General features: G+C 64.3%; 203 protein-coding genes, 8 tRNA genes, 3 rRNA genes and 4 pseudogenes (2 of these 218 running past the window's edge). 152 read left to right on the top strand and 66 right to left on the bottom strand.

The features are described from left to right. Positions 1 to 424, bottom strand: the start of a protein-coding gene (locus tag D3880_RS01790; RefSeq protein WP_119891825.1) for a multicopper oxidase family protein. The gene continues 1,397 nt to the left of window position 1, outside the view; 424 of the gene's 1,821 nt are visible here — the first part of the coding sequence; the start codon lies at positions 422 to 424; its stop codon lies off the left edge, out of view. A 754-nt stretch (positions 425 to 1,178) separates the two neighbouring features. On the opposite strand from D3880_RS01790, the pseudogene D3880_RS22995 reads away from it, so the two are divergent. Then, positions 1,179 to 1,604 (top strand): annotated as a pseudogene (locus D3880_RS22995) (DUF2780 domain-containing protein); the annotation flags it as partial. 617 nt (positions 1,605 to 2,221) lie between these two features. On the opposite strand, the gene D3880_RS01800 reads toward D3880_RS22995, so the two are convergent. Further along, positions 2,222 to 2,854 (bottom strand): SCO family protein, encoded by a 633-nt coding sequence (locus tag D3880_RS01800; RefSeq protein WP_119891827.1) that lies wholly within the window; start codon positions 2,852 to 2,854, stop codon positions 2,222 to 2,224. 21 nt (positions 2,855 to 2,875) lie between these two features. Next, positions 2,876 to 4,774, bottom strand: a complete 1,899-nt coding sequence (locus D3880_RS01805; protein ID WP_119891828.1) for a multicopper oxidase family protein — start codon at positions 4,772 to 4,774, stop codon at positions 2,876 to 2,878. A gap of 668 nt (positions 4,775 to 5,442) precedes the next feature. Here D3880_RS01805 and rloA2 point away from each other — a divergent pair. Then, on the top strand, positions 5,443 to 5,946 hold the full coding sequence (rloA2, locus tag D3880_RS01810; protein ID WP_119891829.1) for a retropepsin-like aspartic peptidase RloA2: 504 nt from the start codon (positions 5,443 to 5,445) through the stop codon (positions 5,944 to 5,946). 379 nt (positions 5,947 to 6,325) lie between these two features. Here the strand turns inward: rloA2 and D3880_RS01815 are convergent, their stop codons facing one another. The 6 genes from D3880_RS01815 to D3880_RS01840 form a co-directional block, all read right to left on the bottom strand. Continuing rightward, positions 6,326 to 6,955, bottom strand: coding sequence for a glutathione S-transferase (locus D3880_RS01815; protein ID WP_119891830.1), 630 nt, complete (start codon positions 6,953 to 6,955; stop codon positions 6,326 to 6,328). Between the two features lie 72 nt (positions 6,956 to 7,027). After that, on the bottom strand, positions 7,028 to 7,735 hold the full coding sequence (locus D3880_RS01820; protein ID WP_119891831.1) for a 3'-5' exonuclease: 708 nt from the start codon (positions 7,733 to 7,735) through the stop codon (positions 7,028 to 7,030). Next, positions 7,732 to 9,669, bottom strand: a complete 1,938-nt coding sequence (locus tag D3880_RS01825; protein ID WP_119891832.1) for a putative nucleotidyltransferase substrate binding domain-containing protein — start codon at positions 9,667 to 9,669, stop codon at positions 7,732 to 7,734. The genes D3880_RS01820 and D3880_RS01825 overlap by 4 nt, the downstream gene beginning before the upstream one ends. Before the next feature lie 240 nt (positions 9,670 to 9,909). Continuing rightward, a complete protein-coding gene (gene ahpF, locus D3880_RS01830; RefSeq protein ID WP_119891833.1) occupies positions 9,910 to 11,466 on the bottom strand; it encodes an alkyl hydroperoxide reductase subunit F in 1,557 nt (518 codons plus the stop codon). A gap of 128 nt (positions 11,467 to 11,594) precedes the next feature. Then, positions 11,595 to 12,158 (bottom strand): alkyl hydroperoxide reductase subunit C, encoded by a 564-nt coding sequence (ahpC, locus tag D3880_RS01835; protein WP_119891834.1) that lies wholly within the window; start codon positions 12,156 to 12,158, stop codon positions 11,595 to 11,597. Between the two features lie 304 nt (positions 12,159 to 12,462). Further along, positions 12,463 to 14,640, bottom strand: coding sequence for a malate synthase G (locus D3880_RS01840; RefSeq protein ID WP_119891835.1), 2,178 nt, complete (start codon positions 14,638 to 14,640; stop codon positions 12,463 to 12,465). A 317-nt stretch (positions 14,641 to 14,957) separates the two neighbouring features. On the opposite strand from D3880_RS01840, the gene D3880_RS01845 reads away from it, so the two are divergent. Together D3880_RS01845 and D3880_RS01850 are read left to right on the top strand one after the other, a co-directional pair. Further along, positions 14,958 to 15,410: a GNAT family N-acetyltransferase gene (locus tag D3880_RS01845; RefSeq protein WP_119891836.1), complete on the top strand. Its 453-nt coding sequence runs from the start codon at positions 14,958 to 14,960 to the stop codon at positions 15,408 to 15,410. 35 nt (positions 15,411 to 15,445) lie between these two features. Next, the gene (locus D3880_RS01850; protein ID WP_119891837.1) at positions 15,446 to 15,964 is read left to right on the top strand and encodes a glycine cleavage system transcriptional repressor; all 519 of its coding nucleotides are present in this window, start codon (positions 15,446 to 15,448) and stop codon (positions 15,962 to 15,964) included. A 10-nt stretch (positions 15,965 to 15,974) separates the two neighbouring features. On the opposite strand, the gene D3880_RS01855 is transcribed toward D3880_RS01850, so the two are convergent. Then, complete coding sequence (locus D3880_RS01855) at positions 15,975 to 17,501, bottom strand: HDOD domain-containing protein (protein WP_119891838.1); 1,527 nt, start codon at positions 17,499 to 17,501, stop codon at positions 15,975 to 15,977. A 115-nt stretch (positions 17,502 to 17,616) separates the two neighbouring features. Here D3880_RS01855 and motA point away from each other — a divergent pair, with 115 nt between their 5' ends. Both motA and motB read left to right on the top strand, forming a co-directional pair. Continuing rightward, positions 17,617 to 18,468 (top strand): flagellar motor stator protein MotA, encoded by an 852-nt coding sequence (gene motA / locus D3880_RS01860; RefSeq protein ID WP_119891839.1) that lies wholly within the window; start codon positions 17,617 to 17,619, stop codon positions 18,466 to 18,468. A 10-nt stretch (positions 18,469 to 18,478) separates the two neighbouring features. Then, the gene (gene motB, locus D3880_RS01865) at positions 18,479 to 19,492 is read left to right on the top strand and encodes a flagellar motor protein MotB (RefSeq protein WP_119891840.1); all 1,014 of its coding nucleotides are present in this window, start codon (positions 18,479 to 18,481) and stop codon (positions 19,490 to 19,492) included. Positions 19,493 to 19,555: 63 nt separating this feature from the next. Here the strand turns inward: motB and rsgA are convergent, their stop codons facing one another. Continuing rightward, complete coding sequence (gene rsgA, locus D3880_RS01870; protein ID WP_119891841.1) at positions 19,556 to 20,587, bottom strand: small ribosomal subunit biogenesis GTPase RsgA; 1,032 nt, start codon at positions 20,585 to 20,587, stop codon at positions 19,556 to 19,558. Positions 20,588 to 20,708: 121 nt separating this feature from the next. On the opposite strand from rsgA, the gene orn reads away from it, so the two are divergent. Next, entirely contained in the window at positions 20,709 to 21,251 is a 543-nt protein-coding gene (gene orn, locus D3880_RS01875) for an oligoribonuclease (protein WP_119891842.1), read from the top strand. Positions 21,252 to 21,328: 77 nt separating this feature from the next. Here the strand turns inward: orn and queG are convergent, their stop codons facing one another. Next, entirely contained in the window at positions 21,329 to 22,393 is a 1,065-nt protein-coding gene (gene queG, locus D3880_RS01880; protein WP_119891843.1) for a tRNA epoxyqueuosine(34) reductase QueG, read from the bottom strand. A gap of 117 nt (positions 22,394 to 22,510) precedes the next feature. Between queG and D3880_RS01885 the strand changes: the two genes are divergently transcribed. The 12 genes from D3880_RS01885 to D3880_RS01940 all read left to right on the top strand — a co-directional run bounded on the left by D3880_RS01885 (position 22,511) and on the right by D3880_RS01940 (position 35,437). Beyond that, a complete protein-coding gene (locus tag D3880_RS01885; protein ID WP_119891844.1) occupies positions 22,511 to 24,010 on the top strand; it encodes an NAD(P)H-hydrate dehydratase in 1,500 nt (499 codons plus the stop codon). Next, entirely contained in the window at positions 23,998 to 24,483 is a 486-nt protein-coding gene (gene tsaE / locus D3880_RS01890) for a tRNA (adenosine(37)-N6)-threonylcarbamoyltransferase complex ATPase subunit type 1 TsaE (protein ID WP_119891845.1), read from the top strand. Before D3880_RS01885 ends, tsaE begins: the two co-directional genes overlap by 13 nt. Positions 24,484 to 24,499: 16 nt before the next feature. Next, positions 24,500 to 25,915: an N-acetylmuramoyl-L-alanine amidase gene (locus D3880_RS01895; protein WP_119891846.1), complete on the top strand. Its 1,416-nt coding sequence runs from the start codon at positions 24,500 to 24,502 to the stop codon at positions 25,913 to 25,915. After that, positions 25,912 to 27,786, top strand: coding sequence for a DNA mismatch repair endonuclease MutL (gene mutL, locus D3880_RS01900; protein WP_119891847.1), 1,875 nt, complete (start codon positions 25,912 to 25,914; stop codon positions 27,784 to 27,786). The genes D3880_RS01895 and mutL overlap by 4 nt, the downstream gene beginning before the upstream one ends. Before the next feature lie 11 nt (positions 27,787 to 27,797). Beyond that, positions 27,798 to 28,769: a tRNA (adenosine(37)-N6)-dimethylallyltransferase MiaA gene (miaA, locus tag D3880_RS01905; RefSeq protein ID WP_119891848.1), complete on the top strand. Its 972-nt coding sequence runs from the start codon at positions 27,798 to 27,800 to the stop codon at positions 28,767 to 28,769. A 95-nt stretch (positions 28,770 to 28,864) separates the two neighbouring features. Then, the gene (gene hfq, locus D3880_RS01910; RefSeq protein ID WP_119891849.1) at positions 28,865 to 29,125 is read left to right on the top strand and encodes an RNA chaperone Hfq; all 261 of its coding nucleotides are present in this window, start codon (positions 28,865 to 28,867) and stop codon (positions 29,123 to 29,125) included. 12 nt (positions 29,126 to 29,137) lie between these two features. Beyond that, the gene (hflX, locus tag D3880_RS01915; protein WP_119891850.1) at positions 29,138 to 30,439 is read left to right on the top strand and encodes a ribosome rescue GTPase HflX; all 1,302 of its coding nucleotides are present in this window, start codon (positions 29,138 to 29,140) and stop codon (positions 30,437 to 30,439) included. A gap of 97 nt (positions 30,440 to 30,536) precedes the next feature. Next, positions 30,537 to 31,706 (top strand): FtsH protease activity modulator HflK, encoded by a 1,170-nt coding sequence (gene hflK, locus D3880_RS01920; RefSeq protein WP_119891851.1) that lies wholly within the window; start codon positions 30,537 to 30,539, stop codon positions 31,704 to 31,706. After that, positions 31,706 to 32,575, top strand: a complete 870-nt coding sequence (gene hflC / locus D3880_RS01925; protein ID WP_119891852.1) for a protease modulator HflC — start codon at positions 31,706 to 31,708, stop codon at positions 32,573 to 32,575. The genes hflK and hflC overlap by 1 nt, the downstream gene beginning before the upstream one ends. Before the next feature lie 106 nt (positions 32,576 to 32,681). Further along, on the top strand, positions 32,682 to 32,867 hold the full coding sequence (locus D3880_RS01930; RefSeq protein WP_119891853.1) for a DUF2065 domain-containing protein: 186 nt from the start codon (positions 32,682 to 32,684) through the stop codon (positions 32,865 to 32,867). Positions 32,868 to 32,902: 35 nt separating this feature from the next. Further along, positions 32,903 to 34,090 carry an ATP phosphoribosyltransferase regulatory subunit gene (locus tag D3880_RS01935; protein WP_119891854.1) on the top strand — a complete coding sequence of 396 codons (1,188 nt, stop codon included), beginning with the start codon at positions 32,903 to 32,905 and terminating at the stop codon, positions 34,088 to 34,090. Between the two features lie 54 nt (positions 34,091 to 34,144). Next, positions 34,145 to 35,437 carry an adenylosuccinate synthase gene (locus D3880_RS01940; protein WP_119891855.1) on the top strand — a complete coding sequence of 431 codons (1,293 nt, stop codon included), beginning with the start codon at positions 34,145 to 34,147 and terminating at the stop codon, positions 35,435 to 35,437. 151 nt (positions 35,438 to 35,588) lie between these two features. On the opposite strand, the gene D3880_RS01945 is transcribed toward D3880_RS01940, so the two are convergent. Next, a tRNA-Leu gene (locus tag D3880_RS01945) sits at positions 35,589 to 35,675 on the bottom strand. A 207-nt stretch (positions 35,676 to 35,882) separates the two neighbouring features. Between D3880_RS01945 and rnr the strand changes: the two genes are divergently transcribed. The 12 genes from rnr (at position 35,883) to D3880_RS02005 (ending at position 50,278) form a co-directional block, all read left to right on the top strand. After that, on the top strand, positions 35,883 to 38,453 hold the full coding sequence (rnr, locus tag D3880_RS01950) for a ribonuclease R (RefSeq protein WP_119891856.1): 2,571 nt from the start codon (positions 35,883 to 35,885) through the stop codon (positions 38,451 to 38,453). Then, complete coding sequence (gene rlmB / locus D3880_RS01955; RefSeq protein WP_119891857.1) at positions 38,450 to 39,202, top strand: 23S rRNA (guanosine(2251)-2'-O)-methyltransferase RlmB; 753 nt, start codon at positions 38,450 to 38,452, stop codon at positions 39,200 to 39,202. Before rnr ends, rlmB begins: the two co-directional genes overlap by 4 nt. Before the next feature lie 190 nt (positions 39,203 to 39,392). Next, the gene (gene rpsF / locus D3880_RS01960; protein WP_119891858.1) at positions 39,393 to 39,815 is read left to right on the top strand and encodes a 30S ribosomal protein S6; all 423 of its coding nucleotides are present in this window, start codon (positions 39,393 to 39,395) and stop codon (positions 39,813 to 39,815) included. Between the two features lie 28 nt (positions 39,816 to 39,843). Continuing rightward, on the top strand, positions 39,844 to 40,074 hold the full coding sequence (gene rpsR / locus D3880_RS01965; protein ID WP_119891859.1) for a 30S ribosomal protein S18: 231 nt from the start codon (positions 39,844 to 39,846) through the stop codon (positions 40,072 to 40,074). Positions 40,075 to 40,109: 35 nt separating this feature from the next. Continuing rightward, on the top strand, positions 40,110 to 41,003 hold the full coding sequence (locus tag D3880_RS01970) for a hypothetical protein (protein ID WP_119891860.1): 894 nt from the start codon (positions 40,110 to 40,112) through the stop codon (positions 41,001 to 41,003). Positions 41,004 to 41,024: 21 nt separating this feature from the next. Beyond that, positions 41,025 to 41,471, top strand: coding sequence for a 50S ribosomal protein L9 (gene rplI, locus D3880_RS01975; RefSeq protein WP_119891861.1), 447 nt, complete (start codon positions 41,025 to 41,027; stop codon positions 41,469 to 41,471). Positions 41,472 to 41,585: 114 nt separating this feature from the next. Next, a complete protein-coding gene (dnaB, locus tag D3880_RS01980) occupies positions 41,586 to 42,980 on the top strand; it encodes a replicative DNA helicase (RefSeq protein WP_119891862.1) in 1,395 nt (464 codons plus the stop codon). 91 nt (positions 42,981 to 43,071) lie between these two features. Continuing rightward, positions 43,072 to 44,151 (top strand): alanine racemase, encoded by a 1,080-nt coding sequence (alr, locus tag D3880_RS01985; protein WP_119891863.1) that lies wholly within the window; start codon positions 43,072 to 43,074, stop codon positions 44,149 to 44,151. Between the two features lie 112 nt (positions 44,152 to 44,263). After that, the gene (locus D3880_RS01990; RefSeq protein ID WP_119891864.1) at positions 44,264 to 46,558 is read left to right on the top strand and encodes a YgiQ family radical SAM protein; all 2,295 of its coding nucleotides are present in this window, start codon (positions 44,264 to 44,266) and stop codon (positions 46,556 to 46,558) included. Positions 46,559 to 46,829: 271 nt separating this feature from the next. Next, the gene (locus D3880_RS01995; protein ID WP_119891865.1) at positions 46,830 to 48,077 is read left to right on the top strand and encodes a parallel beta-helix domain-containing protein; all 1,248 of its coding nucleotides are present in this window, start codon (positions 46,830 to 46,832) and stop codon (positions 48,075 to 48,077) included. Further along, positions 48,074 to 49,189 (top strand): SO2930 family diheme c-type cytochrome, encoded by a 1,116-nt coding sequence (locus D3880_RS02000; RefSeq protein WP_119891866.1) that lies wholly within the window; start codon positions 48,074 to 48,076, stop codon positions 49,187 to 49,189. Before D3880_RS01995 ends, D3880_RS02000 begins: the two co-directional genes overlap by 4 nt. A gap of 240 nt (positions 49,190 to 49,429) precedes the next feature. Continuing rightward, a complete protein-coding gene (locus D3880_RS02005) occupies positions 49,430 to 50,278 on the top strand; it encodes a mechanosensitive ion channel family protein (protein WP_119891867.1) in 849 nt (282 codons plus the stop codon). Between the two features lie 39 nt (positions 50,279 to 50,317). On the opposite strand, the gene D3880_RS02010 is transcribed toward D3880_RS02005, so the two are convergent. Both D3880_RS02010 and D3880_RS02015 read right to left on the bottom strand, forming a co-directional pair. Continuing rightward, on the bottom strand, positions 50,318 to 50,560 hold the full coding sequence (locus D3880_RS02010) for a DUF6868 family protein (RefSeq protein WP_119891868.1): 243 nt from the start codon (positions 50,558 to 50,560) through the stop codon (positions 50,318 to 50,320). Between the two features lie 74 nt (positions 50,561 to 50,634). Next, positions 50,635 to 51,222, bottom strand: coding sequence for an LOG family protein (locus D3880_RS02015; protein WP_119891869.1), 588 nt, complete (start codon positions 51,220 to 51,222; stop codon positions 50,635 to 50,637). Between the two features lie 362 nt (positions 51,223 to 51,584). Between D3880_RS02015 and azu the strand changes: the two genes are divergently transcribed. From azu to D3880_RS02050, 7 genes are all read left to right on the top strand, one after another. Continuing rightward, the gene (gene azu / locus D3880_RS02020) at positions 51,585 to 52,034 is read left to right on the top strand and encodes an azurin (RefSeq protein ID WP_119891870.1); all 450 of its coding nucleotides are present in this window, start codon (positions 51,585 to 51,587) and stop codon (positions 52,032 to 52,034) included. A 264-nt stretch (positions 52,035 to 52,298) separates the two neighbouring features. Further along, positions 52,299 to 53,048, top strand: coding sequence for a class I SAM-dependent methyltransferase (locus D3880_RS02025; RefSeq protein WP_119891871.1), 750 nt, complete (start codon positions 52,299 to 52,301; stop codon positions 53,046 to 53,048). A 481-nt stretch (positions 53,049 to 53,529) separates the two neighbouring features. Next, entirely contained in the window at positions 53,530 to 54,651 is a 1,122-nt protein-coding gene (locus tag D3880_RS02030; protein ID WP_119891872.1) for a branched-chain amino acid ABC transporter substrate-binding protein, read from the top strand. 136 nt (positions 54,652 to 54,787) lie between these two features. Beyond that, on the top strand, positions 54,788 to 55,702 hold the full coding sequence (locus D3880_RS02035) for an ABC transporter permease subunit (protein WP_119891873.1): 915 nt from the start codon (positions 54,788 to 54,790) through the stop codon (positions 55,700 to 55,702). A gap of 9 nt (positions 55,703 to 55,711) precedes the next feature. Then, positions 55,712 to 56,992, top strand: a complete 1,281-nt coding sequence (gene livM, locus D3880_RS02040) for a high-affinity branched-chain amino acid ABC transporter permease LivM (protein ID WP_119891874.1) — start codon at positions 55,712 to 55,714, stop codon at positions 56,990 to 56,992. Continuing rightward, positions 56,989 to 57,861, top strand: a complete 873-nt coding sequence (locus D3880_RS02045; RefSeq protein WP_119891875.1) for an ABC transporter ATP-binding protein — start codon at positions 56,989 to 56,991, stop codon at positions 57,859 to 57,861. The genes livM and D3880_RS02045 overlap by 4 nt, the downstream gene beginning before the upstream one ends. Beyond that, entirely contained in the window at positions 57,858 to 58,574 is a 717-nt protein-coding gene (locus tag D3880_RS02050; RefSeq protein ID WP_119891876.1) for an ABC transporter ATP-binding protein, read from the top strand. Before D3880_RS02045 ends, D3880_RS02050 begins: the two co-directional genes overlap by 4 nt. Positions 58,575 to 58,655: 81 nt before the next feature. Here the strand turns inward: D3880_RS02050 and D3880_RS02055 are convergent, their stop codons facing one another. Further along, complete coding sequence (locus tag D3880_RS02055; RefSeq protein WP_162934920.1) at positions 58,656 to 59,786, bottom strand: hypothetical protein; 1,131 nt, start codon at positions 59,784 to 59,786, stop codon at positions 58,656 to 58,658. Between the two features lie 246 nt (positions 59,787 to 60,032). On the opposite strand from D3880_RS02055, the pseudogene D3880_RS02060 reads away from it, so the two are divergent. Together D3880_RS02060 and D3880_RS02065 are read left to right on the top strand one after the other, a co-directional pair. Further along, positions 60,033 to 60,403: pseudogene (locus D3880_RS02060) on the top strand (ABC transporter ATP-binding protein); the annotation flags it as partial. Between the two features lie 727 nt (positions 60,404 to 61,130). Then, a complete protein-coding gene (locus tag D3880_RS02065) occupies positions 61,131 to 61,895 on the top strand; it encodes an SDR family oxidoreductase (protein ID WP_119891878.1) in 765 nt (254 codons plus the stop codon). Here D3880_RS02065 and D3880_RS02070 read toward each other — a convergent pair. The 6 genes from D3880_RS02070 to D3880_RS02100 form a co-directional block, all read right to left on the bottom strand. Continuing rightward, on the bottom strand, positions 61,873 to 62,787 hold the full coding sequence (locus D3880_RS02070) for a glycerophosphodiester phosphodiesterase family protein (RefSeq protein ID WP_119891879.1): 915 nt from the start codon (positions 62,785 to 62,787) through the stop codon (positions 61,873 to 61,875). The genes D3880_RS02065 and D3880_RS02070 overlap by 23 nt on opposite strands. A gap of 316 nt (positions 62,788 to 63,103) precedes the next feature. Continuing rightward, positions 63,104 to 63,676 carry a HupE/UreJ family protein gene (locus tag D3880_RS02075; protein WP_119891880.1) on the bottom strand — a complete coding sequence of 191 codons (573 nt, stop codon included), beginning with the start codon at positions 63,674 to 63,676 and terminating at the stop codon, positions 63,104 to 63,106. Positions 63,677 to 63,804: 128 nt separating this feature from the next. Further along, the gene (ureG, locus tag D3880_RS02080; RefSeq protein ID WP_119891881.1) at positions 63,805 to 64,419 is read right to left on the bottom strand and encodes an urease accessory protein UreG; all 615 of its coding nucleotides are present in this window, start codon (positions 64,417 to 64,419) and stop codon (positions 63,805 to 63,807) included. A gap of 16 nt (positions 64,420 to 64,435) precedes the next feature. After that, positions 64,436 to 65,110: an urease accessory protein UreF gene (locus D3880_RS02085; RefSeq protein WP_119891882.1), complete on the bottom strand. Its 675-nt coding sequence runs from the start codon at positions 65,108 to 65,110 to the stop codon at positions 64,436 to 64,438. A gap of 137 nt (positions 65,111 to 65,247) precedes the next feature. Then, positions 65,248 to 65,748 (bottom strand): urease accessory protein UreE, encoded by a 501-nt coding sequence (ureE, locus tag D3880_RS02095; protein ID WP_119891884.1) that lies wholly within the window; start codon positions 65,746 to 65,748, stop codon positions 65,248 to 65,250. Positions 65,749 to 66,343: 595 nt separating this feature from the next. Beyond that, positions 66,344 to 66,853 carry a DUF4148 domain-containing protein gene (locus D3880_RS02100; RefSeq protein ID WP_119891885.1) on the bottom strand — a complete coding sequence of 170 codons (510 nt, stop codon included), beginning with the start codon at positions 66,851 to 66,853 and terminating at the stop codon, positions 66,344 to 66,346. 241 nt (positions 66,854 to 67,094) lie between these two features. On the opposite strand from D3880_RS02100, the gene D3880_RS02105 reads away from it, so the two are divergent. Beyond that, complete coding sequence (locus D3880_RS02105; protein WP_119891886.1) at positions 67,095 to 69,164, top strand: AsmA family protein; 2,070 nt, start codon at positions 67,095 to 67,097, stop codon at positions 69,162 to 69,164. Positions 69,165 to 69,279: 115 nt separating this feature from the next. Here D3880_RS02105 and osmE (D3880_RS02110) read toward each other — a convergent pair whose 3' ends face one another. Then, positions 69,280 to 69,624, bottom strand: a complete 345-nt coding sequence (osmE, locus tag D3880_RS02110; RefSeq protein ID WP_119891887.1) for an osmotically-inducible lipoprotein OsmE — start codon at positions 69,622 to 69,624, stop codon at positions 69,280 to 69,282. Positions 69,625 to 70,051: 427 nt separating this feature from the next. Here osmE (D3880_RS02110) and D3880_RS02115 point away from each other — a divergent pair, with 427 nt between their 5' ends. Both D3880_RS02115 and D3880_RS02120 read left to right on the top strand, forming a co-directional pair. Then, entirely contained in the window at positions 70,052 to 70,942 is an 891-nt protein-coding gene (locus tag D3880_RS02115) for an esterase/lipase family protein (RefSeq protein ID WP_119891888.1), read from the top strand. A gap of 256 nt (positions 70,943 to 71,198) precedes the next feature. Beyond that, positions 71,199 to 72,173 carry a cysteine synthase A gene (locus tag D3880_RS02120; protein WP_119891889.1) on the top strand — a complete coding sequence of 325 codons (975 nt, stop codon included), beginning with the start codon at positions 71,199 to 71,201 and terminating at the stop codon, positions 72,171 to 72,173. On the opposite strand, the gene D3880_RS02125 is transcribed toward D3880_RS02120, so the two are convergent. The 5 genes from D3880_RS02125 to D3880_RS02145 all read right to left on the bottom strand — a co-directional run bounded on the left by D3880_RS02125 (position 72,170) and on the right by D3880_RS02145 (position 76,311). Then, positions 72,170 to 72,913, bottom strand: a complete 744-nt coding sequence (locus D3880_RS02125) for a Mut7-C RNAse domain-containing protein (protein ID WP_119891890.1) — start codon at positions 72,911 to 72,913, stop codon at positions 72,170 to 72,172. The two genes, D3880_RS02120 and D3880_RS02125, sit on opposite strands and share 4 nt — an antisense overlap. A 35-nt stretch (positions 72,914 to 72,948) precedes the next feature. Further along, positions 72,949 to 73,314 carry an osmotically-inducible lipoprotein OsmE gene (osmE, locus tag D3880_RS02130; RefSeq protein ID WP_119891891.1) on the bottom strand — a complete coding sequence of 122 codons (366 nt, stop codon included), beginning with the start codon at positions 73,312 to 73,314 and terminating at the stop codon, positions 72,949 to 72,951. 66 nt (positions 73,315 to 73,380) lie between these two features. After that, positions 73,381 to 74,355 (bottom strand): serine/threonine protein kinase, encoded by a 975-nt coding sequence (locus tag D3880_RS02135; protein ID WP_119891892.1) that lies wholly within the window; start codon positions 74,353 to 74,355, stop codon positions 73,381 to 73,383. Positions 74,356 to 74,739: 384 nt separating this feature from the next. After that, on the bottom strand, positions 74,740 to 75,504 hold the full coding sequence (locus D3880_RS02140) for a TOBE domain-containing protein (protein WP_119891893.1): 765 nt from the start codon (positions 75,502 to 75,504) through the stop codon (positions 74,740 to 74,742). A 72-nt stretch (positions 75,505 to 75,576) separates the two neighbouring features. Next, positions 75,577 to 76,311 (bottom strand): ComF family protein, encoded by a 735-nt coding sequence (locus D3880_RS02145; RefSeq protein WP_119891894.1) that lies wholly within the window; start codon positions 76,309 to 76,311, stop codon positions 75,577 to 75,579. Between the two features lie 86 nt (positions 76,312 to 76,397). Here D3880_RS02145 and bioB point away from each other — a divergent pair, with 86 nt between their 5' ends. The 13 genes and pseudogenes from bioB to D3880_RS23290 form a co-directional block, all read left to right on the top strand. Next, complete coding sequence (gene bioB / locus D3880_RS02150; protein ID WP_119891895.1) at positions 76,398 to 77,456, top strand: biotin synthase BioB; 1,059 nt, start codon at positions 76,398 to 76,400, stop codon at positions 77,454 to 77,456. A 112-nt stretch (positions 77,457 to 77,568) separates the two neighbouring features. After that, a complete protein-coding gene (bioF, locus tag D3880_RS02155) occupies positions 77,569 to 78,741 on the top strand; it encodes an 8-amino-7-oxononanoate synthase (protein ID WP_119891896.1) in 1,173 nt (390 codons plus the stop codon). Then, complete coding sequence (locus D3880_RS02160; protein WP_119891897.1) at positions 78,734 to 79,465, top strand: alpha/beta fold hydrolase; 732 nt, start codon at positions 78,734 to 78,736, stop codon at positions 79,463 to 79,465. The genes bioF and D3880_RS02160 overlap by 8 nt, the downstream gene beginning before the upstream one ends. After that, the gene (gene bioC, locus D3880_RS02165; RefSeq protein ID WP_119891898.1) at positions 79,458 to 80,270 is read left to right on the top strand and encodes a malonyl-ACP O-methyltransferase BioC; all 813 of its coding nucleotides are present in this window, start codon (positions 79,458 to 79,460) and stop codon (positions 80,268 to 80,270) included. The genes D3880_RS02160 and bioC overlap by 8 nt, the downstream gene beginning before the upstream one ends. A gap of 1 nt (position 80,271) precedes the next feature. Further along, positions 80,272 to 80,961, top strand: a complete 690-nt coding sequence (gene bioD, locus D3880_RS02170) for a dethiobiotin synthase (protein ID WP_119891899.1) — start codon at positions 80,272 to 80,274, stop codon at positions 80,959 to 80,961. An 88-nt stretch (positions 80,962 to 81,049) separates the two neighbouring features. Then, positions 81,050 to 81,295: a hypothetical protein gene (locus D3880_RS02175; protein WP_119891900.1), complete on the top strand. Its 246-nt coding sequence runs from the start codon at positions 81,050 to 81,052 to the stop codon at positions 81,293 to 81,295. A 227-nt stretch (positions 81,296 to 81,522) separates the two neighbouring features. Further along, entirely contained in the window at positions 81,523 to 83,328 is a 1,806-nt protein-coding gene (locus D3880_RS02180) for a phenylacyl-CoA dehydrogenase (protein WP_119891901.1), read from the top strand. Positions 83,329 to 83,585: 257 nt separating this feature from the next. Further along, on the top strand, positions 83,586 to 84,890 hold the full coding sequence (locus D3880_RS02185) for a GGDEF domain-containing protein (RefSeq protein WP_119891902.1): 1,305 nt from the start codon (positions 83,586 to 83,588) through the stop codon (positions 84,888 to 84,890). Between the two features lie 105 nt (positions 84,891 to 84,995). Continuing rightward, positions 84,996 to 86,789: an acyl-CoA dehydrogenase C-terminal domain-containing protein gene (locus tag D3880_RS02190; protein ID WP_119891903.1), complete on the top strand. Its 1,794-nt coding sequence runs from the start codon at positions 84,996 to 84,998 to the stop codon at positions 86,787 to 86,789. A gap of 185 nt (positions 86,790 to 86,974) precedes the next feature. Continuing rightward, positions 86,975 to 88,753, top strand: a complete 1,779-nt coding sequence (locus D3880_RS02195) for an acyl-CoA dehydrogenase C-terminal domain-containing protein (protein ID WP_119891904.1) — start codon at positions 86,975 to 86,977, stop codon at positions 88,751 to 88,753. Positions 88,754 to 88,831: 78 nt separating this feature from the next. Beyond that, the gene (locus D3880_RS02200; RefSeq protein WP_119891905.1) at positions 88,832 to 89,956 is read left to right on the top strand and encodes a saccharopine dehydrogenase family protein; all 1,125 of its coding nucleotides are present in this window, start codon (positions 88,832 to 88,834) and stop codon (positions 89,954 to 89,956) included. Beyond that, a complete protein-coding gene (locus tag D3880_RS02205) occupies positions 89,953 to 90,414 on the top strand; it encodes a DUF2269 family protein (protein ID WP_119891906.1) in 462 nt (153 codons plus the stop codon). Before D3880_RS02200 ends, D3880_RS02205 begins: the two co-directional genes overlap by 4 nt. Positions 90,415 to 90,419: 5 nt before the next feature. Continuing rightward, positions 90,420 to 90,695, top strand: a pseudogene (locus D3880_RS23290) (DoxX-like family protein); the annotation flags it as partial. Positions 90,696 to 90,799: 104 nt separating this feature from the next. Here D3880_RS23290 and D3880_RS02215 read toward each other — a convergent pair. Further along, positions 90,800 to 91,459, bottom strand: coding sequence for an endonuclease (locus D3880_RS02215; protein WP_119891908.1), 660 nt, complete (start codon positions 91,457 to 91,459; stop codon positions 90,800 to 90,802). Between the two features lie 327 nt (positions 91,460 to 91,786). After that, complete coding sequence (locus tag D3880_RS02220; protein ID WP_119891909.1) at positions 91,787 to 92,686, bottom strand: LysR family transcriptional regulator; 900 nt, start codon at positions 92,684 to 92,686, stop codon at positions 91,787 to 91,789. Positions 92,687 to 92,929: 243 nt separating this feature from the next. Here D3880_RS02220 and D3880_RS02225 point away from each other — a divergent pair, with 243 nt between their 5' ends. The 3 genes from D3880_RS02225 to D3880_RS02235 are packed head-to-tail and all read left to right on the top strand — an operon-like array spanning position 92,930 to position 96,169. Next, positions 92,930 to 94,219, top strand: a complete 1,290-nt coding sequence (locus D3880_RS02225) for an NAD(P)/FAD-dependent oxidoreductase (protein ID WP_119891910.1) — start codon at positions 92,930 to 92,932, stop codon at positions 94,217 to 94,219. Positions 94,220 to 94,235: 16 nt separating this feature from the next. Beyond that, the gene (locus D3880_RS02230) at positions 94,236 to 94,793 is read left to right on the top strand and encodes a helix-turn-helix domain-containing protein (RefSeq protein ID WP_119891911.1); all 558 of its coding nucleotides are present in this window, start codon (positions 94,236 to 94,238) and stop codon (positions 94,791 to 94,793) included. Between the two features lie 23 nt (positions 94,794 to 94,816). Next, complete coding sequence (locus D3880_RS02235; protein WP_119891912.1) at positions 94,817 to 96,169, top strand: glutamine synthetase family protein; 1,353 nt, start codon at positions 94,817 to 94,819, stop codon at positions 96,167 to 96,169. 103 nt (positions 96,170 to 96,272) lie between these two features. Here D3880_RS02235 and D3880_RS02240 read toward each other — a convergent pair whose 3' ends face one another. Then, entirely contained in the window at positions 96,273 to 97,151 is an 879-nt protein-coding gene (locus D3880_RS02240; protein WP_162934921.1) for a competence protein CoiA family protein, read from the bottom strand. A gap of 142 nt (positions 97,152 to 97,293) precedes the next feature. Here D3880_RS02240 and D3880_RS02245 point away from each other — a divergent pair, with 142 nt between their 5' ends. Next, positions 97,294 to 98,271 (top strand): hypothetical protein, encoded by a 978-nt coding sequence (locus tag D3880_RS02245; protein WP_162934922.1) that lies wholly within the window; start codon positions 97,294 to 97,296, stop codon positions 98,269 to 98,271. Positions 98,272 to 98,295: 24 nt separating this feature from the next. Here the strand turns inward: D3880_RS02245 and D3880_RS22595 are convergent, their stop codons facing one another. Then, a complete protein-coding gene (locus D3880_RS22595; protein WP_162934923.1) occupies positions 98,296 to 98,559 on the bottom strand; it encodes a hypothetical protein in 264 nt (87 codons plus the stop codon). 287 nt (positions 98,560 to 98,846) lie between these two features. Between D3880_RS22595 and D3880_RS02250 the strand changes: the two genes are divergently transcribed. From D3880_RS02250 to D3880_RS02310, 13 genes are all read left to right on the top strand, one after another. Continuing rightward, positions 98,847 to 99,551: a glutathione S-transferase N-terminal domain-containing protein gene (locus D3880_RS02250; protein ID WP_238474394.1), complete on the top strand. Its 705-nt coding sequence runs from the start codon at positions 98,847 to 98,849 to the stop codon at positions 99,549 to 99,551. Positions 99,552 to 99,877: 326 nt separating this feature from the next. Beyond that, positions 99,878 to 100,906: an ornithine cyclodeaminase family protein gene (locus D3880_RS02255; protein ID WP_119891916.1), complete on the top strand. Its 1,029-nt coding sequence runs from the start codon at positions 99,878 to 99,880 to the stop codon at positions 100,904 to 100,906. Between the two features lie 26 nt (positions 100,907 to 100,932). After that, positions 100,933 to 101,952: a dihydrodipicolinate synthase family protein gene (locus D3880_RS02260; RefSeq protein WP_119891917.1), complete on the top strand. Its 1,020-nt coding sequence runs from the start codon at positions 100,933 to 100,935 to the stop codon at positions 101,950 to 101,952. Positions 101,953 to 101,962: 10 nt separating this feature from the next. Next, positions 101,963 to 103,435: an NAD-dependent succinate-semialdehyde dehydrogenase gene (locus tag D3880_RS02265; RefSeq protein WP_119891918.1), complete on the top strand. Its 1,473-nt coding sequence runs from the start codon at positions 101,963 to 101,965 to the stop codon at positions 103,433 to 103,435. Between the two features lie 91 nt (positions 103,436 to 103,526). Then, complete coding sequence (locus tag D3880_RS02270; protein WP_119891919.1) at positions 103,527 to 105,215, top strand: DUF1302 domain-containing protein; 1,689 nt, start codon at positions 103,527 to 103,529, stop codon at positions 105,213 to 105,215. A gap of 35 nt (positions 105,216 to 105,250) precedes the next feature. Further along, the gene (locus tag D3880_RS02275) at positions 105,251 to 106,615 is read left to right on the top strand and encodes a DUF1329 domain-containing protein (RefSeq protein ID WP_119891920.1); all 1,365 of its coding nucleotides are present in this window, start codon (positions 105,251 to 105,253) and stop codon (positions 106,613 to 106,615) included. A gap of 405 nt (positions 106,616 to 107,020) precedes the next feature. Next, complete coding sequence (locus D3880_RS02280) at positions 107,021 to 108,103, top strand: WD40/YVTN/BNR-like repeat-containing protein (RefSeq protein ID WP_119891921.1); 1,083 nt, start codon at positions 107,021 to 107,023, stop codon at positions 108,101 to 108,103. Further along, positions 108,100 to 110,538 (top strand): efflux RND transporter permease subunit, encoded by a 2,439-nt coding sequence (locus tag D3880_RS02285; RefSeq protein WP_119891922.1) that lies wholly within the window; start codon positions 108,100 to 108,102, stop codon positions 110,536 to 110,538. Before D3880_RS02280 ends, D3880_RS02285 begins: the two co-directional genes overlap by 4 nt. Before the next feature lie 57 nt (positions 110,539 to 110,595). Further along, positions 110,596 to 111,996, top strand: a complete 1,401-nt coding sequence (locus D3880_RS02290) for an aromatic ring-hydroxylating oxygenase subunit alpha (RefSeq protein WP_119891923.1) — start codon at positions 110,596 to 110,598, stop codon at positions 111,994 to 111,996. Next, positions 111,996 to 112,499, top strand: coding sequence for an aromatic-ring-hydroxylating dioxygenase subunit beta (locus D3880_RS02295; protein ID WP_119891924.1), 504 nt, complete (start codon positions 111,996 to 111,998; stop codon positions 112,497 to 112,499). Before D3880_RS02290 ends, D3880_RS02295 begins: the two co-directional genes overlap by 1 nt. Before the next feature lie 24 nt (positions 112,500 to 112,523). Continuing rightward, positions 112,524 to 112,739 (top strand): ferredoxin, encoded by a 216-nt coding sequence (locus tag D3880_RS02300; RefSeq protein ID WP_119891925.1) that lies wholly within the window; start codon positions 112,524 to 112,526, stop codon positions 112,737 to 112,739. Positions 112,740 to 112,754: 15 nt separating this feature from the next. Beyond that, positions 112,755 to 113,294 (top strand): VOC family protein, encoded by a 540-nt coding sequence (locus D3880_RS02305; protein WP_119891926.1) that lies wholly within the window; start codon positions 112,755 to 112,757, stop codon positions 113,292 to 113,294. A 66-nt stretch (positions 113,295 to 113,360) separates the two neighbouring features. Then, positions 113,361 to 114,317 carry a VOC family protein gene (locus D3880_RS02310; RefSeq protein WP_119891927.1) on the top strand — a complete coding sequence of 319 codons (957 nt, stop codon included), beginning with the start codon at positions 113,361 to 113,363 and terminating at the stop codon, positions 114,315 to 114,317. Positions 114,318 to 114,665: 348 nt separating this feature from the next. Here the strand turns inward: D3880_RS02310 and D3880_RS02315 are convergent, their stop codons facing one another. Then, positions 114,666 to 115,874, bottom strand: a complete 1,209-nt coding sequence (locus tag D3880_RS02315; protein ID WP_119891928.1) for an MFS transporter — start codon at positions 115,872 to 115,874, stop codon at positions 114,666 to 114,668. A gap of 604 nt (positions 115,875 to 116,478) precedes the next feature. On the opposite strand from D3880_RS02315, the gene D3880_RS02320 reads away from it, so the two are divergent. The 11 genes from D3880_RS02320 to D3880_RS02370 all read left to right on the top strand — a co-directional run bounded on the left by D3880_RS02320 (position 116,479) and on the right by D3880_RS02370 (position 126,611). Further along, positions 116,479 to 117,453, top strand: coding sequence for a VOC family protein (locus tag D3880_RS02320; protein WP_119891929.1), 975 nt, complete (start codon positions 116,479 to 116,481; stop codon positions 117,451 to 117,453). A 113-nt stretch (positions 117,454 to 117,566) separates the two neighbouring features. Next, a complete protein-coding gene (locus tag D3880_RS02325; RefSeq protein ID WP_177412146.1) occupies positions 117,567 to 118,463 on the top strand; it encodes an alpha/beta fold hydrolase in 897 nt (298 codons plus the stop codon). Between the two features lie 14 nt (positions 118,464 to 118,477). After that, positions 118,478 to 118,921, top strand: coding sequence for a lipocalin-like domain-containing protein (locus D3880_RS02330; protein WP_119891931.1), 444 nt, complete (start codon positions 118,478 to 118,480; stop codon positions 118,919 to 118,921). Between the two features lie 15 nt (positions 118,922 to 118,936). Further along, positions 118,937 to 119,770 (top strand): alpha/beta fold hydrolase, encoded by an 834-nt coding sequence (locus D3880_RS02335; RefSeq protein WP_119891932.1) that lies wholly within the window; start codon positions 118,937 to 118,939, stop codon positions 119,768 to 119,770. A 38-nt stretch (positions 119,771 to 119,808) separates the two neighbouring features. Next, positions 119,809 to 120,942, top strand: coding sequence for an FAD-dependent oxidoreductase (locus D3880_RS02340; protein WP_119891933.1), 1,134 nt, complete (start codon positions 119,809 to 119,811; stop codon positions 120,940 to 120,942). Positions 120,943 to 121,017: 75 nt separating this feature from the next. Next, positions 121,018 to 121,806 (top strand): 2-oxopent-4-enoate hydratase, encoded by a 789-nt coding sequence (gene dmpE / locus D3880_RS02345; RefSeq protein ID WP_119891934.1) that lies wholly within the window; start codon positions 121,018 to 121,020, stop codon positions 121,804 to 121,806. Positions 121,807 to 121,910: 104 nt separating this feature from the next. Beyond that, positions 121,911 to 122,645 carry a hypothetical protein gene (locus tag D3880_RS02350; protein WP_119891935.1) on the top strand — a complete coding sequence of 245 codons (735 nt, stop codon included), beginning with the start codon at positions 121,911 to 121,913 and terminating at the stop codon, positions 122,643 to 122,645. A 262-nt stretch (positions 122,646 to 122,907) separates the two neighbouring features. Continuing rightward, on the top strand, positions 122,908 to 123,138 hold the full coding sequence (locus D3880_RS02355) for a hypothetical protein (protein WP_119891936.1): 231 nt from the start codon (positions 122,908 to 122,910) through the stop codon (positions 123,136 to 123,138). Between the two features lie 56 nt (positions 123,139 to 123,194). Continuing rightward, on the top strand, positions 123,195 to 124,136 hold the full coding sequence (locus tag D3880_RS02360) for an acetaldehyde dehydrogenase (acetylating) (RefSeq protein WP_119891937.1): 942 nt from the start codon (positions 123,195 to 123,197) through the stop codon (positions 124,134 to 124,136). An 11-nt stretch (positions 124,137 to 124,147) separates the two neighbouring features. Continuing rightward, the gene (gene dmpG, locus D3880_RS02365) at positions 124,148 to 125,179 is read left to right on the top strand and encodes a 4-hydroxy-2-oxovalerate aldolase (protein ID WP_119891938.1); all 1,032 of its coding nucleotides are present in this window, start codon (positions 124,148 to 124,150) and stop codon (positions 125,177 to 125,179) included. Positions 125,180 to 125,426: 247 nt separating this feature from the next. Continuing rightward, positions 125,427 to 126,611 (top strand): multidrug effflux MFS transporter, encoded by a 1,185-nt coding sequence (locus D3880_RS02370; protein WP_162934924.1) that lies wholly within the window; start codon positions 125,427 to 125,429, stop codon positions 126,609 to 126,611. A gap of 210 nt (positions 126,612 to 126,821) precedes the next feature. Here the strand turns inward: D3880_RS02370 and D3880_RS23295 are convergent, their stop codons facing one another. The 4 genes and pseudogenes from D3880_RS23295 to D3880_RS02390 form a co-directional block, all read right to left on the bottom strand. After that, positions 126,822 to 127,685: a methyl-accepting chemotaxis protein gene (locus D3880_RS23295; RefSeq protein WP_420800857.1), complete on the bottom strand. Its 864-nt coding sequence runs from the start codon at positions 127,683 to 127,685 to the stop codon at positions 126,822 to 126,824. Between the two features lie 42 nt (positions 127,686 to 127,727). Then, positions 127,728 to 128,753: pseudogene (locus D3880_RS23300) on the bottom strand (methyl-accepting chemotaxis protein); the annotation flags it as partial. 324 nt (positions 128,754 to 129,077) lie between these two features. Then, positions 129,078 to 130,304, bottom strand: a complete 1,227-nt coding sequence (locus D3880_RS02385; RefSeq protein ID WP_119891941.1) for an NAD(P)/FAD-dependent oxidoreductase — start codon at positions 130,302 to 130,304, stop codon at positions 129,078 to 129,080. Between the two features lie 101 nt (positions 130,305 to 130,405). After that, the gene (locus D3880_RS02390) at positions 130,406 to 131,185 is read right to left on the bottom strand and encodes an alpha/beta fold hydrolase (RefSeq protein ID WP_119891942.1); all 780 of its coding nucleotides are present in this window, start codon (positions 131,183 to 131,185) and stop codon (positions 130,406 to 130,408) included. A 357-nt stretch (positions 131,186 to 131,542) separates the two neighbouring features. On the opposite strand from D3880_RS02390, the gene D3880_RS02395 reads away from it, so the two are divergent. Together D3880_RS02395 and D3880_RS02400 are read left to right on the top strand one after the other, a co-directional pair. Then, a complete protein-coding gene (locus D3880_RS02395) occupies positions 131,543 to 132,673 on the top strand; it encodes an FAD-dependent oxidoreductase (protein WP_119891943.1) in 1,131 nt (376 codons plus the stop codon). A 27-nt stretch (positions 132,674 to 132,700) separates the two neighbouring features. Beyond that, positions 132,701 to 133,510 carry an SDR family oxidoreductase gene (locus D3880_RS02400; protein WP_119891944.1) on the top strand — a complete coding sequence of 270 codons (810 nt, stop codon included), beginning with the start codon at positions 132,701 to 132,703 and terminating at the stop codon, positions 133,508 to 133,510. A 40-nt stretch (positions 133,511 to 133,550) separates the two neighbouring features. On the opposite strand, the gene D3880_RS02405 is transcribed toward D3880_RS02400, so the two are convergent. From D3880_RS02405 to rpsU, 6 genes are all read right to left on the bottom strand, one after another. Next, the gene (locus D3880_RS02405; protein WP_119891945.1) at positions 133,551 to 134,462 is read right to left on the bottom strand and encodes a LysR family transcriptional regulator; all 912 of its coding nucleotides are present in this window, start codon (positions 134,460 to 134,462) and stop codon (positions 133,551 to 133,553) included. Between the two features lie 436 nt (positions 134,463 to 134,898). After that, positions 134,899 to 134,975: transfer RNA gene (locus D3880_RS02410), tRNA-Ile, on the bottom strand. 16 nt (positions 134,976 to 134,991) lie between these two features. Next, a complete protein-coding gene (locus tag D3880_RS02415) occupies positions 134,992 to 138,726 on the bottom strand; it encodes a bifunctional diguanylate cyclase/phosphodiesterase (RefSeq protein WP_119891946.1) in 3,735 nt (1,244 codons plus the stop codon). 105 nt (positions 138,727 to 138,831) lie between these two features. After that, positions 138,832 to 140,682 (bottom strand): RNA polymerase sigma factor RpoD, encoded by a 1,851-nt coding sequence (gene rpoD / locus D3880_RS02420; RefSeq protein ID WP_119891947.1) that lies wholly within the window; start codon positions 140,680 to 140,682, stop codon positions 138,832 to 138,834. Between the two features lie 67 nt (positions 140,683 to 140,749). Next, positions 140,750 to 142,717, bottom strand: coding sequence for a DNA primase (dnaG, locus tag D3880_RS02425; protein ID WP_119891948.1), 1,968 nt, complete (start codon positions 142,715 to 142,717; stop codon positions 140,750 to 140,752). Between the two features lie 160 nt (positions 142,718 to 142,877). After that, complete coding sequence (gene rpsU, locus D3880_RS02430) at positions 142,878 to 143,093, bottom strand: 30S ribosomal protein S21 (protein ID WP_002551877.1); 216 nt, start codon at positions 143,091 to 143,093, stop codon at positions 142,878 to 142,880. A gap of 202 nt (positions 143,094 to 143,295) precedes the next feature. Here rpsU and tsaD point away from each other — a divergent pair, with 202 nt between their 5' ends. Further along, positions 143,296 to 144,327 carry a tRNA (adenosine(37)-N6)-threonylcarbamoyltransferase complex transferase subunit TsaD gene (gene tsaD / locus D3880_RS02435; protein ID WP_119891949.1) on the top strand — a complete coding sequence of 344 codons (1,032 nt, stop codon included), beginning with the start codon at positions 143,296 to 143,298 and terminating at the stop codon, positions 144,325 to 144,327. A gap of 28 nt (positions 144,328 to 144,355) precedes the next feature. On the opposite strand, the gene plsY is transcribed toward tsaD, so the two are convergent. Continuing rightward, positions 144,356 to 144,925 carry a glycerol-3-phosphate 1-O-acyltransferase PlsY gene (gene plsY / locus D3880_RS02440; protein WP_119891950.1) on the bottom strand — a complete coding sequence of 190 codons (570 nt, stop codon included), beginning with the start codon at positions 144,923 to 144,925 and terminating at the stop codon, positions 144,356 to 144,358. A 69-nt stretch (positions 144,926 to 144,994) separates the two neighbouring features. Between plsY and folB the strand changes: the two genes are divergently transcribed. After that, on the top strand, positions 144,995 to 145,348 hold the full coding sequence (folB, locus tag D3880_RS02445; protein ID WP_119891951.1) for a dihydroneopterin aldolase: 354 nt from the start codon (positions 144,995 to 144,997) through the stop codon (positions 145,346 to 145,348). Next, entirely contained in the window at positions 145,339 to 145,878 is a 540-nt protein-coding gene (gene folK / locus D3880_RS02450; RefSeq protein ID WP_119891952.1) for a 2-amino-4-hydroxy-6-hydroxymethyldihydropteridine diphosphokinase, read from the top strand. The genes folB and folK overlap by 10 nt, the downstream gene beginning before the upstream one ends. 38 nt (positions 145,879 to 145,916) lie before the next feature. On the opposite strand, the gene D3880_RS02455 is transcribed toward folK, so the two are convergent. The 12 genes from D3880_RS02455 to D3880_RS02510 form a co-directional block, all read right to left on the bottom strand. Beyond that, positions 145,917 to 147,149: a multifunctional CCA addition/repair protein gene (locus tag D3880_RS02455; RefSeq protein ID WP_119891953.1), complete on the bottom strand. Its 1,233-nt coding sequence runs from the start codon at positions 147,147 to 147,149 to the stop codon at positions 145,917 to 145,919. A 54-nt stretch (positions 147,150 to 147,203) separates the two neighbouring features. Further along, positions 147,204 to 147,713 carry a DUF4136 domain-containing protein gene (locus D3880_RS02460; RefSeq protein WP_119891954.1) on the bottom strand — a complete coding sequence of 170 codons (510 nt, stop codon included), beginning with the start codon at positions 147,711 to 147,713 and terminating at the stop codon, positions 147,204 to 147,206. Positions 147,714 to 147,982: 269 nt separating this feature from the next. Then, entirely contained in the window at positions 147,983 to 149,536 is a 1,554-nt protein-coding gene (locus D3880_RS02465) for a SpoVR family protein (protein ID WP_177412152.1), read from the bottom strand. Positions 149,537 to 149,543: 7 nt separating this feature from the next. Then, positions 149,544 to 150,815, bottom strand: coding sequence for a YeaH/YhbH family protein (locus D3880_RS02470; RefSeq protein WP_119891956.1), 1,272 nt, complete (start codon positions 150,813 to 150,815; stop codon positions 149,544 to 149,546). 74 nt (positions 150,816 to 150,889) lie between these two features. After that, entirely contained in the window at positions 150,890 to 152,812 is a 1,923-nt protein-coding gene (locus tag D3880_RS02475; protein WP_119891957.1) for a PrkA family serine protein kinase, read from the bottom strand. A gap of 288 nt (positions 152,813 to 153,100) precedes the next feature. Beyond that, complete coding sequence (gene glpE, locus D3880_RS02480) at positions 153,101 to 153,430, bottom strand: thiosulfate sulfurtransferase GlpE (protein ID WP_119891958.1); 330 nt, start codon at positions 153,428 to 153,430, stop codon at positions 153,101 to 153,103. Next, positions 153,427 to 154,251, bottom strand: coding sequence for a symmetrical bis(5'-nucleosyl)-tetraphosphatase (locus D3880_RS02485; RefSeq protein ID WP_119891959.1), 825 nt, complete (start codon positions 154,249 to 154,251; stop codon positions 153,427 to 153,429). The genes glpE and D3880_RS02485 overlap by 4 nt, the downstream gene beginning before the upstream one ends. Before the next feature lies 1 nt (position 154,252). Then, positions 154,253 to 154,633 carry a Co2+/Mg2+ efflux protein ApaG gene (gene apaG / locus D3880_RS02490; RefSeq protein ID WP_119891960.1) on the bottom strand — a complete coding sequence of 127 codons (381 nt, stop codon included), beginning with the start codon at positions 154,631 to 154,633 and terminating at the stop codon, positions 154,253 to 154,255. 38 nt (positions 154,634 to 154,671) lie between these two features. Then, positions 154,672 to 155,478: a 16S rRNA (adenine(1518)-N(6)/adenine(1519)-N(6))-dimethyltransferase RsmA gene (gene rsmA / locus D3880_RS02495; RefSeq protein ID WP_119891961.1), complete on the bottom strand. Its 807-nt coding sequence runs from the start codon at positions 155,476 to 155,478 to the stop codon at positions 154,672 to 154,674. 136 nt (positions 155,479 to 155,614) lie between these two features. After that, positions 155,615 to 156,613, bottom strand: coding sequence for a 4-hydroxythreonine-4-phosphate dehydrogenase PdxA (pdxA, locus tag D3880_RS02500; protein ID WP_119891962.1), 999 nt, complete (start codon positions 156,611 to 156,613; stop codon positions 155,615 to 155,617). Positions 156,614 to 156,733: 120 nt separating this feature from the next. Continuing rightward, a complete protein-coding gene (locus D3880_RS02505) occupies positions 156,734 to 158,017 on the bottom strand; it encodes a peptidylprolyl isomerase (protein ID WP_420800858.1) in 1,284 nt (427 codons plus the stop codon). Between the two features lie 4 nt (positions 158,018 to 158,021). Beyond that, positions 158,022 to 160,766: an LPS-assembly protein LptD gene (locus tag D3880_RS02510; RefSeq protein WP_119891964.1), complete on the bottom strand. Its 2,745-nt coding sequence runs from the start codon at positions 160,764 to 160,766 to the stop codon at positions 158,022 to 158,024. Positions 160,767 to 160,892: 126 nt separating this feature from the next. Here D3880_RS02510 and D3880_RS02515 point away from each other — a divergent pair, with 126 nt between their 5' ends. The 3 genes from D3880_RS02515 to D3880_RS02525 are packed head-to-tail and all read left to right on the top strand — an operon-like array spanning position 160,893 to position 163,367. Next, positions 160,893 to 161,918: an aminoglycoside phosphotransferase family protein gene (locus D3880_RS02515; RefSeq protein ID WP_119891965.1), complete on the top strand. Its 1,026-nt coding sequence runs from the start codon at positions 160,893 to 160,895 to the stop codon at positions 161,916 to 161,918. Continuing rightward, entirely contained in the window at positions 161,915 to 162,586 is a 672-nt protein-coding gene (gene murU / locus D3880_RS02520) for an N-acetylmuramate alpha-1-phosphate uridylyltransferase MurU (RefSeq protein WP_119891966.1), read from the top strand. Before D3880_RS02515 ends, murU begins: the two co-directional genes overlap by 4 nt. 1 nt (position 162,587) lies before the next feature. After that, the gene (locus tag D3880_RS02525) at positions 162,588 to 163,367 is read left to right on the top strand and encodes a TerB family tellurite resistance protein (protein ID WP_119891967.1); all 780 of its coding nucleotides are present in this window, start codon (positions 162,588 to 162,590) and stop codon (positions 163,365 to 163,367) included. Here the strand turns inward: D3880_RS02525 and D3880_RS02530 are convergent. Beyond that, positions 163,364 to 164,338 (bottom strand): alpha/beta hydrolase family protein, encoded by a 975-nt coding sequence (locus D3880_RS02530; protein ID WP_119891968.1) that lies wholly within the window; start codon positions 164,336 to 164,338, stop codon positions 163,364 to 163,366. The genes D3880_RS02525 and D3880_RS02530 overlap by 4 nt on opposite strands. 142 nt (positions 164,339 to 164,480) lie before the next feature. On the opposite strand from D3880_RS02530, the gene D3880_RS02535 reads away from it, so the two are divergent. From D3880_RS02535 to trpC, 12 genes are all read left to right on the top strand, one after another. Further along, positions 164,481 to 166,859 carry a PAS domain-containing sensor histidine kinase gene (locus D3880_RS02535; protein WP_238474432.1) on the top strand — a complete coding sequence of 793 codons (2,379 nt, stop codon included), beginning with the start codon at positions 164,481 to 164,483 and terminating at the stop codon, positions 166,857 to 166,859. A 241-nt stretch (positions 166,860 to 167,100) separates the two neighbouring features. Continuing rightward, on the top strand, positions 167,101 to 167,730 hold the full coding sequence (locus D3880_RS02540) for a response regulator (protein WP_119891970.1): 630 nt from the start codon (positions 167,101 to 167,103) through the stop codon (positions 167,728 to 167,730). 387 nt (positions 167,731 to 168,117) lie between these two features. Continuing rightward, positions 168,118 to 169,230: an ABC transporter ATP-binding protein gene (locus tag D3880_RS02545; RefSeq protein WP_420800859.1), complete on the top strand. Its 1,113-nt coding sequence runs from the start codon at positions 168,118 to 168,120 to the stop codon at positions 169,228 to 169,230. Positions 169,231 to 169,277: 47 nt separating this feature from the next. Next, on the top strand, positions 169,278 to 170,309 hold the full coding sequence (locus D3880_RS02550; protein ID WP_119891972.1) for an ABC transporter substrate-binding protein: 1,032 nt from the start codon (positions 169,278 to 169,280) through the stop codon (positions 170,307 to 170,309). Positions 170,310 to 170,459: 150 nt separating this feature from the next. Beyond that, the gene (locus D3880_RS02555; RefSeq protein ID WP_119891973.1) at positions 170,460 to 171,707 is read left to right on the top strand and encodes an ABC transporter permease; all 1,248 of its coding nucleotides are present in this window, start codon (positions 170,460 to 170,462) and stop codon (positions 171,705 to 171,707) included. Positions 171,708 to 171,720: 13 nt separating this feature from the next. Next, positions 171,721 to 172,548 (top strand): ABC transporter permease, encoded by an 828-nt coding sequence (locus D3880_RS02560; protein WP_119891974.1) that lies wholly within the window; start codon positions 171,721 to 171,723, stop codon positions 172,546 to 172,548. 247 nt (positions 172,549 to 172,795) lie between these two features. Further along, a complete protein-coding gene (rpe, locus tag D3880_RS02565; protein WP_119891975.1) occupies positions 172,796 to 173,470 on the top strand; it encodes a ribulose-phosphate 3-epimerase in 675 nt (224 codons plus the stop codon). Then, positions 173,467 to 174,288, top strand: coding sequence for a phosphoglycolate phosphatase (locus D3880_RS02570; protein WP_119891976.1), 822 nt, complete (start codon positions 173,467 to 173,469; stop codon positions 174,286 to 174,288). The genes rpe and D3880_RS02570 overlap by 4 nt, the downstream gene beginning before the upstream one ends. A 72-nt stretch (positions 174,289 to 174,360) precedes the next feature. After that, positions 174,361 to 175,848, top strand: a complete 1,488-nt coding sequence (gene trpE, locus D3880_RS02575; RefSeq protein ID WP_119891977.1) for an anthranilate synthase component I — start codon at positions 174,361 to 174,363, stop codon at positions 175,846 to 175,848. 10 nt (positions 175,849 to 175,858) lie between these two features. Further along, complete coding sequence (locus D3880_RS02580; RefSeq protein ID WP_119891978.1) at positions 175,859 to 176,452, top strand: aminodeoxychorismate/anthranilate synthase component II; 594 nt, start codon at positions 175,859 to 175,861, stop codon at positions 176,450 to 176,452. Position 176,453: 1 nt separating this feature from the next. After that, positions 176,454 to 177,503, top strand: coding sequence for an anthranilate phosphoribosyltransferase (gene trpD, locus D3880_RS02585; protein ID WP_119891979.1), 1,050 nt, complete (start codon positions 176,454 to 176,456; stop codon positions 177,501 to 177,503). Next, on the top strand, positions 177,500 to 178,333 hold the full coding sequence (trpC, locus tag D3880_RS02590; RefSeq protein WP_119891980.1) for an indole-3-glycerol phosphate synthase TrpC: 834 nt from the start codon (positions 177,500 to 177,502) through the stop codon (positions 178,331 to 178,333). Before trpD ends, trpC begins: the two co-directional genes overlap by 4 nt. A 59-nt stretch (positions 178,334 to 178,392) precedes the next feature. Here trpC and crp read toward each other — a convergent pair whose 3' ends face one another. Continuing rightward, positions 178,393 to 179,037: a cAMP-activated global transcriptional regulator CRP gene (gene crp, locus D3880_RS02595; RefSeq protein ID WP_119891981.1), complete on the bottom strand. Its 645-nt coding sequence runs from the start codon at positions 179,035 to 179,037 to the stop codon at positions 178,393 to 178,395. A 223-nt stretch (positions 179,038 to 179,260) separates the two neighbouring features. On the opposite strand from crp, the gene D3880_RS02600 reads away from it, so the two are divergent. Together D3880_RS02600 and speD are read left to right on the top strand one after the other, a co-directional pair. After that, positions 179,261 to 179,683, top strand: coding sequence for an OsmC family protein (locus D3880_RS02600; RefSeq protein WP_119891982.1), 423 nt, complete (start codon positions 179,261 to 179,263; stop codon positions 179,681 to 179,683). Between the two features lie 248 nt (positions 179,684 to 179,931). Next, on the top strand, positions 179,932 to 180,726 hold the full coding sequence (gene speD, locus D3880_RS02605) for an adenosylmethionine decarboxylase (protein WP_119891983.1): 795 nt from the start codon (positions 179,932 to 179,934) through the stop codon (positions 180,724 to 180,726). A gap of 231 nt (positions 180,727 to 180,957) precedes the next feature. Here speD and coq7 read toward each other — a convergent pair whose 3' ends face one another. Next, a complete protein-coding gene (gene coq7 / locus D3880_RS02610; RefSeq protein WP_119891984.1) occupies positions 180,958 to 181,605 on the bottom strand; it encodes a 2-polyprenyl-3-methyl-6-methoxy-1,4-benzoquinone monooxygenase in 648 nt (215 codons plus the stop codon). Positions 181,606 to 181,696: 91 nt separating this feature from the next. Next, complete coding sequence (locus D3880_RS02615; protein WP_119891985.1) at positions 181,697 to 182,035, bottom strand: histidine triad nucleotide-binding protein; 339 nt, start codon at positions 182,033 to 182,035, stop codon at positions 181,697 to 181,699. A 78-nt stretch (positions 182,036 to 182,113) separates the two neighbouring features. On the opposite strand from D3880_RS02615, the gene D3880_RS02620 reads away from it, so the two are divergent. Beyond that, positions 182,114 to 183,595, top strand: coding sequence for an AAA family ATPase (locus D3880_RS02620; protein WP_119891986.1), 1,482 nt, complete (start codon positions 182,114 to 182,116; stop codon positions 183,593 to 183,595). 261 nt (positions 183,596 to 183,856) lie between these two features. On the opposite strand, the gene D3880_RS02625 is transcribed toward D3880_RS02620, so the two are convergent. The 4 genes from D3880_RS02625 to hemJ all read right to left on the bottom strand — a co-directional run bounded on the left by D3880_RS02625 (position 183,857) and on the right by hemJ (position 187,251). Beyond that, positions 183,857 to 184,645 carry an SDR family NAD(P)-dependent oxidoreductase gene (locus D3880_RS02625; protein ID WP_119891987.1) on the bottom strand — a complete coding sequence of 263 codons (789 nt, stop codon included), beginning with the start codon at positions 184,643 to 184,645 and terminating at the stop codon, positions 183,857 to 183,859. Between the two features lie 65 nt (positions 184,646 to 184,710). Beyond that, on the bottom strand, positions 184,711 to 185,742 hold the full coding sequence (locus D3880_RS02630) for a DUF805 domain-containing protein (protein ID WP_119891988.1): 1,032 nt from the start codon (positions 185,740 to 185,742) through the stop codon (positions 184,711 to 184,713). A 105-nt stretch (positions 185,743 to 185,847) separates the two neighbouring features. Continuing rightward, on the bottom strand, positions 185,848 to 186,810 hold the full coding sequence (locus D3880_RS02635) for an NAD(P)H-dependent flavin oxidoreductase (protein ID WP_119891989.1): 963 nt from the start codon (positions 186,808 to 186,810) through the stop codon (positions 185,848 to 185,850). A gap of 21 nt (positions 186,811 to 186,831) precedes the next feature. Next, positions 186,832 to 187,251 carry a protoporphyrinogen oxidase HemJ gene (gene hemJ, locus D3880_RS02640; protein WP_119891990.1) on the bottom strand — a complete coding sequence of 140 codons (420 nt, stop codon included), beginning with the start codon at positions 187,249 to 187,251 and terminating at the stop codon, positions 186,832 to 186,834. 293 nt (positions 187,252 to 187,544) lie between these two features. On the opposite strand from hemJ, the gene argC reads away from it, so the two are divergent. Then, a complete protein-coding gene (gene argC / locus D3880_RS02645; protein ID WP_119891991.1) occupies positions 187,545 to 188,579 on the top strand; it encodes an N-acetyl-gamma-glutamyl-phosphate reductase in 1,035 nt (344 codons plus the stop codon). Positions 188,580 to 188,683: 104 nt separating this feature from the next. Continuing rightward, positions 188,684 to 189,034, top strand: a complete 351-nt coding sequence (gene erpA, locus D3880_RS02650) for an iron-sulfur cluster insertion protein ErpA (protein ID WP_119891992.1) — start codon at positions 188,684 to 188,686, stop codon at positions 189,032 to 189,034. Between the two features lie 71 nt (positions 189,035 to 189,105). Here erpA and D3880_RS02655 read toward each other — a convergent pair whose 3' ends face one another. Together D3880_RS02655 and D3880_RS02660 are read right to left on the bottom strand one after the other, a co-directional pair. Beyond that, a complete protein-coding gene (locus D3880_RS02655; RefSeq protein ID WP_119891993.1) occupies positions 189,106 to 190,197 on the bottom strand; it encodes an anhydro-N-acetylmuramic acid kinase in 1,092 nt (363 codons plus the stop codon). A 3-nt stretch (positions 190,198 to 190,200) separates the two neighbouring features. Continuing rightward, the gene (locus tag D3880_RS02660) at positions 190,201 to 191,646 is read right to left on the bottom strand and encodes a peptidoglycan DD-metalloendopeptidase family protein (RefSeq protein ID WP_119891994.1); all 1,446 of its coding nucleotides are present in this window, start codon (positions 191,644 to 191,646) and stop codon (positions 190,201 to 190,203) included. A gap of 209 nt (positions 191,647 to 191,855) precedes the next feature. Here D3880_RS02660 and tyrS point away from each other — a divergent pair, with 209 nt between their 5' ends. The 43 genes from tyrS to rplF form a co-directional block, all read left to right on the top strand. Next, positions 191,856 to 193,055 (top strand): tyrosine--tRNA ligase, encoded by a 1,200-nt coding sequence (tyrS, locus tag D3880_RS02665; RefSeq protein WP_119891995.1) that lies wholly within the window; start codon positions 191,856 to 191,858, stop codon positions 193,053 to 193,055. A 490-nt stretch (positions 193,056 to 193,545) separates the two neighbouring features. Next, a 16S ribosomal RNA gene (locus tag D3880_RS02675) occupies positions 193,546 to 195,082 on the top strand. A gap of 93 nt (positions 195,083 to 195,175) precedes the next feature. After that, a tRNA-Ile gene (locus D3880_RS02680) sits at positions 195,176 to 195,252 on the top strand. Between the two features lie 30 nt (positions 195,253 to 195,282). Then, positions 195,283 to 195,358 (top strand) — tRNA-Ala (locus D3880_RS02685). Positions 195,359 to 195,593: 235 nt separating this feature from the next. Further along, positions 195,594 to 198,484 (top strand): 23S ribosomal RNA (locus D3880_RS02690). A gap of 149 nt (positions 198,485 to 198,633) precedes the next feature. Beyond that, positions 198,634 to 198,749 (top strand): 5S ribosomal RNA (rrf, locus tag D3880_RS02695). The 16S, 23S and 5S rRNA genes sit together here with 2 tRNA genes alongside, the layout of an rRNA operon. A gap of 135 nt (positions 198,750 to 198,884) precedes the next feature. After that, on the top strand, positions 198,885 to 199,847 hold the full coding sequence (birA, locus tag D3880_RS02700; RefSeq protein ID WP_119891996.1) for a bifunctional biotin--[acetyl-CoA-carboxylase] ligase/biotin operon repressor BirA: 963 nt from the start codon (positions 198,885 to 198,887) through the stop codon (positions 199,845 to 199,847). After that, on the top strand, positions 199,837 to 200,586 hold the full coding sequence (locus D3880_RS02705; RefSeq protein WP_119891997.1) for a pantothenate kinase: 750 nt from the start codon (positions 199,837 to 199,839) through the stop codon (positions 200,584 to 200,586). The genes birA and D3880_RS02705 overlap by 11 nt, the downstream gene beginning before the upstream one ends. An 8-nt stretch (positions 200,587 to 200,594) precedes the next feature. Further along, entirely contained in the window at positions 200,595 to 201,275 is a 681-nt protein-coding gene (locus tag D3880_RS02710) for an SPOR domain-containing protein (protein ID WP_119891998.1), read from the top strand. A gap of 145 nt (positions 201,276 to 201,420) precedes the next feature. Beyond that, positions 201,421 to 201,505, top strand: a tRNA-Tyr gene (locus D3880_RS02715). A 25-nt stretch (positions 201,506 to 201,530) separates the two neighbouring features. Further along, positions 201,531 to 201,604: transfer RNA gene (locus tag D3880_RS02720), tRNA-Gly, on the top strand. Between the two features lie 26 nt (positions 201,605 to 201,630). After that, a tRNA-Thr gene (locus tag D3880_RS02725) sits at positions 201,631 to 201,706 on the top strand. Between the two features lie 85 nt (positions 201,707 to 201,791). Further along, complete coding sequence (gene tuf, locus D3880_RS02730; RefSeq protein ID WP_119891999.1) at positions 201,792 to 202,985, top strand: elongation factor Tu; 1,194 nt, start codon at positions 201,792 to 201,794, stop codon at positions 202,983 to 202,985. A gap of 53 nt (positions 202,986 to 203,038) precedes the next feature. Beyond that, positions 203,039 to 203,114 (top strand) — tRNA-Trp (locus D3880_RS02735). 47 nt (positions 203,115 to 203,161) lie between these two features. After that, a complete protein-coding gene (secE, locus tag D3880_RS02740) occupies positions 203,162 to 203,530 on the top strand; it encodes a preprotein translocase subunit SecE (protein WP_119892000.1) in 369 nt (122 codons plus the stop codon). A gap of 9 nt (positions 203,531 to 203,539) precedes the next feature. Further along, positions 203,540 to 204,073: a transcription termination/antitermination protein NusG gene (nusG, locus tag D3880_RS02745; protein ID WP_119892001.1), complete on the top strand. Its 534-nt coding sequence runs from the start codon at positions 203,540 to 203,542 to the stop codon at positions 204,071 to 204,073. Positions 204,074 to 204,190: 117 nt separating this feature from the next. Beyond that, positions 204,191 to 204,622: a 50S ribosomal protein L11 gene (gene rplK, locus D3880_RS02750; protein WP_119892002.1), complete on the top strand. Its 432-nt coding sequence runs from the start codon at positions 204,191 to 204,193 to the stop codon at positions 204,620 to 204,622. Then, the gene (rplA, locus tag D3880_RS02755) at positions 204,622 to 205,317 is read left to right on the top strand and encodes a 50S ribosomal protein L1 (RefSeq protein WP_119892003.1); all 696 of its coding nucleotides are present in this window, start codon (positions 204,622 to 204,624) and stop codon (positions 205,315 to 205,317) included. The genes rplK and rplA overlap by 1 nt, the downstream gene beginning before the upstream one ends. Positions 205,318 to 205,517: 200 nt before the next feature. Next, on the top strand, positions 205,518 to 206,018 hold the full coding sequence (rplJ, locus tag D3880_RS02760) for a 50S ribosomal protein L10 (protein WP_119892004.1): 501 nt from the start codon (positions 205,518 to 205,520) through the stop codon (positions 206,016 to 206,018). 78 nt (positions 206,019 to 206,096) lie between these two features. Then, positions 206,097 to 206,465 carry a 50S ribosomal protein L7/L12 gene (gene rplL / locus D3880_RS02765; protein WP_119892005.1) on the top strand — a complete coding sequence of 123 codons (369 nt, stop codon included), beginning with the start codon at positions 206,097 to 206,099 and terminating at the stop codon, positions 206,463 to 206,465. Between the two features lie 211 nt (positions 206,466 to 206,676). Beyond that, positions 206,677 to 210,750, top strand: a complete 4,074-nt coding sequence (gene rpoB / locus D3880_RS02770; RefSeq protein ID WP_119892006.1) for a DNA-directed RNA polymerase subunit beta — start codon at positions 206,677 to 206,679, stop codon at positions 210,748 to 210,750. Between the two features lie 64 nt (positions 210,751 to 210,814). Continuing rightward, entirely contained in the window at positions 210,815 to 215,008 is a 4,194-nt protein-coding gene (gene rpoC, locus D3880_RS02775) for a DNA-directed RNA polymerase subunit beta' (protein WP_119892007.1), read from the top strand. A 143-nt stretch (positions 215,009 to 215,151) separates the two neighbouring features. Further along, positions 215,152 to 215,523 (top strand): 30S ribosomal protein S12, encoded by a 372-nt coding sequence (gene rpsL, locus D3880_RS02780; RefSeq protein ID WP_119892008.1) that lies wholly within the window; start codon positions 215,152 to 215,154, stop codon positions 215,521 to 215,523. 98 nt (positions 215,524 to 215,621) lie between these two features. Then, complete coding sequence (gene rpsG / locus D3880_RS02785) at positions 215,622 to 216,092, top strand: 30S ribosomal protein S7 (RefSeq protein ID WP_003246741.1); 471 nt, start codon at positions 215,622 to 215,624, stop codon at positions 216,090 to 216,092. 30 nt (positions 216,093 to 216,122) lie between these two features. After that, positions 216,123 to 218,225 carry an elongation factor G gene (fusA, locus tag D3880_RS02790; protein ID WP_119892009.1) on the top strand — a complete coding sequence of 701 codons (2,103 nt, stop codon included), beginning with the start codon at positions 216,123 to 216,125 and terminating at the stop codon, positions 218,223 to 218,225. 30 nt (positions 218,226 to 218,255) lie between these two features. Then, positions 218,256 to 219,449, top strand: coding sequence for an elongation factor Tu (tuf, locus tag D3880_RS02795; RefSeq protein ID WP_119892010.1), 1,194 nt, complete (start codon positions 218,256 to 218,258; stop codon positions 219,447 to 219,449). Positions 219,450 to 219,602: 153 nt separating this feature from the next. After that, the gene (gene rpsJ, locus D3880_RS02800) at positions 219,603 to 219,914 is read left to right on the top strand and encodes a 30S ribosomal protein S10 (protein ID WP_003186070.1); all 312 of its coding nucleotides are present in this window, start codon (positions 219,603 to 219,605) and stop codon (positions 219,912 to 219,914) included. Between the two features lie 83 nt (positions 219,915 to 219,997). Then, positions 219,998 to 220,633 carry a 50S ribosomal protein L3 gene (gene rplC, locus D3880_RS02805; protein ID WP_119892011.1) on the top strand — a complete coding sequence of 212 codons (636 nt, stop codon included), beginning with the start codon at positions 219,998 to 220,000 and terminating at the stop codon, positions 220,631 to 220,633. A 14-nt stretch (positions 220,634 to 220,647) separates the two neighbouring features. Next, the gene (gene rplD, locus D3880_RS02810) at positions 220,648 to 221,250 is read left to right on the top strand and encodes a 50S ribosomal protein L4 (protein ID WP_119892012.1); all 603 of its coding nucleotides are present in this window, start codon (positions 220,648 to 220,650) and stop codon (positions 221,248 to 221,250) included. Continuing rightward, positions 221,247 to 221,546, top strand: a complete 300-nt coding sequence (gene rplW, locus D3880_RS02815) for a 50S ribosomal protein L23 (RefSeq protein ID WP_119892013.1) — start codon at positions 221,247 to 221,249, stop codon at positions 221,544 to 221,546. Before rplD ends, rplW begins: the two co-directional genes overlap by 4 nt. A gap of 14 nt (positions 221,547 to 221,560) precedes the next feature. Beyond that, complete coding sequence (gene rplB, locus D3880_RS02820; protein WP_119892014.1) at positions 221,561 to 222,382, top strand: 50S ribosomal protein L2; 822 nt, start codon at positions 221,561 to 221,563, stop codon at positions 222,380 to 222,382. 16 nt (positions 222,383 to 222,398) lie between these two features. Then, positions 222,399 to 222,674 carry a 30S ribosomal protein S19 gene (rpsS, locus tag D3880_RS02825; RefSeq protein WP_119892015.1) on the top strand — a complete coding sequence of 92 codons (276 nt, stop codon included), beginning with the start codon at positions 222,399 to 222,401 and terminating at the stop codon, positions 222,672 to 222,674. 13 nt (positions 222,675 to 222,687) lie between these two features. After that, positions 222,688 to 223,020 (top strand): 50S ribosomal protein L22, encoded by a 333-nt coding sequence (gene rplV / locus D3880_RS02830; RefSeq protein WP_003103908.1) that lies wholly within the window; start codon positions 222,688 to 222,690, stop codon positions 223,018 to 223,020. Between the two features lie 13 nt (positions 223,021 to 223,033). Continuing rightward, positions 223,034 to 223,720 carry a 30S ribosomal protein S3 gene (gene rpsC / locus D3880_RS02835; protein ID WP_119892016.1) on the top strand — a complete coding sequence of 229 codons (687 nt, stop codon included), beginning with the start codon at positions 223,034 to 223,036 and terminating at the stop codon, positions 223,718 to 223,720. Positions 223,721 to 223,732: 12 nt separating this feature from the next. After that, positions 223,733 to 224,146, top strand: a complete 414-nt coding sequence (gene rplP / locus D3880_RS02840) for a 50S ribosomal protein L16 (protein ID WP_119892017.1) — start codon at positions 223,733 to 223,735, stop codon at positions 224,144 to 224,146. Beyond that, a complete protein-coding gene (rpmC, locus tag D3880_RS02845; RefSeq protein WP_002555481.1) occupies positions 224,146 to 224,337 on the top strand; it encodes a 50S ribosomal protein L29 in 192 nt (63 codons plus the stop codon). Before rplP ends, rpmC begins: the two co-directional genes overlap by 1 nt. A gap of 2 nt (positions 224,338 to 224,339) precedes the next feature. Continuing rightward, complete coding sequence (gene rpsQ / locus D3880_RS02850; protein ID WP_119892018.1) at positions 224,340 to 224,606, top strand: 30S ribosomal protein S17; 267 nt, start codon at positions 224,340 to 224,342, stop codon at positions 224,604 to 224,606. A gap of 23 nt (positions 224,607 to 224,629) precedes the next feature. Further along, positions 224,630 to 224,998: a 50S ribosomal protein L14 gene (gene rplN / locus D3880_RS02855; RefSeq protein ID WP_003289207.1), complete on the top strand. Its 369-nt coding sequence runs from the start codon at positions 224,630 to 224,632 to the stop codon at positions 224,996 to 224,998. A gap of 11 nt (positions 224,999 to 225,009) precedes the next feature. Continuing rightward, positions 225,010 to 225,324: a 50S ribosomal protein L24 gene (gene rplX, locus D3880_RS02860; RefSeq protein ID WP_119892019.1), complete on the top strand. Its 315-nt coding sequence runs from the start codon at positions 225,010 to 225,012 to the stop codon at positions 225,322 to 225,324. Positions 225,325 to 225,343: 19 nt separating this feature from the next. After that, complete coding sequence (rplE, locus tag D3880_RS02865; protein ID WP_119892020.1) at positions 225,344 to 225,883, top strand: 50S ribosomal protein L5; 540 nt, start codon at positions 225,344 to 225,346, stop codon at positions 225,881 to 225,883. Between the two features lie 13 nt (positions 225,884 to 225,896). Beyond that, positions 225,897 to 226,202 carry a 30S ribosomal protein S14 gene (gene rpsN / locus D3880_RS02870; RefSeq protein ID WP_119892021.1) on the top strand — a complete coding sequence of 102 codons (306 nt, stop codon included), beginning with the start codon at positions 225,897 to 225,899 and terminating at the stop codon, positions 226,200 to 226,202. 172 nt (positions 226,203 to 226,374) lie between these two features. Next, complete coding sequence (gene rpsH, locus D3880_RS02875) at positions 226,375 to 226,767, top strand: 30S ribosomal protein S8 (protein ID WP_119892022.1); 393 nt, start codon at positions 226,375 to 226,377, stop codon at positions 226,765 to 226,767. Positions 226,768 to 226,779: 12 nt separating this feature from the next. Continuing rightward, a protein-coding gene (gene rplF / locus D3880_RS02880; RefSeq protein ID WP_119892023.1) for a 50S ribosomal protein L6 crosses the window boundary here: on the top strand, positions 226,780 to 227,056 show its 5' portion. 257 nt of this gene lie beyond the right edge of the window; 277 of the gene's 534 nt are visible here — the first part of the coding sequence; the start codon lies at positions 226,780 to 226,782; its stop codon lies beyond the right edge, outside the window.

The following is a 227,056-nucleotide window of genomic DNA, read 5'->3' on the forward strand; positions in this document are numbered from 1 at the left end:
ACACCGGCTGCACCGGCAGGTCCTGGTGGAAGCGCCAGTCGCGCTCCACGGCGTGCAGTTCGTACAGCCTCGGCGGCGTGACGGTGAGCTCGGCATAGCGCTGGTGCTCGTCACGACCCGCTTCGCCGCCGCCCAGATTGGCCGTCAGCGTGGGCGCGGGGGTTAGCCGGTCGACGGCCAGAACCGGGGTGATCGCATTCGGCAGGTACTCGACCCAGGGGGTGGTGTATGGGCTCGGCGGCACCACCGGCGCGGCGACGCCCTCGTCATCATCGTCGTCCCCGGCTCGGGCCGTGGGCGTGCGTAGCAGGGCCGGTGCGGCGAGGGCGGCGGCGCTGAGCTTGAGGAAACTGCGTCGACTGGCCGGGTTTTCGTCCGTGGCGTCGAGGCTGGTAGTTGGGGCCTTGCGGCTTTTGCGGGGCATGGTAACTCTCCTGAATTTCGTGGACCTTCGGCTGCTGTGGCTCGCCTGGAATCGGCGCGGGCGGCATGGCAATCGAGGGCGCGCAGAAGCCCCCTGAAGGCCCAAGGCTCCAGTGCTAAGAACGGTCGGTTGGGGTGGAACCGGCAGCAACGCCGCGGTTGGGCGTGGCGATCAGCTCACGGCTATTGGCGGGCCGTGGAGTTGCCCGGCAAAGGTGGGCGGTGACAGCGGAGCTGCCCTTCGGTGCTTGAGCGAGGCCTTGGTCATGTTGACGATCTCCGCGGCGTCTGACGCTGGACTCGGCCGCCATGCCCTCTCCTGCAGGACGTGCTGCGCCAGTCGTCGTACGCTCTGTTGTTAGTGATAGGACTTAAGTCTGGATGCGTCAATAATGTGGCTGTATTTCTGATTGGTGTGTTTTTTCTTATAAGTATCTGTATTTGATTGGATTTATTTATTTTTATAACTGTATGTGAAGGATGATGGCACTTTAGGTATGCATTGTTCTTTGCCAGGGCCGGCCGCAAGCAGGACGCCTCTTCGGCGCCTCAGAGCCTGTTTACGATCTGCTGCGGCCATGCTCTGCGACCGCATGATCCAGGTGGCTGCGGCTGCGACAGCCTCGCGCGGCGCACTGCCGCAGTACTGCGGCCGCTGTGGAGCGCGGCTGCCAGGAGCGGCGCAGGGGAACGCCGCTGCGTTCTGCCGGTCCAACGGCCACGCTTTCCGGCGTTTCCCCCTATGAGGACAGATCATGCGCGGCAAATCCCTTCTCCCAATCGCCGCCGCCTTGCTGCTGGCGGCTTCCCCGGTGTTCGCGTTCACGCTCAGCGATGCGGCCAATGCCGTTTCCGCTGTCAGTCAGGGCCACGGGACCGCCCAGGGCGCCTCCACCGCGCAAGCCGGCGGTTTGCTCGAGGCCCTGACCGGCCAGCTGGGGGTGTCGCCGGAGCAGGCGGTGGGCGGCACCGGCGCCTTGCTCGGCCTGGCGAAGAATCAGCTGGCGGGCGCCGACTATGCGCAGTTGCTGAAAGCCATGCCCGGCCTGGACTCACTCGGCGGCAACAACGCGCTGGTCGGCCTCGCCGCCCTGGGTGGCTTGGGCAATCTGCTCGGCGGCAGCCAGACCAACAGCCAGACCAGCAGTCAGGCCAGCAGTCAGGCCAACAGTCAGGCCAACAGCCAGGCCAACAGCCAGACCAACAGTCAGGCCAACAGCCAGACCAACAGTCAGGCCGGCAGCCAGATCGGCAGCCAGACCAACATTCAGGCCGGCAGTCAGGCCAGCAGCCAGACCAACAGTCAGGCCAACAGTCAGGCCAACAGTCAGATCGACAGCCAGGCCAACAGCCAGATCGGCAGGCAGCCAGGCAGCCAGGCAGCCAGCCAGCCAGGCAGCGCCGCCGGCGCCTTGCTGGGCCAGGCCAACAGCCTCGGTGACGTCAATCAGGCGTTCGGTGTCCTGGGCATGGATAGCGGTATGGCCGGCAAGTTCGCCGGCGTGTTACTGGATTATTTCGCCAAGCAAGGCGCTAACGGCGCTCTGCTCGGCAGCCTGGGCAGCCTGTGGGGTGTCGGCGGCCGGCCGGCCGTTGAAAGCTAAGGCGGTAGGGTGGGTTAGCCGCGCAGCGGCGTAACCCGCCGGCGCTGCCGCCATGGCCTCCGGCTGGGTGGGTTACGCCTGCGGCTAACCCTCCCTACCCATCATCGCTGCGCTCGGCGCGTATGTGGACGTGCCCGGCTTGCCGGGCGCCCAACTGCTGCTGGGCGCTCGGCAATCCGGTCGTTGAGGCTCATTCAGGCCGTGTGGACGACCGAATGGTCCACATGGTTGAGGGTGGCGAAGATCTGCTCGGGAGCGGCCAGGGCCGGGGCCATGGTCCAGCGGTTGAAGTTGTCGTTGCCGATGCGCACCATGCCGGTGTGGCTGGCCTTGTTGCCGTCCACCAGCGGGTCCGGGTCGTAGAAACCCAGCTTGTAGCGCAGCCGCTCCATGTCGGCAGGGTCGCCGGTGAGGAATTGCCAGCCCGGCTGGATCCGGTACTTGTCGACGTATTCCTTGAGCACCTCCGGGGTGTCGAGCTCCGGCTGCAGGGTCAGCGAGTACATGAACACATCGCGTCCGGCGCGCTCGCCGAGCATCTTCTGCACCGCCAGCAGATTGGCGGTCATGGTCGGGCAGCGGTCGCCGCAGGAGGTGTACATCATGTTGATGGCCACCACCTTGTTGCGGATCAGGTCGTCATAGAAGCGCACCGCCTTGCCTGTGTGGGTGTAGAGCCTGACGTTGGGGAACGCGTTGGGGTTCGCCCCGCCGCTGCTGTGGGTGCGGGTGGTGGGCAGCGCGCGCAGGCTGCTGCTGGCGCCCCAGGCCATCAGGCCGAGTGCGGCAGTGCCCAGGCCGGCGAGGATGTTTCTGCGAGTGTTCATCTGTGCTTCTCCGTAATGGGCTCAAACGCTGCCACTGCTGCCGTCATCGTCATCGTCCTCGATGTCGAAGCGGACCATCATCATGTGGTCCTCGTGGATCATGTTGTGGCAGTGCATGACGTACTTGCCGGCGAAGTCGCGAAAGCGCAGGAACACGCGCATCGAGGAGCTTTCGCCGAGCGCGAAGACATCCTTGCGCCCCTGCTCATGGGGCGGGACCGGTACGCTCTTGCCGTCCACCACCTTGCTGAGGATGCGGCCTTCCTCGAAGTGGATATGCACCGGGTGGGACCAGCCGCCGCTGGGGCTGTCCAGTTCCCAGATCTCGCAGCTGCCTTTCTCGATCTTGGCGCTGACTTGCTGCACGTCGAAGATCTTGTCGTTGACCGTCCACAGGCCGCCCTTGCGGCCGAACTCCCAGCGCCGCACCTTGGCGTTGTTCAGCTCGGCGGCGGTGATCGGCCGCAGCTCGCGCAGCTTGGCCGGGATCCGGCTGTAGTCGGCAACCTTGTTGCCAACCACCAACTTGAGGACGCGGGTGCCTGGGGTGCGGATATCTTTGGGGCCGCGGGTGTCCTCCTGGCGCAAGCGGTTGACCAGGTACAGCTCGGTGCCAGCCGGGTATTTGCCGAAGTCGACAATGATGTCGGCGCGTTCGGCCACGCCCAGCTGCACCTTGGTCTGGTTGAGCAGCGGTGCCGGCAGCAGGTTGCCGTCGTTGGCGATGTAGGTGAAGGGCTGCACCGCGTTACTGCTGTTGACCAGGTAGAACGCATAGAAACGGCTGGGGCCGCTGTTGAGCAGGCGCAGGCGGTACTTGCGCGCCGCGACGTTGAGCACCGGCTCGATCTTGCCGTTGATCAGGGTCTTGTCGCCGAGGACGCCCTCGGGGTTGAGTTGGTCGTAATAAAGTTTGCCGCTCAGGTCGAAGCGGCGGTCGCAGAAGTTCAGCGGGTAGTCGTAGGCGCCGCTGGGCAGGCGCAGGGCCTTGGGATTGGTATCGCGCTCGTCGCCCGAGTCGAGTTCGTCGTACAGCAGGTAGAAGCCGGTCAGGCCGCGGACCACGTTGGCGGCGGTGAAGTCCAGGCAGTGGTCGTGGAAGAACAGCGTGCCCAGGGCCTCGCGGTGGTCGCCAATCATTTTGCCCTGCGCGTCGCGGGCGGCGTATGGGGCCAGCGCCGGGTCGCTGTTGACCTCGTCGTAGCCGGCACAGACGTTGGGGTAGAAATGATCCTTGTAGCTGCCCGGTCCCGACAGGGTGGGCCCGGATTTGTCGCCGCTGTAGTAATCGCTGGGGAAGCCATCGCTTTCCGAAGGGCAATGCAGGTTGTGCAGGTGGGTGGAGATTTCCGGGGTACCGAAGCCCTGGTGCTCCTGCGGCAGGTCGTTGTGCATGCGCAGCATCACCGGCGCGCCATAGCGCGCGCGGATCACCGTACTCAGCGAGGCCAGGGGGGCGCCGTCGGCCGTTCTGTCGGCCTCGGCCTTGGTCTGGTAGTTCCACACCGGCTGCGCCGGCAGGGCCGGGTTGAACACCCAGTTGCGCTGTATGGCATGCAATTCGTACATCACCGGCTCGGTCGGGCACAGCTCGTCATAACGCTGGTGGTCATCGCGGCCGCACTCGCCATTGGCCACATCCGCCTGCACCTTATGGTCGGGGAGCAGGTGCTCGATCGTTTGCAGCGGGGTGATCGCATCCGGCAGGCGCTCGACCCAGGGGATGGTGGCCGGGCTGGGCGGTATCACCGGTGCCGAGACATCATCGTCTTCACCATCCTCGGCGAGTGCGGCAGCCGAACTCAGCAGCGCTGGTGCGGCGATGGCGGCGGCGCCGAGCTTGAGAAAGCTGCGGCGGCTCGGGATCTCATTCAAGTCATCTTGTTTCTCGGTTTTGGCGTCACGGCCGGTGGTTTTCATGGGGCTTACTCCAGATTCCGGTAAAGCGATGTGCATGGCGGCGGAACAACGCTCGGCGAATGGGCAGAGCGCCTCGCGGCATCGGGAAATCGGCGCGAACGAGGGCCCGCTGAGGCGCGGCGCGCTTCAGGCGTGAAACCTATTCGGGCGGGATTTACGGCAATGCCGCGTTGGTTAGGCGGCGAAGCCCCTCATCGGCGTGGTGGGCCGTGAAACTGCGGGGCAAAGATGTGCTGTGGCGACAAAGCCGGCGCGCAGTAGCAGAATGTTGCCAGGTCCATGTTGGCGATCTCCACGGTGCGCGGTACCGACATCGGTCGCTATGCCCTCTCCAACATAGCGTGACCGGCCAGCCTTCCGGCGACCCTGAACTCAGTTAAGTCTTGGGCTTTTGCAGTGTCAATATCATGACTATTTGCGACCATGGTCCTATCGTTTTTTGTAACTTATTGAAAAATATCGATTAAAATAAATAACATAAAATGCCGCTCGTCTGAAAAGTGTGATTCTGCGCACGCATAGGCGCTTGCGCCGCGTGCCGCTGTTGTCCTCGCGAGCACGGTGCGCAGGGGCTGGGAATGGGCTGTTGATGTGCGCCGGGCTATAAAGAACGACGGTAGCGCGATACTGTCCTAGCCCGTGCACCCGATGACCCGGAGGAATCCTGCGTGAAAGCCGTTCTCGCCCTGCTTGCCCTGCTGACCTTGCCGGCCCTGGCTGCCGAGCCGACCCTGTATGGCCGCTACGAGTACATCAAGCTGCCCGAGTTGCAGCAGACCTTCAAAGCCAAGATGGACACCGGCGCGCTGACCGCCTCGCTGTCGGCCAAGGACATCGAGCGCTTCAGCCGTGACGGCGAGGACTGGGTGCGCTTCAAGCTGGCCACCAAGGATGCCGACGACACCGTCTACGAGCACAAGGTGGCGCGCATCAGCAAGATCAAGAGCCGCGTTGACGAGGAGGCAGAGGAGGAGGCGCCGGAGGCAGTCAAGCGGCCGGTGATCGACCTCGAGATGTGTCTGAACGGCGTGACCCGTACCATCGAGGTCAACCTCGCCGACCGCAGCCACTTCAACTACCCGCTGCTGATCGGCGCCCGCGCCCTGCGCGAGTTCGATGCCGCGGTGAACCCGGCGCGGCGCTTCACCGCCGGCAAGCCCAAGTGTGATTGACGCCTGAGCGGGCATCCGGCACTTCCCGGCATTCTCCCTGGGAGCGCAAGAACCTGCCCCGAATCAGCGGCGCGTCGACGATCCCCTGGTCGATACCGCCAATTTGTTGGCGGAGATTTTCCGTGTCGACGTCTGGGCCGGCTCCTGGCGCAGCGCCAATTGCCCGAGCTGCTGCGCGCCTGGGGCCAGCGCCGGCCGGCGCGCCGAGCCGGGCTTTCTCGCCCTCGTCATCAGCGCTATTCGCGGGATCAAGAACGCCCTGAGAGTGCGCCTGAACGGCCAGAGCCTGAGCTGCGCCGCGTTCTTCCTCTGCGAGGCGCTCGGCCTGTATCGCGCGCCGAGCTGGCGCGGCGGATCGAGTTGCGGTTTCCGCCGCGGTTCAGGCCGGCGGCTGGGTGGCCTGCAACGACGGGAGCTGGCTGACTTCGGCATACCAGGCGGCCAGCTGCGGCTGGCGCTGGCGCCAGCCGAGTTCGGGCTGGCGCAGGTCGAGATAGCCGAGGGCGCAGGCGACGCCGATGGCGGCGACGTCGAAGTGGCAACTCAGCTCGGCCACCGCATGGCTTTCCAGCTCGGCGAGGCCGCGCTCGATCTTCGCCTGCTGGCCGTCCAGCCAGTCACGCCACTGTTTGTCGGCGGGGCGCAGGAAGTTTTCATAGCGGATCAGCACCGCCGCATCGAGGATTGCATCGGCCAGCGCCGCCAGGGTCAGGCGCCGCCAGCGCGCACTGCCTTCGCGGGGGATCAGCGGTTCGCCGACATGCTGCTGGTCGAGGTAGTCGAAGATCACCCGGCTGTCGTACAGCACGCTGCCGTCGGCCAGGCGCAACGCCGGAATCTTGCCGGCCGGGTTGCTGGCGTTGACCGCCGGGTGGGGGCTGGTCGGCGCCAGTTGCACGCTCTCCAGGGCGACGCGCGGCAGCTGGCCGGTCTCGTGCAGCAACACCATGATCTTGCGCACGAAGGGCGAGCTGGGTGAGTGGAACAGGGTCATGGTGGGGGCTGACATGGCGATTCTCCGCAAGGTTTTGTCTCAGTCTATCGTCCGCGGCGCGATTTGCGTCCGCCTGCTTGGCGCGGCTCAGAGCGACGGTGTGGCCTGCCGGCGCTGCCAATGCTGCAGGCGCTGGTCGAGGGCGTGCAGGCTGTCCAGTTGCTGGCGGCGGGCGCGGCTGAACAGGATCAGGGCGAGTTCGGCGGTGACCAGGGCGTCGGCGCTGGCGTGGTGACGCTGCTGCACCTGCAGGCCGAAATACCCGGTCCAGGCGTCCAGCCCGGCGCGGCGCAGCTCCGCTTGCGGACAGAGCAGCGGCGCCAGTTCGGCGGCATCGAGGAACGGATGCTGCAGGCGCAGGCCGAGCGTCTGCTTCAGGGCGCGGCTCAGCATGTGGCGGTCGAAGCCGGCGTGGAAGGCCAGCAGCGGGCTGGCGCCGAGGAACTCGAGGAAGTCCAGCAGCGCTTCGGCCGGCTCGCGCCCGGCGACGATGGCACTGGGCGCCAGACCATGGATCAGGGTGCTGGCGCCGGCCCGCTGGTCGGCGCGCTGCAGGGTGCATTCGTACTGCTGGGCGAGGTCGATGGCGCCGTGCTCGATCACCACCGCGCCGATCGACAGCACTTGGTCGCGCTGCGGGTTGAGGCCGCTGGTTTCCAGGTCGAGCACCACCAGGCGCTGCTCGGCCAGTGGTCGCTGGCTGAGTGGTGTGGGTATTGGCAGCCGCTGCAGGCGCTCGAGCTGTGCCGGCGTCAGCATGGGGCCGGGGCGCTGCAGCCAGGCCAACAGGCTCATAGCTGGTAACGCAGCGCCAGGCTGCTCTGCAGGCGCTGGGCCTGGCGTAGTGACTCGCGCAGGATGCGCCGGTCGAGGTGGTTGAGGTGGTCCGGGTTCAGGCGGTTGGAGTAGGGCAGCTGCTGGTGCGCTTGGAGTTGGTGCTGCTGCATGCGAGTCTGCTGGATGAAGTGATAGGCCTCCTCATAGGCGGCGCCGTCCTGGGCATCGATCACCTCGTGCTCGATCAGCGCGCGCAGGCGGCCGAGGGTGCCGGTCTCGCCGATGCCGTGGGCGAGGGCGAGCAGCCGCGCGCCGTCGACGAAGGGGGTCAGACCCTGCACCTTGAGATCGAGGGTGCCGTCCCGCTCGCCGTGCTTGCGCTCGACCACGAAGTCGCGAAAGCGCCCCACCGGCGGGCGCATGCGCAGCGCGTTGGCGGCCATCAGGCGCTGGAACAGCGGGTTGTCGGCGACCTCGGCGAGCAGTTGCGCGCGCAATTGCTCGCAGCCGTCCTCCGCGCCCCAGACCGCGCGCAGGTCAAAGAAGATGGTCGAGCCGAGCAGGTTCTCCGGGGTCGCCTCGCGGATGAAGCCGGAGAAGCGCCGCGCCCACTCGCTGCGCGACAGGCAGAGCTGCGGGTTGCCGGCCATGATGCCGCCCTGGCACAGGCTGAAGCCGCACTGCGCCAGGGCCTGGTTGATCTGTTCGGCCAGCGGCAGCAGGCGCCCGCGCAGCAGCGCCGCCTCGGCGGCGTCACTGGCCTCGAAGAGGATGCCGTTGTCCTGGTCGGTGTGCAGGGTCTGCTCGCGGCGGCCCTCGCTGCCGAAGCACAGCCAGGTGAAGGGCACGCCCGGGTCGCCGAACTGCTCCAGGCACAGCTCGATCACCCGGCAGACGGTGTGGTCGTTGAGCTGGGTGAGCAGGCGGGTGATTTGCGTCGAGCTGGCGCCGTGGGCGAGCATGCGTTCGACCAGCAGGTGGATGTCGCGACGCAGCGCCACCAGGGTTTCGAGCTGGCCGGCGTGGCGGATGGTGCGCGCCAGGTGCACCAGGTCGACGCGCTGCAGGGAGAACAGGTCGCGCTCGGACACCACGCCGGTCAGGCGCCCGTGCTCGACCAGGCAGACGTGGGCGATGTGCCTTTCGGTCATCGCCAGCGCCGCGTCGAAGGCGCTGGCCGTCGGGGCCAGGTGGAAGGGGCGCTGGGTCATGATCTCGGCAATGGGTTGCTCCAGGTCGGCGCAGGCTTCGCCGATCACCCGGCGCAGGTCGCGCAGGGTGAAGATGCCCAGCGGCCGTTGGTCCGCATCGACTATGACGATGCTGCCGACATGCGCCTCGTGCATGCGCCTGACCGCCGCGCGCAGCGGCGTTGCGGGGGTGCAGGTCACCGGCTGCTGCATGGCCAGCTCGGCCAGGCGGGTGTCCAGCGAATACTGGGCGCCGAGGCTCTCCGCCGCGCGCAGCTGCACCTGCTGGTTGACCTGGTCGAGCAGGCTGCTGACCCCGCGCAGGGCGAAGTCGCGGAACGGCGCCGAACTGGCAAACAGGCGGGCGAAGGCGTCCTTGCCGAGCAGCAGGCAGAAGGTGTCGGCGCCGGCCAGGTGCTCGGTGCGGGTCGCGCGCTCGCCGAGCAGGGCGGCGAGCGGGAAGCACTCGCCGCTGGTGATCTCGAAGGTGGTCTCGGTGCCACGCTTGGCCGAATGCGGGCGCTCGCCGACCACCCGGCCCTGCTTGACGATATAGAAGTGCTGCACCGGCCCGTCGCCGGGCTTGATGATGCTTTCGCCCTCGGCATAGAAGCGCAGCTGGCAGTGCTCCAGCAGGTAGACCAGGTGGGCGTTGTCCATCTGGTTGAACGGCGGGAACTTCTGCAGAAACTCCATCAGGCCATGGATGTTCTGCTGCACGGCGGCCTTGCCCGCCTGGGCGAAGGCATCGCGGTTGCTCATGCTATGGGCCCTGCGAGGAGCGGATTCCCCATGGTCAGGGCTGCGGGCTGGCTTGCCCATTGGACCTAAGTCTAGGCGCGGGGCGCGGGGCGCGAGGCCGCGGGGTTGGCGAGGCGGTAGGGTGGAAAACCGCGAAGCGTTTTCCACCGGCTGCCGGTGGATGTGAAAAGCGCCATCCACCCTACAAAAAAGCCGCCGCCCGCGAATGGCGGGCGGCGGTCTGGGTGGGGCCGGGCGCGATCAGGTGGTGCGGATCAGGTGGTCGAAGGCACTCAGCGAGGCCTTGGCGCCTTCGCCCACGGCGATGACGATCTGCTTGTACGGCACGGTAGTCACGTCGCCGGCGGCGAACACGCCCGGTACCGAGGTTTCGCCCCGCGCATCGGCGATGATCTCGCCGCGTGGCGACAACTCGATGCTGCCCTTCAGCCAGTCGCTGTTGGGCAGCAGGCCGATCTGCACGAAGATGCCTTCCAGCTCGACGGTGCGCAGCTCCTCGCTGACGCGGTCCTTGTAGACCAGGCCGGTGACTTTCTGCCCGTCGCCCTTGACCTCGGTGGTCAGCGCGCTCTTGATCACGGTGACGTTGGCCAGGCTGTTGAGTTTCTTCTGCAGCACGGCGTCGGCGCGCAACTTGTCATCGAACTCGATCAGGGTGACATGGCTGACGATGCCGGCCAGGTCGATGGCCGCTTCCACGCCGGAGTTGCCGCCGCCGATCACCGCCACGCGCTTGCCCTTGAACAGCGGGCCGTCACAGTGCGGGCAGAAGCACACGCCCTTGGCCTTGTATTCCTTCTCGCCGGGCACGTTCATTTCGCGCCAGCGCGCGCCGGTGGCGAGGATCACGGTCTTGGCCTTGAGGCTCGCACCGCTCTCGAACTTGACCTCGTGCAGGCCGCCGGCGGCGCTGGCCGGGATCAGCGCGCTGGCGCGCTGCAGGTCCATGATGTCGACGTCGTACTGCTTGACGTGCTCTTCCAGGGCGCGCGCCAGTTTCGGTCCTTCGGTCTCCTGCACGGAAACGAAGTTCTCGATCGCCATGGTGTCCAGCACCTGGCCACCGAAGCGCTCGGCGGCCACGCCGGTGCGGATGCCCTTGCGCGCGGCATAGATGGCCGCTGCGGCGCCGGCCGGGCCACCGCCGACCACCAGCACGTCGAAGGCGTCCTTGGCGTTCATCTTCTCGGCGTCGCGGCTGGCGGCGCCGGTGTCGATCTTGGCGAGGATTTCCTTCACCTCCATGCGCCCCGAAGCGAACACTTCACCGTTCAGGTAGATGCTCGGCACGGCCATGATCTGGCGGCGCTCGACTTCTTCCTGGAACAGCGCGCCGTCGATCGACACGTTGCGGATGTTCGGGTTGAGCACCGCCATCAGGTTCAGCGCCTGGACCACGTCCGGGCAGTTCTGGCAGGACAGCGAGAAGTAGGTTTCGAATTCGAAACGGCCTTCGATGCTCTTGATCTGCTCGATGGTCTCGGCGTCCAGCTTGGACGGGTGGCCGCCGACCTGCAGCAGGGCCAGGACCAGCGAGGTAAATTCGTGGCCCATGGGGATGCCGGCGAAGGTCAGGCCGATATCCGCACCCGGGCGGTTGAGCGAGAACGACGGACGACGGGCGTCGCTGCCATCGGTCTTCAGGGTGATCTTGTCGGTCAGGCCGACGATGTCGTTGAGCAGGCCGAGCAGTTCCTGGGACTTCGCGCTGTCATCGAGGGACGCAACGATCTCGAACGGCAGGGTGACCTTCTCGAGGTAAGCCTTCAACTGGGATTTCAGATTGGCGTCCAACATGACTGCAATTTCCTCTGCGAAAGTACGAATTTCAGAAACAGAAACGCCCGGACGGATCGCCCGGGCGTTCGGGCACCAGAAGGGCTGGGATTCAGCCCTTGCAGCGCAGCAACCTTGTGGGTTGCGGCTTAGATTTTACCGACCAGGTCGAGGGACGGAGCCAGAGTGGCTTCGCCTTCTTTCCACTTGGCCGGGCAGACCTGACCCGGGTTGGCGGCGGTGTACTGGGCAGCTTTCAGCTTGCGCAGGGTTTCCGCGACGTCACGGGCGATTTCGTTGGAGTGGATTTCCACGGTCTTGATCACGCCTTCCGGGTTGATCACGAAGGTACCGCGCAGGGCCAGGCCTTCTTCCGGGATGTGCACGCCGAACGCGTTGGTCAGTTGGTGAGTCGGGTCACCGATCAGCGGGAACTGAGCCTTGCCAACGGCCGGGGAGGTTTCGTGCCAGACCTTGTGCGAGAAGTGGGTGTCGGTGGTGACGATGTACACCTCGGTACCGGCCTTCTGGAACTCGGCGTAGTTGTTGGCGGCGTCTTCGATCTCGGTCGGGCAGTTGAAGGTGAAGGCGGCCGGCATGAAGATCAGCACGGACCACTTGCCCTTCAGGGACTGCTCGGTGACTTCGACGAACTCGCCGGCGTGGAAAGCGTTGGCCTTGAACGGCTGGACTTGGGTGTTGATGAGAGACATTCACTGAACTCCTTCAGGTGTTTGGAAAGTTGACGCTGGCCATCCTAGTCCATCGAGCCTGAGAGGCTAAATTGATTGAGGGCATCGGATGGATTACTTCTCTCTATATAGAGAGCCGCGGCGATAGCCTAAGTGGGGGCGGCCGTGATGCAAATCAACTGGGTCTAAGTACGGCCACCTTATCCCTGACCACATGACAATCCGTTGAGTTCGGTCAATTGCCCGGCCCTTTTGCGACACGGCGATGAGCGGCGTGCAGGCATAAAAAAACCGCCCCGAGGGGCGGCTTTTTCAGTGCTGCGGATCAGAGGCCGTTCTTGGCCTTGAACTCGCGGCGGCGGCGGTGCAGCACCGGCTCGGTGTAGCCGTTGGGCTGCTGGGTGCCTTCCAGCACCAGCTCCAGTGCGGCCTGGAACGCCACGTTGTCGTCGAAGTTCGGCGCCAGCGGGCGGTACAGCGGGTCGCTGGCGTTCTGGCGGTCGACCACCGGAGCCATGCGCTTGAGGCTGGCGAGCACCTGCTCCTCGCTGACGATGCCGTGACGCAGCCAGTTGGCCAGCAGCTGGCTGGAGATGCGCAGGGTGGCGCGGTCTTCCATCAGGCCGACGTCGTTGATGTCCGGCACCTTGGAGCAGCCGACGCCCTGGTCGATCCAGCGCACCACGTAGCCGAGGATGCCCTGGGCGTTGTTGTCCAGTTCGTTCTGGATTTCCTCGGCCGACCAGTTGGTATTCGGCGCCAGCGGAATGCTCAGGATGTCGTCCAGCGAGGCGCGCGGGCGCTTGGCCAGCTCGGCCTGGCGGGCGAACACGTCGACCTGGTGGTAGTGCAGGGCGTGCAGCGCGGCGGCGGTCGGCGACGGCACCCAGGCGGTGTTGGCGCCGGCCAGTGGGTGAGCGATCTTCTGCTCGACCATCGCGGCCATCAGGTCGGGCATCGCCCACATGCCCTTGCCGATCTGCGCGCGGCCTTGCAGGCCGGTGGCCAGGCCGATGTCGACGTTCCAGTTCTCGTAGGCGCCGATCCACTTCTCGCTCTTCATGGCGGCCTTGCGCACCACGGCGCCGGCTTCCATGGAGGTGTGGATCTCGTCACCGGTGCGGTCGAGGAAGCCGGTGTTGATGAACACCACGCGCTCGCGGGCGGCCTTGATGCAGGCCTTGAGGTTGACGGTGGTGCGCCGCTCCTCGTCCATGATGCCGACCTTCAGGGTGTTGCGCGGCAGGTCGAGGACGTCCTCGATGCGGCCGAACAGCTCGCTGGTGAAGGCGACTTCTTCCGGGCCGTGCATCTTCGGCTTGACGATGTACACCGAGCCGGTGCGGGTGTTCTTGCGGCTGGTGTTGCCATTCAGGTTGTGCACCGCGATCAGGCTGGTGAACAGGCCGTCCTGAATGCCTTCCGGCACTTCGTTGCCCTGGGCGTCGAGGATCGCCGGGTTGGTCATCAGGTGACCGACGTTGCGCACGAACAGCAGGGAGCGGCCGTGCAGGGTCAGCTCGCTGCCGTCGGCATGGGTGTAGACGCGATCCGGGTTCATGATGCGGGTGAAGGTCTGGCCGCCCTTGGCGACGCTTTCGGCCAGATTGCCCTTCATCAGGCCCAGCCAGTTGCGGTAGACCACGGTCTTGTCGTCGGCATCGACGGCGGCCACCGAGTCTTCGCAGTCCATGATGGTGGTCAGCGCGGCTTCCATCAGCACGTCTTTGACGCCGGCGGCATCGGTCTGGCCGATCGGGCTGGACGGGTCGATCTGGATCTCGAAGTGCAGGCCGTTGTGCTTGAGCAGCACGGCTTGCGGGGCGTTGTGGTCGCCCTGGAAGGCGATGAACTGGGCGGCATTCTGCAGGCTGGTGGTGCTGCCATTCTTCAGGCTGACGGCCAGGGTGCCGTTCTGCACCGCATAGCCGGTGGCGTCGGCGTGGGAGCCGTTGGCCAGCGGCGCGGCTTGGTCGAGGAAGGCGCGGGCGTAGGCGATGACCTTGTCGCCGCGGACCTTGTTGTAGCCTTTGCCCTTCTCGGCGCCGCCTTCTTCGCTGATCACGTCGGTGCCGTACAGCGCGTCGTACAGCGAGCCCCAGCGGGCGTTGGCGGCGTTCAGGGCGAAGCGCGCGTTCATTACCGGCACCACCAGCTGCGGGCCGGCCATGCGGGCGATTTCGTCGTCGACGTTTTCGGTGGTGGCGCGGAAGTCTTCGGCTTCCGGCAGCAGGTAGCCGATGTCCTGCAGGAAGGCCTTGTAGGCCACGGCGTCATGCGCCTGGCCGGCCCGCGCCTGGTGCCAGGCGTCGATCTGGGCCTGCAATTCGTCGCGCTTGGCAAGCAGGGCTTTGTTCTTGGGCGCGAGGTCATTAATGACCGCTTCCACACCGGCCCAGAATTTGTCGGCAGCGATGCCGGTACCGGGGATGGCTTCGTTGTTCACGAAGTCGAACAGCACTTTGGCGACCTGCAGGCCGCCGACTTGAACGCGATCAGTCATCACTTGCCTCACTCTGCTCAATAACCACTTCAACCGCTTCGGATCGGGCTTCTGCCGTCTTGTAGTCCGAGGCGCGGCATACTACATGAAGATCTCGGGAAAATCAGTGGGCACGCGTCGCGCTGCGACCGGAATGTGCCTTTTGGTCACACTGAGGACAGTAATGTTCGCAAATAATGTGTGAATTGTTCCAGATAAATCTTAAAACAGTACACGATTATTTATTTCGCTGGCCTGTGGCAGGGCGTCGCAGGTTTGCTCGGATGTAGGCGTGCACCGCTGCCTATACTCCAGCGACCTGACTTGGAGCCCTGTCCATGCCCGTGTATCGCGCGACTGCCAGTGATCTCGACGAACTGGCCGAGCTGTTCGGCGCCTACCTGCAGTTCTACCAGGTAGCGCAACCGCTGCCGTCGATTGCCACCTTCCTGGGCGCGCGCCTGCAACGCGAGGATTCGGTGCTGTTTATCGCCCGCGCGGACGAGGGCCAGGCCCTGGGCTTCGTCCAGCTCTATCCGTTCTTCTCCTCGCTGGCGCTGCAACCGGCCTGGCTGCTCAGCGACCTCTATGTAGTGCCGGCGGCCCGCCGCCAGGGCATCGGCGAAATGCTGATGGGCGCCGCCCGCGCCCATGCCGAGGCCACCGGTGCCTGTGGCTTGCAACTGGAAACGGCGAAGACCAATCTGGCCGGACAGGCACTCTACGAGCGCCTAGGCTATGTAAGGGATGAGGTTTTCTACACCTACTGGCTGAGCCTGACGCCGCGCTGAGCGCGCCGACGGGGCGGCATGAAGAGGAGTCGCGCGTGAATCATCTAGTTCTCACGGTCATCGCCCAGGATCAGCCCGGCCTGGTGGAGCGCATCGCCAAGTGCATCGCCGAGCACGGCGGCAACTGGCTGGAGAGCCGCATGGCGCGGATGGCCGGGCAGTTCGCCGGGATTCTCAAGATCAGCGTGCCGGCCGAGGCCTACGACGAACTGGTCGATGCCCTGCAAGCCCTGCAGGGGGAGGGCATCCGCGTGTTGCTGGCGGAAAGCGGCATCGAGCCGTCCTGCACCTGGAAGCCGATCCATCTCGACCTGGTCGGCAACGACCGCCCCGGCATCGTCCGCGACATCACCCGCCTGCTCAGCGAGCACGGCATCAACATCGAGAGCCTGGTCACCGAGGTGCTGCCGGCGCCGATGAGCAGCGAGCCGCTGTTTCATGCCGAGGCGATATTGGCGGTGCCGCTGACCCTGTCGCTGGAGCTGCTGCAAACCCGCCTGGAAACCCTGGCCGACGATCTGATGGTGGAGCTCAACCTGCGCCCCGAGGTGTGAAAGACGGGGTTTAGCGTGCGCGCCGGGCAAAGCTGCTCACGGCGCGCTCGATGCATTGCACGGTCTTGGCAAATGCCTGCAGCTGGCTGTCGCCGAGCGGCTGGCCGAGCCGGTCCGCCACCACCAGCATGACCACCCGGCCGTTGCTGGCCAGCGAGCGCAGCAGCAGGTGTTCGCTGGGGAACAGCGCTTTCAGCGCGCCGGGCAGCAGCGCGGAATACTGCGCCAGATTGGCCGGCGAGAGACGCAGCTGTCCGGGTTGGGCGAGCAGGCGGCGCAGCACCTGGCTGTGATTCGGCTCCAGTTCCAGGCCTTTGGCCTCGGCCGCCAGTCCGGCGCTCTGCTGGGCGCGCAGGCGGCTGTGGCTGCGATCGGCGAGCAGCAGCATGACGCGCGGCAGGCCGCAGTGCTGCAGGGCATCGCGGGCGCAGGCGGTCAATTGCCCGACATTGAGGAACGGGCTGGGCTCGCACAGCAGTTCGGCGCAGGCCTGGCGCCAGTCGCTCAGGTCGGCGGCAGGCGTTACGGCGGCGGCTGGGGCGGGCAGCGGCTGCCAATGGCTCGCCGTCCAGGGCCATAGCAGCGCTTCGGCCGGCTGCCAGGGCGCCGCGCTACTAGGCTGGCGCGCGCTGGTTACCGCCTGCTGGTGCACCAGTTGCTGGATGTCGCCCAGCGGCAGCTGCAGGTACAGGGCGCTCAGGCGCTGCCAGCGCAGGCTGTGGTTGCCGCCCCAACTGGCGTGGGCGGACAGCGCCAGGCTGTTGGCCAGCAGCACGGTGTTGGCCGGCTGGGTCAGCCAGCGGCGCAGTGCCGGGTCGGCGTCCAGGCGCTGTTGTTGCTGCAGCGGGTGTTCGTGGTCGTGGGCGATCTGCAGGGCCTTGACCAGCAGGCGGCGATCGCTGAGCAGCAAGCGGTAGCCGTGCGCGATCCACTCCGGCAGGCGCCAGTGTTCGGCGAGTTGCAGGCCGAGTTGCAGCAGCGGCAGGCCGAACAGCTCGAACTCGACCTTGGTCGCCGGCTCGCCGGCGACCAGCACGCGTTGCTCCCAGGCCTCGAACAGCTGCGGCTGGGTCATGGCCAGCGGCCACAGCGGGGCGAGAAACAGCAGGCTGGTGCAGTGCAGCTCCTGCCACAGGCGCGCCAGCCGCGCGCCGAACAGCCCACTGGCCTGCTGTGCGGCATGCTGGCTGATCTGCAGCAGCTGGCGCAGGGCTTTGGGAATATCCGTTTCGGCTAGCGCCGGCAGCTGATTGAGCAGCTCCTCGCTGCGCTGCAGGCCCAGACGGTTGAGCGCAACCTCCAGGCTCTCGGCCGGCTGGCCGAGGCTGCCGACGTGGCGATTGGCCTCGCGCAGCAGGTGCAGGGCTGCGCCTGGGCAGCCCTGCAGCAGTTCGGCGAGCTCGCGCAGCGACCGCCGGCTGTCGCGCAGGGCGCGGCGCAGTTGCTCGTGTTGCTCGGCGGGCACCGGCAAACGCAGCGTTTCCAGCTGCTGGCGCCAGGCGTCGAAGGTGCGAGGTAAAGGCTTGGGCGTCGGCATGCGGGAGCACTAAAGTGGATTTTCGTGTGGTCGGCCTATAGTCTGGCGCAAATCTTCCGATAAATAGAAGGGCGGCAGTCTTCAGCCCTCTACCTTCGATGCAAGTAGTTCCCTTATGGCAAAAATCATCGGCATCATCGTCGTATTCGCCAGCGTGCTCGGCGGATACCTCCTTTCCCATGGCCAGCTCGCCGCGCTGATCCAGCCCTTCGAGGTGCTGATCATCGGCGGCGCGGCGTTCGGCGCCTTCCTCCAGGCCAACCCGGGCAGCACCACCATGCACGTGGTGAAGAAGTCGCTGAAGCTGTTCAGCTCGCGCTTCACCCACACCTTCTACCTGGAAGTGCTGCGCCTGCTCTACGAGATTCTCAACAAGAGCCGCCGCGAAGGCATGATGGCCATCGAGGCGGATGTCGAAGACCCGGGTGCCAGCCCGATTTTCAGCAAATATCCGGCGGTGCTGCAGGATGAGCGGATGACCGCCTATGTCTGCGATTACCTGCGCATCATGTCCTCCGGCAACATGGCGCCGCATGAACTGGAGGGCCTGTTCGATATGGAATTGGCCAGCCTCAAGGAGCATCTGGAGCATCCCTCCCATGCCGTGACCAAGGTCGCCGATGCCCTGCCGGGCTTCGGCATCGTCGCCGCGGTGCTGGGCATCGTGGTGACCATGGCCATGCTCGGCGAGGCGGAGCAGGCGGCGCTGGGCCAGCATGTCGGCGCAGCGCTGGTCGGTACCTTCTTGGGGATCCTCGCCGCCTACGGCTTCTTCGGACCGTTGGCCGGCGCCCTGGAGCACGATGCCAAGGAAGAGCTGAATGTCTACGAGGCGATCAAGGCCTGCCTGGTCGCTTCCGCCTCGGGAATGCCGCCGAGCATGGCGGTGGAGTTCGGCCGCAAGGTGTTGTTCCCGGCCCACCGCCCGAGCTTTATCGAGCTCGAGCAGGCCATGCGCGGCAACTGACGGCTAAGCGATGGATAACAACCAGCCCATCATCGTCAAGCGCGTCAAGCGCTATGCCGCCGGCCACCACGGCGGCTCCTGGAAGATCGCCTTCGCCGACTTCGCCACGGCGATGATGGCGTTCTTCCTGGTGCTGTGGCTGATGTCCTCGGCCACGCCGGAGCAGAAGAAGGCGATTTCCGGCTATTTCCAGGACCCGGTGGGCTTCACCGAAAGCGCCAGCCCCTATGTCATCGACCTCGGCGGCACGCCGACGCCGGCGCCGGAGAAGACCCTCAACCCGGAAATCCAGACCATCCCGGACGACCAGGACAAGAGCAAGACCGACCCGAGCCAGGCCGAGGAGATCGCCGACCGCCTCGAGCGGGAGCGCCTCGAGCTGCTGCTCCAGGAGCTGCAGAACAAGGTCGACGAGAACCCGCAGCTGCAGCGCTTCAAGGATCAGATCCTGTTCGAGATCACCCAGGACGGCCTGCGCATCCAGATCATGGACGCCGAGAACCGGCCGATGTTCGACCTCGGCAGCGCGCGCCTGCAGCCGTATTTTGAGGACATCCTGCTGGCCATGGCCGACACCATCAAGGCGGTGCCGAACAAGATCAGCGTCAGCGGCCATACCGACGCCAAGCCGTTCGCCGGTGCCGGCGGGTTCGGCAACTGGGAGCTGTCCGCCAGCCGCGCCAACGCCGCGCGCCGGGCGCTGGTGGCCGGCGGTTATCTGGATGAACAGGTGGCGCGGGTGGTCGGCTATGCCTCGTCGTCGCTGTTCGACCGCGAGGATCCGTTCAACCCGGTGAACCGCCGCATCGACATCATCGTCCTGACCAAGAAGGCCCAGCGCGCCATCGAGGGCGAGCAGGAGGCCAAGCCGGAACCGCCGGCGGCGCCTGAGACGGCTCCGCCCGCTGCCCCGGCTGCGGTCACGCCAGCGGCCGCCGCCACGCAGACGCCGACGCCGCCGGGCGATAAGCGCAACATTTTCGACGCCGGCGGGCTCAAGCTCGACGAGCCGCGCGACCAGTAAGCGCCGGCCTGGAAAGCGAAAGACCGCGGCCAGCCGCGGTCTTTTTGTCTGCGCCAGGCGAGCCTAGTAAGTGGTTTCCGGCAGGCTGGCGAGGATATGCCGGTAGCTGGCCATCCGCTGCGGCTGGATGCGCCCGTCCTCGATGGCCTGCAGCAGTGCGCAGCCGGGCTCGCGGTCGTGCTTGCAGTCGCGGAAGCGGCAGTGGCCGAGCAGCTCGCGGAACTCGATGAAGCCGGCCTCGATATCGTCGCGGCTGACATGCACCAGGCCGAACTCGCGGATGCCGGGCGAGTCGATCAGGTCGCCGCCGCCGGGGAAGTGGAACAGCCGCGCCGTGGTGGTGGTGTGCATGCCCTTGCCGGTCAGCTCCGACAGCGGCCCGACGCGGGTGTCGACCGCCGGCAGCAGGCTGTTGACCAGCGACGACTTGCCCACCCCGGACTGGCCGACGAACACGCTGACATGGCCGTCGAGCAGGCGCTGTAGCCCCTCCATGCCGCCGCCCTGGTGGGCGGAAACCTCCAGCAGCGGATAGCCGAGCTGGCGATAGGTGCCGAGCAGGGCATCCAGCGCGGCGCTGTTGTGCTCGTCGATCAGGTCGGCCTTGTTCAGCAGCAGCAGCGGATGGATGCCGGCGTGCTCGGCGGCCACCAGGTAGCGGTCGATCAGGTTGGCGTGCGGCTCCGGCAGCGGGGCGAAGACGATGACGATCAGATCGACGTTGGCCGCCACCGGTTTCAGCAGGCCGCGGTTGTCCGGGCGACACAGCTCGCTGCGCCGTGGCTGCTGGGCGACGATCACGCCGCTGCCCTGGTTGCCGGCGCGCCAGACCACGCGGTCGCCGGTGACCAGGGCCGGTAGGTTGGCGCGCAGGTGGCAGCGGAACACCTGGCCGGCCAGTTCGCCGGCTTCGGCTTCCACCTCGACCTGGACGCCGAAGTGGGCGATCACCAGGCCGAACTGCTCGGGACCGAGGTCGCCGCCTTCCAGTTCCTCCAGGGCATGCGATTCGCGTTTGGCGGCGCGGGCGGCGCGCTCGCCCTGAATCTTCTCGATGCGCCAGTTCTGGCGACGGTTGAGCTGGCGTTTGGCCATGGGGGTTCCGAATGGGGGGTGGGTAAAAACGGCAGCGAGTTTAGCACGCGCGCCCGCCGAGCCCGCGTGCCGGTCATGCTGGGCTGGGCTAAACTGCGCGCCTTAGCCGAGGAGTTCGAGCATGCAAAACCCGCAGAATTTGATCTGGATCGATCTGGAGATGACCGGTCTGGACCCGGACCAAGACGTCATCATCGAGATGGCCACCATAGTCACCGACAGCGACCTCAACATCCTCGCCGAGGGGCCGGTGATCGCCGTGCACCAGAGCGACGAGGCGCTCGCCGGCATGGACGAGTGGAACACCCGCACCCACGGCCAGAGCGGCCTGACCCAGCGCGTGCGCGAGAGCAAGATCGACGCGGCCGCCGCCGAGGCGCAGACCATCGCCTTCCTCGAGCAGTGGGTACCGAAGGGCGCGTCGCCGATCTGCGGCAACAGCATCGGCCAGGACCGCCGTTTCCTGTATCGCTACATGCCGGACCTGGAGGCCTTCTTCCATTACCGCTACCTGGACGTCTCGACCCTGAAGATCCTCGCCGGCCTATGGGCGCCGCAGGTCCGCGACAGCTTCCAGAAGAAGGGCACGCACCAGGCGCTGGACGATATCCGCGAGTCCATCGCCGAGTTGCAGCACTACCGCGAGCACTTCCTCAAGGTGTGATTCCGCGGCTTTGTAGGGTGGAAAACCGCGCAGCGTTTTCCACCGGCGCCGGGGTGGAGATAAGCGCGACATCCCGCCTATAAGTGGCCGTGCCGCGCCAGCGCCCACTGCACATGCTCGCGCACCAGCGGCGAAGGATCGTCGCGGCGCGCCTGCAGCGCCTCGAGCACCGGAATGCTCGGCGGCGCGTTGCCCAGCCCCACCGCCAGATTGCGCAGCCAGCGCTCGTAGCCGGCGCGGCGCAGCGGCGAGCCCTCGGTACGGCTGAGAAATTCTTCCTCGCTCCAGCGGAACAGTTCGGCCAGCTCGGCGTTGTCGAGGCCATGGCGCGGCTGGAAGTCGCCCTGCGCGGTCGGCCGGGCGAAGCGGTTCCACGGGCAGACGAGCTGGCAGTCGTCGCAACCGAACACGCGGTTGCCGATCAGCGCGCGCAGTTCGACCGGGATCGAGCCCTTCAGCTCGATGGTCAGGTAGGAGATGCAGCGCCGCGCATCCAGCACATAGGGGCCGACGAAGGCGGCGGTCGGGCAGATGTCCAGGCACGCCGTGCAGCGCCCGCAATGCTCGCTGGCGTGCGGCGCATCCACCGGCAGCGGCAGGTCGACGAACAGCTCGCCGAGGAAGAAATAGCTGCCGGCTTTACGATTGAGCACCAGGGTGTTCTTGCCGATCCAACCCAGGCCGGCCTGCTCGGCGATGGCTTTTTCCAGCACCGGCGCGCTGTCGACGAAGGCGCGGTAGCCGAACGGGCCGATCTGCGCCTGGATGCGCTCGGCCAGTTGCTGCAGGCGCTTGCGGATCAGCTTGTGGTAGTCGCGACCGAGGGCGTAGCGCGACACGTAGGCCTTCTCCGGTTGGCCCAGGCGCTGGGCCATGCGCGTGTCGCCGGGCAGGTAGTCCATGCGCAGCGAGACCACCCGCAGGGTGCCGGGCACCAGCTGCTCCGGGTGCGAGCGCTTGCTGCCGTGGGCGGCCATGTAGTCCATCTCGCCCTGATAGCCGGCGGCCAGCCAGCGCTGCAGGTGGGCCTCGTGCTCGGCCAGATCGAGGCCAGCGATGCCGACCTGCTGGAAACCCAGCTCGCGGCCCCAGTCCTTGATCGACTGGGCGAGGGCGGCGAGATCGAGAGCGGTGGCGGACATGCGCGGAAACCAGGGCGAGGGTGGGTATAATTCTGCCAGAACCCGCCCCGCCGCGCCGGCCTTCCAGCCCGGCACGCGACCGCAGGCGGCGTGGTTTCCCCCTTTTGGAGCCGATGCATGCCGTCCATAGCCGACACTTTACCTCTGGCCCTGTACAGCGCCGCCCAGGTGCGCGACCTCGATGCGCGCCTGATCGCCGCCGGCACTCCCGGTTTCGAGCTGATGCAGCGCGCCGCCCATGCCGTCTGGCGTGCCCTGCGCCAGCGCTGGCCGGACGCCGGCGTGCTGACGGTGCTGACCGGGCACGGCAACAACGCCGGCGACGGCTACCTGATCGCCACTCTGGCCCAGCGCGCGGGCTGGCGGGTGCAGGTGCTGACGGTCGGCGAGCCGAACAGGCTCGGCGGTGACGCCGCGCGGGCCCATGCCGAGGCGCAGCAGGCCGGGGTGGCGCTGCAGCCCTGGAGCGAATGTGCGGCGTTGAGCGGGGTGCTGGTCGACGCCCTGCTCGGCACCGGCCTCAGCGGTGCGGTGCGCGAGCCCTACGCCCAGGCCATCCGGCTGATGAACGCCAGCGGCCTGCCGATCCTGGCGGTGGATATCCCGTCCGGGCTGTGCGCCGACACCGGCCGCGAGCTCGGCGTGGCGGTGCAAGCGAGCCTGACGGTGAGCTTTATCGGCCTCAAGCTCGGCCTGTTCACCGGGCAGGGGCCGGAACGCGTCGGCGAACTGCGTTTCGACGCGCTGCAGGCCGCCCCCGAGCTTGTCGCTCAGCAGCCGGCGCGTGCTCAGCGCCTGGCCGGCGATGGCCTGGCGCAGCTGGCGCCGCGCCCGCGCACGGCGCACAAGGGCCAGTTCGGCCATCTGCTGGTGATCGGTGGCGACCGCGGTTTCGGCGGCGCCGCGCTGCTCAGCGCGCAGAGTGCCCTGCGCGCCGGCGCCGGCCTGGTGTCGCTGGCGACCCGCAGCGAGCATGTGCCGGCGGCGCTGGCCCGGCAGCCGGAGCTGATGTGCGTCGGCGTCGCCTCGACCTATCAGTTGCCGGAACTGGCCGCGCGCGCTGATGTCTTGGTGGTCGGCCCCGGCCTCGGTCAGGGCGCCTGGGGGCGCAGCCTGCTGTCGGTGGCGGCGGCGTGCGCCAGGCCGCAGGTGTGGGACGCTGATGCCCTCAATCTGCTGGCCGCCGGTCAGGTGGCAGCGCCGGCGCAGCTGATCCTCACCCCGCATCCCGGCGAGGCCGCGCGCCTGCTCGGCTGTTCGAGCGCCGAGGTGCAGGCCGACCGTGCCGCCGCCGCGCTGGCGTTGGCGAGTAAATATGCCGCGGTGGTGGTGCTCAAGGGCGCCGGCAGCCTGGTGGCGGCGCCCGACGGGCGGCTGGCGCTGTGCGACCGCGGTCATCCGGCGATGGCCGGCGCCGGCCTCGGTGACGTGCTCGCCGGGCTGATCGGCGCCCTGCTGGCCCAGGGCCTGCCGGCCTTCGAGGCGGCCGGGCTGGGCGTCTGGCTACATGCCCGTGCCGGTGAGGAGCTGGGCGCGCAGGGGCGCGGTTTGGCCGCCGGCGACCTGATTCCGCGTATCCGTCAACTGTTGGAGGAGCATTGTCCGTGTCTGAACTGATCCTGGCGGCCGCCGACGAAACGGCCATGCTCGAACTCGGCGCGGCTATCGCCGAGGCGACCGGCGGTCGGGGCGTCATCTATTTGCTCGGCGATTTGGGGGCGGGAAAAACCACCCTGTCGCGCGGCATCATCCGTGGCCTGGGTCATATCGGCGCGGTCAAGAGTCCGACCTTCACCCTGGTGGAGCCCTACGAACTCGGCGATCTGCGCGCCTTCCACTTCGATCTGTACCGTTTGGCCGACCCCGAGGAGCTGGAATTTCTCGGCGTGCGCGACTATTTCGACGGCGATGCCTTGTGCCTGGTGGAATGGCCGCAGCGCGGTGCAGGCGTTTTGCCAAAGGCCGACCTGACCATTACCATTAGTCCCCATGGAGGCGGCCGTTCGCTGCATTTGGCGCCACATGGCCCGCGTGGTGAAGCCTGGTGCGCTGCCTTGGCTGCGGCAGTACAAAAACGGCAACATCAATAAGAGAGTGGGGACGGATATGCGCATGCGCGCGCGAGCGATTGGGGTGGGTCTGCTGCTGATGGCCTTGGCTGCGCAAGCATTGGCTGCCGCCCAGGTGAAGAGCGTGCGTTTGTGGCGCGCCCCGGACAACACCCGTCTGGTGTTCGACCTCTCTGGCCCGGTGCAGCACAGCGTGTTCACCCTGGCCGCGCCGAACCGCATCGTCATCGACGTTAACGGCGCGCAGCTGGCGACCAAGCTCGAGCAGTTGTCCTTCGCCAATACCCCGATCACCAGCATGCGCTCGGCGCAGCGCACGCCCACCGACCTGCGCGTGGTCATCGACCTGTCGGCGCCGGTCACGCCGAAGAGCTTCAGCCTGGCGCCCAACCAGCAATATGGCGAGCGCCTGGTCATCGACCTGTTCGACCAGGGCGCCGACAGCACGCCGAGCCTGCCGCCGAGCACGGTGGCCGAGACGCCGGCGGTGCCGGTGACGCCAACCCAGCCGGCGCCCAAGCTGCCGCCGGTGCCGGGCGGCAAGCGCAACATCGTCATCGCCATCGACGCCGGCCACGGCGGCGAGGACCCGGGCGCCCTCGGGCCCAAGGGCCAGCACGAGAAGAACATCACCCTGGCGATTGCCAAGGAGCTGCAGCGGCAGATCAGCCAGGAGAGGGGCTACCGCGGCGAACTGGTGCGTACCGGCGACTATTTCATTCCGCTGCGCAAGCGCACCGAGATCGCGCGCAAGAAGGGCGCCGACCTGTTCATCTCCATTCATGCCGACGCCGCGCCCAGCCGCAGTGCCTTCGGCGCCTCGGTATTCGCCCTCTCCGACCGCGGCGCCACCTCGGAAACCGCGCGCTGGCTGGCCGACAGCGAAAACCGCTCGGACCTGATCGGCGGCGTCGGCAACGTCAGCCTGGACGACAAGGACCGCATGCTCGCCGGCGTGCTGCTCGATCTGTCGATGACCGCCTCGCTGTCCTCCAGCCTCAACGTCGGCCAGAAGGTGCTCGGCAATGTCGGGCGCATCACCTCGCTGCACAAGCGCCGGGTCGAGCAGGCCGGCTTCATGGTGCTGAAGTCCCCGGATATTCCGTCGATCCTGGTGGAAACCGGGTTCATCTCCAACCATGCCGAATCGCAGAAGCTGGCCAGCAGCGCTCACCAACAGGCGTTGGCGCGGGCCATCACCAGCGGGGTCAAACAGTTCTTCCAGCAGAGCCCGCCGCCCGGCACCTACATCGCCTGGCTGCGCGATCAAGGCAAGCTCGCCGCCGGTCCGCGCGAGCATCTGGTCAGCTCGGGCGAGAGCCTGGCGCTGATCGCCCAGCGCTATCAGGTCAGCCTCCCCGCCCTGCGCAGCGCCAACAACCTGAAGAGCGACAGCATCAAGGTCGGTCAGAATCTGCAGATCCCGGCGACCACCCTGGCGGCCCAGCCATGAGCGAAGCGCCGCGCATCCAGCTGCTGAGTCCGCGGCTGGCCAACCAGATCGCCGCCGGCGAGGTGGTCGAGCGTCCCGCCTCGGTGGCCAAGGAGCTGCTGGAGAACAGCCTGGACTCCGGCGCCCGGCGCATCGAGGTCGACGCCGAGCTGGGTGGCACCAAGCTGCTGCGGGTGCGCGACGACGGTTGCGGCATTCCCGCCGACGACCTGCCGCTGGCCCTGGCGCGCCACGCCACCAGCAAGATCCGCGAACTGGAAGACCTCGAGCGGGTCATGAGCATGGGTTTCCGCGGCGAGGCGCTGGCCTCGATCAGCTCGGTGGCGCGCCTGACCCTGACCTCGCGCGCCGCCGCTGCCGGCCAAGCCTGGCAAGTGGAGACCGAAGGCCGCGACATGGCGCCGCGGGTGCAGCCGGCGGCACATCCGGTCGGCACCTCGGTGGAAGTCCGCGACCTGTTCTTCAATACCCCGGCGCGGCGCAAGTTCCTGCGCGCCGAGAAGACCGAATTCGACCACCTGCAGGAAGTGCTCAAGCGCCTGGCGCTGGCGCGTTTCGACGTCGCCTTCCAGTTGCGCCACAACGGCAAGACGGTGCTCAGCCTGCACGAGGCGGCCGACGACGTCAGTCGCGCGCGGCGGGTCGCTGCGGTCTGCGGCCCGGCCTTCCTCGAGCAGGCGCTGCCGCTGGAGATCGAGCGCAACGGCCTGCGCCTGTGGGGCTGGGTCGGTCTGCCGACCTTCTCGCGCAGCCAGGCCGACCTGCAGTACTTCTATGTCAACGGCCGCATGGTGCGCGACAAGCTGGTCGCCCACGCGGTGCGCCAGGCCTACCGCGACGTGCTGTTCAACGGCCGTCATCCGACCTTCGTGCTGTTCCTCGAGATCGATCCGGCGGTGGTCGACGTCAACGTGCATCCGACCAAGCACGAGGTGCGCTTCCGCGACGGGCGCATGGTCCACGACTTCCTCTACGGCACCCTGCATCGCGCGCTCGGCGAGGTGCGTCCCGAAGACCAGCTGGCCGCGCCGGCCGCGGTGGCCGGGATCGTGCGTCCGAGCGGTCAGGCCGCCGGCGAGTTCGGGCCGCAGGGTGAGATGGGGCTGGCCGCCGCTGTGCTCGAGCGCCCGGTCGCCGAGCCGAGCTGGCGGCCGCCGCTCGGCGGCTATCAGTCCGTGCGTCCGAACGGTGCGCTGCCGGCAGCTGAGGCGCAGGGCGCCTATCGCGAGTATTTCGCACCGTTGAGCGCCAGCGCGCCGGCGGCCTTGCCCGACAGTCAGGGCGACGTGCCGCCGCTCGGCTACGCCATGGCGCAGCTGAAGGGCGTATACATCCTCGCCGAGAACGTCCAGGGCCTGGTGCTGGTGGACATGCACGCCGCCCACGAGCGCATCACCTATGAACGGCTGAAGGTGGCGATGGCCAGCGAAGGCCTGAGCGGCCAGCCGCTGCTGGTGCCGGAGTCGCTGGCGGTCAGTCAGCGCGAGGCCGATTGTGCGGAAGAGCACGTCGAGTGGTTCCGCCGCCTGGGCTTCGAGCTGCAGCGTTTCGGCCCGGAAAGCCTGGCGATCCGGCAGATCCCGGCGCTGCTCAAGCAGGCCGAGGCCAATCGCCTGGTCCAGGACGTATTGGCCGACCTGATGGAGTACGGCACCAGCGACCGCATCCAGGCGCATCTCAACGAGCTGCTGGCGACCATGGCCTGTCACGGCGCGGTGCGTGCCAACCGGCGCCTGACCCTGCCGGAAATGAATGGTCTGCTGCGCGACATGGAGCACACCGAGCGTAGCGGGCAGTGCAACCATGGCCGTCCGACCTGGACGCAGCTGGGCATGGATGATCTGGATAAACTTTTCCTGCGCGGTCGCTAAGAGCACTCCCTATGTCCAATCGCCTGCCTCCGGCGATCTTCCTGATGGGCCCGACCGCGGCCGGGAAAACCGATCTGGCCCTCGAGCTGGCGCGACTGTTGCCCTGCGAGTTGATCAGCGTCGACTCGGCGCTGATCTATCGCGGCATGGATATCGGTACGGCCAAGCCATCGGCCGCCGTGCTCGCCGAATTTCCCCATCGGCTGATCGATATCCGCGATCCGGTCGAGAGCTATTCGGCGGCGGAGTTCCGTGCCGATGCCCTGGCGGCCATGGTGGAGATCAGCGCGCGTGGCCGCATTCCGCTGTTGGTCGGCGGCACCATGCTGTATTACAAAGCCTTGCTGGAAGGGTTGGCGGACATGCCAAGCGCCGATCCGCAGGTGCGCGCCGAGCTTGAAGGGCGGGCGGCGGTCGAGGGTTGGGAGGCACTGCACCGCGAGCTGGCGGAGGTCGATCCGCAGTCGGCGGCGCGCATTCATCCGAACGATCCGCAACGGCTGACCCGGGCACTGGAGGTGTATCGCGTCAGTGGCATGACCATGACCGCGCATCGCCAGCGGCAAGCCGGACAAGACCTTGGTACAGGGGGCGCTGTGGGGCAATTGCCTTATACTGTCGTCCAGCTGGCCATCGCTCCGGCGCAGCGCCAAGCGCTGCATGAGCGGATTGCAGAAAGATTTCACGCGATGCTGGAACAGGGCTTCGTCGCCGAGGTCGAAGCCCTGCGCGAGCGCGGTGACCTGCATGCAGGCTTGCCGTCGATGCGCGCGGTGGGCTACCGGCAGGTCTGGGATTATCTCGACGGAAACCTGAGCAAGGCTGAAATGACCGAGCGTGGCATAATCGCCACCCGGCAATTGGCCAAGCGGCAGTTCACCTGGTTGCGCGGCTGGGCTGGTTTACACTGGTTCGACAGCCTGGCGCGCGACAATCTGCCGCGCGCCTTGAAATACCTAAGCTCGGTCTCCATATTGAGCTGAGACCTTATTGATTGCCGTCTATCCTTGGGGGTAAGGCGGTATAAGCCATTTGTTACTCATTACTAAAACTACTGATCCTCAAAGGAGTGCGGCATATGTCAAAAGGGCATTCGCTACAAGACCCTTACCTCAATACCCTGCGTAAGGAACGCGTACCGGTTTCCATCTATCTGGTCAACGGCATCAAGCTGCAAGGCCAGATCGAGTCGTTCGACCAATTCGTCATCCTGCTGAAGAACACTGTCAGCCAGATGGTTTACAAACATGCCATTTCCACCGTGGTGCCAAGCCGCCCGGTGCGTCTCCCGAGCGCGACTGAAGGTGAGCAAGCTTTCGCCGAGCCGGGTAACGCCTGATAGGAGTTCGCCTTGTTCTTTGAGCGTCACGAAGGGGGAGAGCGGGCCATCCTGGTGCATCTGGAGGGCGAAGATCCCGAGGCGCGCGAAGATCCACAGGAGTTCCAGGAACTGGCGCTTTCCGCCGGTGCGGATTTGGTGGCGCTGGTCAATGTGCCGCGCCATCGACCCAGTGCCAAGTTCCTGATCGGCACCGGCAAGGTCGATGAGCTGCACGACCTGGTAAAGGCCGAGCAGGCCGATCTGGTGATCTTCAACCATGTCCTTACGCCCAGTCAGGAGCGCAACCTCGAGCGAGTCTTCGAGTGTCGCGTGCTCGATCGGACCGGGCTGATTTTGGATATCTTCGCCCAGCGGGCGCGCACTCATGAAGGCAAGCTGCAGGTCGAACTGGCCCAGCTCGACCATATGAGCACCCGCCTAGTGCGCGGCTGGACCCACTTGGAACGGCAGAAGGGCGGTATCGGTCTGCGTGGTCCGGGTGAAACCCAGCTGGAAACCGACCGCCGTTTGCTGCGCGTGCGCATCCGGCAGATCAAGCGGCGTCTGGAAAAGGTCCGTAGCCAGCGCGAGCAAGCGCGGCGCGGGCGGCGGCGTGCCGATATTCCGGCCGTCTCGCTGGTCGGCTACACCAACGCCGGAAAATCCACGCTGTTCAATGCGCTGACCGAGTCCGAGGTCTACGCCGCCGACCAGCTCTTCGCCACCCTCGACCCGACCCTGCGCCGTCTGCAGCTGGACGATCTGGGGCCGGTGGTGCTGGCCGACACCGTGGGCTTTATCCGCCATCTGCCGCATAAGCTGGTCGAGGCGTTCCGTGCCACGCTGGAGGAATCCAGCAATGCCGACCTGTTGTTGCACGTGATCGACGCCCATGAGCCCGAGCGTGAACAGCAGATCGAGCAGGTCATGGCGGTGCTCAACGAAATTGGCGCCGATGAATTGCCGATTCTCGAGGTGTACAACAAGCTGGATCTGCTCGAAGGTGTCGAACCGCAGATTCAGCGCGATGGCGACGGCAAGCCACAGCGGGTCTGGTTGTCGGCGCGTGATGGCAGCGGCCTGGGGCTGTTACGTCAGGCCATTGCCGAGTTGCTGGGCGACGATTTGTTCATCGGTACCCTATGCTTGCCGCAGAGCCTGGGGCGTTTGCGCGCACAGTTCTTTGCCTTGGGCGTAGTGCAAAGCGAGGGGCATGACGAACAGGGTGGCAGTTTGCTGGCGGTGCGTTTGCCGCGCATCGAGCTGAATCGTCTGGTCAGTCGTGAGGGCTGGCAGCCATCCGAGTTTCTCGAGCAACACACTTTGCAATAAAGCCCGCTGCCATGGCTTTGCTGCGGGCGGCGGGCATTCGGTAGCATGGTCGGGCGCGCCGTGGGCGCGTCTTTGCTTTATCAGTATGGAGAGCGCTATGGCTTGGAATGAGCCGGGTGGTGGCAATTCAAATAATCAGGACCCTTGGGGTGGGCGCCGTGGCGGCGACCGCAAGGGCCCGCCAGATTTGGACGAAGCCTTCCGCAAGCTGCAGGAGAGCCTCAACGGGCTGTTCGGTGGCGGTAAGAGACGTGGCGACGAGCAGCGCTCCGGCAGTGGTGGTGGCCTCAGCTTGTTGGTCATCGGCCTGGGTTTGCTGGCTGCGATCTGGCTGTACAGCGCGATCTATGTCGTCGACGAGCAAGAGCAGGCTGTGGTGCTGCGCTTCGGCAAGTACTACAAGACCGTGGGCCCGGGCCTGAACTTCTATTTCCCGCCGATCGACAAGAAGTACCAGGAAAACGTCACCCGCGAGCGGGCGTACAGCAAACAAGGGCAGATGCTCACCGAGGATGAAAACATCATCGAAGTGCCGCTGACCGTGCAGTACAAGATCAGCAACCTGCAGGATTTCGTCCTCAACGTCGATCAGCCTGAGCTCAGTCTGCAGCAGGCGACCGACAGCGCGGTGCGCCATGTCGTCGGCTCGACGGCGATGGATCAGGTCTTGACCCAGGGTCGCGAGTTGATGGCTAGCGAGGTCAAGGAGCGCCTGCAAAGCTTCATGGATACTTACCGTACCGGCATCACTGTGACCCAGGTGAACCTGCAAAGCGCGGCGGCACCGCGCGAAGTGCAGGAAGCCTTCGATGATGTGATCCGTGCGCGCGAAGACGAACAGCGTGAGAAGAACCTGGCAGAAACCTACGCCAACGGCGTGGTGCCTGAGGCGCGCGGTCAGGCCCAGCGCCTGCTGGAAGATGCCAGTGGTTATCGCGACGAGGTGGTTGCGCGGGCTCAGGGTGAGGCCGATCGTTTCAGCAAGCTGCTGACCGAATACCACAAGGCTCCGGAAGTGACGCGCGAGCGCCTCTACCTGGAAACCATGCAGGAAATGATGAATAACACCAGCAAGGTGCTAGTGACCAGCGACAAGGGGCAGAACAACCTGCTCTATCTGCCGTTGGACAAGATGATCGATAGCCGTGGTGCCAGTGGTAGTGCGGCGCCGAGCGCGTCTGCCGGGGCAGTTGGCGGTAGCGATCTGGGTACGCGGATAAGCGCGGACTTGCAGCAGCGCGATCTGCGTTCGAGGGAGACTCGCTGATGGGCAATAAATCACTGATCGCCCTGATTGTCGGCGTGGTTGTCGCGCTGGTCGCATGGAACAGCTTCTACATCGTGTCGCAGACCGAGCGGGCCGTGCTGCTGCGCTTCGGGCGCATCGTCGAACCGGATGTGAAGCCTGGGCTGCATGTGAAGGTGCCGTACGTCAACCAGGTGCGTAAGTTCGATGCGCGGCTGATGACTCTGGATGCCTCCACCTCGCGCTTCCTGACCTTGGAGAAGAAGGCGCTAATGGTCGACGCCTTTGCCAAGTGGCGAGTGCTGGATGCCGAGCGCTATTACACCGCCACTTCGGGCCTCAAGCAGATCGCCGACGAGCGTCTGTCCCGGCGTCTAGAGGCGGCACTGCGTGACCAGTTCGGCAAGCGCACTCTGCACGAGTCGGTCTCCGGCGAGCGCGATGCACTGATGGGGCAGGTGACTGCTTCGCTGAACAAGGCGGCGCAGCGCGAGTTGGGCATCGAGGTGGTGGACGTGCGAGTCAAGGCCATCGACCTGCCGAAAGAGGTCAACCGCAGCGTGTTCGACCGCATGGGTTCCGAGCGTGAGCGCGAGGCGCGTGAACACCGGGCCAAGGGCAAGGAGTTGGCCGAAGGTATTCGCGCCGATGCCGACCGGCAGAAGCGGGTGATTCTCGCCGAGGCCTATCGCGAGGCGGAGGAAACGCGCGGTGATGGCGATGCCAAGGCGGCGGCGATCTATGCCAAGGCCTATGGCCAGGATGCCGAATTTTATGCTTTCTACCGCAGCCTGCGTGCTTACCGCGAAAGCTTCGCGGACAAGCGTGACGTGATGGTGCTCGACCCGAGCAGCGATTTCTTCCGTTATCTGGAGAAATCCAAGCCGTGATCCGTCGCCCGGCGGACGCCAGCCGTCCGCCGGGGTGACCGATGAGGGAAACGTGTTATCATAGGCCAGCCGGGAAAATCCCGGCTTTTTTGCGTCTGTGGGAATCATGTGGCAGGAACTCGGCATCGCGGTTTGTCTGGTGTTGGTGCTGGAAGGCATCCCGCCCTTTCTCTGTCCACGACGTTGGCGCGCGACGATCGCCCAGGTGTTGCAGCTGTCTGATCGTCACCTGCGCCTCATCGGGTTGGCCAGCATGCTGCTGGGAACCGCCCTCCTTTATCTGCTTCACTGAAGGCTTGCCGCCCGGCTCAAGAGGGGAATGGCGAAATGGCAACGGTAGACCGCTGGCTGCTGCCAGATGGCATCGAAGAAGTACTGCCGCCAGAAGCGGCGCGCATCGAAGCCGCGCGTCGTCAAGTGCTGGATCTGTTTCAGCGTTGGGGCTATGAGTTCGTCGTCACGCCGCATATCGAATACCTGGAATCCTTGCTCACGGGCGCAGGCCAGGATCTGGATCTGCGTACCTTCAAGGTCACCGATCCGCAGTCCGGCCGGTTGATGGGTTTTCGGGCCGACATCACGCCGCAAGTGGCGCGCATCGATGCGCACACCCTGCGCCGCGAAGGGCCGAGCCGGCTGTGCTATGCCGGCAGTGTCCTGCATGCGCAGCCACGTGCGCTGACCACCTCGCGCAGTCCGATTCAGCTGGGCGCCGAACTCTATGGCGATGCCAGTCCGGCCAGCGATGTGGAAGTCATCAGTCTGCTGCTGGAGACGCTCGAGCTGGCGGCTGTGCCGGACGTGCACATCGATCTCGGTCATGTCGGCATCTATCGCGGACTGGCGCGGGCGGCGGGATTGTCCGGCGAGGTCGAGCAGCAGTTGTTCGATGCCTTGCAGCGCAAGGCCGTCGATGAGGTCGCGGCGCTGACCGAGTCGTTGCCGCCGGCGCTGAGCAGCATGCTGCGCGCCTTGGCCGAGCTTTGCGGCGATCGCGAGGTGCTGGATCTGGCTCAGGCCTGTCTGGTCGAGGCGCCGGCCGAGGTGCATGCGGCGTTGGATGAGCTGATCGCCATCGCCGATACGCTGGCGCGCCGCTATCCCGAGCTGCCGCTGTATTTCGACCTCGGCGAGCTGCGCGGTTACCACTATCACACGGGTGTGGTGTTCGCGGCGTTCGTGCCGGGCGTCGGCCAGTCGATCGCCCAGGGCGGCCGCTATGATGATATCGGTGCCGATTTCGGGCGGGCGCGTCCGGCCACCGGCTTTTCCACCGATCTGAAGACTTTGGTGACCCTGGGGCAAATGACCCTGGAGGAGCCGGCGGCCGGGATCTGGGCGCCGGACAGTCACGATCTTGCGTTGTGGCAGGCGGTACAGCGTCTGCGGCGTGACAATCTGCGCGTGGTGCAGGCACTGCCTGGGCAGGATGCGAACGCTGCGCGTGAGGCAGGCTGCGATCGCCAGCTAGCGCTGAGTGATGGGCGTTGGCAGATCGTGCCGCTGGCTTCTTAAGTTTTCCCGCCGGCCCGCGGCCGGCATCAAGCTTCCGCGAAGAGGACAAGTGTTATGGGTAAGAATGTCGTCGTCCTGGGCACCCAGTGGGGTGATGAGGGCAAAGGCAAGATCGTCGATCTGCTGACCGAGCAGGCAGCGGCGGTGGTGCGTTACCAGGGTGGTCACAATGCCGGCCACACTCTGGTGATCGACGGCGAGAAAACCGTCCTGCACCTGATTCCGTCGGGGATTTTGCGCAACAACGTGCAATGCTTGATCGGCAACGGTGTAGTGGTTGCCCCGGATGCGCTGATGCGTGAAATCAGCAAGCTGGAAGAGAAGGGCGTGCCAGTGCGAGAGCGTCTACGCATCAGTCCGGCTTGCCCGCTGATCCTCTCCTATCACGTGGCCCTCGATCAGGCTCGCGAGAAGGCACGTGGCGATGCCAAGATCGGCACCACCGGCCGTGGCATCGGCCCGGCTTATGAGGACAAGGTGGCGCGTCGCGGTCTGCGCGTCGGTGACCTGTTCCATCGCGAGCGCTTCGCCGCCAAGCTGGGTGAGCTGCTCGACTACCACAACTTCGTGCTGGTCAATTACTACAAAGAGCCGGCGATCGACTTCCAGACCACGCTGGATGAGTGCATGGCCTATGCCGAACAGCTGCGTCCGATGATGGCCGACGTCGCTGCCGAGCTGCATGAGCTGCGTCGCGCCGGCAAGGACATCATGTTCGAGGGCGCGCAGGGCGCGCTGCTGGACATCGACCACGGCACCTATCCCTACGTTACCAGCTCCAACACCACCGCTGGCGGCACGGCGACCGGCTCCGGTTTTGGTCCGCTGTACCTGGACTACGTCCTTGGCATCACCAAGGCCTACACCACCCGTGTCGGCTCCGGCCCGTTCCCTACCGAGCTGTTCGACGATACGGGCGCCTTCCTGGCCAAGCGCGGCCATGAGTTCGGCTCCACCACCGGTCGTGCCCGCCGTTGCGGTTGGTTCGATGCGGTGGTCTTGCGTCGCGCCATCGAGATCAACAGCATCTCCGGTCTGTGCCTGACCAAGCTCGACGTGCTCGATGGTCTGGAGACCATCCGTATCTGCGTCGGCTATCAGGATGCTCAGGGTGCAGTGATCGAGGCGCCGACCGATGCCGACAGCTACATCGGCCTGCAGCCGGTGTATGAGGAAGTGCCGGGTTGGAGCGAGTCGACTCTGGGGGTCAAGAGCCTGGACGAGCTGCCTGCCAATGCGCGCGCCTATATCAAGCGCGTGGAAGAGTTGGTCGGTGCGCCCATCGACATCATCTCCACCGGCCCGGACCGCAACGAAACCATCGTGCTGCGCCATCCGTTCGCCTGATTGTCGTGGTAACAGACAAAGGGCCGCTTTGTGCGGCCCTTTGTCGTTTTGGGCGCTGCGCATTGATTGCGCTGATTGATTCTGGGCTGCATGCGGGGGGAAATCGCAGGCAATAAAAAACCGAGCGCTTGGCTCGGTTTTTTATCGAATTTGGTGCCCAGGAGAAGACTCGAACTTCCACGGCCGTTAAGCCACCAACACCTGAAGCTGGCGTGTCTACCAATTTCACCACCTGGGCGTTGAGTTCGCCGATTACTCAGCTACTTTCAACTACAACAACGTTTGCCGTCGTTGTGGGTGCGCACTATACGGATGCCCTTATGGGCTGTAAACCCCTGTTGTGAAAAAATTTTTATTCGGGCCGCCGGGCTGACCTGCAGGCCGATTTCGCGCTTCAATAGGCTATGGCAATCAAACAAAGTATGGATAAGGTGAACTCTCTCTAATGGCCGATTGGCAATCCCTCGACCCCGAGGCCGCTCGTGAAGCGGAAAAATACGAAAACCCCATCCCTAGTCGTGAGTTGATTCTGCATCACCTCGCCGACCGCGGCTCGCCGGCCAGTCGTGAGCAACTGGTGGAAGAGTTTGGCCTGACCAGCGAAGAGCAGTTGGAAGCCCTGCGTCGCCGTTTGCGCGCCATGGAGCGCGATGGCCAGTTGATCTACACCCGCCGCGGCACCTATGCGCCGGTCGACAAGCTGGACTTGATCCTCGGCCGTATCAGCGGTCATCGCGACGGTTTCGGCTTCCTCATTCCGGACGACGGCAGTGACGACCTGTTCCTCAGTCCGGGGCAGATGCGCCTGGTGTTCGATTGCGACCGGGCGCTGGCGCGGGTGTCCGGGCTCGATCGGCGCGGGCGCCGCGAGGGTGCGATCGTCGAGGTGATTTCCCGTGCGCACGAGACCATTGTTGGCCGCTATTTCGAAGAGAGCGGTATCGGCTTCGTGGTCGCGGACAATCCGAAAATCCAGCAGGAAGTGCTGATCACCGCCGGGCGCAATCTCGGTGCCAAGCAGGGTCAGTTCGCCGAGGTGCGAATTACCCATTGGCCGACCCCGCGCTTCCAGCCTCAGGGCGATATCGTCGAGGTGATCGGCAACTACATGGCGCCGGGCATGGAGATCGACGTCGCGTTGCGCAGCTACGACATCCCGCACACCTGGCCGGATGCCGTGCTGAAGGAAGCGGCCAAGCTCAAGCCCGAAGTGGAGGAGAAGGACAAGGAGAAGCGCGTCGATCTGCGCCATCTGTCGTTCGTCACCATCGATGGCGAAGATGCCCGCGACTTCGACGACGCGGTGTACTGCGAGAAAAACGGCAGCTCCTGGCGACTGTTCTCCGGCGGCTGGAAGCTGTACGTGGCGATCGCCGACGTGTCGCATTATGTCAAGCTCGGTTCGGCATTGGACGAAGAGGCGAAGGTCCGCGGCAACTCGGTGTACTTCCCCGAGCGCGTGGTGCCTATGCTACCGGAGGAGCTGTCGAACGGCCTGTGCTCGCTGAATCCGCAGGTCGACCGCTTGGCGATGGTCTGCGAGATGAATATCTCGAAGACCGGCAAGATGCTCGACTACCAGTTCTACGAAGCGGTCATCCATTCCCATGCACGCCTGACCTACAACAAGGTCAGCACCATGCTCGAGCAGCCGAATAGTACGGCGGCGAAGAAACTGCGGGCGGACTACACCGCCGTGGTGCCGCACCTCAAGCAGCTGTATGCGTTGTACCAAGTGTTGCTGGCTGCCCGCCACGAGCGCGGGGCGATCGATTTCGAGACGCAGGACACGCGGATCATCTTCGGTTCCGGGCGCAAGATCGCGGAGATCCTGCCGACCCAGCGCAACGACGCGCACAAGCTGATCGAGGAGTGCATGCTGGCCGCCAACGTGGCGACCGCCGAGTTCCTGCAGAAGCATGAAATTCCGGCGCTCTACCGAGTGCATGATGGCCCGCCGCTCGAGCGGCTGGAGAAGCTCAAGGCGTTCCTCACCGAACTGGGTCTGTCGCTGCACCGCGGCAAGGCCAAGAGCACGCCGTCGCCGAAGGATTATCAGGCGTTGCTGGAAGCGATTCGCGAGCGCCCGGACTATCACCTGATTCAGACCGTGATGCTGCGCTCGCTCAGTCAGGCGGTATACAGCGCCGATAACCACGGCCACTTCGGGCTGAATTACGAGGCCTATACCCACTTCACCTCGCCGATCCGTCGCTATCCCGATCTGCTCGTGCATCGGGCGATCCGCAGCGTGATCCGCTCCAAGCTGGATACTCCGCATGTCAAGCGGGCGGGTGCCACGAGCATGCCCAAGGCGCGCATCTATCCCTATGACGAGGCGGCGCTGGAGCAACTGGGCGAGCAGTGCTCGATGACCGAGCGGCGCGCCGACGAGGCGACCCGTGACGTGGTCAACTGGCTGAAGTGTGAGTTTATGCAGGATCGGGTTGGCGAGACCTTTCCCGGGGTGATCACCGCGGTGACCGGCTTCGGCATCTTCGTCGAGCTGACCGATATCTACGTCGAGGGGCTGGTGCATGTCACCGCGCTGCCGGGCGACTACTACCACTTCGATCCGGTACATCATCGCTTGGCGGGTGAGCGCAGCGGCCGCAGTTTCCGTCTCGGCGATACCGTCGAGGTGCGGGTCATGCGCGTCGATCTCGATGAGCGCAAGATCGACTTCGAGCTGGCCCCGGGAGAGCTCGGCCAGCCCGGTACGCGCAAGCGCGGGCCTGGCGATGAGGCGAAAGGACGCGGCGAGCGGCCTGAGAAGCGCGGCGCAGGCAAGCGTGACGCCGGCGCCGGCAATACTGATGTGAGCAAGAGTCGCGAAGTGAAGCAGGCCTTGCTGGCCGAAGCCAAAGCTGCCGCCCGCGGCAAGGGTAAGTCCGGCCCCGGCGCGGCGGCGGGCGCTCAGGCGAAAGCCGGCAAGCCGAGCAAGCATCGCAAGGGACCGTCCAAGCCGAATCCGGAAAGGGGCGGCAAGAGCAGTAGAGCCAAGGCCAAGTCATGAGTCAGTTGGAAAAGATCTATGGCGTGCATGCCGTGGAAGCATTGCTGCGTCATCACCCCAAGCGGGTCAAGCAGGTGTGGTTGGCCGAAGGGCGCAGTGATCCACGCGTGCAGACCCTGCTGGAGCTGGCGGCGCAAGCGCGGGTAGCGGTCGGGCAGGCCGAGCGGCGGGAAATGGATGCCTGGGTCGAGGGCGTGCACCAGGGCGTGGTGGCGGAAGTCAGTCCGAGTCAAGTCTGGGGCGAGGCGATGCTCGAGGAGTTGCTCGATCGTGCCGAGGGGCCGCCGCTGCTATTGGTGCTGGACGGGGTGACCGATCCGCACAACCTTGGCGCCTGTCTGCGTACCGCCGATGCGGCCGGAGCGCTGGCGGTGATCGTGCCGAAGGACAAGTCGGCGACCCTCAACGCCACGGTGCGCAAGGTCGCCTGCGGCGCCGCCGAGGTGATTCCGCTGGTGGCTGTGACCAATCTGGCGCGGAGTCTGGAGAAATTGCGCCAGCGCGGTCTGTGGCTGGTCGGCACCGCCGGCGAGGCCGAGCAGGGGCTCTACGAGCAGGATCTGAGCGGCCCGATCGTGCTGATCATGGGCGCCGAAGGCAAAGGCATGCGCCGCCTGACCCGCGATCACTGCGACTATCTGGTGAAGCTGCCGATGGCCGGCAGCGTCAGCAGCCTGAACGTCTCGGTGGCCACCGGCGTGTGCCTGTTCGAGGCGGTGCGCCAGCGCCAGGCCAAGGCTTCCGCCTAGCGCGCCCGGCGCGCTGATGCTGTTCAAATAATCACCAATTGCCTTGCGCGGCCCAGGGGGCTTCTCTAGAATGTCGCCCCTTGCCTTGGGGGCCTGCGTGTTCGCGCCTGGTGCCTGGCAAGCCAAAACCGAGTCATTCACTCCTTGCCTGACCACCCTGGTGGCAGGCTACAACCCGTAAGGAGCATTTATGCGTCATTACGAAATCGTCTTTCTGGTTCACCCGGACCAGAGCGAACAAGTCGGCGGCATGGTCGAGCGTTACACCAAGCTGATCGAAGAAGACGGCGGCAAAGTTCACCGCCTGGAAGATTGGGGCCGTCGTCAACTGGCCTACGCCATCAACAACGTTCACAAGGCTCACTACGTGATGCTGAACGTTGAGTGCAGCGGCAAGGCCTTGGCCGAGCTGGAAGACAACTTCCGTTACAACGATGCCGTGATCCGTAACCTGGTCATCCGTCGCGACGAAGCCGTCACCGGCCAGTCCGAGATGCTCAAGGCCGAGGAAAATCGCAGTGAGCGCCGTGAGCGTCGCGATCGCGTTGAAAGCGCCGACACCGCCGAAGGCGATGATGGCGACAGCAGCGACAGCGATAGCGCTGACGAGTAATCCACGGATCTATTGAGGAGCCACTGTCATGGCACGTTTCTTCCGTCGTCGTAAATTCTGCCGTTTCACCGCTGAAGACGTGAAAGAGATCGATTACAAAGATCTCAACACTCTGAAAGCCTACATCTCGGAAACCGGCAAAATCGTTCCTAGCCGTATCACCGGTACTAAGGCTCGCTATCAGCGTCAGCTGGGCACCGCTATCAAGCGCGCCCGTTTCCTGGCCCTGCTGCCCTACACCGACAGCCACGGCCGCTGAGAGCGGACGTCGACAAGCAGTAAGGATTAAATCGCATGCGCGCCCTGGCTGAGTTCATCATGCGCGGTCGCATGCAGGCCACCCTCGTGGTGGTGGGTTCTGCGGCGTTGCCGCTGCTGTTCTGGTTGAGTGCCGCCGCCGGATGCCTGGTGCTCCTGCGGCGCGGTCTGAGTGATGCGTTGAGCATCCTGGTTTGGGCCCTGCTTCCAGCCTTGGGCTGGTGGTATTTCGGCGATCCGCGCACCTTGCTGGTGCTGCTCGGTTCGCTGGGGCTGGCGCTGCTGTTGCGTGCCGGCCAGTCCTGGACCCGGGTATTGCTCTGCAGCGTGGCTGTGGGCCTGGTGTATGGCTTGGTGTTGGGATCGGTGTTTCGCGAACCCATCGCGGCGCTGGTGGCGGAGTTGCAAAAACTCATGCCGCAAGCGCTCGGTGGGCTCCACCAGCAATTGTCGGTGGATGAGCAAACCCGGCTGAATGCCTTGCTGGCCCCCGTACTGACCGGACTGTTGGCCGCTCTGCTGCAAGTCGTCAGCCTGCTCTGCCTGATTCTTGGGCGTTACTGGCAGGCGGCGTTGTACAACCCGGGTGGTTTCGGTCGCGAGTTCCGCGCCTTGAGACTGCCGCCGGCACTGGCGCTGTTGCTGCTGGCCGGCATGCTGCTCGGCCCCAATCTGGGGGCGCAGGCAGCCATGCTGACGCCGCTGTGCAGCGTGCCGCTGGCGTTCGCCGGGCTGGCCCTGATCCATGGGCTGGTGGCGGACGGAAGGCTGGCCAGGTTCTGGTTGGTCGGGCTGTACGTGACCCTGCTGCTGTTTATGCAGCTGATTTATCCGTTACTGGTGGTGTTTGCCATTGTCGACAGTCTGATTGATTTTCGCGGACGCCTGGCGCGCAAGAACGGCGCCGGCCCTGCGAACGGTGAAGGTTAAAAGTTAAGAGGTAAGACTCAAATGGAAGTCATCCTGCTGGAAAAAATCGCCAACCTGGGCAACCTGGGCGACAAGGTGAGCGTCAAGTCTGGTTACGGCCGCAACTACCTGCTGCCGCAACGCAAGGCTACCGCCGCTACCGCAGCCAACGTTGCAGCGTTCGAAGAGCGCCGTGCCGAGCTGGAAAAAGCCGCTGCCGAGAAGAAAGCTTCCGCTGAAGCTCGTGCTGCGCAACTGGCCGAACTGGAAGTCACCATCACCGCTACTGCCGGTGACGAGGGCAAACTGTTCGGTTCGATCGGTACTCACGACATCGCCGATGCTCTGACCGCCTCTGGCGTCGAAGTATCGAAGAGCGAAGTGCGTCTGCCGAACGGCACCATCCGTAACGTTGGCGAGTTCGACATCGCTGTGCACCTGCACACCGACGTTGAAGCGACTGTCCGCGTTATCGTGGTAGCTGCTTAAGCGATATCGATCGTCTATGCACCTTCGGGTGCTGGCGGTTAACATCGGGCACGGTTCCGCTTCGGCGGGCACGTGCCCTTTGTCTTTCTGTTGTCCTGTATTTCTGTCGAGCCCATGAACGATATCAGCCTCCCCGAACAGTACGATCTGCAAACCGCGGCCCTGAAAGTGCCGCCGCATTCGATCGAGGCCGAGCAGGCGGTATTGGGCGGCCTGATGCTGGACAACAATGCCTGGGAGCGCGTGCTCGACCAGGTCTCCGATGGCGACTTCTACCGTCATGACCATCGGCTGATTTTCCGCGCCGTGTTCAAGCTGGCCGAACGCAACATGCCGTTCGACGTGGTGACCCTCTCCGAGCAGCTGGACAAGGAAGGGCAGCTGAGCCAGGTCGGCGGCCTGGCCTACCTCGGCGAGCTGGCCAAGAACACGCCGTCGGTGGCCAACATCAAGGCCTACGCGCAGATCATCCGCGAGCGCGCCACCCTGCGTCAGCTGATCGGTATCAGCACCGAGATCGCCGACAGCGCCTACGCGCCGCAGGGGCGCACCGGCGAGGAGATCCTCGACGAGGCCGAGCGGCTGATCTTCCAGATCGCCGAAGCGCGGCCGAAGACCGGTGGCCCGGTCGGCATCAACGACATCCTGGTCAAGGCCATCGATCGCATCGACAGCCTGTTCAACAACGGCGACGCGATCACCGGTCTGTCCACCGGCTTCGACGACCTCGACGGCCTGACCAGCGGCCTGCAGCCGGCTGACATGATCATCGTTGCCGGCCGTCCGTCGATGGGTAAGACCACCTTCGCCATGAACCTGGTGGAGAACGCGCTGATGCGTAGCGACAAGGCGATCCTCGTCTACTCGCTGGAGATGCCGTCGGAATCCATCGTGATTCGTATGCTCGCCTCGCTCGGTCGTATCGACCAGACCAAGGTGCGTGCCGGCCGCCTGGACGACGACGACTGGCCGCGCCTGACCTCGGCGGTCAACCTGCTCAACGACCGCAAGCTGTTTATCGACGACACCGCCGGTATTTCGCCCTCGGAAATGCGCGCGCGTACCCGCCGTCTAGCCCGCGAACACGGCGAAATCGGCCTGATCATGGTTGACTACCTGCAGCTGATGCAGATTCCCGGCTCCAGCGGCGACAACCGGGTCAACGAGATCTCCGAGATCTCCCGCTCGCTGAAGGCGCTGGCCAAGGAGTTCAACTGCCCGGTGATCGCCCTGTCGCAGCTCAACCGCGGGCTTGAGCAGCGGCCGAACAAGCGCCCGATCAACTCCGACTTGCGTGAATCCGGAGCGATCGAGCAGGACGCCGACATCATCCTGTTCGTCTATCGCGACGAGGTGTATCACCCGGAGACCGAGTACAAGGGCGTTGCCGAGATCATCATCGGCAAGCAGCGGAACGGTCCGCTGGGTACCGCGCGCCTGGCCTTCCTCGGCAAATACTCGCGTTTCGAGAATCTCGCCCCGGGCAGCTATCAGTTCGACGACGAATAGGTCGTTGCCGCGCAAACCTTTGCGCAGATCCTTAAAAACGGGCGCCCAGCAGTTAAACTGGGCGCCCGTTTTCTTTTCAGGATGTCGCCGCATGCGCCCGCTCGTCGCCACCATCGATCTGGCCGCCATTCGCCACAACTATGCCGTGGCCCAGCGCTGTGCGCCGGGGCGCCAGGCGTTTGCGGTGGTCAAGGCCAACGCCTACGGCCACGGCGTGCGCGAGGTGGTGGCGGCGCTGGCCGAGGCGGCGGACGGCTTTGCCGTGGCCAGCCTGGAGGAGGCCGAGGAGGTGCGCGCGGTGCAGCCTGACGCGCGGCTGCTGCTGCTCGAGGGGTGCTTCGAGGCCGATGAATACGGGCGGGCCGCACAGCTGGGCCTGGATCTGCTGGTGCGGGACGAGCAGCAGCTTGCGGCCTTGCTGGCTGCGCCGCTCGGCCGGCCGCTGAATGTCTGGCTCAAGCTGGACAGCGGCATGCACCGCCTGGGGCTCTGCGCGGACGCGGTGCGCCGGTGCTTTGCGCGCCTGCGTGGCAGCGACCGGGTCGCCGAGCTGAATCTGCTCAGCCATTTCGCCTGTGCCGACGAGCGCGGCCATCCGCTCACCGAGCAGCAGCTGGAATGCTTCCTCGCTCTGCTCGACCTGGATTTCGATCAGCGCTCGCTGGCCAACTCGGCGGCGATCCTGACCATCCCGGCGGCGCACATGGACTGGCTGCGGCCGGGCATCATGCTCTACGGCGCCAGCCCGTTCGCCGAACTGTCCGCCGCCGAACTGGGCCTGCGCCCGGCCATGAGCCTGAGCGCGCAACTGCTCGCCGTGCGCGAGGTGGCGGCCGGCGACAGCGTCGGCTACGGCGCCGCCTGGGTGGCGCAACGGCCGGCGCGGATCGGCACGGTCAGCTGCGGTTACGCCGATGGTTATCCACGCCATGCGCCGTCCGGCACCCCGGTGGTGATCCATGGCCAGCGCGTGCCGCTGGCCGGGCGGGTGTCGATGGACATGCTGGCGGTCGATCTCACTGAGCTGCCAGAAGCGCAGGTCGGCGACGCGGTCGAGCTGTGGGGCGCGCAGTTGCCGGTCGACGAGTTGGCACAGGCGTGCGGGACCATCGGTTACGAGCTGCTGAGCAAAGTCACCGCGCGGGTGCCACGGCGTTACCGCAGCTTCTAGGGCGGGCCGACGAGGACGCCAGCGGCTGCGCCCGGCGCGCCGCCAGGCATCGGATTTGGCTATTTTTTGTGCTATATTCCGCGCCCCCGTGAGAGCCCGCTGGTCAAAAAATATGCAAGCCGCCAAGCCGTTGTTCGACTATCCCAAGTACTGGGCCGAGTGTTTCGGGCCGGCACCCTTCCTGCCGATGAGCCGGGAAGAGATGGATCAACTCGGCTGGGACTCCTGCGACATCATCATCGTCACCGGCGATGCCTATGTGGATCATCCGTCCTTCGGCATGGCCATCATCGGCCGCCTGCTCGAGGCTCAGGGCTTTCGCGTCGGCATCCTCGCCCAGCCGAACTGGCAGTCGAAAGACGACTTCATGAAGCTCGGCGAGCCGAACCTGTTCTTCGGCGTCGCCGCCGGCAACATGGACTCGATGATCAACCGCTACACCGCCGACAAGAAGATCCGCTCGGACGACGCCTACACCCCTGGCGGCCTGGCTGGCCAGCGCCCGGATCGCGCCAGCCTGGTCTACAGCCAGCGCTGCAAGGAAGCCTACAAGCATGTGCCGATCGTGCTCGGCGGCATCGAGGCCTCGCTGCGCCGCATCGCGCACTACGACTACTGGCAGGACAAGGTCCGCCATTCGATCCTGATCGATGCCTGCGCCGACATCCTGCTGTACGGCAACGCCGAGCGCGCCGTGGTCGAGATCGCCCAGCGCCTGGCCTTCGGGCAGAAGATCGACGAGATCACCGACATCCGTGGCACCGCCTTCATCCGCCGCGACACCCCGCAGGGCTGGCTGGAGATCGACTCCACGCGCATCGACCGGCCGGGCAAGATCGACAAGATCATCAACCCCTATGTGAACACCCAGGACACCGCCGCCTGCGCCATCGAGCAGGAGAAGGGGCCGGTCGAGGACCCCAACGAGGCCAAGGTGGTGCAGCTGCTGCCGCATCCGAAGCTGGAGCGCGACAAGACCGTGATCCGCCTGCCGTCGTTCGAGAAGGTGCGCGGCGATGCGGTGCTCTATGCCCACGCCAACCGCGTGCTGCACCTGGAGACCAACCCCGGCAACGCCCGCGCCCTGGTGCAGAAGCACGGCGAAGTGGATGTGTGGTTCAACCCGCCACCGATCCCGATGAGCACCGAGGAAATGGACTACGTGTTCGGCATGCCCTATGCGCGCGTGCCGCACCCGGCCTATGGCAAGGCGCGGATCCCGGCCTACGAGATGATCCGCTTCTCGGTCAACATCATGCGTGGCTGCTTCGGCGGCTGCACCTTCTGCTCGATCACCGAGCACGAGGGCCGCATCATCCAGAACCGCTCGGAAGAGTCGATCATTCGCGAGATCGAAGAGATCCGCGACAAGGTGCCGGGCTTCACCGGGGTGATTTCCGACCTCGGCGGGCCGACCGCCAACATGTACCGCATCGCCTGCAAGAGCCCGGAAATCGAGAAGCACTGCCGCAAGCCGTCCTGCGTGTGGCCGGGCATCTGCGAGAACCTCAACACCGACCACTCGGCGCTGATCCAGCTGTACCGCTCGGCGCGCGCGCTGCCGGGGGTGAAGAAGATCCTCATCGCCTCGGGGCTGCGCTACGACCTCGCCGTGGAGTCGCCGGAGTACGTCAAGGAGCTGGTCACCCACCACGTCGGCGGCTACCTGAAGATCGCTCCGGAGCACACCGAGCAGGGCCCGCTGGACAAGATGATGAAGCCGGGCATCGGCAGCTACGACAAGTTCAAGCGCATGTTCGAGAAGTATTCGAAGGAGGCGGGCAAGGAGCAGTACCTGATCCCGTACTTCATCGCCGCGCACCCGGGCACCACCGACGAGGACATGATGAACCTCGCCCTGTGGCTCAAGCGCAACGACTTCCGCGCCGACCAGGTGCAGGCCTTCTATCCGTCGCCGATGGCCACCGCCACCGCCATGTACCACTCGGGCAAGAACCCGCTGCGCAAGGTGACCTACAAGAGCGACGCCGTGCAGATCGTCAAGAGCGAGCAGCAGCGCCGCCTGCACAAGGCCTTCCTGCGCTACCACGATCCGAAGGGCTGGCCGCTGCTGCGCGAGGCGCTGGAGCGCATGGGCCGCAGCGACCTGATCGGCAACGGCAAGCACCAGCTGATCCCGGCCTACCAGCCGGCCACCGACAGCTACCAGAGCGCCCGCCGCAAGAACTCCACGCCGGCCGGCAGCAAGAAGGTCGGCAAGGCGTTGTTGACCCAGCACGCCGGCCTGCCGCCACGCGCCAGCGATGGCAGCAAGCCCTGGGACAAGCGCGAGGAAGCCAAGGCCGCGGCCTTCGCCAGGAACAAGGAAGCCGCCAAGGCGCGGGCCGAGGAGAAGGGCGGCAAGGGCAAGAAGAAGCCGGCCAAGCGCCCGGTGGCGCCGCGCTAAGCCCCAAGCGATAACGAAGACGCCAGCCCAGTGCTGGCGTTTTTGTTTGCTGCGCAGGATTGCAGGATTGGTCCTGTAGGTTGGTGTTGAGCGCGGCGATACCAGCGAGCGTCAGTGCGTAGGGTGGATGTCGCTTTTCACATTCACCGGCTTTGGTGGAAAACGCTTCGCGGTTTTCCACCCTACAAGGCGAGGGCGCGCGGGGCTTGGTTTCAATTTAAATTGGAACTATAGTACCAAAATCATAACGATAACGCCGGAGCCCACCGCCATGCGTACCGCCGCCCTGACCCTGATCGCCCTGTCCGTGCTGCTCGCCGCCTGCGGCGAGGACCAGCGCGCCGCGCCACCGACTACCCATGTCGACTTCCAGAAGGAGCTGCAGGCCAGGCTGATCAAGGCCAAGACCGGCGAGGTGATCGAGATCCCGGCCGGCACCTATCACCTCGACCGCAGCCTCAGCCTGAAAGCCAGCGGGGTGACCATCAAGGGTGCCGGGATGGACCAGACCATCCTCAGCTTCAAGGGCCAGAAGAGCGGCGCCGAAGGCCTGCTGGTCGACGCCTCGGACTTCACCATCGAGGACCTCGCCCTCGAGGACACCAAGGGCGACGCGCTCAAGGTGGTCGGCGGCAAGAACATCGTCATCCGCCGCGTGCGCACCGAATGGACCAACGGCCCGGCCACCGAGAACGGCGCCTACGGCATCTACCCGGTGCAGACCGAGAACACCCTGATCGACGGCGCGGTGGCCATCGGCGCCTCGGACGCGGGCATCTACGTCGGCCAGTCGCGCAACGTGGTGGTGCGCAACAGCCGCGCCGAACGCAACGTCGCCGGCATCGAGATCGAGAACACCATAGGCGCCGACGTCCACCACAACGTCGCCACCGGCAATACCGGCGGCATCCTGGTGTTCAACATGCCCAACCTGCAGCAGCCGGGCCATACCACCCGCGTCTATCAGAACCGGGTGCAGGGCAACAACCACGCCAACTTCGGCCACAAGGGCACGCCGGTGGCCAGCGTGCCGGCCGGCTCCGGGGTGGTGATCAACTCCAACGACCAGGTGGAGATCTTCGACAACGACATCGGCGACCACAAAACCGCCAACGTCATCGTCAGCAGCTACTTCAGCACCGGCTACACCAGCCTTTCGACCCAGGAGAATTTCGACCCCTATCCGGAAAGCATCTACATTTACGCCAACCGTTTCGGGCCGGGCGGCGACAGCCCCGACAACCTCGAACTGAAGGCGCTGAAACTGGCCAAGTACGGCCTCGACGGGCGCCTGCCGGACATTCTCTGGGACGGCTACGTCAACCCGAAGAAACTGGTGGACGGCAAGCTGCCTGCCGACCTGGCGATCTGCGTCGACAACGGCGAAGCCGGGCTGATCAACGTCGACGGCCCCAACGGCTACCAGAACATCAGCACCGACATGAGCAGCCACAAGTGCGCGCTGCCGAAACTGCCCGCCGTGCAACTGGCCGAGGCCAAGGCGGAGCAGGGCGCATGACGCGTTGGCTGACGCTCGCCGCGGCGCTGTTGCTGGCCGCCTGCGGCAAGCAGTCCGCACCGCTGTATCTGCCGGAAGGCGACGACTATCCGCAGACCCTGAGCGGCTGGGGCATGCTGCAGCTGGCCGATGGGCATCTGCAGCCGGTAGCCGCCGCGCTGCCCTACGACGTCAACACGCCGCTGTTCAGCGACTACGCGCACAAGCTGCGCACCCTGTGGATGCCGCCAGGGCAGGCGGCGCAGTACGGCGAGGAACACTTCGAGTTTCCCACCGGCACGGTGCTGAGCAAGACCTTCTACTACCCCAAGGATGCCCAGGGCCGCCTGCTGCGCAACAGCAGCGACGACCGCGATCCGCAGCACGGCCTGGAGTTGGCCAAGGTGCAGTTGGTCGAGACACGCATCCTGGTCAAGCAGAAGACTGGCTGGGTCGCCTTGCCCTACGTCTGGGACGCGGCGCAGCGCGAGGCCACCCTGGAGTGGGCCGGCGCCAGCCAGGACCTGAACCTGTACGACGCCGCCGGCCAGCGCCTGGCGATCGACTATCAGGTGCCGGATGCCAACCAGTGCGCCGGCTGCCACGAGGAGCGCCACGGCCAGGGCCCCAACCCCTTGGGGCCGAAGGCGCGCCACCTGAACAAGGATTTCGCCTACGCCGACGGCCCCGCCAACCAGCTGCAGCATTGGGCGCAGCGCGGTCTGCTCAGCGGCTTGCCGCAGGCGCTGGCCGGAGTGCCGCAGAACGCCCTGTGGGGCCAGCCGCGCCCCGGCGAGAGCCTGGAGCAGCAGGCGCGCAGCTACCTGGATGCCAACTGCGCGCACTGCCACAACCCCAAGGGCCCGGCGCGCACCTCCGGTCTGTTGCTCGATCCGGGGACGCCGCTGAGCATCGCCAGCGGCCTGTGCAAGCAGCCGGTGGCGGCAGGCAAGGGCTCCGGCGACCGCCTGGTGGACGTCCACCCCGGCCAGCCGGACCGGTCGGTGCTGATCTACCGGATGGAAAGCACCGACCCCAGCGTGATGATGCCGGAACTCGGCCGCTCGGTAAGCCATCGCGAGGGCGTCGACCTGCTGACCCGCTGGATAACCGGCCTCGACGGCGGTTGCTGAGCGCTCGGGTACAAGGCGGACTGTTTGCCGCGCGCTCGAGTCCGTACCTGCTGGCGCGACTTTGCCGCTCTAGCGCTGCGGTTGGCTATCGCCCTCTATCGGCGCTGCTCTATGCGCCCGGCGGCTGTCGGGCGCAGCCGCTTTAACGCGGGGCGGGCAGCCTGGCTGGTGGTTTTCTGGCGGAGTGCCGTGGCCGTGCTAGCGTTTGGAGGCCAATTCCTCATTTTGCGAGCATGTGTCATGGATGAAACTACCATCGTTAACGTCGGTACCGAGAAGATCAACGCGCTGATGGCGCTGGTTCAGCAGTACGGCGCCGCCTTCCTAGTCAAGATCCTCGGCGCCATCGCCTTCTGGATCATCGGCCGCTGGCTGATCAGCTTCGTCATCGGCATGGTGCAGCGCGCCCTGACCAAGCAGAAGGTCGACCCCACCGTGCTGCGCTATGTCGGCTCGGCGATCACCGTGACCCTGAACATCATCCTGGTGATCGGCATTCTCGGTTACCTCGGCGTGCAGACCACCACCTTCGCCGCGCTGATCGCCGCGGTCGGCCTGGCCATCGGCCTGGCCTGGTCGGGGCTGCTGGCCAACCTGGCGGCCGGCGGCTTCATCATCGTCCTGCGCCCGTTCAAGGTCGGCGACTTCATCAGCGCCGGCGGGGTAACCGGGACAGTCACCGAGATCGGCCTGTTCGCCACCGCGATCAACACCCCGGACAACGTGCTGACTCTGGTCGGTAACAACAAGATCTTCAGCGACAACATCCAGAACTTCACCCACAACCCATTCCGCCGCGTCGAGCTCAAGGCGCAACTGGCCGGCGCGGCCGACTGGAAGACGGCCGCGGCCCTGCTCAAGGAGCGCATCGCGGCGCTGCCCAGCGTGCTCGCCGAGCCGGCGGTGGATGTGGAGATTCTCGAGTTCAACCTGGTCGGCCCGGTGCTGGCGGTGCGCCCGTACTGCCATAACGATCACTACTGGCAGGTGTATTTCGACACCAACAAGACCATCAAGGATGCCCTCGCCGGGGCCGGCTTCCCGGCGCCGATGCCGGCCTCGACGGTGATCGTGCAGCAAGCGGGGTGAGGTGTTGCGCCCCGCCCGACTGGCGGGCGAGGGCGCGTTTCAGGACACCAGCAACAACGCCAGCAGCGGCGTCAGGTTGAACAGCAGCACGCCGATTTTGTACACCGCCATGCCGCCATAGTGCAGGGCGTCGAAGCTTTCCAGCGACAGCCGGAACCAGCGGCCATGCAGGCGGTAGAGCCAGTCGTGGGCACCGCGGAACACGGCGAACCAGACCAGCAGCACGGCATAGTTGATACCCAGGCTCCACAACAGGAAGTGCTGGATCAGTTCGACGTTCATTTGCAGACCTCGCGAGGAGTGGTACTCCCGGTGTAGGAACGCTGCCCGGCCGTTGCGCCGGACTCTCGCCGGCCTCAGCTCGGCTGACGGTCCACCCACTTCGGCGCCACCAGCGGTTGCCAGGCGCCCAGCAGTTCCAGCAACTGCGCCGGCGACTCGCCGATCTGCAGCATCTCGCGGTGATGCGAACGGACGAAACGTTCCTCGACCAGATGATCGAGGAAGGCGCTGAGCTTGGCGTAGAAGCCGTTCACTTCCAGCAGGCCCAACGGCTTGGCGTGGTAGCCGAGCTGGCCCCAGGTCCAGACTTCGAACAGCTCCTCGAGGGTGCCGAGGCCGCCGGGCAGAGCGATGAAGGCGTCGGACAGCTCGGCCATGCGCGCCTTGCGCGCGTGCATGCCGTCGACCACCTCCAGGCGGGTCAGGCCCTTGTGGCCGACTTCGGCGCGTTCCAGGCTTTGCGGAATGATGCCGATCACTTCGCCACCGGCGGCCATCGCGGCATCGGCGACCACGCCCATCAGACCGACCGCGCCACCGCCGTAGACCAGGCGGATGCCGCGTTCGGCCAGGTGGCGGCCGAGCGCTTCGGCGCTTTCACGGTAGATCGGGTGGGCGCCGGGGCTGGCACCGCAGAACACGCAAATCGAACGCAGGGACATCGTCTACTCCGCAGGTTGGCAACCGCCACAGGGTAACGGTCGTCGACGTGTGGACCAAGTACTCCCCTTGGCTATTGATGGGCGAGGAGGTGCGGAGAGGGCCAGCCGGTCGACTTCGATCTTCCTGCAAACGGGAGAGGGGATTTCCGGCGTTCGCTCCAAAGCAGCTGCAGATGGACCACCAGCGCATCGGTGCGGCTTTTTGCCTCGCCGGAGCGGGAACTCGGCTATGGTAAGAACGTCTTCCTAGAACCTGCCTGCAGCCGACTTGCCAGATTATCCGCGAGTTGGCCCGCGGCAGTTTCCACGGCCTGTCCAACGGGTCGCCAGGGCGTTTTGCCCATCCTGCCAAGGAGTCTGCCATGCTTCGCCAACTTGTTACCCTATCCGCGCTGGTGCTGGCCAGCGCCCAGGTGTTCGCCGCCGAATGTGCGGTCACGGTGAATTCCACCGATCAGATGAGCTACGACACTCAAGCCATCCAGGTCAGCAAGAGCTGCAAGACCTTCACGGTGAACCTCACCCATGACGGCAAGCTGCCGAAGAACGTGATGGGCCACAACTGGGTGCTAAGCAAGGCCGCCGACATGCAGGCCGTCGCCACCGACGGCATGGCCGCCGGGCTCGACAACAGCTATCTGAAGTCGGGAGACGCGCGGGTGATCGCGCACACCAAGGTCATCGGCGGCGGTGAGAAGGACTCGGTGAGTTTCGATGTCGCCAAGCTGAGCGTCGGTGAGCAGTACATGTTCTTCTGCTCCTTCCCCGGCCATGTGGCGATGATGAAGGGCACGGTGACCCTGGTCGACTGAGGGTTTCCCCAGCCTGCGTCCTGCCATCGGATGGACGCAGGCACTGCCGCATCGACGGTTCTAGGCTAGTGGCCTATGTGGTTAGTTCAATTAGTCAATTTCGGCGTCTGAGGCCCTGATACTGCGTTGCTGCTCCTCGCCATAGCCCTGCTATGACTCGTCGCAGCACCTGGTCTCAGAACCTCAGCCCTTCGAACTTGAGTCAACCAACTAACCGTACAGGCCACTAGCGCGCATCATCGCTGTGCTTGTCGAGTGCGTGCCATGACCGATACCCGCCAGCTGTTCACCCGCCAATCCGCCGCCTACCGCAGTTTCCGTCCGACCTACGAGGCGCAGCTGTTTGCCTTGCTCGCCGCGCAGGCGCCGGGGCGCGAGCTCGCCTGGGACTGCGCCTGCGGCTCGGGGCAGGCCACCCTCGGCCTGGCCGCGCAGTTCCGCCAGGTGGTGGCGACCGACGTCAGCCAGGCGCAGCTCGATCAGGCGCCGCCGCTGGACAACGTCAGCTACCGCTGCGAGCCGGGCGAGCGCAGCTCGCTGGCGGCGGCCAGCGTCGACCTGACCCTGGTGGCCCAGGCGTTGCACTGGTTCCACGTCGAGGCGTTCTACGCCGAGGTGCGCCGGGTGTCGCGGCCTGGCGCGCTGCTCGCGGTGCTCTCCTACAACCGGCTGGAGATCGAGCCGGCGATCGATGCGTTGGTCGATCACCTCTACCACGAGATAGTCGGGCCCTACTGGGCGCCAGGGCGCAAGCACGTGGAGGACGGTTACGCCCGCCTGCCGTTCCCGTTCCGTCGTCTCGAGGTGCCGGTGTTCGGCCTGCAGGCGCAGTGGGACCTCGAACATCTACTCGGCTACCTGCAGAGCTGGTCGGCGGTCGCCGACTTCCGGGCGGCCGAAGGCGTCGATCCGGTCGAGCGCCTGCGCGCGCAGTTCGTCAGCGTCTGGGGCGATCCCGGGCAGTTGCGCGCCGTGAGCTGGCCGCTGATGGTCAAGCTCGGCGTGGTCGAGTAAACGCGCGTACATCCCGGATCGCAGCCGGGCTACGGGGTCACGAGCGCGCCTGTAGGGTGGTAAACCGCGCAGCGTTTCCTCCGCATGCCGGTGGCTGAGGCCAGCGACCTCCACCCGGTAACCGTCTTGCACGGATGCATGCGCTTTCGCCAGGGCCAACCGCCCGCCATTTTTCTCTCTGCGACTAACCTCTAGCTCCGCTGAAACCCGCATGCCAGCGGGCCGCGACGGTGCGCCGGGAAAACCGTCGCGCACCAGTGGCGTGCAAAGCGCGAAGCGCTGGCTATTGTTAGTAGGCATGCGGCCCGACTCCGGCCGTCACGGCCCGGTCTGACTGCGCGGCCGTCACAACAACAATAAGCACAAGGAGGCAGCAATCACCCCCAACATTCCCCGCGCCGCAACCCATGGCACGTCCCTTGCTGAATGAGCTGACCCAATAACAATTTGCAGCAAACCCACCCTTAGGAGTACCGCTTCCATGTCGCAGAAGATCTACAGAAAAGGCTTTCTGGCTCTCGCGGTGACCGCCGCATTCGGGGCTTCCTCGCTGGCGCAGGCCGACGTCGTGATCGGCGTGGCCGGGCCGCACACCGGCGCCAACGCGTCGTTCGGCGAGCAGTATTGGCGGGGGGCCACCCAGGCGGCCGAAGACCTCAATGCCGCCGGCGGCATCAACGGGGAAAAGATCAAGCTGGTCAAGGCCGATGACGCCTGCGAGCCGAAGCAGGCGGTGGCGGTGGCCAACCGGCTGGTCGATCAGGACAAGGCCATCGGGGTGGTCGGCCACTTCTGCTCGTCCTCGACCATTCCGGCGTCCGAGGTTTATGAAGAGGCCGGCATCGTCGCCATCACCCCCGGCTCGACCAACCCGCTGGTCACCGAGCGCGGCCTCTCCGGGATGTTCCGCATGTGCGGTCGCGACGACCAGCAGGGCATAGTCGCCGGCGACTATATCGTCGACACGCTGAAGGCCAAGAAGGTCGCGATCATCCACGACAAGGACACCTACGGGCAGGGCCTGGCCGATGCCACCCGCGCGCAGCTGAAGAAGCGCGGTGTCACCGAGGTGATCTACGAGGGCCTGACCCGCGGCGAGAAGGACTTCAACGCGCTGGTCACCAAGATCCGCGCCACGGGCGCCGAGGTCGTCTACTTCGGCGGCCTGCACCCTGAGGCCGGGCCGCTGGTGCGGCAGATGCGCGAGCAGGGGCTGACCGCCAAGTTCCTCTCCGGCGACGGCGTGGTTACCGACGAACTGGTCACCACCGCCGGCGGCCCGCAGTACACCAACGGCGTGCTGATGACCTTCGGCGCCGACCCACGCAAGATTCCGGACGGCCAGGCGGTGATCGCCAAATTCCGCGCCGCCGGTTTCGAGCCGGAAGGCTACACCCTGTATGCCTACGCCTCGCTGCAGACCCTGGCGGCGGCCTTCAACGGCGTCGGCAAGAACGACCCGGCGGCGGCCAGCCAGTGGATGAAGAGCCATCCGGTGCAGACGGTGATGGGCAAGAAGGAGTGGGACGCCAAGGGCGACCTGAAGGTTTCCGACTACGTCATCTACCAATGGGACGACAAGGGCAAGTACAGCCAGCAGTAACGCCGCTGCCGGCCGCCCGGGCGGCCGGTGTTTGCGGGCATTGCTGAATTCATCACCCAGCACTGGCGCCACGGCGTGGCCGTGGCGCCTTCAGCAGTACCCGCCCGACTGACCCTGGCAGAAGTGAGACTGAGTCATGGACGGTATTTTCCTCCAGCAATTGATCAACGGTCTGACCCTCGGTTCGGTCTACGGACTGATCGCCATCGGCTACACCATGGTTTACGGCATCATCGGCATGATCAACTTCGCCCATGGCGAGGTGTACATGATCTCCGCCTACCTGGCGGCCATTGCCCTGGCGCTGCTGGCCTACTTCGGCCTCGAATCCTTCCCGCTGCTGATCCTCGGCACGCTGCTGTTCACCATCCTGGTCACCGGGGTGTACGGCTGGGTGATCGAGCGCATCGCCTACAAGCCGCTGCGCGGCTCCACGCGCCTGGCGCCGCTGATCAGCGCCATCGGCATGTCGCTGATCCTGCAGAACTACGTGCAGCTCAGCCAGGGCGCCCGCCAGCAGGGGGTGCCGACGCTGCTCGACGGCGCCTTCAAGATGCATATCGGCGAAGGCTATGTGCAGCTCACCTACACCAAGGTGTTCATCCTCATCGCCGCCTTCATCGGCATGGGCGTGCTCACCTACGTGATCCAGTACACCAAGCTTGGGCGCATGTGCCGGGCCACCCAGCAGGACCGCAAGATGGCCTCGATCCTCGGCATCAACACCGACCGGGTGATCTCCGCCGTGTTCGTCATCGGTGCGGCCATGGCGGCGCTGGCCGGGGTGCTGATCACCATGAACTATGGCACCTTCGACTTCTATGCCGGCTTCATCATCGGCATCAAGGCGTTCACCGCCGCGGTGCTCGGCGGCATCGGTTCGCTGCCCGGGGCGATGCTCGGCGGCATCATCCTCGGCATCGCCGAGGCGCTGTTCTCCGGCATGGTCAACACCGACTACAAGGACGTGTTCAGCTTCTCGCTGCTGGTGCTGATCCTGATCTTCCGTCCCCAGGGCCTGCTCGGTCGCCCGCTGATTGCCAAGGTGTAAGGGACTGCGATGACTGCCAAGACCAATTCCATCGACCTCAAACACAGCCTGCTCGATGCCATCCTCGCCGGCCTGATCGCCCTGATAGTGTTCGGCCCGATCATCGGCGTGGTGCTCGACGGCTACAGCTTCAACCTGCTGCCGCAGCGTCTGGCCTGGATCGTCGCCGCGGTGATGGGTGGGCGTTTCGTGCTCAGCCTGTTCCTGCAGACTGAACGCGGCCGGCGCATCCTCGAAGGCTTCGAGGGTGGCGGCTCGGGCGTGCACGTGCTGCCGCCGGGCTACCAGAGCCGGCTGCGTTGGATCATCCCGCTGATCATAGTGCTGGCGCTGGTGTTCCCGTTCTTCGCCAGCAAGTACCTGCTGACCGTGGTGATCCTCGGCCTGATCTACGTGCTGCTCGGCCTCGGCCTGAACATAGTGGTCGGTCTCGCCGGCCTGCTCGACCTCGGTTACGTGGCCTTCTACGCCATCGGCGCCTACGGCCTGGCCCTCGGCGCGCACTACCTCGGCCTCGGTTTCTGGACCTTGCTGCCGGCGGGCGCGCTGCTAGCGGCGCTGGCGGGGGCGCTGCTGGGCTTCCCAGTGCTGCGCATGCACGGCGACTACCTGGCCATCGTCACCCTAGGTTTCGGCGAGATCATCCGCCTGATCCTCAACAACTGGCTGGACTTCACCGGCGGCCCGAACGGCATGTCGGTGCCGGCGCCGACCTTTCTCGGCCTGGAGTTCGGCCGCCGCGCCAAGGAAGGCGGGGTGCCGTTCCACGAGTTCTTCGGCGTGGCCTACAACCCCAACCTGAAATTCCTGTTCATCTACGCGGTGCTGTTCCTGGTGGTGCTGCTGGTGCTCTACCTCAAGCATCGGCTGACCAAGATGCCGGTCGGCCGCGCCTGGGAGGCGCTGCGTGAGGACGAGATCGCCTGCCGCTCGCTGGGCCTCAACCATGTGCTGGTCAAGCTCTCGGCCTTTATGCTCGGCGCCTCGACGGCGGGGCTGGCCGGGGTGTTTTTCGCCAGCTACCAGGGCTTCGTCAACCCCTCGTCGTTCACCTTCTTCGAGTCGGCGCTGATCCTCGCCATCGTCGTGCTCGGCGGCATGGGTTCGACCGTCGGCGTGGTGCTCGCCGCCTTCGTGCTCACCACGGCGCCGGAGCTGCTGCGCGCCTTCGCCGATTACCGGGTGCTGCTGTTCGGCATCCTCATGGTGGTGATGATGATCTGGCGCCCGCGCGGGCTGATCCGCATCAGCCGCGCAGGCTTCGCGCCGCGCAAGGGGGTGGCGCCATGAGCGACAAGATTCTCAGCGTCGAACACCTGATGATGCACTTCGGCGGCATCAAGGCGCTCAACGACGTCAACCTGGACGTCGAGCGCGGCTCGATCACCGCGCTGATCGGTCCCAACGGCGCCGGCAAGACCACGGTGTTCAACTGCCTGACCGGCTTCTACAAGGCCAGCGGCGGCAGCATCCTGCTCAACACCCAGGGCCAGTTGACCGATGTCATCAAGGTGCTCGGCCAGCCGTTCCGGGCCGGCGACTTCATCAACCCGGCGCGGTTCGCCAGCCGCCTGCACTACAAAATGTTCGGCGGAACCCACCTGGTCAACCGCGCCGGTCTGGCGCGCACCTTCCAGAACATCCGCCTGTTCCGCGAGATGTCGGTGGTGGAGAACCTGCTGGTGGCCCAGCACATGTTCGTCAACCGCAGCCTGTTCGCCGGCGTGTTGAATACCCACGGCTACCGGCGCAGGGAGAACGAGGCACTGGACCACGCCTTCTACTGGCTGGAGGTGGTCGAACTGGTGGATGCCGCCAACCGCCTGGCCGGCGAGCTGTCCTACGGCCAGCAACGGCGCCTGGAGATCGCCCGGGCGATGTGCACACGGCCGGAGCTGATCTGCCTGGACGAGCCGGCGGCCGGCCTCAACCCGATGGAGACCCAGGCGCTGAGCCGGATCATCCGCTTCCTGCGCGACCACCACGGCATCACCGTGCTGCTGATCGAGCACGACATGGGCATGGTGATGAACATCTCCGACCACATCATCGTCCTCGACCACGGCGACGTGATCGCCCGTGGCGCCCCCGAGGCGGTGCGCCATGATGACAAGGTGATCGCCGCCTACCTCGGTGCCGACGAAGAGGAGCTGGTATGACGGCAGCGCTGCTGGAGTTCCGTGAAGTCGATGCGTTCTACGGGCAAATTCAGGTGCTGCACAAGGTGTCGCTGCGGATCGACGAGGGTGAGACGGTGGCGCTGATCGGTGCCAACGGCGCGGGCAAGTCGACCCTGCTGATGTCGATCTTCGGCCAGCCGCGTGCGGCGGCCGGGCAGATCCTCTTTCGCGGGACCGAAATCACCCACAAGACCGCGCACTTCGTCGCCTCCAGCGGGGTGGCGCAGGCGCCGGAAGGGCGCCGAGTGTTCCCCGACATGAGCGTCGAGGAAAACCTGCTGATGGGCACCATCCCCATCGGCATGGAGCACGCCGGTGCGGACATGCAGCGCATGTTCGAGCTGTTCCCGGTGCTCAAGGAGCGGCGCAATCAGCGCGCCATGACCATGTCCGGCGGCGAGCAGCAGATGCTCGCCATCGCCCGCGCGCTGATGAGTCGACCCAAACTGCTGCTGCTCGACGAACCGTCGCTGGGGCTGGCGCCGCTGGTGGTGCGGCAGATCTTCCAGACCCTGCGCGAACTGGCCAAGAGCGGGGTGACCATCTTCCTCGTCGAGCAGAACGCTAACCATGCCCTGAAGCTCAGCGATCGCGGCTATGTGATGGTCAATGGCGAGATCCGCCTGAGCGGCACCGGTCAGGAACTGCTCGGCAACCAGGATGTGCGCAACGCGTATCTGGGCGGGCACTGACGCGGCGGGTCACGCGCGAAGGCGCGCGAGGGAGAGGCCGGGCCGGCGGCAAGCGCCGGCCCGGGGTGTTTCAACTGCCGGTCAGAACATGAAGGTCGGAATCACCGGCACGAAGATGAGGCGGAAGTTCCAGCGGCTGCCCAACTGGTCCTCCGGGTGGATCGCCGAGTACTGGACTTCCGCGCCCAGACGCACGGGCAGCTGGCCGAACTTGAACAGGCGGGAGATGCCCAGGCCGACCGGGAAGGTGACCTTGTTGTCGCTGGTGGCCTTCCAGTTGACGGTGACGTTCGGTGTCATGCCGACCCGCCACTGGGCGTCGCCGGGGATATTGTGGACGATGAAGTACTGGATGTTGGTCAGGCTGACATCGTCGCGGTCGTCGTCGCCGGCCACTGACCACCAGTGCTGCGGGAACACCCCCAGGGACCAGTCCTGGCCCAGGTAGGCGACCACGGCGGTGGGGCCCACGGAATATTTTCCCTGGCCGAGCACATCGTATTCGGCGGTGGGGAACAGTGCGGTGCCACCCACGCCCCACACCAGTTTGGCGCCGTTAGCGAGCTTGATCGGCGCCTTGGGCGAGGCGAGACCGACATAGCCCAGATCACCCATGCCGTGCGTGCGGTCGTAGGGGTTTTCCAGCAGGCCCGGCAGTTCCGGGGAGTGGATGATGGTGTCCGGCCCCATGCCGGCGAGGTCGCCGAAATCCTTGTTCACCGGTGCATCGGTGTAGGAGATGGGAATCCGGTGGATCATGTTCCAGTCCTCGCCCAGCTCGGTTGGGAAGGTCGGCATGAAGCTGTACTTGCCCATGTAGTGGGTGCCGCCGCTGTTCGGCCCCTTCAGTGCGGTGTAGTCGAACTGGTTGAAGAGGATAACCAGGTTGCCGACCGGGTTGTCCATCAGCTTGGCGATCTGCGCCTGGGATGGCTGGCAGCCGGCCTTGACCAGCTCGTGCAGGTCGATGTCGAAGTCGTTCTGCATGCGTGCGCACTTGTCGGATGAGGCGGGGTTCGCTGTCGCGTTGCCGTTCGCATCGTTCTGCGCCAGTTGCAGCTCGTGGCGGTAGCCGCCCGATGCGCTGTTGCCAAAGGGCAAGTCCGCTTCAGCCGGCCGCGTCGCTTGCTGCGGGCTTTGGGAGGCGGCGCCGGCCAGGCTGGCGCAAGTCAGCATGCTCACGCCAAGGGTGAGTCCCAGGTAACGCTTCATCATCCATTCTCCATCTGCCTTTGCCCTCGCGGCCTTGGGCGGCGGGGAGGTTATCCGTTACGGGTGTGGCGTCCGATGCCTCGGCGAGGCTGAAACGCTGTACGACAGCTGGCGAGCCATTCCTACTGATTCAGTGACAGTTCTGCTGCCGCCATTGTCGTGGGGAGTGTAGAGCGTTGTGGCGCAGCGGGTAGTCGAGGTGGCGACTTTCCAGGCCGGGTGATGCCAGAGCCCCAGGATGACGGGAATATGCAGCGCATGTTCGAGCTGTTCCCGGTGCCAGGCAGCGGCGCAATCAGCGGGTCATGAGCATGCCCGGCGGTGAACAGCAGATGCTCGCCATCGTCCGCGCGCTGATGAGCCGACCCAAACTGCTGCTGCTCGACGAGCCGTCGCTGGGGCTGGCGCCGCTGGTGGTGCGACAGATCTTCCAGACCCTGCGCGAACTGGCCAAGAGCGGGGTGACCATCTTCCTCGTCGAGCAGAACGCCAACCACGCGCTGAAGCTGTCCGACCGCGGCTACGTGATGGTCAACGGCGAGATCCGCCTGAGTGGCACCAGCGCGGAACTGCTCGGCAACCAGGATGTGCGCAACGCCTACCTGGGCGGGCATTAGCTTTGCCGAGCCCCTGTAGGAGCGAATTCATTCGCGATCGAGGCCACACTGTGCGCTCCCATCGCGAATGAATTCGCTCCTACGGTCTGCTGTTCCGCAACCCTCTCCCGTAAACGGGAGCACGGTAGCCCGGACTGCATCCGGGCTACGGACTTTCCCGCCATAGGCTGCGCTCGGCGTACTTACCCCCAAAGACTGTGGAGCGAACTGTGGACAAGATGGGCGCAGACCGCTGCGAAGGCCGGCCGGCGGGGCTTCGCGAAGCCTGTATGTTTTTTGTTCAGGCGGATTTTCTAAAGTAAAAACAGACAGTTATTTAATTCTGACGGCCTGTGGGCGACGCCGGAAGTTGTCCCCGACTCCTGTGGGCAGTCCTGTGGGTAACTATGGGAACGATGGCTGAGAGCCGCGCCGGGGCAGGCTTTTCGCACGCTGATCAAGTTTTGCTCAAGGCTATCGCGCCCGGCTGGTGAACCAGGGCGGCGCCCGCTTGGCAAGCAATATATCCATCATTTCAAGGGCTTGAGTGCAACCCGCGGCGAGTTATCCCAGGCTGCTGTGGAGCGACTTGTGGATAAGGTGGGTAAAGCCCGGCGCGAGCCGCGGCGGGCGTGGCCTGGAGAAAACGGGTGATTTTTTGATCAGTGCGACGGGCGGCTTTTGCGCGCTTGGGGCAGCGCCTATGACGTAACCTATAGCCAGGCATACCAGCATTTAGGAGCACGCCATGACTTCCACCCTGTTCATCACCGGCGCCACCTCGGGGTTCGGCGAGGCCTGCGCGCGGCGCTTCGCCCAGGCCGGCTGGTCGCTGGCACTCACCGGCCGCCGCGAGGCGCGTTTGCAGGCGCTGACTGACGAGCTGTCGGCGCTCACCGACGTGCACCCGCTGGTGCTCGATGTGCGCGACCGGCATGGCATGGCCGCGGCGATCGCCAGCCTGCCGGCCAAGTTCGACAAGTTGACCGGGCTGATCAACAACGCCGGCCTGGCGCTGGGTGCCGAGCCGGCGCCGCAGTGCGACCTGAATGACTGGGACATCATGGTCGACACCAACATCAAGGGCCTGCTGTACAGCACCCATCTGCTGCTGCCGCGCTTGATCGCCCACGGCCGTGGCGCCGGCATCGTCAACCTCGGCTCGATCGCCGGCACCTGGCCCTATCCGGGCAGCCACGTGTACGGCGCCAGCAAGGCCTTCGTCCGCCAGTTCTCGCTGAACCTGCGCAACGACCTGGTCGGCACCGGCGTGCGCGTCACCGACATCGAGCCGGGGCTGTGCGAGAGCGAGTTCTCCCTGGTGCGCTTCGGCGGCGACCAGGCCAAGTACGACGCCACCTACGCCGGCGCCGAGGCGATCCAGCCGGAGGACATCGCCGAGACCATCCACTGGATCCTCACCCAGCCGGCGCACATCAACATCAACAGCCTCGAGCTGATGCCGGTGAGCCAGACCTGGGCCGGTTTCGCTATCGATCGCTCAGCGAAGTGATGCGGGTCGAGCGGCCGAGCAGCTGCAGGGCGCGATCCGGGTAGTCGGTGATCAGGCCCTGGGCGCCCATGTCGAGCAGGTGGCGCATGACCGGCTGCTCGTTGATGGTCCACAGCTGCACGTTGAGGCCGCGCTCCTGCGCCGCGCGCAGCAGGCTGGGGCTGGCGACGCGGATGCCGTCGCTCTGTTCGGGGATCTGCAGCGCCTGGTAGGACGGTGACAGCAGGCGGCCGAGGCCGAGCCAGTCGAGCGCCACCAGCAGGCGTACCGAGCCCGGCCCGGCCGAGGTGGCGACTCTGGGGCAGACCTCGCGGAAGTGCTGCAGGCTGCGCTCGTAGAAGCTGCCGACTATGACCTTGTCGCGTTGTTGGTAACGCGTGAGCAGCTCGCACAGCTGCTGTTCCATGCCGACGCCCGGTACCTTGATTTCCACCACCTTGGCCTGGGCCGGGAAGCGCTGCAGCACCTCGGCGAAGGTCGGGATGCGCACGCCCTGGCCGCGATAGGGGAAGCTCTCGCCGCCGTCGGCGCTCCAGCGGTAGCCGGCGTCCAGCGCCTGCAGTTCGGCTAGATCGAGGTCGACGACGCGGCCGCTGCCGTTGGTGGTGCGCTCGACCTGTTTGTCGTGGATCACCACCAGCTCGCCGTCGCGGCTGCGGTGCAGGTCCATCTCCAGCATGTCGACGCCCAGCGCGCTGGCGCGCTCGAAGGCGAACAGGCTGTTCTCCGGCCATAGCCCGCGCCCGCCGCGGTGGGCGATCACCAGCGGGCGTTCGCCCAGTTCGCTGAGCACCGCCGGGGTTGGCGTGGGCTGGCTGGTCAGCGCCAGGCCGGCGAGTATGGCGACGAGCAACAGCAGCGGGACGAGCAGAAAGCGGGCGAAGCGCAGCATGACGAGGTTCCGGCAGTCAGGGACGGGCGTGCCAAGCAAACCCGGCGACTATGACAAAGGCGTGACGTTTCGGCGAGAGGGCGGTGAACTGGCGAAAGTAGGTTGGCGCTGAGCCTGCGAAGCCCAACTAGGAGCGCGCAGTGCTCCCGGTGTGGTGGCGCACAGGTCGCTGGCCGGTGCGGCGAACCGGGTGTTGGGTATCGCTGCGCTCAACACCAACCTACGGTGCGAGTGCGCCTCAGCCCGCCAGCGCCGTACCCCGGATGCAATCCGGGAGGCCGGCAACTCCGCGCCCCGGATTGCATCCTGGCTAGCACTAACCGGCCAGCAGCCAGACCCCGCTGCCGGCCGAGGCCAGGCCGGCGAGGCGCACCAACGGCGCGGCGGTTGGCGGCAGTGTGCGCACCAGGGCGTAGCCGGCGCCATGCAGGGCGGCGCTGGCGGCGACGAAGCCGGCGGCATAAGTCCAGGGGCTGGCCAGCGCCGGCAGTTCCAGGCCGTGGGCGACGCCATGGGCGAGGGCGAACAGCGCGGTGGCACAGACCGCCAGGGCCAGCGGCGGACGCACGGCGAGGGCGACCAGCAGGCCGAGGGCGAGCACCGAGGTGGCGATGCCGGTTTCCAGCAAGGGGATTGCCAGGCCGGTGAAACCGAGCAGGCCGCCGAGCAGCAGGCTGGCGACGAAACTGCAGGGCAGCGCCCAGCGCGCCGCGCCTTGCTGCTGCGCGGCCCACAGGCCGACGGCGAGCATCGCCAGCAGGTGGTCGAGGCCCAGCAGCGGGTGGCCGAGGCCGGCCAGCAGACCGGAATCGCCATGCCCGGGATGGGCGAAGGCCACGGCCGGGGTGAGGAACAGGGCGAGGGCGTAGAGGGTTTTGCGCAGGTTCATGATGTCGCTCCTTGCAAGGTTGGCCGAGGTGGGGCGGCTGCCCTCTCCCCCGGCCCCTCTCCCGCAGGCGGGAGAGGGGAGGTTTTTAACGCTGTATCGCCGACGCGCAGCAGATCCGAGACAGGCTCTCAGGCCGCGCCGAGCATGCCGTGGCGTTCGATAAAGGCGATGATCTCGTCGAGCCCCTGGCCGACCTTCTGGTTGCTGAACACGAACGGCTTGTCGCCGCGCATCTTCTTGGCGTCGCGGGCCATGACGTCCAGCGAGGCGCCGACCATGGGCGCCAGGTCGATCTTGTTGATCACCAACAAGTCGGACTTGCAGATCCCCGGGCCGCCCTTGCGCGGCAGCTTGTCGCCGGCCGAGACGTCGATCACGTAGAGGGTCAGGTCGGAGAGTTCCGGGCTGAAGGTGGCGGAGAGGTTGTCGCCACCGGACTCGACGATGATCAGCTCGAGGCCGGGGAAACGCCGGTTGAGCTGATCGACCGCCTCGAGGTTGATCGAGGCGTCTTCGCGGATCGCCGTGTGCGGGCAGCCGCCGGTTTCCACGCCGATGATCCGCTCCGGCGCCAGGGCCTGGTTGCGCACCAGGAACTGCGCGTCTTCCTGGGTGTAGATGTCGTTGGTCACCACCGCCAGGTTGTAGCGCTCGCGCAGGGCCAGGCAGAGGGCGAGGGTCAGGGCGGTCTTGCCGGAACCGACCGGGCCGCCGATGCCGACGCGCAGGGGTTGGCTGTTCATCTTCGGGTCATCCTTATCAAGAGCGGAATAGACGGCTGTACTGGCGCTCGTGCGCCATGCTCGCCAGGGTCAGGCCGAACGCAGCGCTGCCCCAGCGGGCGGGTTCGAGCTCGCTGGCCTGACGCTGCGCCTGTTCGAGCAGCGGCAGCAGTTGCGAGGTCAGGCGCTGCGCGGCCTGCTGGCCGAGCGGCAGGGTTTTCATCAGCACCGCCAGCTGGTTCTCCAGCCAGCCCCATAGCCAGGCGGCCAGCGCGTCCTGCGGGGCGATGGCCCAGGCACGCGCGGCCAGCGCCCAGGCCAGGGCCAGGCCGGGAGTCGGTTGGCGGGCGAACAGCGCGCGCGCCGCGGCGTCCAGCTCGGGCAAGCCTTCCAGCAGTTGCTGCAGCGAATAGCCCATCTGCCGGCTTTCCAGTTGCAGTTCGCGGGTCTCGCGGCTGGCGCGCTGCCGCGCAGCGAGGCGTTCGAGTTTGCTCCAGTCGCCCTCGGCGGCGGCCTGGCACAGGGCGAGCAGCAGCGGCGCCTCGAAGCGCGCGAGGTTGAGCAGCAGTTGATCGCCGATCCAGCGCGCGGCGCTGCTCGGGTCGGTGACCAGGCCCTGTTCGACGGCCAGCTCCAGCCCCTGCGAATAGCTGAAGCCGCCGATCGGCAGCTGCGGGCTGGCCAGGCGCAGCAGCGCCCAGGCCTTGTTCAAAAGTGGACCTGAACTGGCTGCGCTTGCCGATGCGGCGTTGAAAGCTGGCTCGGAATGCTCATTTACCTGCGTAAACTCCGCTTCCTCGCCAGCTTTCGCCTTGCCTCGGCTTCGCTCGCTGCGTTCAGCCCCACTTTTCATGGGCGCCCGCCGAACTGGTGCAGACGCGGCGCGTAGCTGAACTGCGCCTCGCCAGCATGCGAGTGGTGGTGGCCGCCGCCGTAGGCGCCGTGCTCGGGCTGGAACGGCGCTTCGATGGCCGCGACGCTGGCGCCGAGTTGTTCGAGCATGGCCTTGAGCACATGGTCGTCGACCAGGCGCAGCCAGCCGTCGCCGAGCTGCAGGGCGACGTGGCGATTGCCCAGGTGGTAGGCGGAGCGAGTCAGCTCGAAGGCGTTGGCGCAGGTGACGTGCAGGAGTTTTTCCGCCAGCGCGCGCACGCGCACGATGCGGCCGTCCTCGGCCCGCAGGCATTCGCCGTCGTAAAGGGGCGGCTGGCCGCGTTCGAGAAACAGGCCGACGTCTTCGCCGCTGGCGCTGAAGCAGCGTAGGCGGCTCTTGCTACGCGCTTCGACGCTCAGGTGCAGTTCGGCGTGCCATTGCGGCTGTGGGGCGAGGCGTTGGCGAATCACCAGCATGAGTGGGTTCCAGACAGGAAGGTGCTGGAGCCAGAGCAAAGGTCTTGCCAAGGTTTCGCATCTCAGCGCTGGCGCGCTTCAGAGCCTGTCTACGATCTGCTGCGCGTCGGCCATACAGCGTTGAAATCGGGCTCAGAATGCTCATTTACAGATCGTAAACTGCGCTTCTTCACCCGATTTCGCCTTGTCTGGCTCTAGCTCGCGAGATCGTAAACAGGCTCTCAGGGCGAGCGTTGCGCGAATTTGGACAACCGGTCAGGTTTTATCTGGTGCGCAATATCGGCCACTGCACCGTGGTGGTGCGGAAGGCTTTTGTAGGAGCGGATTTATCCGCGAACCGGGCTACGAGGTGCTGCCGGCATCGCGAATAAATTCGCTACAAGATGCCGGCGCGCAGGCGTCTGGATTGCCCAGGCTCTGCCGGTGCTTGCCGCCGATCATAATGATGCGCGGCTGCTGGGTGATCTTGGCTGACGCACCGAGGTGCACGCGAGCGGCGGCGCAGCGCTAAAACGCACAAGCCCGGTACGCGCGTGGCGCTACCGGGCTTGTGCGGGGCTGGTTGGGTGGCGGTATTGCTGGGCCGCCGGCCGCTTCAAGCCACGCGCTCGTGCTGGCCCGCGACGCGTTGCCCACCATCTTCGGCGACTTGCAGATGCCGACGGGCCGCGGCTTCGGAGTTCAGGCTGCGTTCGTGCTGTCCGCCGACGCGTTGCCCGCCGTCCCCGGCGACTTGCAGATGGCGCCGGGCCGCGGCCTCGGAGTTCCGGCTGCGTTCGTGCTGGCCGCCGACGCGCTGCCCACCGTCCCCGGCGACTTGCAGATGGCGCCGGGTTGCGGCCTCGGAGTTCCGGCTGTGTTCGTGCTGGCCACCGACGCGCTGCCCGCCGTCCCCGGCGACTTGCAGATGGCGCCGGATTGCGGCCTCGGAATTCAGGCCGCGCTCGTGCTGGCCGCCGACACGCTGTCCACCGTCTTCGGCCAACAGTTGGTCGCGGGTTTCGGCGCGGGCTTGCGGGGGTTGCGGGTGGTCGCCGGCGGGCAGGGCGAATACGCTGGAGGACAGGCCGGCGAGGATCAGGGTGGCGAATACTTGGCTTTTCATGGCGGGCTCCTGGGGAGGCACTAAGTGGGTACGGGGCCTATGGTATTCGGACGGTTTAGATATAAAAGTTCATGCTCGTAATGGTAAATATCGACGCAATTGATGGTTTGCCGGTCCGACCGGCCGATGTCGAAGGCCACCCCCGGGGCGCGGGGAATTATTGCCGTCACTCGCCGTCGCTTGCGCATGACGCACGGGCGCAACCGCCGACCCGGGGTTGCCGACAAGGGAGAAGTACAGGATGAGCGTCCGTCGAGTCCTCGGCCGCAGCCTTGCCGTTCTGCTCCTGCTCTTCGCCGCCCTGGCGATCGGCCTCAGCAGCTTCGACTGGAACCGCCTCAAGCCGATCCTCAACGACAAGGTTTCGGTCGCTCTCGACCGGCCATTCGCCATCCACGGCAACCTCGCGGTGGTGTGGCGGCGCACGCCGGAACTCGGCGGCTGGCACGCACTGCTGCCGTGGCCGCTGCTGGTCGCCGAGGACCTGCGCCTGGGCAATCCGCCCTGGGCCAAGGGCCAGCAGTTCGTCAGCCTCAAGCGCGTCGAGCTGCGCCTGGCCTTGCTGCCGCTGCTGTGGCGGCAGCTGAGCATCCTGCATATCCAGCTCAGCGAGCCGCACGCCCACTTCGAGCGGCTGGCTGATGGGCGCAATAATTGGACCTTCGACCGCGGCAAGCAGACGCCGGACGCCGAGCCGAGCCCCTGGACGCTGGACATCGGGGTCATCGGCTTCGATCGGGGGATCATCCGCGTCGACGACCGAGGCCTGCAGAGCGAGCTGGAGCTGCGCGTCGATCCGCTCGGTAAGCCGATCCCGTTCAGCCAGATAGTCGGCGCCAAGGCCGCCGAGCGCGCCAGTGCCGCGGGCGCGGCGGCGCAGGACTATGCCTTCGCCTGGCAGGTCAAAGGCTACTACCGGGGCCAGGCGCTCAGCGGCAATGGCAAGGTCGGCGGGCTGCTGGCGCTGCAGGACGCCAGCCAGCCGTTCCCGGTGCAGGCCAAGGTGCAGATCGGCAGCACCCAGATCGGCCTCGCCGGCATTCTGCGCGACCCGCAGAACCTCGGCGCCCTCGATCTGCGCCTGCAGCTCAGCGGCCGCAGCCTGGCCCAGCTGTACCCGCTGACCGGCGTGACCCTGCCGGACACCCCGGCGTTTGCCACCGATGGCCAGCTCAGCGCGCAACTGCGGGAAGCGGGCGGCGCGCGCTTTCGCTATCGGCAGTTCAACGGCACGATCGGCGGCAGCGACATCCACGGCGACCTCACCTACGTGGCCGGCCAGCCGCGGCCGAAACTGTCCGGCACGCTGAGTTCCAACCAGCTGCGCTTCGCCGACCTGGCGCCGCTGATCGGTGCCGATTCGCCGGCCGAGCAGCAGGCGCGCGGCGTGGTCAGCCAGCAGCCGGCGGACAAGGTGCTGCCGGTGGAGCAGTTCCGCACCGAGCGCTGGCGGGCGATGGATGCCGACGTCAGCTTCAGCGGCAAGCGCATCGTGCACGGCGAGCAGCTGCCGCTCGACGACCTGTTCAGTCATATCGTCCTCGCCGATGGCCAGCTGCGCCTGCAGCCGCTGCGCTTCGCCATGGCCGGCGGCAAGCTGGAGGCGAATCTGCAGTTCAACGGCGGCGTCACCCCGCTGCAAGGGAAGGCCCAAGTGCAGGCGCGTAACCTCAGGCTGAAGCAGCTGTTCCCCACCTTCGAGGCGATGCGTACCAGCCTCGGCGCGCTGCACGGCGACGCCGAGCTCAGCGGCACCGGCAACTCGGTGGCGGCGCTGCTCGGCAGCGCCAATGGCGGGGCCAAGCTGCTGATCAACGACGGCGCGATCAGCCGCGACCTGATGGAAATCGTCGGCCTCAATGTCGGCAACTATGTGGTCGGTCAGCTGTTCGGCGACAAGCCGGTGCGGATCAACTGCGCGGCGGCCGACCTGGGCTGGCACAACGGGGTGCTGAACCCGCGTCTGGCGGTGTTCGACACCGAGAACGCGATCGTCCACATCGGCGGCACGGCGAACTTCAAGAACGAAAAGCTGGACCTGAGCATCCACCCGCAATCCAAGGGCGTGCGCATCATCTCGCTGCGTTCGCCGCTGTATGTGCGCGGCACCTTCAAGCAGCCGCAGGCCGGGGTCCAGGCCCTGCCGTTGCTGGCCCGCGGCGCCGGCCTGCTGGCGCTCGGCGCCGTGGTGGCGCCGGCGGCCGGGCTGCTGGCGCTGGTGGCGCCGAGCGGCGGCGAGGCGCCGAACGAATGCACGCCGCTGCTGCAACGCCTGCAGGCCCCGGCGCCGGCCCCGCGGGCACCGCGCTGAGCCGCCGGCCACGGCTGTCCGGGTCGGGGGCCGTGCGAGGCAGGTTTAGCCCGGGCCATCCCGGGCCGCGCAGACAAAAAGCCCGGCGCTTGCCGGGCGCTGGCCAACTGCGCAGTTACAGCTTTTCCAGCGCGCGCTGATTGATTTCGTGCTGCTCGCAGCTCATGAAACCCTTGCTGTCGACCCGGCCGGCGGAGTCGAAGGTGATGTAGTAGACCTGCTGGTGGCCGTCCTGGTTGAGAACGTAGTTGTTGCAGGTGCCCGGCTGCAGGTTGCGCCGCACCTCGGAGGAGGGCGGACCGCCGATGCTCAGGACCTGCTGCCGGGTCATGCCGTCCTCGACCTGCTTGACCAGCGGCTCGTCGCGATAGGTCACATAGTCCACCGGGTTCTCGGGTTTGCTGGCGCAGCCTGTCAGGGCCGCCAGCAGCGAGATCACAGCAATGCTTTGTTTGTACATGGTGTCTGTCCTTGTGGTGAGCAGGCTCTTCGGGGCCAGCCCCTGCTTGGAACCCTAGATGCTGCGCAGAGTTCTGCCAGCTTGGCCCTAGGGTCTGTTGACGTTTCGTCACGGCCGCGACGGAGCCTGTTTTTGCGCGGGGCTAGGCGCGAGAGGCGAAGTTTGGTCGTTCCCAATGAGCGTCGAGCAACGACGCGCCGCGCAAAAACAGGCCCGTCCCTGCGGGTTGCGCGGCAAATGGCGCCATGCGTCGTTGCGGGACTTGGCAAGGGAACGACCATTCCCTGCGTCCCGCGCCTAGCCTGGCGCCATTTGCCGCGGCAACGCGGTTCGCGACGAAACGTCAACAGACCCTAGGCCGGGACTATGGCGGCCACTGCCCGGTGCTACAGTCGCCACTCAGTCTGGACTGGCAGAACAGGGACGCATGCCCATGAGCCTGAACCTCCGCTATCCCCTGGTGCTGGTGCCCGGCCTGCTCGGCTTCGTGCGCCTGCCCGGCTATCCCTACTGGTACGGCATCGAGCCGGCGCTGCGCCGCCAGGGCGCGCAGGTCTATCCGGTGCTGGTGTCGGCGCTGCATGCCAGCGAGGTGTGCGGCGAGCAGTTGCTGCGGCAGATCGAGCAGGTCCGCGCGCAGAGCGGGGCGGCCAAGGTCAACCTGATCGGCCACAGCCAGGGCGCGCTGAGCGCCCGTTATGCCGCCGCCCTGCGCCCGGAGTGGGTGGCCTCGGTGACCTCGGTGGCCGGCCCCAATCACGGCTCGGAGCTGGCCGACTACCTGCAGCGCAAGGCGCCGCCCGGCAGCTGGCGCGAGCGGCTGATCGGCGCGCTGATGCACGGCATTGCCCGCCTGCTGGCCTGGCTGGAGCGCGGCTACCGCGGCCCGCCCCTGCCGCTGGACAGCCGCGCCGCGCACCAGTCGCTGACCACCGCCGGGGTGGCGGCCTTCAACCAAGAGTACCCGCAGGGCCTGCCCGAGCAGTGGGGCGGCGAGGGGGCCGCCGAGGTGCAGGGCGTGCGCTACTACTCCTGGTCCGGCACCCTGCAGCCGGGGTTGAGCGACCGCGGCGGCAACCGCTTCGACGGCTCCAACCGCTTCTGCCGCCTGTTCGCCCGCAGCTTCGTGCGCGAAGCCGGGCAGTGCGACGGCATGGTTGGCCGCTACAGCTCGCACCTCGGAAGGGTAATCCGCGATGACTATCCGTTCGACCACCTCGACATCGTCAACCAGAGCCGCGGCCTGGTCGGCTTGGGTGCCGCCCCGGTCGCGGTGTTCCTCGAGCATGCGGCGCGGCTGCAGGCGGACGGCTGTTAGGTGCTGTATGAAAAGTTGCCGAGCGAAGGCAGTGCGACGACTCGGGTGGGTTAGCCGAAGGCGTAACCCACCGACCGGCTGCCAGGCCGGCAATCGCGATGCCTGGTGGCATGGATGGTGGGTTACGCCGCTACGCGGCTAACCCACAAAAGCTGGGCGCAACACTTAACCCGTACCCAGCGCTCCGAATGGAGCGCGGGGCTAGACTGAAACGGTGAGTCCAGCCTTTCCCGCCCCGCACGGGGGGAGGTGCGCAATGCCTATTCAGGACGGCTTCATCGGCAGCATCGGCAACACCCCGCTGATCCGCCTCGGCAGGCTGAGCGCCGAGACCGGCTGCGACATCCTCGGCAAGGCGGAGTTCCTCAACCCCGGCGGTTCGGTCAAGGACCGCGCGGCGCTGTACATCGTCCGCGACGCCGAGCGCCGTGGCAGCCTGCAGGCCGGTGGCACCATAGTCGAGGGCACCGCCGGCAACACCGGCATCGGCCTCGCGCACATCAGCGCGGCGCGCGGCTACCGCTGCATCATCGTGATTCCCGACAACCAGTCGCCGGAGAAGCTCGAGCTGTTGCGCGTGCTCGGCGCCGAGGTGCGCTCGGTGCCGGCCAAGCCCTACCGCGACCCGGACAACTACCAGAAGATCGCCGGCCGCCTGGCCGCCGAACTGCCGGGCGCGATCTGGGCCAACCAGTTCGACAACCTCGCCAACCGCCAGGCGCACTACGAGACCACCGGCCCGGAGATCTGGCGCGACACCGGCGGCCAACTCGATGCCTTCGTCTGCGCCACCGGCACCGGCGGCACCCTGGCCGGCGTCGCCCGCTATCTCAAGGCGCAGAATCCGGCGCTGCGCATCGTCCTCGCCGACCCCATGGGCAGTGCGCTCTACCATTGGGTGCAGTGTGGCGAGCTGGCGGCCGAGGGCAGTTCGATCACCGAGGGCATCGGCACCACGCGGATCACCGCCAACCTCGAGGGCACGCCGATCGACGCCGCGGTGCAGATCGACGACCAGTGCTGTGTGGACATGGTCTACCGCCTGCTGCGCGAAGAGGGCCTGTGCCTCGGCAGCTCCTCGGGGATCAACGTCGCCGCCGCCGTGCAGGTCGCGCGCGAGCTGGGCCCCGGGCATACCGTGGTGACCCTGCTGTGCGACCGCGGTGGCCTGTATTTCCAGCGCCTGTTCAACCCCGCCTGGCTGCGCGAGAAGGGCCTGCGGGCCGGTTAACGGTCGTCCAACAGCGGCCCCAGCAGCGCGACCATGCTGCGCCAGTGGCTGCCTTCCCAGAACAGCCGGTGGCAGGCGTTGCAGGTGTAGAAACGCGAGTAGCAGGCGCAGAGCCGGCTCGGCAGGCGTTCGGCGGCTTCCTCCTTGTCGATGCTGGACAGCGGCAGGTTGCAATGCAGGCACAGGCTGAACGGCCGCGCGCTGCGTGCCAGGTCCAGGCGCTCGAACAGCTCGCGCAGCTGCTGCGCCGGCTTCAGCGCATGCACGTAGCAGCCGTGGCTGATGATCCGCCGCTTGAGCAGCTCGCGGTCGCGGGTCAGGACGATGCGCCCCTGCTGCTCGGCGATGGCGGCGATCTGCTCGTCGGCGAAGTGGTTGTCGTAGAGGGTGTCGAAACCGCTCATGCGCAGCAGGTGGGCGAGGCCGCCGAGGTGCGCGTCGGCGACGAAGCGCAGGCGGCGCAGCGGGCGTTCGCGCACCTTGAGTAACGGGCTGATGTCCAGTGCCTCGAACTTGGGGTAGACGGCGACGCGGTCGCCGTCGTGCAGCAGGCGCTCGAAGCCCACCGACTCACCGTCGACCAGCACCAACTCGACCTCGGTGTGCGGCACGCCGAGCGCCTCGATCATGTGCTTGACCGTCGCCGCCCGCGCGCAGATGCAGGTGAACGCCTGGCGCCGGCGTTCGGCCGGGAGGAAGTCATTGAGTTCCTCGTAGAAGCGGAACGTGGCGCGGGTCATGGCCGACCGGCCGGTGAGTGGCTGCAAGGCTGGCGCTAGTAACCGCCGCCGCCCATGCCGCCGTAGCCGGTACTGGCGCGGGCGCGCTCCTCGCTCTCGCGTTCGCTGCAGCTCGTGAAGCCGGTGTGGTCGACCCGTCCGGCGACGTCGAAGCTGACGTGATAGGCCTGCTGGCGCCCGGCCTTGCTGAGCTGGTAGTCGTTGCAGGTGCCCTGGTCGGCGCTGCGAGCCTGGGTCGCCAGCGGCGCTCCGGCGATGCTCTGCACCTCTTGCTGGCTCATGCCCTTGTGGACCTGGGCGACCAGCGGCTGGTCGGCGAAGGTCCGGTAGGTCTCGTTCATACCGGCGCAGCCGGCCAGGCAGGCGAGTAGCCCGGTGGCGGCGAGAAGTTGTTGGGTCATGATCGGCTCCTCCGACGGAGCGGGTGAGACTAACAAGGTTAGCTCGCCTGCCCGCTAACGGCGCCCTTAAAACAGCCGCAGCGGCTCCTCGTCCAGGGCCGCCAGCTGTTCGCGCAGGGCCAGCACCTGATCGCCCCAGTAACGCTCGCTGCCGAACCAGGGGAAGCTCATGGGGAATGCCGGATCGTCCCAGCGGCGCGCCAGCCAGGCGCTGTAATGCAGCAGGCGCAGGGCGCGCAGACCCTCGATCAGCGCCAGCTCGCGGGGATCGAAGTCGTGGAATTCCTGGTAGCCATCCATCAGCTCGGACAGCTGGCCGAGCCGTTCATGGCGCTCGCCGGCGAGCATCATCCACAGGTCCTGCGCGGCCGGGCCGCTGCGGCAGTCGTCGAGGTCGACGATATGGAACATCTCGTCGCGGCACATCATATTGCCGGGATGACAGTCGCCGTGCAGGCGGATGGCCTGGTAGGGCGTGCGGGCGTAGAGCGTCTCGACCTTGGCCAGCAGATCCCGCGCCACCGACTCGTAGGCCGGCAGCAGGCTGCGCGGGATGAAGCCGCCATCGAGCAGGGTCGCCAGCGACGCGTGGCCGAAGTTCTGCACGTCCAGGGCTTCGCGGTGCTGGAAGGGCTTGCTGGCGCCGACCGCGTGCAGGCGGCCGAGCAGCTGGCCGAGGCGGTACAGCTGGTCGAGGTTGCCCGGCTCCGGCGCCCGCCCGCCGCGGCGGGGGAACAGGGCGAAGCGGAAGCCGGCATGCTCGAACAAGCTGTCGCCCTCGTGGAGCAGCGGCGCCACCACCGGCACCTCGCATTCGGCCAGCTCGAAGCTGAACTGGTGCTCCTCGCGGATCGCCGCATCGCTCCAGCGCGCCGGTCGGTAGAACTTGGCGATCAGCGGTTCGCCCTCGTCGATGCCGACCTGGTAGACGCGGTTCTCGTAGCTGTTCAGCGCCAGCACGCGGGCATCGCTGACGAAGCCCAGGCTTTCCACAGCATCGAGCACCAAGTCGGGGGTGAGGGCGGCAAAGGGATGGGACATGGGCGGATCCGCAGCGTCGGGCGCCCCAGTGTACGCCGAGAAGCGCGCTGGCTGGCTTTTAAGCGTGTCGCGTGAGCCCGCCCTCAGAGTTGAGTATCGAGTTCGTAGCCCGGATACAATCCGGGAAGCCGGTATCTGCGCATCTTCCGGGTTGTTTCTGGGCTACCCCATCACTCGCTGGTTGGGGAGAGGGTGCTGTTGCCGACTTCCCTCACCCGACCCCCTCTCCCACAAGTGGGCGCAGAGAGCGTAGGGCCGTAGGATGGGTCGAGCGCAGCGATACCCATCATGGCCATTCGATGGGTATCGCAGGCTCAACCCATCCTACGCAGCGGGTGGATTCGTTCGCCCGGAAGAGGGTCGGGGAACGGCGAGTCTGGGCCCCTAGAGCTGGGTGCCGAGCAGCACCTGCTGCGGCGAGAACTGCGCGCGCACCGGGTCGCTGGCTTGCAAGCCGAGCTCGAGCAGGCGCTCGGCGGCGACCAGGGCACAGAGGACCTGGCCGCTGGCCAGGCCGATGCGTACTTCGCTGGGGCCGTTGGGGTCGGCGAGGATCTGCTCGATCCAGCCCTCCAACTGGTTGAGCCCCGGCCCGGCCGCGGCGGACAGCGGCTGCAGCTCGACCCAGCCGGCCTTGATCAGCGCCACCACCGTGCTGCCAGGCAGCAACTCGAGCTTCTCGGTGCTGTCGTGGGTGATCTGCGCCTCGATGCGCGCGCCGCCGGGCAACTCGATCTCGATCAGGTCGTTGCGACCCTGCGCGTGGATGGCGCAGACCCGCCCGCCGAGCTGGTTGCGCGCGCTGGTCTTGAGCATCACGCGGCCGAGCAGCTGCAGGTCGGCGTCGTCCTCGGCGGCCTGCAGCACCAGCGCCTGCAAGGCTTCCAGGCGCTTGTACAGGGCCAGCAGGCGTTCGCCTTCGTGGGACAGCCGCGCGCCACCGCCGCCGCGGCCGCCGACGGTGCGTTCCACCAAGGGTTTCTCGGCCAGGTTGTTGAGCTCGTCGATGGCGTCCCAGGCCGCCTTGTAGCTCAGCCCGGCGGCCTTGGCGGCGCGGGTGATCGAGCCTTGCACGGCGATCTGCTCGAGCAGCGCCATGCGTTGCGGGCGGCGGCTGACATGCTGGGCGAGGGTGGTGAGTGCGGACATGCGGGTGATATCTGGCGCGGGGAGATAGCGCGAGGGTTGCCGGAATCGCCGGCTCAGTCAATCGCCAGGCCGTCAATCTCCGGGTTTCGCCGTGCGCGCCAGGCAATACACATCGACCCGCGCGGCGCCGGCCTGGCGCAGCAGGCGGGCCAGGCTCTGGGCGGTGGCGCCGGTGGTCAGCACGTCGTCGACCAGGGCCAGGTGGCGGCCGGCGACCGCGGCCGGGTTGGCCAGGGCAAAGGCCCGGCGCAGGTTGCGCTGGCGGGTGGCGGCGTCCAGGCCCTGTTGCGCCGGCGTTTCGAGCACGCGCTGGAGCAGCCGTTCATCGACCGCCAGCTGCAGGCCGGTGCCGAGCCAGCGGGCCAGCAGCGCCGCCTGATTGAAGCCACGCTGACGCAGGCGGCGCTTGGCCAGCGGCACCGGCAGCAGGCAGTCCGGGCGCGGCAGGCCTTCGCCGAAGGCATGCTGCAGATGGCGGCTCAGGCCATCCGCCAGCAGGCGACCGAGCGGCCACTTGGCCTGGTGCTTGAAACGCGTGACCAGCGCATCGAGCGGGAAGTCATAGCGCCAGGGCGTTTCCACCCGGCTGAAGGCCGGCGGGCGCTGCAGACAGGCGCCGCAGGCCAGGCCGTCGACCGCCAGGGGCAGGGCGCAGACGCTGCATTGCTCGCCGAGCCAAGGCAGTTCGTTCTCGCAAGGGCCGCACAGGGACAAGCCGCTGTCCGCCGGCTCATCGCATAACAGGCAGAATTGGTTGTTTTTTGTCCAGATGTAAACCGCTTTCCCGTGTTCTGGTTGACAGCGCATTTCGCTTCCCTAAATATTCCGCACATCCGTGTCGTGCTGGTCGACTCTAGCAGTCAAGCGCGAGCCAACAACAAGGAACAACCCGCATGACCGCATCCGCTTCCCTGGCGACTCGCCACGATTGGTCCCTCGCCGAAGTCAAAGCCCTGTTCGAGCAGCCGTTCAACGACCTGCTGTTCCAGGCGCAGACCGTGCACCGCGCGCATTTCGACGCCAACCGCGTGCAGGTCTCGACCCTGCTGTCGATCAAGACCGGCGCCTGCCCGGAAGACTGCAAGTACTGCCCGCAGTCCGGCCACTACAACACCGGGCTGGAAAAAGAGAAGCTGATGGAAGTGCAGAAGGTTCTGCAGGCCGCCGCCGAGGCCAAGGCCATCGGCTCGACCCGTTTCTGCATGGGCGCGGCGTGGAAGCACCCGTCGGCCAAGGACATGCCCTACGTGCTGGAGATGGTCAAAGGCGTCAAGGCCATGGGCCTGGAGACCTGCATGACCCTCGGCCGTCTCGATCAGGAGCAGACCTCCGCGCTGGCCGATGCCGGCCTCGACTACTACAACCACAACCTCGACACCTCGCCGGAGTTCTACGGCAACATCATCACCACCCGCACCTACGGCGAGCGTCTGCAGACCCTGGCCTACGTGCGCGAGGCGGGGATGAAGATCTGCTCCGGTGGCATCCTCGGCATGGGCGAGTCGGTCGACGACCGCGCCGGCCTGCTGATCCAGCTGGCCAACCTGCCCGAACAGCCGGAGTCGGTGCCGATCAACATGCTGGTCAAGGTCAAGGGCACGCCGCTGGCCGAGGAGAAGGACGTCGATCCGTTCGACTTCATCCGCACCCTGGCCGTGGCGCGGATCATGATGCCGAAGTCCCACGTGCGCCTGTCCGCCGGCCGCGAGCAGATGAACGAGCAGATGCAGGCCCTGGCCTTCTTCGCCGGCGCCAACTCGATCTTTTACGGCGAGAAGCTGCTGACCACCGCCAACCCGCAGGCCGACAAGGACATGCAGCTGTTCGCCCGCCTCGGCATCAAGCCGGAAGAGCGCGAAGAGCACGCCGACGAGGTGCACCAGGCCGCCATCGAGCAGGCCCTGGTCGAACAGCGCGATTCGCAGCTGTTCTACGACGCCGCCGCTGTTTGATTGCCCGTTCGGTGGATGGGTAAAGCGTCATCCACCCTACGCAAGACCCGACTTCTTCGTAGGGTGGATGACCCGCTTGCGGTTATCCACCAGCTTCCGGTGATCCGTTCCCATGCCATTCGATCTCGCCTCTCGCCTCGCCGAACGCCGCGCGGCGCATCTCTATCGCCAGCGCCCGCTGCTGGACAGCCCACAAGCCCCGGACGTGACGGTCGACGGCCAGCCGTTGCTGGCGTTCTGCTCCAACGACTACCTCGGCCTGGCCAACCATCCCGAAGTGATCCGCGCGCTGCGCGAAGGCGCGGAGCAGTGGGGCGTCGGCGGCGGTGCCTCGCATCTGGTGATCGGCCACAGCACGCCGCATCACCAGCTGGAAGAAGCGCTCGCCGAGTTCACCGGGCGGCCGCGCGCGCTGCTGTTTTCCACCGGCTATATGGCCAACCTGGCGGCGGTGACGGCGCTGGTCGGCCAGGGCGATACGGTGCTGGAAGATCGTCTCAACCATGCCTCGCTGCTCGACGCCGGTCTGCTCTCCGGCGCGCGTTTTTCGCGCTACCTGCACAACGATGCAACCAGCCTCGCCAGCCGCCTGGAAAAAGCCACCGGCAATACCCTGGTGGTGACCGACGGGGTGTTCAGCATGGACGGCGACCTCGCCGACCTGCCGGCGCTGAGTGCCGCGGCGAAGCGCAAAGGCGCCTGGCTGATGGTCGACGATGCCCACGGCTTCGGCCCGCTGGGCGCCAATGGCGGCGGCATAGTCGAGCATTTCGGCCTGGGCATCGACGAGGTGCCGGTGCTGGTCGGCACCCTCGGCAAGGCCTTCGGCACCGCAGGCGCCTTTGTCGCCGGTAGCGAGGAACTGATCGAGACGCTGATCCAGTTCGCCCGCCCGTACATCTACACCACCAGCCAGCCGCCGGCGGTGGCCTGCGCGACGCTGAAGAGCCTCGAACTGCTGCGCACGGAAAGCTGGCGCCGCGAACACCTGAACCAGCTGATCGCGCGCTTCCGCCAGGGCGCCAGCGAGATCGGCCTGCGCCTGATGGACAGCCCGACGCCGATCCAGCCGATCCTGGTTGGCGACAGCGCCCGCGCCCTGCAGCTCACCGCGCTGCTCAAGGCGCGCGGCCTGTTGGTCGGTGCCATCCGCCCGCCGACAGTACCGGCCGGTAGCGCTCGCCTGCGCGTGACGCTGTCGGCGGCGCACAGCGAAGCGCAGTTGGAGCGACTATTGGAAGCCCTGGCCGAATGCTGGCCACTGCTGGAGAACGGCGATGCGTGATCGCCTGATCCTGTTGCCCGGCTGGGGTCTGGGCACCGCGCCGCTGGTCGCGCTGGCGGTGGCTTTGAGTGGCCTGGATGAGCATCTGCGGGTGCAGATCGAGGCGCTGCCGAACCTCGCTTCCGCCGATCCGCAGGACTGGCTCGACGAGCTGGACGCGCGCCTGCCGCAGGATGCCTGGCTGGGCGGCTGGTCGTTCGGCGGCATGCTCGCCGCCGAGTTGGCGGCACGCCGGGGCGAGCGTTGCTGCGGCCTGCTGACCCTGGCCAGCAACGCCTGCTTCGTCGTCCGCGCCGACTGGCCGAGCGCCATGCCGGTCGACACCTTCACGGCGTTCCGCAGCGGTTGTGCCGGCGATGCCCAGGCCACGCTGAAACGCTTCGCCCTCTTGTGTGCCCAGGGCGCCGAGGATCCGCGCGCGCTGGCCCGCCGCCTCGGCGCCGCCACCCCGGCAGCGCTGGAGGTGCCGCTGTTGGCCGGCCTCGACGTGCTGGCGGCATTGGACACCCGCGCGGCGCTGCAGGCCTTCAACGGCCCGCAACTGCACCTGCTGGCCGGTGCCGATGCGCTGGTGCCGGGCGAAGCCGCCGGTGCGCTGCTGGAACTGCTGCCGGATACCGAGATCGGCCTGATCGAGCAGGCCAGCCACGCCTTCGTGGTCGAGCGCGCCCATGAAGTGGCGGCGGCGATCCACGCCTTTCTGCATGAGGTCGGCGATGACTGAGCGCCTGCCGGCCCCTCAGGACAGCGGCCTGCCGGACAAGCGCCGGGTCGCCGCCTCCTTCTCCCGCGCCGCGGCCAGCTACGACAGCGTCGCCGAGTTGCAGCGCACGGTCGGCGCCGAGCTGCTGGCGCGTCTGCCCGCCGAGCTGCTGCCATCGCGCTGGCTGGATCTCGGTTGCGGCACCGGGCATTTCAGTCGCGCCCTGGCCGAGCGTTTCCCGCAGGCCGAGGGCCTGGCCCTGGACATCGCCGAAGGCATGCTCCAGCACGCCCGTCCCTTGGGTGGGGCCGAACGCTTTATCGCCGGCGATGCCGAACAGCTGCCGCTGCGCGCGGCGAGCTGCGGGCTGATCTTTTCCAGTCTGGCGCTGCAGTGGTGCGCGGATTTCGCCGCGGTGCTGGCCGAGGCGCGGCGGGTGCTGCAGCCGGGCGGGGTGTTCGCCTTCGCCAGCCTGTGCGTCGGCACTCTGCAGGAGCTGCGTGACAGCTGGCAGGCGGTGGACGGCCTGGTCCACGTCAATCGCTTCCGCCACTTCGCCGATTACCAGCGCCTGTGCGCCGCCAGTGGTTTGCAGCTGCTGAGCCTGGAGCGCCAGGCACAGGTGCTGCACTTCCCCGATGTGCGCCGCCTGACCCATGAACTCAAGGCCCTCGGCGCGCACAACCTCAACCCCGGGCGGCCCGGCGGCCTGACCGGACGGGCGCGGCTACTTGCGCTAATCGCGGCCTACGAGCGCTGCCGCCAGCCCCAGGGCCTGCCGGCTACCTATCAGGTGGTCTACGGCGTGCTGCGCCGGGAGGAATGAAATGAGCGCCGCCTTCTTCATCGCCGGTACCGATACCGAAATCGGCAAGACCACCATCGCCGCCGGCCTGCTGCACGCCGCGCGCCGCGCCGGGCTGAGCACCGCCGCGGCCAAGCCGGTGGCCTCCGGCTGCGAAATGACGGCCGAAGGGCTGCGCAACAGCGACGCCCTGGCGCTGCTCGGCGAGTGCACGCTGGCGCTCGACTATGCGCAGGTCAACCCGCTGGCCTTCGCCCCGGCCATCGCCCCGCATCTGGCGGCGCGCGAGGCGGGCGTGACGCTGAGCGTGGACGCATTGTGCGCGCCGGTCCGGGCCATATTGGCCAAGGGCGCCGATCTCACCCTGGTGGAGGGCGCGGGCGGCTGGCGCGTGCCGCTGGCCGGTGCGGCGACGCTGTCCGACCTGCCGATCGCCCTCGGCCTGCCGGTGATCCTGGTGGTCGGCGTGCGCCTCGGCTGCATCAACCACGCGCTGCTGAGCGCCGAGGCGATCCTGCGCGACGGCCTGCAACTGGCCGGCTGGGTGGCTAACCTGGTCGACCCGGCCACCTCGCGGCTGGACGATAACCTCGCCACCCTCGCCGAGCGCCTGCCGGCGCCTTGCCTGGGCCGAGTGCCACGCCTGCCACAGGCGACTCCGGCGGCGGTGGCCGAGTATCTGGATCTGGCCCCATTGCGGCTGGCGCGCTAACCTCAGGCAAAGAATCTCTCTTTGCCAGTACGCATTCCGTGCGCAACTGCTTCACTGATGGCCAAAGCCTTTTCGCGAGCGTGTTGCCATGCAAATCTCCGCCCTCACATCCGGCCTGAACACGTGGAAGTCTGCCCAGCAGCGGGTCGACAGCGCCGCCAGCAACATCGCCAGCGCGGGCGTGCCGCAGTCGGTTGCCAGCACCGCGAGCGAGACCGATCTGGTCGAGCAATTCGTCCAGCTCGAGCGCGGCAAGCTCGAAGCCCAGGCCGGCGCCAAGCTGATCAAGACCAGCGACGAAGTGCTCGGCACGCTGCTTGACACCCGCGCCTGATCCACACCCTCTAAATGCTGCTCGTGAACGCCAATGGCACATACCGTTTGGCGCGTGACTTTGCGCGCCTTGCGGGTCGAGGCTTGACAAGGCAAAAGGGCAAACGTATGTTTCAAACATCTGTTTTACTGCTGGGCCGCGTTTTAGCGCCTGCCAGTTGGGAGCCAGCGCCAAGCGACAGCCCCCAGGTCCAACATCCAGGAACCCTACCCTAGAGGTTTACCGACATGCCTGATTACAAGGCCCCCTTGCGTGATATCCGCTTCGTTCGCGACGAACTGCTCGGCTACGAAGCTCACTATCAGAGCCTGCCTGGCTGCCAGGACGCTACCCCGGACATGGTCAACGCCATCCTGGATGAGGGTGCCAAGTTCTGTGAGCAGGTGATCGCGCCGCTGAACCGCGTCGGCGACCTGGAAGGCTGCACTTGGAGCGAATCCGGCGTGAAGACTCCGACCGGCTTCAAAGCGGCCTACCAGCAGTTCGTCGAAGGCGGCTGGCCGAGCCTGGCGCATGACGTCGAGCATGGCGGTCAGGGCCTGCCGGAATCCCTGGGCCTGGCGATCAGCGAGATGGTCGGCGAAGCCAACTGGTCCTGGGGCATGTACCCGGGCCTGTCCCACGGCGCGATGAACACCATCTCCGCCCACGGCACCCCTGAGCAGCAGCACACCTACCTGACCAAGCTGGTGTCCGGCGAGTGGACCGGCACCATGTGCCTGACCGAGCCGCATTGCGGCACCGACCTCGGCATGCTGCGCACCAAGGCCGAGCCGCAGGCCGACGGCAGCTACAAGATTTCCGGCACCAAGATCTTCATCTCCGCCGGCGAACACGACATGGCCGACAACATCGTCCACATCGTCCTCGCCCGCCTGCCCGACGCCCCGCAAGGTACCAAGGGCATCTCGCTGTTCATCGTGCCGAAGTTCATGCCGCAAGCAGACGGCTCCGTTGGCGAGCGCAACGCCGTTTCCTGTGGCTCGATCGAACACAAGATGGGTATCCACGGCAACGCCACCTGCGTGATGAACTTCGACGCCGCCACCGGTTACCTGATCGGCCCGGCGAACAAGGGCCTGAACTGCATGTTCACCTTCATGAACACCGCTCGCCTGGGCACCGCGCTGCAAGGCCTGGCCCACGCCGAGATCGGTTTCCAGGGTGGCATCAAGTACGCTCGCGAGCGTCTGCAGATGCGTGCGCTGACCGGCCCGAAGGCACCGGACAAGGCCGCCGACCCGATCATCGTGCATCCGGACGTGCGCCGCATGCTGCTGACCATGAAGGCCTTCGCCGAGGGTAACCGCGCGATGGTGTACTTCACCGCCAAGCAGGTCGACATCGTCCAGCGCAGCCAGAACGAAGAAGAGAAGAAGGCCGCCGATGCCATGCTGGCGTTCCTCACCCCGATCGCTAAGGCGTTCATGACCGAAGTCGGCTTCGAGTCGGCCAACCACGGCGTGCAGATCTATGGCGGCCACGGCTTCATCGCCGAGTGGGGCATGGAGCAGAACGTGCGCGACAGCCGTATCTCCTGCCTGTACGAAGGCACCACCGGCGTGCAGGCCCTCGACCTGCTCGGCCGCAAGATCCTGATGACCCAGGGCGAGGCGCTGAAAGGCTTCACCAAGATCATCCACAAGTTCTGCCAGACCAACGAAGGCAACGCGGCGGTCGCCGAGTTCGTCGCGCCGCTGGCCAAGCTGAACAAGGAGTGGGGCGAGCTGACCATGAAGGTCGGCATGGCGGCGATGAAAGACCGCGAGGAAGTCGGTGCCGCTTCGGTGGATTACCTGATGTACTCCGGCTACGCCTGTCTAGCCTACTTCTGGGCCGACATGGCGCGCCTGGCGGCCGAGAAGCTGGCTGCCGGTACCGAAGAAGAGGCGTTCTACAAGGCCAAGCTGCAGACCGCGCGTTTCTACTTCGCGCGCATCCTGCCGCGTACCCGCAGCCATGTGGAAACCATGCTGTCCGGCGCCAACAACCTGATGGATATGGCCGAGGAAGACTTCGCCCTGGGCTACTAAGCCTCGGCGGGTCGTCGAAAACGCCGCGTACCGCAAGGTACGCGGCGTTTTTGTTGGTGCCATAGACCGGCCGGGCCGCACCTGTGTAGGCGCGAATTTATTCGCGATGGGCCGAGCGCGGAGTTGCCCCTTTTCGCGAATGAATTCGCTCCTACAGAGAGCCCCGAGTCACGGCGAAACGCGGTTTTCCCAACCAATCACCAGCAGATAAGGCAAAATGCCAGCCTTCGATCCCGTGGATTAAGTCCGGAGCTCGCGTGTCCCGCCCAGCCGCCGTGCGTTTCAGCCATTTCCTGCCGTCCCTGCTATTGCTGGGTGGCGGGCTCGTGGCGGCGAATCTCGGCGCTCTCAGCGAATTCTTCTCCTCACTGTTCAACGTGCTGCCGACCTTGCTGCTGTTGCTCGGCGGTGCCTTCTGCCTGATTTACAGCCGCCAGCGCGAGGCCTTCCTGCTGCTGGTGGTCTACCTCGCCTATTTCTGCCTCGACAGCCGGGCCGACTACTACCGCGAGCACGGCAAAGCAGCGGCGGACGCCGCGCTGGTATTCCATCTGTGCTCGGTGCTGCTGCCGCTGCTCTACGGCCTGTACGCCGCCTGGCAGGAGCGCTCGCACCTGCTGCAGGATCTGGTCGCCCGTGGCGCGGTGCTGCTGGCGCTGGGCGGGGTGAGCGTGGCGCTGGCGCAGCGCTATCCGAGCGCCTTGCTCGGCTGGCTGACGGCGCTGGGCTGGCCGGCGCTGCAGGCCGGCTGGATGCAGCTGATTCAGCCGGCCTATGGCTTGTTCCTGCTCGCCTTCATGCTCCTGGCGCTGCAGTACCTGCGTCGCCCGCGGCCGCTGCATGCGGCGCAGTTGCTGGGGTTGTTCGGCCTGTTGTGGATGCTGCCGAAGACCTTCAGCCTGCCCTTCGCGCTGAACATCATGAGCAGCCAGGTGATGCTGATGCTGGTCGCGGCGGTGGTGCACGAGGCCTACCAGATGGCCTATCGCGACGAGCTGACCGGCCTGCCCGGGCGCCGCGCGCTGAACGAGCGCCTGCAGCGACTGGGGCGCAGCTATGTGATCGCCATGGCCGACGTCGACCACTTCAAACAGTTCACCGATACCCACGGCCACGATGTCGGCGACCAGGTGTTGCGCCTGGTCGCCAGCCAGTTGCGCAAGGTCGGTGGCGGCGGCACGGCCTATCGCTACGGCGGCGAGGAGTTCACCCTGCTGTTCCCGGGCAAGAGCCTGGAGGAGTGCCTACCGCACCTGGAGGCGGTGCGTCAGGCGGTGGAGGGGTACGCCCTGCAGTTGCGCGACAAGGGCCAGCGCCCGCGTGACGACGGCCGGGGCCGCCAACGGCGCGGATCGGCGAAGGCCGCCAGTGTGTCGGTGACGATCAGCATCGGCGTCGCCGAGCGCCAGCAGGAGCGTGGTTTCGAGCAGGTGATCCGTGCCGCCGACAAGGCCCTGTACGGCGCCAAGGCGGCCGGGCGCAACTGCGTGCGCGCGCACGGTCAGCAACGCCGTGGCGCGGTGCGCGAAAGGGCGGCCTGCGATGAGGCCACCGTGCGCTGATGGCGGCGTATTCAGCCGGCGCAGAGTGATTGTCGGCCCCGGCCATCGGCAGTAGCCTGAGTTTTTCCCCGCTGCGCTTGACGCACCTGCCGATGGAGAACTGCCATGCCCGAATACAAAGCTCCCCTGCGCGACATGCGCTTCCTGTTCGATGAAGTGTTCGATCTGCCAGCCACTTACGCGGCCATCGGTGCCAGCGACGCGACCCCGGACATGGTCAGCGCCATCCTCGAAGAAGGCGCGAAGTTCTGCGAGCAGGTGCTGGCACCGCTGAACCGCAGCGGTGACGAGGAAGGCTGCCAGTGGCACGACGGCGTGGTGACCACGCCCAAGGGCTTCAAGGAGGCCTTCGCCCAGTACATCGAGGGCGGCTGGAACGGCCTGGCTGCCGATCCGGCTTATGGCGGCCAGGGCCTGCCGCATTCCTTGGGGCTGGTGCTCGCCGAGATGGTCGGTTCGGCCAACACCTCCTGGGGCATGTACCCCGGCCTCACCCACGGTGCCATGTCGGCGATCCATGCCCACGGCAGCGAGGAGCAGAAGCAGACCTACCTGACCAAGCTCACCGAAGGCCGCTGGACCGGCACCATGTGCCTGACCGAGCCGCATTGCGGCACCGACCTGGGCATCATCAAGACCCGCGCCGTGCCGCAGGCCGACGGCAGCTACGCGATCTCCGGGACGAAGATCTTCATCTCCGCCGGCGAGCACGACATGAGTCAGAACATCGTCCACCTGGTGCTGGCCAAGCTGCCGGATGCGCCGGCCGGGACCAAGGGCATCTCGCTGTTCATCGTGCCGAAGTTCCTCCCCGACGCCGCCGGCGAAGCGGGCCAGCGCAATGGCGTGTCCTGCGGCTCGATCGAGCACAAGATGGGCATCAAGGCCTCCGCCACCTGTGTGATGAACTTCGACGCCGCCATCGGCTACCTGATCGGCGAAGCCAACAAGGGCCTCAACTGCATGTTCACCATGATGAATCACGCCCGTCTGGGCACCGGCATGCAGGGCCTGTGCAATGGCGAGGCGAGCTACCAGGGCGCGGTGCGCTACGCCAACGAGCGCCTGCAGATGCGCGCCTTGACCGGGCCGAAGGCACCGGACAAGCCGGCCGACCCGATCATCGTGCACCCCGACGTGCGGCGCATGCTGCTGACCATGAAGGCGTTCAACGAAGGCAACCGGGCGCTGACCTATTTCACCGCGCAGCTGCTGGACGTCGCCCATGGTCCGGATGCCGAACGGGCCGCCGAGGCGGAAAACCTGCTGGCCTTCCTCACGCCGATCTGCAAGGCCTTCATGACCGAAACCGGCCTGGAGGTGACCAGCCTCGGCATGCAGGTATTCGGCGGCCACGGCTACATCCGCGAGTGGGGCATGGAGCAGTTGATGCGCGATTGCCGCATCGCCCCGATCTACGAAGGCACCAACGGCATCCAGGCGCTCGACCTGCTCGGCCGCAAGGTGCTCGGCAGCCAGGGCAAGCTGCTGCGCGGCTTCACCAAGATCGTCCATAAGTTCTGCCAGGCCCAAGCCGAGCACCCGCAGCTCAAGGGCCAGGTCGCCGAGCTGGCGCGCCTCAACCAGCAATGGGGCGAGCTGACCCAGAGGCTCGGCATGGCGGCGATGAAGAATCCGGACGAGGTCGGTGCCGCGTCGGTGGATTACCTGATGTATTCCGGCTACGTCACCCTGGCTTACCTGTGGCTGCGCATGGCGGTAGTGGCCAAGGCCAAGCTCGCGGCCGGTGCGGTCGATGCGCCTTACTATGAAACCAAGCTGGTCACCTGCGACTTCTACTTCCAGCGCCTGCTGCCGCGCACCGCGGCGCACCTGGCGGCGGCGGAGGCGGGCAGCGACAGCTTGATGAAGCTGTCGGCCGAGCAATTCGCCCTCTGACCAACGGCAAAAAAGCCGCAAGAGCCCGCCATTTGGCGGGCTTTTGCATTGAGCGTTGTGCGTGACTTAACTATGGATTGGTGGTCACAACACGACTCTATGTCTCTAAAAAGTTGTTAAGTTAAACTCGCCAGCCTGCCCCATACTGGCCGCAAGGCCCCGTCGGATCGCTTGAGGAATGCACCATGGCTGACTACAAAGCACCCCTGCGCGATATGCGCTTTGTTCTCAACGAAGTCTTCGAGGTGTCCAAACTCTGGGCCCAGCTGCCGGGCCTGGCGGACGTGGTCGACGAAGAGACCGCCGCGGCCATTCTCGAAGAGGCCGGCAAGGTCACCGGCGGCGTCATCGCCCCGCTGAACCGCAGTGGCGACGAAGAAGGCTGCTCCTGGAACGACGGCGTGGTGCGCACCCCGGCCGGCTTCCCCGCGGCTTACCAGACCTACGCCGAAGGCGGCTGGGTCGGCGTCGGTGGCGATCCGGCGTTCGGCGGCATGGGCATGCCCAAGGTGATCTCCGCGCAAGTGGAAGAGATGGTCAACTCGGCCAACCTGTCCTTCGGCCTGTACCCGATGCTGACCGCCGGCGCCTGCCTGTCGATCAACGCCCACGCCAGCGCAGAGCTGAAGGAAAAGTACCTGCCGAACATGTACGCCGGCGTCTGGACCGGCTCCATGTGCCTGACCGAAGCGCATGCCGGCACCGACCTCGGCATCATCCGCACCAAGGCCGAGCCCCAGGCCGACGGCAGCTACAAAATCAGCGGCACCAAGATCTTCATCACCGGCGGCGAGCACGACCTGGCCGAGAACATCATCCACCTGGTGCTGGCCAAGCTGCCGGACGCCCCGGCCGGGCCGAAGGGCATCTCGCTGTTCCTGGTGCCGAAGTTCATGGTCAACGCCGACGGTTCGCTGGGCGAACGCAACGCCGTATCTTGCGGCTCGATCGAGCACAAGATGGGCATCAAGGCGTCTTCTACCTGTGTGATGAACTTCGACGGCGCCACCGGCTGGATCGTCGATGCGCCGAACAAGGGCCTCGCCGCGATGTTCACCATGATGAACTACGAGCGTCTGGGCGTGGGCATCCAGGGCCTGTCGCTGGGCGAGCGCTCCTACCAGAGCGCCATCGAATACGCCCGCGACCGCATCCAGAGCCGCGCGCCGACCGGCCCGGTGGCCAAGGACAAGGCCGCCGACCCGATCATCGTGCACCCCGACGTGCGCCGCATGCTGTTGACCATGAAAGCCCTGAACGAAGGCGGCCGGGCCTTCTCCAGCTACGTGGCGATGCAGCTGGACACCGCCAAGTACAGTGAAGATCCGACCACCCGCAAGCGCGCCGAAGAACTGGTCGCCCTGCTGACGCCGGTGGCCAAGGCGTTCCTCACCGACATGGGCCTGGAAACCACCGTGCACGGCCAGCAGGTATTCGGCGGCCACGGCTTCATCCGCGAGTGGGGCCAGGAGCAGCTGGTGCGCGACTGCCGCATCACCCAGATCTACGAAGGCACCAACGGCATCCAGTCGCTCGACCTGGTCGGCCGTAAGGTGGTCGGCAGCGGCGGGGCGTACTACCAGCACTTCGCCGACGAGATCAAGGCCTTCACCGATTCGGCCGATGCGTCCTTGGCCGAGTTCGTCGAGCCGCTGAAAGGCGCCATCGCCAACCTCGAGCAGATGACCGCCGACCTGCTGGAGCGGGCCAAGGCCAACCCAAATGAAGTCGGCGCCGCCTCGGTCGAGTACCTGCAGGTATTCGGCTACACCGCCTACGCCTACATGTGGGCGCTGATGGCGCGCACCGCCCTGGCCAAGCAGGATCAGGACGATTTCTACGTCAGCAAGCTGGGCACCGCGCGCTTCTTCTTCGCCCGCCTGCTGCCGCGTATCCATTCCCTGACCGCCGCGGTCAAGGCCGGTAGCGAGTCGCTATACCTGCTCGACGCCGCGCAGTTCTAAGGCCCGCCGTCATGCAAAAGCCCCGCGAATGCGGGGCTTTTTGTTTAGCATGGGGCGTCTGACAGGGAGGTCGGCTCGATGGCGAGAGTGTTGATTCTTGGCGGTTATGGCAACTTCGGCAAACGCATCGCCGAAAACCTCAGCAAGGCCCACCCGGGCATCGAGTTTATCATCGCCGGGCGCAACCTCGGCCAGGCGTCCCGGCTGTGCGCGGAGCTGCAGCCGCTTGCGGCGCCTGGTAGCGTTCTGCTCGGCGCGCGGTTGGACATCGACGCGGCTACTTTCGCCGGCGACCTCGCGGCGCTCACTCCCGACCTCGTCATCCACACCAGCGGCCCGTTCCAGGGCCAGGACTACCGCGTGCCCCGCGCCTGCATCCAGGTCGGCGCCCACTGCATCGACCTGGCCGACGACCGCCGTTACGTCTGCGACATCCACAGCCTGGATCAAGAAGCGGCCGCTCGGGGCGTGCTGCTGGTCAGCGGCGCCAGTTCGGTGCCGGGCCTGTCCTCGACGGTGATCGAGCACTTCCGCGGGGAGTTCACTTCGCTGGAGTCCATCGACTTCGCCATCGCCCCAGGCAATCAGGCGGAGGTGGGGGAGGCCACGCTGAAGGGCATCCTGTCCTACACCGGCCATCCCTTCGAAGTCCTGCAAGATGGCTGCTGGCGTGAGCGGCGCGGCTGGATGGATCCGCGGCGCGTGGATTTCGGCGCACCGGTGGGGCGGCGCTGGCTGGCCAATATCGACATTCCGGACCTGGAGCTGTTCCCGCAGCGCTACCCCGGGGTGCGCAGCGTGCGGTTCCAGGCCGGGTTGGAACTCCCCGTCTTGCATTTCGGCATGTTGGCCATGGCTGCGCTGGTCAAACACCGCTGGGTGGCCAACTGGGCCCCCTGGAGCCGCCGGATCCTGCGGGCACGCCAGCCGCTCATGGCGTTCGGTTCGGATGTCGGCGGCATGCGCATCAAGCTCAGCGGCCGAGGCCCCGCCCCCGAGCAGCGAGAACTGTGCTGGACCCTGTACGCCGAGCGTGGCGTAGGGCCCTACATACCCACGCTGTCGGCCATCATTCTCGCGAGCAAGCTGCTGCGCGGCGAGATCAGCGCGCGCGGCGCGCTGCCGTGCCTCGGGCTGTTCAGCCTTGCCGAGTTCGATGCCGAGGCCGGCAAACTCGGCATCTATCACCGAGTAGTGCGATGAGCAGTTATCTGATCCTCAAGTACCTGCATGTCCTCGGCGCCACGCTGCTGATCGGTACCGGCGCCGGGATCGCCTTCTTCATGCTGCTCGCCTCGCGTTCCGGCAACCGCCACTTGATCGTCGGCACGGCAAGGCTGGTGGTTATCGCCGACTGGGTGTTCACCGCGCCCGCCGTGGTGCTGCAATTCGCTAGCGGCATGCTGCTGATGGAGGTCACGGGTTACCGCTATGACTCGCCATGGTTCATGGCGACCCTGGGGTTGTTCGTGTTCATCGGCTGTTGCTGGCTGCCGGTGGTCGTCATCCAGTACCGGCTCAGGGCGCACGCCGGGGTCGATAGCCAAGGGGACGACTTCCAGCGGCTGATGAAGCGCTGGATTGCCCTGGGCATTCCAGCCTTCGCAGCCATTCTGGTCTTGCTCTGGCTGATGATCGCCAAGCCCCTGCCGGTGGTGTAACGGAGGTGCAGTACAGGCTTATCGCGCAGTGCGCTCTGGCGTTCCTCTGGCTGGCCACGGCACTGGTTTCGGTTACCCAGGGCCGCCAGATCGGCTATGACATCCTGGCCGGAGCAGGCATAGCCGGCTTCGCGGCGCACCTCTGTGTCTATGGTGGGGCTGTTCTGGATCTGCTGCTGGGCCTCTGGTTGCTGGCCGGGGTGGCCCCGCGCGTCTGCTTGCGCGTACAGGCTGCGGTCGTCGTGCTGTATACGCTGCTGCTCTCGATCATCGACCCGGGCTACCGGCTGCAACCCTTCGGCCCGCTGACGAAGAACATCCCGCTGCTGGCGCTGATCTATTTGCTGCAGCAGACAGCCAGCCGACTACAGCTTGTTGTGCCGGATCATTCTTGCGCGAGCTTCGCGGCCAGCGTCGGCTCGTCGATGAAGCGGTTGCGGTTGCCCTGCAGCATCTCGATCTGGTCGTTGCGGGTCTTCTCGGCGGCGTCCGGCGGGTCCAGTTCGCTCCAGCGCTGGTACATCTGCAACTGGCCGACTATGGGCAGACCGTATTCGGAGTGCATGTAGAAGATCGCCCGCGCCACGTTGCCCTTGGCCGCGTCGCGCGGCTCGATCAGCTGGAAGGTGGCCTTGAGGTCGCAGCCGATGTCGCTGAACTTGCTCGCCACCCCCTCGCCGACGTCGCCGAACTGGGCGTTGCGTCGCGCCAGTTCGACGCGACTCAGCGCCGGATAGAGGTTATGCAGATCGGCGAGCATGTAGGGGAACTGCGGGTTGACCACCTCGCACTGGTTCTCCGTCAGGCAGCGCAACGCCGATTTGATCTGCTTGCTGCTGTACACCGCGCTGGCGATGAACTGGCTACCCTCGCCGCTGAACGGCTGGTCGCAGTAGAGGGTGTTGCCGCCTTTACCGTAGAGCTTCGGCCAGAACACTTGGGTGACGGCGGCCTTGGGGTCGCCAAGCTGATCTTGGCCGCCGGCGAAGGCGCAGGGCGCGGCACACGCCGCCAGACAGGTAAGGGCAATCGCAACGGCTCGCATGTGACCACCTAGACAGCTTCTTGTTGTTTGATTGTCAGACAGCGCGAGTCTAGCAAGAGGCTGCCAGGCAATGGAACCCGACCAATCGCTTGGTGGCCGTGTAGGCTTTGGCTTACAAAATGTGCCGGAAATCGCCGCTGTCGCCCGCCGCTTGGCGCCGCTAATCTGCAACCATGGACCTCGCGCAGGAAGCGCCCAGCACCAACAAGGATTTAGGGATGCCGCCAGGATGGCGGATGGACCAAGGAGGTCAGGATACGGATGTCAGGATCCAGTCTGCAAAACCCCGCCTCGGCGGGGTTTTCTTTTTTCCGCACTCCGCCTTTGTCAGGTCTCGGCGAAGGCCGCACGCAAATCCTCGACGAAGGCCAGCTGGGCCTCGCTCGGCTGCCGGCCGCGATGGCTGCCGAGGTGGAACTGCACGCCGAAGCCGAGTTGCTCCGGCAGCAGCGCGCGCAGCTGACCGCGCGCCTCCCAGGGCGCGGCGATGTGCCGGGGCAGGTAGCCGATATGCGCGCCGGAGAGGATGAATGCCAGGCAGCCTTCCACCTGTTCGCTGCGCGCGCTGCTGCTGCCGGCCTGATAGGGCTCGGCGACGCTGATGAAACGATAGGGATGCAGCACGCAGTCATGGGCGTCCAACTCGGCACGGCTGATCCGTGCCTGGGCGAACAGCGGGTGGCCTTGGCCGCAGTACAGCAACTGTTCCTCGCGAAACAGCGGCTGGTAGTCCAGCGCAGTCTGGTTGCCGGAAAAGTAGCCGATCGCCAGATGCAGCTGATCCTGCAGCAGGCGGCGCTCCAGTTCGGCCGGCATGGCGCTGAGTAACTCGATCTGCACCGCCTGATGGCGCTGGCGGAAACGCCCGATGGCGGCCCCGAAACGTTCCAGCACCCGTGCATCGAGGGCCTCGGAGAGGCCGATGCGGAGTTCGCCGAGCAGCTTGTCGGCCATGCCTTGGGCCTCGCCCTTGAACGCCTCGATGGCGGCGAACAGCTTGTGCGTGGCCTGCAGCACCTGCTCGCCCTTGGGCGTCAGGCGAAAGCCGGCCTTGCCGCGCTCGCACAGGCGAAAACCCAGACGGGTTTCCAGCTTGGCCATCTGCGTGCTGATGGTCGACTGGCCGATCCCCAGCTCGCCTTGTGCGGCACTGAAGCCGCCACTCTCCACCACGGTGACGAACAGGCGCAGCAGTTGCAGGTCGAGGTCGCGTAGCTGGTTGAGCATGCTGGCTCCAAACATTGATGGGCGGCGATGGCAAGCTAGCACAGTTCATCCTGTCAATAAGTGATAGCCGGCGCCGCAGACACGCCACCAAACAACCAAGCAGCTGCGACTTAGCCGATTCACCGGTTTGCCGGTGCACGAGAGCGCCCGGGTGACATGGCGAGAGGATGGAAGTCTTTGCCTTTGTGAAATTTAAGTGATATTTTTTCATGAAATATCGAAATAATATTTTCACGGGCCTTCATGTTCCAGCAGTCCACCAGCCATACCGCCAGCTATTACGCCCACAGTTGCCGCGCGCAATTGCGCGAGCGCCCGGCCCTGCAGGGCGAGCAGCGCACCGAGGTGCTGATCATCGGCGCCGGCTTCAGTGGCTTGCATACCGCCCTGCGCCTGGCGCTGGCCGGCAAGCGGGTGACCCTGCTGGAGGCCAGTCGGGTGGCCTGGGCGGCATCCGGGCGCAACGGCGGCCAGGCGATTCTCGGCTGGTCGTGCGACATGCCGCCGCTGGAGGCCGCCCTCGGCCACGAACGCGCGCGGCGGCTGTGGGACAGCATGCGCTGGGCCGCCGCCGAACTGCGCGCGCTGCCGGACCGGCACGGCTTCGACTGCGACTACCGCCCCGGTCACCTGTGGACCGCGGTGCTGCCGCGGCGGGTCGGCATGCTCCACGAGTGGCAGGCCGAGGCCGGCCACAAGTGGGGGCATGACCAGCTGCGTTTCGTGCCGCGCAGCGAATTGCCCGCCTGGGTCGCCAGCGAGCGCTACCAGGCCGGCCTGTACGATCCCGAGAGCGGCCACCTCAATCCGCTCAAGCTGGCTCTCGGCCTGGCCGAGGCGATCGAGCGCGCCGGTGGGGTGATCCACGAGCAGAGCCGGGCGCTGAGCTACCGCGAAGAAGCGGGGCAGTACCTGGTGGAAACGCCGCAGGGGCGTATCCGCGCCGATGTGCTGGTGCTGGCCTGCAACGCCTACATCGATAAGCTCGACCCCCGGCTGGCCAGCCGCCTGCTGCCGGTCGGCACCTACCAGGTGGCCACCGCGCCGCTGGCGCCGGAACTGGCGCAGGCGTTGTTGCCGCAGAACAGCTGCGTCACCGACAACCAGTTCGTGCTCGACTATTTCCGCCGCACTCCGGACCAGCGCCTGCTGTTCGGCGGCGGCTGCACCTACCTCGGTGGCCTGCCGAAGGACATCGCCGCCGCGACCCGGCCGTTCCTCGAACGGGTGTTCCCGCAGCTGCGCGGAGTGGCGCTGGAGTTCGCCTGGGGCGGGCATATCGACGTCAGCCGTCGGCGCACCCCGGACATCGGCCGCCAAGGCCAGCGCTATTGGCTGCAGGGCTATTCCGGCCACGGCGTGCTGCCGACCCTGGCCGGCGCCCGCGCGGTGGCCGACGCCATCCTCGGCGACGACCAGCTGCTGACGCTCTATCAATCCATCCACAACGGCCGCTTCCCCGGCGGGCAACTGCTGGCGGCGCCGCTGGAAGCCATCGGCAAGGCCTGGTACCGCCTGCGCGATGCGCTCTGACAAGAGGAGAACCGGCATGGACATGCAGGAAGAAATCGAAGGTCTGGCGATCCTCATCCGCGACCTGCGCAAGCACAAGAACCTGACCCTCGGCGCCCTGGCCGACCAGATCGGCCGCTCGGTGGGCTTCCTGTCCCAGGTCGAGCGCGGCCTGTCGCGGCCGACCGTGGCCGACCTCACTGCGATCAGCGCGGCACTGGGCGTGCCGACCACCTATTTCTACAGCCTGAGCAAGCCGCGCGCGCTGCCCTGGGTGACCCGCCCCGGCGAACGGCGCACGCTCTATTACGGTGGCGGTATCACCGATGTGCTGGCGTCGCCGGGCATGGCGGCGGGCTTCTCCATGCTCGAAAGCCATCTGGCCCCCGGCGCCAGCAGCGGCGAAGGGCACTTGAACGACAGCGACGAGCAGGGCGGCTTCGTCCTCGAGGGCGAACTGAGCATCTGGCTCGACGGCGACGAGCAGCCGGTGACCCTGTTCCCCAACGACAGTTTCCAGCTGCCGCCGCATACCCAATTCCGCTACGCCAACCTCACCGACCAACCGACGCGCGTGCTCTGGGTCTTCACTTGATCCAAGCCCGCAGGACTGCAGCCATGACCACGACCACCAGCTTTCCCGACCTGCTCAGCGAAGTGCGGGCCTTCCGCGCGCAATACCCCGAGGTGCGCTATGTCGACCTGATCTCTCTGGACATTCCCGGGCACTTCTACGGCAAGCGCTACCCGGTGGAGATGCTCGAGAAGGTCGCCGCCGGCAGCCCCCTGAAGATCCCGCAGAACTGCGTGCTGCTCGGCGTGCAGGGCGGCCTGCACCCGATCGGCGACTACTGCTTCAACGACGGCGACCCGGACGCGCCGCGCCGCCTGATCCCCGGCACCCTCAAGCCGGTGCGCTGGGAAGGCCAGCCGCTCGGGCAAATGCTGATCAGCTCGGACGGCACCGAAGCGCCGATCGAGTTTGAGCCGCGTGAGGTGCTGGCGCAGGTGCTCAAGCGCCTGGAGCGGCGCGGCATCCGCCCGGTGGTGGCCTTCGAGCTGGAGTTCTACCTGTTCGACCGCAAGCTGCAGGACGGCTTGCCGCAATTCCCGCGCGACCCGCTCTGCGATGATGAAGACGACCAGCCGAACATGCATATCGAGCGCCTGTCGCGCTTCTCCGGCGTACTGCACGAAACAGTCGAGGCCGCGCGCGAGCAAGGCGTGGACGCCAACGTGATCACCGCCGAACTCGGCCCCGGCCAGTTCGAGATCAACTTCGGCCACTGCGACGACGGCCTGCGCGCCGCCGACTGGGCCGCGCTGTTCTGCCGCAGCACCCGCGGCGTGGCTCTCAAGCATGGCTACCGCGCCAGCTTCATGAGCAAGCCCTACCTGCATGCGCCGGGCAGCGGCATGCACGTGCACGTCAGCCTCTACGATGCGGCCGGCAACAACCTGCTGGCGGCCGACGAGCAGCGTCCGCTGCGCCATGCGGTGGCCGGCTGCCTGGAGCTGCTGCCGCACTGCATGCCGATCTTCGCCGCCAACCACAACGCCTTCCGCCGCTACGGCGCCATGGTCAACGCCGCCAGCCGCGCCAGCTGGGGCTTCGAGGACCGCGACGCGTGCATCCGCATCCCCGAATCGGATGGCCGCAACCTGCGCATCGAACACCGCCTGGCCGGCGCCGACGCCAACCCCTACCTGGTCCTGGCCGCCATCCTCACCGGCATGGAGCACGGCCTGGATGCCGGCCGCGAACCGATCGCCCCGCTCAACGACAACCGCCAGAGCGGCATCGACTTCCCCCAGGACATGCTCAGCGCGGTCGCCGCGATGCAGGACCACCCGCAGGTGCAGGCGGGCCTCGGCGCGGAATTCGTCATGGTCTACTGCGAAAACAAGCGCCAGGACCACCTGGCGTTCATGCAGGAGATCAACGCCCGCGAGTACCGCTGGTTCCTCTGAGCGAAGGGATGCGTGCAGAAACGCAAAAGTCCGGCATCAGCGCAATGCGCTTCAGTTAAGCGGCTCGCGCCCCTCCCCATGTGGGAGAGGCCGGGCGAGCAAATTAACGCTGTTCGTTCAGTTGCTGGAGACGGGACAGCACCTCTTCCCTGGCGAGCGGGGAGTAGGTCCAGCTCTTGTATTTTTTCTGGTATTCGCCGCCCAGCTCGTCACGCCAGGTCCTGAGCAGTGCTGCGATTTGTGGGTTGAATGACCAGGAGCGGACGGCGATTGACCCGCTTTGCAGAATCCTGGCCGATACCCACATGCCCATCACGGTGAACCGATGTTCGATGCACTTCGGCGCGGGCCCGCCAGTGGGTGCTGGCATCGAGGCTGATGGCGAGGTGCTGGAGAGCGGGATGGCGATTGGCGGGGTTTCCGGATAGATCCACGTCTTGTTGGGCAGGTGCTCCAGGATCTGCGACTTCACCTCCTCGGAGGGGATGGGCAGCTTGCGGTAGAGCAACTCGCGTAGGTCGATCTCGACGGTCTTGCTGCCGGCGCTTTTGATCCGCTCCAGCTTTTCCTCGCCGATGAACGAGGTGACCGCGACCTCGATGAACAGTTGGGTGCCATCTTTTAAGTGCGCTACCAGGTCTGGCTGAAAGCCTGCCTGGGGTACTTCTGTTTCCACTTCTACGAAATCCCACCAACTGGTGGGATCATCGCTGGCTGGATAGGCGTCTGGCATCGGGGGCAGCTGCAATCCAAGGTTGTCGCGAATGAGCTCCTTGGCGTACAGGTGAAGGAGGCTTTCGCGTTGGATCGAGCAGCTTTCTTTGTTGGAGTAGTGGGCGAAATGGTGCTCGCGGATCAGGCCCTTGCGGGCTATCACAGCCTCGCCGCAGGAGACACAGGTGCAGTTGCAGGCAAGCCCGCGCAGGGCTTCTTCGATGCTGATCAGGCGGCCGTTTTGGTCTAGCGCTACGAACATGCTCATGGGGGTTCCCTCTGGTATGAAGACGGCGCCAAGAGTCATGATTCGAGCGGGATGAAACCTCCCCCCAACCCTGCGCAAAGGGGTTCGTAGGGGTTCCGGATAAAGCTGTAGCCCTTTGGTTTCGGGCGTTAGGGAGATGCCAGTGCTGGAAGTGATGCATTGCCTTGCGGCTGAGTTGCACGAGAGGCCGGCGGATAACAAGGCGTATCGAATTCTGCAATTCATGGTGGGCGCCACGATCTCGGCGCTCGAACAAGGGAAAACGGAGCGGCAGACTTTTGAGCGGCCCTCCTTGCTGTTGCACTGTGAGGGCAAGGCAAAGGCAGAAACGCTGGATCCGGCGATCTGGTTGAGGCCAGGGATGCTGGAGGCCTTCCTGGAGTCACGGCAGACATCGTTGGTCGACCGGCTTCGGCGTGTCGGGCTGGATCAGATGCCAGCCATATGCGCCAACGAAGGGAAAGGAGGGAAAGGCATTCAGCGGTGTTACTGGCTTGCCGTCACCTCGATTCCACAGGATTTGGCCGGCCAGGAGGAGCTCCGGCAATGGGGCAAGGTTGAGTATCGACGCACTGAGGCTGGCGAGGTCAAGCCGTCTTGGCTGCTGCGATGGTTATTCCAAAATGGCGAGCTGAGAAATCGCAGCTGGCGTGGGCTGTCCCTGCTGGTGTCGGTGCTGTTCGGGGTCACGCTATTGGCGCTCTGGTTGTTGACCGGGCTTTGGGGTGTTTCGAGTACCGATCAGACTCTTACATTGCGCCAATTGGGGGCGTCGGCATTCTTTTGCCTGGGCGCCTGGTTTGTGTGGCGGGACTTTTACCGCCCCTGGATACAGTTGGTGGATGACCGCGTAGTGAAGACGCCTGTCTCCTTGCTCTCACTCTGGGAGGACTCCGCCGAGCTGGAAATGCACCGGGATAGCGAGAAGCATCAATGGACACGCTTTATCCGCTTCAGCGGCGATTGCCCGCTCTGCAGCGGTCGAGTTTTGCTGATGCCGGGTAGGCCGGAGCACAAGCTGCCATTGGTCGGGCGCTGCAGTGAGAGCCCACACGCGCATGTATTCAGTTTTGACCGGGCGCGGCTGACGGGGGCCTATATCGGGCCATCACTGGCCTGATCCGCGGTTTGTCTGGTGCTTGCCTTATGCCGCAGTCAGCGGCAGGTCAACGAAACATGTCGCTTTAGCCGGGAAATGGCGCCGCATTGCGCGCTCATGTCGTTGCCTGCGACACATATGAATGACGTGTCGCAGCACCCAATCTTCGGCGGTGCGCTGGGTGCCGAAGGTGATCGGATTGGTCGGCCAGCCGCTTTCGCGCACCGGGGCTTTCCGGGTGAATGTGACGAGAGCGATCTTCTTTGAGACGCGCCCAAGGCGTGCTGCTTTTCGTTCAATCAGGCACACGCTGTTTTTTTCATATCTGCTTTCCAGACCGTCAGCTATGTAGCACTCATACAAAAGCCTAAGTTGAGCAAGTTGCTGCAGTCGGTTTATTCCGGTCTGTCTCGGGGCCAGAAGACTTCTCCTTGATGACTGCTTGCCCACCCTACATCGTCGTGGCGGTGCCACCTGCCTGGCGGCGGTTCCCTAGCGGCTGTATGGCTCTCTGTCATGTAGCAACGATTTCCGCGGGTTGTGGCTCTAGAACATGCCACTCACTGGAAATCCACACCTGGCCGGCGAGTGTCCGGATGTTCTTTCGACTGCTGCATTTCCTTTACCCGCAGAGCCCGTCGAAGTTTCGTCGGGCCTGCTTCTGGGAGTTATCAATGAGCGTTCTCTATATCACTCCAGGTACCTGCGCGCAGGCTGCCCACATTCTGTTGCGTGAGCTGGATCTGCCGATCGGGATTGAGATGGTTCCGTTGCGGACGCCGGATTCGCCGATCCACCGAATCAACCCTCTGGGCAGGGTGCCGGCACTGGTGGTCGATGAAGACACACTGATCACCGAGAACAGCGCGATCCTGCCTTATCTGGCCGACCTCAAGCCGGACAGCGGCCTGTTTGCCGCGGTCGGCAGTCCGGAGCGAGCGCAGATCCAGAGCTGGATCGGTTATCTGACCTTTGACGTACATGCCGGCTGCTTCAGGCCGTTCTTTCGCCCGGATCGCTACTCGGCCGATGCGAGCGTGCATCCGGGTATTCGTGCCCAGGCCATCGAACAGTTGTATCTGGCCCTGGCTCATGTCGACCGTCATCTGCAGGGGCGCCAGTGGCTGGTGGCAGAGCGCTACACCATCGCCGATCTCTACCTGTGCATGTTCGTCAGCTGGCTGCCGCGTCTGGGGAATACTGAGCGCTTCGCCGATCTGCACAATCTGGCCCGGCTTCAGGCCGCCTTCCAGGCTCGCCCGGCGACCCGGCAGGCGCTGGATTTCGAAGCCGCGCGCTGAGCCTGCGCTAACGCAAAGGGCGGGTGCCGTTTTCGGCGCCTTCGCTCTTTGCGTTATTCATCCCGCTGGATAAAGGCTCTTGCGCCGGCATGGCTAGTCGATACGGCGCCCCTCTTGGCCGGCGCGCAACTGTGCGTGCCCGGCTCTTTCTCCGTCCGTTCACCTGGACCCGAAGGCCCGCAAACCGGCTGCTCGCGGTGTGCGGATGGCTCTGTTCAGGCCCGCCTCACAGCCCCTCATTTTATAGATAACTGAATTGGGTTGGCTCGCGTAGCTCAGCCCGGGGGCAGTTCATAGACTCCGCTCCAACGCAAGTGGAGGACTCTATGGACGCGGCAGTACACATCAATCTGAACACCAATGTTGAGATTTCTACCCCCTTCATCAGGGACTCGGACGTTGCGCAATTGGCGACCTGGCCCAAGGTGGTGGCGGCGCTTGCCGATGCCTATGCCAAGCCGATCACTCCGATGATGGTGCCGCCGCGCATCATGGCGCGTGGTGATGGTTTCTGGCTGAGAAGCCTGTGTGCGGTTTCGCCGTCGGGCGACTACATGGGCTGCAAGCTGATCGCGGCCTCGCCGAAGATCAAGCGCGCCAGCTACCTCATCTCCCTGTTCGACCAGCGCACCATGGAGTTGGCGGCACTGGTCGACGGCAATCGCATCACCGACCTGCGTACCGCCGCCACCGCCGTGGTCGCAGTCAACGCCGTGATGCCGAACGGCCCACTGCGCGTGGGCGTGATCGGTTCGGGGTCGGTGGCGCGCAGCATGCTCACCGCCTTGTCGGCCGTGCGCGAGGTGTCGCTGGCTCGGGTGTTCAGCCCGACGCCGGCCAGCCGCGAGAAATTTGCCGACTCCTTCCGCACCGCCAATGGCCTGTACATGGAGGCCGTCGACAGTCCGCAGGCGGCTATCCGTGATGTCGACGTGGTGATCTGCGCCGCGCGCAGCCGAGATGAGTCCCCGGTGCTGCTGGGGGACTGGCTGCAGCCCGGAATGATCGTGCTGTCGATCGGCTCCACCCTGCCTGAGCAGCGCGAGCTGGATGTGGTGTGCATGGCGCGCGCCACTCTGATCATCGCCGACATGCCCGAAGAGGTCCTGCACGAGACCGGCGACTCGCTGGTGGCCGTGGCGGAGGGCGTCGACCTGGCGAGCAAGACCGTCGGCCTCGACGAGGTGGTGTCCGGCAAGGTGCCGGCCCGCGGCTCGGCGGCGGACATCGTCATCTACAAGTCGGTCGGCACGGCCCTACAGGACGTGGTGACCGCCGAGATGCTGCTGCGCGAAGCGCTGGCCAGCAACCAATACCAATTGATCCCAGCGGGCGTCGTGACGATCGACCGCTGAAGCATTGCACTAGGAGAGCAACAAAAATGGCCAACTACAAACGCCAAGACGCCCGTGCCTGGGCCAGCGAGATGCTGGTCGGCTGCTCGGGTGTGACCATCCCCAGCTACAGCGCCGACCTCAAGCGCCTGAACGAGCAGGGCATCCGCCACGACATCCAGAAGGTCTCCGACCTGGGCTTCACCTACACCCTGCTGTGCACCGAAGTGGCGATCACCCCGGAGGAGAACGCGCAGTTCACCGCCTGGGCCAAGGACACCACCGGCGACAAGCTGGGTCTGTTCTTCCATGCCGGCTTCGGCACCCTGGCCGAGAACATCGAGGCGGTGAAGCTGGCCGAGAAGGCCGGTGCCGATATCGTCCTGTTGTCCTACCCGTCGAACTTCTGGCCGACCAGCGAGCAGGAGATCTACGACTACACCAAGACCTTCTGCGATGCCACCGACCTGGCGGTGATGCTGTTCCCTATCCCGCTGTGGGGCTTCGAGCGCGTGCACCCGCAGGGCATGTCGCCCGAGCTGATCCGTCGCCTGCTCGACGAGTGCCCGAACATCGTGGCGATCAAGGCCGAGCAGGGTTTCCCGCATGTTGCCGGGCTGATCGAGACCTATCACCGCTTCGGCAAGGAAACGGTGATCAGCTGCCCGATCGAGAGCGACATCATCCCGCTGATGAAATTCATGGACCTGCAGTTCTCCGGCACCAGTTACACGCAGTGGATGGGCGACCACTTCACCAAGACCTTCGACCTGGCCCGCAACGGCAAGTGGGAAGAGGCCATGCAGCTGTACTGGCAGGCGCAGCCTGCGCGCGCCGCCGTCGGTGCCGCCACCGGCGCCTACATGCCCGGCTCCAACTACATCAACCGCGCGCACTGGAAGTACATGGACTGGCTCGCCGGCTTCAACGGCGGCCCGTTGCGTGCCCCGGTTGCCCGCATCCCGGATCGCATGATGAAAACCCTGCGTCAGGGGCTGATGGCTTCGAAGCTCGAGTGCACCTCGGACGACGACAGCCAGTTCCTGATCGGCCGTTTCCCGTGCTGAGGGCCAGGCAATGAGCATGGATCTGTTGAAAGACAAATCGCTGTTCCGCCAGGCCGCCTTCATCAACGGTCAGTGGGTCGAGCAGACCGCGCACGGCAAGTACGCCCTGCGCAACCCGGCGACCGGCGAGGTGCTGGTCGAGCTGCCGGTGTGCCGGGAAGCCGAGACCGAGTTCGCCATCGAGTCGGCCCACGAGGCGTTCCAGCGCTGGAGCAAGGTCACTGCCAAGCAGCGCGCCGAGATCGTCAACCGCTGGTACCAGCTGGTGGTCGAGCACAAGGAAGACCTGGCGACCCTGATTACCCTGGAAGAGGGCAAGCCGCTCGCCGAGGCGCGTGGCGAGATCGACTACGCCGCCTCCTTCCTGCAGTGGTTCTCCGAGGAAGCCAAGCGGGTGCGTGGCGACGTGATCCCGGCGCCGAAGGACAGCCAGCGGATCGTCGCGCTGAAGCAGCCGATCGGCGTGTGCGCGGCCATCACCCCGTGGAACTTCCCGGCGGCGATGATCACCCGCAAGGCCGGCCCGGCACTGGCTGCGGGCTGCTCGATGGTGGTCAAGCCGGCCAGCCAGACGCCGCTGACCGCCCTGGCCCTGGCCGAGCTGGCGCAGCGCGCTGGGGTGCCGACCGGGGTGTTCAGCGTGGTGACCGGCAACGCCACCCGTCCGGTGGGCAACGTGCTGACCGGCCATCCGCTGGTGCGCAAGATCACCTTCACCGGTTCCACCGAAGTGGGTCGCGTGCTGCTCGCGCAGTCCGCCGAGACGATCAAGAAATGCTCGATGGAGCTGGGCGGCAACGCGCCGCTGATCGTCTTCGAGGACGCCGATCTGGATCTCGCCGTGGAGGGCATCCTCAACGCCAAGTTCCGCAACACCGGACAGTCCTGCATCGCCGCCAACCGGGTGCTGATCCAGGACGGCATCTATGAGCAACTGGCCGCGCGCCTTGCTGCACGCGCCGCCGAGCTCAAGGTTGGCAACGGCCTGGAGGCGGGTGTGCAGATCGGTCCGATGATCGACGAGGCCGCAGTGGGCAAGGTCGAGGAACACCTGCAGAACGCCGTGGCCGGTGGCGCCCGGGTGCTCGCCGGTGGCCGTCGTCATGCGCTGGGTGGGGCCTTCTTCGAGCCGACCGTGGTCGCCGACGTGGCGCTCGGCATGACCATCGCCCGCGAGGAGACCTTCGGTCCGGTGATGCCGCTGCTGCGCTTCCGTGACGAGGCCGAGGCCATCGCGATGGCCAATGACACCGACTTCGGCCTGGCTGCCTACCTGTTCAGCAAGGACGCGGCGCGTATCTGGCGCACCGCCGAGGCGCTGGAGACCGGCATGGTCGGCATCAACACCGGGTTGATCTCCAGCGAGGTGGCGCCGTTCGGCGGCATCAAGCAGAGCGGTCTGGGCCGTGAGGGCTCGCACTACGGCATCGATGAGTTCCTCGAGATCAAGTACCTGTGCTGGGACGGAGTGACGCCCGTGTAACACCCGGAGCCGGCGGCCCGCCGCACGCCTTGGTGGCGGGTCGCTTCACCGCAACGTGGCATCCAGAACAATCATAAAAGAAGGTAGAGCCATGACACTTCGCAAGAGCAAGTGCGTTCGTTTACCCGCCGCCCTAGGAGCCGTCCTGGTGGTCGGCGCCCTGTCACCCGCGCAGAGCTGGGCGACGTTCAGCTGGGAGTCGGAGGACGGCCTGAAGGTCGATTGGACCAACTCGCTGCGCTATTCGGCTGTGTTTCGGGTCAAGGATCGCGAGAGCGAGTTGCTGAGAAATCCCAACCTCGACGACGGCGACCAGAACTTCAGCAGCGGCCTGGTTTCCAACCGCGGCGAGCTGCTCAGCGAGCTCGACATCGTCCACGCCAACGGCTTCGGCGCGCGGGCCAGCGCCATGGGTTGGTACGACACCGTCTACAACCGCGACAACGACAACCCGGGCGTCGCTGGTGGCGCTTTTCCCAATCAGCTTTCCAGCGACTTCGATGAGTTCACTGACTCGACCCGCGACCAGCATGGCCGTGACGTCGAGCTGCGCGACGCCTTCGTCTTCGGCCGCCTGCAACTGGGCGACACCGAGCTGACCGGCCGCCTCGGCCAGCACTCGCTGGTCTGGGGCGAGAGCCTGTTCTTCGCCAACAACGCGGTGGCCGGTGCGCAGAGCCCGTTCGATGTCACCCGCCTGCTCGACGACCCGACTGCCGAGGCCAAGGAGTTCGTCCTGCCGGTGCCACAGGTCTCGGCGCAATGGCAGCTCACCGACGGCCTGTCGCTCGGCGCGTACTACCAGTTCCGCTATGTGCACAATCGCATCCCGGCATCCGGCAGTTATTTCTCGGTGTCCGACATCGTTGGCGACGGTGCCGAGCGCCTGGTGCTCGATCCGGTCACGGGTCTCTCCGCCCTTCGTGGCTCCGATCAGGATGCCAAGGACGAAGGCCAGTTCGGTGTGCAGCTACGCTGGCAGGTTGGTGAGTTCGACCTGGGCTTCTACGCCCTGCGCTTCCACGACAAGGACTTCCAGCAGGTCACCGAGCTGGGGCAGCCGTTCGGCCCGTTCGGTCCGGTACTGCCGACTGGCTACTACCTGGCCTATCAGGAGGACACCCAGCTCTATGGTTTCAGCGCCAGCCGTAGTTTCGGCGACCTGAACCTGGCCATGGAGACCTCGATTCGCAAGGACCAGTCGCTGGCCACCACCCATGCCGTCGATGCCTCGGCATTGGGCGCTGCCGCACCGGACAACCGCGATCATCCGGCCTACGCCGTTGGCGATACCGCCCACGTCAACCTCTCCACCATCTGGAGCGTGCCGCGCACCGCGCTGTGGAACGAGGCCAATCTGGTCGCCGAGCTGGCCTGGACGCGCCTGCTCAAGTGCAAGCAGAACTGCGACGACACGCCGGCCGGCGTCGCCGCTCTGGACCCCAACATCACCCGCGACTCCTGGTCGATGCGTGCGGTGTTCGAGCCGATGTACCGCCAGGCCCTGGTCGGCTGGGACATCAGTGTGCCGATGGGCGTCGGCTTTACCCCCGACGGCTCGCGCAACCCGCTTGGCCCGGCGGCGGTTCCGCCGGAGAACGGTGGTGACTTCACCATCGGCGTCAGCGGCCTGTACATGAGCACCTGGGACCTCAACCTGGCTTACACCCACTTCTTCGGGCCGGCCGGCACCTTCGTGGATGAAACCAATTCGTACAGCTACCAGCAGGCTCGCCACGACCGCGACTTCGTCGCCTTCACGGTTCGCCGCAGCTTCTGATCCAGCCGTTTAAAAACTAGAACGAGGAGACAGTTATGAAGAAGGTTCTTGCCTTGGGACCAGGCCTGGCGTTGCTCGCCTGCGCTATCGCCCTGCCTGTCCATGCCGCTGTCCCGGCAGATCAGGCGCAGCGCCTGAAGAGCGGCGACCTGACGCCGTTCGGCGCCGAGAAGGCCGTCAATGCCGATGGCTCGATTCCCGCCTGGACCGGCGGGCTGACCAAGCCGACGCCGGGCGACACGCCCGGCGGCCGTCGTGGCGATCCGTTCAAGGACGAAAAGCCGCTGTTCTCGATCGACGCGAAGAACATCGACCAGTACGCCGGCAACCTCACCGAGGGCACCAAGGCGATGCTGAAGAAGTACCCGGACTACCGCCTCGACGTCTACCCGACGCACCGTACCGCGGCTGCGCCGCAGTGGGTGTACGACAACACCTTCGCCAACGCCACCCGCGGCACGCTCGATAAGGGCGTGCCCAAGGGCATCTACGGCGGCATTCCCTATCCGATCCCGCAGAGCGCGGAGGAGGTGATGTGGAACCATGTGCTGCGCTGGCGTGGCGCCCGCTTCCAGCACTTCAACAACTGGTACCAGATTCTCGCCGATGGCCGCGCCGTGCTGGTCACCGACGCGGAACTCAACGAGCAGCTGCCGTACTACGATCAGAGCAGCAGCCTCGAACAGTTCGATAGCGAGGGCAAGCCGTTCTGGCAGGTGGCGATCCGCAACATCGGCCCGCCATTGCGCGCCGGCGAGGCGCTGCTGGCCCATGAGTATCTCGATCCGGACAAGCTGCAGACCTGGGTCTACCTGAAGGGCCAGCGCCGCGTGCGCAAGCTGCCCAACGGCTGCTGCGACACGCCGACCCCGGCTGCTGCCGGAGTGATGACCTTCGACGAGATGTACACCTGGACCGGTCGCCTGGACCGCTTCGACTGGAAACTGATCGGCAAGCAGGAAATGTTCGTCCCCTATAACGCCAACCGTCTGTTGCAGGCGGGTAAGGACGAGGACGCGATCAAGGGGCATTTCCTCAATCCCGACTATGTGCGCTGGGAGAAGCACCGCGTCTGGGTGGTCGAGGCCAATGTGCGCAGCGGTCAGCGCCACCAGGCCGCCAAGAGCCGCTACTACTGCGACGAAGACACCTGGGTTTGCGTACTGGCCGACCGCTGGGATGCCAACGGCCAGCTGTGGCGGACCCTGTGGTCGCAGGTGATCGCGGTACCGGAGTTGCCGGGCAGCGCCATCGCCAGCTTCGGCTACAACGACCTGCAGGCGGGCACCGCCTTCGTCGCCCAGCTCTACGGCTCCAAGCCCAAGCACTACGTGCTCAAGGACATGGGCAACGACAAGGTGTTTTCGCCTGACGGCCTGGCCGGCAGCAGCGTGCGCTGAAGTCGAGCGCAGCGCTGTACAGAAAGGGGCCGCAAGGCCCCTTTTTCATTGGTAATGCCCTAGTTACGTGCTGGAGATGCCATAGCCCGGATGCAATCCGGCGGGGGCAGGTTCGTAGGGTGGGTTAGCCGTAGGCGTAACCCACCAACTCCTGGCCACGGAGTCCATGCAGGCACCGCTGGTGGGTTACGCCGCTACGCGGCTAACCCACCCTACAAAAGCGGGGTGCAACACATCGCTGGGGCATGGCCTTTTCATGGCTGCATGCGGCGCTCCTAGCCCTGCATTTTCTAGATAACTGAATTAAAGGCCGGCGCGTAGCTGGTGCCGGAGCCACTCCATACACTCGGCTCACAACAGTCGGAGTCGCGACTGTGGCGTACAACAACAAGAGGCAATGTGCCCATGAGCTGCAAATTCGACAAGGCGCGCCGCGGCGTGCTCGGGGCGGTGCTGTGTGGACTGTCTGCCTGCGCCGTCGCATCGGTGCCGGCCGCCGAAGTCGGCGAGCCTGCCAGCCGCGCGGCGCTGGCCTCCAGCCAGGCGGAAAAATCGGTTCTGCTGGGTGCTGCCCGCACCGACAGTGGTCGGCTGGTTTCCGTTGGCGAGCGTGGTCTGGTGCTGTTGTCCGACGACAGTGGGGCGCACTGGCGCCAGGCTGTCGTGCCGGTCAGTGTGACGCTCACCGCCGTGCGTTTCGCCGGCCAGCAGGGGGTCGCGGTCGGCCACGCCGGCGTGGTGCTGACCAGCGGCGATGGTGGCGAGACCTGGGTACAGCGTTTGGATGGCCGCCGGGCGGCCGAAGTGGCACTGCGCGACGCCCAGGCGAGCAAGGACGAACAGTTGATCTCCAGCGCCCAGCTGCTGGTCGACGAGGGCCCGGACAAGCCGTTCCTCGATGCCGCCATCGGTGCCGACGGCCAACTGCTGGTGGTCGGTGCCTACGGCATGGCCTTCGCCTCGCCGGACATGGGGCAGAGCTGGAACTCCTGGAGCGGGCGCCTGGACAATCCCACCGGCCTGCATCTCTACGCCGTGCGCCAGCGCGGCCAAGCGCTGCTGGTCGCCGGCGAGCGCGGTCTGGTGCTGAGCTCGGTGGACGCTGGGGCCAGCTTCAAGCGCCTGGAAGTTCCCTATCAGGGCAGTCTGTTTACGGCCGAGCTACCGGGCGATGGCGACATCGTTGTCGCCGGCCTCAAGGGCAGCCTGCTGCGCAGCCGCGATGGTGGCGCCAGCTGGCAGCGCCTGGACGCCGCAGATGCCTCTTCCTTCACCGCTTCGACCCTGGGGCGTGACGGTTCGCTCTATCTGGTGACCCAGGCCGGCCATGTGCTCGGTCTGCAACGGGACGGGCTGGTGCAGTTGAGCAGCCAGGCCATGCCCTCGCTCAACGGCATCCTGCCGGTCAATCCGCAAAGCGTCGTGCTGCTCAGCAACCTCGGCCTGACCACGCTGCAGCTGAACGCTGGTACGGAGGAGCAGCCATGAACCTCAATGTCACCCCGCCGGAGCGTACCCCGATGGACGATTTCGACCCCCGCTCCGGTTCGCTGGTCGAGCGTGCGATCTTCAACCACCGACTGATCGTCGTGGTGCTGTGCGCACTGCTCACGCTGTTCTTCGCCGGCCAGCTGCGCCACCTACAACTGGCGGCCAGCTTCGAGAAGATGATTCCGCAGGCTCACGCCTACATCCAGAACTTCACCGCCCACCAGAAGGATCTGGTAGGCCTGGGCAACGCCGTGCGCGTCGCCCTGGCTAACCCCAAGGGCAGCATTTATGACGCCAGCTACATGGAGGCGCTGCGCGAGCTGAATGACGATCTGTTCCTGACGCCCGGCGTCAACCGGATGCAGATGAAGTCGCTGTGGACGCCGTCGACCCGTTGGGCCGGCGTTACCGAGGACGGCCTGGAGGGAGGGCCGGTGATTCCGGCCGGTTACGACGGATCAAAGGCCAGCCTGGAGCAACTCGCGGCCAACCTGGCGCGTTCCGGCGAGATCGGTCGCCTGGTCGCCAACGACTTCCGTTCCTCGGCGATCTTCCTGCCGCTGTTGGCCGCCGATGCCAAAGGGCAGCCGCTGGACTACACCGCGCTGGCGGCGTCCCTCGAGGGGCTGCGGGCCAAGTACGAGGCGCGTGGCTTCGAGCTGCACATCACCGGCTTCGCCAAGCTGATCGGCGATCTGATCGACGGTGTGCGCAGCGTGCTGCTGTTCTTCGTCATCACCCTGGCCTTGAGCGGCGCGGTGCTCTACTGGTTCACCCGCTGCTGGCGCTCCACCGCGGCGGTGGTTATCGCCTCGCTGATCGCCGTGGTCTGGCAGCTCGGCATGCTGCCGACCCTGGGCTACGCGCTCGATCCCTATTCGATCCTGGTGCCGTTCCTGGTGTTCGCCATCGGCATGAGCCATGGCTCGCAGAAGATGAACGGCATCCTGCAGGACGTCGGTCGCGGTGTCTGCAAGCTGACTGCCGCGCGCCTGACCTTCCGTCGCCTGTTCGGTGCCGGCCTGGCGGCGCTGGTGATCGATGCGGTGGGCTTCGGCGTGTTGCTGGTGATCGACATCGAGGTGATCCGCGAGCTGGCGCTGGCCGCCTCCATCGGCGTCGGCATTCTGATCTTCACCAACCTGATCCTGTTGCCGGTGATCCTCAGCTATGTCGGGGTTTCGCCGCTGGCCGCCAAACGTAGCCTGCGCGCCGAGCATGCCGACCAGAGCGGGGCGGCCAAGCATCCGCTGTGGCGCATTCTTGATCGGTTCACCGAGCGGCGCTGGGCCATTGGTGCGATTGTCGGCAGTCTGGTGCTGGCCGGTGCCGGCTGGACCGTCGCCAGCCAACTGCAGATCGGCGACCTCGATCCGGGCGCTCCGGAACTGCGCCAGGACAGTCGCTACAACCGCGACATGGCCTTCATGAACAGCCGCTACGGCGCCTCCAGCGACGTGCTGGCGGTCATGGTGAAGACCCCCGCCGGCTACTGCTCGGCCAAGGCAACCCTGAACAAGATCGACGCCCTGGAGTGGCAGCTGCGCCAGCTGGACGGCGTGGAGAGCACCGATACCCTGGCCCTGCTGAGCCGGCGCATGAGTGCTGCGCTGAACGAGGGCAATCCCAAGTGGTACGACTTCGTGCCCAATCAGGACATGCTCAACACCATCACCGCCAGTGCGCCGCGCGGGCTGTACGACGACAGCTGCTCGCTGCTGACGCTGTACGTCTATCTGGCCGACCACAAGGCCGCCACCCTGTCGCGCGTCGTCGACCACGTCGAGCGCTTCGCGGTGGAGAACAACACCGACGAGGTGCAGTTCCTCCTGGCGGCCGGTAGCGCCGGTATCGAGGCGGCGACCAACATGGTGGTAAGCGACGCATGGCGGCAGATGAACATGCTGGTCTATGGCATCGTCGCCCTGCTGGCGCTGATCACCTTCCGCTCCTGGCGCGCGGTGGTCGTCGCGGTGCTGCCGCTGATGCTCACCTCGCTGCTGGCCGAGGCGCTGATGGTCGCCCTGGGCATGGGCGTCAAGGTGGCCACCCTGCCGGTGATCGCCCTGGGCGTGGGCATCGGTGTCGACTATGCGCTGTACATCCTGTCGGTGATGCTGGTGCAGCTGAAGAGCGGTCAGCCGCTGTCGGTGGCCTATTACCGCTCGCTGATCTTTACCGGCAAGGTGGTGATGCTGACCGGGATCACCCTGTCGCTCGGCGTCGCCACCTGGCTGGCCAGCCCCATCAAGTTCCAGGCTGACATGGGCGCATTGCTGGCGTTCATGTTCCTGTGGAACATGCTCGGCGCTCTGGTCTTGGTGCCGGCGCTGTCGGTGTTCCTGTTGAAACCCAGGCAGGCTCGGGAAACGAAACAAGCAGGCGTGGCCACCGAAGTGGGCGCGCAGGTGCTGGAGCGAGCGGGCCGTTAGCCGACCCGTCGCAAGGCCCATGACCAATAAGAATAAGTAGTGAGGAGGTAACCCAAGATGAATTACGACCTGATCTATCCAGGCAACCCCGACCAGTATCTGGACGATCTCTGCCAGCGTGTCTCGCAAGGCATGGACGAAGGCCTGCTGCCCATCGAGGTGTTCCGTGACGACGCCGTATTCAAGGCGGAAATGGAGCGCATCTTCACGCGTAACTGGATCTTCGTCGCGCATGTCTCGGAGATCCCCAACAAGGGCGACTACGTGCTGCGGCGCATGGGCATCGACAAGGTCATCGTCACCCGCGATGACGATGACCAGATCAACGTGATGCTCAACCATTGCCGTCACCGCGGCACCGAGCTGTGCCACCAGGACAAGGGCAATACCAAACACTTCAAGTGCCCCTACCACGGCTGGGTCTACCGCAACAACGGCGACTGGGCCGGCGCGCCGCACATGCGCGACGCCTACGGCGGCCCGCTGGACAAGAAGGAGTGGGGCCTGCTCAAGGCGGCCAAGGTCGAGGCCATCCACGGTTTCGTGTTCGCCTCGCTGAGCGAGGAAGTGCCGCCGCTGCGCGAGTACCTCGGTGGCGCGGCCTGGATGATGGACGCCATCTTCGGCCTGCACCCGGACGGCATGAAGGTGCTCAAGGAGCCGGAGCGCTTCATCGTCAAGGCCGACTGGAAGAGCGGCGCGGAGAACTTCAGCGGCGACGCCTATCACGTCAGCACCGCGCACCTGTCGGCGGCCCTGTCGGAGTTCATTCCCGGGGTCAACCAGGTCAGCAGCATGGCCAGCGGTTACGACTTCGGCAACGGCAACAGCTTTATCGGCCACGCGCTGCCGGAGCTGATCGCGCCGATGTTCGACATGTGGGGCTACACGCCCGAGCAGCGCGCCCAGTTCGACCTGTCGAAGCTCGACGAGGTGCAACTGGAGATGCTCAAGACGGTGCCGCCGACCATCGGCACGATCTTCCCCAACTTCAGCTTCCTGCGCTTCCCGCAGCCGGACGTGCCCGGCGAGATGCCGATTCCCTTCACCAGCATCCGCATGTGGCAACCGGTGGCGCCGGGCGTGATGGAACTGTGGAACTACGAGCTGGAATACGCCTGCCTGCCGGAAGACTTCCACGCGCGCGCCTATATGGCCGGCCAGTTCGGCTTCGGTTCCGGCGGCATCTTCGAGCAGGACGACACCGCGGTCTGGGAAGGTATCGCCAAGGTGGCGTCCAGCCCCTGGACCCGCTCCAAGGGCATGCGCCTGCACTACCAGCAAAAGCGCGGCGGGCCGGACCCGGACTGGAAGGGGCCGGGCGAGTTCCACCCGTCGGTCTACGGCGAGTACAGCCAGGAGCGCTTCTGGCGCCGCTGGGTTAAAGAGATGACCGAAGGCAAGGCGGCGCCGCGTTCGACTGCCGACAAGTGCCTGGGCGAAGGGGAGTGCGAGTGATGAGCAACCTGCATGAATTGCGCGAGATCGCCTCGGACTTTCTCGCCCGCGAGGCGCTGATCCTCGATGAACGGCGCTTCCGCGACTGGTTCGCCCTGCTCGACGACGAGATCGATTACGACGTGCCGATCCGCATCGCCATGCGCGACTACGCCGACGAGTTCCCCGAAGGCGCGTTCCGCATCAAGGACTGCAAGGCGCATATCCAGACCCGCATCGCCCGTCTGGAAAGCGATCACGCCTGGGCCGAAGTGCCGCCGTCGCGCACCCTGCGGCTGGTCGGCAGCGTGCTGGTGGAGGCCACCGAGCGCTCCGACGTGATCTCGGTGATCAGTGCGCTGATGCTCTATCGCCAGCGTGGCCACGACGAGCTGGGCGACGTGATCCCGGTTCGCCGCCACGACCTGCTGCGCATCACCGACGGCGGCCTCAAGCTGCTCAAGCGCAAGGCGCTGATCACCCATGCCGTGCTGCATACGCCCAACCTCGGCGTATTCCTGTAACACCCAGAACAAGAGAACAGAGTGATGGCGACTGAGAGAGTTGAAGTGATTCTGGATACCCAGAAGTGCCAGGGCTATGGCCTGTGCCTGGGGGCGGACGACGTCTTCGAGCTGGATGCGGCGGCCAACATCGCCCATCTCAAGCAGCGTTTCGTCGACATCGCGCGCAAGGGCGAGTTCGAGCAACTGGTGCGCGACTGCCCGGCCGCCGCCATCAGCCTTCGTGTGGTTCAAGAGTGAGTAGTGGAGCAAGCCATGAGTGATATCGCCAAGAACCTGATCGGCCGCAAGTTCGACCAGATCTGCTTCGTCGTCCCGGACATCGAGGCGGCCATGGAAATGTGGAAGAAGACCAACGGCGTCGAGGTGTGGAACGTCGCCTACGACCTGGCCAAGGAGCAGACCCAGAAGGAATACCGCGGCCAGCCGGGCGATTTCCAGTTCAGCTGCGCCTATGGCTTCGCCGGCGACACCCTGATCGAGCTGGCCCGCCACGACGGCGGCAACAGCCTGTACAAGGACTGGATCGACAGCCGCGGCTACGGCCCGCACCACATCGGCTTCCGCCAGTCCAGCGCCGAGGAATACGCCCAGGCCGAGCAGCATTACCTGGAGCAGGGCCTGGAGAAAGCCATGGCCGGCTTCTTCGAAGGGCCGTTCGGCAACTGCCGCTGGAGCTACTGGGATACCCGCGAGCAGATCGGTTTCTACACCGAGCTGTATTACGTCGATGGCGAGCTGGATGAGCGCATGGCCGCCCTGCGCCGTGGCGAGAACGTCAGCATCACCTCGTGACCGACCCGCGACCGCCGCATACGGCGGTCGCGGACGAAGCCAATCCGAATTCGGAGCAAGCCGCACATGAACATCCTCGGACCCGATGCAGTGGTCTTCGGCGTCGACGACCTCGACGTCGCCATCCAGTACATGACCGACTTCGGTCTCAAGGACGCCGGCCTGGTGCGCGATGGCCGCCTGTTCGAAACCCTCGACGGCACCGGCGTGATCATTGCCGCCAGCAATGACCCGGCGCTGCCGGCACCGCTGAGCCCGGCCAACAAGGCGCGCAAGATCATCTATGGCGTCGCCGACCAGCAGAGCCTCGACGAGATCGCCGCCGAACTGGGCAAGGACCGCGAGGTCAAGCGCCTGGCCGATGGCGCGCTCGAGGCGCTCGACGACATGGGCATCACCCTGGCGTTCCAGCTGACCCGGCGCCGCGAGATCAACCTGCCCGCCGAGGCGATCAACGCCCCCGGTGCACCGCTGCAGCGTCCGCTCAACGTGCTCGGCGTCGACGACAGCCACGTCGGGCTGCCGCGCAGTCTTGGCCACTTCGCCCTGTTCGTGCCGGATGTGGCCAAGGCCGAGGCGTTCTACGTCGAGCGCCTGCAGTTCCGCGTCAACGACCGTCTCGGCGGCGGCCCGTTCATGCGCTCCAAGGGCACCTACGAACACCACACCATGTTCCTGATCCAGACCCCGCCGCAGGTCAAGGGCGTCGAACACATGGCCTTCCACCTGGCCGGGCCCAGCGAAGTCATGCAGGCCGGCAACCGTTTCCTCGCCAAGGGCCACAACAGCTACTGGGGCCCGGGCCGCCATGGCTTCGGCTCCAACTGGTTCTGGTACTTCGAAAGCCCGCTGGCCTGTCGCTTCGAGTACGACGCCGACATGGACAAGCACGACGACAACTGGGTGCCGCGCGACAAGCCACTGCATGCCGACAACGCCCAGTCCTACCTGCTGGAAATGCAGCGCGAGAACTGGGCACCGTTCAACGGCCCACGCAAGCCGGCAGGCGAGACCTCGGCCTGACGCCCTGCTCCGCCGTCATCACCGCGCCGGTGATGGCGACGGGATGCTTGCGCAGCTCTCTGCGCCAAGATGTTCGCGATTGACAGAAACCAGGGGCTTCCCTGGTTTCTGCGTTTCAGCCTGTGCAAAACAAGAGCCGACAGGCAGGGGCGGGTGGGGCAGTGGCGCGAGCCGGTTCAACCAGCGCTGCGCTACTCGCGCGCCGGTGATCCACCTGCTGATCCAAATGGTTCTGTGCGCGCCCTGCAGCAGGGGTATCGCGGCGCCCGGCTCATCCTGTGCTCCGGCCAGCCTTGGCCGACGTCAGGCCATGGCGCCATGCAGCGGTTGCCATTCGAGAGGCGGCTATCAGGTCGCCGATGACGGCTGGCGCCGCATGCTCCACGCCCAATAGGCCAGCAGGGCCGTGCTTGCGCCAGCGAACACCGGTGACGCGCCCAGATGGGCAGCCAGCAACCCGGCCAGCAGCCCGCCAATCGCCTCGAAGCCGAAGCGGATCGCGGTATAGGCGGCCACCACGCGGCCGCGCAGGGCATCCGGTGTGCTGCTCTGCAGGGTGATATTGGTGCCTATGTTATTGCCGGCGATACCGAAGCCAAGTGCGGCCATGGCCAGCAGGGATAGCCACAACTGGCTGCTGAAGGCGAAGACGAGCATCGCCAGGGCGCTGACCAGGGTGGCACCGAAGATCAGCCGGGGCAGGGCTTTGGGTGCCCGCTGCCATGCGAGTAGTCCGCTGGCGGCCAGCGAGCCCAGGCCGGCGGCGCCCCAGAGCCAGCCGAGAGTCCGAGCATCGCCGACGAACACCTTGCTGGCGAACACCGGCAGCAGTACCGCATAGGTCGAGGCGGTGAGGTTGACCGCCAGCACATTGAGCAGCATCGCCTTCACCCCGGAGTTGCCCAGGATGTAGTCAAGGCCCTCGCCGAACACGCTGCGCAACGAACCTGAAGTCCTCGGCGTCGGCGCCATGCGCACCCAGCACAGCGCCGCGATCAGGGGCAGGTAGGACAGCGCATTGAGCGCAAAGCAGGGTGCTTCGCCGAACAGCACCAGGAGCAGGCCGGCGGCCGGCGGGCCAACGAAGCGCGACAGGGTGAACAGCGTGGCGTTCAGCGCCAGGGCATTGCCCAGGTCATCGCGGCAGTCGACGAAGCCGCTGACCAGCGACAGGCGCAAGGGCGTGTCCACGGCGTTCAGTAGCCCGTGCACGGCGGCCATGACCACGATGGTCGTCGGCCCGATCAGGCCGGTGGCGGTCAATGTCGCCAGGGTCGCAGCCTGCAGGCCGAGCAGGCTCTCCAGCAGGATCAGTAGCTTGCGCTTGTCGTAGCGGTCGATCCAGGCGCCGGCCAGCGGGCCGACCAGCAGTTGCGGCAGCAGGGTGGCGCAGGTGGTCACGCCCAGCAGCGCTGCAGAGCCGGTGAGCTGGTAGACCAGCCAGGCCAGCGCGACCTGCTGAATCCAGTTGCCCAGGGTGGAAATGGCCTGGGCGCTGAAGTACAGGCGGAAGTTGCGGTGGCTTAGCGCACGCAGGCTGTCGGGCCAGCGCCTCATGACTGTGCGGACGGCAGGGCATTGGCGCCACGGCCACAGGCAGAAGCTGTGCTGCCTTTGCCCATCAGGGTAGCGCGCCCCGATAGGGGCGGGCGAAGTTTACTTCGCGATGCAGTCATGGGCGCGAGTCCTGAGTTCAAGTTGCTGCGGAAGTATTTCTTATTGCCCTGGGAATAGGCGGGTGGCGATTGAGTAGCGATATTGAAATCGGCTTCTAGTTGGCTTGGCAATAGCGATTATGAGTTCGGCAGGTGGCGGCTCGATCTTTTTCCCGCCGGCGCAGATGGCGAACCTGACCGCCTGCTGGCGGCGCCGCCGAGCCCCGCCTGGCGAGGCTGCCAGGCCAGGCATAGCGGGCGCGGGCACCGATGCATTTCCTGAATATCTGTATTGAGGGAAACCCGCTGGCTCAACTGGATGATCGTTCTTAAGATCACCATCAACGGGCGAAGGGTTAACTTTTTGCTGATGTTTTTTGTTGGGAAGTTGCTGCTTTATAAATTTTGCTTCTTCAGTCTTTACGACACTCTAAACATATAGGAAGTGTTGTGGAAGAGTGCTCGAGGCGATCTTAAAGAACTAGAAAGTAGGTGGGAATATAGTTATGTCAGCCGGAAATCGTTTTCGCTTTACTGGCGTCGAATGCGTCAAGTTTGCGGTACAGGATGTCGCGGAAGCCTGTCGTTTCGCGTCCGACTGGGGCCTCACCTATATCGCTTCGACTGACCCCGAGATGAAGGTTTTCCGCGCCGTGGATGGCTCCGAAGTGCAGGTGTTCGCCGCCGACCCTTCGCGCATCGAGCGTACGCCGATCGGTGGTGGCAGCGGCCTGTGTGAGCTGGTGTTCGGCGTGGAAGATCAGCAGACCCTGGATGCCCTGCTCGACGAGCTGAGTAAGGACCGTCGCGCCGAGTTCGATGCCGAGGGTGTGCTGCACAGCGTCGATGACCTGGGCATCAACCTGGCTTTCCGCATTGCCCAGCGTCGTGCCGTCACCACTCAGGAGGTGACGCGCTACAACGCGCCGGGCCATGCCGAGCGCATCAATCGCCGGGCGCCGCGTTATGAGGCGGCCAAGCCCCGCGAGATCAGTCACATCGCCATCGGTGTGGACGACGCCGGTGAAGCGGTGCAGTTCTACCTCAAGCGCCTGGGCTTCATCGTCTCCGACCGTTACGCCAACCGCGGCGTGTTCATGCGCTGCTCGCCGGCGGGCAATCACCACCACGTGTTCTTCATGAACGCCAAGGTGCCCGGTACGCGCTTCAATCACCTGGCCTTCAAGGTGCGGGATATCCACGAGGTGATCGGCGGTGGCCAGCATGTCGAGTCGCTGGGCTGGAAGACCTTCGCCGGCCCCGGTCGCCACATCATTTCCTCCGCCTGCTTCTGGTACTTCCAGACGCCGTTCGGCGGCTCCTGGGAATACGCCGCCGACGAGGACATCGTGACCCCGGCATGGGAGGCGCAGGACTTCGCCGCCACGTCGCATGTCTTCACCGAGTGGACCTTCGGTCTGGAGAAGTCCGACGGCACCCTGAAAGGGCCGATCTCGGGGAGCAAGGAGAAGGCGCTCTAGTTCGCCGTTATCCCTCCCGAACCTGTCCGCCGCCCTGGCGGGGTCGCGCCAAGCGCTGCTCCCCGCCGTGGCGAGGCGGACGCAGCATTCTGCCGGCAAGAAGGAAGTCTCTCGTGTCCGCATCACGTTCTAGCGAAACCCCTTACTGGATCGAACTGCTGGATTGCCAGGTCCGCCAGATCCAGGGCAAGTACCGCACCCGCATCATCGAGGCCGGCAGCGGCCCGGCGCTGATCCTGCTGCATGGCACCGGTGGCCATGCGGAAAACTACGCCCGCAACATCGCCGAGCTGGCGCAGCACTTCCATGTGATCGCCATGGACTTCCTCTGGCACGGCAAGTCGCAGACCGAGGGCTACGACCCCGAGATCATTCCCCTGCTGGTGGACCAGGTCATCGACGTGATGGATCAGTTGGGCCTGCCGAACGCCTGTGTCGAAGGCCAGTCGCTGGGCGGCTGGGTAGCCATGCAACTGGCCCTGAACCACCCCGGGCGGGTCAACGCCCTGGTGCTGACCACCACCATGGGCTACACGCCGGACGCGGGCGCCATCGAGGGCTATGTCGAGCCGGACTGGGCCAGCAACCTGCCCAGCTCGCTGGAGGTGCTGCGCAACCCCAGCTTCGACAACGTGCACACGCGCATGGCGCGCATCCTGGCCAAGCCTGAGCGCCTGACCGACGAGGCCGTGCTGGTGCGCCAGGCCCTGTACCAGCAGCCCGCGCTAGCCGAAGTGCAGCAGCTGTTCATCGCCGAATACCTGGCCGGCGCAACCATCCGCCGGCATCTGGTCACCGACGCGCTGGCCCGGCAGATCCGCCAGCCGACCCTGGTCTACTGGGGCGACCGCAACCGCACGCCGCCGGCGCTGGGGCTGCATATCTCGCAGCAGGTGCAGAACGGCACCTTCCACTGTGCACAAGACACCGGGCACTGGGCGCAGTTCGAGAGTGCCCCCGAGCATAACCAGGTCGTGGCTGCCTTCTGCAAAGAACAGCTGCAGGCATAAATAAGGAAACAAGCATGTCGACATCCAACCTCAATCCAGTCGGCCGCTGGGAGATCCTCTCCTGGGAGCAGGCCTTCGACGACGGCCGCCGCGAGCTGCCCATGGGCGAGCACCTGCACGGCTTCATCCTCTACACCGCCGGCGGCCACATGGCCTGCATGATCGCCGCGGCCGAGCGGCCGAACTTCGAGACCGGCGGCCAGTGGAATGCCAGCGATGCGGAAAAGGCCCGTGCCTACAACAGCATGCTGGCCTATGGCGGGCGCTACGAGATTGAGGCTGACGTCATCACCCACAAGGTCGACATCAGCATGTTCCCCAACTGGCAAGGCGGGGCGCAGAAGCGTCGTTTCGAGGTCAATGCCGACGGCACCCTGACCCTCAGCGCGCGCCTTGAAGAGGGTACCCCACAGGCGCGTACCGCCCGCCTGGTCTGGCGCCGTGCCGACGTGCAGTGAACAAGGGAAAACATGATGAATAGCCCAGTGAGCAATCCCGAGATCGGCCTGAGCATCCAGACCGGCAACATCCTGACCAACTACCACGATGTCGGCAGCGGCGAGCCGGTGCTGTTGCTGCACGGCTCCGGGCCGGGCGTCAGCGCCTGGGCCAACTGGCGCCTGCCGATCCAGAGCCTGAGTGCCGACTTCCGCCTGCTGGCGCCGGACCTGGCCGGCTTCGGCTACACCCAGGTGCCGGACGACATCGTCTATTCGCGCCAGGTCTGGCTGGAGCAGATAGTCGCCTTCATGGATGCCATGGGCGTGGATAAGGCCAACGTCATCGGCAACTCGTTCGGCGGCTCGATGGCCCTGGCCCTGGCCATCCATCATCCGGAGCGGGTCAACAAGCTGATCCTGATGGGTAGCGTGGGCGTGCCCTTCGAGCTGACCGCCGGCCTCGATGCGGTGTGGGGCTACGAGCCGAGCGAAGAGAACATGCGCGCCATCATGCGCATCTTCGCCTACGACCAGCAGCTGGTCGGCGACGACCTGGTGCGCATGCGCTACGAGGCGAGCAAGCGCGCCGGCGTGCACGAGGCCTATTCGAGCATGTTCCCGGCCCCGCGCCAGCGCTGGGTCGAAGCCATGTCGCATCCCGAAGCGGACGTACGCGGCATCCAGCACAAGACCCTGATGGTGCATGGCCGCGACGACAAGGTCATTCCGCTGTCGACCTCCGAGACCCTGCTGCAGTGGATCGACAACAGCCAGCTGCACATCTTCGGCCGCTGCGGCCACTGGACGCAGATCGAGCACGCCGCGGCGTTCTGCCAGCTGGCGGCGAATTTCCTCAAGGCCGCCTGATCCGGCCGCGCCTCCCACAAGAACAAGGAACAAGCGTTATGGCCAGCAAAGCAGCACAGAAGATTCTGATCGTCGGCGCCGGCACCGCCGGCATGTCGGCAGCGATCACCCTCAAGCGCATCGGCGTCGACGTGGACATGGTCGACATCAACCCGAACTGGGGCGCCCTGGGCGCCGGTCTGACCATCACCGGTCCGACCCTGCGTGCCCTGCACCAGCTCGGCGTGTACCAGGACATGGTCGACGAGGCCTACGTCGGCGAAGGCATCCAGGTGTGCAACACCCAGGGCGAGCCGCTGCGCAAGCTGGCCACGCCTATGCCCTCCGGCAGCCCGACCGCGAGCAGCGGCGGCATCATGCGCCCGACCCTGCACCATATTCTCGCGCGCCACGCCAAGGCCGGCGGCACGCCGATCCGCCTGGGCCTGACGGTCGATGCGCTGAAGCAGGATGCCGAGGGTGTCGACGTGACGTTCAGCGACGGCAGCCAGGGTCGTTACGACATGGTGCTGGGCTCCGACGGCGTGTTCTCCCGCGTGCGAGGCCTGATCTTCCCCGCTGCGCCCAAGGCCGAGTACACCGGGCAGAGCTGCTGGCGTCTGTTCCTGCCGCGCCCGGCGAGCATCGAGCGGCGCACCTATTTCCTTGGCGGCCCGCACAAGGTCGGTTTCACCCCGGTCTCCGACACCGACATGTACATGTTCCTGCTGGAGCGCACGCCGCAGGTGTTCATCCAGCCGGACCAGTTCCATATCGAACTGGCCAAGCGCATGGAAGGCTACGGCGGCATCCTCGACGAGATTCGCCGGTCGCTCAGCGAGAAGGACAACCCGGCGATCAATTTCCGTCCGCTGGAAGCCTTCATCCTGCCGGCGCCCTGGTATCAGGGGCGTGTGCTGCTGATCGGCGATTCCGCGCACCCGACCACGCCGCAGTTGGCTTCCGGCGCCGGCATGGGCATCGAGGACGCCCTGGTGCTGGCCGATGAGATGACCAAGGCAGACAGCGTCAGCGAGGTCTATGCGCGCTTCATGGAACGCCGCGAAGGCCGTTGCCGCCTGGTCACCGAATGCTCCATGGAGCTCGGTCGTCTGGAGCAGGCCCGTGCGCCGGTCGAGGCGCAGACCGCGGTGGTCGAGCGCGCACTGCTCAAGCTCAGCGAGCCTATTTGATCCGTGCGCCGTCGGCGCTCCCCGCTCTGTCGCGGGGGCGCCATGCGCTATCAGAACAAACATGAGGGGGTACATATGGCGATTCAACAAGCAGAACTGCAAGGCATCAGTGCCGACCTGTACAACGCGCTGCGCAAGGCCGAGAGCATTGCGCCGCTGACCGAGCGGCATCCAGAGATGACCATCGAGGATGCCTATGCGATCCAGCAATACCTGATCGCCCAGCGCCTGGACGATGGTGAGCGCATCATCGGCAAGAAGATCGGCGTGACCAGTCAGGCGGTGATGAACCTGCTGGGGGTCAACCAGCCGGACTTCGGCATCCTCACCGATGCCATGACCTACAACTCCGGCGAAGTCATCCCGATGGCCGCGCTGATCCAGCCCAAGGCCGAGGGCGAGCTGGCCTTCGTGCTGAAACACGACCTGCAAGGGCCGGGCGTGACCGTGGCCGACGTGCTGCGCGCCACCGAAGGCGTGATGGTGTGCTTCGAGATCGTCGACTCGCGCATCCAGGACTGGAAGATCCGCATCCAGGACACCATCGCCGACAACGCCTCCTGCGGCGTGTTCGTGCTCAGCGACCGCCTGGTGCCGGTGGGCGAGGTGGACTTGAGCCTGTGCGGCATGGTCCTGGAGAAGAACGGCGAGATAGTCGCCACCGGCGCAGGTGCGGCCTCCATGGGCTCGCCGGCGGTGGCGGTGGCCTGGCTGGCCAACACCCTGGGCCGTCTGGGCATGTCGCTGAAGGCCGGTGAGGTGATTCTTTCCGGCTCGCTGGGGCCGATGATCCCGGTGGGCGCGGGCGATAACCTGCGCGTGTCCATCGGTGGTGTCGGCAGTTGCTCGGTGCGCTTCGCCTGAAGCCCCTGGCATGCTGGTGAACGCCATGCAGCACTGACTGCGAGCCGGCACTGCGGCAGTGCCGGCGCCTTAATCCGGCCGCAGAACAAGACAAGGAAGGCGAGATGGGCAGGCGTTGGGTTGAAGCGCTGGCGGGGACATTGCTGCTGTTGTCCCTGCAGGTACAGGCGCAGGAAAACCAACTGGATCGCATCCAGTTGCTGCGCAGCGAGAGTTATCGCGCGGTTTCCATCGTACTGCTGAGCTACAACGCTTTTTCCCGAACCCTGGCGCCCGACCGGCGCGACGAGTATCTGGGCAGCCTGGAGAAAATGGCGGCGGTCATGGGCGATCCCGGTCTGGCCACCCTCGAGGACGAGTTTGCCGAGTTCGCCGGGGCGATTCGGAGCCTGGACGAAAATGCCCGGGATGTTGCGCTGGTGTCGGTCAACCAGGCGCTGTCGGCGCAGGCGAAGCTGATCACCGCCGCCGGCGAACTGTATGCCAGCCGGCAAACCGCTGATTCAGCGCGCAAGCAGCGCCTGCATGCCTTGAGTGTCGCCAACGGGCAGATGCTGATCAGCTACCAGATGCGCCCCTACGGCGGCCTGGTGCTCTATCCCGGCCTGTTGTTGAACGAGGAGTCGCTGCTGGCGCTCGATGGGCAAATTACAGCTGGCCTCGAACTCTTGCGCCAGGACGGCATGCAGCCTGAGCGCGATATCGACAGCATGCAGCGTAACTACCGCTATGTTCGCCCCAAGTTCTTCGATGCCCAGAAGGAGTTCGCCGCCTATGTGGTGGACCACTATCTGGGGCAGAACATGGAGCGGTTGGATGCTTTTGCCGGCCGCCTCTGAGCGCTTCCGCCAGCCCCAATCCTGCTTATTTGCATGCCCTGCGCCAAAGGCCGTCCGGGCCGGTTCTCGCTGCGCAGGGCCACCATGCGATTTCGGGATAACTGCTTTGCCCGACGCTGTCTGGCTCGTGTTGCGGGTCGGTTCGTATGCTGGAAGCAGCGTGGCGTTACTGCCGTTCGCCTTGCGCCCTGAGTTATGAACAACCCTGGGGCGCAGTGCCGAGCAAAAAGAGTGTCGACAACAACAAGAAGGAGACAAGGGTATGAGCTTTGCGATCAAAGAATCGATCCTGGCCGGGATCATCGGCGGCATCATCGCGGCGATCCTGGCTTTTGCAGTCAACCATTTCATCGTGCCCTTCCCGCAGAGCGTTCTCGACAACTCGCTGGGCAATGGCATCAGCGGATTCGTCAGCGGTCTGCTGAGCGGCTTCATCGGCGTCTATCTGGTCTTGAAAAAAATGTCTGGCAAGGACGGCGCGGCTCTGCGCTGAAAGGCCTTGCCGATGAAGTTTCGGCTGGGAAATCTGGATTGACTGTTGGGGTTCGTATGAAAACAAAGCTGAAAGTCGCAATCATCGGCTCGGGCAATATCGGCACCGACCTGATGATCAAGATCCTGCGTAACGGCAAGAATCTGGAAATGGGCGCCATGGTCGGTATCGACCCGGCATCCGATGGTCTGGCACGCGCATCACGAATGGGCGTTGCCATCACTCATGAAGGCGTCGAGGGTTTGACCCGCCTGCCGGTGTTCCAGGACATCGACTTCGTCTTCGATGCAACCAGCGCTAGTGCTCATGTGAAGAACGACGCGTTCCTGCGGGGCCACAAGCCCGGTATTCGCATGATCGATCTAACGCCGGCGGCTATCGGGCCTTACTGTGTCCCGGTGGTCAATCTCGAGCACAACCTGCACGAGAGCAACGTGAACATGGTCACCTGTGGCGGTCAGGCCACCATTCCGATGGTGGCGGCTGTTTCACGGGTGGCCAAGGTTCATTACGGCGAAATCATCGCCTCGATTTCCAGCAAGTCGGCGGGGCCTGGCACCCGTGCCAACATCGATGAGTTCACCGAGACGACCTCAAAGGCCATCGAAGTGATCGGCGGTGCCCAGAAGGGCAAGGCCATCATCATCATGAACCCGGCTGAGCCACCGTTGATCATGCGCGACACCATCTACACGCTGTCCGACCCGGCCGATCAGGACAAGGTCGAGGTGTCCATCGAGGAGATGGCCGCAGCGGTGCAGTCTTACGTGCCGGGCTACCGCCTCAAGCAGAAGGTGCAGTTCGACGTCATCCCGGCTTCCGCACCGTTGAACATTCCTGGCTTGGGTCATCTGTCGGGTTTGAAGACTTCCGTGTTCCTCGAAGTCGAAGGGGCTGCCCACTATCTGCCGGCATACGCCGGTAACCTCGACATCATGACCTCCGCTGCGCTGGCTACGGCCGAGCGCATGGCCGAGTCGATGCTGCAGAACGCCTAAGGAGATCCCCCATGACCTTCAATCCCGGCAAGAAGCTGTATATCTCCGATGTGACCCTGCGCGATGGCAGCCACGCGATCCGCCACCAGTACTCGATCAAGAACGTCCAGGACATCGCCCGTGCGCTGGACCAGGCCAAGGTCGACTCCATCGAAGTCACCCACGGCGATGGCCTGCAAGGCTCCAGCTTCAACTACGGCTTTGGTGCGCATACTGACCTGGAGTGGATCGAGGCAGCCGCCGAGGTGATCGAATACGCCAAGATCACCGTGCTGCTGCTGCCCGGCATCGGTACCGTCCACGACCTCAAGGCGGCGTATGAGGCGGGGGCGCGTTCGGTACGTATCGCCACCCATTGCACCGAGGCGGATGTATCCCGGCAGCACATCGAATACGCCCGTGAACTGGGTATGGACACCGTTGGCTTCCTGATGATGAGCCACATGATCCCGGCTGAGCAGCTGGCGGCCCAGGGCAAGCTGATGGAGAGCTACGGTGCCCAGTGCATCTACATGGCTGACTCCGGTGGCGCGATGAACATGCAGGACATCCGTGACCGCATGCGCGCCTTCAAGGCGGTGCTCAATCCCGAGACCCAGACCGGCATGCACGCGCACCACAACCTCAGCCTGGGTGTGGCCAACTCGATCACGGCGGTGGAAGAGGGCTGCGACCGCATCGATGCCAGCCTGGCTGGAATGGGCGCGGGTGCTGGCAACGCGCCGTTGGAGGTGTTCATCGCCGCGGCTGAGCGTCTGGGCTGGAACCACGGCACCGATCTGTACCGCCTGATGGACGCCGCTGACGACCTGGTTCGTCCGTTGCAGGATCGCCCGGTGCGCGTTGACCGCGAAACCCTGGCCCTGGGCTACGCAGGCGTGTACTCCAGCTTCCTGCGGCACGCCGAAGTCGCCGCCGCCAAGTACGGGCTGAAGACCCTCGACATCCTGGTCGAACTGGGTCGGCGGCGCATGGTCGGCGGCCAGGAAGACATGATCGTCGACGTGGCCCTCGACCTGCTGGCCGCGCGCACGCCTAGCTGATCGATACGCGCTCCACTCCTGGCGCGGGAGGTCTCTTCCCATTGCCACACCCGGCCCCGTCAGGCCGTGTGAAAACTACTGCGCTCGGTTATGCGGCGTTAAAAACAGGCTCAAAATGCTCATTTACAGCTCGTAAACTGCGCTTTTTCGCCTGTTTTTGCCTTGCCTAACCTTCGCTCGCTACGTTTTCACACAGCCTGCCGTGCCGGGTTTTTTCTTGCCATTCTTCACTCCAAGGAAATCTGCCTTGAACAGCACAACCACCGCGCTGCGCCCCATTCCCCTGCCGCTGTTGTTCCTGCTCGGCAGCCTGGCGGCCATCGCGCCGCTGTCCACCGACATGTACCTGCCTGCGTTCGCCGCGATTCGTCAGGAAATCGGCCTGGCTGCTGGTGACGTGGAGTTAAGCTTCTCGTCCTATTTCATCGGCATGCTGATTGGCATGCTCTGCTATGGACCGGTCAGCGACCGCATCGGCCGCAAGCTGCCGCTGCTGGTCGGCCTCGGCCTGTACGTGTGTGCCAGCGCCGCCATCACCCAGGCCGGCGATCTCACCAACCTGGTGTTCTGGCGCTTCCTCCAGGGCCTGGGTGGCTGCGCCGGTGCGGTGCTGACCTTCGCCATCATCCGCGACCGCTGTGACATGGCACAGAGCGCCCACAACATCTCCCTGCTGGTCCTGATCATGGGCGCGGCGCCGGTACTGGCACCGCTGCTGGGCGGCTGGGTGATGGAACTGGCGGGCTGGCGCAACGTGTTCACCGCGTTGAGCCTGTTCGGCGTGGCGCTGTTTCTCTATGCGTTTGTGGTGCTCGACGAGCGTCCGGTCGCCCACCACGGCGACAGCGGGTTTTTCGCGGTGCTGCGTGAATACCTGGATCTGCTGAAGTCCAGCCGCTTCATGACCTTCGTGCTGATCCAGGCGCTGGTGATGGGCGGCATGTTCAGCTACATCATTGGTTCGCCGTCCGTATTGATGGATATCCACGGCATCTCGCCAGGCATGTTCGGTTACTTCTTCGGCGCCAACGCCATCGGTGTGATGATCGCCGGGCAGCTCAACCGCGCGTTGCTCAAGCGCTTCGCGCCGGTCGAGATTCTGCGGCCGGCGTTGTGGCTGCCGCTGCTCGGCGGAGCGCTACTGGTGATCGACGCGCAACTGGCCGAAAGCACCCTGTGGCTGGTGCTGCCGGGGTTCTTCCTCGCGGTGTGCAGCGTGGGCTTCGTCAATCCCAACGCTTCCGCGCTGGCCATGGCCGATCAGGGACGCCGCGCCGGCAAGGCCTCGGCGATTCTCAATGGCGCCATCTTCGGTTTCGGCATGCTCGCCGGTCTGCTGCTGAACCTGTGCTACACCGGCACCACCGCGACGGTGGCCTGGCTGATGTTCGGCTGTGCCATGCTGGCCATCTGCGTCGGGCGCCGTCTCTGAGAGCCTGCTCAAAGTCTGCTGCGCGTCGGCCCTGCTGCGTTAAAAACAGGCTCGGAATGCTCATTTACAACTCGTAAACTCCGCTTCCTCGCCGTTTTGACCAGCCGGAGGCTGTTACTAACGTAGCGCCTTGCATGGCTCTAGCTCGCGAGACTTTGAACAGTCTCTGAGCTCGCACCCCGTCGGGGCGCATGCTGCGCCCCGCGATCATCAGGTGCGGAAGCCCGCCACCGCGGCATTCAGCGTGCTGCCGAGCTGTTCCAGTTCCTGTACCGAACCTTCCAGTCGACCGCTGGCCTGGCTGCTCTGCTCGGCGATCTCGCGTACCCGCTCCATGCTGCGGCCGACCTGTTCGGCCACCGTGCTCTGCTCCTCGGCGGCGGCAGCGATCTGCTGGCTCATCTGCTCGACGGTCGACACTGCCGCGGTGATGGCCTGCAGCGCCTGCGAGGTCTGGGCCGTCAGCCCCACGCTCTCGCGGGTCAGCGACTGGCTGCCCTGTAGGCGTTCGGCGGCCTGCTCGGTGAGGCGGCGCAACTGGTGGACTATGGTGGCGATCTCATCGGTGGAGCTCTGCGTACGATGGGCCAGGCTGCGCACCTCGTCGGCCACCACCGCGAAGCCGCGGCCATGCTCGCCGGCGCGGGCGGCCTCGATGGCGGCATTGAGCGCCAGCAGGTTGGTCTGCTCGGCCAGGGCGTTGATCACGTCGAGCACCTTGCCGACCGCATGGCTCTCCTGCATCAGCAGCGCCATGGCCTCGGAGCAACCGCCCATCTCCACGGCCAGGTGATCGATCTGGGCACTGGCCTGGCGCACCAGTTGATCGCCGCGCTGCGCCTCGCGGTTGGCCTGATCGACCGCTGCGCAGGTGTCGACGGCGTTGCGTGCGACCTGCTGCGCGGTGGCGGTCATCTGCTGCATGGCGGTCGCCGCCAGTTCGGTTTCCGCGTTCTGCTTTTCCACGCCCTGGGTGGTGTGGTCGGCAACCTGCACCACGCCGTGGGCGGCCTGGTTCAACTGGCCGACGCCCTGGCCGATGCGCCCGACCAGGCTGCGCAGGCTGTCGAGCATGCTGGCCACACTGGCGATCAGCTGACCCAGTTCATCGCGGCGTCCCTGGGCATCGATCTGCGCGCTGAGGTCGCCGGAGGTGACGCGCTGGGTCAGTTCCAGGGCCTGGCGCAGCGGCTGCAGGATCAGGTGGCGGATCAGCACGGCGGCGCCGATGCCGAAGGCGAGCGACAGCAGCAGGATCACGCCGAGCAGGCGCGAGACCTGCTGGCTCATTTGCTGCCAGGTCTGCTCCTGGGCCGCCATCACTGCGCCGAGCCGCGCGCTGACCTGCTCGGAGGCCTGGTTCATCGCCGTCTGGCTGTCGGCCGCGCGGGTTCTGCCCGAGGCGAAGCGCTCGAATGCCTGGCGATACTCGTTCAGCGCCTGGTTCGCCTGGGCCAGCGATTCCTGTTCGGCACCTTCCAGCTGGCGTGACAGGCTGTCCAGGTAGGTGAGCAGCTCGGTCATGCGGGTTTCCCAGTCATCGTGGGCGCGATGGCTGCCCTCGTGGGCGAAGTACAGTTCGCTGTCGCGCAGGTTGGCCAGCTTGTCGCGCAGCATCGCGGCCTGCTCGAGCAGCATCATGCGCGTCGACGGTATGGGCTGGCCCTGCTCGGCCAGGGTATTGAGCGCGTCGAGCTGGTCGAGCAATACATCGGTGAAGCGCTCGCCAAGCGTTTGCGCCAGTTCCTGCATGCGCATCCGCGCTTCGCGCTCCTCCCGCAGGGCCTGGGCATACTGCTGGAACTGGGCGAGATAAGCCTTGGCGGCATTACTGGAACTCGCCGCATCGGCATTGGCCGCGTGGTGCTGCTGGAGCAGGCCGACCAGTTCGTCGATCAGCGCGGCGACCCGCTTGGCTGCGTCGGTGGCCAGCGTCAGGCCGAACTCCTTCTCCGTGGCACGCGCCTGCAGCATCAGCGCGTGCACGCCACCCAGCTCGCGGATGGTCTCGCCGCGCGCCTCCAGCCGGTGCAGCGCATGGAAGGCGGTGAGTGCCACGCCCAGGGTCGAGAGCAGCACCAGGCCGAAGCCGAGCGAGAGTTTTACCCCAACCGAAAGATTGCCGAGTACGCGATTGAACATGGAGTCACCTTGCTTGAGGCCCTGGGTGGCATGGGCGCCGGGTAGGCTGGTGGGCTATGTCCGCGGAGCAGGGCAGCCGTGCCAGCGCTGCCCGCCGTCAACAACGCACCTGCACCGGCCTGACGCTGGAGGTGGTAGGAGTGGAACGGGACTGGTCAGGCGCCGCGCAATCGACGTTGCGGTCTGTGCCTGGCGGGAAGCGGTCGCGAGTACTTCATGTCGATTCTTCTTGTTGTGTTGAGATGAAGAGCAGGGTGGCGCGCCGTGTCCGGGAGTATGTGCCGGAGCGCTGCATGCCAGCATGCAGGCCCCGGCCGGGTGGACTCAGCCGAGCAGGCTTTTCAGATCCACGCGGGTGTCGGCAATCAGCGCCTTGTCCGGCGAGATGCCGCCTGCCAGCAGCTTGCGGCTCTGGATATGCTCCAGTGGCTGGTTGATGGAGTCGACGGCGATCAGCGTCTGCTCGCGGTAGTGGAACACCGAGAAGCGTCCCTGGGCGGGGTCGCCTCGGGTGACGCAATCGGTCCGGCCGATCGACAGGCCGACCATCTGCAGCTTGACCTCGCCCTGGTCGGACCAGAACCAGGGCACCGCCTGATAGCGTGCCTCGCTGCCGCAGATGACCTGGGCAACCAGACGCGCCTGGTCGTTGGCATTCTGGATCGATTCCAGGCGCACGCGCGCGCCACCGGCATAGGCATGTTCATGGGATGCGCAGTCGCCGATGGCGAAGACGTTCGGCGCTGAGGTGCGCAGCTGGGCATCGACCAGGATGCCGTTGCCGCACTCGATACCGGCCGCCTGGGCCAGCTCGCTGTTGGCGATACCCCCCGCACCGACGATGACAAGGTCCGCCGGTCGCTCGCCCGAGCAGCAGCGCACGCCGCTGACCCGGCGCTGTTCGCCGATGAAGGCTTCGACGCAGGCATTCAGTTCGATGGTCATCCCCTTGGCGCGGTGCTTCTGCGTGACGAACTCGGAAACCTCCGGGGCCACTGAGCGCTCCATGATCCGCGAAGCGGTCTCCAGTACCGTGACCTGCTTGCCGAGTTGGCGTGCGGTGACGGCCAGCTCGAGGCCGATGAATCCGCCGCCCACTACGACCACCGCTTGGCAGTTGGCCAGGTTTTGGCGGATGCGCCGGGCATCCGCGAGGGTGCGCAGGGTCTCGATGCCCTGCAGGTCGTTGCCGGGCAGTGGCAGGGTGCGTGCGCGGGCGCCGGTGGCCAGGATCAGGTGCTCATAAGCCAGAGCTTCGCCATGGCTCAGGGCCACGCGCTGGTTGGCCGTGTCGATGGCGGTGACGCGCACGCCGAGGCGCAGGTCGATCTGCTTTTCGTCGTAGAAGCTTTCCTGCTCGAGCAGCAGCTTCTTTTCGTCGTCCGCACTGTCGCTGCTGATGAAGGCCTTGGACAGCGGCGGGCGGTGGTAGGGGTAGTCGGCTTCATCACTGAGCAGGGTGATCTTGCCGGTATATTCCTGCGCGCGCAGGGCCGAGGCCAGGCTCACCCCACCATGCCCGGCGCCAACGATGACGACACCTTTATTCATGATTGTTGTTCTCTGTTTTGCTGGGTCGATCGATGGCGAGCCGGCGCGCTGGCAAGGCGAATGGGTCCCTTGCTGGTCCGGCTCGACTGTCTCCTGGCGGCTCAAACCACCAGATACTGCTTGAGCAGCTTCTCCACTTGCGCTGGTGCCTCGTGGTTGCAGATGTGGCCGACGCTGCCGATCACGGCGAGCTGCATGCGCGGATTCTGCGCAGCCATCTGGCGCATGTCGGCCACCGGGCCGCCGCCATGATCGTGCTCGCCGGCCACCAGCAGTGCCGGTACCTGGATATCGTTGAAACGCTCGGCGAAGTCCATTTCGATGAAGGCGCGGACATAGGCGAGGTAGCCTTCCAGGGTGGTGCCTTTCATCATCGTGCGCAGCAGCTGGTCGACCTCGGGGCGGGCCGCCCTGAACTCCGGGCTCAGCCAGCGATCGACGGTGACGTCGGCCAGCTTGTCCATGCCCTGGGCCTGCGCGGCTTCGCAGCGGGCCTGCCAGAATTCGCGGCGATCATCAGGCTGGCGCGGTCGGCAGCAGAAGGCGACCAGGCGCTCGATGCGCTGCGGATGTTCGAGGGCCAGGGCCAGGGCCAGCGAACCGCCGAAACCCAGGCCGACCACGCTGGAGCGCTCGATGCCGAGCGTGTCCCACAGCTGCACGACGCCTTCGACGATGTCGGCGAAGCGGCAATCCTGCGGCGGCAGCGGGCTTTGGCCATGCCCCCAGGGGTCAAAGCACAGCACCCGAAAATGCCCGGCCAGCGCCTCGGCCTGCTGGGCCCAGAAGCTCGCATCGTTGCCGATGCCGGGGATGAAGGTCAGCCATGGCGCGCCTTCCGGGCCCTGGATGACATGGTGAAACGTCGGCAGTGTCTTCATGGAACAAGCTCCTCTCGCTGGCCGCAGGTTACGAACCGTCAGCAGCTGGAGCTAGTTGAAGAGCTGGATGGCTGCTATCCGGGCAATGCATGGCTGGTGCCGCAGCACGTGCAGCGCTGGTCGCGTGCGCTGCAAGGAGCTGTGTCGGCTTCGTGCAGCAGGGTCGGTAGGGTTTGCGCGTGGTCCGCGCCGGGCCAGGGATGGGCTAATAGAAAGCTGAGTTACCGCTTTTGCAGGTGGCCTGGGCAGGCTTTGTCCATAAGATCGTTGCATGCTTGGCTTCACGCGCCTCAGCGTTACCGTGCAGCGCGCAAGCTAGAGCTTTTCACTGCGTCCAGGCCTAAGGAAAACAATAATATGACAACGCTCATTGATACCGTCCTGATCGTCGGCGGCGGCTTTTCCGGTATGTCCGCCGCCATCGAATTGCGCAAGCGCGGGGTGGCGGTAGACCTCGTCGAGATCGATCCGGGCTGGCGCAGCTATGGCGCCGGTATCAGCATCGGCGGCCCCACGCTGCGGGCCTTTCGTACGCTCGGTATCCTCGAGCGTTTCCTGGTCGAGGGTTACGCCTGCGACGGCCTGGATATTTTCTCGCAGGACGGCCAGCTGCTCACCCAGGTGCCGACGCCGCGTATCGCCGGGGAGGACGTGCCAGGTAGTGGTGCCATCATGCGCCCGGTGCTGGCGAGGATTCTGGCCGATGCGACGCGTGTCTGCGGCACGTCCGTGCGACTGGGTTGCACGGTGACGGCGTTGGAGCAGCACCCTGATCGGGTGGACGTGAGCTTCACCGATGGCAGCCAGCGCCGCTATGACCTGGTGATAGCCGCCGATGGTCTGTACTCGGCAATGCGCGAGCGGATCCTGCCCGATGCGCCGAAGCCGAACTACAGCGGACAGGGTGTATGGCGCGCCGTGTTGCCGCGTCCGGCCGAGATCACCAAGACCATTCTGTGGGTCGGTAGCGACGTGAAGGTCGGTCTCAACCCGGTCTCGCAGGACGAGATGTATCTGTTCGTCAACGAGAACCGCCCGACCAATGAATACATCCCGCCCGAGGAGTTCCTGCCGCGGCTGCGTGGCCTGCTCGAACCCTTTTCCGCCGCCGAAGTACGCCAGGCCAGCGCGCAGTTGAACGAGGATTCGTTGGTTATCTATCGGCCTCTTGAGGGATTGCTGGTGACGCAACCCTGGTACCAGGGGCGTGTGGTGCTGATCGGCGATACGGTGCATGCCACCACGCCGCACCTGGCTTCCGGCGCCTGCATCGGCATCGAGGATGCCATCGTGCTGGCCGAGGAACTGGAGGCTGCCGCCAGCCTGCCATCCGCTTTGCAGCGCTTTCAGCAGCGCCGCTGGGAACGTTGCCGCATGGTCGTACAAAACTCCGCCCGCCTAGGCGAGATCGAGATCAGCGGCGGCGACAAGCAGGAGCACATGCGCATCATGCACGACTCTTTCCAGGCCCTGGCCTGTCCGATTTGAACCGATGCACCACGTTGGGAGACGTTCATGCAGTTACTGAAAGATGATGTGGTACTGGTCACCGGTGGTGGTTCGGGGTTGGGCCTGGGTGTGGCGCGCTATTGCCGGGCCGAGGGCGCCGAGGTGGTGATCTTCGAGATATCCGCGGAAAAAGTTCGGCAGCTCAGGGAGGAATTCGGCCCCGAGGTACTGGTCATCCAGGGCGACGTGACCAAGCTGGCCGATCTTCGGGCCTGCCGTGCGGCCATTCTCGAGCGCCATGGCCGGCTCAACGCGTTGATCGGCGCGCAGGGCATCTTCGACGGCAATATCCCGTTGCTGCAGATGCCGGAGGATCGCCTGGATACCCTGTTCGACGAGATCTTCCACGTCAACGTCAAGGGCTACATGCTCTGCGCCCGGGTGTTCTTCGACCTGCTGCAGGCGACCGAGGGCGCGATGGTGCTGACCACTTCGACGGCCGCCTATGCCGCCGATGGCGGCGGGCTGGTCTATACGGCCAGCAAGGGCGCCATTCGCAGCCTGGTTAACCAGCTGGCGTTCGAGTTCGCGCCGCATGTCCGGGTCAATGGCGTGGCGCCTGCTGGCATCGCCAACAGCCAACTGAGCGGTCCCCGTTCGCTGGGACTCGAGGGGCAGAAGCAGTCCGACATCCCCAAGGATGCCTTCCTCTCGATGTTCCGCTCGTTGAGCCTGCTGCAGGAGTTGCCGACGGCCGAAGATCACGGGCCGATCTATGCCTTCCTGGCGTCGCGGCACAACAAGATCATGACCGGGCAAACCGTGGTGGCGGATCAGGGCCTGCTTAATCGCGCCGTGCTGAAAACGGCAGGCTGACTCGGGATACAGGCCTGGTCAGAGCCGTGGCCCTGGGGGCTCAGGCGGGCCTGTTCTTGAGCAGGAGCGGGGCTTCCTGCTCCAGCAGCTTTTGCACTGTGCGCGTGGCCAGGGTGTTGGGACGCCGCAGTGAACTGGCAAGCACGACGCTGCGCAGCAGTTCCGGTTTGATGATCCGCGAGACCGCGAAGCGTGAGTCGTCGATATGCTCGAACAGCCCCGAGGTGATGGCATAGCCACCACCGGCCGCGACGATTTCCCACTGCAGGCGAATCGAGTCGGCCTCGACGGCACAGTTGAAGAACAGGTCGTGCGATTTGGACAGCTTCTCCAGGCGAATGCGCAGCGGGTGCGGCCTGGATGGGAGGACCAGGGGAATGCTCTGCAATACGGCCAGTTCGACCGTGGGTTGTGCCACCGCCGGGTCGCCAGCCCGTCCGATCAGCATCAGTTTGGGTTGCACCAGTACCGACTCGTCGGCGCTCGACACATCGCCTTCGCGCAGCAGGATGGCCATGTCGATCCGCCCTTCGCTGATCAGCTCCTCCAGGTGCGCGCTGCTGCCGTCGCACAGATGCAGTTTGATCCGCGGGTAGCGCTCACGAAGCATTTTGAATAAAGGGCCGGCCAGCGGAACCACGGTCGAGGGCAGTAAACCGACCTTGACCTCACCGATCGGCACGCCGCCGGAGGTGCGGATCACGTCGGAGATTTCTTCCGACTCGCCGGCCAGCGCTTCGATACGCGGCAGCAGTTGCATGCCGAACTCGGTCAGGGTCACGCCACGCCCGGTACGGTTGAACAGGCGCACACCGCAATCTCTTTCCAGCTGGGAAATGTGGCGGCTGATCATCGATTGCGGAACGTCGAGGATCACGGCCGCCTGGGTCAGACTACCCAGCTTGGCCACCTTGATGAAGTGGTGCCACTTGGGATCTAGAATCGATTGCAAAACGGCGTTTCCTCTTGAAGATCAAAGGTTTTATTGGTGCTCGTTTGAATCCCATACGCGCAGAAGAGTATTCCACTCATCACCAGCCAGCGCCATTGGGCTAATGAACTGCCCAATGGCGGTGCCTCACAGCTCGATAGACGTAGCCCGTGTCCGCTAACGCCAAGCCCGTGGGGTTCGCGGGCAGTGAGCAGGCAGCCTTGTCTTACTTGAAATCTGAAAAATAGAAACCTGAGTTCGCGCCTAGTGGATGGTTGGGGTTCAGCCAATCCCGAGCGGCAGACCTAAAGTCGAGCCTTTGCATTTGATTGGTTGCAGGCGCGCTTAGAAAATCAGCGCTGGATGGTTCGCTGGTGAAACGGGGAATGAACGGGGAAAGTATCAGGGGCTGAAACAACAAGGGGTTAGGCTGTTACGCCTAACCCCTTGATTTTATTGGTGGGCCCACACGGACTCGAACCGTGGACCAAAGGATTATGAGTCCTCTGCTCTAACCAACTGAGCTATAGGCCCCCAGAAGGCCGGCGGATTATACCGGTGCCTTCTCGGCGGCGCCAATCGCATGGCGTGGGTTGAGGAAATGGCTGGCGAAGGCCTCGGCCGGCAGCGGCTGGCTGACCAGGAAACCCTGGATCTGCACGCAGCCTTCGCGGGCGAGGAAGTCTTGCTGGGCCTGGGTTTCCACCCCTTCGGCGATCACCGTCAGCTGCATGCTGCGCGCCAGGGCGAGGATGGCGCGGGTGATGGCGGCGTCGTGCGGGTCGTCCGGCAGGCCGCTGACGAAGGATTTGTCGATCTTCAGGGTGTCCAGCGGCAGGCGCTTGAGGTAGCTCAGCGAGGAGTAGCCGGTGCCGAAGTCGTCGATCGCCAGCTGCAGGCCCAGGGCCTTCAGTTCGTGGAGGATCGCCAGGGCCTGTTCGGTCTGGCTCATGATGAAGCTTTCGGTGATCTCCAGCTGCAGCAGGGCGGCCGGCAGCGCGTAGTTGCTCAGCAGTTTGGCGATGCGCTGGACCAGTTGTGGCTGGCGCAGTTGGCTGCCGGCGAGATTGACCGAGAGCGGGCCGAAGGGCGCGTGCTGCTGTTGCCACAGGCTCATCTGCCGGCAGGCTTCCTGTAGCGCCCAGTCGCCGAGGGGCAGGATCAGGCCGCTGTCCTCGGCCAGCGGAATGAAGCGGTCGGGCGGGATCTCGCCGAGTTGCGGATGATGCCAGCGCAGCAGCGCTTCGGCACCGATCAGTTGGCGGTTGGTCAGCGACAGTTTCGGCTGGTAGTAGAGACTGAACTCCTTGCGCTCCAGGGCGCGGCGCAGTTCGTGTTCGAGGGCCATGCGCTCGGTGGCCTGGTAGGTCAGGTCGCGGGTGTAGAACTCGGCGCGGTTGCGGCCCTTGGCCTTGGAGCGGTACATGGCGGCGTCGGCGTTCTTGACCAGGGTGGCGACGTCTTTGCCATCCTGGGGGAACAGGCTGATACCGATGCTGGCGCTGATGAAGAACTCGTGAGCGCCGGCGGGGAACGGGGCGCCGAAGCAGTTCAGCAGCTTGTCGGCGACATGCTCGGCATCGCTGGCTTGATGCAGGCCGGGCAGCAGGATGATGAACTCGTCGCCGCCGAGGCGGGCGACGGTGTCGATGTCGCGCAGCTGGTCGCGTAGGCGCAGGGCGATGCTTTTCAGCAGCTGATCGCCGACCGGGTGGCCGAGGCTGTCGTTGATGTGCTTGAAGCGGTCGAGGTCGAGGAACAGCACGGCACCTTGGCGGTTGTCGGCCTGGGCGTCCTGCAGGGCCGTGCGCAGGCGGTTCTCGAACAGCAGGCGGTTGGGCAGGCCGGTCAACGGGTCGTGGTGGGCCTGGTAGTCCAGGCGTGCCTGGGCGTGCTTGAGGGTGGAGATGTCGGCGAATACGCCGACGAAATGGGTGATCTCAGCGCTGCTGTTGCGTACGGCGCTGATGGTCAGCCATTCCGGGTAGGGCTCGCCGCTCTTGCGCCGGTTCCAGATCTCGCCCTGCCAGTGGCCGTCGGCGGCCAACTGGTGCCACATGGCGACGTAGAAGGCGCTGTCGTGCTGCCCGGAAGCCAGCAGGCGCGGGGTCTGGCCGAGCACTTCGGCTTCGCTGTAGCCGGTGATCTCGCTGAAGGCGCGGTTGACCGCGGTGATGCGCTGCTGGGTGTCGGTGATCAGCACCCCTTCGGCGGTGCTTTCGAACACGGTGGCGGCCTGTTGCAGTGTTTCCTGCATCAGCTGGCGTTCGGTGATGTCGCGGGCGATGGTCAGCATGCAGGGTTCGTCGCCGATCACGATGGCTTGCGTGGACAGCTCGCAGAGGCGTTGCTGCCCATCGCGGGTCAGGATCGGGGCCATGAAGTCGCGAGCGCTGCCATCGCGTTGCAGTAGCTCGATCATGCGCAGGCGATCCGCCGGGTCGGCCCAGATGCCGAGCTGCAGGGTGGTGTGCGTCGCGGCATCGCCGGGGCTGTAGCCGGTGATGCGGGTGAAGCCCTCGTTGGCCTCGATCAGCAGGCCGTCGCGCAGGCGGGTGATCAGCAGCCCATCCGGCGAGGCGTGGAAGGCCTTGGCGAACTTCTCTTCGGAGCGCTGCAGTTGCTGCTGGGTCTCCTTCAGCTGGCTGACGTCGCGCACCGCCACGACCAGCGCCGGGGTGTGCTCGAACTGGATCTGCTGGGCCGAGATCAGGCCGGTGAAGCGCTCACCGTTACGGCGGCGGAAGGGCATTTCCAGATTGTGCAGATTCTGTTGTTGCAGCAGTTGCAACAGGCCGGGGCCGATATCCGGAATGCCCCAGATATCCAGCTCGGTGGAGGTCTTGCCGAGGGCTTCGGCGGCGCTGATGCCGAGTTGCTGCTCGAAGGTGCGGTTGACCGTCAGCAAGCGCCCGTCTTCGCGGCTGGCGATGACCAGGATATCCGGGCAGTGGTGGAACACCGAGGTGAACTGCTGTTCGGACAGGCGCAAGGCCTGCTCGGTCTGCTTGGCTTCGGTGACGTCGATCATCAGGCCGCGCATCAGCAGGCCGTCGCCGTGCGGGATCAGGGTGACTATGTCACGCAGCCAGAGCACCCGGCCGTCGGCGGCGAGCATCCGGTAGTCGAGGCTGTGGTCGCGGCCGGCGGCGCTTTCGCTGAGACGGTAGTCGATGGCTTGCTGGGCGTCGTCCGGATGCAGGGTGCGTTGCCAGAAGCCGGGTTGTCGCCATTCGTAGAGCGGGTAGCCGAGGAGTTTTTCCGCATGCGGCGAAACGTAGGTGAAGCAGTAGTCGGACGGGCGCATTTCCCAGGCGATGGCCGAGAGGCTTTCGACCAGGCCGCGATAGTGCTGCTCGCTGGCGCGCAGTTCCTGCTCGAGGGCGACGCGCTGACCGATCTCGGCGCTCAGGCGGCGGTTGATGCGCAGGATCATGGCGAGCACGGCAAGCACCAGCAGCAGCCCGGGCAGGCCATAGAGCAGCAGTTCGCGCCAGATGCTGCGGCGGTCGAGGAGGCTGCCGACCCAGGGCTCCTGCAGGGCGCTGACTTCTTCGCGGCTGAGCTCGGCGAACAGCTTGTCGAGGATGCCGACTAAGGCTTCCTGGCCATGCGGCACGGCCATGGCCAGCTGGTAGCGGTACGGGGTTTCGCCGCTGATGTAGAGGCCTTCCAGCTTGAGCTGGCGCAGGCTCCAGACGCTGGAGGCGAGGTCGCCGACGAAGGCGTCGGCCTGGCCGGTCGCCAAGGCCTGGAGGGCGGCGTTGACGTTGGCCAGGGGCAAGAGGTTGAGGTCGGGATGCTGGTTGCGCAGCAGTTCGTGCGGGGCGTAGTCGCGGACGATGGCGATCTTCAGCCCGTATAGCTCCGTCAGGGTGCGCGGCTGCGGGCCATCTTGGCGGGCGAGGATGACGATCGGGAAGTCGAGGTAGGGGCGGGTGAAGCTCAGGTAGGTCTGGCGTTCGGGCGTTGACATCACTCCCGGCAGCAGATCCAGTTTGCCGGCCTTGGCCTGATCCAGCACCTCGCTCCAGCTGCTCGGTTCGACCGGTTGCAGCTGGATGCCCAGACGTTGCTCGATCAGCTGGACGTAGTCGGCCGCCAGCCCCTGATAGCGGTTGTGTTGGTCGCGGAACTCGAAGGGTGGCCAGGAGGCATCGACGCCCAGTTGCAGCTGGGGATGGGCGGCCAGCCAGGCACGTTCGTCCTCGCTCAGCGTCAGGGCCATGGCCGAGGCCGTGCACAGCGCCAGACATAGCAGAAGAATGGCCGGCAGTCGCGGCATGGCGGTCTCGGTTCCCGCTAAAGGTGTAGGCCGAGTTTAGCCGGGCTGAGGGGGCGATAGGCTAGCTAAAAAGCAAAACCCCCGGCAGGGCCGGGGGTTTTGGGGTCACTCGTCGAGGAAGGAGCGTAGATGCTCGCTGCGCGTTGGATGGCGCAGCTTACGTAGCGCCTTGGCCTCGATCTGGCGAATCCGCTCGCGGGTGACATCGAACTGCTTACCGACTTCCTCGAGGGTGTGGTCGGTATTCATGTCGATGCCGAAGCGCATGCGCAGGACCTTGGCTTCCCGTGCGGTGAGGCCGGCTAGCACTTCGCGGGTGGCTTCCTTGAGGCTTTCCACGGTCGCCACGTCGATCGGCGATTGCATGGTCGAATCCTCGATGAAGTCGCCCAGATGCGAGTCTTCGTCGTCGCCGATCGGGGTTTCCATGGAGATCGGCTCTTTGGCGATCTTCAATACCTTGCGGATCTTGTCCTCGGGCATGTCCATGCGTTCGCCCAGCTCTTCCGGAGTCGGCTCGCGGCCCATCTCCTGCAGCATCTGGCGGGAGATGCGGTTGAGCTTGTTGATCGTCTCGATCATGTGCACCGGGATACGGATGGTGCGCGCCTGGTCGGCGATCGAGCGGGTGATCGCCTGGCGAATCCACCAAGTGGCATAGGTCGAGAACTTGTAGCCGCGGCGGTATTCGAACTTGTCCACCGCCTTCATCAGGCCGATGTTGCCTTCCTGAATCAGGTCGAGGAACTGCAGGCCGCGGTTGGTGTACTTCTTGGCGATGGAGATCACCAGGCGCAGGTTGGCCTCGACCATCTCCTTCTTCGCCCGACGGGCCTTGGCTTCGCCGATCGACATGCGCCGATTGACGTCCTTGATTTCGGCGATGGTCAGGCTGCATTCCGTTTGCAGGGCGGCGAGCTTCTGCTGGTTGCGCTGAATGTCGGCCAGCAGGTTGCCAATCGCGTCGGCGTATTTGGCCTTGCCCTTGGCCAGGTCGGCGGCCCAGCTCTCGTTGACTTCATTGCCGGGGAACAGGCGCAGGAAGTCGGCACGCGGCATGCGTGCATCGCGGACGCACAGCTGCATGATGGCACGCTCTTGGGCGCGCAAGCGCTCCAGGGCGTCGCGCACGCGGGTGACCAGGGCTTCGAACTGCTTCGGCACCAGCTTGATCGGCATGAACAGTTCGGCCAGTGACAGCAGCTCGGCGATGCCTTGCTTGCTGCCGCGCCCATGCTTTTTCAGGGCCTTGTTGGTCTTGTCCAGCTGCTCGGCCACGGTGGTGAAGCGGCGCAGGGCCTCTTCCGGGTCCGGACCACCATCGCCTTCTTCCTCTTCGCTATCGGCCGAGCCATCGCTTTCTTCGTCGTCTTCGCTCTCCGCCTCGGCAGCGCCGCCCTTGAGGTCCGGCACGGGTGCTTCGCTCGGCTCGGCGATGCCGTCATCCGGGTCGATGTAGCCGCTGAGCACTTCGGACAGACGGCCACCTTCGGTGGTGACGCGCTGATACTCGGCGAGGATGCTGTCGACAGTGCCGGGGAAGTGGGCAATGGCACTCATCACTTCGCGGATGCCTTCCTCGATGCGTTTGGCGATTTCAATTTCGCCTTCGCGGGTCAGCAACTCGACGGTACCCATTTCGCGCATGTACATGCGCACCGGGTCGGTGGTGCGGCCGATATCGGTTTCCACTGCGGCTAGCGCAGCGGCGGCTTCTTCGGCGGCGGCCTCATCGGTATCGGCTTCGGCCAACAACAGGGCATCGGCATCCGGGGCGCTCTCGAATACGTTGATGCCCATGTCGTTGATCATGCGGATAATGTCTTCCACCTGTTCCGGATCGGAAATATCCTCCGGCAGGTGGTCGTTTACCTCGGCATAAGTCAGGTAGCCCTGCTCACGACCACGGCTGATCAACTCTTTCAAACGGGACTGCTGTTGCGCTTTTCCGGACATAACACCCTATCCACTGAAGGTCTTGGCGGGCTAAAAACAAGCCGAGGATTATACCTGATTAAGGGGCTCAGGCGCCAGTTGAGCTCTTGTCGCTGGGGGAAGAAGGGCGGCTGAAGTGCTCTCGCAGTAGGGCTTTTTCTTCCGGGGCCAGTTCGCTGGGGCTTTTTTGCATGACGCTGCGCAGGAGTTGCTCGCGTCGTTTCTGCAGTTGGTTATGGGTAAGTGTAGTAATGGTGTCGAAGAACTGCTTTTCAAGATTGTCCTGACCGATCAACCATTCCTTTTCCGCTAGGGCCTTGAGCAGGCGGCCCTGCTCGGTGCCATGCCAGCGGGCGATCAGTTGCAGCGAGCGCAGCTTGGGGTTCTTCTGCAAGGCGCCGAGCAGGGCGACCAGCAGTTGGGCGTAGGTGTGCTCTTCGTCGGCGAAATGGCTGACATCCTCGACCTTATGCGCGAGCTCTGGGTGATGCAGCAGGGTGCGCAGGGCGGTCAGGGTTGGCGATTCGACCGCTACCGCGATCCGTGGCGCGCGGGGCTGGAAGTCCTGGCGTGAGCCTTTCTTGTCCCAGTTTTTCTGCCATTTTTTCTTGCCCTTGTCGGCTTGCTGCGAGCCTGGCCAGCTGGGCTCAGGCTGAAACTCCTGTTCTTCATAAGGCTGCCCGGCGCTGCTGTTGTAGTAGGCATCGTAGCCGGGAGGGGCGTCATCATGGCTGGCGGGCTGGGCTGGAGTGCTGCGGCTGATCTGCTCCAGGTTTTCGCCGCTCAGGCCGGTGATCTCCTTGAGGCGCTGGCGCATCAGGGTGCGCAGGTTGGCGCCCGGAATCTTGTCGATCAGCGGTGCGGCCAGGGTGGCCAGGTGGGCTTTGCCTTCCAGCGAGCGCGGGTCGGCTTCCTGGGTCAGTTGCTGGAAGAAGTAGTCGGCCAGTGGCTGGGCGTGCTGATTGATGCGCGCACGGAAGGCGTCGGTGCCCTCGGTGCGCACCAGGCTGTCCGGGTCTTCGCCTTCGGGGAGGAACAGGAAGCGCGCGCGGCGGCCGTCCTGCAGGCTCGGCAGGGTCGACTCGAGGGCGCGCCAGGCGGCGCTGCGGCCGGCCTGGTCGCCGTCGAAGCAGAACAGCACGCTCGGCACGATGCGGAACAGGCGCTTGAGGTGTTCCTCGCTGGTGGCGGTGCCGAGGGTGGCGACGGCATTGCGCAGACCCTGCTGAGCCAGGGCGATGACGTCCATATAGCCCTCGACCACCATGATTTCGTCGAGGTTGCGGTTGTGCTGGCGGGCCTCGAACAGGCCATAGAGTTCCTGGCCCTTGTGAAATACCGGGGTTTCCGGGGAGTTCAGGTATTTCGGCTTGTCGTCACCCAGTACCCGGCCGCCGAAGGCGATCACCCGGCCGCGGCTGTCGCGGATGGGGAACATCACACGGTCGCGGAAGCGGTCGTAGCGCTTGCCGGATTCGGCGTTTTCGATCAGCAGGCCGGCGTCGATCAGGGCTTTCTGTTGCAGGCTGTCGCTGCCCAGGTACTTGAGCAGGTTGTCCCAGCCCGGCGGGGCGAAGCCGAGGCCGAAGTCGCGGGCTATCTCGCCGGACAGGCCGCGACCTTTCAGGTAGTCGACCGCAGCCTTGCGGGTCGGGTGGCTTTTCAGGGTCTGGCGGTAGTAGTCCGCGGCCGCAGCTAGCAGTGGGTAGAGCGGTGAGTCGGTGGGCTGGCGCGGCTTATGGCCACGTCCGCCTTCCTCGCGCGGCACGTCCATGCCGGCGGCCTTGGCCAGTTCCTCGACGGCCTGGGGAAAGTCCAGGTTGTCGTGGTCCATGATGAAGCCGAGCGCATTGCCGCCGGCGCCGCAGCCGAAGCAGTAGTAGAACTGCTTGTCCGGGCTGACGCTGAAGGACGGCGTCTTTTCCTTGTGGAACGGGCAGCAGGCGCTGAGGTTCTTGCCGGTCTTCTTCAGTTGAATGCGCGAACTCACCACGTCGACGATGTCGGTGCGGTTGAGCAGGTCATCGATGAATGATTGTGGGATCAGTCCGGCCATGGGGGTCAGGATACTGTCGCGGTGAGCGACTGGACAGCGCTTCGGTGGAAACAAAAAAACTCCGCTGATTCGCCTGTTGGCGAAGCGGAGTCCGTTTTTTGCTGCACTGCGATGCCCGGACCAGGCCGGGCATTCGAGGCGTCGCGCTGTACGGGGTCGATCAGTACAGGCGAACGGCGCGGCGCTGTTCGCGCTGCACTTTCTTGGCATGACGCTTAACGGCGGCAGCCGCTTTGCGCTTGCGCTCGGAAGTCGGCTTTTCGTAGAACTCGCGGCTACGAACTTCAGCCAGGACACCGGCCTTTTCGCAGGAGCGCTTGAAGCGACGCAGGGCTACGTCGAAGGGTTCGTTCTCTTTAACTTTGACGGCTGGCATCCAGGTCGTACCTACATTAATTACCGTGGAGGAACGTAACCCCGGCAGTCGGCTCGGGATACGTCGGTTTTTAAGGGTTGCGGATGTTACCGTCTCGCCGCCCGGAATGCAAAGCCTCTGATCGAAAAGCGCTGGTCGGGGCTGGGGGCGGCGATTATCATGCGCGCCTTCGAATTTGCCCAGTCTTAATAGGGACAAACCCATGCTCGTGCTGGGATTGGAAACTTCTTGCGACGAAACCGGCGTGGCGCTCTATGACAGCGAGCGCGGCCTGCTGGCGGATGCGCTGTTCAGTCAGATCGATCTGCACCGCGTGTATGGCGGGGTGGTGCCGGAGTTGGCCTCGCGCGATCACGTCAAGCGTATGCTGCCGTTGATTCGCCAGGTGCTCGACACTGCCGGCTGCACCTCGCAGGACATCGATGCGATCGCCTATACCGCCGGCCCGGGCCTGGTCGGTGCGCTGCTGGTCGGCGCCTCCTGCGCCCAGGCGCTGGCGCTGGCCTGGGATATTCCGGCGCTGGGCGTGCACCATATGGAAGGCCATCTGTTGGCGCCGATGCTGGAAGAGACGCCGCCACAGTTTCCGTTCGTCGCCTTGCTGGTGTCCGGCGGACATACCCAACTGGTACGGGTCGATGGCATCGGCCGCTATCAGTTGCTGGGCGAGTCGCTCGACGATGCCGCCGGCGAAGCCTTCGACAAGACCGCCAAGCTGATCGGCCTGGGTTATCCCGGTGGGCCGGAGATTGCCCGCCTGGCGGAAAGCGGTACGCCGGGGCGCTTCGTCTTCCCGCGGCCGATGACCGATCGCCCGGGGCTGGATTTCAGCTTCAGTGGCCTGAAGACCTTCACCCTCAACACTTGGCAGCAATGCCGCGCCGCCGGCGACGACAGCGCGCAGACCCGTTGCGACGTCGCCCTGGCCTTCCAGCAGGCGGTAGTCGAGACGCTGACCATCAAATGCCAGCGCGCCCTCAAGCAGACCGGCCTGAACAGCCTGGTGATCGCCGGCGGGGTCAGCGCCAACCAGGCCTTGCGCCGTTCACTGGAAACCATGTTGGGCAAGCTCAAGGGGCGGGTGTTCTATGCCCGTCCGGCGTTCTGCACCGACAACGGCGCGATGATTGCTTATGCCGGCTGCCAGCGTTTGCTCGCCGGCCAGCACGACGGCCCGGCCATCCAGGTGCAGGCCCGTTGGCCGATGGAGCAGTTGCCGCCGCTGGCACCCTGAGGTCATGAGCCAAATTCAGCCAATAGATTCAAAAATGCCGTTCGCGCCCGGCCAGCAGGTCGCGTAGATTGCTGCGGTGACGCCAGACAATCAGCGCGGTCAGCAGGGTTATCGGCAGCAGCGCGGCAGGCTGCTGCCAGGCCAGCAGCGGCAGGGTCAGCGGCGTGGCGATCAGCGCCGCCAGCGAACTGGTGCGAGTCAGGGTGAACGCCAGCAGCCAGGCGCAGATGGCCAACAGTGCCGCCGGCGGATAGAGGCCGAGCAGCATGCCGGCGGCGGTGGCCACGCCCTTGCCGCCCTGAAAACGGAAGTACAGCGGATAGAGGTGGCCGACCACTGCGGCCAGGCCGACCCAGGCTTGTTGCTGGAGTTGCAGGCCGGCCAGGGCGGCGATCAGGACCGGCAGCAGGCCCTTGAGCAGGTCGCCGAGCAGGGTGAGGATCGCCAGTTTCTTGCCGGCGACGCGCAGCATGTTGGTGGCGCCGGGGTTGCCCGAGCCGCTGGCACGCGGATCCGGGCCGCCGACGAGGCGACTGAGCAAAATGGCGAAGGATAGTGAGCCGAGCAGGTAGGCGAGGACCGCCAGCAGCCAGAACATGGTATCCATTCCGGGCGGATAAGCCCTGATTCTAACGGGGCGCGGCGCCCTTGTCGTGGAGCGGAGCGGTTGGACAAAGTATTTATCGAAGGTCTGGAAGTCGACACCCTGATCGGTGCGTACGACTGGGAGCGCAACATTCGCCAGTGCTTGCGCCTGGACCTGACCTTCGGCTGGGATATCAGCGCGCCGGCCGCCGAGGATGATCTGAGCAAGGCGCTCGACTACGCCAAGGTCGCGGCCAGCATCGACGCCTTCGCCCAGGCGGCGCGCTTCGAGCTGGTGGAAACCTTCGCCGAACGCCTGGCGGCGGCGCTGATGAGCGAGTTCGGGATTGCCTGGCTGCGCCTCAAGGTCACCAAGCCGGGTGCCAACCCGGCGGCCAGCGGCGTCGGCGTGGAGATCGAGCGCGGATGTCGCTGACCCCGGTTTTCCTCGGCCTCGGCAGCAACAGCGAGCGCGAGCCGCACCTCCGCGCCGGCCTCGACGCCCTGGCTGGTTTCCTCCACGACCTGCGCTGTTCGCCGGTGTTCGAGAGCCAGGCGGTGGGGATCAAGAGCGGGCCCTTCTACAACCTAGTGGTGGCCGCGCAGACCGACCTGCCGCTGCTGGAGCTGGACCGTCGACTGAAAATCATCGAGGCCGACAACGGCCGCTATGCGCCGACCCGCAAGGGCCTGCCGCTGGACATCGATGTGCTGCTGTATGGCGACCGGGTCGGCAATTTCGATGGCCTGGTGCTGCCGCGCGCGGAAATCCTCAAGAACGCCTTCGTCCTCTGGCCGCTGGCGCTGCTGGCGCCGGAGGTTGAGCATCCGGGCGTCAAGCAGCGTTTCGCCGAGCTCTGGCAGGCGGCGCGGATCGAGCAACAGCTATGGCCGGTGGCTTTCCAGTGGCGGGGCGCCGAGTTGACTCCGACTACGTTGCTCGAGACATATCCGGCGCCCGTGTAGCCGCTCCTCCCGGATTGCATCCGGGCTATGCCTCGCGCCTACGCGTGCGCGGCGCTTTCCTTGTAGGCCTTGAGTGCCTTGAGGCGTTCGCGCTTGAGCGCTTCGCCCAGTTCTGCACCCTGCAGTCCCCGCGCCAGCAAGGGTTGCGCCGCCACTTCGCGTGCCGTCGCCGCGGCGCCGCGCAGGTAGGCGGCCTGCGGATAGTCGCGCTGTTCGAAGCCGAGGCGGCCGCGGGAGTCCATTTCGCAGGCGGCGATGAACTCCTCGAAGCGCTGCGGGCGGCGGTAGACGTCGAAACTGTGCAGCAGCTCGAGCAGGGTCGAGGCCTTGAGTTCGAGGGCACGATGGCCGTGGCCGTGGTATTGGCCGACCAGCAGGGCCAACTCCTGGCAGTCGCGCGGGGCCTTGCAGCGCTGGTTGACCGCGCGGATCAATTTCAGTCCGCGCTGTTCGTGGGCGATATGCTGCGGCCATTCGCTTGCCGGGGTCAGGCCCTTGCCCAGGTCGTGCAGCAGGCAGGCCCAGCGCACGCTCAGCGACTGGCCATGTTCGGCGCACTGGCGCAGCACGCTGAGGGTGTGGATGCCGGTGTCGATTTCCGGGTGGTGGCTGGCGGTCTGCGGCACGCCGAACAGCGCATCGACCTCCGGCAGCAGCTCCTTGAGTGCGCCGCAATCGCGCAGGACCCGGAGAAACACCTCCGGCCGCGACTCCATCAGCGCGCGGGAGATTTCCTTCCAGCTGCGCTCCGGGGTCAGCGCCTGCAGTTCGCCGGATGCGCTGAGCTGGCGCATCAGCGCCAGGGTTTCGTCGGCCACGCGAAAGCCCAGCAGTGCGTAACGGGCGGCGAAGCGGGCGACGCGCAGGACGCGCAGCGGATCTTCGGCGAAGGCTGGGGAGACGTGGCGCAGCAGGCGCGCCTGCAGGTCACGCTGGCCACCGTAGGGGTCGATGACCGTGCCGTGCGCGTCCTCGGCCATGGCATTGATGGTCAGGTCGCGGCGCAGCAGGTCCTCTTCCAGGCTAACCTCGGGGCTGGCGTAGAAGGTGAAACCGCCGTAACCCTGGCCGCTTTTGCGCTCGGTGCGGGCGAGGGCGTATTCCTCGCCGCTGTGCGGATGGATGAACACCGGGAAGTCCTCGCCGACCGGGCGGAAGCCCTGGGCCTGCATCTGCGCGGCGCTGGCGCCGACCACCACCCAGTCGATGTCCGCCACCGGCAGGCCGAGCAGGCGGTCGCGCACGGCGCCGCCGACTTTAAAAAACTGCATGAAAGCACCTCCGTCAGGCCCACAGCATAACCCCTGCGCGGCCGCTCCGGCGCTTCAGTGGGCCGGCGGAATCTGTTGCAGCAGCGCGTTGATGGCGACTTGCAGCAGCTCGGCGCTGTCCCTGGCCGGGCTCAGGCCGGTGCTGACCAGGCCTTCCCAGAGGATTTGCCCGCTTGGATCGGTCAGGCGCAGGCGCAGGGTGCCGGTCTCGTCGCGCAGGCGGTGGATGGCCTGGTAGCTGCCCAGCGGGTTGGGCGGCGGCACGTCGACGCGAAACTCCAGTGGTGTGTCGCGCAGGGCCAGCCAGTAGTAGACGTACAGCTGCGGGGTCTGGCTTTCATGGTAGCCGCGCTCGCCGAGGCCCTGGCGCAATAGCGGTTCCAGCTGGGCATAGCGTTCCTCATAGGGCGTGGCGCTGTTCAGCGCCTGCTCCGGCGGCATCAGCTGAAAACTCTGGCGACCGCGCAGCTCGGGTGCGGCCGCGTGCTCGATGCGGATTTGCGGGATGTGGCTGGCACAGGTGGCGAGGGCGAGGCACAGCAGCAGAAGGGCAAACACACGCATGGGCACGGGCTCCGCGGACGATAATGCCATGCTCGGCCGCGGGCCTAGCAGGTTGTTGAAAACTACTGTGCTCGGCTATACGGCGTTGAAATCAGCCTTAGCAAGCCGCTTGCGGCTAACGCGCTTTAGCGCGGCCCGAAGGGCGAGTGCTACGAGTACTGCTCATTTACAACTCGTAAACTCCGCGTCTTCGGCTGATTTTGCCTTGCCTTGCCTTGCCTTGCCTTCGCTCGCTACGTTTCAACAACCTGCTAGCGCCGGTCAACCGATCAAATGGGCGGGATGGCCAGCTCCAGGCGCGGGTATTCGTCACCGCTGCGCGGGTCGGGTCGCGGCGGCATGTGCTGGGTGTGAATGATCTGCTCACCCTGTACGGTTTCCAGGTGGATGTCGAAGCCCCAGAGGCGGTGCAGGTGCCTGAGCACCTCGTCGGTGGAGTCGCCCAGCGGTTTGCGGTCGTGCTGCTGGTGACGCAGGGTTAGGGAGCGGTCGCCGCGGCGGTCGATGCTCCAGATCTGCACGTTCGGTTCGCGGTTGCCGAGGTTGTATTGGGCGGCCAGGGTTTCGCGGATGAAGCGGTAGCCCTGCTCGTCGTGGATCGCCGGGACCAGCAGTTCGTCCTTCTGGTCGTCGTCGAGGATGCTGAACAGTTTGAGGTCGCGGATCACCTTGGGCGAGAGGAACTGCAGGATGAAGCTTTCGTCCTTGAAGCTGCTCATGGCGAATTTCAGGGTCGTCAGCCAGTCGCTGCCGGCGATGTCGGGGAACCAGTGGCGGTCTTCGTCGGTCGGCTTTTCGCAGATGCGGCGCAGGTCGCTGTAGATGGCGAAACCCAGGGTGTAGGGATTGATGCCGCTGTAGTAGGGGCTGTCGAAGCCCGGCTGGTAGACCACGCCGGTGTGCGACTGGAGGAACTCGATCATGAAGCCGTCGGTGACCAGGCCCTCGTCGTACAGGTCGTTCATCAGGGTGTAGTGCCAGAAGGTCGCCCAGCCTTCGTTCATCACCTGGGTCTGGCGCTGCGGGTAGAAGTACTGGGCGATCTTGCGCACGATGCGCACCACTTCGCGCTGCCAGGGCTCCAGCAGCGGCGCGTGCTTCTCGATGAAGTACAGGATGTTTTCCTGCGGCTCGGCGGGAAAGCGCTTGTTGTCCTTCTCGCTGTGCTTGCCGCTGCCCTTGGGGATGGTGCGCCAGAGGTCATTGATCTGCTTCTGTAGGTGCTCTTCGCGGTCCTTCTGGCGCCGGCGTTCTTCCTCGGCGGAGATCGGATAGGGACGCTTGTAGCGGTCGACCCCGTAATTCATCAGGGCGTGGCAGGAGTCCAGCAGTTCCTCCACTGCGTCGATGCCGTAGCGTTCCTCGCACTGCATGATGTACTGCTTGGCGAACACCAGGTAGTCGATGATCGAGCTGGCGTCGGTCCAGGTGCGGAACAGGTAGTTGCCCTTGAAGAAGCTGTTGTGCCCGTAGCAGGCATGGGCGATCACCAGGGCCTGCATGCACATGGTGTTTTCTTCCATCAGGTAGGCGATGCAGGGATCGGAATTGATCACGATCTCGTAGGCCAGGCCCATCTGCCCGCGCTTGTAGCCTTTTTCGGTGCTGAGGAAGTGCTTGCCATAGGACCAATGGTGGTAGCCGAGCGGCATGCCGACCGAGGCGTAGGCGTCCATCATCTGCTCGGCGGTGATCACCTCGATCTGGTTCGGGTAGGTATCCAGCGCGTAGCGCTCGACCAGGCGGCTGATTTCACGGTCGTAGGTGCGGATCAGCTCGAAGGTCCATTCCGAGCCGGTGGAAATGGGCTGGCGCTTCATCACGAGGCCCTCATGTGGTCATCCGGCGCTGGAACAGTTCGCGGAACACCGGGTAGATATCGGCCGCCGACACCAGTTGCTGCTGAGCGAAGGTGTCCTCGAACGTCTCGCGCACCGCTTCGTACTCGAACCACAGCGCCTGGTGTTCGCGCGGGGTGATCTCGACGTAGGTGAAATACTGGACGTACGGCATGATCTGCTTCATCAGGATATCCCGGCAGATCGGCGAGTCGTCATTCCAGTTGTCGCCATCCGACGCCTGGGCGGCGTAGATGTTCCATTCGTTGATCGGGTAGCGCTCGGCCATCACCTCCTGCATCAGCTTGAGCGCGCTGGAGACAATGGTGCCGCCGGTTTCCCGCGAGTAGAAGAATTCCTCCTCGTCGACCTCGCGCGCACTGGTGTGGTGGCGGATGAACACCACCTCGATCTTGTCGTAGTTCCGCTTGAGGAACAGGTAGAGGAGGATGAAGAAGCGCTTGGCGATATCCTTGGTCGCCTGGGTCATCGAGCCGGACACGTCCATCAGGCAGAACATCACCGCCTTCGAGGTCGGATTAGGCTGCTTCACCAGCAGGTTGTACTTGAGGTCGAAGGTGTCGAGGTAGGGCACGCGGTTGATGCGCGCGCGGAGTCGAGCAATTTCGGCTTCTATTTCCTGAATATCGTCGAAGTTATCCGGTTCTTCGCACTTGAGGCGCTCCAGCTCCGCGACTGCCAGCTTGAGTCTGGCGCGGCTGCTGCCGGACAGGGCGATGCGTCGGGCGTGGGCCGAGCGCAGGGTGCGGATGATGTTGATGCGCGACGGGTTGCCTTCGTTGCTGATGCCGGCGCGCACGGTCTTGAAGGTGTCGCTGCCGGTCAGATGGCGTTTGACCAGATTCGGCAGTTCGAGGTCCTCGAACATGAAGTCGAGGAATTCCTCTTGGGTGATCTGGAAGACGAAGTCGTCCATGCCTTCGCCGCTGTTGCTGGCTTTACCGCCGGCCTTGCCGCCACCGCCGCCGGGCGGGCGGGGAATGCGGTCGCCGGTGGTGAACTCCTTGTTGCCGGGATGGACGATGGTCTGCTTGCCGCCGCGGCCATGGTGCAGCACCGGCTCGTCGATATCGCGACCCGGGATGCTGATCTGCTCGCCGTGCTCCATGTCGGTGATGGAGCGGCGGCTGACGGCCTCCTCCACGGCCTTCTTGATGTGCTCACGATAACGCCGCAAAAAGCGCTGGCGGTTCACCGTGCTCTTGTTCTTGCCGTTCAGACGGCGGTCAATCACATAGCTCATGAGCGCTCCTTAGGGCCCACGCCCGTGCGGGCGTAGGCTCTGCGGTAACAGCGACCGGCCAGGCCGGCGGCGGGTTACTGCGATTTTCTGACCCGCAGGTACCACTCGGACAGCAGACGCACCTGTTTCTCGGTGTAGCCACGCTCGACCATGCGTTTGACGAAGTCGTTGTGTTTCTGTTGGTCCTCCTTGCTGGCCTTGGCGTTGAAGCTGATGACCGGCAGCAGGTCTTCGGTGTTGGAGAACATTTTCTTCTCGATCACCACGCGCAGCTTCTCGTAGCTCAGCCAGGTCGGGTTCTTGCCATTGTTGTTGGCGCGCGCGCGCAATACGAAGTTGACGATCTCGTTGCGGAAATCCTTCGGATTGCTGATGCCGGCCGGTTTCTCGATCTTTTCCAGTTCTTCGTTGAGGGCCACGCGGTTGAGGATCTCGCCGGTTTCCGGATCGCGGTATTCCTGATCCTGGATCCAGAAGTCGGCGTACAGCACGTAGCGGTCGAAGATGTTCTGCCCGTACTCGCTGTAGGACTCGAGGTAGGCGGTCTGGATCTCCTTGCCGATGAACTCGATGTAGCGCGGCGCCAGGTATTCCTTGATGTAGCGCAGGTAGCGCTCGCGCAGTTCGGCGGGGAACTGTTCCTGCTCGATCTGCTGCTCGAGCACGTAGAGCAGGTGCACCGGGTTGGCGGCGATTTCGTGCGGGTCGAAGTTGAACACCTTGGAGAGGATCTTGAAGGCGAAACGGGTCGACAGACCGCTCATGCCCTCGTCGACGCCGGCGCTGTCACGATACTCCTGGATCGACTTGGCCTTGGGATCGGTGTCCTTGAGGTTCTCGCCGTCATACACACGCATCTTCGAGTAGACGTTGGAGTTCTCCGGCTCCTTCAGGCGCGACAGCGCGGAGAACTGCGCGAGCATCTTCAGGGTATCCGGCGCGCAATGGGCGTTGGCCAGCGAGCTGTTGAGCAGCAGCTTGTCGTAGATCTTGATCTCGTCGGTGACGCGCAGGCAGTAGGGCACCTTGACGATGTAGATGCGGTCGATGAACGCCTCGTTGTTCTTGTTGTTGCGGAAGCTGTGCCATTCCGACTCGTTGGAGTGGGCCAGGATGATGCCACTGAACGGCAGGCCGCCGAGACCCTCGGTGCTGTTGTAGTTGCCTTCCTGGGTGGCGGTCAGCAACGGGTGCAGCACCTTGATCGGCGCCTTGAACATCTCGACGAATTCCATCATCCCCTGGTTGGCGCGGCACAGGGCTCCGGAGTAGCTGTAGGCGTCGGCGTCGTTCTGGGGGAATTCTTCCAGTTTGCGGATATCCACCTTGCCGACCAGGGCGGAGATGTCCTGGTTGTTCTCGTCGCCCGGTTCGGTCTTGGCGATCGCCACCTGGTTGAGGATCGACGGATGCAGCTTGATCACGCGGAACTTGCTGATGTCGCCGCCGAACTCGTTGAGCCGCTTGGTGGCCCAGGGCGAGATGACCGTGCGCAGGTAGCGCTGCGGAATGCCGTACTCCTCCTCGAGGATGGCGCCGTCCTCATCCGGGTTGAACAGCCCCAGCGGCGACTCGAACACCGGAGAGCCCTTGATCGCGTAGAAGGGCACGTGCTCCATCAGTTGCTTGAGTTTTTCCGCCAGCGACGATTTACCGCCGCCGACCGGGCCCAGCAGGTAAAGGATCTGTTTCTTCTCTTCCAGGCCTTGGGCGGCGTGGCGGAAGAAGGAGACCATCTGATCGATGCACTCTTCCATGCCGTGGAAGTCGGCGAACGCCGGGTAGCGGCGAATCACCTTGTTGGAGAAGATCCGCGACAGCCGGGAGTTGCTCGATGTATCGGTCAGTTCCGGTTCGCCGATGGCCAGCAACATGCGCTCAGCCGCGGTGGCATAGGCACTGCGGTCTTGCTTGCACAGCTCAAGGTACTCCTGCAGCGAGTACTCCTCTTGCCGAGTCGCCTCAAAACGCTGTTGGAAGTGGCTGAAAATACTCATGACGTCACCTCGCTCGATGCTAGTAACCGGCGGGTATCGGTCGTGCAGGTGCTGGTGCTGGCGATCAGCCGACAGGTCGGCCGATCAAGAATCCCCCCAGAACACCTAAATGGTCGCTGCCGATAGCCCGGAAGCCGGTGTGCCGGCTCTCCCTTGTTTTGGATGGCCTGAGGTAAGAGTAGTTCGGAATCGGCGAGGTCAAGGGGCGAGGAGCGATAACAGGATGTTACCGTTCGTCAGGCCGGGCCCGTAGCCCAAGGCTGGCGCGGGCTTGGCGGGCGGGAAAAATTATTCCGCGGCGGATTGGCTGGTTTCGTTCGGGTAGGTCGCGCGCCACAGCTCGAAGCCGCCATCTAGGCTGTACACCTCGGAGAAGCCCTGGCCGACCAGGTAGGCCGCGGCGCTCTGGCTGGAGTTGCCGTGGTAGCAGGCGACGATCAGCGGCTGGTCGAGATCGGCGTGGCTGATGAAGTCGTGCAGCGAGTGGTTGTCCAGGTGCCGCGAGCCGCTGATATGGCCAAGGGCGAAGCTCTGCGGGTCGCGGATATCGACGACCACGGCGCCTTGCTCGCGCAGCTGCTGGGCTTGTTCCGGGGCGATGCGGTGGAAATCGGTCATGGCTGGTTCTCCGGGCAGTCGCAGCGATGGCGCTCGCCGCTGTCGACATTCAATAAGGTCAGGGCGCCACCCCATACGCAGCCGGTGTCCAGGGCGAACAGGCCGGGTTCGTCGCAGCGGCCTTCGAGGGCCGCCCAGTGGCCGAAGATCAGTTTCAGCCCGCGGGTCTTGCGCGCGGGATGGCTGAACCAGGGGGCGTAGCCCGACGGCGCACTGCCGAGGCCTTCCTTGCTCTTCAGGTCGAGGGTGCCGTCGGCTTTGCAGAAGCGCATGCGGGTGAGGTAGTTGGTGATCACCCGCAGGCGGGTCACGCCTTTCAGCTCCTTGTCCCACTTGACCGGCTCGTTGCCGTACATGCCATCCAGATAGAGCGGCAGGCGGGCCTCGTCGCGCAGCGCTTCCTCGACCTCGGCGGCACATTTCAGCGCCTTCTTCAGCGACCACTGCGGTGGAATACCGGCATGCACCAGGGCGATTTCGCGTTCGGCGTCGTAGTGCATGAGCTTTTGCTGGCACAGCCAGTCGAGCAGGACATCGCGATCCGGCGCGTCGAGAATCTCGCGCAGGGTATCGGCCTTCTTCAGGCGTTCGATGTTGTGCGCGGCCGCCAGCAGGTGCAGGTCGTGATTGCCCAGCACGCAGACCAGCGCCTCGCGCATGGCGTAGAGGAAACGTAGGGTTTCCAGCGACTGCGGGCCGCGATTGACCAGGTCGCCGGTCAGCCACAGCTGATCCTGGGCCGGGTCGAAAGCCACGCGTTGCAGCAGGCACTTGAGCGGTTGCAGGCAGCCTTGCAGGTCGCCGACGGCATACACCGCCATCTCAGTGCAGGGCTCCCGGCACGAACAGGCGGAACGGCGCGATCGGGGCGTCGAACTGCTGGCCGTCCTCGGCGAGCATCTGATAACTGCCCTGCATGCTGCCGACTCGGGTGGCCAGCACTGTGCCGCTGCTGTAAGTGTGACTGGCGCCGGGATCGATCAGCGGTTGCTGGCCGATCACCCCGGCGCCGCGCACTTCCTGCACCCGGCCGTCGCCATCGGTGATGATCCAATGCCGCGCCAGCAGCTTGGCCGGCAACTGGCCCTGGTTGTGGATGGTCACGGTGTAGGCGAAGGCAAAGCGATTTTCTTCCGGCAGCGATTGCTCCGGGAGGTAGCGGGTGACGACGCTGACGTCGATCTGATAACGGGAGTCGGACATGGGAAACGCTCGGGAATCTGATCTGCGAGTCTAAAACCTCAGCCCGCGCTTGTCTGCTCGGCCAGTCGGTCGGCGAGGCGGACGAAGGCGGCCAGGTCCAGCTGTTCCGGACGCAGGCTGCCATCCACCCCGGCCGCGGCAATGGCGCCGCTGTCGAGCAGGCCCTTGAGGGTGTTGCGCAGGGTCTTGCGCCGCTGGTTGAACGCCTCGCGCACCACCTTCTCGAGCAGGCGATGATCCCTGGCCGGATGCGGCAGCACCTCATGCGGGACCAGGCGGACGATCGCCGAGTCGACCTTAGGCGGCGGATTGAAGGCGCCGGGGCCGACGTTGAACAGGTGTTCGACCCGGCAATGGTACTGCACCATGATCGACAGGCGGCCCCAGTCGCCACCACCGGGCTCGGCGGCCAAGCGCTCGACCACTTCCTTCTGTAGCATGAAGTGCATGTCGCGGATCAGCCCGGTGTGCTCGAGCAGGTGGAAGATCAGAGGCGTGGAGATGTTGTAGGGCAGGTTGCCGACCACGCGCAGGCTGTGCGGTGCGTCGCTCAGCTGGCGGAAATCGAACTTCAGCGCATCGCCCTGGTTGAGGCGGAAGTTCGCCTGCTGGCCGAACTTGCCTTGCAGGATCGGAATCAGGTCGAGGTCCAGTTCGACCACGTCCAGTTGCGCGCCGCTGCCGAGCAGGCCTTCGGTGAGGGCGCCCTGGCCGGGGCCGATCTCTACCAGACGCTCGCCTTCACGGGCGTGAATGGCGCGCAGGATGCGATGGATCACGCCGGCGTCGTGCAGGAAGTTCTGCCCGAAGCGTTTGCGCGCGCGGTGTTGGTAGTGTTCGGTCATGGGGCGGCTCCAAGCTTCAAGCCACACGCTCAAAGCACAATGCAAAGAGCGTGCAGTTTACCAAGCAAAGCCGCTGCAGGTGACAAACCATGGGGTCGAAGGGGTGATTTTCGCGTGTGGTGGCCAGGGTGGGGGGTTAACCCCGCGCGCGGCTGGCCGCCATGGCGTAGGCGGTTTCCAGGGCGACTTGCAGACTGCCGGTGTCGACCTTGCCGCTGCCGGCCAGATCAAGGGCGGTGCCGTGATCGACCGAGGTGCGGATGATCGGCAGGCCGAGGGTGACGTTCACCGCCGCGCCAAAGCCCTTGTACTTGAGCACCGGCAGGCCCTGGTCGTGGTACATCGCCAGTACCGCGTCGCACTGGTCGAGATACTTGGGGGTGAACAGGGTGTCGGCGGGCAGCGGGCCGATCAGCTCGAGGCCTTCACTGCGCAACTGCTCGAGGGTCGGTTCGATCACCTCGATTTCCTCGCGGCCGAGGTGGCCACCTTCGCCGGCATGCGGATTGAGGCCGCAGACCAGGATGCGCGGGCGGGCGATGCCGAACTTGTCGCGCAGATCGGCATGCAGGATGCGCGCGACCCGCTGCAGGCGCTCGGAGCTGATCGCCGCGGCGACATCCTTGAGCGGCAGATGGGTGGTCACCAGGGCCACGCGCAGGCCGCGGGTGGCGAGCATCATCACCACCTGCGCGGTGCCGGTCAGTTCGGCGAGGAACTCGGTATGCCCGGAGAAGGCGATGCCGGCGTCGTTGATCACACCCTTGTGCACCGGCGCGGTGATCATCCCGGCGAAGTGGCCGTCGAGACAGCCCTGGCCGGCGCGGGTGAGGGTCTCCAGCACGTAGGCGGCGTTGGCCGAGGCCAGCTGGCCCGGGATTACCGGCGCCTGCAACGGCGTATCCCAGACATACAGGCTGCCGGCTGGCGCCGGTTGCTGCGGCCATTGCGCTGGGCTGACGTCGAGCAGTTCGACGCTCAGCGCCAGCTGCTTGGCCCGCTCGGCGAGCAGGGCGCGACTGGCGATGGCGACCAGCGGATGCGGCTGGGCATGCTGGGCGAGCAGCAGGCACAGGTCGGGGCCGATGCCGGCGGGCTCGCCGGGGGTCAAGGCGAAAACGGGGGTAACGCTCATCGATGGGCTCTCGTATGCGTGGCGCCGGCACGGCTGGGGCAATCGACACTCTACGCCGAAGCGGGCGGCGGACATAAAAAAGCCCGGCTTGGAGCCGGGCTTGGATGTTTCTACAGCCCGTTAGAGCTTGATCTCGACGTAGGACTCATCGCGGATCTGGCGCAGCCAGGCCTGCAGTTCTTCGTCGTACTTGCGGTTGCGCAGGATGTTCAGCGCCTGCTGCTCGCGGAACTGCTCGCTGCTGTCGGTGGCGCGGCGGCCCATGACCTGAAGCACATGCCAGCCGTAGGTGCTCTTGAATGGCTTGGACAGTTCGCCGCTGGCGGTATTCGCCATCTGCTCGCGGAACTCGGGAACCAGCGCATTGGGGTCGATCCAGTTGAGGTCGCCGCCATTGAGCGCCGAGCCTGGGTCTTCCGAGAAGCTCTTCGCCAGCTCGCCGAAGTCTTCGCCGGCCTGAATGCGTTCGTAGAGGCGCTCGGCCAGGCGCTGGGCCTCAGCTTCGCTGCGGATTTCGCTCGGCTTGATGAGGATGTGGCGCACATGCACTTCATCCCGCACCTGGGCGCCGCCACCGCGCTTTTCCAGCAGCTTGAGGATGATGAAGCCGCCCGGGGTGCGCATCGGCTGGGTCACTTCGCCGGCCTTCAAGGCGCCAATCATGGCGTCGAACGGCGACGGCAGCTGGGCGGCCTTGCGCCAGCCCATGTCGCCGCCTTCCAGGGCGGTTTCACTGGCCGAGCGGGCGATCGCCAGCTGGGCGAAATCGGCGCCTTGCTGCAGTTGCTGATAGAGCTCGCTGGCCTGGCGGTCGGCGGCCTGGATGGCTTCTGAAGAGGCGCTTTCCGGCACCGGGATGAGGATGTTGGCCAGGTGGTATTCCTCGGACAGCTGCAGCTTGCCGAGGTCGGAGGCGAGGAAATTCTGCACTTCTTGCTCGGTGACCTGGATACGCTCGGCCACTCGACGCTGACGCACGCGGCTGATGATCATCTCGCGGCGCACCTGCTCGCGGGCGTCCTCGAAGGACAGGCCGTCACGGGTCAGGGCGGCGCGGAACTGCTCGACGCTCATGCCGTTGCGCTGGGCGATGGTGCCGATCGCCTGGTTCAGTTCCTCGTCGGTGATGCGGATGCCCGAGCGATCGCCGATCTGCAGCTGGATGTCCTCGATGATCAGGCGCTCGAGCACCTGCTGGCTGAGCACATGCTCGGGCGGCAGCGCCGCGCCGCGCTTGGCGATGGTCTGCTGGACCTCGCGCAGGCGCTGGTCCAGCTGGCTCTGCATGATCACGTCATTGTCGACGATGGCGACTACGCGGTTGAGCGGCTGCACTTCGGCCTGTGCCGAGGTGGCCAGAGTTGCATTTCCCAGCAACAGCGCGCCCAGCAGCAGCGGGCGCATGCAATCAGAAAGCTTGGTCTTCACGTTCACGGTAACCTTCAATGCCTTTGTCGAGGAAGCCTTCAACCTTGTTGCCCACGACTCCGCCGAGGCCTTTGAGGATGATTTGCAGGAACACGCCGCGATCGCCCTGCTCGTTCAGGTCGGGCGACAGGCTGAACTCGTCGTAGTCGACCCAGTAACGGTTGACCAGACGCAGCTTCCAGCAACAGCTGTCGTACTCGAAGCCACCGAAGGCCTCGAGGGTGCGGCTGCGGTTGTAGTCGAACTGCCAGCGGGCGATGGCGCTCCATTGCGGCACGATCGGCCAGATGGTCGAGATATCGTGCTGCTCGACCTTGTAGTAGTCCTTGATGGTTCGGCCGGTGACCGGGTCGAGGTAGTCGCCGCCCTGCTGCCATTGGCCGGTGCTCGAGTTGTACACAACGGTGTCATTGCGATAGCGGAAGCCAGCGTTGACCACCTTGTTCGGGTTGTCTTCCGGCTGGTAGTGGAACATCGCGCTGCCCGAGCGGGTGCTATGGCTGTCCGGGTCCCAGTTGAAGTCCGAGCTGAAGCGCCAGTCGCGGTTGAAGCGGTACAGGTACTCCAGGGCATAAGGCGATACCGAGGAGGTGGCGTCGTCGCGGTCGCGGAAGTCGATACCGGGCATCTGCACCTTGCGGTCGGCGAAGTAGTAGGCCTGGCCGATGCTGAAGGTTTGCCGCTCGAAACCGTCGGGCTGGATCCAGCGGTTGGTCGCACCCAGCGACAGCTGGTTGGCGTCGCCGATGCGGTCGTGACCGGAGAAGCGGTTCTCGCGGAACAGCGAGGAGTAGCTGAAGCTGCTCTCGCCGCTGTCGAACACCGGGATGTCGTCCTGGTCGCGTTCCGGGACATAGAGATAGAAGGCGCGCGGCTCGAGGGTCTGGCGGTAATTCTTGCCAAACCACTGGCTGTCGCGATCGAAGTACAGGCCGCTGTCGACGCTGTAGACCGGTACGCCACGATCCGGGGCATCGTCGAAGGTGCCGACCTGGCTCTTGCCGATGCTGTCCAGGTCGAGCTTGTAGTCGGTATAGAGATATTTGGCCGACGGCTTGAGGAAGCCCCAGGTCCAGTTGAGCGGCAGGCTGACGCCCGGCTCGACATGCGCACGATCGCCGTTGGCGCGGGCCAGACCAAAGATCTGGCTATCGTACCAAGGGGTCGGGAGGCCGTTCTCGTCGATGAAGTTGCCTTCCCGCAGGTCGCGGTCGAAGCGCACGAACTCGGTCGCGTAGGTCAGGTTCAGCCCGCCCGGCTGGAACGGCAAGGCGCCATCCAGGGTCAGCTGCGGCAGCCGATCGTAGGGGGTGATGTCGGTCACCGTCGCCAGTTCGTAGGCATGCGCATTCAGGCGCGCGGTGTAACTGTCGCCGCGCCAGGTCAGGGTGCCGCGCTGGTTGACGTAGGCGGTGGAGTCGATGCCGAGATCGGTCTGCAGATCTTGGAAATAGTACGGATCGCTGATGTCGGTGTAGTCGACTTCTTGCAGCAGGCGCGAGTCCAGGCCGCCGATGTGTTTCCAGCTGTACAGCCAGCGCTGATCGGTGTACTCGGACTGCAGTTTGCGTTCGTCTTCCTGGTCGTCCAGGTAGGCGGCGCCGATCTGCCCTTGGCTGCTCTCGGTCAGGTAGCGCCCCTCACCCTCCAGCAGCAGGCCGCGATTGGCCATGTAGGTCGGGTAGAGCGTGGCGTCGTAGTTGGGCGCCAGGTTGAAATAGTACGGCGTCGCGATGAAGAAGCCGGTATCGCTCGAGGTGCCCAGGCTCGGCGGCAGGAAGCCGGACTGGCGACGGTCGTCGATCGGGAAATAGATGTAGGGGGTGTAGAAGACCGGAACGTCTTTGACCCGCAGGGTCACGTTGGTGGCGGTGCCGAAGCCGGTGGCCGGGTTCAGCGTGACGTTGTTGCCCTTCAGGCTCCAGGCGTTGCTGCCCGGCTCGCAACGGGTATAGGTACCGTCCTTGAGGCGGATGATCGCGCTCTCTTCACGCTTGGCGTACAGCGCGTTGCCGCGGGTATGGCCTTTGTGCAGCACATACTCGGCGTTATCGACCTGGGCCTCGCCGTTGTCCAGTTGCAGCTCGGCACGGTCGCCGACCACCAGGGCGCCGTCGTCGCGCATGCGGACGTTGCCAACCAGTTCGCCACGGTTCTCCGCCTGGTGCAGGCTGGCCTCGTCGGCCTCGACCTGCAGGCTGCCCTGGCGCAGGACCACGTCGCCGGCCAGGGTGGCGACCTGCTTTTCCTGCTCGTAGCGCGAGGCCTTGGCCGAGATGTACATCGGCGCCTGACTCAGCGGGGTCTTGTCGTTCATCCCCGGACGGGTCGGCTCGATGTAGGCGCCGGCGCAATAGGGTCCGGTTTCCGCCAGTTGGGCTGGGGTCAGCTGATCCCGGGGTACCCAGTCGAGATGGCTGTAGTCGGCGCTGCGCGATTTGAGCCCCTTGCCCGCGCTTTCGGTGACCAGGGTGGTGGTCGGCGCGCCTTCCTCGGTGGTTTTGGTGCTGGTCGCACTGACGGCGCTGTCAGTATGCTCCGGGCGTGGCGGCAACGCGCCGGCTTCGGCCTTGGGCGCACAGGCCCAGCCGCCAGTGGGAGACACTTGGCAGTCAAACTGCTCGGCGGCGGCGACGTATTGGGTGGCTACAGGCTGCAAGGCCAGAAGGCTGCCGGTGACCAGCAGCGGGAATTTTTTACGAAACGCGGGGTAGTTTACTGCCATCTTATAAGTCCGGGCTTCCTGCGCGCCAACGGCCGCTGGGGCCGCACGCCACTCGATGGGCTGAAAAAGATGCTGGATAATAAAGCATGCCCCGCACAACGGCTAGCGCCGTCGGAGACCCTTGTAATGCCTGATGAAGATGTACGCCTGGGCCAGTTGAGCGCCTGGTTGGACCGGTGTTTGCCGGAGTTGTTTGCCGCTGAAGGCTGGGGCGCAGTGCCCGCCGCGACGCTCACCTCAGCCAGCAGCGATGCCAGTTTTCGCCGCTATTTCCGCTGGCAGGCGGGGCCGCGCAGCCTGATCGTGATGGACGCGCCGCCACCCCAGGAAGACTGCCGGCCCTTCGTCAAGGTCGCCGGGCTGCTGGCCAGCGCCGGCGTGCACGTGCCGCAGATTCTCGCCGCCGATCTCGAGCGCGGGTTTCTCCTGCTCCCGGACCTGGGCCGGCAGACCTATCTTGAGGTGATCGACCCGGACAATGCCGACACCTTGTTCGCCGATGCCGTGCAAGCGTTGCTGGCGTTCCAGCAATTGCCGCTGGATGCCGGCCTGCCGCACTACGATGATGCCCTGCTGCGCCGCGAGCTGCAGCTGTTCCCCGACTGGTACCTGCAGCGCCACTTGGGCATCGAGCTCAGTGGCGCGCAGCTGGCCGCCTGGCAGCGCAGCTGTGATCGGCTGATCGCCAGCGCCCTGGCGCAGCCGCAGGTGCTGGTGCACCGCGACTTCATGCCGCGCAACCTGATGCTCAGCGCACCGAATCCCGGGGTGCTGGACTTTCAGGATGCGGTCTATGGGCCGGTGACCTATGACGTCACCTGCCTGTTCAAGGACGCTTTCCTCAGCTGGCCGGAAGCGCAGGTGCGCGCCTGGCTCGAGCGTTACTGGGCGCTGGCCCGCGAGCAGGGGATTCCGGTTCAGGCCGATTTCGCGGAGTTCCTGCGTGCCAGCGACCTGATGGGCGTGCAGCGCCACCTCAAGGTGATCGGCATCTTCGCGCGCATCTGCCATCGCGACGGCAAACCCAAGTACCTCGGCGACGTGCCGCGCTTCTTCCGCTATATCGAAGCGGTATTGGCGCGGCGGCCGGAGCTGGCCGAACTGGGCGAACTGCTCGCCAGCCTGCCGGCGTTTGAGGCCGTGCCGGCATGAGGGCGATGATCCTCGCCGCCGGCAAGGGCGAGCGCATGCGCCCGCTGACCCTGCACACGCCCAAGCCGCTGGTGCCGGTCGGTGGCCAGCCGCTGATCGAGTACCACGTGCGCGCCCTGGCCCGTGCCGGATTTCGTGAGCTGGTGATCAACCACGCCTGGCTCGGCCAGCAGATCGAGGACTACCTCGGCGACGGTGCGCGCTTCGGCGTGCACATCACCTATTCGGCCGAGGGCGAGCCGCTGGAAACCGGCGGCGGCATCTTTCGCGCCTTACCGTTGCTCGGCGAGCAACCGTTCCTGGTGGTCAACGGCGACATCTGGAGCGACTACGATTTCGCCGCCCTGCGCCGCCCGCTCGTCGGTCAGGCCCATCTGGTGCTGGTGGACAACCCGGCGCATCACAGCAGCGGCGACTTCCGTCTGGCTGGCAGGCAGGTCAGCAATGCCCAGGTTGGGCAGCCGAGCCTGACTTATAGCGGCATCGCCGTGCTTGCCCCGGCGTTGTTCGCCGACTGCCAGGCCGGTGCCTTCAAGCTGGCGCCGCTGCTGCGCCAGGCGATGGCGGCCGGGCAGGTGAGCGGTGAGCGCTTCGCCGGGCGCTGGGTGGATGTCGGCACCCACGAGCGGCTGGCGGAAGTCGAACGCCAGCTCGCGGCGGAGGCCTGAGATGCTCTGGCCGGCGACTGTCATCGGCGCCACCGCGGGGCTGGCCTTGGCCAACATTCCCGGGGCGCTGCTCGGCGCCTTGCTCGGCCAGGTGGTCGATCGCCGCCTGCGCCTGGACAGTTGGCGTGCGCTGCTGAGCCATCTGCGCGGCTCGCTGGCGGCGGCCCCGGCGCTGGACGAGGGCGAGCTGCTGTTCGTTCTCCTCGGCCGGCTGGCCAAGAGCGACGGTCAGGTGCTGGAGGCGCATATCCAACTGGCGCGCGGCGAGATGCGCCGCCTGCGCTTGGACGAGCAGGCGCAGCGCCAGGCCATCGATGCCTTCAGCCGTGGCAAGCTCGGTCAGGAGTCCCTGCGTTTGCCGCTGGAGCGCTTACGCACGCGGCGCGAGCGCGGCGAGGCGCTGTTGCGGGCCTGCTGGCGGATGGCCTGGGTCGATGGCCGAGTCAGCTCGCGCGAGCGCGAGCTGTTGCTGCGCTGGGGCCAGTGGCTGGGCTGGAGCGGCGAGGCGGTGACGGCGCTGGGGCGCGACTATCAGCCGGCCAGTCAGCCGCTGACCCATAACGCCGGCACCTATCAGGACGCCCTGCGCCTGCTCGGGGTGCAGGCCGACAGCGAGCCGGCGGCGATCAAGCGCGCCTACCGCCGTCTGCTCAGCCGCCATCACCCGGACAAGCTGGCCGGCAGCGGCGCCAATCCGGCGCGGGTGCGCGAGGCCACGGAGCAGACCCGAGAGCTGCACAGCGCCTACAGCCTGATTCGCGAGCGCCGCGGCTTTCGTTAATCGGCTTGGGCCGCGCTCTGCAGATGCAAGGCCAGCCAGCCCTTGATGCGCCGATACAGCTGTTCCTGCTCGATCGCCGGGTTGCCCGGTAACGCCTTCATCGCCACCTGGGCATAGGCCGGCTGTGGCTGGCGCTTGCCGGCCTGGAGGCGCTGGCGGGCGGCGTCGCGCTCGTTGGCCTGGTCCTGATAGTAGAAATCACCGGCGGCCAGCTTCAGTTGCGGCAGCAGTTGCTCCAGCGCTGGGCCGAAGCCTTCCGGCTCGCGGGCGGCGACCAGCAGCAGATTGTGGATCGGTGCCTCGGCATGCTCGCTGAGGTAGCGCGCGGCCCAGTAGGCGCCGCTGCCGTGACCGAGCAACACGATGCTGGCGGGTTGCTGCTGCTGGGCGACGGCGATGCCGGCCTGGATGCGCGCCAGCATCCGTTCGGCATGGGCCTGGCGCTGTTCGGCGCTGAAGCTCGGCGCTGCGTCCGGCGGCGCTGCCGCGGCTGCCTCGGGCGTGGCGCTGGCGGGCGCGTCTGCTGCTGGCGGCGCCTGCTCAATGCTGACTCCCGCGGTCGGCCGCACTGGCGGTATGGCGCCCTGTGGATCGGGCAGGCTGAGGCTGAGGCTATGCCAGCCGGCGTCCGGCAGCTTGCGCCGCAGCGGGCCGATGGCCTGCGGCCAGTCGGCACTTTCCGCATCGCCGGGGAGGAGGATCACCACGCCGCGGGGCTGGCTGACATTGGCCGGCCGCCAGAGGGCGAGGAACGACTCGTCGCCGGCTCGCAGCAGCTGTTGCTCGGCGGCGGGCAGCTGCCGCTCCAGCGCGCTGGCGGCGTCGGCGCTGCGTTCGCTGTGGCGGCGCTCGACCACCGGCGCCTGCTCCGGCTCGGCCGCCGGCTGCTCGGCGGCCAGCACGGGCTGGGCGCCGAGCAGCAGGAGCAGCAGGCACAGGGTGGGCAGTCGCGGACGGGGCAGGTGGCGCATCGTGGCATTCCGGGCCGGTGTGGTGCGGGCAGCCTACTGCGCCGCCGTGCGTTTGTCAGGCCGGGCTTGGCCAGCAGCGGGGCGGCTGGAGTAAGGTAAGGCGGCCGCCTCCGCCAGTCTCAGGATGTCCCGCATGCCGCGTCTGCTCCGCCTTTGTCTGCTTCTCTGCGGCCTGTGCCTGCCGCACCTGGCCTTGGCGGCGCCGGCGCCCGTGCCGTTGGAGTTGAGCGCCGAGCAGCAGGCCTGGCTGGCGGCACACCGGCAACTGCGGGTCGGCGTGGTGCTGCAGGCGCCCTATGCGCAGCTGGATCGCCGCGTGCAGAAACTCTCCGGCGCCAATATCGAACTGATGGAGGCCCTGGCCGCGGCCCTGCGGGTCGAGTTGGAGTGGCACAGCTATGCCGACCAGACGGCGCTGGAGGCGGCGCGACGGGCCGGGCACATCGACCTCGCCCCTGGCCTCAGCCAGACCCCGGCGGGCCTGCGGCTGTGGCTGTTCTCCGCCCCCTATATGCGCGTGCCGCAGCTGCTGGTGGGCGAGCGCAGCAGCGCCGGCAGCATCGATCTCGAACAGCTCGGTGGCGCCGATCCACTCGCCGTGCGCAGCCCCAGCGCGGTGGCGGACTTCCTGCGCGGCACCTACAGCAACCTGCTGCTGCAGCCGGTGAACTCCGAACGCCAGGCCCTGCAACACCTGCGCGCCGGCCAGGCGAAGTACGCGGTGATCGACGCCGCGCAGCTCGGCCGGCTGGCGCGCGAAGCCGAGTTCGCCGGTCTGGCGGTGGTCGGCGACGTCGGCTTGCCGCAACTCTTGCGGGTGGCCTCGCGGCGTGACTGGCCGCAACTCTCGGGCCTGCTCGACAGTGCCCTGCGTGCCCTGCCGGCCAAGGATCTCGAGCGCCTGCGCGAGCGCTGGCTGGATACGCCGGCCCCGCGCGCCGACGAGTCGCCGGCGTTGTGGCGCAGCCTCAGCCTGCTGCTCGCTGGGTTGCTGCTGCTCGCCGCGCTGCTGCTGGTCTGGCAGCGCCGCCAGCAGCAGGCCCTGGAGCGCCGGCTGCGTGACGCGCGCCAGGCCATCGAACTGCGCGAGGCGGCCGAGGAAGCGCTGCGCCTGACCCAGTTCTCCATCGATCAGAGCACCGTCGGCATCCTCTGGGTCAACTGGGACAGCCATGTGCGCTATGCCAACCGCGCCGCCGAAGCGATGCTCGGCTATGCCGCCGGCGCGGTGGTCGAGCGACCGCTGCGCGATTTCGAACCCAACCTGCACATGGACCGCTGGCTCAACCTGTGGCGCCGCGCACGCGGCAGCGACGGCGAGCCGCTGCACTTCGAGACCGAATGCCGGCGCGCCGACGGCGGCGCGTTGCCGGTGGACGTGGCGCTGAGCTTCCTGCGCTTTCGCCAGGCCGAATACCTGGTGGTTTACCTCACCGATGTCACCGAGCGGCGCCGCGCCTTGGCCGCCCTGCGCGAGAGCGAGGCGCGCCTGCAGGGCATCGCCGCCAACGTGCCGGGCCTGGTGTTCCGTCTGGAGCGGCCCTATGCCGGCGCGGCGGTGGACTTCGCCTTTATCAGCGAGGGCAGCGAGAGCCTGGTCGGCTACAGCGCCGCCAGTCTGCTGGCGCCGGATCGCGGCATCCGCAGCCTGGTCCATCCTGATGACCGCGCCAGCTACCACCGCACTCAGGATCAGGCCCTGCTCAGCGACAGCGACTGGCGCTGGCAGGGGCGCATCCTCACCCGCGACGGCGCGCAGCGCTGGGCCGACATCAAGGCCAGCGCCCGTCATCTCGACGGCGGCCTGGTGGTGTGGGATGGCATCGTCTGGGACATCAGCGAGAACAAGCGCATCGAACTGGAGCTGGCCGATTCGCGGGCGCAGTTGCGCGAACTGTCGGCGCACCTGGAGAGCGTGCGCGAGGAAGAGAAGGCGCGTATCGCCCGCGAGGTGCACGACGAACTCGGCCAGGTGCTCACCGTGCTCAAGCTGGAGACCTCGATGTGCGAGCTGGCCTATGCCGCCCTCGACCCCGGCCTGCAGGAGCGCCTGAACAGCATGAAACGCCTGATCGCCCAGCTGTTCCAGCTGGTGCGCGACGTGGCCACCGCCCTGCGCCCGCCGATCCTGGATGCCGGCATCGGCTCGGCGATCGAGTGGCAGGCGCGACGCTTCGAGGCGCGCACGCAGATTCCCTGTCTGGTCGAGGTGCCGGAGCAGCCGCTGGTACTGGCCGACGCCAAGGCCATCGGCCTGTTCCGTATCCTGCAGGAGGCGCTGACCAATGTGCTGCGCCATGCCCAGGCGCATACTGTCGAACTGCGCCTGGCGGTGGAGGGCGCTGCCTTGCAACTGAGCGTCAGCGACGACGGCCAGGGGTTCGATCCCGCTGCGGTGGGCGCCAGCTCGTTCGGCCTGGTCGGCATGCGCGAGCGGGTGCTGATGCTTGGCGGCAGCCTGGTGATCGCCAGCCGCCCGGGCGAGGGTACCCAGCTGACGATCCGGGTGCCGCTGGGGTAGGGTGGATGTCGTTTTTTGCATCCACCGGCTTGTCGGTGGAAAACGCTGCGCGGTTTTCCACCCTACTGGGATGACGCGGTGGGTCCTGTTGGGGCAGGGTGGTCGGGATTTTGTAGGTTGGTGTTGAGCGCAGCGATACCCAACGCCGGATTGATGGGTATCGCTGCGCTCACCCCATCCTACGGTTGCACACTTAACACCGTAGCCCGGATGCCATCCGGGCTATGAAGGGAGACACAGAGTGATTCGGGTACTGGTTGCCGAAGACCACACCATCGTCCGCGAGGGCATCAAGCAATTGATCGGCCTGGCCAAGGACCTGTGCGTGGCGGGCGAGGCCAGCAATGGCGAGCAGCTGCTCGAGACGCTGCGGCACACGCCCTGCGAGGTGGTGCTGCTGGACATCTCGATGCCCGGGGTCAATGGCCTGGAGGCGATCCCGCGGATTCGTGCGTTGGCCAATCCGCCGGCGATTCTGGTGCTGTCGATGCACGACGAGACGCAGATGGCGGCGCGCGCGCTGAAGGTTGGCGCCGCCGGCTACGCGACCAAGGACAGCGACCCGGCGCTGCTGCTCACGGCGATCCGCAAGGTCGCCGCCGGCGGCCGCTACATCGATCCGGAACTGGCCGACCGCATGGTCTTCGAGGTCGGCCTGACCGACGCGCGGCCGGCCCATGCGCTGCTCTCCGAGCGCGAGTTCTCGGTGTTCGAGCGCCTGGTGCAGGGCGACAGCGTCAACGACATCGCCCAGCAACTGGCGCTCAGCAGCAAGACCATCAGCACCCACAAGGCGCGCCTGATGCAGAAGCTCGGTGCCGGCTCGGTGGCCGATCTGGTGCGCTATGCCATGGAGCACAAACTGCTGTAGGGCGGTGCTTTTGGTAGGAGCGGATTTATCCGCGAACCCGGGATAAAGGCGCTGCCAAGCCTTTCGCGAATGAATTCGCGCCTACAGGTTCGGCATGTGCTGATAGCCCACCGGCCAGGGGATGCTGCACGCCGGATTGCATCCGGGCTACGACATCTCCAACACGTAACTGGGGCATAGCCTTTGGCGTTGCCTGGATCGCCAGCAAGCTGGCTCCTACCGGGGCGGTCCGTGCATCGCTCCCTCGTTGTAGGGCAATCCTTACACGCAGTATTCCGCTCTGCTTATAGCAATCTCTCATACCCCCCGATTTGCGCCGGCTGCAGGCTTCTCTAGGCTTTCTGCACGGCTTATAAAAAATCGCAGGTGTGGGTTATGAGCGAGGCTATGACTACCGCGGCTGGGACCGCTGACGTGCTGGTGAGCTTTCGTGGCGTGCAGAAGAGCTACGACGGCGAAAACCTGATCGTCAAGGATCTCAACCTGGACATTCGCAAGGGCGAGTTCCTCACCCTGCTGGGGCCGTCCGGCTCCGGCAAGACCACCAGCCTGATGATGCTGGCCGGTTTCGAAACCCCCACCGCCGGCGAGATCCTCCTCGGCGGGCGGGCGATCAACAACGTGCCGCCGCACAAGCGCCACATCGGCATGGTGTTCCAGAACTACGCGCTGTTTCCGCACATGACGGTGGCCGAGAACCTGGCCTTCCCGCTGTCGGTGCGCGGCATGAACAAGAGCGACGCCGGCGAGCGGGTCAAGCGTTCGCTGGCCATGGTGCAGCTCGACAAGTTCCGCCACCGCTACCCCGGCCAGCTCTCCGGCGGCCAGCAGCAGCGCGTGGCGCTGGCCCGCGCGCTGGTGTTCGAGCCGCAGCTGGTGCTGATGGACGAGCCGCTCGGCGCGCTGGACAAGCAGCTGCGCGAGCACATGCAGATGGAGATCAAGCACATCCACCAGCGACTCGGCGTCACCGTGGTCTACGTCACCCACGACCAGGGCGAGGCGCTGACCATGTCCGACCGCGTGGCGGTGTTCCACCAGGGCGAGATCCAGCAGATCGCCCCGCCGCGGGAGCTGTACGAGTCGCCGCGCAACACCTTCGTGGCCAACTTCATCGGTGAGAACAACCGCCTCCAGGGCCAGCTGCTCAGCCATGACGGCGAGCGTTGTGTGGTGAGCCTGGCGCGCGGCGAGAAGGTCGCGGCGCTGGCGGTCAACGTCGGCCAGCCGGGCGAGCCGGTGACCCTGTCGATCCGCCCCGAGCGGGTGCGCATCAACGGCAGCAGCGAGAACTGCGCCAACCGCTTCTCCGGGCGCGTCGAGGAGTTCATCTACCTCGGCGACCACGTGCGCATCCGCATGGAGGTGTGCGGCAAGAGCGATTTCTTCGTCAAGCAGCCGATCGCCGAACTCGACCCCGCCCTGGCGGTCGGCGATGTGGTGCCGCTCGGCTGGCAAGTGGAGCACGTCCGCGCCCTCGATCCGCTGCAGGCGGAGTAGGGCGCATTCAGCTGTTTTTCCAATCCCGTATCGAGGAGAAAACAACAATGAACAACTCGCTGAAATTCACCGCCATCGCCGTCGGCATGGCCTGCGCGGCGCAGGTGCTGGCCGCCGACCTGACCGTGATTTCCTTCGGTGGGGCGAACAAGAACGCCCAGGTCAAAGCCTTCTACGAGCCGTGGGAGAAGGCCGGCAACGGCAAGATCATCGCCGGCGAATACAACGGTGAGATGGCCAAGGTCAAAGCCATGGTCGACACCAACAGCGTGTCCTGGAACCTGGTGGAAGTGGAGTCGCCGGAACTCGCCCGCGGTTGCGACGAGGGCATGTTCGAGGAGCTCGACGCCGCGCAGTTCGGCAAGGCCGACGACTTCGTGCCCGGTGCCCTGACCACCTGCGGCGCCGGCTTCTTCGTCTGGTCGACGGTGCTGGCCTACAACGCCGACAAGTTGAAGAGCGCGCCGGCCAGCTGGGCGGACTTCTGGGATACCAGCAAATTCCCAGGCAAGCGCGGCCTGCGCAAGGGTGCCAAGTACACCCTGGAGTTCGCCCTGATGGCCGACGGCGTGGCGCCCAAGGAGGTCTATAGCGTGCTCGCCACCAAGGAAGGCCAGGACCGCGCGTTCAAGAAGCTCGACCAGATCAAGCCGAGCATCCAGTGGTGGGAAGCCGGCGCCCAGCCGCCGCAGTTCCTCGCTTCTGGCGACGTGGTGATGAGCTCGGCCTACAACGGCCGCATCGCCGCGGTGCAGAAGGAGAGCAACCTCAAGGTGGTGTGGAACGGCGGCATCTATGACTTCGACGCCTGGGCCATCCCGAAAGGGGCGAAGAATGCCGACGAGGCGAAGAAATTTATCGCCTTCTCGCTGCAGCCCGCGCAGCAGAAGATCTACGCCGAGAACATCGCCTACGGCCCGGCCAACATCCAGGCCGTGCCGTTGCTCGACAAGGGCCTGCTGGCGAACATGCCGACCACGCCGGCCAATATCGAGAACCAGGTGGCCATGGACGTGGGCTTCTGGGCCGACTACGGCGAGCAGCTGGAGCAGCGCTTCAATTCCTGGGCGGCGAAATAGGCGCCCAGGCGCCTAGGTAGGATGGGTTGAGCTTGCGATACCCATGCTGACGTCGCCGATGGGTAGCGCTGCGCTCCACCCATCCTACTGTCCGCAAGTCCCTCGCCCCGCTGGGGCGAGGGATGCCAATCAGTTTCACCGGAGCCTTCCATGGCCACCACCGTCACCCTCACCGAATTCGCCGGCCTGACCCTCAAGCAGAAGCTGGCCCGCGCCGAGCGCCTCAACCGCTTGAAGGCGCAGGCGCTGATCCTGCCGCTGGTGCTGTTCCTGCTGCTGATCTTCCTGCTGCCGATCGCCGCGCTGCTGTACAAGAGCGTCAGCAACCCCGAGGTGGTCGGCACGCTGCCGCGCACGGTGCAGGCCATCGCCCAGTGGGACGGCAAGGCACTGCCGGACGAAGCCAGCTACAAGGCGCTGAGCCTGGACCTGGCCGATGCACGCAAGCAACAGACCATCGGCGACCTGTCCAAGCGCCTGAACATGGAGCTGGCCGGTTACCGCAGCCTGATGGCCAAGACCGCCCGCGCCCTGCCGTTCAAAACTGAGCCCGCCTCCTACAAGGACGCCATGGAGGCGCTCGACGAGCGCTGGGGCGACCCGGCCTACTGGCAGGCGATCCACCGCAACGCCAGTGCCTTCACCCCCTATTACCTGCTCGCCGCACTCGATCACCGCATCGACGAACTCGGCGAACTGGCCCCGGCCACGCCGGACCAGGCCATCTACCTGGACATCTTCGCCCGCACCTTCTGGATGGGCCTGGTGATCACCGCCATCTGCCTGGTGCTGGCCTATCCACTGGCCTACCTGCTGGCTAACCTGCCGGCGCGGCAGAGCAATCTACTGATGATCCTGGTGCTGCTGCCGTTCTGGACTTCGATCCTGGTACGCGTGGCGGCCTGGATCGTGTTGCTGCAGTCGGGCGGCCTGATCAATGGCGCGCTGCTGAAGCTGGGCTTGATCGACCAGCCGCTGCAGTTGGTGTTCAACCGCACCGGCGTGTACATCGCCATGGTGCACATCATGCTGCCGTTCATGATCCTGCCGATCTACAGCGTGATGAAGGGTATCTCGCCGAGCTACATGCGCGCGGCGATCTCGCTCGGCTGCCACCCGTTCGCCAGCTTCTGGCGCGTGTATTTCCCGCAGACTCTGGCCGGCGTCGGCGCCGGTGGCCTGTTGGTGTTCATCCTGTCGATCGGCTACTACATCACCCCGGCGCTGCTCGGCAGCCCCAGCGACCAGATGGTCAGCTACTTCGTCGCCTTCTACACCAACACCAGCATCAACTGGGGCATGGCCACCGCGCTGGGCGGCCTGCTGCTGCTGGCCACCCTGGTGCTGTACGTGGTCTACGGCTGGCTGGTCGGCGCCAGCCGTCTGCGCTTGAGCTGAGGAGAGAATCGAGATGCTCAGTCCCTACATGTCTCCGGTTGAACGCCTGTGGTACTACGGCCTGCGGCTGATCTGCGGCCTGGTGCTGCTGTTCCTGGTCCTGCCGGTGCTGGTGATCGTGCCGTTGTCGTTCAATGCCGGCACCTTCCTGGTCTATCCGATCCAGGAGTTCTCGCTGCGCTGGTACCAGGACTTCTTCACCTCGGCCGAATGGATGCGCTCGCTGAAGAACAGCCTGATCGTCGCCCCGGCCGCCACCCTGCTGGCCATGGTGTTCGGCACCCTGGCGGCGATCGGCCTGACCCGCGGCGAGTTCCGCGGCAAGGCGCTGGTGATGAGCCTGGTGATCTCGCCGATGGTGGTGCCGGTGGTGATCGTCGGCGTGGCCTGCTACCTGTCCTTCGCCCCGCTGGGGTTCGGCAACAGCTACCTGGGGCTGATCGCGGCACACGCGGTGCTCGGCGTGCCGTTCGTGATCATCACGGTGTCGGCCACCCTGCAGGGTTTCGACTACAACCTGGTGCGCGCCGCCGCCAGCCTCGGCGCCTCGCCGACCACGGCGTTCTTCCGCGTGACCCTGCCGCTGATCGCCCCCGGGGTGATTTCCGGCGCGTTGTTCGCCTTCGCCACCTCGTTCGACGAAGTGGTGGTCACCCTGTTCCTCGCAGGCCCCGAGCAGGCCACCCTGCCACGGCAGATGTTCAGCGGCATCCGCGAGAATCTCAGCCCGACCATCGCCGCCGCCGCGACCCTGTTGATCGGCTTCTCGATAGTCCTGCTGCTGACCCTGGAATGGTTGCGCGGGCGCAGCGAGAAACTGCGCACCGCGCCGAACGAGTAGGGCGTAGGTTGGCGCTGAGCACAGCGAAGCCCAACGAGCGGAGTTGGGGCCGCCGCGATGTTGGGCTAGTGCGTAGGATGGGTTGAGCGAAGCGATACCCATCCTACGCATTGGCTTCCCGCACTGCCGGGAATCCAGTAAACCAGCGCTTCGACCATGGTCGAGCCCCTTCCCTGACGTACGACAACCGCCTCGCACTGCGACTCAGGCTACAATTCGCGCACCTGATTAAGCTCCGAGGCTTTCCATGCAACCCTTCGCCATCGCCCCGTCGATCCTTTCCGCCGATTTCGCCCGCCTCGGCGAGGAAGTCGACAAGGTCCTCGCCGCCGGCGCCGACATCGTCCACTTCGACGTGATGGACAACCACTACGTGCCCAACCTGACCATCGGCCCGATGGTCTGCACGGCGCTGCGCAAGTACGGCATCACGGCGCCGATCGACGTGCACCTGATGGTTGCGCCGGTGGACCGCATGATCGGCGACTTCATCGAGGCCGGTGCCAGCTATATCACCTTCCATCCGGACGCCAGCTTCCATATCGACCGCTCGCTGCAGTTGATCAAGGACGGCGGTTGCAAGGCCGGCCTGGTGTTCAATCCGGCCACTTCGCTGGAAAGCTTGAAGTACGTGATGGACAAGGTCGACATGATCCTGTTGATGAGCGTCAACCCGGGCTTCGGCGGGCAGAAGTTCATCCCCGGCACCCTCGACAAGCTGAAAGAGGCGCGCGCCTTGATCGATGCCAGCGGCCGCGCGATCCGCCTGGAGATCGACGGCGGGGTCAACGTGCAGAACATCGGCGCGATCGCCGCCGCCGGGGCCGACACCTTCGTCGCCGGTTCGGCGATCTTCAATCAGCCGGACTACCGGGCGGTGATCGACGCCATGCGTGACGAATTGGCGCGCGCGGCTAAATGAGTTTCGAACAGCTGTTCCCTGGCCGCCTGCCGCGCCTGGTGATGTTCGACCTGGACGGCACCCTGATCGACTCGGTGCCGGACCTGGCCGCCGCCGTCGACCGCATGCTGCACGCGCTCGGCCGCCCGGCGGCGGGCATCGAGGCGGTGCGCGAGTGGGTCGGCAACGGCGCGCGGGTGCTGGTGCGCCGGGCCCTGGCCGGCGCGCTCGAGCATGCCCATGTCGACGAAGCGGAAACCGAACGGGCGCTGGAACTGTTTATGGAGGCCTACGGCGGTAGCCACGAACTGAGCGTGGTCTACCCCGGCGTGCGCACCACCCTCAAGTGGCTGAAGCAGCAGGGCGTGGAAATGGCCCTGATCACCAACAAGCCGGAGCGCTTCGTCGCCCCGCTGCTGGATGAGAAGAAGATCGGCCGCTACTTCCGCTGGATCATCGGTGGCGACACCCTGCCGCAGCAGAAGCCCGATCCGGCGGCGCTGCTGTTCGTCATGCAGATGGCCGAGGTCAAGGCCGTAGACGCGCTGTTTATCGGCGACTCGCGCAACGACGTGCTCGCCGCCCGCGCCGCTGGCGTGCCCTGCGTGGCGTTGAGCTATGGCTACAACCATGGTCGGCCGATTCATGAAGAGTCGCCGGCCCTGGTGGTCGACGATTTGCGCGAGCTGCTGCCGGAAGGTTGCTTAGCACCCGACGCTGCGCTAATGTCGCCTGATTCCGCTGCAAACCCACCGCCAAGAGACAGCATCGTGGCAGTTGCCCGCAAACCCTGGATGACCCTGATCAAGGCCCTGGCCCGTTGGCGTTGGCGCGCCTGATCGATTCCTGACCGGCATAGCGCCGGTGCGTTTGCCTACCGACCGTTTTACCCTCATGCCACGAGGCTGCTCATGACCCGCGAAGAATTCCTGCGTTTGGCCGCTGCCGGCTACAACCGCATCCCGCTTGCCTTCGAAACCCTGGCCGACTTCGACACGCCGCTGTCGATCTACCTCAAGCTCGCCGACGCGCCCAACTCCTATCTGCTCGAATCCGTGCAGGGCGGCGAGAAATGGGGCCGTTACTCGATCATCGGCCTGCCGTGCCGCACCGTGCTGCGCGTGCACGAACAGCAGATCAGCGTGAGCCACGACGGCGTGGAAACCGAACGCCTGCAAGCCGAGGACCCGCTGGCCTTCGTCGAGCAGTTCAAGGCCCGCTACCAGGTGCCGAGCATTCCCGGCCTGCCGCGCTTCAACGGCGGCCTGGTCGGCTACTTCGGCTACGACAGCGTGCGCTACGTCGAGCAGAAACTGGCCAAGTGCCCGAACCCCGATCCGCTGGGCAATCCGGACATCCTCCTGATGGTCTCCGACGCCATGGTGGTGTTCGACAACCTGGCCGGCAAGATGCACGCCATCGTCCTCGCCGACCCCAGCGTGGCGGACGCCTACGAGCAGGGCCAGGCGCGCCTCGCCGAGATCCTCGACCAGCTGCGCCAGCCGATCACCCCGCGCCGTGGCCTGGATTTCAGCGCGGTCGGCGGCCCCGAGCCGAGCTTCCGTTCCAGCTTCACCCGCGAGGACTACGAGCGCGCGGTCGATACCATCAAGGAATACATTCTCGCCGGCGACTGCATGCAGGTGGTGCCGTCGCAGCGCATGAGCATCGACTTCCACGCCGCACCGATCGATCTGTACCGCGCGCTGCGTTGCTTCAACCCGACGCCCTACATGTACTTCTTCAACTTCGGCGACTTCCATGTGGTCGGCAGCTCGCCGGAAGTGTTGGTGCGCGTCGAGGACAACCTGATCACCGTGCGCCCGATCGCCGGCACCCGTCCGCGCGGGGCCAGCGAGGAGGCCGACCTGGCGCTCGAGGAGGACCTGCTCTCCGACGCCAAGGAAATCGCCGAGCACCTGATGCTCATCGACCTCGGCCGCAACGACGTCGGCCGGGTGTCCAGCACCGGCTCGGTGAAGCTCACCGAGAAGATGGTGATCGAGCGCTATTCCAACGTCATGCACATCGTCTCGAATGTGACGGGGCAGCTGAAGGAAGGCTTGACGGCGATGGACGCGCTGCGCGCCATCCTGCCGGCCGGCACCCTGTCCGGCGCGCCGAAGATCCGCGCGATGGAGATCATCGACGAGCTGGAACCGGTCAAGCGCGGGGTCTACGGCGGCGCGGTCGGCTACCTGGCGTGGAACGGCAACATGGACACCGCGATCGCCATCCGCACCGCGGTGATCAAGAACGGCGAGCTGCACGTGCAGGCCGGCGGCGGCATAGTCGCCGACTCGGTGCCGGCCCTGGAGTGGGAAGAGACCATCAACAAGCGCCGCGCCATGTTCCGCGCGGTGGCTTTGGCCGAACACTCCCACAAGACCAACGCCTGAGGATTCCGTCATGTTGCTGATGATCGACAACTACGACTCTTTTACCTACAACGTGGTGCAGTACCTCGGCGAGCTGGGCGCGGACGTGAAGGTGATCCGCAACGACGAGCTGACGGTCGCCGAGATCGCCGCCCTGCAGCCCGAGCGCATCGTGGTTTCGCCCGGCCCTTGCACGCCGACCGAAGCCGGCGTGTCGCTGCAGGTGATCAGCCACTTCGCCGGCAAGCTGCCGATTCTCGGCGTCTGCCTCGGCCACCAGAGCATCGGCCAGGCCTTCGGCGGCGACGTGGTGCGCGCCCGCCAGGTCATGCACGGCAAGACCAGCCCGGTGTTCCATGAGCAGCAGGGCGTGTTCGCCGGCCTCAACAACCCGCTGACGGTGACCCGCTACCACTCGCTTATCGTCAAGCGCGAAACCCTGCCGGACTGCCTGGAAGTCACCGCCTGGACCCAGCACGCTGACGGCAGCGTCGACGAGATCATGGGCCTGCGCCACAAGACCCTGCAGGTCGAGGGCGTGCAGTTCCACCCGGAGTCGATTCTCTCCGAGCAGGGCCACGAACTCTTCGCTAACTTTCTCAAACAAAGTGGTGGGGTACGCTGACATGAACATCAAGGAAGCTCTCAATCGGGTGGTCAACCAGCTCGACCTGAACACCGCGGAAATGCAGGACGTGATGCGCGAGATCATGACCGGGCAGTGCACCGACGCGCAGATCGGCGCCTTCCTCATGGGCATGCGCATGAAGAGCGAGACCATCGACGAGATCACCGGCGCGGTCTCGGTGATGCGCGAGCTGGCCAGCCGGGTCGAGCTCTCCAGCCTCGATCACGTGGTCGACGTGGTCGGCACCGGCGGCGATGGCGCCAACATCTTCAACGTCTCCACCGCCGCGGCCTTCGTCGTCGCCGCGGCCGGCGGCAAGGTGGCCAAGCACGGCAACCGCGCGGTGTCCGGCAAGAGCGGCAGCGCCGATCTGCTGGAGGCGGCCGGCATCTACCTGGAGCTGACTCCCGAGCAGGTGAAGCGCTGTATTGAATCGGTGGGGGTCGGCTTCATGTTCGCCCAGGTCCATCACAAGGCGATGAAATACGCCGCCGGCCCGCGTCGCGAGCTGGGGCTGCGCACCCTGTTCAACATGCTCGGCCCGCTGACCAACCCGGCCGGGGTCAAGCATCAGGTGGTCGGCGTGTTCAGTCAGGAGCTGTGCCGGCCGCTCGCCGAGGTGCTCAATCGGCTGGGCAGCAAGCATGTGCTGGTGGTGCATTCGCGCGATGGCCTGGACGAGTTCAGCCTGGCCGCCGCCACCCATATCGCCGAGCTCAAGGACGGTGAAGTGCGCGAATACGAGATCCGCCCGGAAGACGTCGGCCTGCACAGCCAGACCCTGATGGGCCTCGAAGTCGACAGCCCGCAGGCCTCGCTGGAACTGATCCGCGACGCCCTCGGCCGGCGCAAGACCGAGGCCGGCAAGAAGGCCGGCGACCTGATCGTGCTGAATGCCGGCGCGGCGCTGTATGCCGCCGACCTGGCCACCAGCCTGCATGAAGGGGTGCACCTCGCCCACGATGCGCTGTACACCGGCCTGGCGCGCGAGAAAATGGAAGAACTGGTGTCCTTTACCGCGGTGTATCGTCAGGAGAATCAAGTGTGAGCGTGCCAACCGTCCTCGAAAACATCCTCGCGCGCAAAGTCGAAGAAGTGCGTGAGCGCAGCGCCGTGGTCAGTCTCGCCGAGCTGGAGCGCGAGGCGCGCAGCGCCGACGCTCCGCGCGGTTTCGCCAACGCCCTGCTGGAGCAGGCCAAGCACAAGCAGCCGGGGGTGATCGCCGAGATCAAGAAGGCCTCGCCGAGCAAGGGCGTGCTGCGCGAGAACTTCGTTCCGGCGGCGATTGCCAAGAGCTACGCAGACGGCGGTGCGAGCTGCCTGTCGGTGCTCACCGACGTCGATTTCTTCCAGGGCGCCGACCGTTATCTGCAAGAGGCCCGCAGTGCCTGCAGCCTGCCGGTGATCCGCAAGGACTTCATGATCGACCCCTACCAGATCGTCGAAGCCCGCGCCCTCGGCGCCGACTGCGTGCTGCTGATCGTCTCGGCCCTGGCCGATGCGCAGATGGCCGAACTGGCGGCGGCGGCTAAGCAGTTCAACCTCGATGTGCTGGTCGAAGTGCACGACGGCGACGAGCTGGAACGGGCGCTGAAGACCCTCGACACGCCGCTGGTGGGGATCAACAACCGCAATCTGCACACCTTCGAGGTCAGCCTGGAAACCACGCTGGATCTGCTGCCACGGATTCCGCGCGATCGTATGGTGGTCACCGAGAGCGGCATCATGAACCGTGCCGACGTCGAGCTGATGGAGATCAGCGAGGTCTACGGCTTCCTGGTCGGCGAGGCGTTCATGCGGGCGGAGAACCCCGGTGCCGAGTTGCAGCGGCTGTTCTTCCCCGAGCGGCGCATCGTTGTCGGCAACGATCCGGACTGAACGATCCGCCCACGAAAAAGCCCGGCACTGCCGGGCTTTTTCGTTTCTGCACTGGGCGTTCAGCGCGTGCCGAACACCACCATGGTCTTGCCCTTGACGTAGACCAGCCCCTGTTCCTCCAGGGACTTGAGTACGCGGCCGACCATCTCCCGCGAGCAGCCGACGATGCGGCCGATTTCCTGGCGGGTGATCTTGATCTGCATGCCGTCCGGGTGGGTCATGGCATCCGGCTGCTTGCACAGGTCGAGCAGGGTGCGGGCGACGCGGCCGGTGACATCGAGGAAGGCCAGGTCGCCGACCTTGCGCGTGGTGTTGCGCAGGCGGTCGGCCATCTGGCTGCCGAGTGCATAGAGGATTTCCGGGTCCTGTTGGGTCAGCTCGCGGAACTTGGCATAGCTCAGCTCGGCGACTTCGCATTCGGTCTTGGCGCGCACCCAGGCGCTGCGTTCTTTCTCGCTGCCTTCCTTGTCGAACAGGCCCATCTCGCCGAAGAAATCGCCGGGGTTGAGGTAGGCGATGATCATCTCGCGGCCGTCGTCGTCCTCGATGAGGATGGTGACCGAGCCTTTGACGATGAAGAACAGGGTTTCGCAGCGATCGCCTGCGTAAATGATGGTGCTTTTGGCGGTGTAGCGACGGCGGTGACAGTGTGCGAGGAGTTTATCGAGGTTCTTGATCTTCGGAGTAAGAGTGATCGCTACCATGCCCGAGCCCCAGAAAAGTAGTTTTAAGTCATTGTCTTAGCGGCAATTTATTTTTTGTTATCTGAGCCAGTGTGCCAGTAAACCGGCGCCAGCTTAACAGGCCCTGCGTGGTGCTGGTCGGTTTTGCGACGCAGCTAACATCTCGCGGCCAAGGCGCTGCGGCTTAGCCCGTTTTTGGCCCTGTGCTAAGCTTGCGCCCCTTTTTAACAGCGGAGGCGCGGCAATGAAAGCACGCATTCAGTGGGCTGGCGAGGCCCTGTTCCTGGGCGAATCCGGCAGCGGCCACGTGGTGGTGATGGACGGCCCGCCGGAGAGCGGCGGGCGCAATCTGGGCGTGCGGCCGATGGAAATGGTCCTGATCGGCCTGGGCGGCTGCACCAACTTCGACGTGGTCAGCATCCTGAAGAAATCCCGCCAGCCGGTGGAAAGCTGTGAAGCCTTCCTCGAAGCCGAGCGCGCCGGCGAGGAGCCGAAGGTGTTCACCAAGATTCACGTGCATTTCGTGGTCAAGGGTCGTGGCCTGAAGGAAGCGCAGGTCAAGCGCGCGGTCGATCTGTCGGCGGAGAAGTACTGCTCGGCCTCGATCATGCTGGCCCGCGGCGGGGTGGAGATCACCCACGACTACGAGATCGTCGAGTTGGGTTGAGCCGCGTGGCTCCGCCATCCAACTATCATAAAGGCGGCGCACACTCTGGCAGCGGGTTGCCGACCTCTGCATAATGGCGCCCCTTTTCAGGGGTGCCAGTCGCGGCTCACGCCGGCTGTAGCCCCGAACAGACAACCAAAATCGCCATCGCGAAGAGGTGTTAACCGTCCTACGCAGGTGCGTCGTTCGCATCTGACGGGCATGCTCGATCACGCGGCAGAGCCGCACCTACAAGAGAATCTCCAACGGTGAAAAGCAAACTCAAGCTCCACGGGTTCAACAACCTGACGAAGACCTTGAGCTTCAACATCTATGACATCTGCTACGCGGAAACGCAGGAAGACCAGCAGGCCTACGTCCAGTACATCAATACCGAGTACGACGCCGAGCGCCTGACGCAGATCCTCACCGATGTTGTCGACATTATCGGCGCCAATATCCTCAACATCGCCCGCCAGGACTACGACCCGCAGGGCGCCAGCGTGACCATCCTGATCTCCGAGCAGCCGGTGACCCCCACCGACAGCCAGATCGAGGAGTCGCCGGGGCCGCTGCCGGAGACCATCCTGGCGCACCTGGATAAGAGCCACATCACCGTGCACACCTACCCGGAAATCCATCCGGTGGAAGGCATCGCCACCTTCCGGGTGGACATCGACGTGTCCACCTGCGGGGTGATCTCGCCGCTGAAGGCGCTGAACTACCTGATCCACCAGTTCGACTCGGACATAGTCACCGTCGACTACCGCGTGCGCGGCTTCACCCGCGACGTGGAAGGCCAGAAGCACTTCATCGACCACGAGATCAACTCGATCCAGAACTACCTGTCCGATGACACTTATGACGCCTACCAGATGACCGACGTCAACGTGTACCAGGAGAACCTGTTCCACACCAAGATGCTGCTCAAGGACTTCGAGCTGGACAACTACCTGTTCGGCGACGCCACCAACAACCTCTCCGCCGAGCAGCGCAAGCTGGTGGAAGAGCGGGTGCGACACGAGATGCTGGAGATTTTCTACGCGCGCAATATGCCGCGCTGACCAAGCTGCTGCGCTTGGAGATACAGCGTTAAAAACAGGCTCGGAAAGCCGCTTGCGGCTAACGCACTTCAGTGCGGCCCCGAAGGGGCGAGCGGAGCGAGTACTGCTCATTTACAGTTGTAAACTCCGCTTCCTCACCTGTTTTTGCCTTGTCTCTCCTGCGCTCGCGACGCTTGGAAGAGGTAGGAAAATAAAAAGGGCGCCATTGGCGCCCTTTTTGTTGTCCGCAATTCAGATCCGGTAGGTGCTCTTGGTCATCACCTTGGACAGCAGGCTCATGCCGAACTTGACCGGCAGCGGGAAGCGCAGGCCGCCGGCTTCCAGGGCGCTGTCGGCGTGCTGCTGCTCATCGCTGCGCATCTGCTCGAGAATGGCGCGCGACTTGCCGTCTTCGGCCGGCAGTTGCTGCAGATGGGCGTCGAGGTGTTTGCATACCTGATCCTCGGTGGCGGCGACGAAGCCCAGGCTGACCCGGTCGCTGATCAGCCCGGCCACTGCGCCGAGGCCGAAGGACAGGCCGTAGAACAGCGGGTTGAGCACGCTCGGGTGGCTGCCCAGCTCGCGGATGCGCTGCTCGCACCAGGCCAGGTGATCGACCTCTTCGTCGGCGGCCTGTTCCATGGCGGCGCGCACGTCCGGCAGCTTGGCGGTCAGCGCCTGGCCCTGGTATAGCGCCTGGGCACAGACCTCGCCGGTGTGGTTGATGCGCATCAGGCCGGCGACGTGGCGGGCGTCGTCGCTGTCCAGATCGACATCGGGCTGGGTGATCGCCGGCGAAGGCCGGTAGGGCTGGCCGCTGAACGGCAGCAGGGTGCGCAGGGCGGCGTCGGCCTGCAGCAGCAGGCGATCGGCGCGGGAGTAATGGCGTTCGCTGGCCATGGGGGACCTCCAGGAAAACGATGCCGGCAGTTTACTCCATGCGCGGCGCCGGGGCTTGATCGGCATCAGTCCGCTCCGCCTTGCTGGGGCTCTAGCCCGGCGGCCAGGCCATCTGCCGCTGGCCGAGCACGTGCATGTGGATGTGGTAGACGCTCTGGCCGGCCAGCGGGTTGCAGTTCATCACCATGCGGAAACCACCCTCGCAGCCCAGCTCCTTGGCCAGGCGCTGGGCGGTATAGGTGATGTGGCCGAGCAGGGCCTTGTCGTCTTCCTCGAGGTCATTGAAGGTGCGGATGTGCTTTTTCGGGATCAGCAGAAAATGCACCGGCGCCTGCGGGTGGATGTCGTGGAAGGCGATGACCTGCTCGTCTTCATAAAACTTGCGCGCGGGAATATCCCCGGCGACGATCTTGCAGAACAGACAGTCCACGGACAGCGCTCCGGCTTTATTTGCAGAAGCCTGAGTTTAACAGCGGCCCGCCGCGACCGCGATTCACAAGGAGTGGGTGTGAAAAACGATATCCATGATCTCGGCCTGGTGCTCGATTCCAAGGTCAAACTGATCGTAATCGAGTCCTGGGACGAGCCGCGGGTGCTGGAAACCCTGACCAGCCTGGCGATCAAGCGCGGCCTCGGCCTGTATACCTGGGCGGTGACCGAGGGCGTGCAGCGCCTCGGTTTCGGCGGCGAGGCGCTGGGCGCGGAGCCGAGCTTCGAGCCGGAGGCGGCGCTCAAGCTGATCAAGCACGACCCGCAGGCCAACCTCTATGTGCTCTGCGACCTGCATCCGTTCCTCGACGACAATCCCAAGCTGGTGCGCCTGCTCAAGGAGATCGCCATGGCCGAGGGCACGCACAAGCCGACCCTGGTGCTGGTCTCCCATGGGCTGAAGCTGCCGGCGGAGGTGCAGCGCTATGCCGCGCGCTTCAGTCTGGCGCTGCCTTCGGAAGACGAGCTGCTGGCCATCGTGCGCGAGGAGGCGGGGCGCTGGAGCGAGCGCAATCGCGGCGCGCGGGTGCGCACCGATAACCGTACTCTGCAGCAGGTGGTGAAGAACCTGCGCGGCCTCAGCCATGGCGAGGCGCGGGCGCTGGCGCGCAACCTGATCTGCGACGACGGCGCGATCACCCAGGAAGACCTGCCGGAGCTGAACAAGACCAAGTTCCAGCTGCTCGACCTGGAGGGCGTGCTCAGCTTCGAGTACGACACCGCGCGCTTCGCCGAGGTCGGTGGGCTGGCCAATCTCAAGCGCTGGCTGGCCGAGCGCCAGCAGGTGTTCATGGCGGGCCAGGGCGTCGACCTGCCCAAGGGCGTGCTGTTGGTCGGCGTCCAGGGCGCCGGCAAGAGCCTGGCCGCCAAGTCGGTGGCCGGGCTCTGGGGCCTGCCGTTGCTGCGCCTGGACTTCGCCTGCCTGTACAACAAGTTCTTCGGCGAAACCGAGCGCAACCTGCGCGAGGCGCTGCGCCTGGCCGAACAGATGGCGCCCTGCGTGCTGTGGATGGACGAGGTGGAGAAGGGCCTGGCCAGCGGCGAGCACGACGGCGGTGTCAGCCAGCGCGTGCTCGGCGCCCTATTGACCTGGCTGGCCGAGCGCCAGGCGCCGGTGTTCCTGGTGGCGACCGCCAATGCCATCGACCGTCTGCCGCCGGAACTGGTGCGCAAGGGTCGCTTCGACGAGCTGTTCTTCGTCGACCTGCCGGAGGCGGCGGTGCGCGCGGAGATCTTCCGCATCCACCTGCAGCGCCGAGAGTTGGAACCGCACGGCTTCGAGTTGGCCGAGTTGGCGACGGCCACCGAGGGGTTTTCCGGGGCGGAGATCGAACAGGTGGTGGTCAGCGCCCTGTATGCCGGCCAAGCCCGCCAGCAGGCGGTCGATCAGGCGCTGCTGCTGAACAGCATTAAAGGCACGGCACCGCTGTCGGTGGTGATGGCCGAAGACTTGGCCCGCTTGCGCGCCTGGGCTCAGGGACGCACGGTCGGCGCCGATTGAAGCGCCTTAGAACCTGTCTCGGATCTGCTGCGCGTCGGCGATACAGCGTTAAAAGCAGCCTCAGAAAGCCGCTTGCGGCTAACGCGCTTTAGCGCGACCCGAAGGGCGAGTGCAATGAGTCATGCTCATTTACAACTCGTAAACTGCGCTTCTTCGACTGTTTGATTCGCTACGCTCACCCTTCGGGCCAGCCTTCGGCTGTTACTCCCGTTGGTCGTTGCGCCTTGTCTCGCTCTAGCTCGCGAGATCCGAGACAGGCTCTTAGCCCTGGCTGAGCGACCTGTTGATCCGCCCCGCCAGGCGCCGCATCAGCAGGCGCGGCAATAGCCGCGGCAGCCAGGCGGCGAGACGGTTGCGCCAGCCGGGAATGATGATCGCGCGGTTCTTAGCCAAGGCCTTGACCGCGTACAGCGCGACTTCCTCGGCGCTGAGCAGCCGCTTGCTGCCCTGCAGACGGCTGTCATCGAGCCGGGCGTTGCGGAAAAACGCGCTGCGGGTCGGCCCCGGGCACAGCACCGAGACCTTCACCCCGACCGCCTTGAATTCTTCCCGCAGCCCTTCGGACAGGTGCAAGACGTAGGTCTTGCTGGCGGAGTAGCTGCTCATCCACGGCCCCGGCTGGAAGGCTGCCCCCGAGGCGACATTGAGGATCTGCCCGCCGCCGAGGGTGGCCATGACGTTGCCGAGGGCGTGACACAGGCGGGTCAGGGCCAGCACGTTGAGTTCCAGCAGCTGTTGCTCGTCGGCCCATTCGTGGGCGAGGAAGGCGCCCGAGGTAGCGATGCCGGCGTTGTTCACCAGCAGGTCGATCTGCCGCTCGCCCTGTTCCAGCTCGAGGAGCAGGCCGGTCAGTTGCAGCGGGCTGCTCAGATCACAGACGCGGAACAGCACCTCGACGCCGAAGCGCTGGGTCAGCTCGCAGGCGATGCTGTCCAGGGCGTCGCGCCGGCGGGCCACCAGGATCAGGCTGCGGCCGCGCCGGGCCAGGGCTTCGGCCAGGGCCAGGCCGATGCCGCTGGAGGCGCCGGTGATCAGGGCATAGCGGGGCATGGGGTTCTCCGTGACAGGGCCGGCGCCAGGCGGCGCCGGTTCGGTCGGGCCTGCGCCGGTGCGGCTTATTCTTCGCCGTAGGGGTTGCTGGGCTTTTCCTGGGTGGCGGGCATGTCGTAGCTGCCTGGCAGGCCGAGGTCATCACCCAGGCCGCTGAGGGCGGCGACGCCGCCGAACAGCAGCGCCAGCACCAGCGCGGCAATCGGGATCAGCCACAGGCCGGCGAGCACCTTGACTGCCGTGCTGTTGGCCGGCGGCGGCGGGCCGTAGCGATTGGCGCCGGGGGTGCCGGGCACCAGCAGCATCAGCAGGGCGAACACGCTGCCGACCAGTGGGATCAGGTTGAGCAGCAGCAGCCAGCCGGACCAGTCGATATCGTGCAGGCGCTGCACGCCGATCTGCACCGCCACCACCATCAGGGCGATAGACGCGGCGATCATCAGGATGGCGCCGAGGGTCTGGTCGATCCCCAGGCCGATGGCGGCGATGCCGAACAGGCCGGCGCCGGCCAGCATCAGCACCAGCGACCAGGCCAGGTAGCGCAGGCGGCCGATCCGCCCCTCGAGGCTGAACACCTTGAGGTCGCCTACCTCCGGCAGCGGCTCGCCGACCGGTGCCTGCGGTGGCGTATAAGGCGACGGTTCGGCGCTGCCGGGGGAAGACGGCGGCTGGGGCGGGGCGCTTTCCGCCAACTGCGCCTGGCGCGCCACATACTTGTCGATGACGATGCCACAGGCCGCGCACTCAATGGCTTGGGGTTGCTCGTGGGCGCACTTCGGGCACTGCATGCGGGCGTCGGTCATGGCGTTGACCGTTGCCGCCGGGCGGTGCTCGTCGGTATCCACCAGGCTCAGGCTGGCGGCCTGGTCCGCCTCCATACGCACATGGGCGCCGGCCCGGGTCAGGGCGACGACATATTTGTCCACCTCGGTGGCCGAGAGGTCGCGCTTGAGCACCACGGCGCGCCGGCCGAACAGCTGCTCGATGCGCGCGCGGTCGCTTTTGAACAAGCGGGCGAGATTGTCCTTGACGGTGTCGAGCGACATCTCCGGCAGCAGTTCGCCGTCGAAGACGATCTTGAAACGGGCTTCGTTCATGCGGGCTTCCTTGTCGGCGTGAGAGGGTTAAGCACAGCGTAGTAGCCCGGCGCACGGCGCGACAAGCGGCGTCCAACGGCCGCGGTCACGCCATCCGCTGCGGCTTTAGCCTGGCCAGCGTTGCCCGAGCTGGCTACTGCGGGCCAGGGCGGCGCGGTACTCGCGATCGAGGCGCTGCACCAGTTCATCGACGCTCGGCAGGTCGCTGATCTCGCCGACGCCCTGGCCGGCCGACCACACGGTTTTCCATGCCTTGGCTTCGTCGCTGACCGGCTTGAGCTTCTCGCCGTAGTTCATCTCGCCTTTATCCTGTAGGCGCTGCATGTCGTAGCCGGCCAGTTCCAGGCTCTGGCGCATGAAGCTCGCCGGCACGCCGGAGACTGCCGGGGTGTGGATGATGTCGGCGGCCTTGGCGTGGAGGATCATCTGCTTGTAGGGCTCGTCGGCATTGCTTTCCTGGGTGGCGATGAAGCGCGTGCCGAGATAGGCCAGGTCGGCGCCGAGCATCTGCGCGGCGAGGATCTCGTGGCCGTGGTTGAGGCAGCCGGAGAGCAGCAGGGTCTTGTCATAGAATTGACGGATTTCGGCGAGCAGCGCGAACGGGCTCCAGGTCCCGGCATGCCCGCCGGCGCCGGCGGCCACCGCGATCAGGCCATCGACCCCGGCCTCGGCGGCCTTCTCCGCGTGGCGGCGGGTGGTCACGTCATGGAACACCAGGCCGCCGTAGCTGTGCACGGCATCCACCACTTCCTTCACCGCGCCGAGGCTGGTGATGACGATTGGCACCCGGTGCTCGACGCAGATCGCCAGGTCGGCCTGCAGGCGCGGGTTGCTGTGGTGGACGATGAGGTTGACCGCGAAGGGCGCCGAGTCGGCATCCAGGCCGGCCTCGATCTCTTCCAGCCAGGCCTTGAAGCCACTGCTCTCGCGCTGGTTCAGGGCCGGGAAGCTGCCGACTATGCCGTTGCGGCAGCAGGCCAGGACCAATTGCGGATTGGACACCAGGAACATCGGCGCGGCGACGATCGGCAGGCGCAGACGTTGGTCGAGCAGGGCAGGCAAGGACATGGGGGTTCCTCTTATTCGGCGTCAGAAGGGTTTGACCACCACCAGGATGACGATGGCCAGCAGGAACAGCACCGGCACTTCATTGAACCAACGGTAGAACACATGGCTGCGGGCATTCTCGCCGCGGGCGAAGCGTTTGAGTTGGGCGCCGCAAACATGGTGATAACCGATCAACAGTGCTACCAGTAGCAGCTTGGCATGCAGCCAGCCCATCTTCAGCCAGGCCGGGTTGAGGTACAGCAGCCAGAAGCCGAACAGAAGAGTGGCGAGCATCGACGGCAGCATGATGCCGCGGTACAGCTTGCGTTCCATCACGCAGAAGCGCTCGTGACTGGCCGCGTCGCTGCTCATGGCGTGGTAGACGAACAGGCGCGGCAGATAGAACAGGCCGGCGAACCAGCAGACCATGGCGATGAGGTGCAGGGCTTTGAGCCAGAGCATTGAGGAGCCTCGAGTATAGGTGTGACCCCGATACTAGAGGGCTTGGCCGCGGGCGTCACCTGCCCGACGGCTGGCTACACTCGGCGGCATGTGGGTTTTAGCACCCGTCTTGGGGCGGCCAGGAGAGGCTGGTGCCGATCTACCACGCCCTGGCCGCGCAGATGCTGGCGTCCCTGGACGGCGCCAACCGTCGCGAGTCGCCGCGCTGAGGCGCTCGCCCTGTTCATGTCCGCCCCCGGCTCTTATCATGGACGTTTTCCCAGGTTGGCCCGAGAAGGCGGAGTGACGGACAGATGATCAAGGTCGGCATCGTTGGCGGTACAGGTTATACGGGCGTGGAACTGCTGCGCCTGCTGGCACAGCACCCGCAGGCGCAGGTGGCGGTGATCACCTCGCGTTCCGAGGCCGGGCTGAAGGTCGCCGACATGTACCCGAACCTGCGCGGCCACTACGACGAGCTGGCCTTCAGCGTGCCGGATGTGGCCACTCTCGGCGCCTGCGACGTGGTGTTCTTCGCCACTCCGCACGGTGTCGCCCATGCCCTGGCCAGCGAACTGCTGGCGGCCGGCACCAAGGTCATCGATCTGTCCGCCGACTTCCGCCTGGCGGACGCCGAGGAGTGGGCCAAGTGGTATGGCCAGCCGCACGGCGCGCCGGAGTTGCTCGGCGAGGCGGTTTACGGTCTGCCGGAGGTCAACCGCGAGCGGATCAAGCAGGCGCGCCTAATCGCCGTGCCCGGCTGCTATCCGACCGCCACCCAACTGGGCTTCTTGCCACTGCTGGAGGCCGGTCTGGCCGATCCGTCGCGCCTGATTGCCGACTGCAAGTCCGGGGTCAGCGGTGCCGGGCGCGGCGCCAGCGTCGGTTCGCTGTTCAGTGAAGCCGGTGAAAGCATGAAAGCCTATGGGGTCCAAGGCCATCGGCATCTGCCGGAAATCAGCCAGGGCCTGCGTCGCGCCGCCAAAGGCGAGGTCGGCCTGACCTTCGTGCCGCATCTGACGCCGATGATCCGCGGCATCCATGCCACCCTCTACGCCAATGTTGTGGACCGCTCGGTCGACCTGCAGGCGCTGTTCGAGCGGCGCTACGCCAGCGAGCCCTTCGTCGATGTGATGCCGGCCGGCAGCCATCCGGAAACCCGCAGCGTGCGCGGCGCCAACGTCTGCCGCATCGCCGTGCATCGGCCGCAGGACGGTGACCTGGTGGTGGTGTTGTCGGTGATCGACAACCTGGTCAAGGGCGCTTCCGGTCAGGCGGTGCAGAACATGAACATCCTCTTCGGCCTGGATGAGCGCGCTGGGTTGTCCCACGCGGCCCTGCTGCCCTAAGACGGTGCGGCGGACTGGTCAATAGTTGACCACTTTAGTCGGGGAAGCGGATAATGCCGCGTCCCCCAGTTTTTCTGACGGCCAAGCGCCGGGAGATTTGCAGTATGAGCGTCGAAACCTTCACCCCCACTCCCTTGCTGTTCACGCAGGGCGCGGCGCACAAGGTGAAAACCCTTGTCGAGGAAGAAGGGAACCCGCGCCTTAAGCTGCGCGTGTTTGTCACCGGTGGCGGCTGTTCCGGCTTCCAGTACGGCTTCACCTTCGATGACGAGGTGGCGGATGACGACACTATTGTCGAGCGCGAGGGCGTCAGCCTGGTGGTCGATCCGATGAGCTTCCAGTACCTGGCCGGTGCCGAAGTGGATTATCAGGAAGGGCTAGAGGGTTCGCGCTTCGTGATCAAGAATCCGAACGCCACTACGACCTGCGGTTGCGGCTCGTCGTTCTCGATCTGATTCGCTGGTGAGATAGCTCAACGCCGTGCCCAGTGCACGGCGTTGTCGTTTCTGCACTGTGGGTTTTGATTTCAGGCCGGGTAAATGGCGCCGAGCACGCGCAGGCCGCGCGCCCCGGTAACGCTCGGGCGGTTGGCGGCAATGCCTTCCAGGCAGCAGTGTGCCAGCCAGGCGAAGGCCATGGCTTCCACCCAGTCCGGCGGCACGCCGTAGGCGTCGGTGCTGCTGACCTGCGTGTTCGGCAGCAGGCAGGCCAGACGTGCCATCAGCGCGCCGTTGTGTGCGCCGCCGCCACAGACCAGTAACTGCGCCGTGCCGTGCTGTGCCGCCTGCAACGAATCGATAATGCTGTGGGCGGTCAGCTCTAACAACGTGGCTTGCACATCTTCCGGGGCCAAGGCCGGCAGACGCTGCAAGTGCTGCTCCAGCCAAGGCAGATTGAACAGTTCGCGGCCGGTGCTTTTCGGTCCATGCCCCTGGAAGAACGGATCGCCAAGCAAGGCGTGCAGGAGTGCCGGCTGTGCCTGGCCACTGGCAGCCCAGGCCCCGTCGCGGTCGAAGCTAACGCCCTGATGGCGGTGGATCCAGGCATCCAACAGCACATTGCCGGGACCGCAATCGAAGCCGCGCACCGGTTGCCCCGGGTCCAGCAGGCTAAGGTTGCTGAAGCCCCCGACATTCAGGACCGCGCGCGGGCATTGGCCGTCGTCGAACAGGGTCTGATGAAAGGCTGGCACCAGAGGCGCGCCCTGGCCGCCGGCGGCTACATCGCGGCGGCGGAAATCGCTGACCACGCTGATACCGGTCAGCTCGCTCAGCAGGGCGGGGTTGCCGATCTGAATGCTGAAGCCGCGGGCAGGTTCATGGCGCACGGTCTGGCCGTGGCTGCCAATCGCACGGATGTCTTCTGGGTGCAGTTGCTGTGAGGCGAGCAGCGTTTCGATACCCTGCGCGGCCAGGCTCACCCACTGCTGCTCGGCAATGGCGGCGCGGGCCAGTTCATCCGCGCCGGAGGCGCACAGCGCCAGCAGTTCGGCCCGCAGCTCGGCGGGCATCGGCAGATAGTGGGTGGCCAGCAGACGGGGATGCTCGTGCTGGTCGAGCAGGGCAATGTCCAGGCCATCCAGACTGGTTCCGGACATCACGCCTATATAGAGGGGCATGGCTTAACGCTTGTTCAGCGCCAGCATGGTGGCTTTTTCCTGATCCATGCGAGCCAGCAGTGGCTTGCTTTGCTGCTGGAAACGTTGTTTTTCGGTGCGGGCAATCGGATCGGCCATGGGCAGCTTGCGGCTGAGTGGGTCGACATGCACGCCATTGGCCTGGAACTCATAATGCAGATGAGGCCCGGTAGACAGGCCGGTGGTGCCAATATAGCCAATGATCTGCCCCTGCTTGACCATGCCGCCGGTACGCACGCCCTTGGCGAAGCCCTGCATATGGCCATAGAGAGTGCGATAGCTGTTGCCATGCTGGATGATCACGGTATTGCCGTAGCCGCCACGGCGGCCGGCGAGCAAGACCTTGCCGTCCCCTGCCGCCTTGATAGGCGTGCCGCGGGCGGCGGCATAGTCGACACCCTTGTGCGCACGGATTTTGTTCAGGATCGGGTGCTTGCGGCCCATGGAAAAACGCGAGCTGATGCGTGCGAAGTCTACCGGCGTACGGATGAAGGCCTTGCGCATGCTGTTGCCATCAGCGGTGTAGTAGCTGGTCAGCCCTTGCTTGCTGGTATAACGCACCGCCGTATAAGGCTTGCCCCGGTTGACGAAACGCGCGGCGAGGATACTGCCGGTACCGACTCGCTTGCCGTTGATGACCTTCTCTTCGTAGATCACCTCGAACTCGTCGCCCTCGCGGATGTCCTGGGCAAAGTCGATGTCGTAGCCAAACACGTTGGCCAGGTCCATGGTCAGATTGTGCGACATGCCGGCGCGTTTGGCGGACAGAAACAACGAGCTGTCGATTACACCGCGGGCGTAAGCAGTGCGTTCTTCGGGTTTGGTCAGCTCGCGCTTGAAGACAAGGCCTTTGTCATTGTTGGTCAGGCTGATGCTTTCCAGGTCACTGAGCTTGCTGTGCAGGCCTTCCAGTTGCCCGTCAGAGGAAAGTCGGATCTCCAGCACTTGGCCGACCTTGAGCTGGCCGAACCGCTTGGCATCTTTGCTGCTGTTCACCACGCTGTGCACGTCGTTGGAGGTCAGGCCAACCTTGGCAAAGAGCGTGGACAAAGTGTCGCCAGCAGCCACGGCAACTGCACGATGGCGGGGGGCGGTAGGCGTTGTCTCGGAAGCGGTAGAGGTTGAAGCGTCGTTTTTCTTGTTATCCGCGTCTTGTTCGGCGCTGTTCTGATTATTGTCGGAGCCCTCGATCTTGGCGAATGGCGAGGTGCTCTGGTCCCCCGTAGCGGGGTCTGGTCGGAGGTCGTCCTTTTCCTGGATGACCTGTTCGCTACCATTGTCGAGCTCGAGATTGAGGTGGGTTTTCTTGGCTTCTACTTCGCGCGAGGGGAATACCAGTAGGGCGAGGCTGAGCAGCGCTGCGACACCGCTCGCCGCCAGTAGATGGCTTTTCGGATAGAGCGGCGGCGCTTTTGGCTTTGTAGTTGGCATAGGCATCTTGACTTTGAAAAGGTGACTAGAAACGAAGGTGAAAATGAAGAAGATGAAATAACTGTATAAAATATAACCAAATCCTCTCTGGGGCAACCCTAAGAGAGGGCGATTCGCCCGGCAGGCCAGGAATGCCGGGCAAAACTTGTTTTTAGGCTGCGATCTTGTATGGTTGGTTCCCTTTGTTTGCAGTGGTCACGGGTCCTGTCATGAAGTCGGTTGAAGAGCAGCTGGCGCTGATCAAGCGCGGTGCGGAAGAGGTTCTGGTTGAGTCGGAATTGATCGAAAAGCTGGAGCGCGGCCAACCGCTCCGGATCAAGGCTGGCTTCGATCCGACGGCGCCTGATCTGCACCTGGGCCACACCGTCCTCATTAATAAGCTGCGCCAGTTTCAGGAACTGGGGCACCAGGTAATCTTCCTGATCGGCGACTTCACCGGCATGATCGGAGATCCCAGCGGCAAGAGCGCTACGCGCCCGCCGCTGACGCGTGAGCAGGTGCTGGAAAATGCCGAGACCTACAAGGCTCAGGTGTTCAAGATCCTTGATCCGACCAAGACCGAGGTTGCGTTCAACTCGACCTGGATGGACCAGCTGAAACCAGCGGACTTCATCCGTCTGGCTTCGCAATACACCGTGGCGCGCATGCTCGAGCGCGATGACTTCGATAAGCGCTACTCAAGCAATCAGCCAATCGCGATCCATGAGTTTCTCTATCCGTTGGTGCAGGGCTACGACTCGGTTGCCTTGCGCGCGGATGTCGAGCTGGGCGGCACCGATCAGAAATTCAACCTGCTGATGGGGCGTGAGTTGCAGCGCGCTTACGGACAGTCGTCGCAGTGCATCGTCACCATGCCGCTGCTGGAGGGCTTGGATGGCGTGAAGAAGATGTCCAAGTCCCTGGGTAATTATGTGGGTATCCAGGAAGCGCCGGGGATCATGTATAGCAAACTGGTTTCCATTCCGGACACTTTGATGTGGCGTTATTTTGAGCTGCTGAGCTTCCGCTCCATGGAAGAGATTGAGGGCTTCAAGTGCGATGTCGAGCAGGGGGCTAATCCACGGGACATCAAGATCAAGCTGGCCGAAGAGATCGTTGCGCGCTTCCATGGCGAAGAGGCTGCAGCTTCGGCTCATCGCGCGGCGGGTAACCGCATGAAAGAGGGCGAATTGCCTGAAGACTTGCCGGAACTGGAGCTGGTCTCGGCAGAGGACATGCCAATTGCTTCTGTCCTTAATAAGGCAGGGTTGGTGAAGAATGCGGCGGTTGCCCGGGACTTGCTGGGTTCTGGTGGCGTGCGGGTCGATGGCCAGGCGATCGATCGTGGCTTTGTTTTCAAGCTGGGTGCGACCCATGTTTGTCAGGCGGGCAAGAAGGCTTTTGCACGAATAACTCTTACGGCGGAGTGAATTTCGCAATTAAGCTGTTGACGTGTGTTTTAGTGGGCCTATAATGCGCACCACTTCCGGCGCAGTCCTTATGTAAAAGATCTTGATAATCAATAGGTTATAGAGATTTTCAAGGGGCTGGAGGTGGTTCGATCGGGTTGATCGAAAGCGGTGCAGGAGGAGGTTGACAGCGGTTTGAAACGCTGTAGAATTCGCCTCCCGCTGACGAGATGCTGAAGGCTGATCGGAAGCGCAAGCGATTGAAGTAGAAAAGAAATTTTCGAAATCGCTTGACGGAATGAGGGGCTGCTGTAAAATGCGCGCCTCGGTTGAGACGAAAGACTTAACCAACTGTTCTTTAACAACTGAATCAAGCAATTCGTGTGGGTGCTTGTGAGGTAAGACTGATAGTCACCTGATTATCAGCATCACAAGTAACACTCGTGAATTCGAGAGTTTATTTGCGATTGCTGAGCCAAGTTTAGGGTTTTCACAAAACCCAAGCAGTATTGAACTGAAGAGTTTGATCATGGCTCAGATTGAACGCTGGCGGCAGGCCTAACACATGCAAGTCGAGCGGCAGCGGGTCCTTCGGGATGCCGGCGAGCGGCGGACGGGTGAGTAATGCCTAGGAATCTGCCTGTTAGTGGGGGATAACGTTCGGAAACGGACGCTAATACCGCATACGTCCTACGGGAGAAAGTGGGGGATCTTCGGACCTCACGCTAACAGATGAGCCTAGGTCGGATTAGCTAGTAGGTGAGGTAAAGGCTCACCTAGGCGACGATCCGTAACTGGTCTGAGAGGATGATCAGTCACACTGGAACTGAGACACGGTCCAGACTCCTACGGGAGGCAGCAGTGGGGAATATTGGACAATGGGCGAAAGCCTGATCCAGCCATGCCGCGTGTGTGAAGAAGGTCTTCGGATTGTAAAGCACTTTAAGTTGGGAGGAAGGGTACTTACCTAATACGTGAGTATTTTGACGTTACCGACAGAATAAGCACCGGCTAACTTCGTGCCAGCAGCCGCGGTAATACGAAGGGTGCAAGCGTTAATCGGAATTACTGGGCGTAAAGCGCGCGTAGGTGGTTTGGTAAGTTGGATGTGAAAGCCCCGGGCTCAACCTGGGAACTGCATCCAAAACTGCCTGACTAGAGTACGGTAGAGGGTGGTGGAATTTCCTGTGTAGCGGTGAAATGCGTAGATATAGGAAGGAACACCAGTGGCGAAGGCGACCACCTGGACTGATACTGACACTGAGGTGCGAAAGCGTGGGGAGCAAACAGGATTAGATACCCTGGTAGTCCACGCCGTAAACGATGTCGACTAGCCGTTGGGTTCCTTGAGAACTTAGTGGCGCAGCTAACGCATTAAGTCGACCGCCTGGGGAGTACGGCCGCAAGGTTAAAACTCAAATGAATTGACGGGGGCCCGCACAAGCGGTGGAGCATGTGGTTTAATTCGAAGCAACGCGAAGAACCTTACCTGGCCTTGACATCTACAGAACTTTCCAGAGATGGATTGGTGCCTTCGGGAACTGTAAGACAGGTGCTGCATGGCTGTCGTCAGCTCGTGTCGTGAGATGTTGGGTTAAGTCCCGTAACGAGCGCAACCCTTGTCCTTAGTTACCAGCACGTTATGGTGGGCACTCTAAGGAGACTGCCGGTGACAAACCGGAGGAAGGTGGGGATGACGTCAAGTCATCATGGCCCTTACGGCCAGGGCTACACACGTGCTACAATGGTCGGTACAGAGGGTTGCCAAGCCGCGAGGTGGAGCTAATCCCACAAAACCGATCGTAGTCCGGATCGCAGTCTGCAACTCGACTGCGTGAAGTCGGAATCGCTAGTAATCGTGAATCAGAATGTCACGGTGAATACGTTCCCGGGCCTTGTACACACCGCCCGTCACACCATGGGAGTGGGTTGCACCAGAAGTAGCTAGTCTAACCGCAAGGGGGACGGTTACCACGGTGTGATTCATGACTGGGGTGAAGTCGTAACAAGGTAGCCGTAGGGGAACCTGCGGCTGGATCACCTCCTTAATCGACGACATCAGCTTTCTCATAAGCTCCCACACGAATTGCTTGATTCACTTGCGAAAAGCGATTGGGTTTAGACCCGAGAGTGAGACGATTGGGTCTGTAGCTCAGTTGGTTAGAGCGCACCCCTGATAAGGGTGAGGTCGGCAGTTCGAATCTGCCCAGACCCACCAATTGTCAAGGGATGTGGCCGGTCATTAGATGGGGCCATAGCTCAGCTGGGAGAGCGCCTGCTTTGCACGCAGGAGGTCAGGAGTTCGATCCTCCTTGGCTCCACCATTATCACGCAATCGCTGAAAGCTCAGAATTGAATGCTTAAAGAGTGAGCCTTGAATTCTGGTCTTTGCGCCAGTAACTGTTCTTTAAAAATTTGGGTATGTGATAGAAGTAGACTGAATAATCTCTTTCACTGGTGATTATTCAAGTCAAGGTAAAATTTGCGAGTTCAAGCGCGAATTTTCGGCGAATGTCGTCTTCACGTTCGAGACAGTAACCAGATTGCTTGGGGTTATATGGTCAAGTGAAGAAGCGCATACGGTGGATGCCTTGGCAGTCAGAGGCGATGAAAGACGTGGTAGCCTGCGATAAGCTTCGGGGAGTCGGCAAACAGACTTTGATCCGGAGATCTCTGAATGGGGGAACCCAGCCATCATAAGATGGTTATCTTGTACTGAATCCATAGGTGCAAGAGGCGAACCAGGGGAACTGAAACATCTAAGTACCCTGAGGAAAAGAAATCAACCGAGATTCCCTTAGTAGTGGCGAGCGAACGGGGATTAGCCCTTAAGCTTCATTGATTCTAATAGAACGCTCTGGAAAGTGCGGCCATAGTGGGTGATAGCCCCGTATATGAAAGGATCTTTGAAGTGAAATCGAGTAGGACGGAGCACGAGAAACTTTGTCTGAATATGGGGGGACCATCCTCCAAGGCTAAATACTACTGACTGACCGATAGTGAACTAGTACCGTGAGGGAAAGGCGAAAAGAACCCCGGAGAGGGGAGTGAAATAGATCCTGAAACCGTATGCGTACAAGCAGTGGGAGCCTACTTTGTTAGGTGACTGCGTACCTTTTGTATAATGGGTCAGCGACTTATATTCAGTGGCGAGCTTAACCGAATAGGGGAGGCGTAGCGAAAGCGAGTCTTAATAGGGCGTTTAGTCGCTGGGTATAGACCCGAAACCGGGCGATCTATCCATGGGCAGGTTGAAGGTTAGGTAACACTGACTGGAGGACCGAACCGACTACCGTTGAAAAGTTAGCGGATGACCTGTGGATCGGAGTGAAAGGCTAATCAAGCTCGGAGATAGCTGGTTCTCCTCGAAAGCTATTTAGGTAGCGCCTCGTGTATCACTGCTGGGGGTAGAGCACTGTTTCGGCTAGGGGGTCATCCCGACTTACCAAACCGATGCAAACTCCGAATACCAGCAAGTGTCAGCACGGGAGACACACGGCGGGTGCTAACGTCCGTCGTGAAAAGGGAAACAACCCAGACCGTCAGCTAAGGTCCCAAAGTTATGGTTAAGTGGGAAACGATGTGGGAAGGCTTAGACAGCTAGGAGGTTGGCTTAGAAGCAGCCACCCTTTAAAGAAAGCGTAATAGCTCACTAGTCGAGTCGGCCTGCGCGGAAGATGTAACGGGGCTCAAACCATACACCGAAGCTACGGGTTCGTCGTAAGACGAGCGGTAGAGGAGCGTTCTGTAAGCCTGTGAAGGTGAGTTGAGAAGCTTGCTGGAGGTATCAGAAGTGCGAATGCTGACATGAGTAACGACAATGGGTGTGAAAAACACCCACGCCGAAAGACCAAGGGTTCCTGCGCAACGTTAATCGACGCAGGGTTAGTCGGTCCCTAAGGCGAGGCTGAAAAGCGTAGTCGATGGGAAACAGGTTAATATTCCTGTACTTCTAGTTACTGCGATGGAGGGACGGAGAAGGCTAGGCCAGCTTGGCGTTGGTTGTCCAAGTTTAAGGTTGTAGGCTGAGGTCTTAGGTAAATCCGGGATCTTAAGGCTGAGAACTGATGACGAGTGCTCTTTTAGAGCGCGAAGTGGTTGATGCCATGCTTCCAAGAAAAGCTTCTAAGCTTCAGGTAACTAGGAACCGTACCCCAAACCGACACAGGTGGTTGGGTAGAGAATACCAAGGCGCTTGAGAGAACTCGGGTGAAGGAACTAGGCAAAATGGCACCGTAACTTCGGGAGAAGGTGCGCCGGTGAGGGTGAACGATTTACTCGGTAAGCCCATGCCGGTCGAAGATACCAGGCCGCTGCGACTGTTTATTAAAAACACAGCACTCTGCAAACACGAAAGTGGACGTATAGGGTGTGACGCCTGCCCGGTGCCGGAAGGTTAATTGATGGGGTTAGCGCAAGCGAAGCTCTTGATCGAAGCCCCGGTAAACGGCGGCCGTAACTATAACGGTCCTAAGGTAGCGAAATTCCTTGTCGGGTAAGTTCCGACCTGCACGAATGGCGTAACGATGGCGGCGCTGTCTCCACCCGAGACTCAGTGAAATTGAAATCGCTGTGAAGATGCAGTGTATCCGCGGCTAGACGGAAAGACCCCGTGAACCTTTACTGTAGCTTTGCACTGGACTTTGAGCCTGCTTGTGTAGGATAGGTGGGAGGCTTTGAAGCGTGGACGCCAGTTCGCGTGGAGCCATCCTTGAAATACCACCCTGGCATGCTTGAGGTTCTAACTCTGGTCCGTTATCCGGATCGAGGACAGTGTATGGTGGGCAGTTTGACTGGGGCGGTCTCCTCCTAAAGAGTAACGGAGGAGTACGAAGGTGCGCTCAGACCGGTCGGAAATCGGTCGTAGAGTATAAAGGCAAAAGCGCGCTTGACTGCGAGACAGACACGTCGAGCAGGTACGAAAGTAGGTCTTAGTGATCCGGTGGTTCTGTATGGAAGGGCCATCGCTCAACGGATAAAAGGTACTCCGGGGATAACAGGCTGATACCGCCCAAGAGTTCATATCGACGGCGGTGTTTGGCACCTCGATGTCGGCTCATCACATCCTGGGGCTGAAGCCGGTCCCAAGGGTATGGCTGTTCGCCATTTAAAGTGGTACGCGAGCTGGGTTTAGAACGTCGTGAGACAGTTCGGTCCCTATCTGCCGTGGACGTTTGAGATTTGAGAGGGGCTGACCTTAGTACGAGAGGACCGGGTTGGACGAACCTCTGGTGTTCCGGTTGTCACGCCAGTGGCATTGCCGGGTAGCTATGTTCGGAAAAGATAACCGCTGAAAGCATCTAAGCGGGAAACTTGCCTCAAGATGAGATCTCACTGGAGCCTTGAGCTCCCTGAAGGGCCGTCGAAGACTACGACGTTGATAGGTTGGGTGTGTAAGCGCTGTGAGGCGTTGAGCTAACCAATACTAATTGCCCGTGAGGCTTGACCATATAACACCCAAACAATCTGACGATTGTGGTGTTGGACGGTGAAGTCGACAAATACCGAAAGTTCGACAGAACTCGCTTAATACCCGCCGCAAGGCACTGTCACATACCCATTCGGGATGGCGTCTCACCACGACATCCCAACCCAATTGCTTGACGACCATAGAGAGTTGGAACCACCTGATCCCATCCCGAACTCAGTAGTGAAACGACTCATCGCCGATGGTAGTGTGGGGTCTCCCCATGTGAGAGTAGGTCATCGTCAAGCTCCTATCCCAAACCCCCAGCCCGCGACAGCAGGCTGGGGGTTTGTCTTTGCGCGCGGGAAAAGTTTGCCCGCCGTTCCTAGGCAATGCTGGGTCTCGTAGATATGATGCCTGCCTCATTGTGAGGCGTAATCTGTATGTCGATGTTGTTGAGGCTCCTCCAGGATGGGCGCTTTCATTCCGGGCAAGCTCTTGGGGCGGAGCTCGGGATTAGTCGGAGTGCTGTGTGGAAGCAATTGCAGCAACTCGAAGCGGAATTAAATGTGCCTATCCACAGGGTGCGTGGGCGGGGCTACAAGTTGGCTGATCCGATAACGCTGCTGGACGCTGAGCGTTTGCGCACACAGGTTTCCGCTGCGGATTGGTCATTTTCTCTTTTGGATAGCGTTGATTCGACCAATGCCGAGGCGTTGCGTCGTGTGGGGCGTGGGGCCGAGGCGCCCTTTTGCGTCTTGGCTGAGCGCCAGTCTGCTGGGCGTGGGCGGCGCGGGCGGCAGTGGATAAGCCCTTTTGCGGAAAATATCTATTACAGCTTGGTTTTGCGGATTGAGGGTGGGGCGCGCCAGCTTGAGGGGTTGAGTTTGGTTGTCGGCCTGGCGGTTATGTGGGCGTTGCGAGATATGGGGGTGGCCGGGGTTGGGCTGAAATGGCCCAATGACCTGCAGGTGGCGGGGCGTAAAATTGCCGGGATTCTGCTTGAGCTGTCAGGTGATCCGGCGGATGTTTGTCACGTGGTGGTAGGCATTGGTATCAACGTGAACATGCGCGGCAGCGAGAAAGAAATCGGGCAGCCCTGGACGTCGATGCGCTTGGAGTTGGGGGTATTGTGCGATCGGACCGAGTTGGTTTTGCGGCTGAACCAGAGGTTGCGTGAGTATCTACAACTGCACCTAGATAAGGGTTTTTCCGCTCTGAGGGAGGAGTGGGAGGCAAACCATCTATGGCAGGGGCGAGAGGTGGTGCTGGTGGCGGGGGCGCAGCGGGTTGAGGGAGTTGTGTTGGGGGTTGACCGGCACGGTGCGTTACGGATGCTAATGGCGGGTGTCGAGCAGCAGTACAGCGGCGGAGAGCTCAGTTTGAGGTTGCGTGATGATTCTTGAGCTCGATTGTGGCAATAGTTTTATTAAGTGGCGTGTTCTGCATGTGCTTGATGGGAATCTTGTGGCTGCGGGGGTGGTGGGTTCGGCGGAGCAGCTCTTGGCTGCGCTCAATGGGATTCCAGGCCTTGCGCTGAAATATTCGCGTTTGGTCAGTGTGCGTAGCGATGACGAGACGGCGCAGCTAACTAGCTTCCTAGCGGCGAACTTCAGGGTGGAGACGCGTAGCGTCCACCCGGCGGCTCAGTTAGCGGGCGTGCGCAATGGGTATTACGAGTATGAGCGGCTAGGTTTGGATCGCTGGTTAGCGCTATTGGGAGCCTATCACCAGGCGAAGAGGGCGTGCCTGGTTTTGGATTTGGGGACGGCGGTTACGTCTGATTTCGTCTCTGCAGCAGGTGATCACCTCGGTGGGTTCATTTGTCCCGGTGTCCCGCTCATGCGCAATCAGCTTAGAACCCACACTCGCCGCATTCGCTATGATGATGCCGCTGCAGAGCAGGCGCTGGGCTCCTTGCTTCCTGGGCGCTCGACAGTGGAGGCGGTCGAGCGGGGGTGTTCGTTAATGTTGCGTGGCTTTGTGCAAACCCAGTTGGAGTTGGCGCAGGAATACTGGGGGGAGGATTTTCAGGTCTTCCTGACGGGGGGGGATGCACTGTTGGTAAAGGAAGTGCTTCCTGGTGCTCGAGTGATGCCGGATTTGATATTTATTGGGTTGGCCATTGCTTGTCCGTTCACTTGAGGCTCTTTATGCGCTGGTTGTTTTTGCTCCTCTTGGTCTTAAATCTTTTTTATTACGTCTGGCATCAGCAGCAGGCTCCTCTACGGGTAAAGGAGGTTGCGCCGCTCTCGCTGTATCAAGGAGGTAAGCAGGATATCCGTCTTCTGAGCGAGGCGGGCGCAGACAAGGTGCGTCGTGTGCAAGAGAGTGAAGGGGGGGCGGTTGGTGAATCCGCAGTCTGCCTGTTTTTGGGCGGGTTTGAGCAGGAAGAAATGGTCCGCGGGATCGAGCAGCGCTTAATCGCCCTGGATATCCAGTCGGGTGTTCGGGCGGTCGATGTGCCTGCTGGGGTGGATTATTGGGTTTATCTGCCGCCCCTGGCCTCTCGCGAGGCCTCCTTGCGCCAACTCAAGGAGCTGCAAGCACGCAAAATTGATAGCTACATCATTACCCAGGGAGATTTGTCCAATGGGATTTCCTTGGGGATTTTCCCTCGTAGCGAGTCTGCGGAAAGCGTGCTGCAGCGTCTGCAGGATGCGGGTTACGAGCCCTTGATGCGCGAGTTGTCTCGCGCGCATCGTAATTATTGGGTGCGTATCGCGCCGGTCAGCCGATCTTTGGTGAGTGATGAGATGCTGAGAAACATGGCAGCCGACTTTTCGGGGCTTCAGCATCAACTAATGCCGTGCGAAAGCGTTGCAACGCCGTGATAGTTTGACTAGAATGGCGCCCGCTTCGCAGGCTGGCTCTTAAGGCTGGGTTGCAAGGTTGCTGTCATGTGTAGCTAACCTCAAGATTTTAATGAGGAAAAGCTTGACAGTAGGGTGGCATGAGTTGAGAATGCCGCCTCCCGTTGGAGGGGTTCCCGAGCGGCCAAAGGGATCAGACTGTAAATCTGACGTCATCGACTTCGAAGGTTCGAATCCTTCCCCCTCCACCAAATTCAAGCGTGAGCTTCAGGCTCCGCGGGTATAGTTCAGTGGTAGAACCTCAGCCTTCCAAGCTGATGATGCGGGTTCGATTCCCGCTACCCGCTCCAGCTTTGTTGTTCGTGCAAAGTGTTAGGCTCATGTAGCTCAGTTGGTAGAGCACACCCTTGGTAAGGGTGAGGTCAGCGGTTCAAATCCGCTCATGAGCTCCATCTAAATAAAGGCAGATATGCAAATATCTGCCTTTATTTTAATGGTGGCGTGGCTCGCTCAATATTTTGATCGGAGGCGTTCTCGATGGCTAAAGAAAAATTCGAACGTAATAAACCGCACGTCAACGTGGGCACCATCGGTCACGTTGACCACGGTAAAACCACTCTGACCGCCGCTCTGACTCGCGTTTGCTCCGAAGTTTTCGGTAGCGCCCGTGTCGACTTCGACAAGATCGATAGCGCCCCGGAAGAGAAAGCGCGCGGTATCACCATCAACACCGCGCACGTTGAGTATGACTCGGCCGTGCGCCACTACGCGCATGTTGACTGCCCGGGCCACGCTGACTATGTGAAGAACATGATCACCGGTGCTGCGCAGATGGACGGCGCGATCCTGGTGTGCTCGGCTGCCGACGGCCCGATGCCGCAGACCCGCGAACACATCCTGCTGTCCCGCCAGGTAGGCGTTCCTTACATTGTCGTGTTCCTGAACAAGGCCGACATGGTGGACGACGCCGAGCTGCTGGAGCTGGTCGAGATGGAAGTTCGTGACCTGCTGTCCACCTATGACTTCCCGGGCGACGACACGCCGATCATCATCGGCTCCGCGCTGATGGCGCTGAACGGTCAAGACGACAACGAAATGGGCACCAGCGCCGTCAAGAAGCTGGTCGAGACTCTGGACGGCTACATTCCGGAGCCGGTTCGTGCCATCGACAAGCCGTTCCTGATGCCGATCGAAGACGTGTTCTCCATCTCCGGTCGCGGTACCGTGGTAACCGGTCGTGTTGAGCGCGGCATCGTCAAGATCCAGGAAGAAATCGAGATCGTTGGTCTGCGTGACACCGTCAAGACCACCTGCACCGGCGTGGAAATGTTCCGCAAGCTGCTCGACGAAGGTCGTGCTGGCGAGAACTGCGGTATCCTGCTGCGCGGCACCAAGCGTGACGACGTGGAGCGTGGTCAGGTGCTGGCCAAGCCGGGCACCATCAAGCCGCACACCAAGTTTGAAGCTGAAGTGTACGTGCTGAGCAAGGAAGAGGGCGGTCGTCACACTCCGTTCTTCAAGGGCTACCGTCCGCAGTTCTACTTCCGTACCACTGACGTGACCGGTAACTGCGAGCTGCCGGAAGGCGTTGAGATGGTGATGCCGGGTGACAACGTTAAGATGGTGGTTACCCTGATCAAGCCGATCGCCATGGAAGACGGTCTGCGTTTCGCGATTCGCGAAGGTGGTCGTACCGTTGGTGCTGGCGTGGTTGCCAAGGTCGTCGAGTAACGGGTTGATCTCATCTGTTCGGGCCGGCATAATGGTCGGCCTGATTTTGTTTTAGGTCAGTAGCTCAATTGGCAGAGCGACGGTCTCCAAAACCGTAGGTTGGGGGTTCGATTCCCTCCTGACCTGCCAGATTCTCCGATAGTGGATCTGGCACGTCTTTCACAGGATCCTCGTAAATGAATGCTAAGGCTGAAGCCAAAGATTCACGCTTCGATCTTCTGAAGTGGCTTGCTGTTGCTGCTTTGGTTGTTGTGGGTGTGGTCGGTAATCAGTACTTCTCGGGCGAGCCGATTCTGTACCGAGTTCTCGGCTTGATTGTGCTGGCGGCAGTTGCGGCTTTTGTCGCGCTGAAAACTGGCAAAGGCCAGTTGTTCTTCGGTTTGGTGAAGGAAGCCCGCGTCGAGATTCGCAAAGTCGTTTGGCCGACTCGCCAAGAAACGATGCAGACCACGCTAATCGTCGTTGCTGTCGTTCTCGTTATGGCGCTGCTGTTGTGGGGGCTCGACTCCCTGCTCGGTTGGCTTGTTTCTTTGATTGTTGGTTAAAGGTGTCCCGTGGCTAAGCGTTGGTACGTTGTGCATGCTTACTCGGGTTACGAGAAGCATGTAATGCGCTCTTTGACTGAGCGTGTGAAGCTGGCCGGCATGGAGGACGGGTTCGGTGAGATTCTGGTCCCCACTGAAGAAGTAGTGGAGATGCGCAACGGCCAGAAGCGCAAAAGCGAGCGCAAATTCTTTCCGGGCTATGTTCTGGTGCAGATGGAGATGAATGAGGGGACTTGGCACTTGGTCAAGGATACTCCTCGTGTCATGGGTTTCATTGGTGGTACTGCCGACAAGCCGGCGCCGATCACCGATAAAGAAGCCGAAGCCATTCTCCGTCGCGTTGCCGATGGTAGCGATAAGCCGAAGCCCAAAACGCTGTTCGAGCCAGGTGAAATGGTGCGCGTCGTTGATGGGCCTTTCGCTGACTTCAGTGGCGTGGTGGAAGAAGTTAATTATGAGAAAAGCCGGATACAGGTGGCGGTGACTATTTTTGGTCGCTCAACCCCGGTTGAATTGGAGTTCAGTCAGGTCGAAAAGGCGTAGCTGAAAATGCATCCCATACCCCTGCAGTCGTTGGCTGTGGGGTTTTGTCGTCGCTGGGATAAATACGTAGATAGCTGGGGAGCCGCAAGGCGCTAATACCCGCAATTGGAGTAGCTCATGGCTAAGAAGATTACCGCTTATATCAAGCTGCAAGTGAAGGCCGCTCAGGCCAACCCGTCGCCGCCAGTCGGCCCGGCTCTGGGTCAGCACGGTGTGAACATCATGGAATTCTGCAAGGCGTTTAACGCCCGTACCCAGGGTATGGAACCTGGTCTGCCGACTCCAGTGATCATCACCGTTTACAGCGACCGCAGCTTTACGTTTGAAACCAAAAGCACCCCGGCTTCGGTGCTGTTGAAAAAGGCCGCCGGCCTGACCAGTGGCTCTGCTCGTCCGAACACCGTCAAAGTTGGCACCGTTACCCGTGCTCAGTTGGAAGAGATCGCCAAGACCAAAAAGGCTGATCTGACTGCCGCTGACCTGGATGCGGCCGTGCGTACCATCGCCGGCTCCGCGCGTAGCATGGGCTTGAACGTGGAGGGTGTGTAATGGCTAAGTTGACTAAGCGCCAAAAGGCCATTGCGGCCAAGATCGAAGCGGGCAAGGCCTACGGCTTTGAAGAAGCTGCCAGCCTGCTGAGCGAGCTGTCCGCTGTTAAGTTCGCCGAGTCTGTAGATGTCGCCGTGAATCTCGGCGTTGACCCGCGTAAATCCGACCAGGTTGTTCGTAGCGCTACTGTGCTGCCGCACGGCACTGGCAAAGCTGTTCGCGTAGCTGTCTTCACTCAGGGTCCGGCTGCCGAGGCTGCTCTGGCTGCCGGCGCCGATCGCGTCGGTATGGACGATCTGGCCGCCGACATGAAAGCTGGCGAGTTGAACTATGACGTCGTGATCGCTTCCCCGGATGCAATGCGCGTTGTCGGTCAGTTGGGGCAGGTGCTGGGTCCGCGCGGCCTGATGCCAAACCCGAAAGTTGGCACCGTAACCCCAGACGTGGCTACCGCGGTTAAGAATGCCAAGGCTGGTCAAGTTCGCTACCGTACCGACAAGAATGGCATCATCCACACTTCCGTAGGCAAGGTTGGTTTTGATGCCGTCAAGCTGAAGGAAAACGTGGAAGCGCTGATTGCTGATCTGAAGCGCCTGAAGCCTGCCTCGTCGAAAGGCATCTACATCAAGCGCGTGACCCTGAGCACCACCATGGGCCCGGGTCTGCAGATTGATCAGGCCTCGCTCAACGCGTAATGCATAGGTGGCTGGCGGAGGCGACTTCGTCACCCCAAAGATTGGGGTCCCTGCCTGGCGGGGGCTATCCAAGACCGTAGGTGGCGCAAGCCTTAAACCTCAAGCCTACGCAGATGGTGCTCCCGATTCCTTACCGAATCAGACACCAAAACGTCGCCCAGCTACGGCTGGACGAACCGGTAACATCCAGGAGTAAACCCGTGGCAATTAAACTCGAAGACAAAAAGGCCATCGTCGCTGAAGTCAACGAGGCTGCCAAAGCCGCTCTGTCTGCTGTCGTGGCTGATGCCCGTGGCGTGACTGTCGGCGCTATGACCGGACTCCGTAAAGAGGCCCGCGAAGCTGGCGTATACGTGCGTGTCGTACGTAACACCCTGCTGCGCCGCGCCGTTGAAGGCACTCAGTACGATGTGCTCAACGACGTGTTCAAAGGCCCGACCCTGATTGCGTTCTCCAACGAGCACCCGGGCGCTGCTGCTCGTCTGTTCAAGGAGTTCGCCAAGGGTCAGGACAAGTTCGAGATCAAGGCAGCTGCGTTCGAGGGCAAGTTCCTCGCAGCCAATCAGATCGACGTGCTGGCAACTCTGCCGACCTACGACGAAGCCATTGCGCAGCTGATGAGCGTGATTCAAGGCGCTACCAGCAAGCTGGCTCGTACTTTGGCAGCCGTTCGCGACCAGAAGGAAGCTGCTGCGGCCTAAGGCTGTGCAGGTTCTCTCAAGCTTATTTGTTTAATTTGATGGCCGCGCAGGCTGTCCCCCAATACAGGAATTTGAGTCATGGCTCTGTCTAACGAAGACATCATCGAAGCAATCGGCCAGAAAACCGTTCTGGAAGTTGTTGAACTGATCAAGGCAATGGAAGAGAAGTTCGGCGTAACTGCCGCTGCTGCCGTTGCTGCCGGCCCGGCCGCTGCTGCTGCTGTCGTTGAAGAACAAACCGAGTTCACTATCGTTCTGACCGAAGCTGGCGAGAAGAAAGTGAACGTGATCAAGGTCGTTCGTGAACTGACCGGTCTGGGCCTGAAAGAAGCCAAGGCAGTAGTTGACGGCGCCCCTGGCGCAGTTAAGGAAGGCGTCTCGAAAGAAGAAGCCGAAGCTGCCAAGAAGGCTCTGGAAGAAGCAGGCGCGAAAGTCGAGCTCAAGTAAGCGACGACCTTGCGTCTACAGCCTGAGCGTTTCGCGTAAGGCTGATGGCTGGTGGCAAATGCCACCGGCCTTTTTCCGTTCTAGCTGGTTGCCCGTCTAGAGCGGAACATCAACCACCCGAGGGGTGGCGCAAACCAAGGGGTTTGCACGATTTTCTGGCTGCTCCGATCGGAGGAGCCAAACAAGCAGGTGACCAAGCTGGGGAACGCTGATGGCTTACTCATACACTGAGAAAAAACGTATCCGCAAAGACTTTAGCAAGTTGCCGGACGTCATGGATGTACCCTACCTCCTGGCCATCCAGCTGGATTCGTATCGCGAATTCCTGCAGGCGGGAGTGAGCAAAGACCAGTTCCGTGATATCGGCCTGCACGCGGCCTTCAAGTCTGTTTTCCCGATTATCAGCTATTCCGGCAACGCTGCCCTGGAATATGTCGGTTATCGCCTGGGCGAACCGGCCTTTGATGTCAAAGAGTGCGTGCTGCGTGGCGTGACTTACGCCGTGCCGCTGCGGGTAAAAGTGCGCCTGATCATTTTCGACAAAGAATCGTCGAACAAGGCAATCAAGGACATCAAGGAACAAGAAGTCTACATGGGGGAAATTCCCCTGATGACCGAGAACGGCACCTTCGTCATCAACGGTACCGAGCGCGTCATCGTCTCCCAGCTGCACCGTTCCCCGGGCGTGTTCTTCGACCACGACAAGGGCAAGACTCACAGCTCCGGCAAGCTGCTGTACTCCGCGCGCATCATTCCTTACCGCGGCTCCTGGCTCGACTTCGAGTTCGATCCGAAGGACTGCGTATTCGTCCGTATCGACCGTCGTCGCAAGCTGCCGGCGTCCGTACTGCTGCGCGCGCTGGGCTATAGCACCGAAGAAGTCCTCGATGCGTTCTATGCCACCAACGTATTCCACGTGAAGGGCGAGGGCTTGAGCCTCGAACTGGTGCCGCAGCGTCTGCGGGGTGAAGTTGCCGCCCTCGATATCAAGGACGACAAGGGCAAGGTCATCGTCGAGCAGGGTCGCCGTATCACCGCGCGCCACATCAACCAGCTCGACAAGGCCGGCATCAAAGAGCTGGAAGTGCCCCTGGATTACGTGATTGGCCGCACCACTGCCAAGGTCATCGTGCATCCGGCGACCGGCGAGATCATCGCCGAGTGCAACACCGAGTTGACCACCGAGCTGCTGGTCAAGATCGCCAAGGCGCAGGTCGTCCGCATCGAAACGCTGTACACCAACGACATCGATTGCGGTCCGTTCATTTCCGACACCCTGAAGATCGATTCCACCGCTAATCAGCTGGATGCGCTGGTCGAGATCTACCGCATGATGCGTCCCGGCGAGCCGCCGACCAAGGATGCCGCGGAAACCCTGTTCAACAACCTGTTCTTCAGCGCCGAGCGTTATGACCTGTCTGCGGTCGGCCGGATGAAGTTCAACCGTCGCATCGGCCGCACCGAGATCGAAGGTTCGGGTGTGCTGAGCCGCGAAGACATCGTCGAAGTGCTGAAAACCCTGGTCGACATCCGTAACGGCAAGGGCATCGTCGACGACATCGACCACCTGGGTAACCGTCGCGTGCGTTGTGTCGGCGAGATGGCCGAGAACCAGTTCCGCGTCGGTCTGGTGCGCGTCGAGCGGGCGGTCAAGGAACGTCTGTCGATGGCCGAAAGCGAAGGCCTGATGCCTCAGGACCTGATCAACGCTAAGCCGGTCGCGGCGGCGGTGAAAGAGTTCTTCGGTTCCAGCCAGCTGTCGCAGTTCATGGACCAGAACAACCCGCTTTCCGAGATCACCCACAAGCGTCGTGTCTCCGCGCTCGGCCCGGGTGGTTTGACTCGTGAGCGTGCAGGCTTCGAAGTCCGCGACGTACACCCGACCCACTACGGTCGTGTGTGTCCGATCGAGACCCCTGAAGGTCCGAACATCGGTCTGATCAACTCGCTGGCCGCCTATGCCCGCACCAACCAGTACGGTTTCCTGGAAAGCCCGTACCGTGTGGTGAAGGACACCCTGGTGACCGACGAGATCGTCTTCCTCTCGGCGATCGAAGAGGCCGACCACGTGATTGCCCAGGCTTCTGCGGCGATGAACGACAAGGGGCAACTGATCGACGAGCTGGTGGCGGTACGTCACCTCAACGAATTCACCGTCAAGGCGCCGGAAGATGTGACCCTGATGGACGTGTCGCCGAAGCAGGTGGTCTCCGTCGCCGCTTCGCTGATCCCGTTCCTCGAGCACGACGACGCCAACCGCGCCCTCATGGGTTCGAACATGCAGCGTCAGGCCGTGCCGACCCTGCGTTCCGATAAGCCGCTGGTGGGTACCGGCATGGAGCGCAACGTCGCCCGAGACTCCGGCGTCTGCGTGGTGGCCCGTCGTGGCGGGGTGATCGACTCGGTCGACGCTAGCCGCATCGTGGTGCGCGTCAACGACGATGAAGTTGAAACCGGTGAAGCCGGCGTCGACATCTACAACCTGACCAAATACACCCGCTCCAACCAGAACACCTGCATCAACCAGCGTCCGCTGGTGCAGAAAGGTGACAAGGTTGCACGCAGCGACATCCTTGCCGACGGCCCGTCCACCGACATGGGTGAACTGGCGCTGGGGCAGAACATGCGCGTCGCGTTCATGCCGTGGAACGGTTACAACTTCGAGGACTCCATCCTCCTTTCCGAGCGAGTGGTCCAGGAAGATCGCTTCACTACCATCCACATCCAGGAACTGACCTGTGTGGCGCGTGACACCAAGCTCGGGCCAGAGGAAATCACCTCGGACATCCCGAACGTTGGCGAAGCGGCACTGAACAAACTGGACGAGGCCGGTATCGTCTACGTCGGCGCCGAAGTCGGTCCGGGCGACATCCTGGTCGGCAAGGTCACGCCGAAGGGCGAAACCCAGCTGACCCCGGAAGAGAAGCTGCTGCGCGCGATCTTCGGTGAGAAGGCCAGTGACGTTAAGGACACCTCCTTGCGCGTGCCGACCGGTACCAAGGGCACCGTCATCGACGTCCAGGTGTTCACCCGCGATGGCGTCGAGCGCGACTCGCGTGCGCTGGCGATCGAGAAGATGCAGCTCGACGAGATCCGCAAGGACCTCAACGAAGAGTTCCGCATCGTCGAAGGCGCGACCTTCGAGCGTCTGCGCTCGGCTCTGGTCGGCCGTGTCGCCGAGGGTGGTGCCGGCCTGAAGAAGGGTAGCGAGATCACCGACGAGTTCCTCGACGGCCTCGAGCGTGGTCAGTGGTTCAAGCTGCGCATGGCTGAGGATGCTCTCAACGAGCAGCTGGAAAAGGCCCAGGCCTACATCAGCGATCGCCGCCAACTGCTCGACGACAAGTTCGAGGACAAGAAGCGCAAGCTGCAACAGGGCGACGATCTGGCGCCGGGCGTGCTGAAGATCGTCAAGGTTTACCTGGCGATTCGCCGGCGCATCCAGCCGGGCGACAAGATGGCCGGTCGTCACGGTAACAAGGGTGTGGTCTCGGTGATCATGCCGGTGGAAGACATGCCGCATGACGCCAACGGTACGCCGGTCGATATCGTGCTCAACCCGCTCGGCGTGCCGTCGCGGATGAACGTCGGGCAGATCCTCGAAACCCACCTGGGCCTCGCGGCCAAGGGGCTGGGCGAGAAGATCAACCGCATGCTCGAAGAGCAGCGCAAGGTCGCCGAGCTGCGTAAGTTCATGCAGCAGATCTACAACGAGGTCGGAGGCCGCCAGGAAAGCCTGGATGAGCTGAGCGATACCGAGATCCTGGATCTGGCGAAGAACCTGCGCGGCGGTGTGCCGATGGCCACTCCGGTATTCGATGGCGCCAAGGAAAGCGAAATCAAGTCGATGCTGAAGCTGGCGGATCTGCCGGAGAGTGGCCAGATGCGCCTGACTGACGGTCGTACCGGCAACCAGTTCGAGCGCCCGACCACCGTCGGTTACATGTACATGCTGAAACTGAACCACTTGGTGGACGACAAGATGCACGCGCGTTCCACTGGTTCCTACAGCCTGGTTACCCAGCAGCCGCTGGGTGGTAAGGCGCAATTCGGTGGTCAGCGCTTCGGTGAGATGGAGGTCTGGGCCCTGGAGGCCTATGGCGCCGCCTACACCCTGCAGGAAATGCTGACCGTGAAGTCGGACGACGTGAACGGCCGGACCAAGATGTACAAAAACATCGTGGACGGTGATCACCGTATGGAGCCGGGCATGCCCGAGTCCTTCAACGTGCTGATCAAAGAGATCCGTTCGCTCGGTATCGACATCGATCTGGAAACCGAATAACACGTGACGCGCATCGGGAGCGTGGCAGCATTGCCCGCTCCTTGCTCCGCCAGGAGGAAAGGCCTTGAAAGACCTACTGAATTTGCTGAAAAACCAGGGTCAAGTCGAAGAATTCGATGCCATCCGTATCGGGTTGGCGTCGCCTGAGATGATCCGTTCGTGGTCGTTCGGTGAAGTGAAAAAGCCGGAAACCATCAATTACCGTACCTTCAAGCCAGAGCGTGACGGCCTGTTCTGCGCCAAGATCTTTGGCCCGGTCAAGGACTACGAGTGCCTGTGCGGCAAGTACAAGCGCCTCAAGCACCGCGGCGTGATCTGCGAGAAGTGCGGCGTGGAAGTGGCCCTGGCTAAAGTCCGCCGCGAGCGCATGGCGCACATTGAACTGGCTTCGCCGGTTGCCCACATCTGGTTCCTCAAATCGCTGCCGTCGCGTATCGGCCTGCTGCTGGACATGACCCTGCGTGACATCGAGCGCGTGCTCTATTTCGAGAGCTACGTGGTGATCGATCCGGGCATGACCACCTTGGAAAAGGGCCAGCTGCTGAACGACGAGCAGTACTTCGAGGCGATCGAGGAGTTCGGTGACGACTTCGATGCGCGCATGGGCGCCGAAGCGGTGCGCGAGCTGCTCAACGCGATCGATCTGGAGCACGAGATTGGCCGCCTGCGTGAGGAAATCCCGCAGACCAACTCGGAAACCAAGATCAAGAAGCTGTCCAAGCGCCTGAAGCTGATGGAAGCCTTCAAGGACTCCGGCAACCATCCGGAGTGGATGGTGCTGACCGTCCTGCCGGTCCTGCCGCCGGATCTCCGTCCGCTGGTTCCGCTGGATGGCGGCCGTTTCGCCACCTCCGACCTGAACGATCTGTATCGTCGGGTGATCAACCGTAACAACCGCCTGAAGCGCCTGCTCGACCTGGCTGCGCCGGATATCATCGTGCGCAACGAAAAGCGCATGCTGCAGGAAGCGGTCGACGCCCTGCTGGACAACGGCCGTCGCGGTCGCGCCATCACCGGCTCGAACAAGCGTCCGCTGAAGTCGCTCGCCGACATGATCAAGGGTAAGCAAGGCCGCTTCCGTCAGAACCTGCTGGGTAAGCGCGTCGACTACTCCGGTCGTTCCGTGATCACCGTGGGCCCGACCCTGCGCCTGCACCAGTGCGGCCTGCCGAAGAAGATGGCGCTCGAACTGTTCAAGCCGTTCATTTTCGGCAAGCTGGAAATGCGTGGCATGGCCACCACCATCAAGGCCGCGAAGAAGATGGTCGAGCGCGAGCTGCCCGAGGTTTGGGACGTGCTCGCCGAAGTCATCCGCGAACATCCGGTCCTGCTCAACCGTGCGCCGACCCTGCACCGTCTGGGTATCCAGGCGTTCGAGCCGGTGCTGATCGAGGGCAAGGCGATCCAGCTGCACCCACTGGTCTGCGCCGCGTACAACGCCGACTTCGACGGTGACCAGATGGCCGTGCACGTGCCGCTGACCCTCGAGGCCCAGCTGGAAGCGCGCGCGCTGATGATGTCGACCAACAACATCCTGTCGCCCGCCAACGGCGAGCCGATCATCGTGCCGTCGCAGGACGTGGTGCTGGGTCTGTACTACATGACCCGCGAGGCCGTGAATGCCAAGGGCGAAGGCCGCGTGTTCGCCGACCTGCAGGAAGTCGACCGTGTGTTCCGCGCCGGCGAGGCGTCGCTGCATGCGCGCGTCAAGGTCCGCATCAACGAGACCGTGAACCAGAAGGACGGCAGCGTCGTCAAGAACACCCGCATCGTCGACACCACTGTCGGCCGTGCGTTGCTGTTCCAGGTGGTTCCGGCCGGCTTGCCGTTCGACGTGGTCAACCAGTCGATGAAGAAGAAGGCGATCTCCAAGCTGATCAACCTGTGCTACCGCACGGTCGGTCTGAAGGACACCGTGATCTTCGCCGACCAGCTGATGTACACCGGCTTCGCCTACTCGACCATCTCTGGTGTGTCGATCGGCGTGAACGACTTCGTCATTCCCGACGAGAAGGCGCGCATCATCGACGCCGCCACCGAGGAAGTGAAGGAGATCGAGAGCCAGTACGCTTCCGGCCTGGTGACCCAGGGTGAGAAGTACAACAAGGTGATCGACCTGTGGTCGAAGGCCAACGACGAAGTGTCCAAGGCGATGATGGCCAACCTCTCGAAAGAGAAGGTCATCGACCGCGAGGGCAAGGAAGTCGACCAGGAGTCCTTCAACTCCATGTACATGATGGCCGACTCCGGCGCCCGGGGTTCCGCGGCACAGATCCGCCAGCTGGCCGGTATGCGCGGCCTGATGGCCAAGCCGGACGGCTCGATCATTGAGACGCCGATCACTGCGAACTTCCGCGAGGGTCTGTCGGTTCTGCAGTACTTCATCTCCACCCACGGTGCGCGTAAAGGTCTCGCGGATACCGCGTTGAAGACCGCGAACTCCGGTTACCTGACCCGTCGTCTGGTTGACGTAGCCCAGGATCTGGTGGTGACCGAGATCGACTGCGGCACCGAACACGGTCTGCTGATGACGCCGCACATCGAAGGCGGCGACGTGGTTGAGCCGCTGGGTGAGCGCGTCCTCGGTCGCGTGATTGCACGCGACGTGTTCAAGCCGGGTAGCGATGAGGTCATCGTGCCGGCCGGTACCTTGGTCGACGAGCAGTGGGTCGAATTCATCGAGCGTGCAAGCATCGACGAAGTGATCGTGCGTTCGCCGATTTCCTGTGAAACCCGCTATGGCATCTGCGCCAAGTGCTACGGCCGCGACCTGGCTCGTGGCCATCAGGTCAACATCGGCGAGGCGGTCGGCGTTATCGCCGCCCAGTCCATCGGTGAGCCGGGTACCCAGCTGACCATGCGGACCTTCCACATCGGTGGTGCGGCGAGCCGGACCTCGGCAGCCGACAGCGTCCAGGTGAAGAACGGTGGTACCGTGCGCCTGCACAACCTCAAGCACGTCGAGCGCTTGGACGGCAACCTGGTAGCGGTATCCCGTTCCGGCGAGCTGGCGATTGCCGACGACTTCGGTCGTGAGCGCGAACGTTACAAGTTGCCATATGGTGCGGTGATTTCGGTCAAGGAAGGCGACAAGGTCGACGCCGGCGCCATCGTCGCCAAGTGGGATCCGCACACCCACCCGATCGTCACCGAGATGGCCGGTACCCTGACCTTCGTGGGCATGGAAGAAGGCATCACCATCAAGCGTCAGACCGACGAATTGACCGGTCTGACCAACATCGAGGTGCTGGATCCGAAGGATCGGCCGGCTGCCGGCAAGGACATCCGTCCGGCGGTGAAGATGGTCGACGCCAGCGGCAAAGAACTGCTGCTGCCGGGTACCGACGTGCCCGCGCAGTACTTCCTGCCGGCCAACGCCCTGGTCAACCTGACCGACGGCGCCAAGGTGGGTGTGGGTGACGTAATCGCCCGTATCCCGCAGGAAACCTCGAAGACCCGTGACATCACCGGTGGTCTGCCGCGCGTGGCCGACCTGTTCGAGGCGCGGCGTCCGAAAGAGCCGTCGATCCTGGCGGAAATCAGCGGCACCATCTCCTTCGGTAAGGAAACCAAAGGCAAGCGCCGCCTGGTCATCACCCCGACCGATGGTAGCGATCCGTACGAGGAGCTGATTCCGAAGTGGCGTCACCTGAACGTCTTCGAGGGTGAGCAGGTCAACCGCGGTGAGGTTATCTCCGACGGTCCGAGCAACCCGCACGACATCCTGCGTTTGCTGGGTGTGAGCGCGCTGGCCAAATACATCGTCAACGAGATCCAGGACGTGTATCGCCTGCAGGGCGTGAAGATCAACGACAAGCACATCGAAACCATCCTGCGGCAGATGCTGCGTAAGGTCGAAGTGGCCGAGTCCGGTGATTCCAGCTTTATCAAGGGCGACCAGATGGAGCTGACCCACGTGCTGGAGGAGAACGAGCGTCTGGCGGCTGACGACAAATTCATCGCCAAGTTCGACCGCGTGCTGCTGGGTATCACCAAGGCGTCGCTGTCGACCGAGTCGTTCATCTCTGCGGCGTCGTTCCAGGAAACCACTCGCGTCCTCACCGAGGCGGCGGTTACCGGCAAGCGCGACTTCTTGCGCGGTCTGAAAGAGAACGTGGTGGTCGGTCGCTTGATCCCGGCCGGTACAGGCTTGGCCTATCACAGCGAGCGCAAGCGCAAGCGTGAGGCCGGCAAGCCGGTCCAGGTGAGCGCCAGCGAAGCCGAAGCCCAGCTGTCGGAAGCGTTGAATAATCTGTAATTGAGCGCGAGTCCGGGGTACGCTATCCCGGACTCGCCTTGACGGGGTGTGGGAAGCTCTTTAGACTCATGCACCCCTAAATTTGGCAGGGCGTCTTGCTCTGCCATTTTGTTTATGTCGAAAGACAACAGTGGAGCTAGTAGATGGCAACTATCAACCAGCTGGTACGTCAGCCGCGCAAGCGCATCGTCGACAAGAGCGACGTGCCTGCGCTGCAGAACTGCCCGCAGCGCCGTGGCGTGTGCACTCGTGTGTACACCACCACGCCGAAGAAACCGAACTCCGCACTGCGTAAAGTGTGCCGTGTTCGCCTGACCAACGGTTTTGAAGTCACCTCCTACATCGGTGGTGAGGGTCACAACCTGCAGGAGCACAGCGTGGTGCTGATCCGCGGCGGTCGTGTAAAAGACCTTCCGGGTGTGCGTTACCACACCGTGCGCGGTTCGCTGGATACCTCTGGCGTTAAGGACCGTAAGCAGGGCCGTTCGAAGTACGGCACCAAGCGTCCGAAGTAATCCGAATTTCTATTTATCTGAGTCGATAAGAGTAAGGTCGGGCGTGACCGAAGTGTCATGGTCCCGGGCTAACCTGAAGACCGTTTGAGGGCTTATCAATGCCAAGACGTCGTGTAGCAGCCAAGCGTGAAATCCTGGACGATCCGAAATACGGAAGCCAGATTCTCGCCAAATTCATGAACCACGTGATGGAAAGCGGCAAGAAGGCCGTGGCCGAGCGCATCGTTTACGGTGCCCTGGACACAGTCAAAGCACGCAAGAACAGCGATCCCCTGGAAATCTTCGAGAAAGCTCTCGACGCCATCGCTCCGCTGGTCGAAGTGAAGTCGCGCCGCGTTGGTGGTGCTACTTACCAGGTTCCGGTCGAAGTTCGTCCGTCCCGTCGTAACGCGCTGGCTATGCGCTGGTTGGTGGATTACGCGCGCAAGCGTGGCGAGAAATCCATGGCCCTGCGCCTGGCTGGCGAGTTGCTGGATGCTGCTGAAGGCAAGGGTGCTGCGGTTAAGAAGCGTGAAGACGTGCACCGCATGGCTGAAGCTAACAAGGCCTTCTCGCACTACCGCTTCTAATTTCGGCATCATTATTTTTGCGAGGGCTTTATGGCTCGTACTACAGCAATCAACCGCTACCGCAACATCGGTATCTGTGCCCACGTTGACGCGGGCAAGACCACCACTACCGAGCGGATCCTGTTCTACACAGGTCTCAGCCACAAGATGGGTGAAGTGCACGACGGCGCGGCTACCACCGACTGGATGGTGCAGGAGCAGGAGCGTGGTATCACCATCACCTCTGCTGCCGTGACCACTTTCTGGGAGGGTTCCCGTGGTCAGTACGACAAGCACCGTGTCAACGTGATCGATACCCCCGGCCACGTGGACTTCACCATTGAGGTGGAGCGCTCCCTGCGTGTGCTGGACGGCGCGGTCGTGGTGTTCTGCGGTACCTCCGGTGTTGAGCCGCAGTCTGAAACCGTGTGGCGTCAGGCCAACAAGTACGGCGTGCCGCGCGTCGTTTACGTGAACAAGATGGACCGTGCCGGTGCCAACTTCCTGCGCGTAATCGGCCAGATCAAGCAGCGTCTGGGCCATACCCCGGTTCCGGTGCAGCTGGCGATCGGTGCCGAAGAAAACTTCGAAGGCCAGATCGACCTGATCAAGATGAAGGCGATCTACTGGAACGACGACGACAAGGGCACGACCTACCGCGAGGAGGAGATCCCTGCCGAGCTTCTGGACTTGGCCGAAGAGTGGCGCTCGAACATGATCGAGGCTGCCGCCGAAGCCAATGAAGAGCTGATGAACAAGTACCTGGAAGGGGGCGAGCTGACTGTCGAGGAAATCAAGGCAGGCCTGCGCGCGCGTACTCTGGCCAGCGAGATTGTTCCAGCTGTCTGCGGCTCCTCCTTCAAGAACAAGGGCGTTCCGCTGGTTCTCGATGCCGTCATCGACTACCTGCCGGCTCCGACCGAAATTCCGGCGATCCAGGGTGTCAACCCGGACAACGAGGAAGTGGTCGACGAGCGTCATGCCGACGACTCCGAGCCGTTCTCGGCGCTGGCCTTCAAGATCGCCACCGACCCCTTCGTCGGTACTCTGACCTTCGTCCGCGTTTACTCCGGTGTTCTCGCCTCGGGCGACTCCGTAATCAACTCGGTCAAGGGCAAGAAGGAGCGCGTAGGCCGGATGGTGCAGATGCACGCCAACCAGCGCGACGAGATCAAAGAAGTGCGCGCCGGCGACATCGCTGCCCTGATCGGCATGAAGGACGTCACCACTGGCGACACCCTCTGCGATATCGACAAGCCGATCATCCTTGAGCGTATGGACTTCCCGGAGCCGGTAATTTCGGTGGCTGTAGAGCCGAAGACCAAGGCTGACCAGGAGAAGATGGGTATCGCTCTGGGCAAGCTGGCTCAGGAAGACCCGTCGTTCCGCGTCAAGACCGACGAAGAAACCGGCCAGACCATCATCTCCGGTATGGGTGAGCTGCACCTGGACATCCTGGTTGACCGTATGCGCCGCGAATTCAACGTCGAGGCCAACATCGGTAAGCCGCAGGTTTCCTACCGCGAGAAGATCACCAAGAACTGCGAGATCGAAGGCAAATTCGTTCGCCAGTCGGGTGGCCGTGGTCAGTTCGGTCATTGCTGGATCCGCTTCGCGCCGGCCGACGAAGGTCAGGAAGGTCTGGTGTTCGTCAACGAGGTCGTTGGTGGTGTGGTTCCGAAGGAATACATCCCGGCTATCCAGAAGGGCATCGAAGAGCAGATGAAGAACGGCGTTGTCGCCGGCTATCCGCTGATCGGCCTGAAGGCGACCGTGTTCGATGGTTCCTACCATGACGTCGACTCCAACGAGATGGCGTTCAAGGTGGCGGCCTCCATGGCGACCAAGCAGCTCGCTCAGAAGGGCGGTGGTGTTGTGCTTGAGCCGATCATGAAGGTTGAAGTGGTAACCCCTGAGGACTACATGGGGGACGTGATGGGTGACCTGAACCGTCGTCGTGGTCTGATCCAGGGTATGGAAGATTCGGTTTCCGGTAAGGTTATCCGTGCCGAAGTTCCACTGGGTGAGATGTTCGGTTATGCGACCGATGTCCGCTCCATGTCCCAGGGTCGCGCAAGCTACTCTATGGAATTCTCCAAGTACTCCGAGGCTCCGTCGAACATCGTCGAAGCACTGGTTAAAAAACAAGGCTGATTCAGCCCTTTAGGCAAGAGGTTCACTGTCGTGGCTAAAGAAAAATTTGAACGTAACAAACCGCACGTCAACGTAGGCACCATCGGTCACGTTGACCACGGTAAAACCACTCTGACCGCCGCTCTGACTCGCGTTTGCTCCGAAGTTTTCGGTAGCGCCCGTGTCGACTTCGACAAGATCGATAGCGCCCCGGAAGAGAAAGCGCGCGGTATCACCATCAACACCGCGCACGTTGAGTATGACTCGGCCGTGCGCCACTACGCGCATGTTGACTGCCCGGGCCACGCTGACTATGTGAAGAACATGATCACCGGTGCTGCGCAGATGGACGGCGCGATCCTGGTGTGCTCGGCTGCCGACGGCCCGATGCCGCAGACCCGCGAACACATCCTGCTGTCCCGCCAGGTAGGCGTTCCTTACATTGTCGTGTTCCTGAACAAGGCCGACATGGTGGACGACGCCGAGCTGCTGGAGCTGGTCGAGATGGAAGTTCGTGACCTGCTGTCCACCTATGACTTCCCGGGCGACGACACGCCGATCATCATCGGCTCCGCGCTGATGGCGCTGAACGGTCAAGACGACAACGAAATGGGCACCAGCGCCGTCAAGAAGCTGGTCGAGACTCTGGACAGCTACATTCCGGAGCCGGTTCGTGCCATCGACAAGCCGTTCCTGATGCCGATCGAAGACGTGTTCTCCATCTCCGGTCGCGGTACCGTGGTAACCGGTCGTGTTGAGCGCGGCATCGTCAAGATCCAGGAAGAAATCGAGATCGTTGGTCTGCGTGACACCGTCAAGACCACCTGCACCGGCGTGGAAATGTTCCGCAAGCTGCTCGACGAAGGTCGTGCTGGCGAGAACTGCGGTATCCTGCTGCGCGGCACCAAGCGTGACGACGTGGAGCGTGGTCAGGTGCTGGCCAAGCCGGGCACCATCAAGCCGCACACCAAGTTTGAAGCTGAAGTGTACGTGCTGAGCAAGGAAGAAGGCGGTCGTCACACTCCGTTCTTCAAGGGCTACCGTCCGCAGTTCTACTTCCGTACCACTGACGTGACCGGTAACTGCGAGCTGCCGGAAGGCGTTGAGATGGTGATGCCGGGTGACAACGTTAAGATGGTGGTTACCCTGATCAAGCCGATCGCCATGGAAGACGGCCTGCGTTTCGCGATTCGCGAAGGTGGTCGTACCGTTGGTGCTGGCGTGGTTGCCAAGGTCGTCGAGTAATCGAGGATCGCGGTAAAAGAAAAGGCCCTTCGGGGCCTTTTCTGTTTTCTGTGCAAAAGTTGACACCCATCGGGCGCATCCGTACAATCACGCCTCCTTTTAACGGGCGTAGTCCGTCCGTTGGGGATAGCAGAGATAGAGTCTGAGGTCAAAATGCAAAACCAACAAATCCGTATTCGGTTGAAGGCTTTTGACCATCGCCTGATCGATCAATCTACCCAGGAAATCGTGGAAACCGCGAAACGTACTGGTGCTCAGGTGCGTGGTCCTATTCCTCTGCCTACTCGCAAGGAGCGTTTCACTGTACTGGTCTCCCCGCACGTCAATAAAGACGCGCGTGATCAGTATGAGATTCGCACTCATAAGCGTGTTCTGGACATCGTCCAGCCGACGGATAAAACCGTTGATGCGCTGATGAAGCTTGATCTTGCGGCTGGCGTGGAAGTGCAGATCAGCCTCGGCTAAAACCTTGGGGTTTTAGTCGTGTAACGCTCTGAAATGGGCGGCCATAGCGGGTGAAAGCCCCGTACACTTATGAGGTTTACAACATGACTATTGGTGTAGTCGGGCGTAAGTGCGGTATGACCCGCATTTTCACCGAAGAAGGTGTCTCCATTCCGGTTACGGTCATTGAGATCGAGCCGAATCGCGTCACCCAGTTCAAAAATGAAGAGAGCGATGGCTATCGCGCTGTGCAGGTTACCGTTGGTGAGCGTCGTGCTTCCCGTGTAACCAAGGCTCAGGCTGGTCACTTTGCCAAGGCAAACGTCGCTGCTGGTCGTGGTGTTTGGGAATTCCGTCTTGAAGAAGGCGAGTACCAAGCTGGCGATCAGATCACTGCAGAATTGTTCCAGGCGGGTCAGCTGGTGGATGTCACTGGCGAATCCAAGGGTAAAGGCTTCGCCGGTACCATCAAGCGCTGGAACTTCCGTGGTCAAGACAACACCCACGGTAACTCCGTCTCTCACCGCGCTCCAGGCTCCATCGGCCAGTGCCAGACTCCTGGTCGTGTATTCAAGGGCAAAAAAATGTCCGGTCATATGGGCGCTGAGCGCGTGACCGTGCAGTCCCTGGAAGTTGTGCGCGTCGACGCTGAACGCAATCTGCTGCTCGTTAAGGGCGCCGTTCCTGGCGCTGCTGGCGGCAACCTGGTTGTGCGTCCGGCTGCCAAGGCTCGCGGTTAAGGGGAGATGCTGAGATGCAATTGAATGTAAATAACGCTCAGGCGATCGAAGTCTCCGAAACGACCTTCGGTAGCGAATTCAACGAGACCCTGGTTCACCAGGCCGTTGTCGCTTACATGGCTGGCGGCCGTCAGGGCAGCAAGCAGCAGAAGACCCGTTCCGATGTGTCCGGCGGTGGCAAGCGTCCGTGGCGCCAGAAGGGCACTGGTCGTGCTCGTGCTGGTACTACTCGTGGTCCGATTTGGCGTGGTGGTGGTGTGACCTTCGCAGCGCGCCCGCAGAACCACGATCAAAAGCTCAACAAGAAGATGTATCGCGCCGCTCTGCGCTCGATTCTGTCCGAGTTGGTGCGTTTGGATCGTCTGGTTGTGGTCGAAGACTTCGCTGTCGAAGCACCGAAAACCAAGGTTCTCCTGGATAAGCTGAATGGCATGGGTCTGAACGATGTTCTGATCGTGTCTGACGCTGTTGATCAGAACCTGTACCTGGCTGCGCGCAACCTGCCGCACGTCGACGTACGTGACGTTCAAGGTTCCGACCCGGTCAGCCTGATCGCCTACGACAAGGTGTTGATCACCGTGTCCGCCGTGAAGAAATTCGAGGAGCTGCTGGGATGAACCAGGAACGCGTATTCAAAGTGCTGGTTGGCCCGCATATCTCTGAGAAGGCCACCGGCCTGGCAGATGGCAAAAGCCAATTCGTTTTCAAGGTTGCTACCGATGCAACCAAGCTGGAAATCAAGAAGGCCGTCGAAAGCCTGTTCAGCGTGAAGGTCGCCACCGTCAACACCCTGAATGTTCAGGGTAAGACCAAGCGCACCGCTCGCGGTCTGGGCAAGCGCAACGACTGGAAGAAGGCGTACATCGCTCTTCAGCCGGGCCAAGATCTCGATTTCACCAGCAGTGCTGAGTAAGGTAGGGGCGCATCATGGCAATCGTTAAATGCAAACCGACTTCCGCTGGCCGCCGTTTCGTGGTCAAAGTGGTCAATCAGGAGCTGCACAAAGGCGCTCCTTATGCTCCGCTGCTCGAGAAGAAGTCGAAGACTGGCGGCCGTAACAACAACGGTCGTATCACTACTCGCCACATTGGTGGTGGTCACAAGCAGCACTATCGTCTGGTCGATTTCCGTCGCAACAAGGACGGCATCCCTGCCGTTGTTGAGCGTGTGGAATACGATCCGAACCGTACTGCTCACATCGCCCTGCTGAAGTATGCCGACGGCGAGCGTCGCTACATCATCGCGCCGAAAGGTGTGAGTGCTGGCGATCAGTTGATCTCCGGTTCTGCTGCGCCGATCAAGGCTGGTAACAGCCTTCCGCTGCGCAACATTCCGCTCGGTTCGACCATTCATGGTATCGAGCTGAAGCCGGGCAAGGGTGCTCAGATCGCGCGTTCCGCTGGTGCTTCCGCTCAGCTGGTCGCTCGTGAAGGTGCCTATGTCACCCTGCGTCTGCGCTCCGGCGAGATGCGCAAAGTGCTGGCTGAGTGCCGTGCGACTCTGGGTGAGGTCTCGAACTCCGAGCACAGCCTGCGTTCGCTGGGTAAGGCCGGTGCCAAGCGTTGGCGTGGTGTTCGCCCGACCGTTCGCGGTGTGGCGATGAACCCGGTTGACCACCCGCATGGTGGTGGTGAAGGTCGTACCTCTGGTGGCCGTCATCCGGTGTCTCCATGGGGCTTCCCGACTAAGGGCGCGAAGACTCGTGGTAACAAGCGCACCGATAACATGATCGTCCGTCGTCGCAAGTAACTAGAGGGATACGACAGTGCCGCGTTCTCTGAAAAAAGGTCCTTTTATCGATCTTCACCTACTGAAGAAGGTCGAAGTGGCGGTGGAAAAGAACGATCGCAAGCCGGTTAAAACCTGGTCGCGTCGTTCCATGATCCTGCCGCAAATGGTCGGTCTGACCATTGCTGTACATAACGGTCGTCAACATGTCCCGGTTCTCATTAACGAAGACATGGTCGGTCACAAACTCGGCGAGTTCGCTGGTACCCGCACTTACCGTGGGCACGTGGCGGACAAGAAAGCCAAGCGTTAAGGGGTTAGGAATGATGGAAGTAGCCGCTAAGCTGTCGGGCGCTCGAATCTCTGCCCAGAAAGCCCGCTTGGTCGCCGACCAGATCCGCGGGAAGAAGGTGGGCGAAGCGCTCAATCTCCTGGCTTTCAGCAGTAAGAAAGCCGCCGAGATCATGAAGAAAGTGCTGGAGTCGGCCGTTGCCAACGCCGAGCACAACGAAGGCGCAGATGTGGATGATCTGAAGGTCTCCACTGTCTTCGTCAACGAAGGGCGTTCGCTTAAGCGCATCATGCCGCGTGCCAAAGGCCGCGCTGATCGCATCGTCAAGCGGTCTTGCCATATCACTGTCAAGGTTGCGGACAAGTAACGGAGTCGATCAGATGGGTCAGAAAGTACATCCCACTGGCATTCGCCTGGGAATCGTCAAGGAGCACACCTCCGTTTGGTATGCCGATAAGCGCACTTATGCCGATTATCTGTTTGCCGACCTGAAGGTTCGTGAATACCTCCAAGACAAACTAAAAAGCGCGTCCGTAAGCCGTATCGACATCGCTCGTCCGGCTCAGACTGCACGCATCACCATCCACACCGCCCGTCCTGGTATCGTGATTGGCAAGAAAGGTGAAGATGTTGAAAAGCTGCGTCAGGACCTGACCAAGCAAATGGGTGTGCCGGTGCACATCAACATCGAAGAGATCCGCAAGCCGGAGCTCGACGGTATGCTGGTAGCACAAAGCGTTGCTCAGCAGCTGGAGCGTCGCGTGATGTTCCGTCGCGCCATGAAGCGCGCCGTACAGAACGCCATGCGCATTGGTGCCAAGGGCATCAAGATCCAGGTGAGCGGTCGTCTTGGTGGTGCGGAAATCGCACGTACCGAATGGTATCGCGAAGGTCGTGTGCCTCTGCACACCCTGCGTGCCGATATCGATTACGCCACTTACGAAGCGCACACCACCTACGGTGTGATCGGTGTGAAGGTTTGGATCTTCAAGGGTGAGGTCATTGGTGGCCGCCAAGAAGAGCTGAAGCCGCAAGCGCCCGCGCCTCGTAAAAAAGCTGCCAAGTAAGGAGTACGCAAAATGCTACAACCTAAGCGTACAAAATTCCGCAAGCAGATGACCGGTCACAACCGTGGTTTGGCTCAGCGCGGTAGCAAAGTTAGCTTTGGCGAGTTTGCGCTGAAGTCTGTTGCTCGTGGTCGTCTTACTGCCCGCCAGATCGAGTCCGCTCGTCGTGCTCTGACTCGTCACGTGAAGCGTGGCGGGAAAATCTGGATTCGCGTGTTCCCGGACAAGCCGGTTACCAAGAAGCCTCTCGAAGTGCGGATGGGTAAAGGTAAGGGTAGCGTCGAGTACTGGGTGGCCCAGATTCAGCCGGGCAAGGTCCTGTATGAAATCGAGGGTGTTTCTGAAGAGTTGGCGCGTGAGGCTTTCGCCCTGGCTGCTGCAAAGCTGCCAATCGCCACCTCCTTTGTTAAGCGGACGGTGATGTGATGAAAGCGAATGAACTTCGTGAAAAATCAGCACAGCAGCTGAACGAGCAATTGCTTGGTCTGCTGCGCGATCAGTTCAATCTGCGTATGCAGAAGGCGACTGGTCAGTTGGGGCAGTCTCACCTGCTCTCGCAAGTTAAGCGTGACATCGCTCGCGTGAAGACTGTGCTCAACCAGCAGGCAGGTAAGTAATCATGGCTGAAGCCGAAAAAACCGTCCGCACGCTGACCGGCCGCGTTGTCAGCGACAAGATGGACAAGACCATCACCGTACTGATCGAGCGTCGCGTTAAGCACCCGATCTACGGTAAGTACGTCAAGCGTTCGACCAAGCTGCACGTCCATGACGAAACCAATCAGTGCCATATCGGCGACAAGGTCTCCATTCGTGAGACCCGTCCGCTGGCCAAGACTAAGTCTTGGGCTCTGGTTGAGATCGTTGAACGCGCAGTCGAAGTCTAAGAGCTAGGGGTCGGAGAAATTTTATGATTCAGACTCAATCCATGCTCGATGTGGCTGATAACAGTGGCGCGCGCCGCGTTATGTGCATCAAGGTTCTCGGTGGTTCGCACCGCCGTTACGCCGGCATTGGCGACATCATCAAGGTGACCGTCAAGGAAGCCATTCCGCGCGGTAAGGTGAAGAAGGGCCAGGTGATGACCGCTGTTGTGGTTCGCACCCGTCACGGCGTTCGCCGTCCGGACGGCTCGATCATTCGCTTCGACGGCAACGCTGCTGTTCTGCTGAACAACAAGCAGGAGCCGATCGGTACCCGTATCTTTGGGCCCGTGACCCGTGAGCTTCGTTCCGAGAAGTTCATGAAGATCGTCTCGCTCGCCCCTGAAGTGCTGTAAGGAGATCCGACATGCAAAAGATTCGTCGTGATGACGAGATCATCGTGATCGCCGGCAAGGACAAGGGTAAGCGCGGTAAGGTGCTGAAAGTGCTCACTGACGACCGTCTGGTCGTCGGTGGGGTCAACTTGGTCAAGCGTCATACCAAGCCGAACCCGATGTCGGGCGTTCAGGGCGGTATCGTCGAGAAAGAAGCCCCTCTGCATGCTTCTAACGTCGCCATCTTCAATGCTGGAACCAACAAGGCTGACCGCGTAGGTTTCAAAGTAGAAGACGGCAAAAAAATTCGTGTCTTCAAGTCGAACCAGAAGCCGGTCGACGCTTGAGCACTGCTAGGTAGATACCATGGCACGACTAAAAGAGCTGTACCGGAAAGAAATCGCGCCCAAGCTGAAGGAGCAACTTCAGCTGGCAAACGTGATGGAAGTTCCGCGCATTACCAAAATCACCCTGAACATGGGCTTGGGTGAAGCGATCGGTGACAAGAAGATCATCGAAAACGCTGTTGCTGATCTGGAAAAAATTACCGGTCAGAAGCCTATTGTGACTTACGCTCGGAAATCCATCGCGGGCTTCAAAGTCCGTGAAGGTTGGCCGATCGGTGTCAAGGTTACCCTGCGTCGCGACCGTATGTATGAGTTCCTGGATCGCCTGCTCGCCATCTCCCTGCCGCGCGTGCGTGACTTCCGCGGCCTGAATGCCAAGTCCTTCGATGGTCGCGGCAACTACAGCATGGGCGTTAAAGAGCAGATCATCTTCCCGGAAATCGATTACGACAAGATCGATGCCCTGCGCGGTCTGGACATTACCCTGACCACCACTGCTCGTACGGATGATGAAGGTCGTGCTCTGCTGCGCGCCTTCAACTTCCCGTTCCGCAACTGATTGGAGTAGGAACATGGCCAAAACAAGCATGAAGAACCGCGAGCTGAAGCGTCAGCAAACGGTGGCTAAGTTCGCGAAGAAGCGTGCCGAGCTTAAGGCTCTGATCGCCAATCCGAATACCAGTCCGGAAGCGCGCTGGGAGGCGCAGGTCGCTCTGCAGAAGCAGCCGCGTGATGCCTCTGCCTCGCGTCTGCGTAACCGTTGCCGCATCACCGGTCGTCCACACGGTGTTTACCGCAAGTTCGGCCTCGGCCGTAACAAGCTGCGTGAAGCGGCTATGCGTGGTGACGTGCCGGGTCTGGTCAAGGCCAGCTGGTAAGTGATCTTCGGCGGTCTTCGGGCTGCCGTTGTTGATCAAGAATCAAGCCCCTTTTGGGGCTTGATTCGTTTCTGGGCTGTCTATAGAATGACCGGCTCTTCTGGGCCCGGCTTTTGGGTTTGGTTGCTGTGGGGTCGCAAGGCCGAAATTTTGTTTTAGGAGCATCTAGCCCATGAGTATGCAGGACCCGTTAGCGGACATGCTAACTCGTATCCGTAATGCCCAGATGGCTGAAAAGTCCGTTGTAAGCATGCCGTCTTCCAAGCTGAAGGTGGCTGTAGCCAAGGTCCTCAAGGACGAAGGCTACATTGCGGGTTTTCAGACCACTGCTGAGGCGAAGCCGCTGTTGTCTATCGAGCTGAAGTATTTTGAAGGCCGTCCGGTCATCGAAGAGCTGAAGCGCGTTAGCCGTCCAGGCCTGCGCCAGTACAAATCCGTTGACCAGCTGCCGAAAGTTCGCGGCGGTCTCGGTGTGTCCATCGTCTCCACCAACAAGGGTGTGATGACGGATCGCGCTGCGCGCGCTGCCGGTGTCGGCGGCGAAGTGCTTTGCACTGTGTTCTAAGGGGGGATAAGCATGTCTCGCGTTGCTAAAAACCCCGTAAAGCTGCCCGCTGGCGTTGAGGTCAAACTGGCCGGTCAGCAGCTCTCGGTCAAGGGCGCAAAAGGTGCTCTCGAACTGAATGTGCACCCGTCCGTGGAAGTGATCCAGGAAGCGGGTGAGCTGCGTTTTGCTGCGCGTAATGGCGATCAGCAGAACAGAGCCATGGCCGGTACTACCCGTGCACTGGTTAACAATATGGTCATTGGCGTAAGCCAGGGCTTCGAGCGCAAGCTGCAACTGGTCGGTGTGG

It is taken from the genome of Pseudomonas cavernae, assembly GCF_003595175.1.
Lineage (GTDB): Bacteria > Pseudomonadota > Gammaproteobacteria > Pseudomonadales > Pseudomonadaceae > Aquipseudomonas > Aquipseudomonas cavernae.

Excerpts from the sequence above, each read along its gene's own strand:
- D3880_RS02710 (WP_119891998.1), top strand. The coding sequence starts at position 200,595 with ATGCGCTGGTTGTTTTTGCTCCTCTTGGTCTTAAATCTTTTTTATTAC.
- rpe (WP_119891975.1), top strand. The coding sequence starts at position 172,796 with ATGCAACCCTTCGCCATCGCCCCGTCGATCCTTTCCGCCGATTTCGCC.
- D3880_RS02280 (WP_119891921.1), top strand. The coding sequence starts at position 107,021 with ATGAGCTGCAAATTCGACAAGGCGCGCCGCGGCGTGCTCGGGGCGGTG.
- D3880_RS02415 (WP_119891946.1), bottom strand. The coding sequence starts at position 138,726 with ATGCCGCGACTGCCGGCCATTCTTCTGCTATGTCTGGCGCTGTGCACG.
- D3880_RS02065 (WP_119891878.1), top strand. The coding sequence starts at position 61,131 with ATGACTTCCACCCTGTTCATCACCGGCGCCACCTCGGGGTTCGGCGAG.
- D3880_RS02075 (WP_119891880.1), bottom strand. The coding sequence starts at position 63,676 with ATGAACCTGCGCAAAACCCTCTACGCCCTCGCCCTGTTCCTCACCCCG.
- crp (WP_119891981.1), bottom strand. The coding sequence starts at position 179,037 with ATGGTAGCGATCACTCTTACTCCGAAGATCAAGAACCTCGATAAACTC.
- D3880_RS02025 (WP_119891871.1), top strand. The coding sequence starts at position 52,299 with ATGACCGATACCCGCCAGCTGTTCACCCGCCAATCCGCCGCCTACCGC.
- D3880_RS02530 (WP_119891968.1), bottom strand. The coding sequence starts at position 164,338 with ATGCGCCACCTGCCCCGTCCGCGACTGCCCACCCTGTGCCTGCTGCTC.
- D3880_RS02395 (WP_119891943.1), top strand. The coding sequence starts at position 131,543 with ATGACAACGCTCATTGATACCGTCCTGATCGTCGGCGGCGGCTTTTCC.
- D3880_RS02180 (WP_119891901.1), top strand. The coding sequence starts at position 81,523 with ATGCCTGATTACAAGGCCCCCTTGCGTGATATCCGCTTCGTTCGCGAC.
- tyrS (WP_119891995.1), top strand. The coding sequence starts at position 191,856 with ATGAAGTCGGTTGAAGAGCAGCTGGCGCTGATCAAGCGCGGTGCGGAA.
- rpsL (WP_119892008.1), top strand. The coding sequence starts at position 215,152 with ATGGCAACTATCAACCAGCTGGTACGTCAGCCGCGCAAGCGCATCGTC.
- birA (WP_119891996.1), top strand. The coding sequence starts at position 198,885 with ATGTCGATGTTGTTGAGGCTCCTCCAGGATGGGCGCTTTCATTCCGGG.
- D3880_RS02195 (WP_119891904.1), top strand. The coding sequence starts at position 86,975 with ATGGCTGACTACAAAGCACCCCTGCGCGATATGCGCTTTGTTCTCAAC.
- D3880_RS02525 (WP_119891967.1), top strand. The coding sequence starts at position 162,588 with ATGCTCTGGCCGGCGACTGTCATCGGCGCCACCGCGGGGCTGGCCTTG.
- D3880_RS02215 (WP_119891908.1), bottom strand. The coding sequence starts at position 91,459 with ATGCGAGCCGTTGCGATTGCCCTTACCTGTCTGGCGGCGTGTGCCGCG.
- D3880_RS02400 (WP_119891944.1), top strand. The coding sequence starts at position 132,701 with ATGCAGTTACTGAAAGATGATGTGGTACTGGTCACCGGTGGTGGTTCG.
- D3880_RS01800 (WP_119891827.1), bottom strand. The coding sequence starts at position 2,854 with ATGAACACTCGCAGAAACATCCTCGCCGGCCTGGGCACTGCCGCACTC.
- azu (WP_119891870.1), top strand. The coding sequence starts at position 51,585 with ATGCTTCGCCAACTTGTTACCCTATCCGCGCTGGTGCTGGCCAGCGCC.
- D3880_RS02505 (WP_420800858.1), bottom strand. The coding sequence starts at position 158,017 with ATGCGCCCGCTGCTGCTGGGCGCGCTGTTGCTGGGAAATGCAACTCTG.
- rpsG (WP_003246741.1), top strand. The coding sequence starts at position 215,622 with ATGCCAAGACGTCGTGTAGCAGCCAAGCGTGAAATCCTGGACGATCCG.
- rplI (WP_119891861.1), top strand. The coding sequence starts at position 41,025 with ATGGAAGTCATCCTGCTGGAAAAAATCGCCAACCTGGGCAACCTGGGC.
- tuf (WP_119891999.1), top strand. The coding sequence starts at position 201,792 with ATGGCTAAAGAAAAATTCGAACGTAATAAACCGCACGTCAACGTGGGC.
- D3880_RS01895 (WP_119891846.1), top strand. The coding sequence starts at position 24,500 with ATGCGCATGCGCGCGCGAGCGATTGGGGTGGGTCTGCTGCTGATGGCC.
- D3880_RS02600 (WP_119891982.1), top strand. The coding sequence starts at position 179,261 with ATGAAAGCACGCATTCAGTGGGCTGGCGAGGCCCTGTTCCTGGGCGAA.
- folK (WP_119891952.1), top strand. The coding sequence starts at position 145,339 with ATGTCGCTGACCCCGGTTTTCCTCGGCCTCGGCAGCAACAGCGAGCGC.
- murU (WP_119891966.1), top strand. The coding sequence starts at position 161,915 with ATGAGGGCGATGATCCTCGCCGCCGGCAAGGGCGAGCGCATGCGCCCG.
- D3880_RS02120 (WP_119891889.1), top strand. The coding sequence starts at position 71,199 with ATGCCTATTCAGGACGGCTTCATCGGCAGCATCGGCAACACCCCGCTG.
- rlmB (WP_119891857.1), top strand. The coding sequence starts at position 38,450 with ATGAGTCAGTTGGAAAAGATCTATGGCGTGCATGCCGTGGAAGCATTG.
- D3880_RS02470 (WP_119891956.1), bottom strand. The coding sequence starts at position 150,815 with ATGAGCTATGTGATTGACCGCCGTCTGAACGGCAAGAACAAGAGCACG.
- hfq (WP_119891849.1), top strand. The coding sequence starts at position 28,865 with ATGTCAAAAGGGCATTCGCTACAAGACCCTTACCTCAATACCCTGCGT.
- D3880_RS02275 (WP_119891920.1), top strand. The coding sequence starts at position 105,251 with ATGAAGAAGGTTCTTGCCTTGGGACCAGGCCTGGCGTTGCTCGCCTGC.
- D3880_RS02190 (WP_119891903.1), top strand. The coding sequence starts at position 84,996 with ATGCCCGAATACAAAGCTCCCCTGCGCGACATGCGCTTCCTGTTCGAT.
- osmE (WP_119891891.1), bottom strand. The coding sequence starts at position 73,314 with ATGACCCAACAACTTCTCGCCGCCACCGGGCTACTCGCCTGCCTGGCC.
- D3880_RS02225 (WP_119891910.1), top strand. The coding sequence starts at position 92,930 with ATGTTCCAGCAGTCCACCAGCCATACCGCCAGCTATTACGCCCACAGT.
- dmpG (WP_119891938.1), top strand. The coding sequence starts at position 124,148 with ATGACCTTCAATCCCGGCAAGAAGCTGTATATCTCCGATGTGACCCTG.
- secE (WP_119892000.1), top strand. The coding sequence starts at position 203,162 with ATGAATGCTAAGGCTGAAGCCAAAGATTCACGCTTCGATCTTCTGAAG.
- ureE (WP_119891884.1), bottom strand. The coding sequence starts at position 65,748 with ATGCTGGTGATTCGCCAACGCCTCGCCCCACAGCCGCAATGGCACGCC.
- D3880_RS01935 (WP_119891854.1), top strand. The coding sequence starts at position 32,903 with ATGGCAACGGTAGACCGCTGGCTGCTGCCAGATGGCATCGAAGAAGTA.
- bioD (WP_119891899.1), top strand. The coding sequence starts at position 80,272 with ATGAGCGCCGCCTTCTTCATCGCCGGTACCGATACCGAAATCGGCAAG.
- D3880_RS02250 (WP_238474394.1), top strand. The coding sequence starts at position 98,847 with ATGTTCTTTCGACTGCTGCATTTCCTTTACCCGCAGAGCCCGTCGAAG.
- alr (WP_119891863.1), top strand. The coding sequence starts at position 43,072 with ATGCGCCCGCTCGTCGCCACCATCGATCTGGCCGCCATTCGCCACAAC.
- D3880_RS02655 (WP_119891993.1), bottom strand. The coding sequence starts at position 190,197 with ATGCCCCTCTATATAGGCGTGATGTCCGGAACCAGTCTGGATGGCCTG.
- D3880_RS02285 (WP_119891922.1), top strand. The coding sequence starts at position 108,100 with ATGAACCTCAATGTCACCCCGCCGGAGCGTACCCCGATGGACGATTTC.
- bioB (WP_119891895.1), top strand. The coding sequence starts at position 76,398 with ATGACCGCATCCGCTTCCCTGGCGACTCGCCACGATTGGTCCCTCGCC.
- D3880_RS02240 (WP_162934921.1), bottom strand. The coding sequence starts at position 97,151 with ATGAGCATGTTCGTAGCGCTAGACCAAAACGGCCGCCTGATCAGCATC.
- motA (WP_119891839.1), top strand. The coding sequence starts at position 17,617 with ATGGCAAAAATCATCGGCATCATCGTCGTATTCGCCAGCGTGCTCGGC.
- D3880_RS02010 (WP_119891868.1), bottom strand. The coding sequence starts at position 50,560 with ATGAACGTCGAACTGATCCAGCACTTCCTGTTGTGGAGCCTGGGTATC.
- rsgA (WP_119891841.1), bottom strand. The coding sequence starts at position 20,587 with ATGGCCAAACGCCAGCTCAACCGTCGCCAGAACTGGCGCATCGAGAAG.
- D3880_RS02635 (WP_119891989.1), bottom strand. The coding sequence starts at position 186,810 with ATGTCCTTGCCTGCCCTGCTCGACCAACGTCTGCGCCTGCCGATCGTC.
- rplB (WP_119892014.1), top strand. The coding sequence starts at position 221,561 with ATGGCAATCGTTAAATGCAAACCGACTTCCGCTGGCCGCCGTTTCGTG.
- queG (WP_119891843.1), bottom strand. The coding sequence starts at position 22,393 with ATGTCCGCCACCGCTCTCGATCTCGCCGCCCTCGCCCAGTCGATCAAG.
- D3880_RS02140 (WP_119891893.1), bottom strand. The coding sequence starts at position 75,504 with ATGTCCGCACTCACCACCCTCGCCCAGCATGTCAGCCGCCGCCCGCAA.
- D3880_RS02475 (WP_119891957.1), bottom strand. The coding sequence starts at position 152,812 with ATGAGTATTTTCAGCCACTTCCAACAGCGTTTTGAGGCGACTCGGCAA.
- rpsQ (WP_119892018.1), top strand. The coding sequence starts at position 224,340 with ATGGCTGAAGCCGAAAAAACCGTCCGCACGCTGACCGGCCGCGTTGTC.
- glpE (WP_119891958.1), bottom strand. The coding sequence starts at position 153,430 with ATGACCGATTTCCACCGCATCGCCCCGGAACAAGCCCAGCAGCTGCGC.
- D3880_RS02340 (WP_119891933.1), top strand. The coding sequence starts at position 119,809 with ATGGCCAGCAAAGCAGCACAGAAGATTCTGATCGTCGGCGCCGGCACC.
- D3880_RS02390 (WP_119891942.1), bottom strand. The coding sequence starts at position 131,185 with ATGAAGACACTGCCGACGTTTCACCATGTCATCCAGGGCCCGGAAGGC.
- D3880_RS02005 (WP_119891867.1), top strand. The coding sequence starts at position 49,430 with ATGGATGAAACTACCATCGTTAACGTCGGTACCGAGAAGATCAACGCG.
- D3880_RS02125 (WP_119891890.1), bottom strand. The coding sequence starts at position 72,913 with ATGACCCGCGCCACGTTCCGCTTCTACGAGGAACTCAATGACTTCCTC.
- argC (WP_119891991.1), top strand. The coding sequence starts at position 187,545 with ATGATCAAGGTCGGCATCGTTGGCGGTACAGGTTATACGGGCGTGGAA.
- rplX (WP_119892019.1), top strand. The coding sequence starts at position 225,010 with ATGCAAAAGATTCGTCGTGATGACGAGATCATCGTGATCGCCGGCAAG.
- tsaD (WP_119891949.1), top strand. The coding sequence starts at position 143,296 with ATGCTCGTGCTGGGATTGGAAACTTCTTGCGACGAAACCGGCGTGGCG.
- D3880_RS02355 (WP_119891936.1), top strand. The coding sequence starts at position 122,908 with ATGAGCTTTGCGATCAAAGAATCGATCCTGGCCGGGATCATCGGCGGC.
- D3880_RS02550 (WP_119891972.1), top strand. The coding sequence starts at position 169,278 with ATGAACAACTCGCTGAAATTCACCGCCATCGCCGTCGGCATGGCCTGC.
- D3880_RS02145 (WP_119891894.1), bottom strand. The coding sequence starts at position 76,311 with ATGCGCTGTCAACCAGAACACGGGAAAGCGGTTTACATCTGGACAAAA.
- rpoB (WP_119892006.1), top strand. The coding sequence starts at position 206,677 with ATGGCTTACTCATACACTGAGAAAAAACGTATCCGCAAAGACTTTAGC.
- D3880_RS02300 (WP_119891925.1), top strand. The coding sequence starts at position 112,524 with ATGGCGACTGAGAGAGTTGAAGTGATTCTGGATACCCAGAAGTGCCAG.
- rpsF (WP_119891858.1), top strand. The coding sequence starts at position 39,393 with ATGCGTCATTACGAAATCGTCTTTCTGGTTCACCCGGACCAGAGCGAA.
- rplW (WP_119892013.1), top strand. The coding sequence starts at position 221,247 with ATGAACCAGGAACGCGTATTCAAAGTGCTGGTTGGCCCGCATATCTCT.
- plsY (WP_119891950.1), bottom strand. The coding sequence starts at position 144,925 with ATGTTCTGGCTGCTGGCGGTCCTCGCCTACCTGCTCGGCTCACTATCC.
- hflK (WP_119891851.1), top strand. The coding sequence starts at position 30,537 with ATGGCTTGGAATGAGCCGGGTGGTGGCAATTCAAATAATCAGGACCCT.
- bioF (WP_119891896.1), top strand. The coding sequence starts at position 77,569 with ATGCCATTCGATCTCGCCTCTCGCCTCGCCGAACGCCGCGCGGCGCAT.
- D3880_RS01885 (WP_119891844.1), top strand. The coding sequence starts at position 22,511 with ATGCCGTCCATAGCCGACACTTTACCTCTGGCCCTGTACAGCGCCGCC.
- D3880_RS01820 (WP_119891831.1), bottom strand. The coding sequence starts at position 7,735 with ATGAGCCTGTTGGCCTGGCTGCAGCGCCCCGGCCCCATGCTGACGCCG.
- bioC (WP_119891898.1), top strand. The coding sequence starts at position 79,458 with ATGACTGAGCGCCTGCCGGCCCCTCAGGACAGCGGCCTGCCGGACAAG.
- rplK (WP_119892002.1), top strand. The coding sequence starts at position 204,191 with ATGGCTAAGAAGATTACCGCTTATATCAAGCTGCAAGTGAAGGCCGCT.
- D3880_RS02515 (WP_119891965.1), top strand. The coding sequence starts at position 160,893 with ATGCCTGATGAAGATGTACGCCTGGGCCAGTTGAGCGCCTGGTTGGAC.
- rplD (WP_119892012.1), top strand. The coding sequence starts at position 220,648 with ATGCAATTGAATGTAAATAACGCTCAGGCGATCGAAGTCTCCGAAACG.
- rplE (WP_119892020.1), top strand. The coding sequence starts at position 225,344 with ATGGCACGACTAAAAGAGCTGTACCGGAAAGAAATCGCGCCCAAGCTG.
- livM (WP_119891874.1), top strand. The coding sequence starts at position 55,712 with ATGACTGCCAAGACCAATTCCATCGACCTCAAACACAGCCTGCTCGAT.
- D3880_RS02050 (WP_119891876.1), top strand. The coding sequence starts at position 57,858 with ATGACGGCAGCGCTGCTGGAGTTCCGTGAAGTCGATGCGTTCTACGGG.
- D3880_RS02630 (WP_119891988.1), bottom strand. The coding sequence starts at position 185,742 with ATGAACGAAGCCCGTTTCAAGATCGTCTTCGACGGCGAACTGCTGCCG.
- D3880_RS02570 (WP_119891976.1), top strand. The coding sequence starts at position 173,467 with ATGAGTTTCGAACAGCTGTTCCCTGGCCGCCTGCCGCGCCTGGTGATG.
- ahpF (WP_119891833.1), bottom strand. The coding sequence starts at position 11,466 with ATGTTGGACGCCAATCTGAAATCCCAGTTGAAGGCTTACCTCGAGAAG.
- D3880_RS02660 (WP_119891994.1), bottom strand. The coding sequence starts at position 191,646 with ATGCCAACTACAAAGCCAAAAGCGCCGCCGCTCTATCCGAAAAGCCAT.
- D3880_RS02055 (WP_162934920.1), bottom strand. The coding sequence starts at position 59,786 with ATGAAGCGTTACCTGGGACTCACCCTTGGCGTGAGCATGCTGACTTGC.
- D3880_RS02035 (WP_119891873.1), top strand. The coding sequence starts at position 54,788 with ATGGACGGTATTTTCCTCCAGCAATTGATCAACGGTCTGACCCTCGGT.
- hflC (WP_119891852.1), top strand. The coding sequence starts at position 31,706 with ATGGGCAATAAATCACTGATCGCCCTGATTGTCGGCGTGGTTGTCGCG.
- D3880_RS02460 (WP_119891954.1), bottom strand. The coding sequence starts at position 147,713 with ATGCGTGTGTTTGCCCTTCTGCTGCTGTGCCTCGCCCTCGCCACCTGT.
- D3880_RS01990 (WP_119891864.1), top strand. The coding sequence starts at position 44,264 with ATGCAAGCCGCCAAGCCGTTGTTCGACTATCCCAAGTACTGGGCCGAG.
- D3880_RS02625 (WP_119891987.1), bottom strand. The coding sequence starts at position 184,645 with ATGCCCCGCTATGCCCTGATCACCGGCGCCTCCAGCGGCATCGGCCTG.
- rpsN (WP_119892021.1), top strand. The coding sequence starts at position 225,897 with ATGGCCAAAACAAGCATGAAGAACCGCGAGCTGAAGCGTCAGCAAACG.
- pdxA (WP_119891962.1), bottom strand. The coding sequence starts at position 156,613 with ATGAGCGTTACCCCCGTTTTCGCCTTGACCCCCGGCGAGCCCGCCGGC.
- rpsU (WP_002551877.1), bottom strand. The coding sequence starts at position 143,093 with ATGCCAGCCGTCAAAGTTAAAGAGAACGAACCCTTCGACGTAGCCCTG.
- rplC (WP_119892011.1), top strand. The coding sequence starts at position 219,998 with ATGACTATTGGTGTAGTCGGGCGTAAGTGCGGTATGACCCGCATTTTC.
- D3880_RS02305 (WP_119891926.1), top strand. The coding sequence starts at position 112,755 with ATGAGTGATATCGCCAAGAACCTGATCGGCCGCAAGTTCGACCAGATC.
- motB (WP_119891840.1), top strand. The coding sequence starts at position 18,479 with ATGGATAACAACCAGCCCATCATCGTCAAGCGCGTCAAGCGCTATGCC.
- D3880_RS02105 (WP_119891886.1), top strand. The coding sequence starts at position 67,095 with ATGAGCGTCCGTCGAGTCCTCGGCCGCAGCCTTGCCGTTCTGCTCCTG.
- fusA (WP_119892009.1), top strand. The coding sequence starts at position 216,123 with ATGGCTCGTACTACAGCAATCAACCGCTACCGCAACATCGGTATCTGT.
- rsmA (WP_119891961.1), bottom strand. The coding sequence starts at position 155,478 with ATGACCGAACACTACCAACACCGCGCGCGCAAACGCTTCGGGCAGAAC.
- D3880_RS02135 (WP_119891892.1), bottom strand. The coding sequence starts at position 74,355 with ATGTCCCATCCCTTTGCCGCCCTCACCCCCGACTTGGTGCTCGATGCT.
- rpsR (WP_119891859.1), top strand. The coding sequence starts at position 39,844 with ATGGCACGTTTCTTCCGTCGTCGTAAATTCTGCCGTTTCACCGCTGAA.
- D3880_RS02295 (WP_119891924.1), top strand. The coding sequence starts at position 111,996 with ATGAGCAACCTGCATGAATTGCGCGAGATCGCCTCGGACTTTCTCGCC.
- trpD (WP_119891979.1), top strand. The coding sequence starts at position 176,454 with ATGAACATCAAGGAAGCTCTCAATCGGGTGGTCAACCAGCTCGACCTG.
- erpA (WP_119891992.1), top strand. The coding sequence starts at position 188,684 with ATGAGCGTCGAAACCTTCACCCCCACTCCCTTGCTGTTCACGCAGGGC.
- D3880_RS02260 (WP_119891917.1), top strand. The coding sequence starts at position 100,933 with ATGGCCAACTACAAACGCCAAGACGCCCGTGCCTGGGCCAGCGAGATG.
- D3880_RS02100 (WP_119891885.1), bottom strand. The coding sequence starts at position 66,853 with ATGAAAAGCCAAGTATTCGCCACCCTGATCCTCGCCGGCCTGTCCTCC.
- orn (WP_119891842.1), top strand. The coding sequence starts at position 20,709 with ATGCAAAACCCGCAGAATTTGATCTGGATCGATCTGGAGATGACCGGT.
- D3880_RS02545 (WP_420800859.1), top strand. The coding sequence starts at position 168,118 with ATGACTACCGCGGCTGGGACCGCTGACGTGCTGGTGAGCTTTCGTGGC.
- D3880_RS02045 (WP_119891875.1), top strand. The coding sequence starts at position 56,989 with ATGAGCGACAAGATTCTCAGCGTCGAACACCTGATGATGCACTTCGGC.
- D3880_RS02360 (WP_119891937.1), top strand. The coding sequence starts at position 123,195 with ATGAAAACAAAGCTGAAAGTCGCAATCATCGGCTCGGGCAATATCGGC.
- ahpC (WP_119891834.1), bottom strand. The coding sequence starts at position 12,158 with ATGTCTCTCATCAACACCCAAGTCCAGCCGTTCAAGGCCAACGCTTTC.
- D3880_RS02115 (WP_119891888.1), top strand. The coding sequence starts at position 70,052 with ATGCCCATGAGCCTGAACCTCCGCTATCCCCTGGTGCTGGTGCCCGGC.
- dnaG (WP_119891948.1), bottom strand. The coding sequence starts at position 142,717 with ATGGCCGGACTGATCCCACAATCATTCATCGATGACCTGCTCAACCGC.
- rpsJ (WP_003186070.1), top strand. The coding sequence starts at position 219,603 with ATGCAAAACCAACAAATCCGTATTCGGTTGAAGGCTTTTGACCATCGC.
- D3880_RS02555 (WP_119891973.1), top strand. The coding sequence starts at position 170,460 with ATGGCCACCACCGTCACCCTCACCGAATTCGCCGGCCTGACCCTCAAG.
- rplP (WP_119892017.1), top strand. The coding sequence starts at position 223,733 with ATGCTACAACCTAAGCGTACAAAATTCCGCAAGCAGATGACCGGTCAC.
- rplN (WP_003289207.1), top strand. The coding sequence starts at position 224,630 with ATGATTCAGACTCAATCCATGCTCGATGTGGCTGATAACAGTGGCGCG.
- D3880_RS02015 (WP_119891869.1), bottom strand. The coding sequence starts at position 51,222 with ATGTCCCTGCGTTCGATTTGCGTGTTCTGCGGTGCCAGCCCCGGCGCC.
- hemJ (WP_119891990.1), bottom strand. The coding sequence starts at position 187,251 with ATGCTCTGGCTCAAAGCCCTGCACCTCATCGCCATGGTCTGCTGGTTC.
- D3880_RS02070 (WP_119891879.1), bottom strand. The coding sequence starts at position 62,787 with ATGCTGCGCTTCGCCCGCTTTCTGCTCGTCCCGCTGCTGTTGCTCGTC.
- D3880_RS01930 (WP_119891853.1), top strand. The coding sequence starts at position 32,682 with ATGTGGCAGGAACTCGGCATCGCGGTTTGTCTGGTGTTGGTGCTGGAA.
- dnaB (WP_119891862.1), top strand. The coding sequence starts at position 41,586 with ATGAACGATATCAGCCTCCCCGAACAGTACGATCTGCAAACCGCGGCC.
- D3880_RS02290 (WP_119891923.1), top strand. The coding sequence starts at position 110,596 with ATGAATTACGACCTGATCTATCCAGGCAACCCCGACCAGTATCTGGAC.
- D3880_RS23295 (WP_420800857.1), bottom strand. The coding sequence starts at position 127,685 with ATGCTCGACAGCCTGCGCAGCCTGGTCGGGCGCATCGGCCAGGGCGTC.
- D3880_RS02200 (WP_119891905.1), top strand. The coding sequence starts at position 88,832 with ATGGCGAGAGTGTTGATTCTTGGCGGTTATGGCAACTTCGGCAAACGC.
- D3880_RS02030 (WP_119891872.1), top strand. The coding sequence starts at position 53,530 with ATGTCGCAGAAGATCTACAGAAAAGGCTTTCTGGCTCTCGCGGTGACC.
- D3880_RS02560 (WP_119891974.1), top strand. The coding sequence starts at position 171,721 with ATGCTCAGTCCCTACATGTCTCCGGTTGAACGCCTGTGGTACTACGGC.
- D3880_RS02510 (WP_119891964.1), bottom strand. The coding sequence starts at position 160,766 with ATGGCAGTAAACTACCCCGCGTTTCGTAAAAAATTCCCGCTGCTGGTC.
- D3880_RS02255 (WP_119891916.1), top strand. The coding sequence starts at position 99,878 with ATGGACGCGGCAGTACACATCAATCTGAACACCAATGTTGAGATTTCT.
- D3880_RS02270 (WP_119891919.1), top strand. The coding sequence starts at position 103,527 with ATGACACTTCGCAAGAGCAAGTGCGTTCGTTTACCCGCCGCCCTAGGA.
- D3880_RS01805 (WP_119891828.1), bottom strand. The coding sequence starts at position 4,774 with ATGAAAACCACCGGCCGTGACGCCAAAACCGAGAAACAAGATGACTTG.
- D3880_RS01840 (WP_119891835.1), bottom strand. The coding sequence starts at position 14,640 with ATGACTGATCGCGTTCAAGTCGGCGGCCTGCAGGTCGCCAAAGTGCTG.
- D3880_RS02335 (WP_119891932.1), top strand. The coding sequence starts at position 118,937 with ATGAATAGCCCAGTGAGCAATCCCGAGATCGGCCTGAGCATCCAGACC.
- rpsH (WP_119892022.1), top strand. The coding sequence starts at position 226,375 with ATGAGTATGCAGGACCCGTTAGCGGACATGCTAACTCGTATCCGTAAT.
- rplA (WP_119892003.1), top strand. The coding sequence starts at position 204,622 with ATGGCTAAGTTGACTAAGCGCCAAAAGGCCATTGCGGCCAAGATCGAA.
- D3880_RS01940 (WP_119891855.1), top strand. The coding sequence starts at position 34,145 with ATGGGTAAGAATGTCGTCGTCCTGGGCACCCAGTGGGGTGATGAGGGC.
- D3880_RS01855 (WP_119891838.1), bottom strand. The coding sequence starts at position 17,501 with ATGCCGACGCCCAAGCCTTTACCTCGCACCTTCGACGCCTGGCGCCAG.
- trpE (WP_119891977.1), top strand. The coding sequence starts at position 174,361 with ATGACCCGCGAAGAATTCCTGCGTTTGGCCGCTGCCGGCTACAACCGC.
- D3880_RS02220 (WP_119891909.1), bottom strand. The coding sequence starts at position 92,686 with ATGCTCAACCAGCTACGCGACCTCGACCTGCAACTGCTGCGCCTGTTC.
- D3880_RS02350 (WP_119891935.1), top strand. The coding sequence starts at position 121,911 with ATGGGCAGGCGTTGGGTTGAAGCGCTGGCGGGGACATTGCTGCTGTTG.
- D3880_RS01970 (WP_119891860.1), top strand. The coding sequence starts at position 40,110 with ATGCGCGCCCTGGCTGAGTTCATCATGCGCGGTCGCATGCAGGCCACC.
- D3880_RS02320 (WP_119891929.1), top strand. The coding sequence starts at position 116,479 with ATGTCAGCCGGAAATCGTTTTCGCTTTACTGGCGTCGAATGCGTCAAG.
- miaA (WP_119891848.1), top strand. The coding sequence starts at position 27,798 with ATGTCCAATCGCCTGCCTCCGGCGATCTTCCTGATGGGCCCGACCGCG.
- rplV (WP_003103908.1), top strand. The coding sequence starts at position 222,688 with ATGGAAGTAGCCGCTAAGCTGTCGGGCGCTCGAATCTCTGCCCAGAAA.
- D3880_RS02160 (WP_119891897.1), top strand. The coding sequence starts at position 78,734 with ATGCGTGATCGCCTGATCCTGTTGCCCGGCTGGGGTCTGGGCACCGCG.
- dmpE (WP_119891934.1), top strand. The coding sequence starts at position 121,018 with ATGGCGATTCAACAAGCAGAACTGCAAGGCATCAGTGCCGACCTGTAC.
- D3880_RS02310 (WP_119891927.1), top strand. The coding sequence starts at position 113,361 with ATGAACATCCTCGGACCCGATGCAGTGGTCTTCGGCGTCGACGACCTC.
- D3880_RS02580 (WP_119891978.1), top strand. The coding sequence starts at position 175,859 with ATGTTGCTGATGATCGACAACTACGACTCTTTTACCTACAACGTGGTG.
- D3880_RS02230 (WP_119891911.1), top strand. The coding sequence starts at position 94,236 with ATGGACATGCAGGAAGAAATCGAAGGTCTGGCGATCCTCATCCGCGAC.
- D3880_RS01815 (WP_119891830.1), bottom strand. The coding sequence starts at position 6,955 with ATGTCAGCCCCCACCATGACCCTGTTCCACTCACCCAGCTCGCCCTTC.
- coq7 (WP_119891984.1), bottom strand. The coding sequence starts at position 181,605 with ATGGCCAGCGAACGCCATTACTCCCGCGCCGATCGCCTGCTGCTGCAG.
- D3880_RS02385 (WP_119891941.1), bottom strand. The coding sequence starts at position 130,304 with ATGAATAAAGGTGTCGTCATCGTTGGCGCCGGGCATGGTGGGGTGAGC.
- ureG (WP_119891881.1), bottom strand. The coding sequence starts at position 64,419 with ATGAACAGCCAACCCCTGCGCGTCGGCATCGGCGGCCCGGTCGGTTCC.
- D3880_RS02265 (WP_119891918.1), top strand. The coding sequence starts at position 101,963 with ATGAGCATGGATCTGTTGAAAGACAAATCGCTGTTCCGCCAGGCCGCC.
- D3880_RS02000 (WP_119891866.1), top strand. The coding sequence starts at position 48,074 with ATGACGCGTTGGCTGACGCTCGCCGCGGCGCTGTTGCTGGCCGCCTGC.
- rpoD (WP_119891947.1), bottom strand. The coding sequence starts at position 140,682 with ATGTCCGGAAAAGCGCAACAGCAGTCCCGTTTGAAAGAGTTGATCAGC.
- rnr (WP_119891856.1), top strand. The coding sequence starts at position 35,883 with ATGGCCGATTGGCAATCCCTCGACCCCGAGGCCGCTCGTGAAGCGGAA.
- D3880_RS02705 (WP_119891997.1), top strand. The coding sequence starts at position 199,837 with ATGATTCTTGAGCTCGATTGTGGCAATAGTTTTATTAAGTGGCGTGTT.
- D3880_RS02330 (WP_119891931.1), top strand. The coding sequence starts at position 118,478 with ATGTCGACATCCAACCTCAATCCAGTCGGCCGCTGGGAGATCCTCTCC.
- D3880_RS02205 (WP_119891906.1), top strand. The coding sequence starts at position 89,953 with ATGAGCAGTTATCTGATCCTCAAGTACCTGCATGTCCTCGGCGCCACG.
- osmE (WP_119891887.1), bottom strand. The coding sequence starts at position 69,624 with ATGTACAAACAAAGCATTGCTGTGATCTCGCTGCTGGCGGCCCTGACA.
- D3880_RS01995 (WP_119891865.1), top strand. The coding sequence starts at position 46,830 with ATGCGTACCGCCGCCCTGACCCTGATCGCCCTGTCCGTGCTGCTCGCC.
- rpmC (WP_002555481.1), top strand. The coding sequence starts at position 224,146 with ATGAAAGCGAATGAACTTCGTGAAAAATCAGCACAGCAGCTGAACGAG.
- D3880_RS01845 (WP_119891836.1), top strand. The coding sequence starts at position 14,958 with ATGCCCGTGTATCGCGCGACTGCCAGTGATCTCGACGAACTGGCCGAG.
- D3880_RS02315 (WP_119891928.1), bottom strand. The coding sequence starts at position 115,874 with ATGAGGCGCTGGCCCGACAGCCTGCGTGCGCTAAGCCACCGCAACTTC.
- D3880_RS02455 (WP_119891953.1), bottom strand. The coding sequence starts at position 147,149 with ATGCAGTTTTTTAAAGTCGGCGGCGCCGTGCGCGACCGCCTGCTCGGC.
- D3880_RS02175 (WP_119891900.1), top strand. The coding sequence starts at position 81,050 with ATGCAAATCTCCGCCCTCACATCCGGCCTGAACACGTGGAAGTCTGCC.
- mutL (WP_119891847.1), top strand. The coding sequence starts at position 25,912 with ATGAGCGAAGCGCCGCGCATCCAGCTGCTGAGTCCGCGGCTGGCCAAC.
- D3880_RS02485 (WP_119891959.1), bottom strand. The coding sequence starts at position 154,251 with ATGGCGGTGTATGCCGTCGGCGACCTGCAAGGCTGCCTGCAACCGCTC.
- rpsC (WP_119892016.1), top strand. The coding sequence starts at position 223,034 with ATGGGTCAGAAAGTACATCCCACTGGCATTCGCCTGGGAATCGTCAAG.
- rplL (WP_119892005.1), top strand. The coding sequence starts at position 206,097 with ATGGCTCTGTCTAACGAAGACATCATCGAAGCAATCGGCCAGAAAACC.
- apaG (WP_119891960.1), bottom strand. The coding sequence starts at position 154,633 with ATGTCCGACTCCCGTTATCAGATCGACGTCAGCGTCGTCACCCGCTAC.
- D3880_RS02235 (WP_119891912.1), top strand. The coding sequence starts at position 94,817 with ATGACCACGACCACCAGCTTTCCCGACCTGCTCAGCGAAGTGCGGGCC.
- D3880_RS01825 (WP_119891832.1), bottom strand. The coding sequence starts at position 9,669 with ATGAGCAACCGCGATGCCTTCGCCCAGGCGGGCAAGGCCGCCGTGCAG.